This is a genomic window from Pseudomonas sp. LS2P72 (assembly GCF_054897865.1).
In genome coordinates this window covers 4,061,941-4,287,872 of record NZ_CM142708.1, presented here as the reverse complement: position 1 = coordinate 4,287,872, position 225,932 = coordinate 4,061,941, and the positions used below count along the sequence as shown (strand labels likewise).

At 58.8% G+C, this 225,932-nt stretch carries 208 protein-coding genes and 8 pseudogenes (2 of these 216 only partly in view); 92 read left to right on the top strand and 124 right to left on the bottom strand.

Annotated elements, in window-relative coordinates; all coding sequences use genetic code 11:
- A protein-coding gene (locus ACYZUA_RS19520; RefSeq protein WP_461960212.1) for a gamma-glutamyl-gamma-aminobutyrate hydrolase family protein crosses the window boundary here: on the bottom strand, window positions 1-622 show its 5' portion. The gene continues 140 nt to the left of window position 1, outside the view; only the first 622 of its 762 coding nucleotides appear in the window; the start codon lies at window positions 620-622; its stop codon lies off the left edge, out of view.
- A 280-nt stretch (window positions 623-902) separates the two neighbouring features.
- On the opposite strand from ACYZUA_RS19520, the gene ACYZUA_RS19515 reads away from it, so the two are divergent.
- The 5 genes from ACYZUA_RS19515 to ACYZUA_RS19495 all read left to right on the top strand — a co-directional run bounded on the left by ACYZUA_RS19515 (window position 903) and on the right by ACYZUA_RS19495 (window position 6,645).
- Entirely contained in the window at window positions 903-2,279 is a 1,377-nt protein-coding gene (locus ACYZUA_RS19515; protein ID WP_436274089.1) for a glutamine synthetase family protein, read from the top strand.
- Window positions 2,280-2,468: 189 nt separating this feature from the next.
- Entirely contained in the window at window positions 2,469-3,959 is a 1,491-nt protein-coding gene (locus tag ACYZUA_RS19510) for an aldehyde dehydrogenase (protein WP_461960211.1), read from the top strand.
- Window positions 3,960-4,011: 52 nt separating this feature from the next.
- Window positions 4,012-5,298, top strand: a complete 1,287-nt coding sequence (locus ACYZUA_RS19505; RefSeq protein ID WP_461960210.1) for an NAD(P)/FAD-dependent oxidoreductase — start codon at window positions 4,012-4,014, stop codon at window positions 5,296-5,298.
- A gap of 438 nt (window positions 5,299-5,736) precedes the next feature.
- Window positions 5,737-6,285, top strand: a complete 549-nt coding sequence (locus ACYZUA_RS19500; RefSeq protein ID WP_007895886.1) for a cupin domain-containing protein — start codon at window positions 5,737-5,739, stop codon at window positions 6,283-6,285.
- Between the two features lie 84 nt (window positions 6,286-6,369).
- The gene (locus ACYZUA_RS19495; protein WP_461960209.1) at window positions 6,370-6,645 is read left to right on the top strand and encodes a hypothetical protein; all 276 of its coding nucleotides are present in this window, start codon (window positions 6,370-6,372) and stop codon (window positions 6,643-6,645) included.
- An 84-nt stretch (window positions 6,646-6,729) separates the two neighbouring features.
- Here ACYZUA_RS19495 and ACYZUA_RS19490 read toward each other — a convergent pair whose 3' ends face one another.
- The 12 genes from ACYZUA_RS19490 to ACYZUA_RS19435 form a co-directional block, all read right to left on the bottom strand.
- A complete protein-coding gene (locus tag ACYZUA_RS19490) occupies window positions 6,730-7,263 on the bottom strand; it encodes a hypothetical protein (protein ID WP_461960208.1) in 534 nt (177 codons plus the stop codon).
- Between the two features lie 139 nt (window positions 7,264-7,402).
- A complete protein-coding gene (locus ACYZUA_RS19485) occupies window positions 7,403-8,089 on the bottom strand; it encodes a hypothetical protein (RefSeq protein WP_461960207.1) in 687 nt (228 codons plus the stop codon).
- 77 nt (window positions 8,090-8,166) lie between these two features.
- Window positions 8,167-9,000: a suppressor of fused domain protein gene (locus ACYZUA_RS19480; protein WP_461960206.1), complete on the bottom strand. Its 834-nt coding sequence runs from the start codon at window positions 8,998-9,000 to the stop codon at window positions 8,167-8,169.
- A gap of 96 nt (window positions 9,001-9,096) precedes the next feature.
- Window positions 9,097-10,578 carry a hypothetical protein gene (locus ACYZUA_RS19475; protein ID WP_461960205.1) on the bottom strand — a complete coding sequence of 494 codons (1,482 nt, stop codon included), beginning with the start codon at window positions 10,576-10,578 and terminating at the stop codon, window positions 9,097-9,099.
- A gap of 191 nt (window positions 10,579-10,769) precedes the next feature.
- On the bottom strand, window positions 10,770-11,063 hold the full coding sequence (locus tag ACYZUA_RS19470) for a fructose-bisphosphate aldolase (RefSeq protein ID WP_461960204.1): 294 nt from the start codon (window positions 11,061-11,063) through the stop codon (window positions 10,770-10,772).
- A gap of 567 nt (window positions 11,064-11,630) precedes the next feature.
- Window positions 11,631-11,849 carry a PLD nuclease N-terminal domain-containing protein gene (locus ACYZUA_RS19465; RefSeq protein ID WP_461960203.1) on the bottom strand — a complete coding sequence of 73 codons (219 nt, stop codon included), beginning with the start codon at window positions 11,847-11,849 and terminating at the stop codon, window positions 11,631-11,633.
- Window positions 11,850-12,040: 191 nt separating this feature from the next.
- A complete protein-coding gene (locus ACYZUA_RS19460) occupies window positions 12,041-13,456 on the bottom strand; it encodes a purine-cytosine permease family protein (protein WP_461960202.1) in 1,416 nt (471 codons plus the stop codon).
- 284 nt (window positions 13,457-13,740) lie between these two features.
- Window positions 13,741-14,892: an acetylornithine deacetylase gene (argE, locus tag ACYZUA_RS19455; protein WP_461960201.1), complete on the bottom strand. Its 1,152-nt coding sequence runs from the start codon at window positions 14,890-14,892 to the stop codon at window positions 13,741-13,743.
- Window positions 14,889-15,566: a DUF1028 domain-containing protein gene (locus ACYZUA_RS19450; protein ID WP_461960200.1), complete on the bottom strand. Its 678-nt coding sequence runs from the start codon at window positions 15,564-15,566 to the stop codon at window positions 14,889-14,891. Before ACYZUA_RS19450 ends, argE begins: the two co-directional genes overlap by 4 nt.
- Before the next feature lie 140 nt (window positions 15,567-15,706).
- A complete protein-coding gene (locus ACYZUA_RS19445; RefSeq protein ID WP_008027166.1) occupies window positions 15,707-16,123 on the bottom strand; it encodes a RidA family protein in 417 nt (138 codons plus the stop codon).
- A gap of 24 nt (window positions 16,124-16,147) precedes the next feature.
- Window positions 16,148-17,458, bottom strand: coding sequence for a flavin-containing monooxygenase (locus ACYZUA_RS19440; RefSeq protein WP_461960199.1), 1,311 nt, complete (start codon window positions 17,456-17,458; stop codon window positions 16,148-16,150).
- A 160-nt stretch (window positions 17,459-17,618) separates the two neighbouring features.
- Window positions 17,619-18,893 carry a flavohemoglobin expression-modulating QEGLA motif protein gene (locus ACYZUA_RS19435; RefSeq protein ID WP_461960198.1) on the bottom strand — a complete coding sequence of 425 codons (1,275 nt, stop codon included), beginning with the start codon at window positions 18,891-18,893 and terminating at the stop codon, window positions 17,619-17,621.
- Window positions 18,894-19,073: 180 nt separating this feature from the next.
- Here ACYZUA_RS19435 and ACYZUA_RS19430 point away from each other — a divergent pair, with 180 nt between their 5' ends.
- From ACYZUA_RS19430 to ACYZUA_RS19420, 3 genes are read left to right on the top strand one after another with little or no spacing between them, the layout of a single operon-like run.
- The gene (locus ACYZUA_RS19430) at window positions 19,074-19,217 is read left to right on the top strand and encodes a hypothetical protein (RefSeq protein ID WP_461960197.1); all 144 of its coding nucleotides are present in this window, start codon (window positions 19,074-19,076) and stop codon (window positions 19,215-19,217) included.
- 58 nt (window positions 19,218-19,275) lie between these two features.
- Complete coding sequence (ppk2, locus tag ACYZUA_RS19425) at window positions 19,276-20,097, top strand: polyphosphate kinase 2 (RefSeq protein ID WP_461960196.1); 822 nt, start codon at window positions 19,276-19,278, stop codon at window positions 20,095-20,097.
- Window positions 20,098-20,146: 49 nt separating this feature from the next.
- Window positions 20,147-21,916 carry a SulP family inorganic anion transporter gene (locus ACYZUA_RS19420; protein WP_461960195.1) on the top strand — a complete coding sequence of 590 codons (1,770 nt, stop codon included), beginning with the start codon at window positions 20,147-20,149 and terminating at the stop codon, window positions 21,914-21,916.
- A 16-nt stretch (window positions 21,917-21,932) separates the two neighbouring features.
- Here the strand turns inward: ACYZUA_RS19420 and ACYZUA_RS19415 are convergent, their stop codons facing one another.
- Window positions 21,933-22,301 carry a DUF5064 family protein gene (locus ACYZUA_RS19415; RefSeq protein ID WP_461960194.1) on the bottom strand — a complete coding sequence of 123 codons (369 nt, stop codon included), beginning with the start codon at window positions 22,299-22,301 and terminating at the stop codon, window positions 21,933-21,935.
- Window positions 22,302-22,473: 172 nt separating this feature from the next.
- Here ACYZUA_RS19415 and ACYZUA_RS19410 point away from each other — a divergent pair, with 172 nt between their 5' ends.
- Entirely contained in the window at window positions 22,474-22,953 is a 480-nt protein-coding gene (locus ACYZUA_RS19410; protein WP_461960193.1) for a VOC family protein, read from the top strand.
- 17 nt (window positions 22,954-22,970) lie between these two features.
- Here the strand turns inward: ACYZUA_RS19410 and ACYZUA_RS19405 are convergent, their stop codons facing one another.
- Window positions 22,971-23,396 carry a hypothetical protein gene (locus tag ACYZUA_RS19405; protein ID WP_461960192.1) on the bottom strand — a complete coding sequence of 142 codons (426 nt, stop codon included), beginning with the start codon at window positions 23,394-23,396 and terminating at the stop codon, window positions 22,971-22,973.
- A 199-nt stretch (window positions 23,397-23,595) separates the two neighbouring features.
- Between ACYZUA_RS19405 and ACYZUA_RS19400 the strand changes: the two genes are divergently transcribed.
- The 3 genes and pseudogenes from ACYZUA_RS19400 to ACYZUA_RS19390 all read left to right on the top strand — a co-directional run bounded on the left by ACYZUA_RS19400 (window position 23,596) and on the right by ACYZUA_RS19390 (window position 25,131).
- Window positions 23,596-23,967, top strand: a complete 372-nt coding sequence (locus ACYZUA_RS19400) for a PH domain-containing protein (protein WP_046049313.1) — start codon at window positions 23,596-23,598, stop codon at window positions 23,965-23,967.
- Between the two features lie 36 nt (window positions 23,968-24,003).
- Window positions 24,004-24,519: pseudogene (locus tag ACYZUA_RS19395) on the top strand (DUF2268 domain-containing putative Zn-dependent protease); the annotation flags it as partial.
- Window positions 24,520-24,708: 189 nt separating this feature from the next.
- Window positions 24,709-25,131 carry an HD domain-containing protein gene (locus tag ACYZUA_RS19390; RefSeq protein WP_461964050.1) on the top strand — a complete coding sequence of 141 codons (423 nt, stop codon included), beginning with the start codon at window positions 24,709-24,711 and terminating at the stop codon, window positions 25,129-25,131.
- A gap of 46 nt (window positions 25,132-25,177) precedes the next feature.
- Here ACYZUA_RS19390 and ACYZUA_RS19385 read toward each other — a convergent pair whose 3' ends face one another.
- The 4 genes and pseudogenes from ACYZUA_RS19385 to ACYZUA_RS19370 all read right to left on the bottom strand — a co-directional run.
- On the bottom strand, window positions 25,178-26,083 hold the full coding sequence (locus ACYZUA_RS19385; RefSeq protein WP_461960191.1) for an alpha/beta fold hydrolase: 906 nt from the start codon (window positions 26,081-26,083) through the stop codon (window positions 25,178-25,180).
- Between the two features lie 115 nt (window positions 26,084-26,198).
- Entirely contained in the window at window positions 26,199-27,875 is a 1,677-nt protein-coding gene (locus tag ACYZUA_RS19380) for an MFS transporter (protein WP_461960190.1), read from the bottom strand.
- Window positions 27,876-28,062: 187 nt separating this feature from the next.
- Window positions 28,063-30,276 carry an ornithine decarboxylase SpeF gene (gene speF, locus ACYZUA_RS19375; protein ID WP_461960189.1) on the bottom strand — a complete coding sequence of 738 codons (2,214 nt, stop codon included), beginning with the start codon at window positions 30,274-30,276 and terminating at the stop codon, window positions 28,063-28,065.
- Between the two features lie 135 nt (window positions 30,277-30,411).
- A pseudogene (locus ACYZUA_RS19370) lies at window positions 30,412-30,837 on the bottom strand (serine hydrolase); the annotation flags it as partial.
- A 360-nt stretch (window positions 30,838-31,197) separates the two neighbouring features.
- Here ACYZUA_RS19370 and ACYZUA_RS19365 point away from each other — a divergent pair.
- Window positions 31,198-31,986, top strand: a complete 789-nt coding sequence (locus ACYZUA_RS19365) for a DeoR/GlpR family DNA-binding transcription regulator (RefSeq protein ID WP_461960188.1) — start codon at window positions 31,198-31,200, stop codon at window positions 31,984-31,986.
- Window positions 31,987-32,041: 55 nt separating this feature from the next.
- Here the strand turns inward: ACYZUA_RS19365 and ACYZUA_RS19360 are convergent, their stop codons facing one another.
- Window positions 32,042-32,893, bottom strand: a complete 852-nt coding sequence (locus ACYZUA_RS19360; RefSeq protein ID WP_461960187.1) for a CAP domain-containing protein — start codon at window positions 32,891-32,893, stop codon at window positions 32,042-32,044.
- A 175-nt stretch (window positions 32,894-33,068) separates the two neighbouring features.
- Here ACYZUA_RS19360 and ACYZUA_RS19355 point away from each other — a divergent pair, with 175 nt between their 5' ends.
- A complete protein-coding gene (locus ACYZUA_RS19355) occupies window positions 33,069-33,689 on the top strand; it encodes a cell wall hydrolase (protein ID WP_461960186.1) in 621 nt (206 codons plus the stop codon).
- Between the two features lie 176 nt (window positions 33,690-33,865).
- A complete protein-coding gene (locus ACYZUA_RS19350) occupies window positions 33,866-34,768 on the top strand; it encodes a universal stress protein (protein WP_461960185.1) in 903 nt (300 codons plus the stop codon).
- Between the two features lie 178 nt (window positions 34,769-34,946).
- Here ACYZUA_RS19350 and ACYZUA_RS19345 read toward each other — a convergent pair whose 3' ends face one another.
- From ACYZUA_RS19345 to ACYZUA_RS19335, 3 genes are all read right to left on the bottom strand, one after another.
- Window positions 34,947-35,132, bottom strand: a complete 186-nt coding sequence (locus ACYZUA_RS19345; RefSeq protein ID WP_461960184.1) for a hypothetical protein — start codon at window positions 35,130-35,132, stop codon at window positions 34,947-34,949.
- Window positions 35,133-35,209: 77 nt separating this feature from the next.
- Window positions 35,210-36,634, bottom strand: coding sequence for a sensor domain-containing diguanylate cyclase (locus ACYZUA_RS19340; protein WP_461960183.1), 1,425 nt, complete (start codon window positions 36,632-36,634; stop codon window positions 35,210-35,212).
- A 550-nt stretch (window positions 36,635-37,184) separates the two neighbouring features.
- The gene (locus ACYZUA_RS19335; RefSeq protein WP_283180548.1) at window positions 37,185-37,670 is read right to left on the bottom strand and encodes an adenosine-specific kinase; all 486 of its coding nucleotides are present in this window, start codon (window positions 37,668-37,670) and stop codon (window positions 37,185-37,187) included.
- Window positions 37,671-37,881: 211 nt separating this feature from the next.
- Between ACYZUA_RS19335 and ACYZUA_RS19330 the strand changes: the two genes are divergently transcribed.
- From ACYZUA_RS19330 to ACYZUA_RS19315, 4 genes are all read left to right on the top strand, one after another.
- Window positions 37,882-38,055 (top strand): GFA family protein, encoded by a 174-nt coding sequence (locus ACYZUA_RS19330; RefSeq protein ID WP_461960182.1) that lies wholly within the window; start codon window positions 37,882-37,884, stop codon window positions 38,053-38,055.
- 151 nt (window positions 38,056-38,206) lie between these two features.
- Entirely contained in the window at window positions 38,207-38,407 is a 201-nt protein-coding gene (locus ACYZUA_RS19325; protein WP_461960181.1) for a YbdD/YjiX family protein, read from the top strand.
- Window positions 38,408-38,559: 152 nt separating this feature from the next.
- Window positions 38,560-39,492, top strand: coding sequence for a GlxA family transcriptional regulator (locus ACYZUA_RS19320; protein WP_461960180.1), 933 nt, complete (start codon window positions 38,560-38,562; stop codon window positions 39,490-39,492).
- 183 nt (window positions 39,493-39,675) lie between these two features.
- Window positions 39,676-40,650, top strand: a complete 975-nt coding sequence (locus ACYZUA_RS19315; RefSeq protein ID WP_461960179.1) for a nitrilase-related carbon-nitrogen hydrolase — start codon at window positions 39,676-39,678, stop codon at window positions 40,648-40,650.
- Window positions 40,651-40,796: 146 nt separating this feature from the next.
- On the opposite strand, the gene ACYZUA_RS19310 is transcribed toward ACYZUA_RS19315, so the two are convergent.
- The 3 genes from ACYZUA_RS19310 to ACYZUA_RS19300 form a co-directional block, all read right to left on the bottom strand.
- Window positions 40,797-41,495: a dienelactone hydrolase family protein gene (locus tag ACYZUA_RS19310; protein WP_461960178.1), complete on the bottom strand. Its 699-nt coding sequence runs from the start codon at window positions 41,493-41,495 to the stop codon at window positions 40,797-40,799.
- Window positions 41,496-41,587: 92 nt separating this feature from the next.
- Window positions 41,588-42,103, bottom strand: coding sequence for an HvfX family Cu-binding RiPP maturation protein (locus tag ACYZUA_RS19305; RefSeq protein WP_461960177.1), 516 nt, complete (start codon window positions 42,101-42,103; stop codon window positions 41,588-41,590).
- A 56-nt stretch (window positions 42,104-42,159) separates the two neighbouring features.
- Window positions 42,160-42,378, bottom strand: coding sequence for an HvfA family oxazolone/thioamide-modified RiPP metallophore (locus ACYZUA_RS19300; protein ID WP_461960176.1), 219 nt, complete (start codon window positions 42,376-42,378; stop codon window positions 42,160-42,162).
- Window positions 42,379-42,672: 294 nt separating this feature from the next.
- Here ACYZUA_RS19300 and glsB point away from each other — a divergent pair, with 294 nt between their 5' ends.
- The 3 genes from glsB (at window position 42,673) to ACYZUA_RS19285 (ending at window position 45,750) form a co-directional block, all read left to right on the top strand.
- Complete coding sequence (glsB, locus tag ACYZUA_RS19295; RefSeq protein ID WP_461960175.1) at window positions 42,673-43,581, top strand: glutaminase B; 909 nt, start codon at window positions 42,673-42,675, stop codon at window positions 43,579-43,581.
- A 148-nt stretch (window positions 43,582-43,729) separates the two neighbouring features.
- Window positions 43,730-45,232, top strand: a complete 1,503-nt coding sequence (locus tag ACYZUA_RS19290) for an aldehyde dehydrogenase family protein (RefSeq protein ID WP_461960174.1) — start codon at window positions 43,730-43,732, stop codon at window positions 45,230-45,232.
- A gap of 167 nt (window positions 45,233-45,399) precedes the next feature.
- Window positions 45,400-45,750 carry a BON domain-containing protein gene (locus ACYZUA_RS19285; protein ID WP_461960173.1) on the top strand — a complete coding sequence of 117 codons (351 nt, stop codon included), beginning with the start codon at window positions 45,400-45,402 and terminating at the stop codon, window positions 45,748-45,750.
- Window positions 45,751-45,830: 80 nt separating this feature from the next.
- On the opposite strand, the gene ACYZUA_RS19280 is transcribed toward ACYZUA_RS19285, so the two are convergent.
- Window positions 45,831-46,493 carry a carbonic anhydrase gene (locus ACYZUA_RS19280; protein ID WP_461960172.1) on the bottom strand — a complete coding sequence of 221 codons (663 nt, stop codon included), beginning with the start codon at window positions 46,491-46,493 and terminating at the stop codon, window positions 45,831-45,833.
- A gap of 224 nt (window positions 46,494-46,717) precedes the next feature.
- On the bottom strand, window positions 46,718-47,185 hold the full coding sequence (gene cynS / locus ACYZUA_RS19275; protein WP_461960171.1) for a cyanase: 468 nt from the start codon (window positions 47,183-47,185) through the stop codon (window positions 46,718-46,720).
- 124 nt (window positions 47,186-47,309) lie between these two features.
- Here cynS and cynR point away from each other — a divergent pair, with 124 nt between their 5' ends.
- Entirely contained in the window at window positions 47,310-48,215 is a 906-nt protein-coding gene (gene cynR / locus ACYZUA_RS19270; RefSeq protein ID WP_461960170.1) for a transcriptional regulator CynR, read from the top strand.
- Here the strand turns inward: cynR and ACYZUA_RS19265 are convergent.
- The 5 genes from ACYZUA_RS19265 to ACYZUA_RS19245 form a co-directional block, all read right to left on the bottom strand.
- Complete coding sequence (locus ACYZUA_RS19265) at window positions 48,201-48,503, bottom strand: hypothetical protein (protein ID WP_461960169.1); 303 nt, start codon at window positions 48,501-48,503, stop codon at window positions 48,201-48,203. The genes cynR and ACYZUA_RS19265 overlap by 15 nt on opposite strands.
- Window positions 48,504-48,627: 124 nt before the next feature.
- Complete coding sequence (locus tag ACYZUA_RS19260) at window positions 48,628-48,957, bottom strand: hypothetical protein (protein WP_461960168.1); 330 nt, start codon at window positions 48,955-48,957, stop codon at window positions 48,628-48,630.
- A 519-nt stretch (window positions 48,958-49,476) separates the two neighbouring features.
- Window positions 49,477-49,980, bottom strand: coding sequence for a GNAT family N-acetyltransferase (locus ACYZUA_RS19255; RefSeq protein WP_461960167.1), 504 nt, complete (start codon window positions 49,978-49,980; stop codon window positions 49,477-49,479).
- Window positions 49,981-50,028: 48 nt separating this feature from the next.
- A complete protein-coding gene (locus ACYZUA_RS19250) occupies window positions 50,029-50,658 on the bottom strand; it encodes a glutathione S-transferase family protein (protein ID WP_461960166.1) in 630 nt (209 codons plus the stop codon).
- A gap of 78 nt (window positions 50,659-50,736) precedes the next feature.
- Window positions 50,737-52,686 carry a DNA topoisomerase III gene (locus ACYZUA_RS19245; protein WP_461960165.1) on the bottom strand — a complete coding sequence of 650 codons (1,950 nt, stop codon included), beginning with the start codon at window positions 52,684-52,686 and terminating at the stop codon, window positions 50,737-50,739.
- A 328-nt stretch (window positions 52,687-53,014) separates the two neighbouring features.
- On the opposite strand from ACYZUA_RS19245, the gene ACYZUA_RS19240 reads away from it, so the two are divergent.
- The 4 genes from ACYZUA_RS19240 to ACYZUA_RS19225 all read left to right on the top strand — a co-directional run bounded on the left by ACYZUA_RS19240 (window position 53,015) and on the right by ACYZUA_RS19225 (window position 57,529).
- Complete coding sequence (locus ACYZUA_RS19240) at window positions 53,015-53,383, top strand: DUF427 domain-containing protein (RefSeq protein WP_461960164.1); 369 nt, start codon at window positions 53,015-53,017, stop codon at window positions 53,381-53,383.
- 93 nt (window positions 53,384-53,476) lie between these two features.
- Complete coding sequence (locus ACYZUA_RS19235; protein WP_461960163.1) at window positions 53,477-53,998, top strand: sigma-70 family RNA polymerase sigma factor; 522 nt, start codon at window positions 53,477-53,479, stop codon at window positions 53,996-53,998.
- Window positions 53,995-54,948, top strand: coding sequence for a FecR domain-containing protein (locus tag ACYZUA_RS19230; RefSeq protein ID WP_461960162.1), 954 nt, complete (start codon window positions 53,995-53,997; stop codon window positions 54,946-54,948). Before ACYZUA_RS19235 ends, ACYZUA_RS19230 begins: the two co-directional genes overlap by 4 nt.
- Window positions 54,949-55,054: 106 nt before the next feature.
- The gene (locus ACYZUA_RS19225) at window positions 55,055-57,529 is read left to right on the top strand and encodes a TonB-dependent siderophore receptor (protein ID WP_461960161.1); all 2,475 of its coding nucleotides are present in this window, start codon (window positions 55,055-55,057) and stop codon (window positions 57,527-57,529) included.
- A gap of 777 nt (window positions 57,530-58,306) precedes the next feature.
- On the opposite strand, the gene lldD is transcribed toward ACYZUA_RS19225, so the two are convergent.
- From lldD to ACYZUA_RS19210, 3 genes are all read right to left on the bottom strand, one after another.
- A complete protein-coding gene (gene lldD / locus ACYZUA_RS19220; RefSeq protein WP_461960160.1) occupies window positions 58,307-59,449 on the bottom strand; it encodes an FMN-dependent L-lactate dehydrogenase LldD in 1,143 nt (380 codons plus the stop codon).
- A 197-nt stretch (window positions 59,450-59,646) separates the two neighbouring features.
- On the bottom strand, window positions 59,647-61,269 hold the full coding sequence (locus tag ACYZUA_RS19215) for an MFS transporter (RefSeq protein ID WP_461960159.1): 1,623 nt from the start codon (window positions 61,267-61,269) through the stop codon (window positions 59,647-59,649).
- Between the two features lie 84 nt (window positions 61,270-61,353).
- Window positions 61,354-63,072: a GMC family oxidoreductase gene (locus ACYZUA_RS19210; protein WP_461960158.1), complete on the bottom strand. Its 1,719-nt coding sequence runs from the start codon at window positions 63,070-63,072 to the stop codon at window positions 61,354-61,356.
- A 121-nt stretch (window positions 63,073-63,193) separates the two neighbouring features.
- On the opposite strand from ACYZUA_RS19210, the gene ACYZUA_RS19205 reads away from it, so the two are divergent.
- A complete protein-coding gene (locus tag ACYZUA_RS19205) occupies window positions 63,194-64,078 on the top strand; it encodes a LysR family transcriptional regulator (RefSeq protein WP_461960157.1) in 885 nt (294 codons plus the stop codon).
- Window positions 64,079-64,164: 86 nt separating this feature from the next.
- On the opposite strand, the gene ACYZUA_RS19200 is transcribed toward ACYZUA_RS19205, so the two are convergent.
- The gene (locus ACYZUA_RS19200; protein WP_461960156.1) at window positions 64,165-64,569 is read right to left on the bottom strand and encodes a carbohydrate-binding module family 20 domain-containing protein; all 405 of its coding nucleotides are present in this window, start codon (window positions 64,567-64,569) and stop codon (window positions 64,165-64,167) included.
- Window positions 64,570-64,796: 227 nt separating this feature from the next.
- Between ACYZUA_RS19200 and ACYZUA_RS19195 the strand changes: the two genes are divergently transcribed.
- Window positions 64,797-65,012 carry a DUF4287 domain-containing protein gene (locus ACYZUA_RS19195; RefSeq protein ID WP_461960155.1) on the top strand — a complete coding sequence of 72 codons (216 nt, stop codon included), beginning with the start codon at window positions 64,797-64,799 and terminating at the stop codon, window positions 65,010-65,012.
- A 170-nt stretch (window positions 65,013-65,182) separates the two neighbouring features.
- Here the strand turns inward: ACYZUA_RS19195 and ACYZUA_RS19190 are convergent, their stop codons facing one another.
- Window positions 65,183-66,286, bottom strand: a complete 1,104-nt coding sequence (locus tag ACYZUA_RS19190) for a DNA alkylation repair protein (protein ID WP_461960154.1) — start codon at window positions 66,284-66,286, stop codon at window positions 65,183-65,185.
- Window positions 66,283-68,106 carry a monovalent cation:proton antiporter-2 (CPA2) family protein gene (locus ACYZUA_RS19185; RefSeq protein ID WP_461960153.1) on the bottom strand — a complete coding sequence of 608 codons (1,824 nt, stop codon included), beginning with the start codon at window positions 68,104-68,106 and terminating at the stop codon, window positions 66,283-66,285. Before ACYZUA_RS19185 ends, ACYZUA_RS19190 begins: the two co-directional genes overlap by 4 nt.
- Before the next feature lie 253 nt (window positions 68,107-68,359).
- On the opposite strand from ACYZUA_RS19185, the gene ACYZUA_RS19180 reads away from it, so the two are divergent.
- On the top strand, window positions 68,360-68,824 hold the full coding sequence (locus tag ACYZUA_RS19180; protein ID WP_461960152.1) for a hypothetical protein: 465 nt from the start codon (window positions 68,360-68,362) through the stop codon (window positions 68,822-68,824).
- A gap of 163 nt (window positions 68,825-68,987) precedes the next feature.
- Here the strand turns inward: ACYZUA_RS19180 and ACYZUA_RS19175 are convergent, their stop codons facing one another.
- Window positions 68,988-69,311: a protealysin inhibitor emfourin gene (locus ACYZUA_RS19175; RefSeq protein WP_461960151.1), complete on the bottom strand. Its 324-nt coding sequence runs from the start codon at window positions 69,309-69,311 to the stop codon at window positions 68,988-68,990.
- Window positions 69,308-70,372 carry a M4 family metallopeptidase gene (locus ACYZUA_RS19170; RefSeq protein WP_461960150.1) on the bottom strand — a complete coding sequence of 355 codons (1,065 nt, stop codon included), beginning with the start codon at window positions 70,370-70,372 and terminating at the stop codon, window positions 69,308-69,310. Before ACYZUA_RS19170 ends, ACYZUA_RS19175 begins: the two co-directional genes overlap by 4 nt.
- A gap of 146 nt (window positions 70,373-70,518) precedes the next feature.
- On the opposite strand from ACYZUA_RS19170, the gene ACYZUA_RS19165 reads away from it, so the two are divergent.
- The 4 genes from ACYZUA_RS19165 to ACYZUA_RS19150 all read left to right on the top strand — a co-directional run bounded on the left by ACYZUA_RS19165 (window position 70,519) and on the right by ACYZUA_RS19150 (window position 75,527).
- Window positions 70,519-70,857, top strand: a complete 339-nt coding sequence (locus ACYZUA_RS19165; RefSeq protein WP_461960149.1) for an FKBP-type peptidyl-prolyl cis-trans isomerase — start codon at window positions 70,519-70,521, stop codon at window positions 70,855-70,857.
- A 181-nt stretch (window positions 70,858-71,038) separates the two neighbouring features.
- On the top strand, window positions 71,039-72,295 hold the full coding sequence (locus ACYZUA_RS19160) for an IS256 family transposase (RefSeq protein ID WP_461960148.1): 1,257 nt from the start codon (window positions 71,039-71,041) through the stop codon (window positions 72,293-72,295).
- A 377-nt stretch (window positions 72,296-72,672) separates the two neighbouring features.
- Window positions 72,673-74,298 (top strand): methyl-accepting chemotaxis protein, encoded by a 1,626-nt coding sequence (locus tag ACYZUA_RS19155; RefSeq protein ID WP_461960147.1) that lies wholly within the window; start codon window positions 72,673-72,675, stop codon window positions 74,296-74,298.
- Between the two features lie 41 nt (window positions 74,299-74,339).
- Entirely contained in the window at window positions 74,340-75,527 is a 1,188-nt protein-coding gene (locus tag ACYZUA_RS19150; RefSeq protein WP_461960146.1) for a pyridoxal phosphate-dependent aminotransferase, read from the top strand.
- 116 nt (window positions 75,528-75,643) lie between these two features.
- Here the strand turns inward: ACYZUA_RS19150 and ACYZUA_RS19145 are convergent, their stop codons facing one another.
- The 5 genes from ACYZUA_RS19145 to ACYZUA_RS19125 all read right to left on the bottom strand — a co-directional run bounded on the left by ACYZUA_RS19145 (window position 75,644) and on the right by ACYZUA_RS19125 (window position 80,979).
- On the bottom strand, window positions 75,644-76,621 hold the full coding sequence (locus ACYZUA_RS19145) for an NAD(P)-dependent oxidoreductase (RefSeq protein WP_461960145.1): 978 nt from the start codon (window positions 76,619-76,621) through the stop codon (window positions 75,644-75,646).
- Window positions 76,622-76,642: 21 nt separating this feature from the next.
- A complete protein-coding gene (locus ACYZUA_RS19140) occupies window positions 76,643-77,941 on the bottom strand; it encodes an MFS transporter (RefSeq protein ID WP_461960144.1) in 1,299 nt (432 codons plus the stop codon).
- 106 nt (window positions 77,942-78,047) lie between these two features.
- Complete coding sequence (locus tag ACYZUA_RS19135; RefSeq protein WP_461960143.1) at window positions 78,048-79,022, bottom strand: sugar kinase; 975 nt, start codon at window positions 79,020-79,022, stop codon at window positions 78,048-78,050.
- Complete coding sequence (locus tag ACYZUA_RS19130; RefSeq protein WP_461960142.1) at window positions 79,015-79,797, bottom strand: sugar phosphate isomerase/epimerase family protein; 783 nt, start codon at window positions 79,795-79,797, stop codon at window positions 79,015-79,017. The genes ACYZUA_RS19135 and ACYZUA_RS19130 overlap by 8 nt, the downstream gene beginning before the upstream one ends.
- A 156-nt stretch (window positions 79,798-79,953) precedes the next feature.
- Window positions 79,954-80,979 (bottom strand): LacI family DNA-binding transcriptional regulator, encoded by a 1,026-nt coding sequence (locus ACYZUA_RS19125; RefSeq protein ID WP_461960141.1) that lies wholly within the window; start codon window positions 80,977-80,979, stop codon window positions 79,954-79,956.
- Between the two features lie 235 nt (window positions 80,980-81,214).
- Here ACYZUA_RS19125 and ACYZUA_RS19120 point away from each other — a divergent pair, with 235 nt between their 5' ends.
- Both ACYZUA_RS19120 and ACYZUA_RS19115 read left to right on the top strand, forming a co-directional pair.
- Window positions 81,215-84,049 (top strand): hypothetical protein, encoded by a 2,835-nt coding sequence (locus ACYZUA_RS19120; RefSeq protein WP_461960140.1) that lies wholly within the window; start codon window positions 81,215-81,217, stop codon window positions 84,047-84,049.
- A 236-nt stretch (window positions 84,050-84,285) separates the two neighbouring features.
- Entirely contained in the window at window positions 84,286-86,823 is a 2,538-nt protein-coding gene (locus ACYZUA_RS19115; RefSeq protein WP_461960139.1) for an autotransporter outer membrane beta-barrel domain-containing protein, read from the top strand.
- 83 nt (window positions 86,824-86,906) lie between these two features.
- Here ACYZUA_RS19115 and ACYZUA_RS19110 read toward each other — a convergent pair whose 3' ends face one another.
- The 5 genes from ACYZUA_RS19110 to ACYZUA_RS19090 form a co-directional block, all read right to left on the bottom strand.
- Window positions 86,907-87,515 (bottom strand): LysE family translocator, encoded by a 609-nt coding sequence (locus ACYZUA_RS19110; protein WP_461960138.1) that lies wholly within the window; start codon window positions 87,513-87,515, stop codon window positions 86,907-86,909.
- Between the two features lie 51 nt (window positions 87,516-87,566).
- Window positions 87,567-88,406, bottom strand: a complete 840-nt coding sequence (locus ACYZUA_RS19105; RefSeq protein ID WP_461960137.1) for an AraC family ligand binding domain-containing protein — start codon at window positions 88,404-88,406, stop codon at window positions 87,567-87,569.
- 76 nt (window positions 88,407-88,482) lie between these two features.
- Window positions 88,483-89,124, bottom strand: coding sequence for a DUF1345 domain-containing protein (locus tag ACYZUA_RS19100; protein WP_461960136.1), 642 nt, complete (start codon window positions 89,122-89,124; stop codon window positions 88,483-88,485).
- 193 nt (window positions 89,125-89,317) lie between these two features.
- Window positions 89,318-92,416: a multidrug efflux RND transporter permease subunit gene (locus ACYZUA_RS19095; RefSeq protein WP_461960135.1), complete on the bottom strand. Its 3,099-nt coding sequence runs from the start codon at window positions 92,414-92,416 to the stop codon at window positions 89,318-89,320.
- A gap of 15 nt (window positions 92,417-92,431) precedes the next feature.
- Complete coding sequence (locus ACYZUA_RS19090) at window positions 92,432-93,589, bottom strand: efflux RND transporter periplasmic adaptor subunit (protein ID WP_461960134.1); 1,158 nt, start codon at window positions 93,587-93,589, stop codon at window positions 92,432-92,434.
- 282 nt (window positions 93,590-93,871) lie between these two features.
- On the opposite strand from ACYZUA_RS19090, the gene ACYZUA_RS19085 reads away from it, so the two are divergent.
- The 3 genes from ACYZUA_RS19085 (at window position 93,872) to ACYZUA_RS19075 (ending at window position 98,303) form a co-directional block, all read left to right on the top strand.
- Entirely contained in the window at window positions 93,872-94,573 is a 702-nt protein-coding gene (locus ACYZUA_RS19085) for a response regulator (RefSeq protein WP_008155184.1), read from the top strand.
- A gap of 4 nt (window positions 94,574-94,577) precedes the next feature.
- Window positions 94,578-95,879, top strand: a complete 1,302-nt coding sequence (locus ACYZUA_RS19080) for an ATP-binding protein (protein WP_461960133.1) — start codon at window positions 94,578-94,580, stop codon at window positions 95,877-95,879.
- 165 nt (window positions 95,880-96,044) lie between these two features.
- Complete coding sequence (locus ACYZUA_RS19075) at window positions 96,045-98,303, top strand: hypothetical protein (protein WP_461960132.1); 2,259 nt, start codon at window positions 96,045-96,047, stop codon at window positions 98,301-98,303.
- A 236-nt stretch (window positions 98,304-98,539) separates the two neighbouring features.
- Here ACYZUA_RS19075 and pncA read toward each other — a convergent pair whose 3' ends face one another.
- On the bottom strand, window positions 98,540-99,169 hold the full coding sequence (gene pncA, locus ACYZUA_RS19070) for a bifunctional nicotinamidase/pyrazinamidase (protein ID WP_461960131.1): 630 nt from the start codon (window positions 99,167-99,169) through the stop codon (window positions 98,540-98,542).
- 50 nt (window positions 99,170-99,219) lie between these two features.
- Window positions 99,220-99,790: pseudogene (locus ACYZUA_RS19065) on the bottom strand (anti-sigma factor family protein).
- 115 nt (window positions 99,791-99,905) lie between these two features.
- On the opposite strand from ACYZUA_RS19065, the pseudogene ACYZUA_RS19060 reads away from it, so the two are divergent.
- Window positions 99,906-100,391 (top strand): annotated as a pseudogene (locus ACYZUA_RS19060) (class I SAM-dependent methyltransferase); the annotation flags it as partial.
- Between the two features lie 140 nt (window positions 100,392-100,531).
- On the opposite strand, the gene ACYZUA_RS19055 reads toward ACYZUA_RS19060, so the two are convergent.
- The 5 genes from ACYZUA_RS19055 to ACYZUA_RS19035 form a co-directional block, all read right to left on the bottom strand.
- On the bottom strand, window positions 100,532-101,485 hold the full coding sequence (locus ACYZUA_RS19055) for a D-2-hydroxyacid dehydrogenase family protein (protein ID WP_461960130.1): 954 nt from the start codon (window positions 101,483-101,485) through the stop codon (window positions 100,532-100,534).
- Window positions 101,486-101,498: 13 nt separating this feature from the next.
- Complete coding sequence (locus tag ACYZUA_RS19050) at window positions 101,499-102,524, bottom strand: alpha/beta fold hydrolase (RefSeq protein WP_461960129.1); 1,026 nt, start codon at window positions 102,522-102,524, stop codon at window positions 101,499-101,501.
- An 85-nt stretch (window positions 102,525-102,609) separates the two neighbouring features.
- The gene (locus ACYZUA_RS19045; RefSeq protein WP_461960128.1) at window positions 102,610-103,044 is read right to left on the bottom strand and encodes a YqaA family protein; all 435 of its coding nucleotides are present in this window, start codon (window positions 103,042-103,044) and stop codon (window positions 102,610-102,612) included.
- Entirely contained in the window at window positions 103,044-103,490 is a 447-nt protein-coding gene (locus tag ACYZUA_RS19040) for a DUF411 domain-containing protein (RefSeq protein ID WP_461960127.1), read from the bottom strand. The genes ACYZUA_RS19045 and ACYZUA_RS19040 overlap by 1 nt, the downstream gene beginning before the upstream one ends.
- A gap of 204 nt (window positions 103,491-103,694) precedes the next feature.
- On the bottom strand, window positions 103,695-104,690 hold the full coding sequence (locus ACYZUA_RS19035; RefSeq protein WP_461960126.1) for an aldo/keto reductase: 996 nt from the start codon (window positions 104,688-104,690) through the stop codon (window positions 103,695-103,697).
- A 118-nt stretch (window positions 104,691-104,808) separates the two neighbouring features.
- On the opposite strand from ACYZUA_RS19035, the gene ACYZUA_RS19030 reads away from it, so the two are divergent.
- The gene (locus tag ACYZUA_RS19030; RefSeq protein ID WP_461960125.1) at window positions 104,809-105,735 is read left to right on the top strand and encodes a LysR family transcriptional regulator; all 927 of its coding nucleotides are present in this window, start codon (window positions 104,809-104,811) and stop codon (window positions 105,733-105,735) included.
- Here the strand turns inward: ACYZUA_RS19030 and ACYZUA_RS19025 are convergent.
- The 6 genes from ACYZUA_RS19025 to ACYZUA_RS19000 form a co-directional block, all read right to left on the bottom strand.
- The gene (locus tag ACYZUA_RS19025) at window positions 105,724-106,677 is read right to left on the bottom strand and encodes a GNAT family N-acetyltransferase (protein ID WP_461964048.1); all 954 of its coding nucleotides are present in this window, start codon (window positions 106,675-106,677) and stop codon (window positions 105,724-105,726) included. The two genes, ACYZUA_RS19030 and ACYZUA_RS19025, sit on opposite strands and share 12 nt — an antisense overlap.
- Window positions 106,677-107,966, bottom strand: coding sequence for an AMP-binding protein (locus ACYZUA_RS19020; RefSeq protein ID WP_461960124.1), 1,290 nt, complete (start codon window positions 107,964-107,966; stop codon window positions 106,677-106,679). Before ACYZUA_RS19020 ends, ACYZUA_RS19025 begins: the two co-directional genes overlap by 1 nt.
- A gap of 62 nt (window positions 107,967-108,028) precedes the next feature.
- Window positions 108,029-110,431 carry an aldehyde dehydrogenase family protein gene (locus tag ACYZUA_RS19015; protein ID WP_461960123.1) on the bottom strand — a complete coding sequence of 801 codons (2,403 nt, stop codon included), beginning with the start codon at window positions 110,429-110,431 and terminating at the stop codon, window positions 108,029-108,031.
- 1 nt (window position 110,432) lies between these two features.
- Window positions 110,433-111,563, bottom strand: a complete 1,131-nt coding sequence (locus tag ACYZUA_RS19010) for a LuxE/PaaK family acyltransferase (protein ID WP_461960122.1) — start codon at window positions 111,561-111,563, stop codon at window positions 110,433-110,435.
- A gap of 21 nt (window positions 111,564-111,584) precedes the next feature.
- A complete protein-coding gene (locus tag ACYZUA_RS19005) occupies window positions 111,585-112,826 on the bottom strand; it encodes an MFS transporter (RefSeq protein ID WP_461960121.1) in 1,242 nt (413 codons plus the stop codon).
- Between the two features lie 250 nt (window positions 112,827-113,076).
- A complete protein-coding gene (locus ACYZUA_RS19000) occupies window positions 113,077-113,202 on the bottom strand; it encodes a hypothetical protein (protein WP_461960120.1) in 126 nt (41 codons plus the stop codon).
- Between the two features lie 155 nt (window positions 113,203-113,357).
- On the opposite strand from ACYZUA_RS19000, the gene ACYZUA_RS18995 reads away from it, so the two are divergent.
- Entirely contained in the window at window positions 113,358-113,546 is a 189-nt protein-coding gene (locus ACYZUA_RS18995; protein WP_461960119.1) for a hypothetical protein, read from the top strand.
- Window positions 113,547-113,566: 20 nt separating this feature from the next.
- Here ACYZUA_RS18995 and ACYZUA_RS18990 read toward each other — a convergent pair whose 3' ends face one another.
- A complete protein-coding gene (locus ACYZUA_RS18990; protein WP_461960118.1) occupies window positions 113,567-113,938 on the bottom strand; it encodes a fe2+ zn2+ uptake regulation protein in 372 nt (123 codons plus the stop codon).
- A 244-nt stretch (window positions 113,939-114,182) separates the two neighbouring features.
- Between ACYZUA_RS18990 and pvdQ the strand changes: the two genes are divergently transcribed.
- On the top strand, window positions 114,183-116,528 hold the full coding sequence (gene pvdQ, locus ACYZUA_RS18985) for a bifunctional acylase PvdQ (RefSeq protein ID WP_461960117.1): 2,346 nt from the start codon (window positions 114,183-114,185) through the stop codon (window positions 116,526-116,528).
- Window positions 116,529-116,582: 54 nt separating this feature from the next.
- Here pvdQ and ACYZUA_RS18980 read toward each other — a convergent pair whose 3' ends face one another.
- Both ACYZUA_RS18980 and ACYZUA_RS18975 read right to left on the bottom strand, forming a co-directional pair.
- Window positions 116,583-117,587 carry a FecR family protein gene (locus ACYZUA_RS18980; protein ID WP_461960116.1) on the bottom strand — a complete coding sequence of 335 codons (1,005 nt, stop codon included), beginning with the start codon at window positions 117,585-117,587 and terminating at the stop codon, window positions 116,583-116,585.
- A 98-nt stretch (window positions 117,588-117,685) separates the two neighbouring features.
- Window positions 117,686-122,509 (bottom strand): dermonecrotic toxin domain-containing protein, encoded by a 4,824-nt coding sequence (locus ACYZUA_RS18975; RefSeq protein ID WP_461960115.1) that lies wholly within the window; start codon window positions 122,507-122,509, stop codon window positions 117,686-117,688.
- Between the two features lie 229 nt (window positions 122,510-122,738).
- Between ACYZUA_RS18975 and ACYZUA_RS18970 the strand changes: the two genes are divergently transcribed.
- Window positions 122,739-123,779: an Ldh family oxidoreductase gene (locus tag ACYZUA_RS18970; protein ID WP_461960114.1), complete on the top strand. Its 1,041-nt coding sequence runs from the start codon at window positions 122,739-122,741 to the stop codon at window positions 123,777-123,779.
- Between the two features lie 169 nt (window positions 123,780-123,948).
- On the opposite strand, the gene ACYZUA_RS18965 is transcribed toward ACYZUA_RS18970, so the two are convergent.
- On the bottom strand, window positions 123,949-124,266 hold the full coding sequence (locus tag ACYZUA_RS18965; protein ID WP_123364977.1) for an ElaB/YgaM/YqjD family protein: 318 nt from the start codon (window positions 124,264-124,266) through the stop codon (window positions 123,949-123,951).
- A gap of 165 nt (window positions 124,267-124,431) precedes the next feature.
- Here ACYZUA_RS18965 and ACYZUA_RS18960 point away from each other — a divergent pair, with 165 nt between their 5' ends.
- Both ACYZUA_RS18960 and ACYZUA_RS18955 read left to right on the top strand, forming a co-directional pair.
- Window positions 124,432-124,683 carry a hypothetical protein gene (locus tag ACYZUA_RS18960; protein ID WP_461960113.1) on the top strand — a complete coding sequence of 84 codons (252 nt, stop codon included), beginning with the start codon at window positions 124,432-124,434 and terminating at the stop codon, window positions 124,681-124,683.
- 53 nt (window positions 124,684-124,736) lie between these two features.
- Window positions 124,737-124,853, top strand: a pseudogene (locus ACYZUA_RS18955) (carbon-nitrogen hydrolase family protein); the annotation flags it as partial.
- A gap of 10 nt (window positions 124,854-124,863) precedes the next feature.
- On the opposite strand, the gene ACYZUA_RS18950 reads toward ACYZUA_RS18955, so the two are convergent.
- The 4 genes from ACYZUA_RS18950 to ACYZUA_RS18935 all read right to left on the bottom strand — a co-directional run bounded on the left by ACYZUA_RS18950 (window position 124,864) and on the right by ACYZUA_RS18935 (window position 128,546).
- Window positions 124,864-125,409: a GNAT family N-acetyltransferase gene (locus ACYZUA_RS18950; protein WP_461960112.1), complete on the bottom strand. Its 546-nt coding sequence runs from the start codon at window positions 125,407-125,409 to the stop codon at window positions 124,864-124,866.
- Between the two features lie 27 nt (window positions 125,410-125,436).
- Window positions 125,437-125,910 (bottom strand): LEA/WHy family protein, encoded by a 474-nt coding sequence (locus ACYZUA_RS18945; protein ID WP_461960111.1) that lies wholly within the window; start codon window positions 125,908-125,910, stop codon window positions 125,437-125,439.
- 57 nt (window positions 125,911-125,967) lie between these two features.
- Window positions 125,968-127,440: a nucleobase:cation symporter-2 family protein gene (locus ACYZUA_RS18940; protein WP_461960110.1), complete on the bottom strand. Its 1,473-nt coding sequence runs from the start codon at window positions 127,438-127,440 to the stop codon at window positions 125,968-125,970.
- Between the two features lie 212 nt (window positions 127,441-127,652).
- A complete protein-coding gene (locus ACYZUA_RS18935; RefSeq protein WP_461960109.1) occupies window positions 127,653-128,546 on the bottom strand; it encodes a LysR family transcriptional regulator in 894 nt (297 codons plus the stop codon).
- 102 nt (window positions 128,547-128,648) lie between these two features.
- Here ACYZUA_RS18935 and ACYZUA_RS18930 point away from each other — a divergent pair, with 102 nt between their 5' ends.
- Window positions 128,649-129,740, top strand: coding sequence for a polyamine ABC transporter substrate-binding protein (locus ACYZUA_RS18930; RefSeq protein WP_461960108.1), 1,092 nt, complete (start codon window positions 128,649-128,651; stop codon window positions 129,738-129,740).
- A gap of 13 nt (window positions 129,741-129,753) precedes the next feature.
- A complete protein-coding gene (speB, locus tag ACYZUA_RS18925; RefSeq protein ID WP_461960107.1) occupies window positions 129,754-130,713 on the top strand; it encodes an agmatinase in 960 nt (319 codons plus the stop codon).
- Window positions 130,714-130,815: 102 nt separating this feature from the next.
- Here speB and ACYZUA_RS18920 read toward each other — a convergent pair whose 3' ends face one another.
- Window positions 130,816-131,868, bottom strand: coding sequence for an aldo/keto reductase (locus ACYZUA_RS18920; protein ID WP_461960106.1), 1,053 nt, complete (start codon window positions 131,866-131,868; stop codon window positions 130,816-130,818).
- Between the two features lie 204 nt (window positions 131,869-132,072).
- Between ACYZUA_RS18920 and ACYZUA_RS18915 the strand changes: the two genes are divergently transcribed.
- The 5 genes from ACYZUA_RS18915 to ACYZUA_RS18895 all read left to right on the top strand — a co-directional run bounded on the left by ACYZUA_RS18915 (window position 132,073) and on the right by ACYZUA_RS18895 (window position 135,687).
- Window positions 132,073-132,789 (top strand): helix-turn-helix transcriptional regulator, encoded by a 717-nt coding sequence (locus tag ACYZUA_RS18915; protein WP_461960105.1) that lies wholly within the window; start codon window positions 132,073-132,075, stop codon window positions 132,787-132,789.
- A 52-nt stretch (window positions 132,790-132,841) separates the two neighbouring features.
- Entirely contained in the window at window positions 132,842-133,183 is a 342-nt protein-coding gene (locus ACYZUA_RS18910) for a nuclear transport factor 2 family protein (RefSeq protein ID WP_461960104.1), read from the top strand.
- A 182-nt stretch (window positions 133,184-133,365) separates the two neighbouring features.
- Window positions 133,366-134,484: a cell division protein ZapE gene (gene zapE / locus ACYZUA_RS18905; RefSeq protein ID WP_461960103.1), complete on the top strand. Its 1,119-nt coding sequence runs from the start codon at window positions 133,366-133,368 to the stop codon at window positions 134,482-134,484.
- 16 nt (window positions 134,485-134,500) lie between these two features.
- Complete coding sequence (locus tag ACYZUA_RS18900; protein ID WP_461960102.1) at window positions 134,501-135,082, top strand: DinB family protein; 582 nt, start codon at window positions 134,501-134,503, stop codon at window positions 135,080-135,082.
- A gap of 113 nt (window positions 135,083-135,195) precedes the next feature.
- The gene (locus ACYZUA_RS18895; RefSeq protein ID WP_461960101.1) at window positions 135,196-135,687 is read left to right on the top strand and encodes a GNAT family N-acetyltransferase; all 492 of its coding nucleotides are present in this window, start codon (window positions 135,196-135,198) and stop codon (window positions 135,685-135,687) included.
- A gap of 126 nt (window positions 135,688-135,813) precedes the next feature.
- Here the strand turns inward: ACYZUA_RS18895 and ACYZUA_RS18890 are convergent, their stop codons facing one another.
- The 4 genes from ACYZUA_RS18890 to ACYZUA_RS18875 form a co-directional block, all read right to left on the bottom strand.
- Window positions 135,814-136,017 (bottom strand): hypothetical protein, encoded by a 204-nt coding sequence (locus tag ACYZUA_RS18890; protein WP_461960100.1) that lies wholly within the window; start codon window positions 136,015-136,017, stop codon window positions 135,814-135,816.
- Window positions 136,018-136,113: 96 nt separating this feature from the next.
- Window positions 136,114-138,351, bottom strand: coding sequence for a TonB-dependent siderophore receptor (locus ACYZUA_RS18885; protein ID WP_461960099.1), 2,238 nt, complete (start codon window positions 138,349-138,351; stop codon window positions 136,114-136,116).
- A 168-nt stretch (window positions 138,352-138,519) separates the two neighbouring features.
- Window positions 138,520-140,253 carry a phosphoethanolamine transferase CptA gene (locus ACYZUA_RS18880; RefSeq protein WP_461960098.1) on the bottom strand — a complete coding sequence of 578 codons (1,734 nt, stop codon included), beginning with the start codon at window positions 140,251-140,253 and terminating at the stop codon, window positions 138,520-138,522.
- A 199-nt stretch (window positions 140,254-140,452) separates the two neighbouring features.
- The gene (locus tag ACYZUA_RS18875; protein WP_056739988.1) at window positions 140,453-140,635 is read right to left on the bottom strand and encodes a DUF6026 family protein; all 183 of its coding nucleotides are present in this window, start codon (window positions 140,633-140,635) and stop codon (window positions 140,453-140,455) included.
- A gap of 171 nt (window positions 140,636-140,806) precedes the next feature.
- Between ACYZUA_RS18875 and gnd the strand changes: the two genes are divergently transcribed.
- From gnd to ACYZUA_RS18860, 3 genes are read left to right on the top strand one after another with little or no spacing between them, the layout of a single operon-like run.
- Window positions 140,807-141,889 carry a phosphogluconate dehydrogenase (NAD(+)-dependent, decarboxylating) gene (gnd, locus tag ACYZUA_RS18870; protein ID WP_461960097.1) on the top strand — a complete coding sequence of 361 codons (1,083 nt, stop codon included), beginning with the start codon at window positions 140,807-140,809 and terminating at the stop codon, window positions 141,887-141,889.
- Entirely contained in the window at window positions 141,886-143,409 is a 1,524-nt protein-coding gene (gene zwf, locus ACYZUA_RS18865) for a glucose-6-phosphate dehydrogenase (RefSeq protein WP_461960096.1), read from the top strand. Before gnd ends, zwf begins: the two co-directional genes overlap by 4 nt.
- Entirely contained in the window at window positions 143,406-144,227 is an 822-nt protein-coding gene (locus ACYZUA_RS18860) for an HAD family hydrolase (protein ID WP_461960095.1), read from the top strand. Before zwf ends, ACYZUA_RS18860 begins: the two co-directional genes overlap by 4 nt.
- A 118-nt stretch (window positions 144,228-144,345) precedes the next feature.
- Here the strand turns inward: ACYZUA_RS18860 and nhaB are convergent, their stop codons facing one another.
- The 3 genes from nhaB to ACYZUA_RS18845 all read right to left on the bottom strand — a co-directional run bounded on the left by nhaB (window position 144,346) and on the right by ACYZUA_RS18845 (window position 147,725).
- Window positions 144,346-145,848, bottom strand: coding sequence for a sodium/proton antiporter NhaB (gene nhaB, locus ACYZUA_RS18855; protein ID WP_403144688.1), 1,503 nt, complete (start codon window positions 145,846-145,848; stop codon window positions 144,346-144,348).
- A 78-nt stretch (window positions 145,849-145,926) separates the two neighbouring features.
- Window positions 145,927-147,216 carry an NHL repeat-containing protein gene (locus tag ACYZUA_RS18850; RefSeq protein ID WP_461960094.1) on the bottom strand — a complete coding sequence of 430 codons (1,290 nt, stop codon included), beginning with the start codon at window positions 147,214-147,216 and terminating at the stop codon, window positions 145,927-145,929.
- Between the two features lie 239 nt (window positions 147,217-147,455).
- A complete protein-coding gene (locus ACYZUA_RS18845; RefSeq protein WP_461960093.1) occupies window positions 147,456-147,725 on the bottom strand; it encodes a hypothetical protein in 270 nt (89 codons plus the stop codon).
- A gap of 342 nt (window positions 147,726-148,067) precedes the next feature.
- Between ACYZUA_RS18845 and ACYZUA_RS18840 the strand changes: the two genes are divergently transcribed.
- Complete coding sequence (locus tag ACYZUA_RS18840; protein ID WP_461960092.1) at window positions 148,068-149,393, top strand: sigma-54 dependent transcriptional regulator; 1,326 nt, start codon at window positions 148,068-148,070, stop codon at window positions 149,391-149,393.
- 65 nt (window positions 149,394-149,458) lie between these two features.
- Here ACYZUA_RS18840 and ACYZUA_RS18835 read toward each other — a convergent pair whose 3' ends face one another.
- From ACYZUA_RS18835 to ACYZUA_RS18795, 9 genes are all read right to left on the bottom strand, one after another.
- Entirely contained in the window at window positions 149,459-150,739 is a 1,281-nt protein-coding gene (locus tag ACYZUA_RS18835) for a hypothetical protein (RefSeq protein WP_461960091.1), read from the bottom strand.
- Between the two features lie 46 nt (window positions 150,740-150,785).
- On the bottom strand, window positions 150,786-151,526 hold the full coding sequence (locus ACYZUA_RS18830) for a hypothetical protein (protein ID WP_461960090.1): 741 nt from the start codon (window positions 151,524-151,526) through the stop codon (window positions 150,786-150,788).
- 34 nt (window positions 151,527-151,560) lie between these two features.
- Window positions 151,561-152,241 carry a C39 family peptidase gene (locus tag ACYZUA_RS18825; RefSeq protein ID WP_461960089.1) on the bottom strand — a complete coding sequence of 227 codons (681 nt, stop codon included), beginning with the start codon at window positions 152,239-152,241 and terminating at the stop codon, window positions 151,561-151,563.
- Window positions 152,242-152,304: 63 nt separating this feature from the next.
- Window positions 152,305-153,825: a heme utilization protein gene (locus tag ACYZUA_RS18820; RefSeq protein ID WP_461960088.1), complete on the bottom strand. Its 1,521-nt coding sequence runs from the start codon at window positions 153,823-153,825 to the stop codon at window positions 152,305-152,307.
- Between the two features lie 51 nt (window positions 153,826-153,876).
- Window positions 153,877-154,449: an adhesin gene (locus ACYZUA_RS18815; RefSeq protein ID WP_461960087.1), complete on the bottom strand. Its 573-nt coding sequence runs from the start codon at window positions 154,447-154,449 to the stop codon at window positions 153,877-153,879.
- A 1-nt stretch (window position 154,450) separates the two neighbouring features.
- The gene (locus ACYZUA_RS18810; protein WP_461960086.1) at window positions 154,451-154,819 is read right to left on the bottom strand and encodes a hypothetical protein; all 369 of its coding nucleotides are present in this window, start codon (window positions 154,817-154,819) and stop codon (window positions 154,451-154,453) included.
- A gap of 400 nt (window positions 154,820-155,219) precedes the next feature.
- Complete coding sequence (locus ACYZUA_RS18805) at window positions 155,220-155,744, bottom strand: AAA family ATPase (RefSeq protein ID WP_461960085.1); 525 nt, start codon at window positions 155,742-155,744, stop codon at window positions 155,220-155,222.
- Window positions 155,741-156,301, bottom strand: coding sequence for a nicotinamide riboside transporter PnuC (gene pnuC / locus ACYZUA_RS18800; RefSeq protein WP_461960084.1), 561 nt, complete (start codon window positions 156,299-156,301; stop codon window positions 155,741-155,743). Before pnuC ends, ACYZUA_RS18805 begins: the two co-directional genes overlap by 4 nt.
- 222 nt (window positions 156,302-156,523) lie before the next feature.
- A complete protein-coding gene (locus ACYZUA_RS18795; RefSeq protein ID WP_461960083.1) occupies window positions 156,524-158,158 on the bottom strand; it encodes a methyl-accepting chemotaxis protein in 1,635 nt (544 codons plus the stop codon).
- A 294-nt stretch (window positions 158,159-158,452) separates the two neighbouring features.
- Here ACYZUA_RS18795 and ACYZUA_RS18790 point away from each other — a divergent pair, with 294 nt between their 5' ends.
- Entirely contained in the window at window positions 158,453-159,283 is an 831-nt protein-coding gene (locus ACYZUA_RS18790) for an undecaprenyl-diphosphate phosphatase (RefSeq protein ID WP_461960082.1), read from the top strand.
- Window positions 159,280-159,759 carry a DUF1294 domain-containing protein gene (locus tag ACYZUA_RS18785; protein WP_461960081.1) on the top strand — a complete coding sequence of 160 codons (480 nt, stop codon included), beginning with the start codon at window positions 159,280-159,282 and terminating at the stop codon, window positions 159,757-159,759. The genes ACYZUA_RS18790 and ACYZUA_RS18785 overlap by 4 nt, the downstream gene beginning before the upstream one ends.
- Here the strand turns inward: ACYZUA_RS18785 and ACYZUA_RS18780 are convergent.
- Both ACYZUA_RS18780 and ACYZUA_RS18775 read right to left on the bottom strand, forming a co-directional pair.
- The gene (locus ACYZUA_RS18780; RefSeq protein ID WP_461960080.1) at window positions 159,705-160,064 is read right to left on the bottom strand and encodes an MmcQ/YjbR family DNA-binding protein; all 360 of its coding nucleotides are present in this window, start codon (window positions 160,062-160,064) and stop codon (window positions 159,705-159,707) included. The two genes, ACYZUA_RS18785 and ACYZUA_RS18780, sit on opposite strands and share 55 nt — an antisense overlap.
- Window positions 160,061-160,969 (bottom strand): LysR substrate-binding domain-containing protein, encoded by a 909-nt coding sequence (locus ACYZUA_RS18775; RefSeq protein ID WP_461960079.1) that lies wholly within the window; start codon window positions 160,967-160,969, stop codon window positions 160,061-160,063. Before ACYZUA_RS18775 ends, ACYZUA_RS18780 begins: the two co-directional genes overlap by 4 nt.
- A 129-nt stretch (window positions 160,970-161,098) precedes the next feature.
- On the opposite strand from ACYZUA_RS18775, the gene ACYZUA_RS18770 reads away from it, so the two are divergent.
- Both ACYZUA_RS18770 and ACYZUA_RS18765 read left to right on the top strand, forming a co-directional pair.
- Window positions 161,099-161,710, top strand: a complete 612-nt coding sequence (locus tag ACYZUA_RS18770; protein WP_461960078.1) for an FMN-dependent NADH-azoreductase — start codon at window positions 161,099-161,101, stop codon at window positions 161,708-161,710.
- A gap of 178 nt (window positions 161,711-161,888) precedes the next feature.
- Entirely contained in the window at window positions 161,889-162,926 is a 1,038-nt protein-coding gene (locus tag ACYZUA_RS18765; protein ID WP_461960077.1) for an alpha/beta hydrolase family protein, read from the top strand.
- A 113-nt stretch (window positions 162,927-163,039) separates the two neighbouring features.
- Here ACYZUA_RS18765 and ACYZUA_RS18760 read toward each other — a convergent pair whose 3' ends face one another.
- Window positions 163,040-164,227 (bottom strand): MFS transporter, encoded by a 1,188-nt coding sequence (locus ACYZUA_RS18760; RefSeq protein WP_461960076.1) that lies wholly within the window; start codon window positions 164,225-164,227, stop codon window positions 163,040-163,042.
- Window positions 164,228-164,502: 275 nt separating this feature from the next.
- The gene (locus tag ACYZUA_RS18755) at window positions 164,503-166,092 is read right to left on the bottom strand and encodes an ABC-F family ATPase (RefSeq protein WP_080932037.1); all 1,590 of its coding nucleotides are present in this window, start codon (window positions 166,090-166,092) and stop codon (window positions 164,503-164,505) included.
- Between the two features lie 496 nt (window positions 166,093-166,588).
- On the opposite strand from ACYZUA_RS18755, the gene lpxO reads away from it, so the two are divergent.
- Entirely contained in the window at window positions 166,589-167,488 is a 900-nt protein-coding gene (gene lpxO / locus ACYZUA_RS18750; RefSeq protein WP_461960075.1) for a lipid A hydroxylase LpxO, read from the top strand.
- Between the two features lie 141 nt (window positions 167,489-167,629).
- On the opposite strand, the gene ku is transcribed toward lpxO, so the two are convergent.
- Window positions 167,630-168,478, bottom strand: coding sequence for a non-homologous end joining protein Ku (gene ku / locus ACYZUA_RS18745; RefSeq protein ID WP_461960074.1), 849 nt, complete (start codon window positions 168,476-168,478; stop codon window positions 167,630-167,632).
- 203 nt (window positions 168,479-168,681) lie between these two features.
- On the opposite strand from ku, the gene ACYZUA_RS18740 reads away from it, so the two are divergent.
- Window positions 168,682-169,038 carry a hypothetical protein gene (locus ACYZUA_RS18740; RefSeq protein WP_461960073.1) on the top strand — a complete coding sequence of 119 codons (357 nt, stop codon included), beginning with the start codon at window positions 168,682-168,684 and terminating at the stop codon, window positions 169,036-169,038.
- Window positions 169,039-169,089: 51 nt separating this feature from the next.
- On the top strand, window positions 169,090-170,241 hold the full coding sequence (locus tag ACYZUA_RS18735) for a PQQ-dependent sugar dehydrogenase (RefSeq protein ID WP_461960072.1): 1,152 nt from the start codon (window positions 169,090-169,092) through the stop codon (window positions 170,239-170,241).
- A gap of 116 nt (window positions 170,242-170,357) precedes the next feature.
- Here the strand turns inward: ACYZUA_RS18735 and rimI are convergent, their stop codons facing one another.
- Complete coding sequence (gene rimI, locus ACYZUA_RS18730) at window positions 170,358-171,455, bottom strand: ribosomal protein S18-alanine N-acetyltransferase (RefSeq protein WP_461960071.1); 1,098 nt, start codon at window positions 171,453-171,455, stop codon at window positions 170,358-170,360.
- A 92-nt stretch (window positions 171,456-171,547) separates the two neighbouring features.
- Between rimI and ACYZUA_RS18725 the strand changes: the two genes are divergently transcribed.
- Both ACYZUA_RS18725 and ACYZUA_RS18720 read left to right on the top strand, forming a co-directional pair.
- Window positions 171,548-173,122 (top strand): RimK family protein, encoded by a 1,575-nt coding sequence (locus ACYZUA_RS18725; protein ID WP_461960070.1) that lies wholly within the window; start codon window positions 171,548-171,550, stop codon window positions 173,120-173,122.
- 7 nt (window positions 173,123-173,129) lie between these two features.
- Window positions 173,130-174,053, top strand: coding sequence for a magnesium transporter CorA family protein (locus tag ACYZUA_RS18720; RefSeq protein ID WP_461960069.1), 924 nt, complete (start codon window positions 173,130-173,132; stop codon window positions 174,051-174,053).
- 128 nt (window positions 174,054-174,181) lie between these two features.
- On the opposite strand, the gene ACYZUA_RS18715 is transcribed toward ACYZUA_RS18720, so the two are convergent.
- A complete protein-coding gene (locus tag ACYZUA_RS18715) occupies window positions 174,182-174,517 on the bottom strand; it encodes a DUF2834 domain-containing protein (protein ID WP_461960068.1) in 336 nt (111 codons plus the stop codon).
- 247 nt (window positions 174,518-174,764) lie between these two features.
- Between ACYZUA_RS18715 and ilvA the strand changes: the two are divergent.
- Window positions 174,765-175,760, top strand: a pseudogene (gene ilvA, locus ACYZUA_RS18710) (threonine ammonia-lyase, biosynthetic); the annotation flags it as partial.
- Window positions 175,761-175,784: 24 nt separating this feature from the next.
- Here the strand turns inward: ilvA and ACYZUA_RS18705 are convergent.
- Together ACYZUA_RS18705 and eco are read right to left on the bottom strand one after the other, a co-directional pair.
- The gene (locus ACYZUA_RS18705) at window positions 175,785-176,090 is read right to left on the bottom strand and encodes an NIPSNAP family protein (protein ID WP_461960067.1); all 306 of its coding nucleotides are present in this window, start codon (window positions 176,088-176,090) and stop codon (window positions 175,785-175,787) included.
- A gap of 29 nt (window positions 176,091-176,119) precedes the next feature.
- Window positions 176,120-176,602 carry a serine protease inhibitor ecotin gene (gene eco, locus ACYZUA_RS18700; RefSeq protein ID WP_461960066.1) on the bottom strand — a complete coding sequence of 161 codons (483 nt, stop codon included), beginning with the start codon at window positions 176,600-176,602 and terminating at the stop codon, window positions 176,120-176,122.
- A 305-nt stretch (window positions 176,603-176,907) separates the two neighbouring features.
- Between eco and ACYZUA_RS18695 the strand changes: the two genes are divergently transcribed.
- On the top strand, window positions 176,908-177,177 hold the full coding sequence (locus tag ACYZUA_RS18695) for a DUF1652 domain-containing protein (protein ID WP_461960065.1): 270 nt from the start codon (window positions 176,908-176,910) through the stop codon (window positions 177,175-177,177).
- On the opposite strand, the gene ACYZUA_RS18690 is transcribed toward ACYZUA_RS18695, so the two are convergent.
- Together ACYZUA_RS18690 and ACYZUA_RS18685 are read right to left on the bottom strand one after the other, a co-directional pair.
- A complete protein-coding gene (locus tag ACYZUA_RS18690; protein ID WP_461960064.1) occupies window positions 177,174-177,569 on the bottom strand; it encodes a hypothetical protein in 396 nt (131 codons plus the stop codon). The two genes, ACYZUA_RS18695 and ACYZUA_RS18690, sit on opposite strands and share 4 nt — an antisense overlap.
- 91 nt (window positions 177,570-177,660) lie before the next feature.
- The gene (locus tag ACYZUA_RS18685) at window positions 177,661-177,930 is read right to left on the bottom strand and encodes a DUF2790 domain-containing protein (protein ID WP_461960063.1); all 270 of its coding nucleotides are present in this window, start codon (window positions 177,928-177,930) and stop codon (window positions 177,661-177,663) included.
- A gap of 590 nt (window positions 177,931-178,520) precedes the next feature.
- Between ACYZUA_RS18685 and ACYZUA_RS18680 the strand changes: the two genes are divergently transcribed.
- The gene (locus tag ACYZUA_RS18680) at window positions 178,521-179,777 is read left to right on the top strand and encodes an IS256 family transposase (RefSeq protein WP_240890573.1); all 1,257 of its coding nucleotides are present in this window, start codon (window positions 178,521-178,523) and stop codon (window positions 179,775-179,777) included.
- A 34-nt stretch (window positions 179,778-179,811) separates the two neighbouring features.
- Here ACYZUA_RS18680 and ACYZUA_RS18675 read toward each other — a convergent pair whose 3' ends face one another.
- Window positions 179,812-179,982 (bottom strand): pyocin S6 family toxin immunity protein, encoded by a 171-nt coding sequence (locus ACYZUA_RS18675; protein WP_461964046.1) that lies wholly within the window; start codon window positions 179,980-179,982, stop codon window positions 179,812-179,814.
- Window positions 179,983-180,053: 71 nt separating this feature from the next.
- Window positions 180,054-180,397: pseudogene (locus tag ACYZUA_RS18670) on the bottom strand (colicin E3/pyocin S6 family cytotoxin); the annotation flags it as partial.
- 410 nt (window positions 180,398-180,807) lie between these two features.
- Here ACYZUA_RS18670 and ACYZUA_RS18665 point away from each other — a divergent pair.
- A complete protein-coding gene (locus ACYZUA_RS18665; RefSeq protein WP_461960062.1) occupies window positions 180,808-181,083 on the top strand; it encodes a metal/formaldehyde-sensitive transcriptional repressor in 276 nt (91 codons plus the stop codon).
- Between the two features lie 12 nt (window positions 181,084-181,095).
- Complete coding sequence (gene dmeF / locus ACYZUA_RS18660; protein ID WP_461960061.1) at window positions 181,096-182,016, top strand: CDF family Co(II)/Ni(II) efflux transporter DmeF; 921 nt, start codon at window positions 181,096-181,098, stop codon at window positions 182,014-182,016.
- A 7-nt stretch (window positions 182,017-182,023) separates the two neighbouring features.
- On the opposite strand, the gene ACYZUA_RS18655 is transcribed toward dmeF, so the two are convergent.
- Entirely contained in the window at window positions 182,024-183,145 is a 1,122-nt protein-coding gene (locus ACYZUA_RS18655; protein WP_461960060.1) for a cytochrome P450, read from the bottom strand.
- Between the two features lie 82 nt (window positions 183,146-183,227).
- On the opposite strand from ACYZUA_RS18655, the gene ACYZUA_RS18650 reads away from it, so the two are divergent.
- The gene (locus ACYZUA_RS18650; RefSeq protein WP_461960059.1) at window positions 183,228-183,992 is read left to right on the top strand and encodes an ArsR/SmtB family transcription factor; all 765 of its coding nucleotides are present in this window, start codon (window positions 183,228-183,230) and stop codon (window positions 183,990-183,992) included.
- Here ACYZUA_RS18650 and ACYZUA_RS18645 read toward each other — a convergent pair.
- The 7 genes and pseudogenes from ACYZUA_RS18645 to ACYZUA_RS18615 all read right to left on the bottom strand — a co-directional run.
- A pseudogene (locus ACYZUA_RS18645) lies at window positions 183,989-184,138 on the bottom strand (LysE family translocator); the annotation flags it as partial. The gene ACYZUA_RS18650 and the pseudogene ACYZUA_RS18645 sit on opposite strands and share 4 nt — an antisense overlap.
- Window positions 184,139-184,207: 69 nt before the next feature.
- Window positions 184,208-184,549: a hypothetical protein gene (locus tag ACYZUA_RS18640; RefSeq protein ID WP_461960058.1), complete on the bottom strand. Its 342-nt coding sequence runs from the start codon at window positions 184,547-184,549 to the stop codon at window positions 184,208-184,210.
- 134 nt (window positions 184,550-184,683) lie between these two features.
- A complete protein-coding gene (locus tag ACYZUA_RS18635) occupies window positions 184,684-185,703 on the bottom strand; it encodes a branched-chain amino acid aminotransferase (RefSeq protein WP_461960057.1) in 1,020 nt (339 codons plus the stop codon).
- Between the two features lie 243 nt (window positions 185,704-185,946).
- A complete protein-coding gene (gene lpdA, locus ACYZUA_RS18630; RefSeq protein ID WP_461960056.1) occupies window positions 185,947-187,332 on the bottom strand; it encodes a dihydrolipoyl dehydrogenase in 1,386 nt (461 codons plus the stop codon).
- 3 nt (window positions 187,333-187,335) lie between these two features.
- Window positions 187,336-188,607, bottom strand: coding sequence for a dihydrolipoamide acetyltransferase family protein (locus tag ACYZUA_RS18625; protein WP_461960055.1), 1,272 nt, complete (start codon window positions 188,605-188,607; stop codon window positions 187,336-187,338).
- Window positions 188,608-189,672 carry an alpha-ketoacid dehydrogenase subunit beta gene (locus ACYZUA_RS18620; protein WP_461960054.1) on the bottom strand — a complete coding sequence of 355 codons (1,065 nt, stop codon included), beginning with the start codon at window positions 189,670-189,672 and terminating at the stop codon, window positions 188,608-188,610.
- 1 nt (window position 189,673) lies between these two features.
- Complete coding sequence (locus ACYZUA_RS18615; RefSeq protein ID WP_461960053.1) at window positions 189,674-190,909, bottom strand: thiamine pyrophosphate-dependent enzyme; 1,236 nt, start codon at window positions 190,907-190,909, stop codon at window positions 189,674-189,676.
- 185 nt (window positions 190,910-191,094) lie between these two features.
- On the opposite strand from ACYZUA_RS18615, the gene bkdR reads away from it, so the two are divergent.
- Window positions 191,095-191,580: a Bkd operon transcriptional regulator BkdR gene (bkdR, locus tag ACYZUA_RS18610; protein WP_046048920.1), complete on the top strand. Its 486-nt coding sequence runs from the start codon at window positions 191,095-191,097 to the stop codon at window positions 191,578-191,580.
- 139 nt (window positions 191,581-191,719) lie between these two features.
- Here the strand turns inward: bkdR and ACYZUA_RS18605 are convergent, their stop codons facing one another.
- Complete coding sequence (locus tag ACYZUA_RS18605; protein WP_461960052.1) at window positions 191,720-192,583, bottom strand: MBL fold metallo-hydrolase; 864 nt, start codon at window positions 192,581-192,583, stop codon at window positions 191,720-191,722.
- A 160-nt stretch (window positions 192,584-192,743) separates the two neighbouring features.
- Between ACYZUA_RS18605 and ACYZUA_RS18600 the strand changes: the two genes are divergently transcribed.
- From ACYZUA_RS18600 to nahK, 4 genes are all read left to right on the top strand, one after another.
- On the top strand, window positions 192,744-193,550 hold the full coding sequence (locus tag ACYZUA_RS18600; RefSeq protein WP_461960051.1) for a sulfite exporter TauE/SafE family protein: 807 nt from the start codon (window positions 192,744-192,746) through the stop codon (window positions 193,548-193,550).
- Window positions 193,551-193,759: 209 nt separating this feature from the next.
- Window positions 193,760-194,944, top strand: a complete 1,185-nt coding sequence (locus tag ACYZUA_RS18595) for a porin (RefSeq protein WP_461960050.1) — start codon at window positions 193,760-193,762, stop codon at window positions 194,942-194,944.
- 291 nt (window positions 194,945-195,235) lie between these two features.
- Complete coding sequence (gene nosP, locus ACYZUA_RS18590; protein WP_095128174.1) at window positions 195,236-196,399, top strand: nitric oxide-sensing protein NosP; 1,164 nt, start codon at window positions 195,236-195,238, stop codon at window positions 196,397-196,399.
- A complete protein-coding gene (nahK, locus tag ACYZUA_RS18585; RefSeq protein ID WP_461964043.1) occupies window positions 196,368-198,962 on the top strand; it encodes a hybrid sensor histidine kinase/response regulator NahK/ErcS' in 2,595 nt (864 codons plus the stop codon). The genes nosP and nahK overlap by 32 nt, the downstream gene beginning before the upstream one ends.
- 113 nt (window positions 198,963-199,075) lie before the next feature.
- On the opposite strand, the gene ACYZUA_RS18580 is transcribed toward nahK, so the two are convergent.
- From ACYZUA_RS18580 to ACYZUA_RS18555, 6 genes are all read right to left on the bottom strand, one after another.
- Complete coding sequence (locus tag ACYZUA_RS18580; RefSeq protein ID WP_008149733.1) at window positions 199,076-199,738, bottom strand: response regulator transcription factor; 663 nt, start codon at window positions 199,736-199,738, stop codon at window positions 199,076-199,078.
- A 56-nt stretch (window positions 199,739-199,794) separates the two neighbouring features.
- Window positions 199,795-200,352 (bottom strand): PQQ-dependent catabolism-associated CXXCW motif protein, encoded by a 558-nt coding sequence (locus ACYZUA_RS18575; RefSeq protein WP_461960049.1) that lies wholly within the window; start codon window positions 200,350-200,352, stop codon window positions 199,795-199,797.
- 296 nt (window positions 200,353-200,648) lie between these two features.
- Window positions 200,649-201,440, bottom strand: coding sequence for an ABC transporter permease (locus ACYZUA_RS18570; RefSeq protein WP_461960048.1), 792 nt, complete (start codon window positions 201,438-201,440; stop codon window positions 200,649-200,651).
- A complete protein-coding gene (locus tag ACYZUA_RS18565) occupies window positions 201,437-202,168 on the bottom strand; it encodes an ABC transporter ATP-binding protein (RefSeq protein ID WP_461960047.1) in 732 nt (243 codons plus the stop codon). The genes ACYZUA_RS18570 and ACYZUA_RS18565 overlap by 4 nt, the downstream gene beginning before the upstream one ends.
- Complete coding sequence (locus ACYZUA_RS18560) at window positions 202,165-203,139, bottom strand: YVTN family beta-propeller repeat protein (RefSeq protein ID WP_461960046.1); 975 nt, start codon at window positions 203,137-203,139, stop codon at window positions 202,165-202,167. Before ACYZUA_RS18560 ends, ACYZUA_RS18565 begins: the two co-directional genes overlap by 4 nt.
- A gap of 39 nt (window positions 203,140-203,178) precedes the next feature.
- Window positions 203,179-204,363 carry an ABC transporter substrate-binding protein gene (locus ACYZUA_RS18555; RefSeq protein WP_461960045.1) on the bottom strand — a complete coding sequence of 395 codons (1,185 nt, stop codon included), beginning with the start codon at window positions 204,361-204,363 and terminating at the stop codon, window positions 203,179-203,181.
- 158 nt (window positions 204,364-204,521) lie between these two features.
- Between ACYZUA_RS18555 and ACYZUA_RS18550 the strand changes: the two genes are divergently transcribed.
- The 14 genes from ACYZUA_RS18550 (at window position 204,522) to ACYZUA_RS18485 (ending at window position 218,406) form a co-directional block, all read left to right on the top strand.
- Window positions 204,522-204,644, top strand: a complete 123-nt coding sequence (locus tag ACYZUA_RS18550) for a hypothetical protein (protein WP_008149743.1) — start codon at window positions 204,522-204,524, stop codon at window positions 204,642-204,644.
- 149 nt (window positions 204,645-204,793) lie between these two features.
- Entirely contained in the window at window positions 204,794-205,255 is a 462-nt protein-coding gene (gene pedF, locus ACYZUA_RS18545) for a cytochrome c-550 PedF (RefSeq protein ID WP_461960044.1), read from the top strand.
- Between the two features lie 3 nt (window positions 205,256-205,258).
- Window positions 205,259-206,134, top strand: a complete 876-nt coding sequence (locus tag ACYZUA_RS18540; protein WP_461960043.1) for a substrate-binding periplasmic protein — start codon at window positions 205,259-205,261, stop codon at window positions 206,132-206,134.
- Window positions 206,134-206,895 carry a quinoprotein dehydrogenase-associated SoxYZ-like carrier gene (locus ACYZUA_RS18535; protein WP_461960042.1) on the top strand — a complete coding sequence of 254 codons (762 nt, stop codon included), beginning with the start codon at window positions 206,134-206,136 and terminating at the stop codon, window positions 206,893-206,895. The genes ACYZUA_RS18540 and ACYZUA_RS18535 overlap by 1 nt, the downstream gene beginning before the upstream one ends.
- A gap of 16 nt (window positions 206,896-206,911) precedes the next feature.
- Entirely contained in the window at window positions 206,912-207,850 is a 939-nt protein-coding gene (locus ACYZUA_RS18530) for a quinoprotein relay system zinc metallohydrolase 1 (protein ID WP_461960041.1), read from the top strand.
- Window positions 207,851-208,119: 269 nt separating this feature from the next.
- Entirely contained in the window at window positions 208,120-209,898 is a 1,779-nt protein-coding gene (locus tag ACYZUA_RS18525) for a PQQ-dependent methanol/ethanol family dehydrogenase (protein ID WP_461960040.1), read from the top strand.
- Window positions 209,899-210,243: 345 nt separating this feature from the next.
- Window positions 210,244-211,764 (top strand): acetaldehyde dehydrogenase ExaC, encoded by a 1,521-nt coding sequence (gene exaC / locus ACYZUA_RS18520; RefSeq protein WP_461960039.1) that lies wholly within the window; start codon window positions 210,244-210,246, stop codon window positions 211,762-211,764.
- A 226-nt stretch (window positions 211,765-211,990) separates the two neighbouring features.
- Window positions 211,991-212,062, top strand: a complete 72-nt coding sequence (gene pqqA, locus ACYZUA_RS18515; protein ID WP_003253598.1) for a pyrroloquinoline quinone precursor peptide PqqA — start codon at window positions 211,991-211,993, stop codon at window positions 212,060-212,062.
- A 55-nt stretch (window positions 212,063-212,117) separates the two neighbouring features.
- Window positions 212,118-213,032, top strand: coding sequence for a pyrroloquinoline quinone biosynthesis protein PqqB (gene pqqB / locus ACYZUA_RS18510; protein WP_461960038.1), 915 nt, complete (start codon window positions 212,118-212,120; stop codon window positions 213,030-213,032).
- A gap of 122 nt (window positions 213,033-213,154) precedes the next feature.
- Window positions 213,155-213,907 carry a pyrroloquinoline-quinone synthase PqqC gene (gene pqqC, locus ACYZUA_RS18505; RefSeq protein ID WP_461960037.1) on the top strand — a complete coding sequence of 251 codons (753 nt, stop codon included), beginning with the start codon at window positions 213,155-213,157 and terminating at the stop codon, window positions 213,905-213,907.
- Window positions 213,904-214,176, top strand: a complete 273-nt coding sequence (gene pqqD, locus ACYZUA_RS18500) for a pyrroloquinoline quinone biosynthesis peptide chaperone PqqD (RefSeq protein WP_309674753.1) — start codon at window positions 213,904-213,906, stop codon at window positions 214,174-214,176. The genes pqqC and pqqD overlap by 4 nt, the downstream gene beginning before the upstream one ends.
- On the top strand, window positions 214,154-215,296 hold the full coding sequence (gene pqqE / locus ACYZUA_RS18495; protein ID WP_461960036.1) for a pyrroloquinoline quinone biosynthesis protein PqqE: 1,143 nt from the start codon (window positions 214,154-214,156) through the stop codon (window positions 215,294-215,296). Before pqqD ends, pqqE begins: the two co-directional genes overlap by 23 nt.
- A gap of 235 nt (window positions 215,297-215,531) precedes the next feature.
- Entirely contained in the window at window positions 215,532-216,695 is a 1,164-nt protein-coding gene (ercA, locus tag ACYZUA_RS18490; RefSeq protein WP_283184275.1) for an alcohol dehydrogenase-like regulatory protein ErcA, read from the top strand.
- Window positions 216,679-218,406, top strand: a complete 1,728-nt coding sequence (locus tag ACYZUA_RS18485) for a hybrid sensor histidine kinase/response regulator (protein ID WP_461960035.1) — start codon at window positions 216,679-216,681, stop codon at window positions 218,404-218,406. Before ercA ends, ACYZUA_RS18485 begins: the two co-directional genes overlap by 17 nt.
- Here ACYZUA_RS18485 and ACYZUA_RS18480 read toward each other — a convergent pair.
- From ACYZUA_RS18480 to copC, 6 genes are all read right to left on the bottom strand, one after another.
- The gene (locus ACYZUA_RS18480) at window positions 218,391-219,266 is read right to left on the bottom strand and encodes an aldose 1-epimerase (RefSeq protein ID WP_461960034.1); all 876 of its coding nucleotides are present in this window, start codon (window positions 219,264-219,266) and stop codon (window positions 218,391-218,393) included. The two genes, ACYZUA_RS18485 and ACYZUA_RS18480, sit on opposite strands and share 16 nt — an antisense overlap.
- Window positions 219,267-219,442: 176 nt before the next feature.
- A complete protein-coding gene (locus ACYZUA_RS18475; RefSeq protein ID WP_461960033.1) occupies window positions 219,443-220,330 on the bottom strand; it encodes an SMP-30/gluconolactonase/LRE family protein in 888 nt (295 codons plus the stop codon).
- Window positions 220,331-220,383: 53 nt separating this feature from the next.
- Window positions 220,384-221,208: an NAD-dependent epimerase/dehydratase family protein gene (locus tag ACYZUA_RS18470; protein WP_461960032.1), complete on the bottom strand. Its 825-nt coding sequence runs from the start codon at window positions 221,206-221,208 to the stop codon at window positions 220,384-220,386.
- A gap of 295 nt (window positions 221,209-221,503) precedes the next feature.
- Complete coding sequence (locus ACYZUA_RS18465; protein ID WP_461960031.1) at window positions 221,504-222,802, bottom strand: OprD family porin; 1,299 nt, start codon at window positions 222,800-222,802, stop codon at window positions 221,504-221,506.
- A gap of 248 nt (window positions 222,803-223,050) precedes the next feature.
- Window positions 223,051-223,911 carry a copper homeostasis membrane protein CopD gene (gene copD, locus ACYZUA_RS18460; RefSeq protein WP_461960030.1) on the bottom strand — a complete coding sequence of 287 codons (861 nt, stop codon included), beginning with the start codon at window positions 223,909-223,911 and terminating at the stop codon, window positions 223,051-223,053.
- Between the two features lie 3 nt (window positions 223,912-223,914).
- Window positions 223,915-224,280, bottom strand: coding sequence for a copper homeostasis periplasmic binding protein CopC (gene copC / locus ACYZUA_RS18455; protein ID WP_461960029.1), 366 nt, complete (start codon window positions 224,278-224,280; stop codon window positions 223,915-223,917).
- A gap of 139 nt (window positions 224,281-224,419) precedes the next feature.
- On the opposite strand from copC, the gene ACYZUA_RS18450 reads away from it, so the two are divergent.
- A complete protein-coding gene (locus ACYZUA_RS18450; protein ID WP_008149783.1) occupies window positions 224,420-225,040 on the top strand; it encodes a TetR/AcrR family transcriptional regulator in 621 nt (206 codons plus the stop codon).
- A gap of 115 nt (window positions 225,041-225,155) precedes the next feature.
- Here the strand turns inward: ACYZUA_RS18450 and preA are convergent, their stop codons facing one another.
- On the bottom strand, window positions 225,156-225,932 hold the 3' portion of the coding sequence (gene preA / locus ACYZUA_RS18445) for an NAD-dependent dihydropyrimidine dehydrogenase subunit PreA (RefSeq protein WP_461960028.1). It continues 498 nt past the right edge of the window; only the last 777 of its 1,275 coding nucleotides appear in the window; its start codon lies off the right edge, out of view; it ends in the stop codon at window positions 225,156-225,158.

Below are 225,932 nucleotides of genomic sequence, written 5' to 3'. Positions count from 1 at the left end.
CCGAAATCGCCTCGATCAAACCGTCCGGCGCAATCGCTTCGGCGCGCAGGCCGGGCGCCAGTCGGTCGATGCCTTGGCTGTGAATCGAATTGACCTGGAACACCTGCGGCAAATCCAGCGCCTCGAACACACCGCCCGGTTGCATGTTGACCGCATGCGCCGGTGCGTATTGCACCGCCAGGTCTGGGTGATTCGCTTCCCGGTGATCAAGCATGCCCGGGAGTTCGTGGACCTTCTGATGCAGGCTGCCCCCGAACGCGACGTTCATTTCCTGAAAGCCCCGGCAGATGCCAAGCACCGGCACGCCCGCCGCAATGGCCGCACGCAATAAGGGAAGGGTGGTGGCATCCCGTTGCGGATCGTGATCCGTGCCGGGGGCGCTGTCGGGGCCTTGATAGTGGAAGGGTTCCACATTCGAGGGCGAACCGGTCAGCAGCAGACCGTCGAGCTGCGCGAGCAGGTCATCGATTTCGGTCCAATCGCCTAAGGAAGGAATGACAACCGGCAGCCCCAACGCCGCGACGCTGACAGCACGCAAGTACTTGTCGCCGCTGACATGGTAGGGGTGCAGGCCTATCTGTTTGACGCACGCAGTAACACCGATCAATGGCTTGAGTGCCATTTTTATCACCTCGAAGTTTCACACTTGAACGAGCTTTTCCGGAGCTTAGCCTTGTTGATTTTAATTAACAACTCTCATGTAAAAAATTCTAAACGCCGTGCGTCCGATCTTCAGGGTTTACACGGTGCGTAAGGCTGATTTGGCACTCTCGTGCCCAAGAAAGGCCCGAAAATAAAGGTTGAGAGGCCAGGTGTTCGCTATTGACTTCACTTTGCCGTTCGGGTTGACTGGGCTCGCAACAACGTAGTGAACATAATAATTAACAGCTAATAGGTGCATCATGTCGGTCCCTCTGCGTACCGTTCAACTCAACGAAGCAAACGCATTCCTTAAGAAATATCCTGAGGTTTTGTACGTCGACCTTCTGATTGCGGATATGAACGGTGTGGTGCGCGGCAAGCGCATCGAGCGCACCAGTCTTCATAAGGTTTACGAAAAAGGCATCAACCTCCCGGCGTCGCTGTTTGCTCTGGACATCAATGGTTCTACGGTGGAAAGCACCGGCCTGGGTCTGGACATCGGTGACTCAGACCGAATCTGCTTCCCCATCCCGGATACGCTCAGCATCGAGCCTTGGCAGAAGCGCCCGACTGCGCAACTGTTAATGACCATGCACGAACTCGAAGGCCAGCCGTTCTTCGCCGACCCTCGCGAAGTGTTGCGTCAGGTCGTGAGCAAGTTCGATGACATGGGCCTGACCATCTGCGCCGCGTTCGAACTCGAGTTCTATCTGATCGACCAGGACAACGTGAACGGTCGCCCGCAATCGCCACGTTCGCCGGTGTCGGGCAAACGTCCGATGTCGACTCAGGTCTACCTGATCGACGACCTCGACGAATACGTCGATTGCTTGCAAGACATCCTCGAAGGCGCGAAAGAGCAGGGCATTCCTGCGGACGCCATCGTCAAGGAAAGCGCCCCGGCGCAATTCGAAGTGAACCTGCATCACGTCAATGACCCGATAAAGGCCTGCGACTACGCGGTGTTGCTCAAGCGTCTGGTGAAGAACATCGCCTACGACCACGAGATGGACACCACCTTCATGGCCAAACCGTATCCGGGCCAGGCGGGCAATGGTTTGCACGTACACATTTCGATTCTCGACAAAGAAGGCAACAACATCTTTGCCAGCGAGGATCCCGAGCAGAACGCCGCGCTGCGACACGCGATCGGCGGTGTGCTCGAGACCCTGCCGGCACAGATGGCGTTCCTCTGCCCGAACGTCAACTCGTACCGTCGCTTCGGCGCGCAGTTCTACGTGCCGAACTCGCCGAGCTGGGGCATCGACAACCGTACCGTCGCGGTACGTGTGCCGACCGGTTCGCCGGACTCCGTGCGCATCGAACACCGCGTGGCGGGCGCCGATGCCAACCCGTACTTGTTGATGGCGTCAGTGTTGGCCGGTATTCACCACGGTTTGACCAACGAAATCGAGCCGGGTGCACCGGTTGAAGGCAACAGCTACGAGCAGAACGAGCAGAGCCTGCCGAACAACCTGCGCGATGCTTTGCGTGAGCTGGACGACAGCGAAGTCATGTCGCGCTACATCGACCCGATGTACATCGACGTGTTCGTGGCGTGCAAGGAAAGCGAGCTGGCCGAGTTCGAGAACTCCATTTCGGACCTTGAGTACAACTGGTACTTGCACACGGTTTGATGGGCCTCCGCGGGCGATGTGTCGGACACAGAAAATGTGTACGCCACATCCCCCTGTAGGAGCTGAGCTTGCTCACGATGACGGCGGCACATTCAACATTGATGTCGCCTGATATACCGCTGTCGCGAGCAAGCTCGGCTCCTACAGGTTCTCCGACAACTACTTATTCCTCTGCGTCGAGTCACAACCATGACAAACACTCGCAGCGACTGGGAACAACGCTTCCAGTCCCTAACCATCGAAGGCCGCGCATTCATCGACGGCCAATACTGCCCGGCACTCAGCGGCGACACCTTTGAATGCATGAGCCCGGTCGACGGCCGCTTCCTGGCCAACGTCGCCAGCACCGACGAAGCCGACGCCAATGCGGCCGTCGCCGTCGCGCGCCGCACCTTCGAATCCGGCATCTGGGCCAAACTCGCCCCAGCAGAACGCAAGCGCATCCTGATCCGCTTCGCCGACCTCATCCTGGCCAACCAGGAAGAACTCGCCCTGCTCGAAACCCTCGACATGGGCAAGCCGATCAACGACTCGATGAACATCGACATCCCGGCGACCGCCAACGCGATCCGCTGGAGCGCCGAAGCCATCGACAAGATCTACGACGAAGTCGCCGCCACACCCCACGACCAACTTGGCCTCATCACCCGCGAACCTGCCGGTGTGGTCGCCGCCATCGTGCCGTGGAACTTCCCGCTGATCATGGCCAGCTGGAAGTTCGCCCCAGCCCTCGCGGCCGGCAACTCGTTCATCCTCAAGCCTTCTGAAAAGTCGCCACTGACCGCGATTCGCATCGCCCAACTGGCGCTGGATGCGGGCATCCCGAAAGGCGTGTTCAACGTCCTGCCGGGCTACGGTCACACCGTCGGCAAGGCGCTGGCGTTGCACATGGACGTCGACGTGCTGGCCTTCACCGGCTCGACCGCGATTGCCAAGCAACTGATGATCTACGCCGGCCAAAGCAACATGAAACGCGTCTGGCTAGAAGCCGGCGGCAAGAGCCCGAACGTGGTGTTTGCCGACGCGCCGGATCTGCGCGCGGCAGCACAAGCGGCGGCCGGTGCGATTGCCTTCAACCAGGGCGAAGTCTGCACCGCCGGTTCGCGCTTGCTGGTGGAGCGGTCGATTCGCGAGCAGTTCATTCCACTGTTGGTGGAAGCCCTGCAAGCCTGGAAACCGGGACATGCATTGGACCCGGAAACCACCGTCGGCGCGGTCGTCGATCAGCGTCAACTGGACAACGTGTTGCGCTACATCCAGATCGGTAAAGACCAGGGCGCGCAACTGATCGCTGGCGGCAGCCGCACCCTCGAAGCCACCGGTGGCCTGTACGTGGAACCGGCGATTTTCGACGGCGTGACCAACGCCATGACCATCGCCCGCGAAGAAATCTTCGGCCCGGTGCTGTCGCTGATCACCTTCGACACCTTCGATGAAGCGCTGGCCATCGCCAACGACAGCATCTTCGGCCTGGCCGCAGGCGTCTGGACCAGCAACCTCAGCAAGGCCCACACCTTCGCGCGCGGCTTGCGCGCCGGCAGCGTGTGGGTCAACCAGTACGACGGCGGCGACATGACCGCGCCGTTCGGCGGGTACAAGCAGTCGGGTAATGGTCGGGACAAATCGCTGCATGCGTTCGACAAATACACCGAACTCAAAGCGACCTGGATCAAGCTCTAACACCTCTACAACGGCGGTCGCCGGCACATGCCAGCGGCCATCGGAGAAACGTATGAAAACAACAACACATGTAAACAGCTACTACGCCGCCACCCGCAATTTCACCGGCGACTTCCCTGTGCTCGAACAAGCGGTGGACTGCGACGTCTGCGTGATCGGCGCCGGCTACACCGGTTTGTCCTCGGCCCTGTTCCTCGCCGAAGCCGGCTACAGCGTCACCGTGCTCGAAGCCGCCAAAGTCGGTTTCGGCGCCAGCGGTCGCAACGGCGGCCAACTGGTCAACTCCTACAGCCGCGACGTCGATGTCATCGAAGATCGCTATGGCGACAAAACCGCCGAAGTCCTCGGCAGCATGATTTTCGAAGGCGCCGACATCATCCGTCAGCGCATACAACACTACGACATCCAGTGCGACTACCGCCCGGGCGGCATCTTCGCCGCGCTGAACAAAAAGCAACTCAAAGGCCTGGCCGAGCAGAAAAGCAGCTGGGAACGCTACGGCAACAAAAACCTGAAAATGCTCGACGCCGCAGACATCAAACGCGAAGTGGGTTGCGACAACTATGTCGGCGGTCTGCTCGACATGCAGGGCGGCCACATCCACCCGCTGAACCTGGCCCTCGGCGAAGCCTCGGCCATCATCGGCCTGGGCGGCAAAATCTACGAACAATCGGCGGCCGTGGAAATCACCTACGGCGAACCGATCACCGTGCGCACCGCCAAAGGCGTAGTGCGCGCCAAATACCTGCTGATCGCCGGCAACGCCTACCTGCCGCAAGACCTCGACAACCGTGTCACGCGCAAAAGCATGCCCTGCGGTTCGCAAATCGTCGTCACCGAACCGTTGTCCGAAAAGGTTGCGCGCAGCCTGATCAAAAACAACTACTGCGTCGAAGACTGCAACTACCTGCTCGACTACTACCGCCTCACCGCCGACAACCGCTTGCTGTACGGCGGCGGCGTGGTCTACGGCGCCCGTGAACCGGACGACATCGAGCAGTTGATCAAGCCGAAAATCCTCAAAACCTTCCCGCAACTGAAGGACGTGAAAATCGACTACCGCTGGACCGGCAACTTCCTGCTGACCATGTCCCGCATGCCGCAATTCGGCCGCATCGAGAAAAACGCCTACTACATGCAAGGCTACAGCGGCCACGGCGTCACCTGCTCGCACCTGGCCGGCAAACTCATCTCGGAAATGATCCGCGGCGACGCCGAACGCTTCGACGCCTTCGCTTCGCTCCCGCACATGCCCATGATCGGCGGCCGCACCTTCCAGGCCCCACTCACCGCCATGGGCGCCGCGTATTACGCACTGCGCGACCGTTTCGGCATCTAAGCCCCGACACAGGCTCTGCTCCCACCACCGATCAAAATGTGGGAGCGGGCTTGCTCGCGATGAGGCCATATCAGTCGCTATCAATGTCGCCTGATACACCGCCATCGCGAGCAGGCTCACTCCCACAGGAGATCTACGGCATGCACAAAATGCATATACGCCCCGGCCAAAACTGTAGGAGTGAGCCTGCTCGCGATGACGCCAAATCAGCCACCATCAATACCACCTGACACTCCAAAAACTAGCATCGCTAAACGGTCTGACACGAGCACCATCAGTTTTTTTCTAACCAGTTATCGAACCTGCTGAGCAACACCACCAAACGTGATTTAATACCCGCCTTTCAAATTTCCGGGACAGGGAAGCGGTGTTCTCGCGGCCAAAAGTCGCCCGCCATCCACCCCCATAACCCTTAAGTATTCCTCGCATAAGGCTGTCATGGACACGGGCTCACGACTCAAACTAGTACGCGAAAGCTACAAACTCTCCCAGCGCGAGCTGGCCCGGCGTAGCGGCGTCACCAATGCCACCATCTCCCTGATCGAACAAAATCGCGTCAGTCCCTCCGTCAGCTCCCTCAAAAAACTGCTCGAAGGCATCCCTATGTCCTTGGCGGACTTCTTTACCTTTGATCAACCGCCCCGCGAGCATCAATACGTGTTCCGCGCCAATGAACAGCCGGATCTGGGCCGTCATGGGTTGCGGTTGCTGCTGATTGGGGCTTCGGTGCCGAGTCGGCAGATGCGGTTGTTGCGCGAGCAATACGCGCCTGGGGCGAGTTCCGGGGAAGAGCCGATTGTGCATTCGGAGGGGGAGGAGTGTGGGTTGGTTACGCGGGGCACGGTTGAGTTGACGGTTGATGGGCAGATCAGCGTGCTCAACGCGGGCGACGGCTACTACTTCCCGACGACGTTGCCGCATCGGTTTCGGAATATTGGGGCGGATGAGGCGGAGATTATTAGTGCGAATACGCCGGCGAATTTTTGATGATGAAAGTTATGTCTTTACTAGTCTGTGGGACACTGATTTAGGGCGGTTAGGGTCAGGTATGCACAACTGTTTGAGAGCGTTATGACAGAAAGTAGATACGATTTTCAATGCCGTCAGTACGTGCAGAATGCGGACGGAAAGACTAGTCATTACATTCTGCAAGTGACAGACATTACTGATGGTGAAACGGAAGTGCTTTCTGTGGCGCCTGAAGTACTGTCATCTCCCACTGCTTTGAAAATCGCTCTTCTTGATCGCAAAATTATTTACACTACTACATTGAAAAAGCATAACGATATGCTTCGCGAATTGTTCGCTCTTTCACTCGAAGCAATAGATAGTGCTCCATATGCGTGAACAAATAAGGACCTATTTATTTTCCGCGCAGGGGGCGGTGCTAGATATCATCCTGCCAAAAAATAAATAGGTCCCTGTGTTTCCTCAGCTTTCAGCTTTCAACTGCAAGCGATCTTGCTCATACACGAAAAAACCGACCCCTTGCTCATTAATCTTCTCTGATTTTGGATTCGGTGGGGTGCACTCTACGTACGCTCGCAAAACAAAATGATTCTGATCTGAGGGGTATTCTTTTAATGGTGGTAGGGCGTGAGCGATGCAGTCATTAATAATTGCTGGATAAATTTCCTCGATCGAGTTCGGACCTAAAAATCCTCCCTGATATACATAGTCCTCTTTTGATACGTGGAATGTGTTTCCTGCGGAGATTCGAAGTATAAATTTTATCTTGAATGATACTACGGCATTCCTAGCGCTAGAGTTTGTTAAAGTAACCTTGATGCGGTCACCATCTGGCGAGACAGCCACCTGGATGATCGGAAAGTGCTCGTACTGCTCTACGCGAGTTTGTAGATCGTATGTGGCGCTCGATGCGCGCTTCGCCTCTCGACGCGCATTCCAGGAGATCCACGCTGCCAATACAGCAATGGCGGTAGTAATTAAAAACTTCCAATCCATGTTTTTCTCCTCGTGTTTTTGTGCTTAAACGACATAGAAAAAGACAACAAAAGGTGGCAGATCCTGAGAGAAAAAGATTTACCACTTTTCTAGAATTCATAGGGGTAATGGCTTTGACATTATCCTTCTTAATAAAATCTCAAGGGAGAAGCTCCTTGATTTTTTTGTAAATATTCATGCAATTCTTTAATGCTTTCCAAGTGTTATTGTCATTGTGGCGCATGGATAAAGCAGCAAATATACCTTCTGGGTTATCTTGGTTCTCTTTCCTTATTCCAGATATTACCTCAAGGGCAAAGTTAAGGTGCTCTTGTATAGAGTGGTAAGCGCTGTTTTCAGTTGAGTCATCGATGGGTAGTTGAATGGAAAAGTACTGATGATTGATTTCGGTGAATAATAATAGAGATGGGAGTTTTTCAGTGTTTTCTATTTCGAACAATTCAATGAGTTGTTTGTTTTCTTTGGGCTCCTTCCATATTTTAACCATGAAGCCTGTGAACCCTCTTGGCATACTTGGAGTTTCATAGCTGCCTTTTTCTGGTCGTACCGAGAATACAGCAAAATTATTTCCCGTTAGCTCATGTAGTGCGAGCCAGTAGTCGTCGTCGCGCAATACCTTTTTTATGTGTGGGTGGCTGTCGGTATAAAGCATTACTCCGAAGAGAGGAACAACTTCTTCTCTTGACTTCTGTTCTTCAACTAGCGATTTGAATGAATTCACTGAGGTTTTCCACTGGTTAAAAATTCGTGTGTATGAAGCGGAAAAGATGACAGATCTATTTGAATACATAGATCTGTCACCTTTTTTTCGGTCACAGGTTTTCATCTGTGAACGCTCCTGGGAGGGCAACGCACTGTGCGGTGTCTTTCCTGATTGCTCACATGAAAACGACCGCTCGGTTTTCACACAACGCTAGCACGATTCAGATTGCTCATATGTCCGATGCCGGCGGCCTTCAAACGGCTGACCAGATCTTCGCGTGCTGCTCGCCCACCTGATCGGACATATTCAAGTTCCGATGCGGTGATCAATACCATCGAAACCAACCTGACCGGAGATAACGGCATGTCATCCAGTCGGGTCGGGAAATCCGGTTCCAGAGCTCCCAGCAGGACGCCTGTACAGTCGTCCTCGGTCACGAAGCTTTTGGGGAGTTGATCGCTCATGTGGTGCGACAGGCTGAACCCGGGAATTTCGAGAGATAGCGTACCGTACTGATCGAGCCGTTCGGTGACACCTCCAGCGTCAGCCACCGTTTTGGCAACGTGCTCCAACAGTTCGAATGCCCAGCTGTTTTTTAATGGATCGACGTCACCAAGTGAACCACGTGCGTGCTCGGGTATGTCAGCTGTTTCCATGAACAACTCCATCTCGAAACCATTGCCCATCCCTTCAACTCCATCGAATGGATCCGACAGGCCGTCGGTGGCAAGGAGTATCGAGTCACCACGGCGAACCACCCGGTAGGCCTGACGAGTCGAGGGCCAGTCAGGGCCACCTCTGAAACTCGGACTGATCATATAGGCAATGACGTCCCGCTCGACCGTGCCGACAGAGCGCCAATGACGATCCAGGCACGCTTCGCCGGCGAGTCGCGCAGCCAGATTGGCCGCTTCGGCCTCGTTCAACTCACCGAAAGCCGCCAGCTTCTGGAATGCCTCGATTTGCGGTTCGGCCCGGAGGTCTTGGGTGACAGGGCTTCTCAGTGAGTCGAGAAGCTTCTTAAAAAAATTCATGTGCGTTCCTTGCCGGGTTTTGGCATTGATGTGAAAACGCAGAAGCAGTGTGTGCTTCCACTTCAACGGTTTTTTTGGAGCTAATGGCCAGGCAACTCAAAATTCCACCGCCTCAATCGTCCATTCGCCCAGCACGTTCTTCGTGACGTATTGAGTCTGCACAAACACGCCATACGCTTCGAGGTAGACGTAAAGGTTGGTGGCGTATTGATAAGTATCTTTCATGCAACTGAGTACCTTGGCCGTCCCGGTCAAACTTGGGTGATACGTGCTGGCCGGCTTCTGCGACTCCACCTCGCAACTGTATCTGTTGTCGACCGGCACCAAGGCTCTGGGACCTTTCCCGCCGTTGCCGTAACGGAACTGCATATCCTGCGCCGTGTATCGCAGCAGTGCGCCGACTGGCATGTTCACCCAATCGCCCTCGAAGCTGAGGTTCGTGATCGCGTTATCCTCGATCGTTATCTCACCTGCACGAGTGCTGAACTCACTTTCAGCCAGGTCAATCAGGCCCCGGAAAGTGACTTTGGCCCACTGACTTCCTCTGCCTTTAAAACGCTCCGTCAGTTGTTTACTCGTCTCGTAAGAAAGGTATTTCGAGTCACGCCCGTTAAGCCGTGCGCCTTCATCTGAATACTGCCTTGGCTCGGACTTATCCGTGAACACCCGGCGCAAGTGTTGAATGCTTTTCTCCGGTTTGGGCATATTCAATGCCTCGATGGCTCTCAACACCGGGACGGCAACGGCGGGGACCGGCAATTCGAAGGGAGACTGCTCGCGTCCTTCAAAGTGTTTGTATTGATCCAGCGATTGCGGCTTGCCACAGGCCACCTGAAAAAGCTGACGCTCATCGGCGCTGAGGCTTTGCAGGCCGATGGCTTTAACTTCCGTTTGAACCGCTCCATTGATCACGCGGCTGTGCGCATCAAGATAGAAATGGCTTAACGCGGTCAGTTGTTGCAGGGCGCAGTTGGCCGTCCAGCGCTGGCGTGCCTGACTATACAAGACGTTTTTTGAGCCAGGCAGCAACAGTTCGGCGGGAAGTACCCGAGCAGTCCAGAAAGTTACCTCATCACCTTTTACTTTCAGGCTGCTGCGGTCGATCATCTGCCAATCCTGATGTTCGGGTGCCGAGAACACGCGCCATTGAGGCGGTGTTGTCTGGGCGCACACCTGCTTCAACTGCACGCCTTGCAGGTACTGGCTCTTTTGTTCCGCAGGCAATTGCCAGGATTCCTCTGAACGCCCCCGCGGTTTAACGGCGAATAGAGACATCCCCGCTTTGCTGCGGTAAGCCATTTGCGCATCGGGTTGGCTGCAGTTGGCGTCGAAACGTGCCAGATAGTGGAGTTCCGGGCTGGGGGACGAAGTCACTAAATAGGTGATCCTGTCTCCCTCTCGCACAATCGAACTCGGCTCGGGGGTCTCGAGCATCACACTGTTGAAGACCTCAAGGCCTGGCAGGGCCTCAGGTGTTGTGATTTGAGCGGACGCGGGCTTGGTCGCTTGGCATCCAGAAAGGATCAAGGCAGCGCCAAGCAGTGAAAAAACGCTGAAAGGGTGGGACGTGGCATCCATGCGGGTGTACTTCATCGAAAGAGTGATGGCATATTAACATGAGTACTGGCTGCCAAATAGGACAGCGCTTATAGAGACGATAGTGTGTTCTTGCTGTGCTGATAGAGAAGACAATACTCTCGCCAACTCGACAGGCCTGAACAACAAAAAACCCGCAACTCAGTGCGGGCTTTTTTACGACTCAACTCTGATCACTGACTCTTTGGTACATCAAACCCACGCTGCTCAATCACCCGAAACACATCGCTCACATCCTGGATCATGATCCGGGCGATGTTGGTGACGGTGTTGATGTCGTTTTCGGCGTAGTCGGGGAGGCTGGTGCAGGCCATGAGGTTGAGGTATTTGAGGACGGCGCTGAGGCGTTCACTGACGCAGTTGTGGAGTTCGCGGATTGGGGCGTCGCTGTCGATCAGGAGGACGGGGTAGTCGGTGGCGAATTGGGACATGGGGGTGAAGCGGCGAGGCGGGTTGTTCATGGTCATAAGTAGTTCTCTACGGAAGTAAATAGAGGCGCCACCTTTTCGCTGCGAAACAATTGGGTGGCAGTTGTACGCGGGTTCGCAGACCGAGAGATGACCGACACCCGGCAGACTCGAAAGTCTCCCACGCACAACCGCCATGAAATGAAACGCGGGCGAATTTTGCCAGAGTTCTCATTCGACGGTATTGGTCATCTCTTTATTAGGGCTGCGAAACCCATCGCTAACAGTGTCAGCGACCGGTCGAATATAGGCGCCAATTTAGGTGCTCACAACCGGGCTGTAGGACGGTTTGGCGCTTGTTGTGACAAGGCTGAATGCCACTGTTTTCGGGCTTGTCGCGGTGATTCGGGCCGTGTGGAGTGCCTTGGGAAATGGGGTGCAGGTTTTGGGGCCGCTTCGCGACCCAACGGGGATAAATCCCCTCGCCACAAAGGGTAAGTTCCTACACGGATTTCGGACGTCAGGTTTATGAAATCGGGTGATCAGAAACAACAAAGCCCCGAATTATCGTGGCTTTGTTCTTTGTGATTGCGCAGTTCCATAATCCTTACCGCACAGCATCCAACGTCATTGTCTGGCCTGCGGTGAATGCGGGTTGGGATTGGTGTGTTTCGGTCCCGCCAGTGCCCACGCTATCAGCCCGAATAGCGGTACAAACACGATCACCACCATCCATACGAGTTTGTTGCTTGATTTGCCTTCGGCTTTACGCACTTTGTTGATTGCCCATATCTCGACCAGCACAAGTATTGCGGCGAGTACGATCCAGATGGTTACGGTTTGCATGGGTCACCCTCCTGATAGTCATTCAGTTAGGTGATTGGTTGGGGGTGGGGTTCAATAAAATTCGGGGGTTGTGGGAATGGCGGGTAAAGCGAAAACGGGTTTACTCGCGAAAGGTGTGACAGTCGACATGGATGTTGACTGTCAGGACCTCTTCGCGAGCAGGCTCGCTCCCACAGGGGATTGGGTTCCAATTACAGACTGGTGGCCAGTTTCCCGCTCGACAAGCGACGCTTGTAAGCGGTGTCACGGTTGGCTAGCCAGTAGTAGAGCGGGGAGGTGATTAGCAGGCCGACCAGCCAGGACAAGTCAGCGCCGTTGATGTGTTCGGAGATTGGGCCGACGTACAGCGGCGTATTCATGAACGGAATCTGCACCACGATGCCAATCGCGTAGGCCAACAGTGCCTGCGGGTTGTACCGTCCATAAATCCCACCATCCACTTTGAAGATCGAACCGATGTCGTACTGACCTTTGTGAATGGCGTAGAAGTCGATCAGGTTGATCGCGGTCCACGGCACCAGCACCACGAGCAGCACCAGCACCATGTCGACGAAGTGGCCGATGAAGTTGGCGGAGGCGCCGACGGCGGCGAAGCAGCAGGCGGCGAGGACGATGATCGAGAGGACGGCGCGGCTTTTGGCGGTCGGGATCCAGCGGTGGGCGAAGGTTTGCACAAGGGTGATCAGCGACAGTACGGCGCCGTAGAGGTTGAGGGCGTTGTGGCTGATGACGCTGAGCAGGAACAGCACGAGCATCAGTGGGCCGATGGAGCCGGTGGCGAGTTTGACGGCGTCCATGGTGTCCATGCCGACGGGTGTGGCGAGGACGGCGACGGCGCCGAAGATGAACGAGAGGCTGGAGCCGAGCACGGTGCCAAGATACGTCGTCCAGAACGTTGCGGCCACGGGCACGTTGGCGGGCAGGTAGCGCGAGTAGTCGGAGACGTAGGGCGCGAAGGCGATTTGCCAGAGTGCGGCGAGGGAGACGGTGGCGAGCCAGCCGGAGATGTTGAAGCTGCCGCGGGTGAGGAAGTCGGCGGTCTGCACGTGGGTGAATATGTAGCCGAAGCCCAGCACGATGCCGGCACCGAGCACCCAGGTGCCGATGCGGTTGAGCAGGTGGATGAAGCGGTAGCCGATGATGCCGATGATGCCGGAACCGAGGGCGCCGATGACGATGCCCACCGGCACGGGCACGCTGTCGACCACGCCGTGCAGGGATTTGCCGGCGAGGACGATGTTGGAGGCGAAGAAGCCGATGTACATGATGCCGGCGATCAGCACCACCAGCAGTGCGCCGAGCGAGCCGAACTGGGCGCGGCTCTGGATCATTTGCGGAATGCCCATCTGCGGGCCTTGCGCCGAGTGCAACGCCATTAGCACCCCGCCGAGCAGGTGGCCAACGAGGATGGCGACGATGCCCCACACCAGGTTCAGGTGGAACATCTGCACGCCGAGGGCGCCGGTGACGATGGGCAACGGCGCGATGTTGCCGCCGAACCAGAGGGTGAACAGGTCGCGGGTTTTTCCGTGGCGATCTTCGGGCGGCACGTAGCCGATGGTGTGTTTTTCGATGAGCGGGGCGGAGGTTGTTGCTGCGGTAACCATGACGGACTCCAAGGCAATTTGAGTACGTGGACGTACTTCGGTGAGCGCTGCACGGGGCGACGCTTTTCTTGTTGGAGTTGATGATGTGCGGTGGGGAGTGAGAGATAAATTAGTAAGTTTGTGGGTATAGACGCTAAAAAATGTATGTCGGTTAGCAGCCGAAAAACCTGTGGGAGCGAGCCTGCTCGCGATGAGGGGCTGACAGTCAAAATTGATTTGGCTGACGGACCGCTATCGCGAGCAGGCTCGCTCCCACAGGGGATTTTGGGTGTTCAAAATCTTTGCTATTCGCTGATGGATAGCAGCATTCGTTGCAGCATGGCGTCGCAGGCGGTGAGTTGCTCGAGGCTGACGAATTCGTCGGGTTTGTGGCCTTGATCCATGCTGCCGGGGCCGCAGACGACGGTGGGAATGCCTGCGGCGTCGAATAGACCGCCCTCGGTTCCGAAGGCGACGGTGCCAAATTCTCGGGAGCCTGAGAACGCAGCAATCAACTCAGCCGCTTCACTGTGCGCATCGGTCGCCAACCCGGGATACGCCGACAACTCGCTGAAGCGAATCTCGCTCTGCTCACTCACGGCACGCATGCGCGGCAACACCTGTTGCTCGGCATAGGCCTTCAGCTCTTGCGCAACCTCACTCGGGTCATGCGAGGGCAGGGCGCGGATTTCGAAGTCGAAGCGGCAATCCGCCGGGACAATGTTCAAGGCCTTGCCGCCGGAAATCACACCAGTTTGAACGGTGCTGAACGGCGGATCGAATCGCGCGTCGTGATGCTCCGGCGCTTTGAGCCGGTTGCCAATCCGTCCCAGTTCACCGATCAGTTCGGCGGCGTATTCAATCGCATTGACCCCGAGCGGGGCATACGCCGAATGGCACGCGGCACCGTGAATATCGCAACGCATCGCCAGTTTGCCCTTGTGGCCGAGCACCGGTTTGAGCTCGGTCGGTTCGCCGATGATGCAGAGCATCGGTTTGACCGGGCGCTTTTCCAATTCCGACAGCAACGAACGCACACCGAGGCAGCCGACTTCTTCATCATACGAAAGCGCGATGTGTACCGGCACCCGCAGCGTGGCGTTCACCAGCGACGGAACCAACGCCAGTACGCAAGCAATGTAGCCTTTCATGTCCGCCGTGCCGCGACCGTACAATTTGCCGTCGCGCTCGGTGAGTTCAAACGGCGCAACGGTCCACGGCTGGCCGTCGACGGGCACCACGTCGGTGTGCCCCGACAGCACGATGCCCGGCCGGTCCGCCGGGCCAATGGTCGCGAACAGATTGGCCTTGCTGCGCTGCTCGTTGTAGACCAGTTCGCAAGGCACGTCGAAGCGTTCGAGGTAGTCGCGGACGAACTCGATGAGGTGCAGGTTTGATTCGCGGCTCGTGGTGTCGAACGCCACCAAGGTTTTCAGCAAATCGAGGCTGTTGCTCATCGGTCGTCTCCGGCGACACCGTAACCAGGGGATTTGTCGGGGGCCAGGGCGCGGTCGATGTAGTCCTGAACCTGTGGGCGATAGGCGTCCCACAATTTCTCAAGCTGACCGATTGGATCGTGATCCGCCCAATCTACCCGCAGGTTGATGATCGGCCAGGTCAGCTCGCCGACCACCACCACCGCCGCCGAATGCACTGGCCCGGCTTCACCGCCCGCTGCGATGGCTGCTTTCATGGCCGCCAGCAAGCGGTCGGTCAGTTGGCCCTCGCCATGCTCGAACGCCTCGACCATCGCTTCGATCACTGCACGGTCCGCCAGCATGTTGCCGGCAGCCACGCATTGATCGCCGGACACGGCGTTGTGATTGCCCAAGGTTTGCGAGCCGCTGAAGTGCGCGGTTTGGCCGAGGTGGTTAATTGCGGTGATCTGGCGGTATTGGCTGTAGCCGTTGCGGGTCAGGACTTTGTCCAACGCTTCGGCCGGCGTGAGGCCTTGTTCCATGAGGGCGAGAACTTCCGGGCCGAGCGACGGCAGGGTGATGTTTTGTGTGGAAACGGCGCCGACACCCGGCAGCAACCAGGGGCAACGGGCGCCGACGGCGATGCTGGAGGAACTGATCGCAATGCCGAACTGACCGGTTTCGGGGCAACGGGCGGCGATGGAGAAGGTCATGGTTTTGCTCCTTGTATTGCCTTGGCTGAGGTGGTGTCTGAGCTGGCCTCATCGCGAGCAAGCTCTGCTCCTACGGGACAGTCGTCGCACTGAAGATCCGCTGTAGGAGCAAAGCTTGCTCGCGATGGCCGCGACTCGGTCTACTCAGGAATCACCGCAATCACATCAATTTCCATCAACCACTGCGGCTGCCCCAACGCCGACACCACCAACCCGGTCGAAATCGGAAACACCCCTTTAAGCCACTTGCCCACTTCCTGATACACCGGCTCGCGATACCGCGGATCGATCAGGTAGGTGGTGGTTTTCACGATGTGGCTGAGGTCGCTACCAGCCTCTTCCAGCAACTGCTTGACGTTGCGCATGGCTTGCTCGGTTTGCGCTCTCGGGTCGCCGAGGCCTACCAGGTTGCCTTCGAAATCGGTGCCGACCTGACCGCGAACGTAAACGGTGTTGCCGGCACGGACCGCTTGGCACAGGTCATTGTCCAGGCTCTGGTTCGGGTAGGTTTCTTTGGTGTTGAACATGCGAATGCGGGTATGGGTTGGCGTGGACATTTGAAGCTCCTAAAGAAAAATCGCTCAAGCGCTGACGGTGGCTTTATGGGCGGCCGGGACGGTTTCAGACTCGCGTTGCGCGGCATCGTGGTAGTCGAGGTAGGAACGCTGGATGGCGATGTGATCCGCCACGTACTTGGCGTCATGCCAAACGCCCCAGATGAACGAAGAGCCGCGACGTGACTGCCACGGCAGCCCGAGGAAATACACGCCAGCTTCGCTCGACACGCCGCGCTGATGCGCCGGCTTGCCGTTGTCGTCGAAGGCATCAACCTTGAGCCAGCTGTAATCGGTGGCAAAACCGGTGGCCCAGATGATCGAGGTCACGCCGGCCTTGGCCAGGTCGAGCTGAAGAATCGGGTTGGTCACGCACTCCGGATCCGGGAAGGTAATGCGCGCTTCAGGCTCTTCCGGCAGGTCCAGGCCGTTGCGTTCGATGTAGGCATCGGCGGCATTGAGCAGCGCCAGATAGTTCTCGTCGCCGCGCGCCAGGTTCTCGGCAAGGTTCGGTTGAAAAGTCGCTACGCCGCCGTTGAACGATTGAGTCAAACCCACCAGCGTCATGCCGCGATGGGCGAGACCACGGAAGTCCACGGTGCGGCCGCCGTGTGCACCGCTGACCGCGATGGTGACGTGTTCCCGGCCGGGTTTCATGGCCGCCTGATCCCACTCACCAAGTACACCCAGCCACCAGCAGAAATCACGGTTGCGATAGGCGCGAGGAGGGCGGTCGTGTGCGCCGACCGAGAGGTAGACCTTCTTGCCTGCACGCTGCAATTCATCGGCGATTTGCACGCCCGACGAACCTGCGCCGACCACCAGAACAGCGCCTTCGGGCAGCTGCGCCGGGTTGCGATAGTCGGCGGAGTGGATCTGCAGGAATGGCTGATCTTTCGGCGCGATTGGCGGTATGACGGGGCGCTGGAATGGCCCGGTGGCGGCAACAACGCGGTTGGCCTCGATCACGCCTTCAGAGGTTTCGATGGTGAAGCCTGGGCGACCGACATTGCGCTCGACCTTCAGCACGTCCACGCCGGTGCGGATCGGGGCGTTGAATTTCTTGGCGTAGGCTTCGAAGTAGTCGGCAACCCGCTCTTTCGGGGCAAAGTCGTCGGGGCTGAGGTCGTCGAAATCGAGACCGGGAAAACGGTCGTGCCAGGCCGGACCGTTGGCCACCAACGAATCCCAACGGCCGGTGCGCCAGCGCTCGGCGATACGGTTGCGCTCCAGCACCAGGTGCGGCACGCCGAGTTTGCTCAGGTGTTCACTCATGGCCACGCCAGCCTGACCGGCGCCAACAATCAGCGTATCTGTTTTTATTTTTTCAGTGGTCATCTCAATACCCTTCGAAGTTGGATTTAGGTCGGTAACGGCCTGCCATTTCTTGGGGTCAAGACTAGGGATCACCCTGGTATCGGTAAAATATTATTAAGCTGGCATTTGAGTATAAATAACTGATGCAGAGCGTTTGGTTCGGTGGCTCTCCCTTTAAACACTAGGCGCTGGCATCGGCTTCATGCTCGTCGGCGAAGGCCATGAGCACCTCCAGATCGAGTACATCCAGCTTGATCCGGGAAATAAAAGCGGAGAAGGCGAGGTTGGCGGCGAGCAGACGCAGATCGGAGGCCCAGGCCGGGACATGGACCGGCCCCTGGAGCCAGCCGGACTCGAAAAGTGGGGCCAGGCGCACGGTATCGCCCAGACTAAGGCGTCCGGCGAACAGATGGCCCACCAGTTCCGGCCGGTTGTCGCGAATCGCGATGCGCAACAGGGTATGCACGCCGAGCAAACCGGTCAGGTAGGCGGCATCTTTGGTGAACGCCGAACCGCCGCGCAGGTCGGCGCCGCGGAACACCCGCTGGGTCGAGCGGAAGGACTCCTCTTGCGACTGACCGGCCGCGAGGAAACCTTCGAATACCTGAATGAAATCGGCGCCATCCAGCGCCTGCTGGACCGCGAGTACGCGCAGGGCGAGGCGGCGCAGGCGGTTGATGTCCATGCTGCCGGTGAACAGCTCGGCCAGGGTGGCGATGCCCTCCTGGGTCTGAGTCGTGCGTGGCGCCCCCAGGCCCAGGCTTTTGAGGTTGGGCTGGAGTGCGCCGTTTTGTGCCGTGGCGACATGCACGAAGGCTTCATGTTGCAACAACTGGTTCTTGTCCAGTTCCGAGAACAGCGCGCTGGCCCGCAGGCGGATGCGACTGGCCCCGGCGATGGCCTTGGCGGCCAGGGTCGGATCGAGCACGACGCTGATCCGGCCCGGTCCGAAGAAGCGGTCGAGTTCCGGCTGCATCCAGGCGGCGAAGACTTCGGCCGGGATTTCTGCCGGGCACGGTGGAATCCGCGCACCGCCCAGAAGGGCGTCGGTGGTCTTGAGGAAGAATTGGGCCGCGTCCAGCATGCTCAGTTTCAGGCGTGTGTAGTAGAAGTCCGGGCGCCGGTACAGCGCTGACGAATACTGCGTAAAGGCGGGTGTGCCAATGGCACCGAGCATGAACCCGGCCGTGGCATAGCTGCGCGCCGTCATGGCGAGATGGCGCCCGGCCGGATGACCCTCATCGCAGCGGCCGATAAAGGCTTCAAGGGCGGCGATGTCGGCGCTGTGGTCGCGCGGGCGCAGTTCGACCTTGGGCAGTTCTGCCTGCCCGGCGCGCCAACGTGCCAGGAACACTTCTTCGACCCCCTCCGGCCAGGCCAGGGCATCCAGCACGCGGATCTTGCGGGCCAGACCGGGCAGGGCGGCATCGAGTTCGGACAGGGGCGTGGTGCTCATGGAGATCTCCTTGGGAAACAAGGTTCAATCGCAAAAGTTTAGTCGTTGTCGATACGTCGCGTGGTGACAGGTGAAGTCTGAACTAAGCTGTTCGGTGTGCTGGCGGATGCTGGGTCTTGGCCATCCTGGCACGGCTGAAAACCAGGACCACGCTGACGCAGCCGTGGTGAGGATGAACGCATGCAAAGCACTGGAGAGCAAAAACGGGCCCGTGTACTTGATCCGGTCGATCGTGTCACGGAGGTCATCTTCGGCCTGCTCAGTCTTGCGATGGCCGTCACCGGCGCTGTGCTAATCACCGCGATCATCGCGCTCGGCGGATGAGTTGAAAGCAACCTACGCTGAATTCCTATCGGCGACTGGCATCTATGAGGTCTTGGTCATGGCAAAGGACAAGAAAAAAGCCCCTAAGCGTAAATCTGCTGAAACCCCGAAGCTGAAGAGCAAGGATTACCTTGAACAACTGCGCACCCTGCACGTCGAACTGGTCAAGTTACAGGAGTGGGTAAAAGCCAAGGGCATCAAGCTCTGCATCGTCTTCGAGGGGCGTGATGGCGCTGGCAAGGGCGGGACGATCAAGGCGATCACCGAGCGCGTCAGCCCGCGTGTCTTTCGGGTGGTGGCGCTAACGGCGCCGAATGATCGAGAGAAAAGCCAGATGTATGTCCAGCGTTACCTGCCGTACCTTCCCGCGGCCGGCGAAGTGGTGATCTTTGATCGCAGTTGGTACAACCGGGCGGGCGTCGAGCGGGTGATGGGGTTCTGCACTAAACAGCAGGTGGCCAGTTTCCTGAAGACAACGCCGCTGGTGGAGCGTGCAATCGTCGACTCTGGCGTAATCCTGCTCAAATACTGGCTGGAAGTCAGCGAAGACGAGCAGACCCGCCGGCTTCAGGAGCGCATTAATGATGGGCGCAAAATCTGGAAGCTGACCCCCATGGACCTCAAGTCATACAGCCGCTGGTATGACTATTCACGCGCGCGTGACGACATGTTCAAGGCGACTGACACCGATCATGCCCCATGGCTGGTGGCCAATTCCAACGACAAACGGCGGGCGCGCCTTAACATCATCTCCGATTTGCTCAGCCGCATCCCGTACAAGGATGTACCGCGCGAGGAGGTGATATTGCCCAAACGGCAGAAGCCAGGCGGCTATCGCGATCCGGATTATCCGCACCGGCGAGTGCCCGAAAAGTTCTGACGGGCACGTTTAAGCGAATCTGCGCTGTACACCTATAGGCCACAGCTTTATGAGCGATTCGGATTCTTCGCCTCCCGTCCCGGAACCGGGCCGGATTGCACGCCGGGATGCCGGCGACGAAACCGGTTGGAGCCGTTGGCTTCCTGGACTTCGCACGCTGCGCGGGTACCAGATTGCCTGGTTGCGTCACGACATCATGGCCGGGCTGGTGCTCACCACGATGTTGGTTCCCGTCGGCATCGCCTACGCCGTGGCATCGGGCGTACCCGGCATTTATGGCCTCTACGCGACCATCGTTCCGCTACTCGCTTACGCCATGTTCGGGCCTAGCCGGATTCTGGTGCTGGGCCCGGATTCCTCACTGGCCGCCGTTATCCTTGCTGTCGTCCTGCCCCTATCGGGCGGCGACCCGCATCGCGCCGTCGCCCTTGCGGGCATGATGGCGATCGTTTCAGGCACCGTGTGCATCCTGGCGGGCATCATGCGTTTGGGCTTCATTACGGAGTTGCTGTCCAAACCGATCCGCTACGGCTACATGAACGGCATCGCGCTGACGGTTTTGATCAGCCAACTGCCCAAGTTTTTCGGTTTTTCGATTGAGTCCGACGGCCCGCTGAGAAACATATGGGCTATCGCCACCGCGGTGATGGAAGGAAAGACTAACTGGACCGCGTTTATGATCGGCGCAGCCACCTTGGTCGTGATCCTGCTGCTCAAGGGCTTCAAGCGTGTGCCGGGCATTTTGATCGCCGTGGCAGGCGCGACCGTTGCCGTCGGCGTGCTGGACCTTGGCGCTCGCGCGGGTGTGTCGGTCCTCGGTGCTCTTCCACAAGGTTTACCTGCGTTCGCCATCCCCTGGATCACCCGCGACGATATGGTCCCCGTGCTCATCGGCGGTTTCGCCGTTGCCCTGGTGTCGTTCGCCGACACCAGCGTGCTCTCGCGTGTCTATGCGGCACGGACCCGAACCTATGTCGATCCGAACCAGGAGATGGCAGGGCTCGGTTTTGCCAATCTGGCGGCTGGATTTTTCCAGGGCTTTCCGATCAGCAGCAGTTCGTCACGCACCCCTGTGGCCGAAGCCGCCGGCGCCAAAACCCAGTTGACCGGGGTTGTCGGCGCGTTGGCAGTCGCCTTATTGCTGATGGTGGCGCCGAACCTGTTGCAGAGTTTGCCCAGCAGCGCACTGGCAGCGGTCGTGATCGCGTCGGCCATCGGCCTGATTGAAGTCGCCGATCTGCGACGCATTTATCGCATCCAGCGCTGGGAGTTCTGGTTGTCGATCGTCTGCACCGTCGGTGTGGCCGTGTTCGGTGCGATCGAGGGCATCGGCCTGGCCATCGTGATCGCCGTGATCGAATTTCTGTGGGATGGCTGGCGACCGTATTCGGCGGTGCTGGGGCGAGTCGATGGCATCAAGGGCTACCACGACATCCAGCGCTATCCCGACGCGCACCTTATACCCGGCCTGGTGCTGTTTCGCTGGGATGCGCCGTTGTTCTTCGCCAACGCCGAACTGTTCAATGAGCGAGTGCTCGACGCAGTGGCGGCATCGCCTACGCCCGTGCGCTGGTTGGTCGTTGCGGCGGAACCCGTCACCAGTGTGGACGTGACCTCTGCCGACATGTTGGCTGAGCTGGACGACACCTTGCACGCGGCAGGCATCAAATTGTGCGTGGCCGAGATGAAGGACCCGGTCAAGGACAAGCTGAAGCGATTCGGGCTGTTCGCGCGGCTTGGCGAAACGGCGTTCTTTCCAACCATAGGCAATGCCGTCGACAACTACCTTGCGATCTACCCGGTGAATGGGGCGCGCTGAGTGGCATTGGCGTCACTCAGCGACGGTCGTTCTCAGCGTTATCCAGATTGACTGGATCGCCTGGCTGGACGCCGAGTTTGTCGCGAATATCCTCGAACATCGCGTCGTATTCCTTGTGCCCGCGCATGATCAGACTGGCATTGGCGGGCACTCCATGCTTGGCCGCAGCCTTTGCCACGCGGCTGGCAAAGTTGAAGGCCGTGTCGCGGTGCATATCGAACTCTTCGGTGAAGCTTTTACCTGATACCGCTCCGTCCATCTTGAAGTGCATCAGCATGCCTTCCTTGGGGTCGCGGCGGACTTCATAGAAGACATCAATGTTGTATTCCGGGACTCCGGGAGTGCCAGGCGTATTAGTACGGTTCAGGTGACCGGGTGTGAACATGAGAGGCTCCTTTTGGGGGTGCGTGCTCCATAGTGTGGAGCTATCAATTTGTAGCAGCGCAAAATCTCCCCTTAGAGCTTAGGTGATCGCTTGGGGTTTTCTACCTTCAAGGTGCACGAAAGGCGTATCCGTACCAGAATGCACGTACCCGTTTCTTTTCTGGAGAACCGCGATGATCAGCAAAAACACGATTTGTCTGTGGTACGACGGTACCGCGCTGGACGCTGCGACGTTCTACGCCGAAACGTTCCCGGACAGCGAGGTGGGAGCCATCCTTCGCGCACCTGGCGACTATCCGGCAGGCAAGCAGGGCGATGTCTTGACGGTCGAGTTCACGGTGATCGGCATCCCTTGCCTCGGATTGAACGGAGGCTCGGGGGTCAAGCACAACGAGGCTTTTTCGTTCCAGGTGGCTACCGACGACCAGGCCGAAACGGATCGCTTGTGGGTCGCGATTGTCGGAAATGGCGGCCACGAAAACGTATGCGGCTGGTGCCAGGACAAGTGGGGAGTGTCATGGCAAATCACACCACGCGTTTTGACGGCTGCGATAGCCAATCCTGATCAAGCAGCGGCCAAGCGCGCGTTCGACGCCATGATGGAAATGGGAAAGATCGACATCGCTGGGATTGAAGCGGCGGTTAAGGGTTAACCAGCGCTGCTTGGGGGTTACTGGGTTTTCCAGTGACCACCACCCGACTCGCAATCAATTTTCGCCTGACTCAAATGCTCAGCACCGTAGTAATACGTAGTGACCTTCGCATTGTCCGGAATATTCAGCGATGTGCTGCTCTTGTCCTTGCTAGTGGAGTGAGGATTGGCCAGCGATTCTTGCGTCAACGTGGCGATGCAAGTGGCCTGAGAATGATCGGCACACTGTTCGACTTTTTTCTTGGTGCTGGTCAGCATGTCTTTGCTTTCGTTGCTGCATGACCAATCAATGGAGCCCACCGGCATGCCTTCGTACTCATAGCAGCTATGCGTTTCGACCACCGGCACGGAAGGACTTTGGGAGCGGGTCAGCACATCACAGCCTTCAGCCATGACCAGGGTGGGGGTCAGGCTGGCAAGCAAAAACAGCAGTCTACTGTTCATCGGGATTTCCTCTCCAATGGCGCCTTGATTGTTCAAAGATCAGCGCTGATAGGGTTTCGAAAACGCGATGAGGCGCGGGGTTCCATTGGTTTTTCAGATCCGTTGTGGGAGGGGGCGCAAAAAGCGCAGGCCCGATGGTATGCTCGCCGCGCCACGCGCTGGCAATCCAGGGAACACTCTTTAAGGAAGGGGATGGCGGATGATCGATTTCAACAACAAAGGCTTTTTCAAACTCAAGCAAAACAACGAGTACGCGGAGCGAGTCACCGCGCTGCTGTTGGACGGCGAGCAGGTCATTGATGCCTATAAATCCATGCGCGACGGCGTGGTGTTTACCAACAAACGAATCATCGCGGTGAACGTCCAAGGCATCACCGGCAGCAAAAAAGACTTCACTTCATTGCCTTACAAAAACATCGTCGCTTATTCCGTGGAAACCTCGGGCACCTTCGACCTGGATTCTGAGCTGGAAATCTACTTCTCGGCGCTGGGCAGAGTGAAGTTTGAATTCACTGGAAGGACGTCGATGGTCGAGATTTCCAAACTCATCTCACAGCATCTGTTGGGCTGAGTTTTTAGGCTTCGTGACAGTTTTTCAGAGGTAACAATGGACGCATGGACACTGCATTGGCTGGAAGCCTCGGGGAGCCTTGCCGAACTTCGCTCCGATTTGACCGGCGAATTTGACGCTGCTTACAAGACGATCTCCCGTTTGATTACGCCTCCGCGACTTGATGTGTTGATCCAGCGGCTCCCTGGCGAGACCATTCCTGAAATGGGCCTCATGGGGCGGGCTTATCGAAGCACCATGTTCACGATGACCATCGACCCGGACAACCCTAATTTGTTGCCCAGCCTGCGCACGGGAACGCTGCATCGACAAATTGTCCATGAAGTTCATCATTGTTTACGCATGGCGGGGCCTGGCTACGGTTGGACGTTAGGTGAAGCCTTGGTCAGCGAGGGACTAGCCGGACAGTTCGTCCGGCATTTGCTCGGCAACCACACAGAGCCTTGGGAGTGTGCCGTTACCGATGCCGATCTGCTTCGCTCCCCGGTAGACCTGAAGACCCTTGAGTCCACGCACTACAATCACAGCGAGTGGTTTTTCGGTGTTGGTGCTCACCCGAAATGGTTTGGTTATACGCTCGGTTATCAGATGGTGGGGCGCTGGCTTGCGTCAGTGGGCGAAGTCGATGCTTCACCTGGATCAACGTGCCTGCTCAAGATATTGTTGCCTCAGCGCTTGAGGAAGGCTTTGTGTTGCGCTAACCCAACGACCGCCAAGGCATTCAAGCCTGGGAGCTGCGAGATGACTCAAACACTGGAACGCGCCATTGCCATCGCCGCCGCTGCGCATCAGGGGCAGGTCGACAAGGGCGGTAGTCCTTACATCCTGCATCCGCTGAAAGTCATGTTGCGGGTCGCGACGCTGGAAGAACGCATCGTCGCGGTGCTGCATGACGTGGTCGAGGACTGCGGCATCAGCCTTGATGACCTGCGCAAGGAAGGCTTCAGCGAAGTCGTTCTGACAGCCATCGAGTCGATCACTAAAGTGCCGGGTGAGTCCTATGAAGCCTTCGTCGAACGCGCGGCGCAGAATCCGATAGGGCGGGTGGTGAAACTGGCGGACCTGGAAGAGAACAGCGACTTATCGCGGATCGCGCAGCCGTCGTGGGAAGACCTGGAACGCATTGAAAAATATCGGCGGGCGATCGGCGTGTTGCGTTCCTGACGAGCCGAACGCAGGCTCCGCCAGCTGTTACACGGTACGAGTTGCATTACTGCGCAATAAACTCGCGAATCGCTCGAATGGTCTGCGTTGGCGCTTCCTCCATCAGCCAATGTCCCGCCCCCGGAATCACCACCTGCGTCACCGTGTCCGCTGCATTGCGCATCACGATCGCTTCATTCTCCGCAAAGGATTTTTCCCCTCCGACGGCCAGCACCGGCATCGTCAGCCGCGTCGCCATCGACGCTTCGTTGTCCACCGCGTCCTGACGAATGCTGCGGAATTGGGCGAAGGCCGCGCGCATGGCGCCGGGCCGGGAATAGAGTTTGGCGTAATGCTGACGGGTGGCTTCATCCACCTTAGTGGGGTCGCCGGCGAACTCGTTCCAGAAACGGTCCAGGTAGATGCGCTCCCGACCGGCGACCAGGCGTTCGGCATCCGGTCCGCCGAAGTCGAAGTGCCACAACATCGGTGAGCGGACAATGTCGTTCCAAGGGGGAATGCCCGGCACCGGCGCATCCATCACCACCAGGCGATCGGTCAACTGCGGATAACGCGAGGCGTAGGCGAAGGCGACCATGGTGCCGATGTCGTGGCCGATGACCACCGAGTGTTCGATACCCAGCGCTGCCAACAACGCACGGATGTCGCCGGCCTGGGTCTTCTTGTCGTAGCCGCTGTCCGGGATCGACGACAAGCCCATGCCGCGAAGGTCCGGCACGACGACGGTGTGATCCTTGGCCAGATCGGCGGCCAATGGCGCCCACATGTCGCCGGTGTCGCCGAAGCCATGCAGCAGCACCACGGCGGGCCCTTTGCCGCCGACGCGCACATGCAGCGTGACGCCTTCGACCGGGATGTCCTGAATCCGAAAGGCAGCAGGGAATGGCGTCACCCCGGCCATCGCCGGGATGCTGAGCGCCATCAATATAAAAGCGGTTAACAGACGGATCATGACGGTGTCCCCATCAGTGCGCGGGGAAGGAGCCCCGAAGCCATCTGGATGAGCGTAGACCGTTTGATCGTCTCCGGATTGCCCTCTCCCTGGCAGGAGAGGGCAGGTGCCAGCCTCAGGTGTGATGAATTTCCCGATCCTTGGTTTCCGGCAGGAAGAACGTGCCAAGAATGGCCGTCATCACCGCGATGACAATCGGGTACCACAGCCCGTAATAGATATCTCCCGTGGCCGCGACCATGGCAAACGCTACCGTAGGCAGAAAGCCGCCGAACCATCCGTTGCCGATGTGGTAGGGCAGCGACATCGAGGTGTAGCGGATGCGCGCCGGGAACAGTTCCACCAGCCAGGCGGCGATCGGGCCGTAGACCATGGTCACGTAGATCACCAGGATGGTCAGGAGCAGCAGCACCATCGGGTAATTGGTTTTGGCCGGGTCGGCCTTCTCGGGGTAGCCGGCGTTCTTGAGCGCGGTGCCGAGGGTGGCGGCGAAGGCGTCGTTCTTGACCTTGAAGTCGGCGCCCGGCATGCCGGTGCCCTCGAAGCTCTGGATCACCTTGTCGCCGATACGGACCTGCGCGACGGTGCCCGGTTCGGCCTTCACGTTTTCATAGGGTATGGCCCGCTTTGCCAACACAGTCTTGGCGAGGTCGCAGGAGCTGGTGAATTTGGCCTTGCCCACCGGGTCGAACTGGAACGAGCACTGGTCGGGATCGGCGACTACCGTGACCGGGTACTTCTCCTGCGCGATGAATACGTCGGGGTTACCGTATTGTGTCAACGCATGGAAGATCGGGAAGTAGGTCACTGCCGCCAGGATACAGCCGGCCATGATGATGCCCTTGCGGCCGATACGGTCGGACAGGCTGCCGAATATGACGAAGAACGGCGTGCCGATCAGCAAAGAGCCGGCAATCAGCAGGTTGGCGGTCTGCGCTTCGATCTTCAGCGTCTGCAGCAGGAAGAACAGCGCATAGAACTGCCCGGTGTACCAGACGACGGCCTGGCCGGCAGTGCCGCCGAGCAGGGCCATGATCACGATTTTGAGGTTGTCCCAGCGGGCGAAGGATTCGGTCAGCGGTGCCTTGGAAGACTTGCCTTCAGCCTTCATTTTCAGGAACACCGGCGACTCGCTGAGTTGCAGGCGGATGTACACCGAGATAATCAGCAGCAGGATCGACAGCAGGAACGGAATCCGCCAGCCCCAGGCCTCGAAGGCTTCGGTGCCGAGGATCGTGCGGCAGGTGAGTATCACCAGCAGCGAGAGGAACAGGCCTAGGGTCGCGGTGGTTTGAATCCACGAGGTGAAGTAGCCGCGTTTGCCTTTCGGCGCATGTTCCGCGACGTAGGTCGCTGCGCCGCCGTACTCACCGCCCAGAGCCAGACCTTGCAGCAGGCGCAGGGTGATCAGGATGATCGGTGCCGCCACGCCGATGGTCGCGTAGCCGGGTAAAAAGCCCACGATGGCGGTTGAGATACCCATGATCACAATGGTGATGAGAAAGGTGTGTTTGCGTCCGATCATGTCGCCCAGTCGGCCGAACACGATGGCGCCGAAGGGGCGTACCGCGAAGCCCGCGGCGAACGCGAGCAGCGCGAAGATGAAGGACGTTGTCTCATTGACGCCGGCGAAGAAGTGCTTGGCAATGATCGCGGCGAGAGAACCATAAAGGTAGAAGTCGTACCACTCGAACACGGTGCCCAGGGACGAGGCAAAAATGACCTTGCGCTCCTCCTTGGTGAGCCCGTGGTGGGGCGCGCTGCCCGTGGAAGTGTTGTCGATTGCGGCCATGAGTCTTCTCCGTCGTTCTTGTTATAGGCCGGAGTACCTCGTTACTTTTTGCCGCACCCAGGCCCCGGGGCTGATGTCGTCGGATTACGGATTGCGCGAAGCATGCACACAGGCTGACGGCCTCGCATCGCTGCAAGGTTTCCTGAAGCATAATCGGCTTCGCGCAGATATCCACTCGCCATCGCGCTCAACCCCGGGCTGATTCGCCAATTTCACCGCGCGTCTTGATCACGTACCCATAGGCTCGAATGCGATCACCTTCCTGTTTCAAGTACACGCCCTGGAGTTCCGGCGTGAAGCCAGGAAGAGAGTTGATACCTTCCTCCAGCGCCAGGAAGTACTTGAGCACCGCACCGCCCCATATTTCCCCGGGCACTACGCAGAGCACGCCGGGTGGATAGGGAAGAGCACCTTCGGCAGCGATGCGACCTTCGGCGTCTGCCAGCGCCACCAGTTCGACGTTGCCACGGATGAATTCGAACTGAGCTGCTTGCGGGTTCATCGCCTTTTTCGGGAAGTGTTCCTTGCGGAACATTGCCTTCTGCAATTGCTGGACGTTGTGGCTGCGGTAGAGGTCGTGCATCTCTTGGCAGAGTTGACGAATGGTGTAGTTGCTATAGCGCTCCTGATGCTTCGCATAGATGGCCGGCAACACCCGGCTCATCGGCGCGTCATCACTGATAAAACGTTCAAAACGGGCGATCTGTGAAGCGAGATGAGTCATCTTCGCCCAGTCTTCGGCCGGGGTGAGCAAGAACAGAATCGAGTTCAAGTCACACTTTTCCGGAACGATGCCATTCTCGCGCAGGAAGTTGGCGAGGATGCCGGCATGAATACCGAAGTCGGTGTAACTGCCGTCGATTGGGTCGATGCCGGGCGTTGTGAACAGCAACTTGCAGGGGTCGATGAAGTATTGCTTGTCGGCGTAACCGCCAAAGGCATGCCAGCGATCCTTCGGGTGGAATTCGAAAAACCGGATGTCGTTGGCGATGTCCTCAGTCGGATGGTCCTGCCAGGGGCGACCGTCAATGGTGTCCGGCACGAAGGGGCGAACCAGGGTGCACGCTTCCAGAATCAACTTGCGCGCGTCGATGCCGAACTTCACACAGTCTTCCCACAGGCGCAGCCCACTGCGGCCGGAATGGATACGCGCGTTCACATCCAGTGAGGCGAACAGCGGGTAAAACGGGCTGGTAGACGCTTGGGCCATGAAGGCGTTGTTCAGTTGCGCATGGTTGCAATAACGGGCCTGGCCTTTGATATGGCGATCTTTCTTGTGGATCTGCGACGCCTGGGAAAACCCCGCCTGCTGTTTGTGCACCGATTGAGTGACAAAGATCCCGGGGTCGTTCTCGTGCAGGTCAAGCAGCAGCGGCGAGCAATCCTTCATCATCGGGATGAACTGTTCGTAGCCCACCCACGCCGAGTCAAACAGGATGTAGTCGCACAGTTTGCCGATGCGGTCGACGACTTGTCTGGCGTTGTAGATGGTGCCGTCATAGGTGCCCAGTTGAATGATCGCCAGGCGAAACGGTCGCGGCAGTTGGGCCTTGTTCGGTGCGACTTCGCTGATGAGTTCGCGCAGGTAGTCTTCTTCGAAACAATGGGCGTCAATCCCACCGATAAAGCCATAAGGGTTGCGCGCGGTTTCCAGGTAAACCGGGGTCGCCCCCGCCTGGATCAACGCACCTTGGTGATTGGATTTGTGGTTGTTGCGATCGAACAGCACCAGATCGCCAGGTGTGAGCAGCGCATTGGTGACCACTTTGTTGGAGGCCGATGTGCCGTTGAGTACGAAGTAGGTCTTGTCGGCGTTGAACACCTGCGCCGCGTGTTTTTGCGCCAGAAGTGCCGGACCTTCGTGGATCAGCAGATCGCCAAGTTTTACGTCGGCGTTGCACATATCGGCGCGAAACAGGGTTTCGCCGAAGAAGTCGAAGAACTGCCGGCCAGCCGGGTGTTTGCGGAAAAACTGGCCGCCCTGGTGGCCAGGGCAGGCGAACGTGGCGTTGGCCGATTCGGTGTAGTGCTTGAGCGCATCGAAGAACGGCGGCAGGAGACTTTCTTCATAGGCTTTTGCCGCAGTCTCCAATTGGTTGCCATGGTATTCGGCGTTGTTGCGCGAGGGGTCAAAAATGCCATTCACCTGAAGCAGAACATCTTGCAGGTGCTTGTAAACCTCCCGGGCGCGGTTGCCGGAACCGGGGGAGGCGACGAGAAAAATGGGGATATCGAAACCGGTGCGTTGCAGGATGCCCAAGGCGTCTCCCAGCACATCCTCCACAGAGAACACCGCAACCGCGACGTCGGTGTAGTCGGTTAGATTGAGTGGAATCACTTCTCGGGAGGTCTGGAAACAATCGAACGCGGAATCACTGGCGGCAATTTTCAGGGTTTTCATGCGAGGAATCTCCTAGCGGACAGTCACTTGTCGGCTTTTTTCAAGAGATCAATTTAGCGAGGGAGCCTTCAAGGCTCCCTGATCCAAATCATGTCGATGTTGGTTATAGACCATGTGGGAAGGGTTACGGCTTTTCTACCAGCTTTTCCCAAGGATTACCGACAGGCGTTCGACCACTTCTGCTTCGGCAATCCCTTCGTTGGCGCCTTCATGAAAGACAGCACAACTCGCCGCGTCGTCGCCATCCACGCAGCGATAGATCGCCACGACGCTGCCCGGACCGGCGCCGGTGTGTCCGCTCAAGATCAGGCCGCTTTGCACCATGCCCTGCATCAAGCCGAGCCCGTAGCCCGAGGACGTCCATGGGCGACCGGGAATCGGACCGCCGAGTACCCGCGTTTGCATCGCTTGCCGCAGCGGGTTTGGCAGAAGGTTGCCGGCCAGCAGGCCGTCCAGACAAAGGGCGGCTTCCTCAAGTGGGCCAACCAGCAAGCCGTGATAGACCCAGCCGGGGTCGTAGGTTGGCGCGCTGCCCATGTTCACACCCGCTAGATCGGCTCGCACCGTTGTATCCGGCCTTTGAGGCGTGACGAGAGCGCCGTTCGATACAAGGGAACACAGCATGAGTTGACTCTGGATGGAGGAGGGAGCGACTGGCCCTTGGCTTCTGCTGATCAGGCGTGACCCAACGCAATCGCGAACGAGACCACGATCATGCAGGCAAAGGCAAAATTCAGATTCATGAAGTTTTCATCCAAAACATGTGTGAGGGCGCCATCTTGAATAGGTCACAAACAAATAAAAAATTCGACTTCATGATTTGAATCATCGAAATAATTGATAGCCGTCTGGTTTGTGTTTATTCCGCGCTTTGGCTAGTCTCGCACAAACACGCAATTACACGCAAAAGCGGGCAAAAACATGCACGATTCACACTCCGCCGCCGAGCTCCCTCATCTGCGCCGGCAAAAAATCCTGTTGATCCTCGAACGTGACGGCAAGGTCATGGCTAGTGAGCTTAGCCAGCATTTCGTGGTGTCCGAAGATACTATTCGCCGTGACCTGGCGGAGCTGGCGACCGCCGGGCTGGTGCAGCGGGTGCACGGCGGGGCGCTGCCGCGGCCCAAGGACACCGGCAAGGATTATTTCACCCGCGTCAGTGAAACCGATGAGGTGAAAACACACCTGGCACAACTCGCCGCACGCCAGGTGCACAACGGCCAGATTGTGATTTTCGATTCGGGTAGCACGACGCTGCAAATCGCCCGATCGCTACCGTCGGACATTGCCATTACGGCCGTCACCGCCTCGCCGATGATCGCGATCGCCTTGGCTGAATACAAAGGCATCACGGTAATTCTGGCTGGCGGGCAACTCAATCCCGCAACCCTGTCGGCCAGCGGACATGAAACCTTGCGGCTGATCGAGGGCATCAAGGCTGATCTGCTGTTCACCGGCGTCTGCGCGATTCACCCGGAAGTCGGCATCAGCTCCCTGCATTTCGACGAAGTGCCGGTCAAACAGGCGATGCTCGCCAGCGCCTCCCATGTCATTGCCGTCACCACCGCCGACAAACTGGGGGCGGTGGAGCCGTTCGTTGTCGCGCCGTGTCAGCGCATTCATACCCTGATCACCGAGCGTCATGTGGCGTCGGGCAATGTCGAGGACTATCAAAAACTCGGGATCGAGGTGGTGCAGGTAGAGGCGTGAGCGCGTTGGGTTTCGTCCCGTTGGCCGATGGTTTTTGCTATCGGGCTTCCCGAACTTATTGCGCCCCGAACATCGCCGTCCAGTAAATCCCCGGATCACTCTTCGGATCAACCGCATAGGCCGCGCCCAACTCCCGGTACTGCGGGTTCATCAGGTTCGCGCAGTGACCGGCGCTGGACACCCAGCCATCGACCACCTTGCGCACGGTGTCTTGGCCGGCAGCGATGTTCTCGCCGACCTGCCCGCCGCTGTAACCGGCCAATTCAGCCCGGTCACCCGGCATGCGGCCATCGCGGTCCTTGTGATCGAAGTAATTGTTGTTGGCCATTGACCGGGCGTGCTCCTCTGCCGCCGTCGCCAGCGTAGCGCTCCAGGCCAGTGGCGTGGTGGCGGCAAAGGATTGTGTACCGCACTGGCGCGGCTGGCTGCGTACGATGTTGAGCTCGGCCAGCAGCTTTTGGCCTTCCGCCTGCCAGTCGCCCAGGCGAGCGCTCAACAGTGGACGCGCCAGCACGATGCGCCATTCGCGGTCCTCGTGGCTGACGCCGACATCGACGAATTGCGGGTCCAGCACGATCTGGCAAAAGCTTTCCTGAATGGCTTTCATCGCCGACGGCGCATCGCGCGGCCCGGACAGGCTGATCGCCTGTACATTCTTCATCGGATAACCCGCGCTGGCCATTGCCTGCTGCAGATTGCCGACGCTGCTGGCGTTCAGCGCCAGCCGTGGGTCGCCGGCCAGCGGTGGCAGTTCCTGCGATACCTGACCCGCGCAGCGCTGCACCTGGCTGCGGTAGAGGTTGATCGAATCAATCAGTTGTTTCTCGTCGGCCGCCAACGCATTCATGGCGAACAACATCCCCAATGACACTGTGGCAAGACGCATAGCAGATGATTTGAAGCGCATGGAAATCCCCTTGAGCTGACTGCGCCCATGATGCGCGATTTCACCCCCGCGAGCGCAATGACTTTTCACACCCCAAGACTGTTTTTTTGCCCGTCTGTTGGAATGAATTCTGGCAACTACAATCAAGCAAAGTCGCCAGTGTGGCGTGCTTCCGGTTCTGTCCGAAGGGGCGATCATGCGAGTTGTCTGGATAGCCATCTGCTTGGTAATAACCCTTTTCGCCGGCCAGGCTATAGCGTCCGAGCAAGAGCAAAAAAAGGAAGCGGCTGAGGACAAAGCCGAGGTCCTTGAGCATAAAGCTGCGGAGAAGGGCACCGATGTACCGGTGCCCAGGTCCGAAGCCATCACCAACTCTGAAGTTCAGGCAGTCGATCCCGCCGGAGCGTCGCCGCTGGACGATGCAATCACCTGTATGTCCCGCTCCATCTATTGGGAAGCCAAAGGCAAATCACCCGCCAACATGGAAGCCGTCGCCAGCGTCGTCATGAATCGCCTGGGCCATGAGGGCTTTCCGGACACGGTATGTGCCGTGGTCAAGCAGGGTTCTGAAACCAGAAATTGTCAGTTTTCGTGGTGGTGTGACGGACGCCCGGATCAGGTCCAGGAAGAAACCCAATACGCGATTGCCAAGGAAATCGCGCGCAAGGCGCTCAACAGGCAACTGAACGACCGAACCCACGGCGCGCTGTATTTCCACGACCGGAATGTAAAACCCGCTTGGGCCAGGAAATACATCAAGACCACCGAGACTTCGAGGTTTCTTTTTTACAAGCCGCGTGGCGGGTCGGCGAAGTAGGGAGGTTCGCATGAGCGAGGTCTTCGCATCCTCAACGCCTATGGCTTCAAACTCGGGAATCCAGGCGTATATTGATAGTGTCGATCCAGATAGTTGAGGCGATAGTAAATCGTCGGTGGTGTGACAGGCGAGAGCGCTGGGGGAGCTAGATATCCCGGAACGTTTGGAGGTGTTACATGAGCCAATATCAACGACTCTTTCTGATAGCAGGTCCAGGCATGCGTCATACACCGGCGTTGGAGCGCGCTGTCGCCATTGCCGAAGCCACTGGCGCAGCGCTGCACATCACGGTGTTTATCGAAGATTCCAACCTCTTGGGTTTGAAGAGCGCGGGTGCACGTTTTCGTGAGGCCTGTCAGCAAGAGAACGAAAAATGGTTGAAGGATGAAGCCGATCTAATACGCGCACGCGGGGTCATGCTGAGTACCGAAGTGCTTGTTACGCGAACCGCGCTGCAAGAAATACTTCGGCATGTGGCAGCAATGCAGCCGGATCTGGTTATCAAGGACGTGCAACACGAGTCAGCGCTCAAACGCGTTTTCATTACGCCTCTGGATTGGCATCTATTGCGCGAATGTCCGGTGGCGGTGCATCTGGTCAGCGAAGTCAGGTGTCCACTTCCGCGGGTGGTAGTGGCGGCAGTCGATCCGTCACAACCCGAGACTCAGATCTCGGACATCAACGACCGCATCATCGAGGCGGCGAACGGATTGTCCATGCAATGCAGCGCGGAACTGCATCTGCTGCATGCCTACGACCTATCACGGACACATATATCCGACGCAGGCGCTGGTGCGGTGACGATGCCAGGTTTCAACAGCGAAGTACGCAAGTCACTGCAAAAGTCATTTATCGCATTGGCTGACCGCTATGGCGTGCCCACTGAGCGGCAACACTTCGTTGAAGGGCCGCCCGGCAAAGCGCTGGCCGACTTTGCAGCGCATCACCGGGCCGATGTGATCGTCATGGGAAATGCGCATCGCAAAGGACTGGGCAAATGGGTGGGCAGTACGACGGAGCATGTTCTGTATCAAGTGCCCTGCAACATTTTCGCCGTTACGGGGTCTGCGGATCAGTGAATGGATTCGCTATTAAATGACTCGCAAAGAGCGCCTCAACGACTGGGGCGGGGGTTTTTGAGGGCGCGTGTTGAGATATCCCGGTAGGTATTGCCATCGGTTGCCGCCAGAAGCTCAAATCAAACAGCGTATGCCGACATGCCAGCAGCTTGTCCGCCGGTCCATAGCAGACATCAGTTCACTGGCCACTGGTATAGATGAGCAAGGCTATGAAAGCTGCGAATGGAGAGAGCAGAATCAGACCGCCGACGGCAACTGCCCAACCCCAGGCAAAACCACTCTTTCCCTTGAAACGGCCGCCACTCAGCAATCTCAGCACAAAAACGCCAATACGATGAGCTATCAAATCGAAAATGAAATCCATTTGACCCATTCACCGTCCGCTTCTGGCCGATTGCTGCCTGTTGCGATGGGCAACGCCGGGTATCGGTGCCGACGCTTTCACATAGATTGGAGGCTGGTTTTGATGGTCGTGACTACACGGTTACGACCTTCGTGTTTAGCGTGATACAGGCGTTGATCGGCTGTACGCAGAATGGCCTCGATGGTGTCGCCGTCGTGGCCGGATTGCGATACGCCGATGCTCACTGTGACCGCGGTTAACCGCTGCAGACCATGAAAAGAATTGTTTGCAACGGTGTTTCGCAGACGCTCAGCGATGACGTGCGCGCCTTCAAGTGAAGTCTGAGGTAGCAGAATCATGAATTCTTCCCCACCCACGCGGGCTACGCCGTCATACGGCCGGATCGAATCGAGGCATTTTTCTACGAAATCTTTCAGGATGTCGTCGCCAACCTGATGCCCGAAGCGATCGTTGATGGACTTGAAATTATCCAGATCGAGTGCCAACACGGAGAACGGCTCACCGCCGCGCTTGGTCCGTCCCATTTCGACTTCGAGCCGCTCCATGAACCGACGCCGGTTATCAGCACCCGTCAATGGATCGGTGGCCGCAAGGTGCCCGAGTTCTTGATTAGTGCGCTGGAGTTCCTGCAGGGCGCTCTCGGTATATGCCATCGCTTCGGCAAGACGCACCATCAACTCCTCTTGGCTGTAGATCTTCGAGAACGACCGCGTGGTGAGGAACGCTTGCACGACCCCATAGCTCAACATGAAGAATCCTCCGGCGAAGATCGCATGAGCGAGCCACCACATGTGGTTCCACGGGCGTGCAAGGATGAAGGCAAGCGATGACAGCGCGAACGCGGTGACCGAGACGACAAAAATCATCATCAGCGGCGAACGGATACGGCGCAGCAGGAGTATTGCCACGGTCAATGCGGAAAGAATGAGGGCACCACCTTCCATCGAGAGGCGCACCGCGAGATTGCCGGCGATCGGTGAATTCGCGACGTACGCCACCACCACATCAACCAGCAGGAACAGTCCTATCCAGATCAACCACGGGCGGACCTTGTTTCGTTGGTCCGCGGCATCAGGTGGGCGGTGGTACGACAGCATTCCGACTAACAGCAGAATCGACATGACCAGTCGAGAGGCTGGTCCATACAGCAGAAAGAGCCAGATGTTGTGGTGTGCTTGCCCGGTGAACGCACCATGCAATGCGTAGATCAGTACAAAACCGAGAAAACCAAGCGTCATCCATCGCAGCAGCGGATCTCCCGATGATTGATAGCAGCGCCACGTGACGTAAGTCACAAACAGGCCCGCCAAGGTGGCTGCCGTGATCGCAAAGATATGGAACAGGTGGTTTTCGAAAATAAGAGTGGGGTCTTGAAAGACGTATAAGTAGCCAATCAGATAGGCCGGAACAAACGCAAATCCTGCGAGCAGCAAGTAAGCGTAAACCTTGACCATGAGGCGGACGGCTTCAGGTGGTTCGCCGCTGGCGATGAGATTGCTCATGGTTCCCTCCAGTTTTGAATCTATTTAGTCAGCACCGGTCCCGGTGCTGGCTCCAAAGCCGCCTGCATGCCAATGATCCTTCGCATCATTACGCAAATATGGGATGTACCGATCTAAGGCAATTCAATATTAGACTTCTTCCCGATTTCTGCTGCACAAGCAGGTAAAAATGTTCACGGGAACATAAGTAACCAATAAGGAATGCATCGTTATTCTCATCGGCGACTTCATTCAGTCGTGAGAGGCAGAATTGGCCGTTATCTACCCGAGCCGCGGTCCGGAAAGGAAACCGCGGCGACCGATCAATCAGGCGGCGGGGAGCAGGCCTTTCTGTTTGGATACCATTGTCCAGTGCAGGGTGAAGTTGCAAGGTGCTCATGCTGGCGTTTCCGTTTCAAGGTGTCAGACAAAGTGCCGGGGGCGTGCCCCAGACCGGTAGGCCATCGGAACTCGATGACGCCTTGAGCGCGGTTCGGGCTTGTAGCGCACAAGTGAAGCCGAATGCGGTTCGGGCTAGCGCACAAGTGAATGTGCCGAATACGGAAGGTGCTCAAAGTTTGTAGCCGATCTGCCGCAACAGGTTCTTGCGCCACAGGATGTCTTCCTCGCCTTCAATGCCACGGGCACAGTAGCCGTCCACCACGCCCAGAATGGCTCGCCCTTGGTCCGTCTCGGCGAGAATTACCTCTGTCGGATTGGCCGTTGCACAAAAAATGCGGCACACCTCCGGGACCATTTTGACGGCGTTCAACACGTTAACGGGATAGAAGCCATCGTCGAGGAAAATGATGAAGCTATGGCCGGCGCCGATGGCTTGGGCATTGCTCCGGGCCAGTTCGATCATGGCGGTGTCGGTGCCAGACCAACGCACCAGGCATTTACCGGAAGCTTCACAAAAGGCCACGCCAAAGCGGATACCTGGCACGGCATTGACCAACGCCTCGTGGATATCTTCGACGGACTTGATGAAGTGCGTCTGTCCCAAAATGAAGTTCGTTGCTTCGGGTTTGTCGATTTTCAACGTGATGAGTTGCATCTCGAATGCCTCCTTTCACGATGTGGCTGCCAGGGGCTGGCAACACATCAAGCATAGCTACTCATTTACGATGGCTGTGTCCTTTGATGACTCAACATTGGCTGAAACCTGCCAGTTAATGTCTCCTGAGCCAGTGCGCATCAAACTCAAACCTTCTGCACTATTCCTCTCAGGCCGAAGCCCCTATCCGATACACCCAGGGAGAAACCCAATGACACACCACGGAAGCTGCCTCTGCGGCCAAATCACCTACCAGATCCACGGTGAACTGACCGATGTCCTCAACTGCCATTGCTCGATGTGCCGCAAACTCCACGCCTCGGCTTTTCGAACGCGGGCAAAAGTCATGACGAAGGATGGGTTGCCGCAGTTCGCCGAGTATTGACCCTTGTGCTTTCAGCGCAGCGTGAGAACGAGCCTGTACTGAGCATCCCGGCGTTGGATACTTGAAGATACAAAGCGCCCCGGCGCTGACACAGTGCAGATACATCGGTGCGCTTTCATGGGCCAGCCCCATACACATAGAGAGAATTGCCATGTACAGCAAACTGCAGCATGTCGCGAAGTTCTTCAGTCAGAGCGCGCGTTTAATGGTCGGTGTACCCGATTACGACAACTACGTTGCGCAAATGGCGCTCAATCATCCCGGCGAGCCGGTCATGAGCTATTCGGCGTTTTTCCGTGAGCGTCAGGAAGCCCGCTTCGGCCGTGGAAAATGCAATACCCGTTGCTGCTAGAACTTGGCCGAGTTCAGCGCATCGACAATGGCCGAGCCGTCGATGCCGGTCACCGACAGCACCCAAAAATGTAATGACGATCATTTTGCGATGCAACGTCAGTGGCTGTTAACTCAGGTGTGCCTCCTTTAAGGCCAGAAGAGCCCGCCACCATGCACACCATCGGACTCATCGTTTACCCCGGGTTTCAGGTGTTGGGCCTGGCCATGTGCGCCACATTCGAGTTGGCCAACATGGCCACCGACGAACCGGCGTACACCATTGCCGTGCTGTCCGAGGGCGGCGGTACGGTGCAGACCTCCGCCGGGTTTGGCGTGGAAACCACGGCCTTCGACCAGCGCTCGTTCGACACGCTGCTGGTGCTGGGCGACAACCTGATCCGTCCGGTATCGCCGGGCATGGTGGCGTTTTTGCGCAACGCCAGCCATGCCACCCGGCGTCTGGGTTCGATCTGCACCGGCGCGATTGCGCTGGCGGAGGCCGGTTTGCTGGACGGTCGACGCGCGACCACACACTGGTGCCATGCACCGGCGCTGCAGAAGGCGTACCCGAAGGTGAAGGTCGAGGAAGACCGTATCTTCATCAATGACGGCAACATCTGGACGGCTGCGGGCATGAGCGCCTGCGTCGATCTGGCGTTGGCGCTGGTTGAAAACGACCTGGGCGCGGAGGTGGCGCGGCGCGTGGCCCGGCAATTGGTTGTGTACCACCGGCGCGCGGGAGGGCAGTCGCAGTTTTCGGTGATGCTCGAACTGGAGCCCAAGACCGATCGCATCCAGGCCGCGTTGGCCTATGCCAAGCAGAACCTGAAGTCCGCGCTGTCGGTCGAGGAACTGGCCAGCGCCGCCAACCTCAGCCCTCGGCAGTTCAGTCGCGTATTCCATGCCGAAACCGGTCAATCACCGGCCAAGGCTATCGAAAACCTGCGGGTGGAAGCGGCGCGTCTGATGATGGAAACCGGTCGGCCCCCTATCGACGTGGTGGCGACCGATACCGGTTTTGGCGATCGGGAGCGGATGCGTCGGGCGTTTATCCGAGCATTTGGCCAGCCACCGCAGGTCATTCAACGCGCCAATCGCGGGTGATGCCTACGCTCTGTAGGAGCATGGCTTGCCAGCGATGGCGTCTTCGGAATCGCCATCACCGGCAAGCCGTGCTCCTACAGAAGCGGTGCGTCCTAAAAGGTGGTGTATTCGACATTTCGGTCTAAATATTATTGGCGTAATTTTGATCTCGTTGAAGTCCATTCCCTCAATGAGATCACCGTCATGACCCTCGTCAAAGCCGCCGCCGTACAAATCAGCCCCGTTCTTTACAGCCGTGAAGGCACCGTCGACAAAGTGGTGCAGAAGATTCTTGAACTTGGCGAGCAGGGCGTGCAATTCGCCGTGTTCCCGGAAACCATCGTGCCTTACTACCCGTACTTCTCATTCGTTCAGTCGCCTTTCGAAATGGCGGCTGAACACCTCAAACTGCTGGATCAGGCCGTCACTGTCCCTTCGGCGGCCACCGAGGCCATCGGCGCCGCCGCCAGACAGGTTGGCATGGTGGTTTCAATCGGCGTTAACGAACGTGACGGCGGAACGCTGTACAACACACAGTTGTTGTTCGATGCCGACGGCACCTTGATTCAGCATCGGCGCAAGATTTCCCCGACCTATCACGAGCGCATGATCTGGGGCATGGGCGACGGCTCGGGCCTGCGCGCCACCGACAGCGCGGTAGGGCGCATCGGTCAACTGGCGTGTTGGGAGCATTTCAATCCGCTGGCCCGTTACGCCTTGATGGCCGATGGCGAACAGATCCATGCGGCGATGTACCCAGGATCGTTTGCGGGGCCGTTGTTTGCTTCACAAATGGAAGTCAGCATCCGCCAGCATGCATTGGAGGCAGCCTGCTTTGTGGTCAACTCCACGGCCTGGCTGAACCCTGAGCAACAGGCACAAATCATCGCCGACACGGGTTGCCCCATCGGCCCGATTTCCGGTGGTTGCTTCACCGCAATCATCAGCCCGGATGGTGTGGTGCAGGGCTCGCTGACCGAAGGCGAAGGCGAGGTGATCGTCGACCTCGACATGAGTCTGATCGACAAGCGCAAACGCATGATGGATTCGCGCGGTCACTACAGCCGCCCGGAACTGCTGAGCCTGCTGATCGACCGCACACCGACGAGCCATGTGCATGAACGCAGTGCACATCCGAAATTGGCGGTGACCGATACCGTGGAAGAACTCAGAATTTAAACGGCTTGAGACCGTGTCGCCCCAATCGCGGGCAAGCCATGCTCCTACAGGATTTTTGCCGAACACAAAATGTGTGAACGCCACAAAACCTGTAGGAGCATGGCTTGCCCGCGATGGGGCCATTACAGGCGCTAAAACATCTGGCCTTAGAGTTCCTGACCCAAAAAGATCAACGTATTGCCATGGGCCTCAGCCGCTGCGCGTTGGTTGTAGCTGTCGCGATGCGAGCAGTTGAAGCCGTGTTCGGCCTCCGGGTACACGACAATTTCGACGTTATCGTTGGTATCGAAACGCTCAGCGATTTTCTCCACGGCTTCCAGCGGGATGTGGCTGTCCTGTTCACCGAAGTGCATCAGCAGCGGCACTTCGATTTCATCGGCCCGGTCCAGCTGATTCTGGATTCCGCCGCCGTAATAGGCGATGGCCACGTCCACCAGCCCATTGGCGGCGGTGTGGTACGAGAGCAGACCACCGAAGCAGTAACCAATCGAGGCGATCCCGCCGTCCAGACCCGGCTGGGCTTTCAAGGCGTCGATGGCCAGTTCGATGTCAGTCTGTGCCTTGCCGACGTCGGTGGCGTTCATCAACTCGACGGCGCGTTTCCAGCCGGTCTCGTCGTAACCCAGTTCGATCCGCGCGCCGCTGCGCCAGAACAGATCCGGTGCAATCACCAGGTAACCGTCGGCGGCGTATTGTTCGGCGACCGAGCGGATGTGCTCATTCACGCCGAAGATTTCCTGGATCAGCACAATCCCCGGGCCTTTGCCGGTGTGCGGAATGGCCAGGTAAGCGCCGAATTTACCGTCGGCGCTGTCGATTTCGATCCATTGGGTGGTCACGCTCATGGTGGCTCCTGTCTTCGCATGTGAGTGGGTGAAGCCTTTGGGGCTGTAAGTCGTCGCTGCCGGGTTCTTGACGTTATCGAGCCCTTGGCGCTTCAGCGGTTATTGCGACGCCAGAAGACTCGAGCCAGCAACGCATCGAGGCTAAGCTTGCCGGCACCCGAGAGCAACAGCGGCATAAAGGCCGCGAGGTAGATCAGCGGCAGTTTGAAGTTGCCGTGACCCTTGTTGCTGATAGCGTAACCCTGGGCAAGCTCACTCAATGTAGACCAATCGGCCGGCCAGTGAACGGCGGCGGTCGCGACGACCGTGACCACGATCAAAATGACTGCCGAGATCCGCGTTCCCAGACCGACCAGTATGGCCAGGGCGCAGATCAGTTCGGCCCACATCGACAGTTCCCAGTTCAGCGTGGCCGGAACGTGGTTGAAGGGGAACAGGAAGCTGTCCTGAATATCGGCGAACCAGTTTTCGCCATTGAATTTTTCCAGGCCTGATTCGAAGAACTCCCAGGCGAGGAACACCCGCAGGGTCAGCGGCGCGATCCAGCTACCGGCACGGTCGAGATTCAGGTGCAGGCCTTTCACAGCCGAAGAAAGTGAGGTGGTCATGGCTTGATCTCCGTTCAGTCAGGGAAGTGGGGCATCGCGGTGCCCCACACAGTGGGTTACTCGCCAGCGCCGCACTTGCCTTCGCCGCATTTACCTTCGCCACATTTACCTTCCGCCGGTTTTTCTGCCGTGTCGGCCTGGACCTGGCTGTAGCCGTGGGCCAGTTGTTTCATGCTGAACGCCTCGGACTCGGAGGCTGAAGCCGCGTTGGACAGCGCCAGGCCGCCAGCGATGATCAGGCCGAGGGTCAAAGAAGAAGTCGAGAGCTTGAACATGGTGATACTCCGTAGCATTGAGTGAGATGAGCGCTTTGATCGGCGTGGCCAATCGACAGGCGCAGTTCATCAAGCAGGTGTATCTGCGATGTGTCTTTGGCGTGGGGTTTTAGGGGCGGGGTGTGTCGGGAGGGGCGCTGTACACACTGTGATACTAACCCTGAAATTGCTCAGCCAACCCACAGCTGCTACAGAGAGGCGGTGGCACATTACAAAACTGTGATCCGACCTCGACCGCTGGCGTCTAGCGTCTGTGTCCCCGCAATCCCATGGGGCGAGACTTCGGAACCCGGCATGCAAGCGCTGTTGAACGAGATCCTTGACGCAATACGTCCTCTGATCGGCCAAGGCAAGGTGGCTGACTACATTCCCGCCCTCGGTACGGTGCCGGCCGATCAGCTGGGCATTGCGGTGTATGGCAATGACGGCGAACTGTATTGCGCCGGCGATGCCCATACGCTGTTCTCGGTGCAGAGTATTTCCAAGGTGTTCAGCCTGGTGCAGGCCATCGGACACTCCGGCGAAGCCATTTGGGAACGCCTGGGTCACGAGCCTTCCGGCCAACCGTTCAATTCGCTGGTGCAACTGGAATTCGAGCGCGGGCGCCCGCGCAATCCCTTCATCAACGCCGGTGCGTTGGTGATCTGCGACATCAACCAGTCACGCTTTGCCGCGCCGGCACTGTCGATGCGCGACTTTGTCCGCCGACTGTCCGGCAACCCGCAAGTCATGGTGGACGGCAAGGTCGCCGAGTCCGAATACCAGCACCGCGCGCGCAACGCGGCGATGGCTTATCTGATGCAGTCTTTCGGCAATTTCCACAACGACGTCGAAGCGGTACTGCGCAGTTACTTCAGCCATTGCGCGCTGCGCATGAGCTGTGTGGATCTGGCGCGGGCGTTCTGTTTTCTGGCCAATGACGGTTTCTGCAAGCACAGCGGCGAACAGATTCTAACCGCCCGCCAGACCCAGCAAGTCAACTCGATCATGGCCACCAGCGGCCTCTACGATGAAGCCGGCAATTTTGCCTATCGCGTCGGTTTGCCCGGCAAGAGCGGCGTGGGCGGGGGGATTGTCGCGGTGGTGCCGGGGCAATTCACGGTGTGCGTCTGGTCACCGGAGTTGAACACCGCCGGCAACTCCCTCGCGGGCATGGCTGCGCTGGAGTTGCTGAGTCAGCGGATTGGCTGGTCGGTGTTTTAGACACAATGGTGCCGGGGCCGCGCGGCAACGCTTCGACCCGACTGCGCGGCCGTCGGGTTTTCGATCACCGGCCAGGCGTGCGGTTAATGACGCTCCAGGGATTTTCCTATACATTTTCCGGCCGCCCACTGCATGGTGAAACCGCTTCATGTCTCTTGCGCTCGAACGTCTAGTCGCTGGCACGCCTATCCCTTTCGCCGGGAATCGTGTCTCTGTGGTCAGCCCCGAATTGGCCGCGCGTTTTCAGCCCGGGGATCATTTGCTGGTGGAGCAGGTCAGCGGCGAATTGTTGCTGATCCCGGTGGCCGACCAGCAAGCGGCGGCCATTGCAATCGAGCGCGCCGAAGCGGCTTTCAGCGCAATGTCTGCGGTCTCCGATCATGCCATCAGCGAGTTTTTTGATCGCTTCGCCCAACGCCTGGAAAACCCTGACTGCTGGGCCTTGATCGAGGCCGCCAACCTCGCCGACATCGAGCGGGCCAAGGCTCGCGGACGCTCCACCACGCGGCTTCTGGCGGATGAGCGCATGCGTCGCGACATGATCGCCGGCCTCAGGGCCTGGCGCGATGCGTCGGCCACGCGCGGCAAAGTGGTCAGTTGCATCGAGCATGACGGCTGGAAAGTCGAGCAAGTGGTCTCGCCGCTGGGCATCGTCGCTTTCGTCTTCGAAGGTCGGCCGAACGTCTTCGCCGACGCCGCCGGTGTGTTGCGCACGGGTAACACCGCGGTGTTGCGCATTGGCAGCGATGCGTTGGGCACGGCGCAAGCCATTGTCACCCACGCGCTGAATCCGGCACTGAGTGACGCTGGGTTGTCGACCGGCGCGGTGTCGCTGGTGGAAAGCGTCAATCACGCCGCCGGCTGGGCGATGTTCGCCGACCGACGCCTGTCGCTGGCGGTGGCCCGTGGTTCGGGTCGTGCCGTCAGTCAACTGGGCAGCATCGCCCAACAGGCCGGCACCGCCGTCAGCCTGCACGGCACCGGTGGCGCCTGGCTGATCGCCGACAAGGACGCCGATGCCCAGCGCTTTGCCGCGGTAGTGCGCAACTCGCTAGACCGCAAAGTCTGCAACACCATGAACGTCTGCCTGATCCACCGTGACCGCGTCGCGGAACTGCTGCCGTTGTTCCTCGACGCGCTGCAACAGGCCGGCACCGCACGCGGCCAGGGCTGTAAATTGCACATCGTCGAAGGTAGCGAGCCGTACTTGCCGACCGATTGGCAAACCGCCAGCGTTGAGGTGTACCGCGCCGAAGGTTATCAAACCGAAGCCATGGCCGAACCGCTGCCCGAGGATCAGTTGGGCCGCGAGTGGGAATGGGAAGAAACCCCGGAAGTCAGCCTGAAGATCGTCGATGACCTGGACAGCGCCATCGCGTTGTTCAATCGCTATAGCCCGCAGTTCACCGTGTCATTGATCAGTGAAGATCCCGCGGCTCAGGAGCGCTTCTACAGCGCGGTCAACGCACCTTTTGTCGGCAACGGGATTACCCGCTGGGTCGACGGACAGTACGCGCTGAACAAGCCGGAACTGGGGCTTTCGAACTGGGAGAGCGGGCGCCTGTTTGCTCGCAGCGCGATTCTCTCGGGCGATGGGGTGTTCACGATCCGCAGTCGCATGACCCAGACGGATCTGTCGGTCAAACGCTGATCCAGCGCCACGACCCTGGTCAACGGCCGCACTATACTTAATGTGCGTCCGTATGGGCGTGGCGAGCACTCCAAAACGAATCAGGTGTCCATAACGCTCGCCTGAGCGTCAAGGCTGCACAGCCAATGGACGGGCAGTGCACCTGATGACGGAGAGAGGGTTACACCATGAAACTTCATTCCTTTCAGCAATACTCTCATGATCTGGAAAGGGGCGTTCACGACACGTGGATTACTGCCAGGGTGAAGTCAGCCCTGGCAATGGCTGAATCAAGCCTTGGCCTGCAAATCCATGTCAAAACCCACGGGGGCACGGTGGCATTGAGCGGCCGAGTCAACACCCATAAACAGTGTGAGCAGGCTGTTGCTCTGGCCCGTTCGGTTCAGGGGGTCGTCGAAGTCGATGCCAAAGACTTGCTGACTCACGTGTTCACGCCAGGCAGCATTCCAGAACCCCCCAACGCTGAAGAGGCCCCTGAAACCCGGCCACAATCGTCAACAAAGATCGACGATAAATAACCCGGTCGATCATGTCAGTGCAGCGCTCCCGTGAGCCGGGGGCGCTGCGTCGATCGGCTCTCTGCCAATGGATACATACTTCAGGCGGCTGCTTTTATGGATCGGGCTTGAAGGGCGCAGGTGTCCGGGTACTCGGCGAGCGCCACAAAACGGTGGCTGTCGGCATCCAGTGCGTCGACCGAACCGGTCTCGATGTCGTAAACCCAACCATGCAAATTCAGCAGGCCTTTCTCTTGAGCCAGGCGCACGCTTGGATGCGTCTGGATATTGGCCAGTTGCGCGATGACATTCTCCCGGACCATTGAACTGACCTTCGCCGCTTCATTGGCGTGAGGGCGGGATTCGTTGATGACTTTCGCTGACTCGGCGTGTTGCAACCAGCCGCTGACGGCGGGCAGGTGGTCCATGCATTTGCACTTGGCGACGGCGGTCATGGCGCCGCAGTCCGAGTGCCCGCAGATCACAATATCGGTGACGCCGAGCACTGCGACCGCGTATTCGACCGTGGCCGACACACCGCCGGGATGCGGGCTGTAAGAGGGCACGATGTTGCCGGCATTGCGGATCACAAACAGTTCACCGGGTTCTTGTTGGGTCAGCAGTTCCGGCACGACACGGCTGTCGGAACAGGTGATGAATAGCGTGCCCGGATGCTGGGTGGTGGCCAGGTGTTTGAACAGGTCGGTCCGTTGCGGGAACGCTTCTTTCTGAAACTTCAAAAAACCTTCGATGAGCGCTTTCATAGCGATGTCCTCATACGTGAATCGAGTGATTATTTTGTAGCAGCTGCCGAGCCCGCGAGGCTGTGGCGAGGGGATTTATCCCCGTTGGGCTGCGAAGCGGCCCCTGTTTTTCCAACCACTCCGCATCCAATGGATTACGACGGCTTCGCCGCCGAACGGGGCGGTGCGACGTTTCGCTAAATCCCCTCGCCACAGCCTCGCAGGCTCGACAGCTGCTACGGATGTTAGAAAGGACGCAGGGGCAGGAACTTGCCGTCGAGGGTAATCACTGCGCGGGAGCCGCCTTCCGGGTCTTCGACTTTCTTGATGTCGAGCTTGAAGTTGATCGCACTGATGATGCCGTCGCCGAACTGCTCATGAACCAGGGCTTTCAGGGTGGTGCCGTAAATCTGGATCATTTCGTAGAAGCGGTAGATGGTCGGGTCGGTCGGGACACCCGAGAGGCTGCCACGCAGCGGAATGATTTGCAGGCGGGCCACGGAGTCGGCGTCCAGGTCGAGTTTTTCGCCGATCACTTTGGCGGCGCTTTCCGGCAGCGGGTGCTGACCGAGCAGGGCGGCAGTGACGTAGGCCAGACCGAGGCCGGTGCCGTCGGTCAGGTCTTGCCAGGACAGGTTCTTGCGCGCTTTTGCATCGAGGATCGACGTGGTCAGGGCCAGGCTTGGATCTTTGTAAGCGTGGGACTGTTGCATGGTGTTTCTCCTGTCGGGAGTGATGTTGCTTGGGTGTGGAGCCATCTTCTGCTGATCGATCCATAGGGTCCAAGACCGATATACAATGCAGCGCATAAGTACAGCCTATAGATGGTGATTCCCCATGCTGCTCCGACATTTGCGCTATTTGCTCGCGGTCGCTGACCACGGCGGTTTCACGCGCGCCGCCGAGGCGCTTCACGTTTCGCAGCCGACCCTGTCCCAGCAGATCCGGCAACTGGAAGAAACCTTGGGCGTGAGCTTGTTCGACCGAACCTCGCGCACGGTGAAACCCACCGATGCGGGAGAGGCCTACATCGAATGTGCTCGTCGGGTGCTGGTGGAACTGGAGGCAGGCAAACGTGCGCTGCATGACGTAAAGGATTTGTCCCGCGGCACCTTGCGGCTGGCAATGACCCCAACGTTCATGGCGTACCTGGTGGGGCCGCTGGTGCGTGATTACGTGGCGCGGTATCCGAACATCCATCTGCAGATTTTCGAGCTGTCGATGGATGACATCGAGGCCGGTCTGGTGGATGACTCCCTGGACATCGCTATCGCGTTTACCCAGGTCAGAAATGCCGACATCGAGTCGATCCCGGCGTTTACCGAAACGTTGGGCGTCATGGTGGGGCGCGATCACCCGTTATACGAAAGCCAGGTCGCGTTGTCCGCGCAAGAGGTCGCGCAACTGGAATTTGCGCTGCTGGCCCCGGACTTCGTTACCCGCACCCGCATTGATGAGTACTTTGCCCAGGAGCAGATCACGCCGAAGGTGGTGATCGAGGTCAACTCGGTGAGCACCTTGCTGGAAGTCATTCGGCACACGGCCATCGCCACCATCCTTCCGGAGCCCATTGCCACCGAGGACCGCGCGTTGCGCAAAATCCCGTTGTTGGGGGAGTCACCCAAAAGAGGGGCCGCGCTGCTTCGACGCAAAAACAACTATCACAGCGCAGCGTCGGTGGCATTTATGGAGCTGGTGTTGGGTGCGGCTGCGGGTGAGTCGACGACGTCAGTCTTCTATTAATTGGCACACACCATTGGGCGCCTTGCCCGTGGAGGACACCGTGACCGAGTCGTCATCGGAGAGGAGGATCGAGATGACGACGCCCGAACCCTTGGCCTCGAATCGGCGATCGTCAATGGCTTTGGTCTCGGCTTCCTTGCTGTTGATCAACACCGGTCCGTCCTGATCCGCGTGGACGATGACTTTGCCGGGACAGTCCGCATCGAACAACGGAACGCCGGTGATGCTGTTTGCCTGGGCAGCACTGGCCATTACGAGCAACAGCAAGCCTGTCAGTTGTATGTTCATCACAAACCTCCAATGATCCAGTGCACACGGTTAACGATAGCGTTGTTTGGTGCGCACGAGACAAACAAAAAGGCCCCGCTCGATATGACGAGCGGGGCCTTTTTAGGGATGGGGTGTGGAGGTATCAGTAGAACCGGTCAATCACCCGAACTTCGTTGTGGTTCTGCATCGAGGCCCAGGCCTGTTTCAGCGTATGCAGCACATTACCGATGAAGTCCTTGTCAGCCGCGGCTTTCTTGCCGACATAGCCTTGGCCGCGACGGTACATCTTCAGTCGGGCGAGCAGGTTCTGGTTGTTCTTGTCGAACTCCGCTTCATGGGCGTGAGGCGACAGGCAGTCGATATGCACCTGGCCCGACTTGCTGATCCACAGAATATGGCTGTCATGGCTGTCTTTCTGTGCAGCGAACAGATGAGCCAGTTCATCGATAGTGGGTTGATTGTTCAGATTCATAGTAAGCCCCTTGACCATTTGGTGATCTTTCAAAGTTGATTCGCTAATACAGGTAGCCCATCGGTTAGTTGATCCCTGGCACCGAAACCAGGACGTCAGCGGTCGGCCGCCGAAATGACGGGGTCCCGCGTCTGTTGCATGTAGTCGTGTTGAATAACTGCTACGCAATAGCGTCACAACGAGGAGAAGCAGCGAAAACCTTCAGGCCACTGCCGACGTTTTCAGGGTCGACCACAAGCTTCATGAGGATTGATCGCCAGCGCTTCTCGTCCTTGTACTGGACGTTCAGGCCAGGTCAGCTTCTTCAATCTGCCTTGTGGGCAGCGTGTATCCGGGAAAAACAGCTCGGCGGTCAGACGAGCTTGCTCAAACGTGTTGCCTGTTCTCCCGATCGGGGAGACGTCTGCATCATGCAAGGGCAAATCGGAGGCGTCAACGGTTTTGTAGTGATTATTTTTGGTCACTACATATTGTCGGACAAAGTCGTTTGGAATTAAAAAGCAGATGGGAAAGCGCCAGTCAGGACGCTGGCAACGATGTCTGGAATCGGTAAACAGTGCAGGGATAACCGTCTACCGGCAGTTGATGCAGGGTGAACTCGCCATGGGTGAGATCTGCCAAGACCCGGGCCCAGAACCGCTGCGCAGGCTGATTCACGTCGAGGTGGAAAATTTGCCATTGACCGGAGAACCGGCTCAAGAGGGTGGAAACGACAAACTTCGCGACGCCTTGGCCACGAAAGCGTCGACTGACAAAGAAGTAGCCGATGTTGTACTCGGCGCCGTGAAGATGGGTTTCATCATCCACCGTCACGAAGCCGGCCAATTCACCGTCGACCTTGATCAGAAACGGCCGGGTTGCGGGTTTTCGCCAGTAACCCGGTTTGGGCAGGGCGTTGAAGAAACCGTGCTCACCGAGCTTCAGCGGCAGCCACTCGCTGTAGTCATACATGTAGAACTGCATCAGGTTTTCAATCGTTTCCAGTTCGTCGCGCTGGGCGGCGTGCAGTTCGATCAAGGGCATGTTGATAGCTCCTGAGGTGCAGGCCATCCCTGGCCCGGGCGTGATCACTCAGTGGGGGGCGAAATCGTATTTCCCGCCTTTTTTCAGTGCGGCTTGATAGGCCGGACGAGCCTGAAAGCGTTCAATCCAGGCCGCTATATGAGGATAGTTGCCGAGCTTGCCCTGGGCTCTGGCGATCTCGCCGATAAAACTCATCTGGATGTCGGCGGCGCTGAACTCATCGCCCAGCAGGTAATCGGACTGGCTCAGAGCCGTGTCGAGGTAGTCCAGGTAATTGGCCACCTCCGAATTGATCCGTGGATGCAACGGCGCTCCGGCTTCACCGAGACGCCCCACGTACAGGTTCAACATCAGCGGCAACATCGCCGAGCCTTCGGCGAAATGCAGCCACTGCACGTATTCGTCATAGGCAGGGGTGGACGGATCGGGTTGCAGGCGACCGTCGCCATGACGGCGAATCAGGTAGTCGATGATCGCCGAGGACTCGATCAGCGTCTGCGCGCCGTCTTCGATGACCGGTGATTTACCCAGGGCATTGATCGCTTTCAATTCCGGCGGTGCCAGGTTGGTCTTCGGGTCGCGCTGATAGCATTTCAGCTCGTGAGGGATGGCCAGTTCTTCCAGCAACCAGAGAATCCGCTGGGAACGGGAGTTGTTCAGGTGATGCACGATAATCATGGTCGATGCCTTATCAGAAAATGGGGTTGTCGCTGGACTTGAAGAACACTAGACCCTTTTGGCTCGATCGAAGTGCCCTCAAGCCTTGCTCGCCGGTTTTGCCGCGCGTTTGGTGCCCGTCGAGGGCTTTCGTTTAGCGGGCTTGCGTTTGTTTTTCCACGGTGTGGCAGCGCGCCCGGCGGGGCTTGCCGGTCCGCTGATGGTCAGGCTCAGGCCGGCGCAACGGGCGACCTGTTTGCTCATCCACGCGGCTTGCTTGGTGACGAATTCTTCCAGGCTCATCTCGCCACTCTGCACCATGTCCAGCGCCTGTTCCCAGATCGCCGTGGTCCCGGGGTCGGCGATGGCACGCGGCACCGCATCGATCAAGCTGAACGCAGCCGGGGTGGCGGCCAGGGCCTTGCCGTTCTTGATCAGATAACCTCGGTCGAGCAGACCCTGGATGATCGAGGCGCGGGTCGCTTCAGTGCCGATGCCGGTGGTGTCCTTGAGTTTCTGCTTGAGCAGGGGATCTTCCACCAGTTTGGCGACGTTCTTCATCGCCTTGATCAGATCGCCTTCGGTGAACGGTTTGGGCGGTTGGGTCCAGAGGTCCTTGAGCTTGACGTCGGCCACTGCGCAGTCACGTCCTTCGGCCAGTGCCGGCAGTGTTTGCGGCGCCGGTGCTTCGCGGCCCTTGGCCGGCGCGAGGGCTTCGGGCAGGGCGCGCTTCCAGCCGGGTTCGACGATCTGCTTGCCGACAGCACGCAAGGCTTCACCGACGCAGTCGAAGTCGGCCTGGGTCCGGTCGTATTCATGGTTGGGCAGAAACTGTGCCAGGTAACGCGCGCGGATCAGCGTGTAGACCGCCCGCTGCTTGCCCGCCAGTCGTTCGAGGTTTTTCGCCGCAGCGGTGGGGATGATGCCGTGGTGAGCGCTGACTTTGGCGTCGTTCCAGGCCCGTGAGCGGCGCTGAGGCTGCAGGAAGTCGTTCAAGGCGTTCAGTACCGGATCAGCCTGCCTCAGCGCGGCCAGAATGCCCGGTGCTTCACTGTGCTGACTCACGGGCAGATAACCGCAGTCGCTGCGTGGGTAGGTGATGACCTTGTGGGTTTCGTACAGGGCCTGGGCGATGTCGAGGGTTTCCTGGGCGCCGAGCCCGAGCTTCTTCGAGCAGACTTCCTGCAAGGTGCCTAGATCGAAGGGCAGGGGTGCGACTTCGCGCATCCGCTCGGTGCTCAATTTGATCACCCGGGCACTCGCCGCACTGCCTATTGCTGCCGCTGCTTGCTGCGCCAACGCCTGATTCAGGCAGCGATCCTGATCGTCGCAAACCTCGGAGGCCGCACGCCACTGGGCGGTGAACGCGGTGCTGTCGTGCAGCAGTTGCACGTCGATGGCCCAATAGGCGACCGGCACGAAATCGGCGATGCTGCGGTCGCGATCCACCACCAGGCGCAGGGTCGGCGTTTGCACCCGACCGACCGGCAAAACGCCCTGATAACCGGACTGACGCCCCAGCAGTGTGAACAGCCGACTCATGTTCATCCCGATCAGCCAGTCGGCCCGCGAGCGCCCGAGTGCCGAATGGTAAAGGCTGAAGGTCTCGGCCCCCGGCTTCAGGGCCGCCAATGCCTTGCGGATCGACGCATCGTCCAGCGCCGACAGCCATAGCCGCTGGATCGGCCCGCGATAACGGCAATGCTCCACCAGTTCACGGGCGATCATCTCGCCCTCACGGTCGGCGTCGGTGGCGATCACCAATTCATCGGCCTCGCCGAGCAGCCGCTTCACCGCTTTGTACTGGCTGGCCGTACGCGGTTTGACGGTCATCTTCCACTTCTCTGGAATGATCGGCAGATCTGCCAGCACCCAGCGCTTGTAACGCGCGTCATAGGCGTCCGGCGGCGCAGTTTCCAGCAGATGGCCGATGCACCAGGTCACCGTGACGTCCGTTCCCAGCCAACAACCGTCGCCCCGACGCCTGGCGCCGAGGACGGCCGCAATGTCTTTGGCCTGGGAAGGTTTTTCACAGAGGTACAGCCGCATAACCACCATCGCTCATCAACTGTCGAGAGGCGGACAGAATGGCGGCTGATGAGCAATGGGGCAATCTTTATCTGTATGGATGTACAGTCAGTGCATTGCGATTCATTGCACAGAGGAGCCTATGCCGCTGACGCGCTTACACCGGGCCGCGGCGGGCGAGGGGACTCGTGGGAACGCCGCATCGTCCCGTTCGGCTGCGAAGCCGTCGTAAGTGCAAAATCTGGGTTATACCTGAAAGTCGTGGTCTCAGGTTTTGCGGCCGCTGCGCCGCGCACCTCGGGCAAGCGTCGCTCTCACAGGTTCATCACCGTCATGAGGAACGTATTTCATGAAAAGCACCGGTCCTAGTCCTGTCATCACCATTGCAGAGCAGCCGGGCTGCCTGCTTGTGAAGTTTCACGGCATTCAGGTGGCCGCTTCCGCACGGGCGCTGGTGTTGCTCGAGGCCAACTATCCTCCGGTGTATTACGTACCGCGGGAGGACATCGATGAAAAATACTTTGCCCGCACCGATCACACGAGTTATTGCCCCTACAAGGGCGATGCCAGCTATTTCAGTCTGCAAGTCCCGGGACATGAGGGCGCTAACGCGGCGTGGAGTTATGAAGACCCTAAAGTGTCGGTCGATCAGATTCGCGGCTATATGGCGTTCTATCCCGATCAAGTCACGTTCGAGTTGCTCAAAGACGTCGAGTGAGAGGGTGGTTTTTTAGCCGAGGTGGCTATTGCAAATCACCTCCCGCACACATGACAATGCGAGTCATTATCACTCGCGAATTATTCTATTGTCATGTCCGTCAACGATTTGTCCCTGCGCAGCGCCGTCAATGATCTGTATTGCGACCATCACGGTTGGCTCAAAGGCTGGCTGCGCAAACGTCTGGGCAATGCCTTCGATGCGGCGGACCTGGCGCAGGACACCTTCGTACGGGTGATCAAGGCGCGCAACGCGCTGGAGATTCGCGAGCCGCGACCTTACCTGTCAATGATCGCCAAGGGCTTGCTGATCGATCTGTTCCGTCGGCGCTCGCTGGAGCAGTCCTATCTGGAAGCCTTGGCCGCCATGCCCGAATGGCAACAGCCCTCGTTGGAGGAACAGGCAATCCTGCTTCAGGCCCTGATGGAAATCGACCGTTTGCTGCAAGGCTTGGGGCCGAAGGTCAAGCAAGCGTTCATCCTGTCTCAGTTCGATGGCCTGACCTACCCGCAAATTGCCGAGCACCTGGGTGTCAGCGTGCGCACGGTCAACAGTTACATGGCCAAGGCCATGGAACATTGCTGCCTGATGCAAATCCGGTTGCAGCTGGCATGAGCCTGTCGCCCGCCGAGTTAAAGGCGATCAGCATCGCCGCCCGGTGGTACGCCCGATTGCAGTCCGGCGTCGCGACCGATTCGGATCGTGCAGCGTGGAACGACTGGCTGATAGCTGACCCTGCGCATCGCCAGGCCTGGCAGCGCATGGCCGCCGTCGGCGAGCAGATGAGCAGCGTGCCGGGCGCGCTGGCTTCGCCGGCCTTGCGGGGTGCCGAGCGATCCCGTCGCCAGGTTTTGCGCAGTGTATTGGTGTTGGCGTCGGCCGGTTCGCTGGGCTGGTCAGGATGGCGCAGTGAAACAACCCAAAACCTGTTGGCCGATTTCCGCACCGCCGTGGGTGAGCGCCGAGAGTTTCGTTTGGCGGATGGCAGTTCATTGCTGCTGAACACCGACACCGTGGTCAACCTGCGTTTCGACAATCATCAACGCGTGCTGGAACTGTTGCGGGGCGAGATTCTCGTCACGACGGCCGTCGATCCTTCGCAGCGGCCTTTCAAGGTGGTCACCCGCGATTGCGATGTACTGGCGCTGGGGACGCGTTTTATCGTCCGGTCCCATGGTCCGAGTGGCGAGGTGGCTGTGCTTGAGAAAGCGGTGGAGGTGACCTCTGGCGGTGGATCGAAAGTGCGCCTCGAGGCGGGTCAGGCTATCGGCTTCAACTCCACCTCATTGGGGACGGTACGGCGCAACGATGCTTCGGCAGGCGCGTGGCAGCGAGGCAGTATCATCGCCATCGATCGTCCCTTGGCCGAGTTGTTGGCCGACCTTTCGCGCTACCGCGCCGGGGTGCTGCGCTGTGATCCGCGCATCGCCAATTTACGGGTATCCGGCGCGTTTCCCATCGATAACACAGACCTGGCGCTGGCCGCGCTGGAGAGCGGTTTTTCCCTTCGCGTCAGCCGATACAGCCGTTACTGGGTCAATGTTTCGGGTGGTGATTTGCAGTAGCGCCCACCGTGCACAAAAAAGTTTTGTTGCCTTTGCACTTTTCATTCACATCGTTCGGCTCATCCCTCAGTGAGTTTTTATTGATTGTTTTTGGGGGAGGGTAAGCATGTCTCGGGTGTACACGCCAGGTCGTCTGGCGATTGCGGTGAAGGTTGGATTAGTCGTGGCAACGTCGATTTGCGTATGGCCAGTTGCAGCGACTGCGGCGCCGGCGCAACAACAACATTCGGTGCAATCCTTCGACATTGCGCCTGGCAGTCTGACCGAAGTCCTCAGTCATTTCGCCAGTGCAGCGGGTGCCGCCATTTCCTTTGATGCGCGTCAAACCGTAGGGTTGAAGTCCCCCGGGCTCAAAGGTGCGTTCGGGGTCAGTGAAGGCTTCGCGCGCATTCTTGGCAGCAGCGGCCTGCAAGCCGAGCCCCAGGCCAACGGCACCTACGTACTGCGGCCAGTTCCCGCTGTCGGCTCGGCGCTGGAGTTAGGCGCTACCAACATCAATGGGCAGATGCTGGGCGCGACTACCGAGAACAGCGGCTCGTACACGACGGGAGCGGTGACTATCGGCAAGGGCGAGCACTCCCTGAAAGAGACACCGCAATCGGTTACCGTGATGACCCGCAAGATGCTCGATGACCAGAACCTCAACACCATCGATCAGGTCATGGAAAAGACCCCGGGTATCACCGTCTACGACTCGACCATGGGCGGCAAATATTTCTATTCGCGCGGGTTCCGGATGTCGGGCCAGTACCAGTACGACGGTGTGCCGCTGGACATGGGCAATCTGTATGTTCAGGCCGACAGTTTCAGCGGTGACATGGCGTATTACGACCGCGTCGAAATCCTGCGGGGTGCTGCGGGGATGATGAAAGGCGCGGGTGGCACCGCTGGCGGGGTGAACTTCGTTCGCAAGCGCGGTCAGACCGCCCCACATACCGACATCACTTTGTCCGGCGGCAGTTGGGACAACTATCGCGGGCAGGTCGACACCGGTGGCCCGCTGAATGAGTCCGGTACGATTCGCGGACGCGCCGTCGTCGCCGAGCAGAGCCGACACTACTTCGCTGACGACGCCAGTCGCAAGGATCAGGTGTACTACGGCGCGCTCGACGTTGATCTGAATCTTGATACGACCTTCGGTCTGGGCGTTGCCTATGAAGACATTGACGCCAGTCCTTGTTGGGGTGGCCTGCCGCGTTACAAGGATGGCAGGGATCTGAAACTCAGTCGTTCGACCTGCCTCGACCCTTCCTGGAACACTTGGCGCAGCCAGCGAACCACCGTTTTCAGCGACCTGAAACATCAGATCAATGAAGACTGGGCGTTGAAGGTCGCCAGCGTTTATACAAAGAACACTCAGGACATCAAGTACGCGTTCGCCTCCGGATCAGTGACACCCGGCGTGGACACCACCGGCATGCTCGGCAGTATGTACGACTACGATCAGGTCGATTACGGACTTGATGCCTACGTGGATGGCAAGTTCGGCGCGTTCGGTCAGCAACATGAATTAGTGGCGGGTTTCAACGCCAGCCGTTCGAAAAAAGACGACTTCTACTCGGTGGCGTTTCTGCCGCAGCGGCAGAATGTGTTCAACCCCGACAAGCATATTCCGGAGCCGGACGACAGTTACTTCATCGACAACTCGTCGCGCGGCGGGCCGGTCAATTCAGTCATCCGGCAGAAGGGCGTTTACTCCACTTTGCGCCTGAAGCTGGCGGATCCTCTGACCTTGGTGGTGGGCAGTCGGGTGAGTTGGTACAACTCCGATACCGATTCCCTGTTCATTAATTCCGGCACCTCGGAACATTCCAGCACCACGGAGACTGGTCAGGTCACGCCGTTTGCCGGCCTGCTGCTGGACTTGAACGAAAACCTGACGGCTTACGCCAGCTACTCGGAAATTTTTACCCCGCAAGGCAATTTCCGATCGGAAGACGGATCCGCTCTCAAACCGCTCGTAGGCCAGAGCTATGAACTGGGGATCAAGGGCGCCTGGTTCGACGGTCGCCTGAACAGCTCTTTCAACCTGTTCCGGACTGTCCAGAAGGACCAGGCACAGACTGACTTCAATTCATCCTGCCCGTCCTCGGATGGCTACTGCTACGTCAACGCCGGAAAAGTTCGCGCCCAGGGTTTCGAGGCCGAGATCAGTGGTGAAGTCATCGAGCGACTCCAGTTGCTCGCGGGTTACACCTACACCCAGACCAAAACCCTCGACGACATCGACACCAGCCTCAATGGCGCAGCGTTCAACAGTTATGTGCCTCGGCATGTGTTGCGCATGTGGGGCGATTATGCCCTGAGCGGGCCTCTTGAGCGGTTCACTGTCGGTGCTGGCGTCAACGCGCAGAGCGATAACTTCCGGGTATCTCCGGTCAGCGGAAACAAGATCAGCCAGTCGGGTTATGCGATTTGGAACGGTCGCATCGGCTACCGCATCGACGACACTTGGTCGGTGGCGCTGAACGGCAACAACCTGTTCGACAAGCGCTATTACGCCACCATCGGTACCGAGACCTTCGGTAACTACTACGGTGATCCTCGCAACTTCATGATGTCGGTCAAAGCGAGTTTCTGACGGCGACGGAGATGAAAACGCCCCGTATTGGCGTAATGCTGTTCACTTAAGGTTGGGGTGCATATCCGTTTCTGCGGTCACGGCGGCTATTGGGTTCGCTTTTACAGCGAGTCACTTTGGAAAAGCCCCAAAGTAACCAAAGGGCTTTTGCCCCTTTCGTTCGGTGCCTCGCTCCGGTCCTGCTCCGTGGGCCCGCCGCCATCGGCCATCCATGGCCGGGGGCGGCTAACCCGGCATCCATGCCGGGTTGTCCACTGCGCAGAACCTCCACTCGGCCTCTCGAGGGCGCGGTGCATCAAGATCAAAAGCTGCAGGCGAGCTAACGCTCGGCCTGTTGAGTGGTGAGGAGCGTGCGTACACCCCTCCCGCCTGTAGGAGCTGGAGCTGTCGAGTGAAACGAGGCTGCGATCTTTTGATCTGCTGTGGCTGTGGCTGTGGCTTTTGATCTTGATCTGCTTGCCCCTTTCCCAGAGGCCGAACGCAGGTATTGCGCAGGGGGCACCGCGGCAAGGATGCCGCGGTAGCCGCCCCCGGCCATGGATGGCCGATGGCGGCGGGCCCCCGGAGCAATGCCGGAGTGAGGGCATGCCGAGCCTAGGCGAGGCACCGAATGGCGGGGCAAGAGCCCTTGGTTACTTGGGGCTTTTCCAAGTGACTCGCTGTAAAAGCGAAACCGTAATCAGCCATTACCGCAGAAACGGATATGTCCCCAACTTAAGTGAACAGCATTCCCACATTGGCGAGGCGTTCTCTTGCAGTGGCACAGTTGGGTTCAGCTCATCGAACAGCATCCACCAGCGTAGATTCATCAATCTGGCCAATCGAGGTCACCCCGGTCAAGGTCATGGCGACGCGCATTTCCTTGGCGAAGATATCCAGCATATTCTCCACCCCACGTTGACCATCAGCGGCCAGTGCATAGGCCATTGAACGCCCCAGCAATACGCCTTTCGCGCCCAGGGCCAACATCCGCACGACATCAAGCCCCGAGCGGATGCCCGAGTCGACCAGCACCGTCAAATCATTACCGATGGCTTGCATGATCGGCGGCAATGCCTTGGTGGTGGAGAGCACGCCGTCCAGCTGTCGCCCACCGTGGTTCGACACGACAATGCCGTCCGCGCCAAAGCTGACCGCGTCTCTGGCGTCCTGAGGATCGAGGATGCCTTTGATGATCATCGGGCCTTTCCAGAACTCACGAATCCACTCCAGATCACTCCAGCTGATCGAAGGGTCGAAGTTGTTAGCCAACCAGCCCATGTAGTCTTCGAGCGTGACGGCTTTGCCAAGGTACTTCGAAATATTGCCCAAATCGTGTGGACGCCCCATGACGCCGACGTTGAATGCCCAGTCGGGTTTGGTCATGGCCTGAAGCATGCGCCGCGATGATGCAAAAGGGCCTGACATGCCCGAATGTGCGTCACGGTATCGGGCGCCGGGCGTGGGCATGTCCACGGTAAATACCAGGTTTTTCACACCGGCGGCCTTCGCCCGCTCCAGTGCATTTTTCATGAAGCCTCTGTCCTTCAACACATACAGCTGAAACCAGATGGACTGTTGGCTTTGTGCCGAGACCTCTTCGATCGAGCACACCGAAACCGTTGAAAGGCACAGTGGAATGCCTTTGTTTTCCGCCGCTTTTACCGCCTGCACCTCACCACGGCGGGCGAACATGCCCGTCAGCCCTACCGGGGCCAATATGATCGGCATTGAAAGGGGTTGGTCGAAGAGGGTGGTTTCAAGGCTCAGGGTTTCGACGTTTTTCAGAATGCGCTGACGCAGGCTGATGCCGGTCAGATCAGCGCTATTGGCCCTCAGCGTGTGCTCTGCGTAGGCCCCGCCATCAATGTAATCAAACAAAAAACGTGGGAGTTTGCGACGTGCTGCCTCGCGATAGTCAGATGCGGATGAAATGATCATGGTGCCTCGGTCTGGTGAGTGGCGGGGCTGCCGATGTCGTCGAGCTTACCTGTGGCGAGGGGATTTATCCCCGTTGGGCTGCGAAGCAGGCCTAAACCAGCCGCCTCGGTGTGTCAGAACAATCGAGTCGGCTGGATCGGGGCCGCTTCGCGACCCAACGGGGATAAATCCCCTCGCCACAGGGGATTGTGATGAGATCAGTTTTTATCCAGATCCACGTTCTTGGTCTCACGCAAACAGATCATCCCGACGACCAGACTCACCCCGGTAATCACCACCGGGTACCACAGCCCATAGAAGATGTCCCCGGTATACACCACCAAGGCAAACGATACTGTCGGCAGAAAACCGCCGAACCAACCATTGCCGATGTGGTACGGCAGGGACATCGAGGTGTAGCGGATGCGGGTCGGGAACAGTTCGACCATCAGCGCTGCCAGCGGGCCGTAGCACATGGCAGAGATGATGATCAGCGCCACCATCAGGGCCACGATCATGGACTTGTTGACCTGTTGCGCATCGGCTTGTGACGGATACCCCGCCAATGTCACCGCGCCTCGCAGGGCCGCTTCATCGTAGCCTTCGAGTTTCACTTCACCAACGCTGACCTGCACGGCGCTGCCGGCCGGTGCGGCTTCGCTGTTGTAAGGAAGGCCCTGTTTCACCAGGAAGGTTTTGACCTTGTCGCAAGGACTATCAAATTTCGCCTTGCCCACCGGGTCGAACTGGAAGGTGCAGGTGGCCGGATCCGCCAGCACAGTGATCGGCGCCTGACGGCTCGCCTGGTCGATGGCCGGGTTGGCGTAGTGGGCGATGGACTTGAAGATCGGGAAGTACAGCGCAGTGGCCAGCAGCAGGCCGATCATCAGCACCGGTTTGCGCCCGACTTTGTCCGACAGCCAGCCGAAGAAAATGAAGAACGGTGCGCCGATGATCACGCTGACGATCAGCAGACTGTTGGCCAGCGCCGGGTCCATTTTCAAGAACTGGGTGAGGAAGAACAGCACGTAGAACTGCGCCGCGTAGAAGGTCACGGCTTGCCCGGCGTTGATGCTGAACAGGGCGATCAGGACGACTTTAAGGTTTTCCCATTTGCCGAAGGAATCGCGCAGCGGCGATTTGCAGAGCTTGCCTTCTTCTTTCATTTTCACGAACGCAGGCGACTCGTGCAGGCTCATGCGAATCCAGGTCGAGATGCCCAGCAGAATGATCGAAAACAGGAACGGAATCCGCCAGCCCCAGACTTCAAACTGGTCACCGGTGAAGTAGCGGCAACCGAGCACCACCAGCAGCGACAGCAGCAACCCGAGGGTCGCAGTGGACTGAATCCAGCTGGTGTGGAAGCCGCGTTTACCCATCGGTGCGTGTTCGGCCACGTAAGTGGCAGCGCCGCCATATTCACCGCCAAGGGCCAGGCCCTGCAGCATGCGCAGCACCACGAGGATGATCGGCGCGGCAATGCCGATGCTCGAGTAGGTCGGCAGCAGCCCGACGCAGAAGGTCGCAACGCCCATGAGGATGATGGTCGCAAGGAACGTGTACTTACGCCCGATCATGTCCCCCAACCGGCCGAACACCAAGGCGCCGAACGGTCGCACGATGAAGCCGGCAGCGAAGGCCATCAGCGCAAAGATGAACGCCGTGGTGTCGTTGACCCCGGCAAAGAACTGTTTGCTGATCACCGCCGCGAGGGCGCCATAGAGGAAAAAGTCGTACCACTCGAAGACCGTCCCGAGCGACGAGGCGAAGATGACTTTCTGGGTTTCCTTGCTGGTGCCCGCGCTACGCACGGCTTCCAGGGGCTGAACATGTTCTGACATATCGGTATCCCTCACAGTGATTGTTTTTTTTGTTCCACTGGTGTTGCGTGTTCCTTGCAGGGTTAAAGCTCAATGTCCGTGAATCTAGTGCGACCCCTGTGGGAGCGAGCCTGCTCGCGATGGCGTCGTGTCAGTCAACATAAATGTTGAATGATCCTCCGCTTTCGCGAGCAGGCTCGCTCCCACAGGGATAGTGTTTACAGGAGTGGCCAGGATCAGTTGTGCAGCTTTTTCGGCAATCATCAGCGTAGGCGAACAGGTGTTGCCCGAGGTGATGCGCGGCATGATCGAGGCGTCGGCGATGCGCAGGCCCGGGACGCCATGCACTTTGAGTTGCGCATCGACCACAGCATCCGCGTCGTTGCCCATGCGGCAAGTGCCGACCGGATGGAAGATGGTGGTGCCGATGCGGGCGGCGGCTTCGTGCAATTGCTCTTCGCTCTGGAAGCTGTCGCCGGGCAAGTACTCGACCGGTTTGAACGCTTGCAGGGCCGGTGCGGCGACGATGCGGCGGGTCAGGCGAATGGCATCCGCTGCCACCCGCAAGTCCTCCGGGTGGCTCAAGTAATTGGGTTGAATCAGTGGCGCTTCCTGCGGATCGGTGGAGCGAATCTCGACGCGACCACGGCTTTGCGGGCGCAGATCGCACACCGACGCCGTGAAGGCGGGGAAGGCATGCAATGGCTCACCGAAACGCTCCAGTGACAGCGGTTGAACGTGGTACTCGAGATTCGCCGATGTCTGCTCCGGTCCCGAACGGGCGAAGGCCCCGAGTTGGCTCGGCGCCATGGACAGTGGGCCGCTGCGGTCATACAGGTAACGCAGCCCCATGCCCATCTTGCCCCACAGGCTTCCGGCAATTTGATTCAACGTGCGGGCGTTCTCCAATTTGTAGATCAGCCGCAGTTGCAAGTGATCCTGCAGATTGCCACCCACGCCGGGCAGTTCATGGGCAACGCCAATCCCCAGTTTTTGCAGCAGCGAGCGAGGGCCGATGCCGGAACGTTGAAGGATGCTCGGTGAGCCGACGGCACCGGCGCACAGCACAATCTCTTTGCGCGCCTTGAAGGTTTTCGCCTGACCCTGCCAACGCGCACTGACCGCTGACGCTCGGCCGTTTTCCAGCAGCACTCGATCCACTTCGACGTCAGTTAGCACGGTGAGATTGGGGCGGTTGCGGATCGGTTTGAGAAACGCCTTGGCCGCGTTCCAGCGAATCCCGGCCTTCTGGTTGACCTGGAAGTAGCCGCAGCCTTCATTGTCACCCTGGTTGAAGTCATCGATGCTGGCGATGCCGCTTTGCTCGGCGGCGCTGCGGAAGGCATCGAGAATCGGCCATGACAGCCGCTGACGTTCGATCCGCCATTCCCCGGCGGCACCGTGGAATTCCGAGTCGCCGGCAAAGTGGTTTTCGCTCTTTTTGAACAACGGCAGCACGTCGTTCCAGCTCCAGCCGGGATTGCCCTGAGCCGCCCAGCCGTCGTAGTCGCCGGCCTGGCCGCGCATGTAGATCATGCCGTTGATCGAGGAACAGCCGCCGAGCACCTTGCCACGCGGATAACTCAGGGCGCGGCCTTGCAGGCCGGGTTGCGCTTCGGTCTTGAAGCACCAGTCGGTGCGCGGGTTGCCGATGCAGAACAGATAACCCACGGGGATGTGAATCCACGCATAGTTGTCGCGGCCGCCAGCTTCGAGCAGCAACACCCGATGTTGCGAGTCGGCCGACAACCGATTGGCCAGCAAACAACCGGCCGGGCCGGCACCGACCACGATGTAGTCGTATTCATCCAGGGAAGTCTGCATCCGTGACCTCATGTTGTTGTTCTTGTTGTCGGTCATCCTAGTTGTTAGCTTTCGTCAAAAGAATGTTAGTTTTTGCGCAGCCGCTGTGCGTTTTTAAACAGCCCCACCTCAAGGACGGTTCATGTTCGACTGGAATGACCTGCGGTTTTTTCTCGAGTTGCAGCGCAGCGGGCGTTTGCTCACCGCTGCCCGCCGTTTGAACACCACCCACGCCACCGTGGCCCGGCACATCGAGGCCATCGAAAGGAGCCTCGGCACCGCGCTGTTTGTTCAACACGCCCAGGGTTATGAGCTGACCCCGGCGGGCGAAGCGTTGCTCAAACATGCCGAAGCGATGGAAAACGTCGCGTTGCTGGCGCAGGAAGAAATCACCCAGTCGAGTGCACCGTTAGGCAAGATACGCGTCGGCGTGACGGAAGGGTTGGGCATCATGTTTCTCGCCAGCCGCATGAACGGCCTGTTCGAACGTTATCCGGGTCTGGAAGTGGAGTTGGTGGCGGTGCCGCGCTTTGTCAGCATTCTCAATCGCGAGGCCGAAATCAGCATCCACCTGGAGCGCCCGGCCGCCGACATGCTGGTCACGCGCAAACTGACTGACTATCGATTGGCGCTGTACGCCAGCCAGGCGTATCTCGACCGTTCGCCACCGCTTCGCAGCCGCGAAGACCTCGGTCGCCACGCCTGGATCGGCTATGTCGATGACTTGCTGTTCAGCCAGGAACTGATGTTCCTCAACAGCTTCTGTCGCAATCCGCAGGTGGTGTTTCACAGCACCAGCGTCATCGCCCAGCAACAGGCCGCGCGTTCCGGGTTGGGGATCGCCGTGCTGCCGTGCTACATGGCCAGCGCCGATCCCGGCCTGGTGCCGTTGTTGCCGGATGAGAGTATTCAGCGCAGCTACTGGATCAGCACGCGGCGGGAGCTGCACAAATCCGTGCGGCTGCGCGTGTTGTGGGATTACGTGGTGGGGTTGTGTGAGGCGGAGCAGGGGTTGTTGATGGGGTAACCAACATCAACATATGTCCGAACGCGGCCCGATCTTTTGATCGTGGGAGCGTGTCAGATTCACTTTCCCATAACTTCACTCACGCCTCAGAACGTGCCGATACTCTTTGTGCGGAAAACCAACTTCACCGTGTTGTTTTTGGCGGGCTGCCATTTCACGTCGGTCGGGTCGTTTTCTTTGCGCACGATACACTTCCATTCCACATCTTTGCCGTCGTCCGTGCCTGGGAAAAGTACCTTGCCGGTCCATGTGGAGTTGTTAGGGGTGGGGTTAGGGTCGAGCTTTACGGCCTTGGCCGGATCCCAACTCCCTAGCTCCGGATGGTTGCCGACAACATACACGCTGTAGTCCGGCACCTTGTTGCTGTTATCGCATTGAAATTCCACTTCGTCTTTTAAGGGCACCCACGTGACACCTAGGGCATCGCGGAACACCGGTAGCATTGCCAACAAGCAAACGCCCAGCGGCAATAGGTAACGATTGCGAGACATGATGAACACCTCAATTCATTCCAGTGGACGCAGCTTAGTCCCGGCAAAACTGAAAGTGACCTGTTAGAAATGACAGTTCTTTAGAGCGTTTCGAGATAGCTTCAATCGTTACTTATTAACTGCGAGCTTGTTTGCGCTGGACAGCGCAGCTGTCCTGGCCTTCAATTCGTGGGTTGAAGACAAGGAGCGTCCGCCGACACTCCGTCGCGATAAAGGGAGCTTGCAGCATGACCGAAGATACAAAAGTGAAAGGCCCGGCGTCGTACTTCCCGTCAATCGAGAAAAAGTACGGGCAGCCAATCAGCCACTGGCTGGGTCTGCTCGGAACAGTGAGCGCAAAGAAGCATATGGAAATGGTGGCCTGGCTGAAGACTGAACACGGTATGGGGCATGGCCATGCGAATGCGTTGGTTGCGCATTATTTGGCGAGCGCTAAAACGTGAGCCACCTGTAAGCGGCTCGCAACGTGGCATGGCTATGGGAATACTCGGTGGAGTTGTCCCCCTGTAGGAGCGAACGGGCGGCGATCCGAGTTGCTCGCGATGAACGAATACGCGGTATGCCAGACCTGACGCCATCGCGAGCTAGCTTTGCTCCTACAGACGTTCTTGCTTCAGGCGAGGATTTCGAATGAGGTGCTGGCCAGGCGCTCCCCATTCACCATCACGTGCACGGCGTGTTTGCCCACGTAGTGTTTGCGGGTGGTGAGTTCCTTGATGTGCTGACCCCGGGCGATGGTCTCGGTCGCCTTGCCGGGAAGCGTCAGCGCCTTGAGCTTGAACACCTTCGCTGACGTGCTGCCGTTGGCTTTTACGTAATCGATGGCGTAGTCGATCACCAGTCGTTGACTGTCCTCGACCGTGGATTTCACGGCGAAGGACAGGGTGATTTTTTCACCCAGACGAATCACCGCCGGTTCGACCTTCACATCGATGATCTCGACCTCAGGCTTGCCGCCCGCGCCAATGATCGCCAATGCGCGTTGATTGCCCTGTTTGATCAGGCTGCGCAGCGCGTGTTTGGCGATCCATGCGGTGTGTTTGTTGTCCAGCGACCAGCCTTCGATCAAGTCCAGCACCCACTCCGGATGATCCTTGGTGATGTCGTTGAGGTGGTTGGCCACGGACTTGCGCACGTAGAGGCTGTTGTCGGCCTTGAGGTTATCGAGGATCGCCGCCGCCAATGTTGGGTCAGCCTGAATCTGTTCCAGTCGAAACGACCATGGCAGGCGCGGTCGGCTGCCCTCGCTGGCCAGGCGACGGACGTGTTCGTTTTCGTCCAGGGACCAATCGTGCATGACCGCCAGGGAGCGTTCGATGTTGCTGCGCAGGAAATGGCGGATCGCGAACTCCGAGGAGCCGAACGCAGTGAAATATTTCAGCGCGTCCATGGATTGTTCGAAGGCATGTCCGCCGTACGTCGCAACGTAATGCGGTAATGAAATGCTGACGAAACCGCTGTTCAGCCGCGGAGCGAGGGCGCGCAGCACTTCAAGCGTCTCTTCATAGCTCAACGGCAGGACCGCGTGCAGGCACTCGCTGACCCGGGCCATGCGCTGCATGATTGATAAATCGGCAAGCCCGTCGTTGGCCAGTGTCAGGAAGGCCTTGGCGTTGAACGCGGGGTAGACGGCGGTCATCTCGGTGGCGATGTGCTTGAGGCGTTCGGCGTTGAAGATTTCTTTTAGAGCGGGGGGGCTTTGATCTGCATTGCTCATCGAGGTGTCCTTATGATCGATCCCGATTCTTCTTCCAGCTGATCCGACTCAAACAACCTCGCCAGTTCCGCCCGGGCTTCCTGCGCCGTCTGCAATACCTTCGCCGCATCATCATAAATCGCGTGCTGGGCCTCCAGCACTTGCTCGTCGTGATGCTTGAAACGCTTGATCCGCGCATCTGCCTGAGCCTGAGTCAGTCCCAGGCCGACCAGCGTGCGCCGGCTCATTTCCAGACTCGAATAATAGGTTTCCCGAATGGCCTCGGCGCCAAGGTCCACCAAACGATGCACATGCTGGCGGTTACGCGCCCGGGCGATGATTTTGATGTGCGGATAGAGTTTGTGCACCAGTTCGGCGGTCTTGATGTTGGTGTCCGGGTCGTCGGTGGCGATGACAAAGTATTCCGCCTGCTCGACCTTGGCCGCGCTGAGGATCTCCGGGCGCATCGGGTCGCCGTAGAACACCGGCACACCACCGAAGCTGCGCGACAGTTCGATGGTTTCCACCGAGGTGTCGAGGGCGACGAACTTGATGTTCTGCGCGCGCAAAATCCGCGCAACGATCTGCCCCATACGGCCCATGCCGGCGATCACCACGCGTGGCGTGTCGGTATCGATTTCGCGGAATTTCTCCGGCACCACCACCGGTTGAACCTTGGGGCTGACCAGTCGCGCACACAACAGCAACAGCAGCGGCGTCACCGCCATGGACAACGTGATGGTCAGCACCAGCAAATCGTACAGGCGCGGCTCGAACAGTCCCTGGTCGCGGCCGATCTTGAACACCACAAACGCAAACTCACCACCGGCCGCGAGCACGATGCCGAGGCGAATCGCACTGACCTTGCCCAAGCCACCGGCCAGCCGACCGACGACAAACAGCAGCGGCAGTTTGATTGCGATCAGCAGCAAGGTCAGGCCCAGCACCGTAATCGGCGCGCTCAGGAGCAGACTCAGATTGGCACCCATGCCGACGCTGATGAAAAACAGCCCCAGCAGCAATCCCTTGAACGGTTCGATTTGCGCTTCCAGTTCGTGGCGGTATTCGGAGTCCGCCAGCAACAACCCGGCGAGGAACGCCCCCAATGCCATGGACACGCCGACCAGGTCCATCAGCCACGCCGTACCGATCACCACCAGCAACGCGGTGGCGGTCGAGACTTCCGGCAAACCGGTCTTGGCCACCACCCGGAACACCGGTCGCAGCAGATACCGCCCACCGATCACCACCACCGCGATGCTGCCCAGCACGCGCAAGCCGTGATTGAAGCCTTCGCCGCCGCTGCTGGTGTGATCGCCGCCCGCCAGCAACGGCACCATGGCGATCAACGGGATAGCGGCGATGTCCTGGAACAGCAGAATCGCGAATGCCAAGCGCCCGTGGGGGCTGGTCAGCTCTTTGCGCTCGGCCAGGCTTTGCAAACCGAACGCAGTGGACGACAGCGCCAGGCCCAAGCCCAGCACGATCGCGCTGTTCAACGGTTGGCCGAACACGAACAACGCCAGCACGCCAATCACCGAGCCCGTCAGCAGTACTTGCGCCAGGCCGACGCCGAACACTGATTTGCGCATCACCCACAAACGTCGCGGTGAGAGTTCAAGGCCAATGATGAACAGCAGCAACACCACCCCGAGTTCGGAAATGTGGCTGACGCTTTGCGGATTGCCAATCAAGCCCAGCACCGACGGGCCAATGATCACGCCGGCAAACAGATAACCCAGCACCGCCCCCAGCTGCAGGCGCTTGGCCAAGGGAACGGTGAGCACCGCCGCGAACAGAAACACGACAGCGGCTTGCAACAGGTTGCCTTCATGGGGCATAGCGAAACTCCAGGGACTCGGTACGGCGGGGCGGTAAGGATAAAGGCTTGAGAAGAATGCGTCATGCCAATGCAATCGCAAATCACAGCAACAAGGAATGATTCAGTGATTACCAACGGGACGATTATTGATATCACGCCAGTGGAGCGTTAGGCCGCCAGTAACAATTGGCCAGGGACGGTAGATTGAAATTGCACGCCGTTCCGGTAAAGATCGGCGTCGATTTTGTTGGCTGGATGTCAGGAGCGACTCATTGGAAAAGAAACCTCTTTACCGCAAGGTCAATACCCGCACTTGGGGTGTCCGACGTAATGAAATCACGGGACATTACCGGCATCTGCGCAATACCAGGACTGAAATCCAAAACGATGCTTCGCGAGGCTCAATGCATGGAACTCGTCAGCACGGGTTCGACTACACGCCGTTGTTTCGGTTTCTGCTATCTCGAGTCGGTGGGCAATGGGATGAGGTTTTCAGCGAAGCGGTGGCTCGCCTCGATCGGCCTGAGCCGGTGTTCTGGATGGTTGCCCTGCAGGAAAGCGAAAGGCAGGAGCAGGTGCGATTAGGAGAGTCGAGCTACTTCAGTGGCTTGTATGTCGATGATCAGGGGCGTTTGCGGATCGTCAATCCTGAGCTGACGGCCGAAGGCATGACACCTTATTGTCATTGTTGCACTCACACCTTCAACGGCATTCCTTTCGGCCAGCGCAAGGACTGAACGCGCAATTCCCCGGCCCGGACCCTGGCCCGATCGTCAAGGTGAACACATGAGCAAAACAGGGCGTAGGAGGGCGTTACTTCGTCGATCTTGAAGCCGAGATGCGCCTATGTTAGTTCACACGGCCTTCGATCATCAGCCTCTATTACGAAGGGCGCCAACCTTATAGCAGTTCACCTTTGTCCCACAGATGCACCAATTCCCCTGGCGCCTGATCTTCGGGAACCTTCATCACCATCCGGTCGTCCTGCTCGCCGCTGCGGTAGCGCACTTCGATTTGATAGAAGCGCTGATCGCCCCGGCCGGCGGATGAACTCGTCATAAGCAGGCAACCCTCGAGCAACGAGCAGATGCGGGTGCGTTGGTCGGCATTGCATTGGGCGAATTCGATTTCTCGGGGGCGGGTCAAGCTGTGGATCGCCGCCACGCCGCCCTGGCGGGAGACACAGACCACCGCGTTATCGTCCAGTGTTGGCAAGGTTTTCATGGATCCTCCAGCGTCAGGTCGACGCCCACTTCAGACCAGCCGTGTCGCACCGCCTCGACTGCCTTTGCCCCAAACCCTTGCCGGGCATGCTCGACGGTCAGTTGCGCGAAGGCACTGAATGTCGATTCGCTACTCAGGCGTTTGTCGCACAGCGAGTCGTACCAGATGCGGCCGGTTCTTTCCCAGGCAAAGCCGCCCAGTGCTATCGCGGCCAGATAAAACGCCCGATTGGGGATGCCCGAATTGATGTGCACCCCTCCATTGTCTTCTTGAGTGATGACGAACCTGCGCATGTGATCCGGTTGCGGATCCTTGCCGAGCAACGGATCGTCATAGGCCGTGCCCGGATGGGCCATCGAGCGTAAACCGATACCTTTGATACGCGGTGCCAGCAAGTCGGCGCCGATCAGCCAGTCAGCCTCTTCGGCGGTCTGGCCCAGTACATGTTGTTTGATCAATACCCCGAACACGTCCGAAATCGATTCATTCAATGCCCCGGACTGGTTGGCATAGACCAGACCGGCTTCACTTTCGATCACGCCATGCGCCAATTCGTGACCGATCACATCCAGAGAACGGGTGAAGCGTTCGAAGATTTCGCCATCGCCGTCACCAAACACCATTTGCGCGCCATTCCAGAACGCGTTCTCGTAATCCTGGCCGTAATGCACGCTGCCGATCAGGGCAAAACCCTTGTTGTCGATGGAGTCCCGACCCAGCACCTTCCAGAAGAAATCATAGCTGGCGCCCATTGCGACGTAGGCCTCGTCGACCGCCGGATCGCCGGTTGCCACCTGACCTTCAAGCCGCACAGGCATTCCCGGCAGAAGCATTTTCCCTTGCGCGTCATGAATGCTGCGTTGCGCCAGGCCGGGGCGGCCGGGCAGCGGCAGGATCGCTTTGGCGGGTGGTTGCGATGGCGGGCCGGGATTGTGCCGCAGACGGCGGACATGGATCAGCGTGGTCTGGGCGCTGGTGCGCTGACGGTCGGAACCGTGGGCGATGATTCGGTTGAGGATGTAGGGCGGGATGAAACTGTACAGCGGTGAAGAGTCGGTCATCAGAGCATCCTTTCCTGAACACGAAGTCGTTATTCATGTGAGCCAAATGACGGTCTTTCGGTTCCGTGGATTGCCTTGCGCGCCGGTTTCTGCGAAAACCTCCGTCCGCGCCCCAATCACTGGGCGACAGTGAACGAGTAGGAATCATGAACAACGAGTTGCAAATCATTGACCTTGAGCCGGGCGACGGCAAAGCCGCCGTCAAAGGCGCGCTGATTACCACCCAATACCGCGGCTGGCTGGAAGACGGGACTGAATTCGATTCTTCCTACAGCCGGGGTAAACCTTTCCAGTGCGTGATTGGCACCGGTCGGGTGATCAAGGGTTGGGATCAGGGGATTATGGGCATGCAGGTCGGCGGCAAGCGCAAATTGCTGGTGCCGGCGCATCTGGCCTACGGTGAACGGACCATGGGCAAGATCACGCCGAACTCGAACCTTATTTTCGAGATTGAATTGCTGGAAGTGCTGACCCGCGATGATTGATTGTTGTCTTGGATTTGAAGGTCAAAAGATCGCAGCGTGCGATCTTTTGATGTTGATTTTGCATGTTAAGTGAACGTCTTGATATCAACGAGCGTGTCTGCCGTGTCTATTCCCGCGAGGGTGTAATTAGTTTTGTGTAAACGGTCATTTGGCAGGAGACTGCCTACCCCAAGGAAATCCAATGACCGAGCCAAAACCCAAGCGCGCCAAACGAGTCAAGCCTGATCCTGAACTGGTTAAACTGGCCGACAGTCTGCTGGCCAACTACAAAAAGCCCGAAGATCTGATCGGCGAAAACGGCCTGCTCAAACAGCTCACCAAGATGCTGGTGGAGCGGGCCCTTGAAACCGAGATGACCGAACACTTGGGGCACGACAAAAGCGCAGCGATCACCAACACCGCCGCCAATGCGCGCAACGGTCACAGCGGTAAAACCCTGAAGGGCGACTTCGGCGAACTGCCGCTCGACATCCCTCGCGACCGGCAGGCGTCCTTCGAGCCGCAGTTGGTGGCCAAGCATCAAACCCGCTGGACGGGCTTCGATGACAAAGTCATCTCTCTCTACGCTCGCGGTTTGAGTGTCAGAGAAATCCAGGCTCACTTACAGGAAATGTACGGCACAGAGGTCTCTCCCAGCCTGATCTCGGCGATTACCGACGCGGTGAGTGACGAGGTCAAGCTGTGGCAAGCCAGACCACTGGACGCGCTGTACCCGATCCTCTATCTGGACTGCATTCACGTCAAAGTGCGTGACGCTGGCGCCGTGCGCAACAAGGCGGTTTACCTGGCTATCGGCGTCAATATGGCCGGTCACAAGGAAGTGCTGGGTCTGTGGATCGCTCAAACCGAAGGCGCGAAGTTCTGGCTGCAAGTGGTGACCGAACTCAAGAATCGGGGCGTGCAGGACATCTTCATCGCCTGCGTGGACGGTCTCAAAGGTTTCCCTGAAGCCATTGAAGCCGTCTACCCAAAAGCCGTCGTTCAGCTGCGCATCGTGCACATGGTGCGCAACAGCTTGAACTTCGTGTCGTGGAAAAAGCAGCGAGAGGTGGCGGCTGATCTCAAACTGATTTACACCTCGGCAACCGCCGAATTGGCCGAACAACGACTCTGCGAATTTGAAGCCAAATGGGATGCCGAGTACCAGTCGATCAGCCTGTCATGGCGGCGAAACTGGGCTCGGGTGATCCCGTTTTTTGACTATCCAGCCGAAATTCGCAAGGTGATTTACACCACCAATGCCATCGAATCGATCAACATGAGCCTGCGCAAAGTGATCAAAACGCGCGCCTCATTTCCGACCGATGACGCGGTGATGAAACTGTTTTATCTGGCGCTGAACAACATCAGCAAGAAGTGGACGATGCCGATCCGGGACTGGAAAGCGGCCTTGAATCGCTTCAGTATCCAGTTCGAAGATCGGCTGTTAACGGTTTAATAAAAATCCCGTTTACACAAAATCTAGGACACCCTCCTCACCCCAGCCCTCTCCCCAAAGGGGAGAGGGGGAAAGGGGGCCGATCTTCGTGCTTTTCAAAACTTGAGTTCGGCTCAAAACTTTCAGGTCGATGTACTTCGAAAAAACACCTCGGTCAGTTCCCTCTCCCTCCGGGAGAGGGTTAGGGTGAGGGCGGTTCCAAACTTGAAATATATTTCTCAACGCCCCGCAAAAATTCTCAACTCCAGCCGATACAGATATCAGGCCCACACAAACCTATTCCAACAGTGGCGCCAAACTGAACGCGCGTGCGCCACCGCCCGCCCTTCAGCGATCACGCAAGGATGCTCGTAGCTCCATCACCCGAGAATCATCCTATGTCACTGCGTAATCTGAATATCGCGCCTCGAGCCTTCCTCGGTTTTGCTTTCATTGCCTTGCTCGTCATCGTGCTGGGTGTGTTTGCCGTGAACCGCATGACGAGCATCCACCAAGCCTCCATCGAAATGGAAACCACGCAGCTGCCCAGCGTCGGGTTTCTCGGCAACCTGACGGAAAACGTTTTGCGTCTGCGCATTCTCTCGTTCCGGGTGTTGGTCAACCGTGATCCGAACGCCTTGCAGGAAGCCCAGACACGGATCGGCGTGCTGGTCGACAAGGTTCGCAGCGCACAATCCAGTTATGCCGCGTTGTCGGCCACCCCGGAAGAAGCCGCGCTGTACAAGACCTTCACGGCCACGCTGGACAGCTACATGCAAGCCCAGAACCAGATGCTGGAGCTGTCGCGGCAGAACAGGCTCGATGAGATGCGCACGCTGATCAACACCCGGATCAAGGACGGTACGGACCAGATGGGCGAGCAATTGAACAAACTGGTGGCGATGAATAATGCCGATGCGAAAACCGCCTCGGCCGCAGCGGGCGAGCAGTACCGCAGCGCGATTACCGGCATCATCGCCGTGGCGGTGATTGCGGCGCTGATGACCGTGCTGCTGGCCTGGCTGCTGACCCGCAGCATCGTCACACCGCTGAACCGTGCTTTGCAGGCGGCGCAAACCATTGCGGGCGGCAACCTGACCAACGTCATCGAGGTCGACGGCAAAGACGAACCGGCCCGTTTGCTCGGTGCCTTGTCCGCGATGCAGGCCAGCCTGCGCAAAACCATCGAACAGATCGCCGGTTCCGCCACCCAACTGGGTGCCGCCGCTGAAGAACTCAGCACCGTCACCCAAGAAGCGTCCCGCGGTCTGCAACAGCAGACCAACGAAATCGAACAGGCCGCCACCGCGGTCAACGAAATGACCGCCGCCGTGGAAGAAGTGGCGCGCAACGCGGTGTCGACGTCCGAGGCCTCGAACCAGTCGACCCAGGCCGCCCGCGAAGGTCGTGACCGGGTGGTGGAAACTGTCGGCGCGATCCAGACCATGACCCACGATGTGCAAAACACCTCGGTGATGATCGAAGGCCTGGCCGCTCAGGGGCGCGACATCGGCAAGGTGCTCGACGTGATCCGCGCCATCGCCGAGCAAACCAACCTGCTGGCGCTGAACGCCGCGATCGAAGCCGCCCGTGCCGGTGAAGCCGGGCGTGGTTTTGCGGTGGTGGCCGACGAGGTTCGGGCGCTGGCCCATCGCACCGCGCAATCGACCCAGGAAATCGAAAAAATGGTCGCCGGCATCCAGAACGGCACCGGCCAAGCGGTCGCGTCGATGCAACAGAGCAATCAACGCACCCAAAGCACTCTGGAAATGGCCCGCGCCGCCGGCGTTGCGCTGGAGCAGATCACGCAGTCGATCCAATTGATCAACGAGCGCAACCTGGTGATCGCCAGCGCGTCCGAAGAACAGGCCCAGGTATCCCGCGAAGTCGACCGCAACCTGGTGAACATCCGCGACCTGGCCACCCAGTCCGCCGCTGGTGCCAACCAGACCAGCGCCGCGACGCACGAACTGTCGCGCCTGGCCGTGGATTTAAATGCCATGGTGGCGCGTTTCGTGATTTGAGATAGGGTTGTGGCTTGGAACCCGCGCGACTGGAGAATTACATGCGCTATTCAGCCTTGACCAAACGAATCGCCGGTGACGGCGCTGCGGCCTGGCAGATTCATGACCGAGCACTGGAACTACTTGAGCAAGGCGTTGATGTGCTGTTGCTATCGATCGGCGATCCCGACTTCGATACGCCGCAGCCCATCGTTCAGGCGTGCATCGATAGCTTGTTGGCCGGTGACACCCACTACCCGTCAGTACGTGGCAGTCGGGGGTTGCGCGATAGCATTGCCAACCGTCATCGACGTCGCAGTGGTCAAGCGGTGGATGCCGATCATGTGATCGTGCTGCCGGGTGCTCAGTGTGCGGTGTATTCGGTCGCGCAGTGCCTGCTCGACCCGGGCGATGAAGTGATCGTCGCCGAACCGATGTACGTGACGTATGAGGGCGTGTTCGGTGCCTGCGCGGCCAAAGTGGTGCCGGTGGCGGTGCGCCCGGAGAACGGCTTTCGGGTCGATCCGGCGGATGTCGCGGCGCTGATCACACCCAAGACCCGCGCCATTTTGCTAAACAGTCCGAACAATCCTTCCGGCGCCAGTTTGCCGCTGATGGTCTGGCAGGAACTGGCATCGCTGTGTGTTCGTCACGACCTGTGGCTGATCAGCGATGAGGTCTACAGCGATCTGTTGTATGAAGGCGAACACATCAGCCCGGCCAGTCTGCCGGGCATGGCCGAGCGCACCGCGACCATCAATAGCCTGTCCAAATCCCACGCCATGAGTGGTTGGCGCGTGGGCTGGGTGATCGGGCCGAAACCCTTGGCCGAACACTTGGTGCATCTGTCGTTATGCATGCTGTTTGGCATTCCGGATTTCATTCAGAACGCCGCGCAATTGGCGCTGGATGAGGACCTGCCGGAAGTGGCGTTGATGCGCGAGGAGTATCGCCAGCGTCGCGACCTGGTGTGCGCGAGCCTGAATGATTGCCCGGGCATTCGGCCGATCCGGCCTGATGGCGGGATGTTCGTGATGATCGATGTGCGCCAGACCGGGCTTGGCGCCCAGGGTTTTGCCGAGCGATTGCTGGAGGGTTATGGCGTGTCGGTGCTGGCCGGTGAAGCGTTCGGGCCGAGTGCGGCGGGGCATATTCGATTGGGGTTGGTGGTGGATCAGCTGAAACTGGCGGATGCGTGCCAGCGGATTGCGTTGTGTGCGGCGGACCTTCTGGAAGCTCGTCGAGCCTGAAGATTGATCCTGGCTTTGATGGCCTCATCGCGAGCAGGCTCGCTCCCACAGGAGAACGCATTCCAGATGTGGGAGCGAGCCTGCTCGCGATGGCTGCCTGACAGGCGCCGAATTCCTCAGCCTTTCCACGCCCCGACATTCACCAGATTTTTCGGCCGCTCACCCGCCAGCGCCGCCAGCAGATTGTCCACCGCACACGTGGCCATCGCCTCCCGCGTTTCATGCGTCGCCGAGCCAATGTGCGGCGTCGCCACCACGTTGTTCAGCTGCAACAGCGGCGAGTCGGTGTTCAGCGGCTCGCGTTCGAACACATCCAGCCCCGCAGCGCGAATCTGCCCGTCACGCAAGGCCTGAATCAGCGCCGCCTCGTCCACCACCTTGCCCCGTGAAATATTGATGAAGATGGTTTCGGGGCGCATCAGGGCAAATTGATCGGCCCCGATCAGTCCTTCGGTTTCAGCCGTCAGCGGCAATGTCAGGCAAACGAAATCCGCCTGCTGCAACAGCGCCGGCAGGCTGCGGTATTGTGCGTTGAACCGCTGCTCGACTGCCGGTTTCGGTGAGTGGCTGTGATAGATAACCGGCATGCCAAAACCGAAATGCCCACGCTGGGCCAGGGCCTCACCGATCCGCCCCATGCCAATGATGCCCAGGGTTTTACCGTGTACATCGCTACCGAACTGCGCCGGGCCGATGTTGCGGTTCCACTGGCCGGCGCGAACCATGTTTGCCAGTTCCACCACGCGCCGGGCGGTCGCCAGAATCAGCGCGAAACCGGTGTCGGCGGTGGTTTCGGTGAGCACGTCCGGGGTGTTGCTGAGCAGGATCCGTCGCTCGGTCAGGTAGTCGATGTCGTAGTTGTCGACCCCCACGGACACGCTGGCGATGGCCTCCAGGTCAGGTGCCAGATCCAACAATCCGGCATCCAGTTTAAGACTCGCACCGAGCAACCCGTGAACACGGGGCAGGGCCTCGCGCAGCGTTGCCAGGCCGTCGGCATTGAGGTTGTCGATCAGCGTCACCTCGGTCTGCTCGTGCAGGCGAGCCATCAGCAGCGGCGAGAGTTTCTTGTACAGCACAACCTGCTTTTTCATCGTCATCATCTCAATTTCAATTCAGGAATGAGCAGCCGTCGACCGTTGCACAACGGCCTTGGCCACGACCCGGTCACTGGCGCCGGGCTTGAGGAAAATCGTCAGCACCACCGAGAGCATCAACGCTCCGCTCATCAACAGATAGGACGCACCCGGCGAGCCGGTGGAGCTGTTCAAGTAACCGACCAGATACGAACCGCCAAACGAACCGAGCGCGCCCATGCTGTTGATCAGCGCCATGGCGCCCCCCGCCACGTTGGCCGGAAGGATTTCCGGAATGATCGCGAAGAACGGACCGTAAGGCGCGTACATGCAGGCGCCGGCGATCACCAGCAAGGTGTACGACCACCAGAAGTGTTCAGCGCCCAAGGCGTAGGAGCCATAGAAAGCAATCGAGGCGATCAGCAGCGGTGGCCAGACAAAGCGTTTGCGCTTCTGCATTTTGTCCGAGCCCCAGGACACCAGCAGCATGCCAATCACCGCGGCCAGATACGGCAGCGAGGAGAGCCAGCCGGCTTCAATCATGTCCATTTGCGCACCGGCCTTGAGGATCGACGGCAGCCACAGCACGAAGCCGTAAACGCCAATGCTCCAGCAGAAAAACTGCAAGGCCAGGATGATTACCTTGGGCGAACGGAAGGCTTCGGCGTAGTTCTTCACCGCTTTGATGCCGACCTGTTCGGCAGCCAGGGCGCTTTCCAGATCGTGCTTTTCCTGGTCGCTCAGCCACTTGGCCTGGGCGGGACGGTCATCGGCCAGACGCCACCAGATAAACGCCCAGAGCACCGCCGGCAAACCTTCGATGATGAACATCCAGCGCCAGCTGTAGTGCTGCACCAGATACCCCGAGACCACCGACATCCAGAGCATGGTCACCGGGTTGCCGAGGATCAGGAAGGTGTTGGCGCGCGAGCGTTCGGCACGGGTGAACCAGTGGCACAGATAAATCAGCATCGCCGGCATCACCGCGGCTTCGACCACGCCGAGCATGAAGCGAATCACGATCAGCCAGTAGGCGTTGGAGACGATCCCGGTCAGCGTGGCCAGGCCACCCCAGAGAATCAGGCTGACGAAAATCAGCTTTTTCACGCTGTGCTTCTGGGCGTAGATCGCGCCCGGCACCTGGAAGAAAAAGTAGCCGAGGAAGAACAGCGCGCCGAGCATCGACGACAGGCCCGGCGTGATCATCAGGTCGGCGGCCATCCCGGAGGCGGCGGCGAACCCATAGTTGGCGCGGTCCAGATACGCCAGGCTGTAGGTGATGAACACGATGGGCATGATGTACCACCAACGGCGGGCGGCGAGTGTTGCGGTTTTCATAGTGGTGCTCCTGAGCTTGTTGTTTTTGTCGCAGCAGGTAACGGGTTAAATCTTCAGTGACTGTGCGGGCGTCATCGCGGGCAAGCCTTGCACCTACAGGGATGCGCTAATCCTGTAGGAGCACAGCTTGCTGGCGATTGGCGGCCTCAAATTCGGCGAACATTTCGGATCGATTGGGCAACCCCTCCATATCCCCACGGCTCTGCACCGCGCGGCTGCCAATCCAGTTGGCGCGCTTCACGGCGTCGGCAAAGCTGTGGTTTTCCAGCAGGGCGCTGATCATGCCGACGGCAAAACCATCGCCGGCACCGACGGTGTCGACCACCGTTTCCACCGGCACGCCCGCCACGAAACCTTGGTCCAGATGGGTGCGGTAATACGCACCGTGCGGGCCCAGTTTGATCGCCACGGCTTCAGCGCCTTGGTCGAGGTAAAAAGCAGCGATGTCGGCCGGGTCTTCGAAACCGGTCAGCAAGCGGCCTTCGCTCAACCCCGGCAGCACCCAATGGGCGAGGGCGGCGAGGCGGTTGATCTCGGTAATCATCTGTTGCTCGCTGGCCCACAGGCTCGGGCGCAGGTTCGGGTCGAAGGACACGCTGCGCCCGGCATCGCGCATGCGAGTCATCAACTCGAAAGACATTTCCCGCGCCGTTTCGGACAGCGCCGGCGGAATACCGGTGGCGTGCAAGTGCCGGGCGTTCAGCAACTCAGGCGCGATCGACTGCCGCGACAGATGACTCGCCGCCGACCCACGGCGGAAATACTCGACCACCGGATCGCTGCCATCGTCAGTGCGCGACTTGAGTTGAAAACCGGTGGGGTGCGCGGTGTCGATGGCAACGTTGCGGCAATCCAGACCTTCTTTTTCAAGGGTGTCGATGACGAACCGGCCTAGCGAATCGGCGCCGACTCGGCTCAGCCAAGTGACGTTGAAACCCAGCCGCGACAAGCCAATGGCGACATTGCTGTCGGCTCCGGCAATGCGTTTGTGAAATCGGCCTACGTCCGCCAGATCACCACTCTGCTCGGCGACGAACATTGCCATGGTTTCGCCGAACGACAGAATATCGATCTCAGACATGAGCGCTCTCCAACCGGGGTTGGCCGAGGCGGGCGAGGGCAGCGACATGCTCGGTGGTCAACTGCACCAGGTCGTCGCCTTGCAGCGGATATTCCGCCGCCCGCATCACGCCTTGGGCCATGTGCCGCAGCAGTTGTTCCCACAGATGCAGGTCACTGGCGGCCGGCGGTATGGCGACCAGTTTGCCGTCGGCCCGGCGTGTCACGGCTTTGCAGTGCACATAGCCGACGTAACGACCGAGCAACCGCGCTGCGCTGGCGGCGGACTGGTCTTGCCAATGCCAATTGCCGATATCGAAGGTCATTTTGACCGGCAGATTGTGTTGTTCGATTTCTGTAAAAAAACGCTGGAAAGGTTCGATCCGGCCGCCGTGCAGGGTTTGATCGTTTTCCACCAGCAACTGCACGGCGCTTTTGCCCAGTACGCGGGACAAGACCTGGAGGTCGCTGTTGTCGGTGAAATAACCCAGGGACACTTTCAGCCATTTGGCACCGAATGCCTGGGCACGCTGCAGCGCAGAGATCAGTTCGGGATTGGGTTTGGACTGGCCGGCCAGCCACAACTCCATCGGCGAGGAATACACGCTTTCGAGGCCTTGGGCGTGAGTGGCGTCGGCCAGTTGCGCGGGGTCTTCGACGGCCAGCAGTTCTTCGCGCCATTCGATGTGCGTGGCGCCGGCGGCGGCCAACACGTCGATGAAGCTGCCCTGTCCGCGTTGGCGAACAAGGTCGGCGCCGTAGCTCGACAGGCTGATGGAAACGGGTGGTTTATTCATTGTTGTATACCTCTGAAACCGGTTTCATTTTTGTTCAAAAAAAATAGATTGGTGACCTTTAGGGCCTCTTCGCGAGCAGGCTCGCTCCCACAGGGGACCTACGGCGCTCACAAATCCAGTGTGGGAGCGAGCCTGCTCGCGAAGGGGCCATAACATTCACCGCAAATTTCCAAGAGTCGACCCACGCACAATCAACTTTGCCGAAAAATCCAGGGTCCGCACTGGCCCATCATCGCCGCGCAAACGCTTGAGCAAACACTCGAACGCGCTGGCGCCAATCTCGGCCGTCGGTTGGGCGAGGGCGGTGATGCCGCTGCCCACCAGTGGGTACCAATCCAGATCATCGAGGGCGATCAGGCCGACGTCCTCGAACAGGTTGCACTTCAACTCACGCAACGAATGGGTGCTGGCCAGCGCGGCGATTCCATTGGCGCAGAACAGCGCTTTCGGGCCGGGGCCGGGCGTTTCAAGGAAGGTTTTCAGTTTGACGGTGAGTTCACTGCCGGTTTCGATCAGGGTGCCGCGCAGGGTCGGGCGTTGCTCGATCTGCGCCTTGAAACTGCTGACCCGTTCGATCCGCGAACTGGTGCCGTCATAGGGTTCAGTGACCAGCAGCACATCGCGATAGCCGCGTTCTTGCAAATGGGTGAGGGCCATTTCAACGGCGGCAGGATTGTCCAGCCCGACCAGATCGCTCTCGAGCTGCTCGACCTTGCGATCCACCAGCACCAGCGGCATTTCCCGATGCAGCTCGCGCAACTCGTCGCGGTGATGGCCGAGGGTGTTCACGATCAAGCCTTCGATGTTGTAGGAGCGCAGCAGGGCCAGGTGCTGGCGTTCCTGCTCGTCATCGCGGTCGGTGTTGCACACCACCAGGCTGTAGCCGTGCTGACGGCAGGCGGTTTCCACCCCGTGCATCACGGCAATCGAATAAGGGTTACGGATATCGGCCACCAGCATGCCGATCAGGCGGGTTCGCCCACGCTTCAGGCCGCGGGCCATCTGGTTGGGGCGATAGCCGAGTTCGGCAATCGCCTGCTCGATGCGCAGGGCAATGGCATCGGAGAGCAGGGCGCGGTCGTCGCCGATGAAGCGCGAGACGCTGGCCTTGGAGACCTTGGCGTGTTCGGCGACGTCGAGCATGGTCACGCGGCTGCGCTGGGCGGCGGAAAAGTCGTTCACGGGTCATCTTCTTATTGTCTGAAACCGGTTTCAGGAAACACCAGTTTGTTTGTTTGCGTCAAGTGAAGATGTTTCGGACTGCAGGATGGAAGATCGACGTATCCGACAGACGGTAGCAATACCTGTCAGATTTGACAGTAGGAAAATTCAACGTACAAGCGCCTAATTTCTTCACTGAACAGGAACAAACAAATATAAATCTATCGATTTTTTTGTATTGGGCGGTGATAGAAAAATGACTTCAATGCCTTTTAATTACCTGTCTAAGGGAGCCATAGGCCCGCTGGCATTGCCGCTTTCAGTAGAGGGTATCGCTGACAGTGATACGCAAGGTCATGTGCCCGGCGACATTCTCATCAACGGCACACGCCTCGTCATTCCTTACTGGAGTCAACCGGAGGAAAAAGATCAGCTATTGATAATTATGGTCCGTAACGATATTGAAACGACCCTTTACGACATAACTTATCCAGATCCGCTGACCGTACCTTTTTTATATTTCGCTTTGACGCCGTCACACTTGGCAACGGATGGCGTCGTGTTCCTGTATTACAAAATCTGGAAAGGGTCGGGTGGTAATGATGACCCTTCTCCGAAAAGACAGCTGACTATTGATCACACGCCATTAATGAAGTTGCCGGAGCCAAACTTTCCACACGCCACATTGTGGGGTTATCTGAATAACTTGACAAAACCTCCTTTGACAAGTGGCGCTACCGTTCGAATTCCTCCTTTTATAAACATCGCCGTGGGTGGGGATATAGCAAGAATTCACTGGCGAGGATACTCAACCTTGAACGGTAGTGGGTCGGAGGTGCCTGGTACCTATGGTGTTTGGGATAAGCCTCTCTCTGCTGCCGATATAACAAATGGATTTGATCGTGTTGTGCCATATCTGCCACACATAGTTTCGTTGTTCGATAATGATTCGGCAGTTGTTGTCTGCCAATTGCTTCGCGGTGGCCGACTTATTGCTGAGTCAAGTAAGGCGCTTGTGAAAATCGACCAAGTAACACCTGGTGAAAGTGGCCCGTCCGGGCTTAATCAAGGAGAAAGAGCGATGACTGTTCAAGAAAAGGTGACATTTAAAGCCAGAGCTAACCCGCCGCAGTTTGGTGCGAGTATTAATGGTATTTATGCAACACAAATTTCGGTGGATACGATAACTGACGAATTCATTCCCAAAAGTCAACTGGACACCGGGAAAGTCATTATCAAGTTGGCTGCCTTTGCAGAGCCTCAAGACGGTGATGATTGTGATATTTGGGCTGCCGTGGTGGGGCAACCGCTTAAGCAAATAGGTTACCAGACGCTTGGCACGGTCGCCGGTCGTCCCGACCCTTTCCCGATTGAACTGGACAAAGCACTTTTTCCGGACTTGCCTCAGCCTGCTGGTCCTACTGCGTATACAGTGAAAGTCGTAGTCTACAAGGGCGGTGGCGGTACCGACGACCCTTCGAATGAGATTAGGCTCGTCATTGACGAAAACCCGCCATTCGGGGTCAAGTTTCCGGCGAAAAGACTGAACCCACCAACGCCCGTGCCCACTTTCACCAATGCACCGATCGATCCGCAAAGGACCGTCAACGAAGCCTGGATGCAGTTGGCCGAGAATGCGAACGCGGAGCTGGTGTTTGGCGCCGCTTATCCGAATCGGCGTAACGATGATGAGCTGGAGCTCCATCTGGTTTCGGGTGGTGTGAATATCGTGGCGTTTAAAGGCACGGTTCCGGTTGGCGGTACAGTTTCGGTTCCCAACACTGAACTGCGCAAACTCCAGAACGGCCGGGTCATGGCGCATTTTTTCTGGAAAGACCATGTTGGCAACCTAAGCGCAAGTTCCACTCCCGCACCCCTCCTGACGCTAGGTCTTGCGTTGGATCCTGTTTTGCGTAGAGCACCGCTGGTGCCGGCGACTGACCCCAATGCCACCACCACGATTTATCTGGATAACTTTCTTGCAACAGGCAGCATACAGGCGATCGTCGAACGCGCATTCATTGATAACCTGGAACCAGGCGATCAGGTAAAGATATACGTCGAAGATGCTACGGACCCTACGAATTTCAAAGAGCTCGGTCCTGTCCCTATCACTAACGTGGATGTACCTTTTACACTTGACTATAAGGGCTTCTTTGAAGATCTCTTTGGAACGTATGAAGAAGCCATGGAGTTCAAAATATGGTCTGAGGTTGTTCGGGGAGCCAATGCCGTTCCATCGCCAGAATTATTCTTCTGGGCGGATTTGTACCCGTCTGGAGGGGTGTTTCCGGAGTTGCCTGGCGATGTAAACCCGGCCTTTGCCTTGCCTGTAGTCACCGGTGCCTCCACTACACCGAATGACTTACAACCGGGAGATCGCGACAAACCGGGAAAAATCGAAGTGACGTTGAATCTTACAGATCCGCCGCTTAGTTCGACTGAAACGGCCAAGTTCTACCTGAACGACAAACATGTAGGAGACGTTTCACCATTCGGTGACATGACAGTGTTTAGTCATATCATCACCGCTGCGGACATCGCGGCGCTGCCGACACCGAGCGTACTTGCCTACTGGACACGCCAGAAGACGGGCATTGACAAGAACGTCATCAAGTCCAGTCCACAAACTGTACTAGTCAGCGGCAAGAGAATCGATTTGCTCGCGCCGACTATCCGGATCCGCAACCCTTTAAGGGATCAGATGGATTGCTTCGCAATGAACAATGCGATGACAGACTGGAAGGTGGCGATCGGTATCCCCAAAGATGCAGTCAATTTGCCGCAGGGTACCGTTATCACTGTGCACTTTGAAGCGTACAGCGATGAAGCGGGAAGTAACTTGATCCCGAATACGGCGGATTCCCAGCCGTATACCATCCTGGCCCCCGGCACGCCCGATGTCGCAGGTGTGGGCAGTGCAACAATCTTCAAGCTTGCACAACCAATACGGAACGCCGCGGCTTGGGCCAAGTATTGGTACACGGCAAATATTGGGGGCGTTCAAACTTCGATTCCGATTATCAAAAAACTGGACACAATCACCTCAAGTGCCGAGTACTGCGACCGAACTCCTGTTCCAACCTCATGATGGTTGAGCCGTAAGGGAAGTATATCGCGGGAGAGATTTTTCTCTCCCGTGTATTAATTAGTCTATGACGACTGGCAGTTATATATCCTTTCACGTTTGCAGATAAATCCTACTGAACCGAGGACTATTCCTACATCTTGCTGAGAGATTGCTGATTAGTCTGTCGGACGTTTTTGAGGCGGTTTTCTGTTTGCCAGAAAAGTCTCTTTCGGATTTGTTCGCTGTGCGGAGTTCTAATGCCTCTACCCTCTTGTTTCAACCAATACGCAACGACTGGATACTTGCTTGCTGCGATTGTCCTCGGTACACCCACCGTGCATGCCAGAACACTGCTTCCCGGTGAGAGCGAGACCGTCACCAATCCACCGGCACCGGAGGCATGGACGGTGTCCCAGGGAGGGACGCTGACGATCAATAACGCAAACGCACTGTCGATTACTTCGCAAAACGCCAACCTCATTTTCAACGGTGGTCAGAGTGAGCGAATCGAGGCTCGTGATGACTCCAGGCTTTCTTTGTCGGGTGCAACTGTCAACAGCTCAACCGGCAGGGGGGCTCTTTCACTTAGCGACAGTTCCGCAACCATCAATAACTCAACGATCACCAGTACCAATAGTTTCGGACTGCTGCTAGGCCGAAACATCAATACGCCGGCCTCCTCCAGCGCGACGGTGACCGGTAACAGTGTGATCACGGGGGTAATCGGTGGCGCGAGTGTCGTGGGTTTCGCTGTGCTGAACCTCGCAAACTCAGAGGTTCGTGGCACGGGCGCCACCAGTTACGGCGTGCAGTTGGGCGGCGCAACGCTGTCGGCCGTGAGCAGCACCATCGCCGGAGCGCAAGATGGTCTGCAAATTGTCACCGATAACACGGGCGTCAATGCCAGCACCGTTACACTCAACAGCACCCGCGTGACGGGCGGTACAGGCTCGGCGATTGTGCTCGGCTCCTCCGGGGCCGCCGGCACAGTCGCCAACATCAATGTGCTCGGCAGCACTGAACTGATTGGTGGCAACGGCACACTGTTACAGGCGACTAATCGCTCCACGGCCAACCTTACCGTCGACTCCAGTGCCTTGAAGGGTAATGTGATTGTCGACACCGGTAGTACCGTCGCGCTGTCGATGCAAAACGCCGCGTCCATCGAAGGGAATCTTCAAAACGTTACGAGGGTAAATCTTGACTCCCGCAGCGTACTGAACGGCAATGTGCAGGCAGTTGCAGGCACTAGTGCCACGGTCAACCTGAACAACGGTTCTGCGATCAACGGCAATGTCGAAAATGTCGCCAGCCTGTCGCTGAACAATGCGAGCAGCATGACCGGGGACGTCAACACGGATACTAATGGCGGCGTGCTGCTGGACAACGGTTCGGTACTGACCGGCCACATCAACAATTCCGGCAACCTCAATATCAACAACGCAGCGCAGTGGGTGATGACCGACGACAGTAACGTGCAACGTCTTGCCCTGAATGACGGCGTGGTTCGCATGGGTACCAACGAGCAGTTCCAGCAACTGAACGTGGGTGATCTTTCCGGCAAGGGTACATTTGTGATGGGCACCGATCTGGGTAACGGTAACACCGATTTCCTGAACGTCACCGGCAACGCGAGCGGGCAACATCAACTGCAAATCACCGCTACCGGTACGACACCTGTCACGGCCGAAGCGGTGAAGGTCGGTAGTATCGCCGCTGGCGATGCGAGCTTCTCCCTGGGCGGTCGTGAAACCGTGGACGCAGGTGCGTTTGTGTACCGATTGGCCAAGGAGGGTCAGGGTTTGTACCTGAATCCAGACAAGGAAACGGTCAGTACCTCAAGTAATACTGCGTTGGCCCTGGCCGGGAGTGCACGCAGTGTGCTGAATGCTGAAGGGGCCATGCTCAGCGACCAATTGGGGGACCGGAGCCTGAGTGTCCGACCGGAAGCGTCGATGCGCTCGATGAACGACAGCTCGGTGAAAAACCTCAGCAACAGTGTCTGGGTTCGCACTTATGGCAACCAGTACAACGTAGATAACGCTTATGGCGATGGTTACACCCAGAATCAGACCGGAATTACGGGTGGTGCCGATACGGTGGTCGACCTCGGGGGGCGTGCCTGGGTGCTGGGCGGATTTGTCGGAACAAGCCATACCAAAATGGACCTCAAATACGGCTCCAGCGCCACTGTCGACAGCCTGAATGCCGGTGTTTACGGCAGCACGTTTGATGTTGAAAGCGGTGTGTTCGTCAATGTCATGGCCAAGATCAACCAGTTCGATAACAAGGCCAAGGTCACCATGAGTGATGGCACTCGGGCCAAGGGTGACTACAAGGCCTTGGGCGCGAGCGGCTCCGTGGCGGTAGGCAAGCATATTCGTCTCAAGGATGATTATTTTGTCGAGCCTCAAGTACAGGTCTCGACGGGGGTCATCCAAAGCGAGAGCTACACGCTCGACAATGGTCTCGAAGTCAAAGCCGATACCATGCGTTCCTTTCAAGGCAAGGTGGGTGTTCGTGGTGGGCGTGTCATCACCCTCGACAACGGCAGCCTTCTAGAGCCGAGCCTGTCCACCGCGGTCAATCATGAGTTTGTGAAAACCAATGAGGTCAGGATCAACGACGAGAGCTTCGATGATGATCGCGCCAGCAGCGCTATCGAATATGGCGCCGGCTTGAAGTGGACACCGGCGCAACGCAACTGGCAGGTTTCCGGTCAGGTGGGTGGCAGCAAAGGTACAACGGTCAGTCAGGATTGGAGCGGTAGCTTGAGGCTGAGTTACTTCTTCTGATAGAGGGAGTCTTGCGGTCATTGAACACAAAATGCCCCGAATGTTTCGGGGCATTTTTGTACCGGTTGTGCTGACGCCGTGCGTCAAGCCAACGTGAGCCAGGCAGAACCCAGTAGCAGCAGTGCCATTGCCTGATTGAAACGCTGGATGGCTTTCGCCGAGCCAAACCATCTGGTTGCTCCCTTTCCCAGCAATGCCCAAACACCCAGACACGGGAGCGAGACCAGGAAAAATGCCAGCGACAGGCAGACTGTTTGAAACTGTCGATTATCGCCGGATCCGGCAAATACACCGACCACCGCAAATGCCATCATCCAGGTCTTGGGGTTGACCAGTTGTAAGCCAGCGGCCGCCCATAATCCAAACCTTTGCTTGTGTCCTTCATCAACATCGAAGGTCGTGACCGGTGTATGGAAAATTTGCCAGGCCAAATAGCTAAGCCAGACGATCCCGCTCCATTTCATCAGCGACTGCACCCGTGGCAGTCCGGCAAGCGACTGACCAACACCGCTGCCTACTAACAACACAATCAATGCCGCACTCGCGCAGGCTCCGAAAATAATCGGCAATGCGGCTTTGAAACCGTACCTCGCGCTGTTGCTCAGGACCAAAATATTGGTTGGCCCCGGCGTAATGGAGGCGACGAAAGCGAACAGCAAAAATGGCAGCAGCGTGGGAAAGGTGGACAACATGGCAGCGGACTCCGTGAATGATCTCAGAAGCCGATCCTCACAAAGTCCGGGTCATGCGTCTGGAAGATTTGAGCAGCGCTTGCGATACAGCGCCGGCGTCAAGCCATAGGCCCGAACAAACCAGCGGCCCAGGTGACTCTGATCGGCAAACCCCAGTTCCATCGCCACCGTCGCCGGCTGCTCGCCACGAGCCAGCCTTCGCCGGGCGGTCGCCAGGCGTAATTGCACAAGGTAGGCGTGGGGTGCCATGCCATAAGCGGCCTTGAAGGCGCGGGTCAGGCGGAAGCGATCAACTCCGGTGACGGCGGCCAGTTGGTCGAGGCCGATGTCGTATTGAGCGTTGGCGTGCAGGTACTCCCGTGCTTTCTGCGCCACCAGCGGCAGGCGCGGATCCTCGCCATAGCGGGCGCGCCAGTGCAGGTGACTGGTCAGGCGTTCGAGCAAACCGTCGAGGGCGGTCTGGCGGACGATTTTCAGCTCACCGTGATGCAGGGTTTGAAACGCCAGGCTGGTGGCGTGGGCCAGTCGCGAGTCGCTGGCCAGGGTGTTGGCGAAACTCAATTGACTGTTGTCGGGAGCATTTTCGAAGACTGCACTGAGTTCACGTTTCAGCCACTGCGGGTCGAGGTACAGCATGCGGTAGGTGAAACCGTCTTCGGTTGGCGCGTCGCCGTCGTGGATGTCACCCGGCTCGAGCAGAAACACCTTGCCCGGCGTACTTTGATGCTTCGCCCGCCGACAGTGAAACTGTTGAACCCCTTGTTCGGTGACGCCCACCAGATAGCTGTCATGCCAGTGCGGGTCGTAGGCATGGCCTTCGAAATGCGCGCGCAGGGTCTCGATGCCGGTGTCGGCGTCCTGGGCCAGGTCGATCCAGTTGTGAGAAGTCATGCTGCACCTGTGAGACGGATAGCCGACTTATTTAACGCCCGCGCCGAGGGCGATGACTAGAACGTTTGTGCAGGGATCAGTTGAACAGTCCCGCCGCGATGTTGATCGAGAACCCGAGAATGGCCGTGTTGAACAGAAAGCCGATCAGCGACTGCGCCAGGACAATCTTGCGCAAATCCCGAGTCGCCACGCCGACATCGGACGTCTGGACCGCCGCGCTGATGGTGAAAGAGAAATACAGGAAGTCCCAGTAATTGGGCGTTGTCAGACCTTCAGCAAAACGCAGTGCGGGGTCTTTGCCGCCCCAGGTGTAGAACAGACGGGCGTAGTGCACACTGAAAATCACTCCGATCAGCAACCATGAACCGATCACCGTCAACGCGGTAAAACCGTAATGCAGCAGCTTACGAGTGGTTTCCAGCTCTCTGCTGCCGGCCAGTTCAAAGGCGATGGTCGCCAGGCTCGCTATCGCAGCGATGCATACAACAAACAGCACCAGCCCGGCGTTTTCGTCTTCGACTTCGGCAATGCGTTTCACATCCGGCGCTTTGGCGCGCGCGGTGAGCCAGAACATCAGGACCAGGTAAGTCCAGACCCCGGCGTTCCAGCCGAAGAGGATTTTGCTGATGATCGAATCGGCCGGCGCCAGAATGCCCACCGCGACGCCGAGGGTGGCGGCGGAGGAAAGGCGAGGATGGGTGCGGGCGAGGAAGGGCATGTGAACTCGATACGTCAGGGTTTTGCAAACACCTTAGCCCAGCGCATCCAGTTGTGACCATAACCCTGAGATCAATGAAAACCCTTGTGGGAGCGAGCCTGCTCGCGAAGAGGTCGTAACATTCAACATCCATGTTGACGGTTACACCGCTATCGCGAGCAGGCTCGCTCCCACATTAGGCCGGTGTTGTGGGTTAGAGGTCTTTATGCCGCTTGCGGACCAACTTCATCACCACCACAAAAAACACCGGTACAAACACCACCGCAAGCGTCGCCGTGATCATCCCGCCAATCACCCCGGTGCCGATGGCTTGCTGGCTCGCCGAACTGGCCCCGGTGGCAATCGCCAACGGCACCACGCCGAGGATGAACGCCAGCGACGTCATCACAATCGGCCGCAATCGCAGGCGTGCGGCTTGCAGGGTGGCGTCGATCAGGTCGTGGCCTTCGTCGTACAGGCTCTTGGCGAACTCGATGATCAGGATCGCGTTCTTCGCCGACAGCCCGATGATGGTGATCAGCCCGACCTTGAAGAACACGTCGTTGGGCATCCCGCGCAAGGTCACGGCCAATACCGCGCCGAGCACACCAAGCGGCACTACCAGCAGCACCGAGGTCGGAATCGACCAGCTCTCATACAACGCGGCCAGACAAAGGAACACGATCAGCAACGACAAACCGAGCAGAATCGGCGCCTGACTGCCGGACAAGCGTTCCTGCAACGACAGCCCAGTCCATTCCTGCCCCAACCCCGCCGGTCCTTGCGCCACCAGACGCTCGATTTCCGCCATGGCTTCGCCGGTGCTGTGACCGGGCGACGGTTCGCCGGAAATGCTGATCGCCGGGTAGCCGTTGTAGCGAGTCAATTGTGCCGGGCCCTGGGTCCATTTGGCCTGGACGAAGGCCGACAACGGCACCATTTTCCCGGCGTTGTTGCGCACGTGGATCTTCAGCAGATCGGCGACCTGACTGCGCTGATCGCCTTCAGCCTGCACCACCACACGCTGCATCCGCCCCTGATTGGGGAAGTCGTTGATGTAGGCCGAACCGACGGCGGTGGACAGCACGTTGCCAATGTCGGCAAAGGACACGCCCAGCGCATTGGCCTGTTTGCGGTCGACTTCCAGTTGCACCTGCGGCGCTTCGGCCAAGGCGCTTTCGCGCACGTTCATCAGGATCGGACTTTTCTCGGCGGCAGCGAGCAACTCACTGCGCGCCTGCATCAACGTGGCATGGCCGAGACCGCCGCGGTCCTGCAGGCGGAACTCGAAACCGCTGGAGGTGCCAAGGCCATCCACCGGCGGCGGCAGTACCGCAAACGCTACGGCGTCCTTGATCTGGCTCAACGCGATGTTGGCGCGATCGGCAATCGAACTGGCCGAGTCGTCGCTACCTCGATCAGACCAGTCTTTGAGCGTGGTAAACGCCAACGCGGCGTTCTGACCGCTACCGGAGAAGCTGAAACCGAGAATCACCGTGCTGTCGCCGACGCCGCGTTCAGTGGCGTTGTGGGCTTCGATCTGCTCGACCACCTGCACCGTACGGTTCTTGCTTGCACCCGGTGGCAGCTGAATGTCGGTGATGGTGTAACCCTGATCCTCCACCGGCAGGAACGAGGAGGGCAGTCGACTGAAGCACACGCCCAATCCGATCAGCAGCACGCCGTAGATCAGCAGGTAACGGCCCGTGCGTTTCAGCGCATAGGCGACCCAGCCCTGATAACGCTCGGTCAGTTGTTCGAAACGTCGGTTGAACCAGCCAAAGAACCCGCGCTTCTCGTGATGTTCGCCCTTGGCGATCGGCTTGAGCAGCGTCGCGCACAACGCCGGGGTCAAGGTCAGGGCGAGGAACGCGGAGAACAGAATCGAGGTGGCCATGGACAAGGAGAACTGCCGGTAAATCACCCCGACCGAACCCTGCATGAACGCCATCGGAATGAATACCGCGACCAGTACCAGCGTGATGCCGATGATCGCCCCGGTGATCTGCTTCATCGCCTTGCGCGTTGCCTCTTTGGGCGACAGGCCTTCGGTGGCCATGATTCGCTCGACGTTCTCCACCACCACAATCGCGTCATCCACCAGGATGCCGATCGCCAGCACCATGCCGAACATGGTCAGCACGTTGATCGAAAACCCGAGCGCCAACATGGTCGCAAAGGTGCCCATCAGCGCCACCGGCACCACCAGGGTCGGAATCAGCGTGTAGCGGATGTTTTGCAGGAACAGGAACATCACCGCGAACACCAGCAACATCGCCTCGCCAAGGGTGTAAACCACCTTGGTGATCGAGACTTTGACGAAGGGCGAGGTGTCGTACGGGATCTTGTATTCCACGCCAGCCGGGAAGTAGCGCGCCAGTTCGTCCATCTTCGCCCGCACCAACGTGGCGGTGCTCAGGGCATTGGCGCCCGGCGCCAATTGCACGCTGACGGCGGTTGATGGCTTGCCGTTAAGGCGGGTGGAGAACTGATATTCCTGACTGCCGATCTCGACGCGCGCCACGTCTTTGATGCGCACGGTGGAGCCGTCGGGATTGGCTTTCAACACGATGTCGGCGAATTCTTCCGGCGTCGACAACTGGCCTTTGACCAGAATGGTCGCGGTAATTTCCTGAGTAGTGCGGGTCGGCAAATCGCCGATGCTGCCCGCCGACACTTGCGCGTTTTGCGCGACGATGGCGGCGTTGACGTCGGCCGGGGTCAGGTTGAAACCGATCAGCTTTTGCGGGTCGATCCAGATTCGCATCGCCCGTTCGGCGCCGTACAACTGCGCCTTGCCGACGCCGTCCAGGCGCTTGATCTCGTTCATCACGTTGCGCGCCAGGTAATCGCTGAGCGCCACGTCGTCGAGCTTGCCGTCACTGGAGGTGAGGGTGATCAGCAACAGGAAGCCGGCGGAGACTTTCTCCACCTGCAAACCCTGCTGTGTCACCGCTTGAGGCAGACGCGACTCGACCACTTTCAAGCGGTTTTGCACATCGACCTGAGCCATTTCCGGGTCAGTGCCCGGCTGGAACGTTGCGGTGATGGTGGCGCTGCCGAGGCTGCTCTGGGATTCGAAATACAGCAGATGGTCAGCGCCGTTGAGTTCTTCCTCGATCAGGCTGACCACGCTTTCGTCCACGGTCTGTGCCGAAGCACCGGGGTACACGGCGTAGATTTCGACTTTCGGCGGCGCGACGTTGGGGTATTGCGCCACCGGCAACTGCGGAATGGCCAGGGCGCCGGCCAACAGGATGAACAGGGCAACCACCCAGGCGAACACCGGGCGATCGATAAAGAACTGCGGCATAAAAAAGCGTCCTGCTTACTGACCAGAAGCCTGGGCAAGTGGAAGAGGGGTGTCGTCGATCTGCACTTTTTCGCCGGGACGGGCGTGTTGCAGGCCCTCAGTGACGATGCGATCACCGGGCTTGAGGCCGGCGGTGACGATCCAGCGATCGTTCTGCACGGCGCCCAGTTCGACCGGCTGCTGGCCAACCCGCTGTTCGGCGTCGAGCACCAGCACTTGGGCGATGCCGGCGCTGTCACGCTGAATGGCCCGTTGCGGCACGCTGATGCCTTGCTGGATGACCGCTTGCTCCAGGCGCACGCGCACGAAGCTGCCCGGCAGCAAGTCGAGGTCTGGGTTGGGGAACTCGCTGCGCAGGATGATCTGGCCGGTGCCGGGGTCGACGGTGATGTCGGCGAACAGCAACTTGCCGGGCAACGGATAGAGACTGCCGTCGTCCTGGATCAGCGTGGCTTTGGCCTGGTCCTGCCCGACCTGTTGCAACTGGCCGGAACGGAACGCCCGGCGCAGGTCGTTGAGTTCGCGGGTCGATTGGGTAAGGTCGGCGTGGATCGGGTTCAGTTGCTGGATCAATGCCAGCGGTGTGGTTTCGTTCTGCCCGACTAGCGCGCCTTCGGTGACCAGCGCGCGGCCGATGCGCCCGGAGATCGGCGCCGTGACCGTGGCGTAACCCAGGTTGAGTTTCGCCCGTTCCACGGCGGCTTTGTTCGCGGCGACGTCGGCAGCCGTTTGCCGGGCACTGGCCCGGGCGTTGTCATAATCCTGGCCGCTGATGGCATTGCCTTCGATCAACTGCGCGTAACGCTGCTCCTGCAAGCGCGCCTGGTACGCATTGGCTTCAGCCTTGCGCAACGCCGCTTCAGCACTGTCCAGGTCAGCCTTGAACGGCGCCGGGTCGATACGGAACAACACTTCGCCTTTTTTCACATCGCTGCCTTCGCGGAAGGCCCGTTGCAACACCACGCCGGCCACCCGGGCGCGGACTTCGGCGATGCGTGGCGCGGCAATCCGCCCGCTCAGTTCACTGGTGATCGACAGGGGGCTGGCCTGGATGGTTTCAATCCGAACCGTGGCCAGAGGCGCCTGTTGTTCGGCCGTCGAGGCCTTGTCACAAGCGCTCAGCGTCACCGCCAGTGCAATCAGGCTGAGCCTGGCAAGCAGATTCTTTGACATGTAATACCCCAATAATGACCCCCGGCATCCTACGGGGAGGCGACGAGGCTAGCGGTGAAGCTTTGTAGGCGCTGTGTGAAATTGTGTAAGGGTTTTACTCAGGCGGGCGTGAGGGCGTATATCCTTGAATCCTTTTGAGACTGATGCACCGCCATCGCGGGCAAGCCTTGCTCCTACGGATTGTGTCGTTAGCACATACCGCATCCCACCTGGAACCTGTAGGAGCAAGGCTTGCCCGCGATGGCGATCTGAAGGTCATCACCGCACTCCCTGGAAACACCCATGCCCAACATCCTCCTGGTCGAAGACGACACCGCGCTCTCGGAACTGATCGCCAGTTACCTGGAACGCAACGGCTATAGCGTCAGTGTGATCAGCCGCGGTGACCATGTGCGCGAACGTGCGCGGGTCAATCCTCCGGACCTGGTGATCCTCGACCTGATGCTGCCGGGGCTCGATGGCCTGCAAGTCTGCCGCTTGTTGCGCGCCGATTCGGCGACGTTGCCGATCCTGATGCTCACCGCCCGCGACGACAGTCACGATCAGGTACTGGGCCTGGAAATGGGCGCCGACGACTACGTCACCAAACCCTGCGAACCGCGCGTGTTGCTGGCCCGGGTACGGACGTTGTTGCGGCGCAGCAGCCTGACTGAACCGCAGACCGCCAACGATCGCATTCTGATGGGCAATCTGTGCATCGACCTGTCCGAGCGCACCGTGACCTGGCGCGAGCAATTGGTCGAGCTGTCCAGCGGTGAATACAACCTGCTGGTGGTACTCGCCCGGCATGCCGGCGAAGTGCTCAGTCGCGACCAGATTCTGCAACGCCTGCGCGGCATCGAGTTCAATGGCACCGACCGCTCGGTGGACGTGGCGATTTCCAAGCTGCGGCGCAAGTTCGACGACCACGCTGGCGAGGCGCGCAAGATCAAGACCGTGTGGGGCAAGGGTTACCTGTTCAGCCGTTCCGAGTGGGAATGCTGAGTCGATGTTCAGAATCCTGTTTCGCCTGTACCTGGTGACCATCGTTTCGTACAGCGCGGCGATCTATCTGGTGCCTGACGTGGTAATCAAGGTCTTCAAGGAGCGCTTTGTCACCTACAACCTCGATTATTCGCGCGGGCTGCAAACCCTCATCGTCAAACAGTTTCACGCCGTGCCCCCGGCGCAGTGGCCGGCATTGGCCGCGGAGATGGACAAGGAATTCCAGCCGCTGGACATCGTCCTGACCGATAACGACGATGCCGATTTCACCCCTGATGAGCGCAAGCGTTTGCAGCGTGGCGAGAATGTCGTGCGCATTGGTGACTGGGGCTGGCGCACCCTGGCGGTGTCGCCGCTGAACGAGCGGACGGTGGTGGAGATGGTCGTGCCACCGGACCCGATGGACGTCAGCCTGTTGTACTGGAGCATCAACGTGCTGATCGGCGCGACCATGCTCGCCTGCCTGTTGCTGTGGTTGCGTCCGCACTGGCGCGACCTGGAACGCCTCAAAGGTACGGCTGAACGTTTCGGCAAGGGCCACTTGAGCGAGCGCACACAGATTTCCAAAAGCTCCAACATCGGTAGCCTGGCCAACGTCTTCGACACCATGGCCGGCGATATCGAGAACCTGCTCAACCAGCAGCGCGACCTGCTCAATGCGGTCTCTCACGAATTGCGCACACCCCTGACACGACTGGATTTCGGCCTGGCGCTGGCACTGTCTGATGATTTGCCCGCCGCCAGCCGCGAGCGTCTGCAAGGTCTGGTCGCGCACATTCGCGAACTCGACGAGCTGGTGCTGGAACTGTTGTCCTACAGCCGCCTGCAAAACCCGGCGCGGCTGCCGGAGCGGGTCGAAGTGTCGCTGGATGAATTTATCGACAGCATCCTTGGCAGCGTCGACGAAGAACTGGAGTCCCCGGACATCGTTATCGATGTGCTCCTGCACGGACAACTTGAACGCTTCGCCCTCGACCCAAGGCTGACGGCCCGCGCTATTCAGAACCTGCTGCGCAATGCGATGCGCTACTGCGAAAAACACATTCAGATTGGTGTGCGGGTGTGTGCCAAGGGGGCTGAAATCTGGGTGGACGACGACGGGATCGGAATTCCGGATGAGGAGCGTGAGCGGATTTTCGAACCGTTCTATCGGCTGGACCGCAGTCGGGATCGGGCCACGGGTGGGTTTGGGCTGGGGTTGGCAATCAGTCGTCGGGCGTTGGAAGCTCAGGGCGGTACGCTGACCGTTGAAGCGTCGCCGCTGGGTGGGGCACGGTTCCGGTTGTGGTTGCCAGCTAAGGCTTGAACCGAGAGCTCCCGAATCGACGGACGGTAGTGATTATCGGGCTGTTTTCGGCCTGACCTGTCACATTTGACAGTAGTCAGACAGTGCGCCATGGATGTTCCATAGCATCCACAGCCTTCCACCTTTTCCATCCCCGGAACGCTGCCACTGACAGGGAGCGCTTCCATGACTGACATGTCCGTACTGACGCTGTACGCGCCGCGAATTCCAGGCTGGCAAGCTGTTGTGCCTGGCGCAATCGACGCTCACGGCGGGATTCCACTGGCGCTGACCTACCTCTATCCCGGTCAAGGGGTAAAAGTACTGGTCGACGCTTATCTGGAGCAATTGGCTGAAGACAGCATCGATCTTTACCTCAATGGCATTGTGGTGGATGTGGCTATCGTCGAGTCCACGACGGACAAGCTGTTTACCCTGTACCTGCCCGTACAAGCGCTGTTCGATGGTCTCAATACCATCCACTACAAAATCCGGCGCGGCTCGGAGAATATCGACTCTTCGACGACGTTGCGGGCGTGGTTCCACAAGCGACGCCCAGGGCTCAAGGATCTTGAAGGTAACCACGAGTGGCACTCGGAACTGGCGATCAATGTGTTGCCGCCCAACGTGCTGGACGACGGGGTAGACCCTGAACAGGCCCGGCAAGGGGTGATTTGTACCGCGTTTTATCCTTTGACGAGAGCGTTCGACAAGATCCGCGTGAGGTGCGGGGGCGAAACGATCGACCACGTAGTCACCGAGGATGAGGCGAGATCCGGCGACCCCGTTCAGGCTCGGATCGAGGAAGCGGTGTTCAAAAAGGTCGGTGACACCGCGAAATGCGTCCTGACCTATACCGTGTGGGACTGGATTGGGAACAGCGTTGATCTGGACGCGCTCTGGTCGGCGGCCCTCGAACTGTTCGTCAGCCTGAACGGCATCTGGCTGGAACCACCGCTGGTGAGCGAAGACCCGAACGATGCCTCGGACGATCCGGACAGTATCGATTTGGGCAAGCTTGCAGGAAGACCGGCGATTGCCCAAGTGCATGCGCAGCGCTCCTGGCAACGCAATGACGTTATCGAATTGACCTGCACATTCAAAACGGCGTCAGGTGCATCCGAAGCGTTGATTCTGAAAGAGACCGTGGCCAGCGCGCCGTTCATTTACAAACTGTCGGTGCTCCACGCTCACTTCGTGGCCGCGGTGGGTGGTTCAGCCACCTTCAAATATAAGCTGCTGCGCGCGGGCAAAGAGGTCGGCCGGTCTTTCACGACTCGGGTCGATGTGATTGGTGAGGCGCTGATCAATCTGCCGCAGGTGACGGTTGTGGGTGTGCCGGGACTGGTGGTTGATCCGCTCGCCAGTTTGGCTGGCCACATCGCGCGCGTCGAATTTGCCCAAGCGCAGACGGGCGACCAATGCCAGCTCTTTGCCCGCCCTGTGACGGCGGACGGCCTGCCGACTTTTACCGCCAAGGCATTCAATGGCAATAACCGGGTCAATAACACCCTGACGATTGAAGACCTGGTTGCCCGACACAGCACGGTGATCCGCTTGCCGTGGGAGCTGACGCGAAACGGCATCAAGACCCGCTCGAAACCGACATTGCTGACGGTGCAGAAAATTGCCGATGGGGACTCGAGACTGCCAACGCCGAAGGTGCCTCAGGCGCCGGATGACAAGGTGCTGGATTTGAGTAAGTTTGAGGGTGATGCCGAGGTGAGGGTGCTGCCGTGGTTGGGGATTCGGATTGGGCAAGACGTTGAACTGAAGTGTGTAGGGATCGATAGCGTGGGCGCTGAGTATGTGATTCCACTGTTGGAAGCACATAAAGTAACAACGGCGGAAGTAAGTTCCGGGCTAAGTGTACCGTTGCGGCGAGAGAAGCTGCTGGGATTGAAGACCGACAGCCCGTTAACGGTGACTTTGAGGGTTTTGTTCGGCCAAGCCGTCAGCCCGGTTGCTCCGGTTTTATTCCCTGTGTTGAGCCTGAATGTATTAGTTGCTCCTCCAGTGCTGCATGAGGGATTCGAAACAGGCGTTGTGGAGGCTAAACCCGTCGGTACAGTGATGGATTTTCCAGCCATGACCGTTTTGGTAGTGAGAGGATCGGTGTCTTTGGGTGCTGATGGTAGCGCCTACGGCCCTCCTATAACACTGAAATATTTATACATAGCACCAGGGGCAACTCTAAGGTTTACCCTGAAAACGGCCGCGATAAGTGTGAGATTCGGTATAGCGGATTCCTCCAGGATTCCATCGTCGGTTCAGTGCTACGATGAAAATAACCAATTAATTGTCTCGCGTAGCACGCCTGCATACGGTGGTGCGTATCAAGTTTGGGCTGACTATGCTGGTACAGCTAATCAAAAAATAAAGTTCATGGATATCACGGATGGAGGAGGGGATTCGTTTCTTGATAACTTCACCATGCAGTATTAATTGATCGAATAACGGGACGGATTTATTTAACGGTCAGTTAGCGTCTGCATTCTTTCGTAGCAGCTGCCGAGCCTGCGAGGCTGCGTTCGAGCCGGGGTCGCGCCCGACCGTAGTCCTCGCAAACCCGGCGGATGCGGTTTTCCTGAAAGAACGGAGTGTCTGATTTTTCGGCTGCTTCGTCCGAACGCGGCCCGAACCGAACGCAGCCTCGCAGGCTCGACAGCTGCTACAGAGGGTTAACCTGGCACTTCGGTTGATGGAATCAACCCAACCCCAGCTCCCTGCATCCGCTCGATCGCTGCGACCAGTGAGCCGTCCAGATCAATCGCCCGACACGCATCCATCACCACAAACGCGTTAAACCCCGCCGCCCGCGCATCCAGCGCGGAAAACATCACACAGAAATCGAGTGCCAGCCCAACCAGATAAACCGTGTCGATACCGCGTTCCTTCAAGTACCCGGCCAAGCCTGTGGTGGTCGTTCGGTCCGCCTCCAGAAACGCCGAGTAACTGTCGATGTCCGGGTTGCAGCCTTTGCGAATGATCAGTTGGGCGTGGGGCAGGTCCAGATCCTTGTGCAACTCGGCACCGGGCGTAGCCCGCACGCAATGGTCCGGCCAGAGCGTCTGTTCGCCATAAGGCAGTTGAATCACGTCATAAGGCGCGCGCCCGGGGTGGCTGGAAGCGAATGAGGCGTGTCCGGCCGGGTGCCAGTCCTGGGCGATGATGACTTGGGTGAACCGGGCGCCGAGGCGGTTGATCAGCGGGACGATCCGGTCGCCCTCCGGCACCGGTAGATGGCCGCCGGGGATGAAGTCGTTCTGTATGTCGATGACCAGCAAAGCAGTGCGTGAAGCAATCGGCATGGATAGATTCCTCTTTGGAAATGAGACGCCCAGCATAGTGACAAAAGGGATCACGCGTTAAGCCGGCCTCTCAACAACTTCGCCATATCCTCCAGTTCCGCCACCGGGTTATGCCCGATCAACATCCAGGCATGTTGCATGTCAGCCCAATAGACAATGTTCATCCCATGCCGGCGCTCGCGGGCGAAATGCCGGCTGCCGCTGTTGGAACGGGTGACGCACAGCGCCATGGGGTCGTGCACCGGGTCCAGGTAGGTGATCTGGGCAATGGCGACGCCGTCGTACTCGAGAATTTGCGCGCGCTTGAGCTGGGAACGTGGCAGGGCCAGTTGCGCCGGCACAAGACTCAGGCCTAGTCGCGCATCAATGGTCCGCAGTTGCGCCCGCTGACCGGCTTCGTCAGTGGGCAAGCGGTCCATGGGCGCCTGTCGGCCCAACTCGTCGTAGGCCTCCTTTGAACGGCAGGCTGCTGCGGGCCAGCCATTGCAGGCGCAGGCTGAGCGTTGGGTCTTCAAGGATGGCCGCGTCGATGCGGGTGCGCTGTTCGCTGTCGAGCTGGTCGTCGAGGTAGGCCACCAGTTGCTCATCCGCGGGTATCGTCGGGCGTGCGTGATCGTTCATCGACGTTCTCCAGTGGAAGGGTTCGGCAGGTATTCCTCGCAGGTGGTGCTGCCGCAGATGGATTTGATCTGCTGCAACTGTTCCTGAGCGAGGTCCAGCCGACCTTTGATCACAGGACCTGCCGCTGCCGGATGCGTCGGTGGACGGGGTGATCTGCGCCGAGGCGTTTCACTGGTTTGCCAGCACCGAGGCACTGACCGAAATTGCCCGTGTACTCGAACCCGGCGGCAAGCTGGGGCTGGTGTGGAATCAGCGCGATTCCCGGGTGAGTTGGGTGCCGAAACTGGATGCGATCGTCAATGCGCTGGAGGGCGATACGCCGCGCTATTACACCGGGGCCTGGCGACAGGCGTTTCCGCATGCGGCGTTCGGACCGCTGGCGGAACAGCGTTTCAGCCATGGGCATACAGGCTCGCCCGAAGACGTGATTTTCAACCGCGTGCGCTCCACCAGTTTTGTGGCTGCATTACCGGCGGAGGAGCGGGCGAAGGTTGATGAGCAGATCAGGGCGTTGATTGCGGCGGATCCTGATCTGCGTGGCAGAGACGTAGTCACGGTGCCCTATGAGACGGCGGCGTTTGTGGCGGTGAAGAGCAGCTAGCCACACCGCAATCCTTGTGGGAGCGAGCCTGCTCGCGATGTGGCCGACACATTCAACGTCAATGTTGACTGAAAGTCCGCCATCGCGAGCAGGCTCGCTCCCACAAGGTTTGCGGTGTGCAAATGCTTAACTGATGGGCATTAGCCCAACAACCGAATCGGTTCTCCCGCAGACCAGGCTTGAATGTCCTCAATCATCTGCGAGAAGAACTGGTGGTAGTTCTGCTGGCTGACATACCCGACATGGGGCGTGGCCAGCACATTGTCCAGGGTTCTGAACGGATGATGAGGCGGTAAGGGTTCCTGCTCGAAGACGTCCAGCGCAGCAGCGGCCAGTCGCCGTTTCTGCAACGCCTTGATCAACGCGGCCTCATCGACAATCGGACCACGGGCCGTGTTGACCAGCAGCGCCGTCGGTTTCATCCAGTCCAGCGCCTGGGCGTCCACCAAGCCACGGCTACGATCGCTGAGCACCAGATGGACCGACAGCACATCGGCCTGTTCGAACAGTTCCTGCTTCCTGACGTAGGTCACGCCGACTTCGGCTGCGCGTTCGGCGGTCAGGTTCTCGCTCCAGGCAATCACCCGCATGCCGAACACCTGACCGAACTGGGCAACGCGAGTGCCAATGCTGCCCAGACCGAGGATCGCCAAGGTCTTGCCGTGCAGGTCGCCACCCAGGCCTTGTTGCCATAAACCGGCGCGCAGTGCGTTGGCTTCGACCACCAGGTTGCGGGTCGCCGCCATGATCAGCGCCCAGGTCAGCTCCGGGGCGGCGTGCTTGTAACTGTCGGTGCCACAGACCTGGATACCCAGCGCAGCGGCAGCTTTCAGGTCCAGGGCGGCGTTACGCATGCTGCCGGTGACCAGCAGCTTGAGTTTCGGCAAGCGCCGCAGCAGGTTCTCATCGAACCGGGTGCGCTCGCGCATCACGCAGATCACCTCGAACTCGCCCAACCGTGCCGCCAGGGTGTCGTTGTCGGCAGGGTAGTCATGGATGAAGCTCACTTCACCGATGTCGTCCAGCACTGACCAGTCCACTACGTCACGGGCCACGTCCTGCCAATCGTCAGTCACCGCAATCTGCACAGCCATCAGCCTTACCTCATCAATCAACGGGGTTGGGTTTGTTCAGCCAGGCGAGCAGGGCCTGGTGGAATTGCGCCGGCTCTTCCATCTGCGGCGCGTGGCCCATGCCATGGAACTCAACCAGCGTCGAATGGGGAATCAGTTTCGCCACCTGTTTGCCGAGCACGTCGTAATGACCGAGTTTAGCCTTGACCTCGGGCGGTGCGATGTCGCTGCCGATGGCGGTGGTGTCGGATGTACCGATCAGCAGCAGGGTCGGCACCTTCAGGTCCTTGAACTCGTAGTACACCGGTTGGGTGAAGATCATGTCGTAGATCAGCGCCGAATTCCACGCCACCTGTGTATGCCCCGGTCCTTTGTTCAGCCCGGCGAGCATGTCTACCCAACGATCGAATTCCGGCTTCCAGCGGCCGCCGTAATAGGTGTTGCGTTCATAGGTGCGGATGCCGTCGGCCGTGAGTTTCAGCTCGCGTTCGTACCATTGATCAACTGTCCGATACGGCACGCCGAGGGCTTTCCAGTCTTCCAGGCCGATGGGGTTGACCAGTGCGAGTTGTTCGACTTGATCGGGGTATTGCAGCGCATAGCGAGTGGCGAGCATGCCGCCGGTGGAATGCCCGAGAACACTGGCCTTCTGAATGCCCAGCGCCTTGAGCAATTGCTGGGTGTTGGTCGCCAGTTGCTGGAAGCTGTACTGATAATGGTCGGGTTTGCTGGAGGTGCAGAAACCGATCTGGTCCGGGGCGATGACCCGGTAACCGGCCTCACTCAGGGCCTTGATCGAAGTGTCCCAGGTGGCACCGCAGAAATTCTTGCCGTGCATCAGCACCACGCTGCGTCCATTGGCTTTGCCTTGAGCGGCGACATCCATGTAACCCATTTGCAGGGATTTGCCCTGTGACTCAAAGGCGAAATGCTTGACCGTGTAGGGATACTCGAAGCCTTGCAGCTCTGGGCCATATTCCGGGCCTTCGGCGTGGGCGATGACAGGCAATGCAGCGGTCAGCAGCAGACCGGGCAGCCAGCGGGAGCGGGTGAGGGACATGGGTGAACTCCATTGGAAATCGGCCGATGCTGGATCGGCATGATTAGGGCGACATTAAACACAGGCAATCGCCGTGAATAATCGTTCAACCCATCCAGCCCACTGTGGCCATGGCCAACACCCCATAACGGGCGCCTTTGGCGAGGGTCACGATCAGCAGGAACCGCCCCAGCGGTTCGCGCATCACGCCGGCCACCAAGGTCAGCGGATCACCGATCACAGGCACCCAGCTCAGCAGCAAGGACCAATGACCGTAACGCTGATAATGGACTCGGGCTTTTTCCAAATGGCGCGGGCTGACCGGAAACCAGCGCCGATCATGAAACCGCTCGATACCGCGCCCCAGCCACCAGTTCACCAGTGACCCCAGAACATTGCCCAATGTCGCCACGGCGAGCAGCAACCAGAGCCAATACTTGCCGCTGAGCAACAGCCCCACCAACACCGCTTCGGACTGTAAGGGCAGCAAGGTTGCCGCACCGAATGCGGCGAAGAACAGCCCGCTGTACGCACCGAACATCAATGGGCGGGGTAGTCCGCCACCACCACGTCAGTGCCGTCTTTTTTCAGGCCGATCACTTGATACGCATCGCTCATGCCGTCCATTTCCATGCCGGGTGAACCCATGGGCATGCCGGGCGCGGCAACACCCAACAGATCGTCGCGCTTGTTCAAGGCCAGCACCTGATCGGCGGGCACATGGCCTTCGACGAATTTGCCGTTGATCAAGCCGGTATGGCACGACGCCAGACGCGGAGGCACGCCGTGCTGTTGCTTGAATTCGCTCATGTTGGCTTCGACGCGATCGTCGACTTTGAAGCCGTTGGCTTCCAGATGGCTGATCCATTTTTTGCAGCAACCGCAGTTGGCATCGCGGTGAACCTCGATCGGGATCAGGTCGGCGGCCTGGGCGAGGGAAGAAATGAACAGGGCGCTCAGGGCGACCAGACGCAGGTGGGTTCGCATGGGAATTCTCGTCTCGAATTGCGGCCAAAAAAGTGCATTCTGACCATTTTTAGCGGACAGACATTCAAGGTGTGTTTCCAAGTAATACAAAACTGGGCAGCCTTGATCATCGTAGATCAAAGCTGTCAGTCAGATGAGGCGCACATTACAAGATTGTCAGGTTGGCCTCTGAGTGCCGGGAACGGCACTCGGGGTAAGGTGGGGCTATCGGTCGAGCAACTTCATGACCTCTTCCGGGTAACGCAAGCCTGCGGTGGCATTGGCCGGAAATATTGTTTCCAGAGCGTGTAACTCTTCGCCACTCAGTTTCACATCCACCGCGACCACATTTTCTTCCAGGTATTTTCGCTGTTTGGTTCCCGGAATCGGGATCACGTAATCACCCTGAGCCAGCACCCATGCCAGCGCCAATTGGCCGGCGGTCACGCCTTTTTCTGCGGCCAGGTCCTGCACTTGCTGCACCAGCAATAGATTTTTGGTGAAGTTTTCGCCTTGAAAACGCGGACTGAAACGACGGTAGTCGTCTGCCGCGAAATCATCAGGACTCTTCAGCGCTCCAGTGAGAAAGCCACGACCCAAAGGGCTGTAGGGGACGAAGGCAATCCCCAGACGCTGACACGCGGCCAGACAACCGTTCTCCTCCTGATCACGGCTCCACAACGAATACTCGCTCTGCAGTGCACTGATCGGATGAACCTTGTGTGCCCGCTCAAGTGTTGCGACCGAGGCCTCGCTCAAACCCAGGTACCGAACCTTGCCGGCTTTCACCAGATCGGCCATGGCGCCGACGGTTTCCTCGATGGCCACCTGCGGATCGATGCGGTGCTGGTAGTACAAATCCAGGGTCTCGACACCGAGGCGCTTGAGGGTGCCGTCGATAGAGGCGCGAATATAGTCCGGTCGACCGTTGACGCCCCGCGCGACAGGATCGGACGGGTCGCGGACGATCCCGAATTTGCTGGCCAGAAACACCTGGTCGCGCTTGCCGACGATGGCCTTGCCAATCAGTTCTTCGTTGGTGTGCGGGCCGTACATGTCAGCGGTGTCGAGCAGGTTGATCCCCAACTCCAGCGCTCGGTGCAGAGTGGCGGTGGCTTCGCGGATGTCCACGCCAGTCGTGTAGAAATCGGTCATGCCCATGCAGCCCAGACCTATCGCGCTCACTTGTGGACCATTTTTGCCCAGTTGACGTGTTTGCATGAAATCAGCTCCCTGTGAATGTGGAGCCTATTGTTGATCTCGACAGAAACAAGATAAACCGGCTAAATCTGCCATCACTGTTCGTAATTTCTAAACAATCAGCGGGTAAGCAAAACCAATGGACCGATTTAACGCGATGCGCGTGTTTACCCGAATCGTCGAGCTGGGCGGCTTTGCCAAGGCGGCGGATAGCCTGCAATTGCCCCGGGCCTCAGTGACCATTCTGATCAAGCAACTGGAGGCGCATCTCGGTGTGCAGCTGCTGCAACGCACGACGCGGCAGATCAGCCTGACGCTCGACGGCGCGGCCTATTACCCTCGTTGCGTGCGGTTGCTGGCGGATCTGGAGGAAACCGAAGCGGTGTTCAGCGCTGCACGCAACAACCCCAAGGGGCTGTTGCGCGTGGACATGCCGGCGGGTGTGGGGCGCTTGATGGTAATCCCGGCATTGCCGCAATTTACTGCCCGGTATCCTTTGATCGAGCTGGAAATCGGCTTGAATGACCGGCCTGTCGACCTGATTCGCGAAGGCGTCGATTGCGTGCTGCGGGGCGGCGACTCACTGGACGATTCGCTGGTGGCGCGGCCGTTGGCCATGCTGGACCAGGTCACATGTGCCAGCCCCGACTACTTGAAGCGATTCGGAACGCCTCAGTGTCTGGCTGACCTTGAAGGCCATCAGATGGTGGAGTACTTCTCCAGCAGCAATGGCAAGCGTTATGGGCTGGAATTCATGGTCAATGATCAGGTTCAAGCCATTAATCTGCCCAAGCAGGTTTCGGTCAACAGCGCCGATGGTTACCTGGCCGCTTGTGAGGCGGGATATGGTCTGGTCCAGACCCCGTATTACCACGTCGCCCGCCAGCTGAACGAAGGCCGTTTGTGTGAAGTCCTCAGGTCAGTGCCGACACCGGGGATGCCGCTGACGGCGCTCTACCCGCCACACCGCCAGTTGTCCCGGAGGGTGAGGGTGTTTGTCGACTGGCTGGTGGAGCTTTGCGCGCAGCCGGGCAATGACTTTTATCGAAAAGACTCACGCGGCTGAGCGGGCTCTGTTCTGCGTTTCGGCGCTACTCTGTGTGTTGGCGTTTTGCTGTAAATCGTCATGCAAGCGTTGCATGTGCGGACAGTGCAGGCTGAGGTGTCGAGACTGCGCCCCTCGATGAAACAGTGCGAACCATCCATTGGTGTTTGATGTAGGCATCAGCCCGGTGAAGGTGAAGCCAAGGGCCGCCAAATTGCGAAAGTCCTGGGCAAAGTGCCGCGATAACTGAAGTTTGGCCGAGATCAGCCAGTGCCTGGGCAATTGCCTGATCTGCTCAAGCAGCCGTTTGGTCAAACGCTGAATGACCATGTCGAATCTTTGATGGTGTTGCTTGAGTTGCAAGGGCAGAGAAGACAACGGCGTCGTGTCCGGATGAGTCCCGAACACGGAACACAGGTGCTGCATAAACCCCCGGCAGGTGTCAGGCCATGGGATGTCGGGGAGTGGACGCGTATGTCCTTCGACGACGTAACAACCCATCACGATGGTTTCCGGCAGCGGCTCAGCGAAGGGCGAAGGGACGTAGTCAGGAAGCAAGCCCGTGCTATGGAAGCCGATATTTGCTGCCATGCGTTGCGTGTAGGGATGGTGGGTCACTTGTTTGATCGAGACGCCCTTGAACCCCATGGAACCTGACTGCGACAGCAACTCCCGGCCCAGACGGGTCGCGATACTCTGCCCCTGCGCGGCGGGATGCACCACACTGAGGGCCAGCTCGGTGGTGTCCGCAGGTGTGTCATGGCGCAACGCGGCATGCCCCAGAACGCGTAGGCCGTCCACCGCCAGCATCGACTTCCAGCGCCCCTCGGCATTGTGCTGATTGATCATGTTTGGCAAGTAAACATCCGGCTGAACGTAATGATCGCCATAGACCTCGCGAAACAACTGGCTCACGGCACGTGCGTCGGATGGCCGATAGGGTCGAAAAATCAAAGGCATCATCATGCGGGCTCCGGCAACGGTACGTCATACACGCGCAGATCCAGGACCCGCAGTTGTTTGCCGGAGCGTGGGTGAAGCTTCAATGCTGTGACATCGCAGGACAGCACTCGCAATTCCAGCAGACCCTCGCGGCTCAGTTCGTCGATGGCGGGATAGTGTTCAACCAGCGCCTGGTACAACGCTCGGCACACCGGTACGGTTGCCATTGATAGCGCTGAGGGAACCCACTTCACACTCACAATATCTTTGTATCCGTCATGTTCGATCAGCAATTGCCATTGGTCGTTGTGGGCAATGCGCTGGACGATCTGCTGGATGTCATCGATCAGCAGCGACAGCACCCCGACTCGCACTCGCTGGCTGTGCGCACTACGTCCCTTGAGGGCAAATTTGCGCTTCGGGGTTGAGCCGGGTTCGCGCCAGCACGCGCGGTCGCCCACCGGATAACGCAGCAGTGGCATCAGCCGGCGCGTCAGGTTGGTCACCACCAACAATCCGGTGCGATCGCATTCTTCGATGACTTCACCCGTGAGTTCATCGACGATCTCCAGCACGGTGTGTGGTTCAAACACCCGATGCTCGCCCAAGGCGCAGTCGCGGTCGCTGGACCCGATAAGGCCGGCGTCTACGCTGGCATAGCCAATGGAAGCAATGCGCACGTTGGGAAACACGTCGGTGAGGATTGCCACTTGCGGGGCAAACAGGCTTTCGCCGCCGTACAGCAACGTATCAACCCCGCACAGTACTCGTCGATGCTGGTTCAGGTAGGCCGCGAATCGCAGCAGCTGTGCCGGTACGCCGACAAGCACGTTAATCCGATGCTGATCAATCGCATCGGCCAGTACGTCCAGCTCGACGTGCCCGGTAAATGGAAACTCGCAGATCGATCGCCTGACGTGCGCCAAGGAGTCGTGGATGAACAGGAAACTGGCGTAAAGATCACCGGAAAAAAACAGATTGGCGACGCGGTCGCCGTCGTTCAACTGAGAGGAAAAACTTTCTCCGAACGTACTGACCAGTTCTTGCCATTCGTTATAGGTGTACACCGTCAGTTTGCCCTGGCTGGTCGATCCGCCGGTTTTAAACACCAGCGCATTGTCGACCTTTCCGGTCAGGACCGGCCAATGATTCAAGTCATTGCTGTCAGCCCAATAGTCCGCCGCATTGGTCAGCGGTAAATCTTGTAACGTAATGCCCTGCGGCGGTAAGTGTTCCAGTTGCTGGCGGTAGAAGTTTGAATGTTGTCGTATATAAGGCAGCAGTTGTTCTAGCGAGTAAGTTGTTTTCACTGGGTTCTCTTTTTATATCAGGCGTCTTGACGGTTTAAGACAAGCTGTGAGTGGTTAGTCTTTTATTTTCTTTTATCAATAACCAAAGGTGTTTTTCCGCTGTGCTTGTTTCGAGTGAATGCTTGCTCTATGCACACTTGAACTTCGACAGTTAATAGTTTGGCGTTTACGGCATTGGCCAGCGCTTCATGGCTTAACAATGCGTTGCGAACCTGGTTGATGTCTGCGTCCGTTAGAACGTTGAGTCGCTCGATGCCATCAGGGGCATGGTCGAGAACAATCTGAATGGGCGTTCCGACGCTATCCTGCAGAGCCGACGGCGAAATGAACTCCGTGCCCATTCGCACCAGTTTGCCGTGGCGCTGGAGCAGTTCGAATCGGGGTGAGTCCAGCCCGCACTTACAGGCTCCGGGGATCCAGCGACCGGTGTCGCCCACGTCATATCGGCGCACGGTTTGGCCTTGCCGTGCTCGTGAAGTAAACAGCAGGCGACCGATCTCATTGGCCAGAACGGGTTCATCCTGTTCGATCTGCACAATTTCCAGATGCTGGGTATCGCACATCAAGTGAAACACCCCGTTCGCGGTGGCTGCGCACGCATGGCCCAAGGGACCGGCGTCGACGGAGCCATAGATTGCCGAGCGGATCAGCGTGACCCCGCAGCTTTCCATGAGGCTCAGGCTGGTTTGGCCCGGATGCTCGCCGCCGAGGAACACTTTGGCGATACCGGCGTACGCGCGGAGCCGGGTCTGTTCGTTGAAGAACAGGCGATGCAAGGTGCTCGGCATGCCAATCAGCACGGTGACTCGCTGGTCGATGATCAGTTGGGCGATTTCGCTGAAGTCATCGTCCTGGGGCGCGCCCATGGGGAAATGTGTGACGCCCATCTGTTCCAGTATTTTGGTAAAACTGAGGAACCCTCCGTACAGGCTGCCGCCGTAAAACAGGTTCATGACCCGGTCCTGTGAAGGATCGAGCCCGGCGGCGAACAGGCCGTCGGCCGCTGCGCGCATCTGCCGTTGAAAGTCGCGATAGCTGAAACCGGCGAGGGCCGGAATGCCGCTGCTGCCTCCAGAGCGAAAATACAATTGCGCCGCGGCGCCCATCGGCTGGGTCGTGAAGGTGTTTTTGTCCATGATCGGCGCATGCGCGATGTCGGGGGCGGGCGGGACCGGGTCGAGCGTTGCCCGGCCAGGCAAAACCTCCGGCGAAAGACTCACCGAGAGGCGGCGACTCAGACGCGTCAACGCGTAGACACCATCATGTGGCTCACCGGCGTAGCCGTCATGAATCCCCGCGCAAGGCGCAATACGGGTGACCCCAGCGTTGACCAGCGTTCGCACAAGTCCTGGCGTTTCTGTCGCAGAGCAAATCAGTGCGCAGCTTTGCAGGACCGTGCGCCAGGGCAACAGCGTCTCGGTGATCAAGTGTTGCGGCACGGGTTTGAGCAGCACCGTACGAAACAGCGGGGAAGGCGCGAGCGTCTGATGGTGTTCCCAGATGATCCGCCACCCGTGGCCAGCCCAGACCTGGCCGCTCTGGTTCGCAAAACAGTAATCCAGTTGCGCCATGGCCGTGCGAGTGGTGATCTCGCACGCTTCCAGGTCCGTGGGCACCAGCGCCGGCCAGTGTGAGGCACGGCGTTTGAAGGCTGCGCTCAAACGCTCTCCCAGGTCCTGCAGGATGGCCGGATCGTTGCTGTCCACCAGCACCCATTGCGGACTGGAACACGCTTGCTGATCCAGACTGCACACCTCATCCACCAATGCATCCAGCGCCGAAGGGCTCGTCGCGTCAGGCGACAGATAAGCAAAACTGATCCTGTGCCCCCAATCGATCCAGCGACATCCAGCAGGGATCTGCTGACGAATCGCCTTGAGCGCCTTTTCACCGCCCCAGGCTGACACGCCATCGGCCTGGGCGCAGAGTTCGGCTATCCGGGAAGTGCCCACAGGCAGCACCGCGACGAATTCGGCAAGCCTGCCACTGGTGTCGCATTGCACAAAGGCAGCCAGCAATCGCGCAGTCAAACCCGCATCGCTGGCGCTGGGGCGTAACCAGTTGATGTTGCCGGCCAGCAGGCTTTCGAGAACCGCACAGAACGCGAGCATCGGTGCATTGCCCGGCGTCACATGCACCACCAGTCCCAAGGGGTGCCAGCTTTCAAAGCGTTGCTGCTGGTAGTCGATACGCCTCAGCGAACGGGGTTGCGAACCCAGTTCTCGCTCAAGCTTGGTGCTCAGGTTGCTGCGCTGGCAGAATTCGATAAGTCCCTGACATTGATCGTCGTCGAGGGGCAGGTTCAGGCTGCGAGTCTGTAGTTGCGTGGCGAAACGAGCAGCGGTTTCGATGACGGTTTCGCAGTCGATCGGTGCAGCAAGCAACCCGGGCAATTGTTTTCGAAGGCTGTCGAGGGCGCTTTCCGGGATAACGTCGTCATGCAGTTGGCCGTTGATGAGGTACATATCAAGCCCCTCCGAGCAGTTCTGAAGCCGCCATGGCGCAGCTTCGACTGGCGGTGGTGCCGGCACGTCCATGCAGCTCGAACCAATCGCTCGTCAGGCCACATCCGCAACTCGCACCAGGGTGTAATGTCGCCAGATCGCCCATGACCACAGCGTGAGCAGGGCTTGACGAGATGTACGGGGAGACGAATTCCAGCAAGCCGCGCTGGCCGTATGGCTGGACAGTGAAATCGGATGGGTTTCGCACGAAAACCTTCGAGTAAACGGGGGCATGAAAATGATGGCGGGCACATTGGATATAGGGCACGGCATGCTCGACGGCACCGTAGCCATCCCGGCATCGGGTCAGGTCGATACCCAATTGCCGATTGATTCGGGCATACAACTCAAGCAGGGGAATCTCTTGTGCTGCCTGGGTTTTCCAGCCACCACCCAGAAACACCAATGACTGGGCGGGCAGCCTGAGATTCGGTGCGCGGGTGTTTTCCATGTGCTGTAGCGCATGGGAAAGGAACGCAGGGAATCCGAGAATCCGCACGGGTAAACCCTCGTCGGCGAACTCTTGCAAGGTGCGAACAACACCAAACAGGTCGAACTCGTGACCGTTACCCGTCAGGCGCAATCCGTAGGCGACTCGATTGATGGGTGCATAGCCGCAAAGAAACTGGTCGGTGTAAGCAGTGCCCAAGGTGATGGCCGCCTCGGGCTCGTAGCTCAGGAGCAAATAATTGCAGGGGCTGTCCGGAGTATCCCAGCCGTAGTGCTGGAAAATGTGGCTCACCATGCCTTGGGCCGCCGCCATGCTGCGAGGGTCATAGCGCATGCGGCTCTTTTGGCCGCTGGTGCCGGATGAGCTCAGCTCCAGTGCACCTTCGCCGGTGGGACCGAACAGCAAGTGACGTTTGAAATAGTTGGCGAAGATCGGCGGCAGTCTTGACCAGTCATCCAGTGTTTCCAGGTCCTTTGCATCGAGCCCGTTGGCGTTTAGCCAGCGTTCGTAGCCAGGCGTGTGGTGACAATGAAACAGGCTGATTTCCCCCATCGCCTGGTCGAACAGGCCGTCAGGCACTGAATCCAGGCAATAGGGTTGCGTTAACGCACAGAGCGCATCGGTATGGGGTAAATGGATCATCAAAAGACCTACGTTGTGGTGTCAGACGGCAAGCGCGATGTGAGAACGCCGCAGAAACAGCCGCAGAGGAAGCAGGCAAAGAAGCCCTGCAATACCAGCCATCAGGGCAAAGGATTCGTGGCTATTACCGGCACCGGCGGCCGCAAGAAGCGAGCCGCCACCACCCATGACGGCAATCGAGATCATGCCGATCATGGCCGAGACCAGACCTTTGCTGTCGTCGCTGGCGAACAGCGCAAGCCGGTACAGCGCGGCATTGCTCATGCCAAGCCCAACGGCGTATAGCGCCAGGCAGCTGATCAGCACGACTGTCGAAGCACCGTAGAAGCTGACGGCGACTAGCGCGATAAGCCCGCCGCAAAACGGCCAAAGCGCGTATCGAATCAGTTGTGGTAATTCAGCGTTGGCGATCAGTCGGTTGAGGATCAGATTGCCGAGAATGACTGCCGCGAACACCGGAATTTGCCACAGGCCGTAGTGCAGCGTTGAAAGCCCCTGGTTGTGGATCAGCAAGAGCGGCGCCAACCCGATCCAGGCAATCAACGGCAGGCTCATCACGCCCAGTGCGACAGCGGCGCAAAGGAATTGCGGGTTAGTCAGCAACGCGGCATAGCGGCGCAGAGTGCCGTGCCACTCAAAGCGCACGGCTTCCAGCCGCTGACCGTCGTGGCGCAGGGTGCCCACGGTTTCCGGCATGAACAGGTAAAGCCCGAGCCAGACCATCGCTCCGCCAAGACCCAGCACGAAAAACAATTCCCGCCAGGACAACCACTCCAGCAGCAGACTGCCGAGCAACGGCCCCAGAAGCGGGGAGAGGAGCGCAACGTTCCCCAGCAACGCCATGATTTTGACCGCGTCGGCTTCGCAGAAAACTTCTTGCAGGGCCGGGTAGCTGACCGCGATGACAAACCCCAACCCCATGCCCTGAATCAGTCGCAAGCCGTTGAACGCATAAATGCTTTGCACGTTGAACGCGGCGGCACAGGCCAAGGCGAATACCGCACAACCGATGAGCAACATCCGGCGACGGCCGAAGTGATCAGACAGCGGGCCAATCAGCCATTGCAGAAGCATGCCGCCGGCCAGATATAGATTGAAGGCGTAAGGGACGTGATCGGGACTGGCATCCAGTTGTTCAGTGACGGTCAACATGGCAGGCATGATCATGTCGCTGGCCATATAAGTCAGCAGTTCGAAAAAAGTGATTGCAAGGCAAAAGCCAAACAAATGGTGGGGGCTGATATTGATTAAAGGCTTGTGCATGGCATCCCTGGTTGTTGTGCGAATTTAATAACGGGGTTTTTGCGATGCGCCGAGACTAGTCATTGAGTATGAATAGCTCCAATGAACTATTGAGACTTAAGGTTTCAAGTGTTTTCTCTATGTTTCGTTATTCTATGTGTAGGAAGAGGTGAATATGCACGTACGAAAAATGCCCGCGACAGGGCGGGCATTTATTTAGCAGTTATCGGATGGGGTATTTGGCTTACGAATGAAGGTTCAATTATTTACGTTATCGATGCTGGTAATAACCCGGCCCGCCACGGTCGTAATGGTGGCCGCCGTGGGGGAAAACGATGCAGCCGCTCAGTGTCAGAAGCGCGAGCAGGGGAATCAGCCGTGTGATTCGACGGAACATTTCAAAATCCCCGGTTAGCGCCGCTATGAAGCCAAATCTCTTCATCGGCTGTAACATGAGACCCCGTTTGCAGCGCCGCATCCCCGGAGAAAGGTAGGGGCTTGGCATGCGTTCTGATACAAACCGGATACATTTTTCAAGTTCAGGAACTCGCAATGACTCAATCGCAACGTTTGAAATACTCGATTCTGATCTCCCTCGTGGTGTTGGGGATCATGTTCGGCCTTTCGTATCTGCAAAACGCAGGCGTCATCAGCGAGAAGCTGTTTCAGTACATCGCCATCGGCGTGGCGGTGATCGTGGTGGTAATCAATGGCGTGATGCGTCGCAAGGTCAAAGCCTGAAAGACGCACCTTAAGGCGGATCATTCGCGATGGAGCATGGCTGCGGCGTGCGGATGCAGGCTGTAGCTTTTGTCCGGATTGAGCATGATCACGCCTTCGCTGCACAAGCGTTTCAACACTTCCCGCACACTGAGGAAGGACAGCGGAATATCCAGGTCCAGCAAGTGGCTGTGCACGCCGCGCACGCCAAGGCTACGATCGCTTTCGGCGGCGGTCACTAAGGCGTCGATGACTTTGAGGCGGATCAGACTGGTTCGCAGACCAAAGCTCTTGAGCAGCAACCTGATCCGCTCGTTGCCATTGCGCTCACTGCGCTGACTAAAAACACTGGAGCCCATGGCAGAGCCCTTTGGCGCATTGCTACCGTCCGTTGGCAGTTGCGAGTTGTACATGCAAAAACTCCTTTTTCGAGCCGGCCAGGAAATGTGAGGGGTGCTCTTAATCAATAAGACGTATGAGCAGGGCAAATAATGAAGCCCCGAATGTAGAAATTTTGTCGCTATCACGTCAGCGGTCTGTGAGATGCCCGTGAAAAGCGCCTTTCACGGCCTAAATTTTTGTCATTTGTTTCGTTTCTAGGGGAAGGCGCAGTGCGTGTATGACGCAGGGTGTTTGTCTTTTCGATCAGGAGCGAGCGTGATTATTTCCAGGCAGTTAACCCGGTTGAGCCTTGCAGGCGTGTTGGTGGGCTTGAGTCTTGCGGCAAATGCCCGCAGTCAGCCAGAGCAGGCGAGCGCCGACATTCGCCGGACCAGTTTCGGTGTGCCACATTTCCGTGCCGACAACGATCGCGGGCTCGGTTATGGCATTGGTTATGCCTACGCTCAGGACAACCTGTGCCTGTTGGCCAATGAGATCACCACCGTGAACGGCGAACGTTCACGCTATTTCGGCCCGGATCAGTTCACGGTCGAAGAGCGCGAAAACCTGGTCAGCGATCTGTTTTTCAATTGGCTGAACACGCCACAGGCCGTGGACGGCTTCTGGCAGGCGCAAACCCCGGCAGTGCGCGATCTCATCGAAGGGTATGTGGCGGGCTATAACCGTTCGCTGACCGAGCGTGGGGCGCAGGGTTTGCCGCAGCAGTGTCAGGGCGACTGGGTGCGCGAGATTACCGCTCAGGATCTGGTCAAGTTGACGCGGCGTCTGTTGGTCGAAGGCGGAGTAGGGCAGTTTGCCGAAGCCTTGGCCGGTGCGACGCCACCCAAGGCCGTTACTCATGAGGCAGGCGAACCCGCGTCGTTCCAGATGGCTGCCTCGCGCATGCAGCGTTTTGCCCTGGATCGCGGCAGCAACGCCGTGGCAGTCGGCGGTGAACGTTCTTTCAACGGCCGGGGCATGTTGCTGGCCAATCCGCATTTCCCTTGGGTCGGCGGGATGCGTTTCTATCAAATGCACCTGACCATTCCCGGCAAGTTGGACGTCATGGGCGCGGCGCTGCCGGGGCTGCCGATGATCAACATCGGTTTCAACCAGCACCTGGCGTGGACCCACACCGTGGACTCGTCCAAGCATTTCACCTTGTATCGCCTGCAACTCGATCCCAAGGATTCGACCCGTTATCTGCTCGACGGCAAGTCATTGCCCATGCAGAAACAGACCCTGACGGTGAACGTGAAACAACCGGACGGCCAGACCAGACCGGTTTCTCATGTGGTCTACAGTTCGCTGTTCGGCCCGATCGTGCAATGGCCCGGAAAGCTCGACTGGGACAACCAGTTCGCCTACAGCCTGCGCGACGCCAATCTGGACAACGACCGGGTGTTGCAGCAGTGGTATGCAATGAACCGCGCGGTCAGCCTCAAGGATTTGCAGGCCTCGGTGCACAAGATCCAGGGGATCCCGTGGGTCAACACCCTGGCGGCGGATGATCAGGGGCAGACGCTGTACATGAACCTCTCGGTCGTGCCGAACGTCAGTGCCGACAAACTGGCCAAATGCAGTGATCCGCGGGCCGGGTTGCAGATGATCGTCCTCGACGGTTCCAACAGCGCGTGTGCCTGGGACATCGATTCGGCGGCTGCACAAAAAGGTATTTATGCGGCAGACAAGTTGCCGCAGCTGTGGCGCAAGGATTTTGTACAGCACTCCAACGATTCGGCCTGGATGGCCAACCCGGCGCAACCGCTTACCGGTTTTTCGCCACTGATCAGCCAGGACGGCCAGCCATTGGGGCTGCGCTCACGCTTTGCACTGGATCGCCTGAATTCGTTGAACAAGACCGGTCCAATAGCTGCGGCGGATCTGCAACGCATGGTGATGGACGATCAGGTGTACCAGGCGGCTCAAGTGATGCCGGATCTGTTGCAGTTCTGTGCGGAGGCACTGGGTACCGATGCGCCCGCGCTCACGCCGCTGTGTGCCAGCCTCAAGGCCTGGGATCGCAGTGCGAATCTGGACAGTGGTTTGGGGTTTGTGCATTTCCAGAATGTCATGGAGTCGCTACAGCAAACGCCTGATCTCTGGCGTGTGGCATTCGATCCGAAAGACCCGCAACACACCCCGAGTGGCCTGGCGGTCGATCGTCCGGACGTCGCAAAGGCGGTTCGCGAGGCGATGCTGGCGTCGGTCGCGCAGGTGAACAAGATGGGGCTCAAGGCCGATAGCCGCTGGGGTGATATCCAGGTGGTCAGCAGTGGCGGCCAGCAGACGCCGATTCACGGTGGACCTGGCACGCTGGGGGTTTACAACGCCATTCAGAGCGTGCCGAGAACCGACGGTAAACTCGAAGTCGTCAGCGGGACCAGCTATTTGCAGGTGGTGACTTTCGATGACAAGGGACCGCAGGCCCAGGGCCTTCTGGCGTTCTCGCTGTCCAGTGATCCGGCCTCCCAGTACGCCAGGGACCAGACTCTGGCATTTTCCAGGAAACAGTTGAGTGTGTTGCCGTTCACCGAGCAGCAGATCACGTCCGATCCGCAGTATCAGGTTCAGACAATCCACGAGCAGGACGAAAAAGCCGGGAAGGTGGCAGCACAGTAACGCTGATGGCGCTTGAACCAGGAATGAAGGCCGCACCCGCAAGGGTCGCGGCCTTCAGCTTTTTGGGGTTTGTTGCGGAATGGAATTGAGGACCGGATTGCCGTCTTTGTTGCGGGTCAGGTAGACCGGCAATACCTTGGGCAGGGAAGCCACCAGGTTGTTGAGCTCTTTGATGTTGTAGATGCCGCCGATACGAATCGAGCCGGTGCTGTTGTCGGCCACCATCACCGGTTTGCTCAAGTAACGATTGATCAATGGCAGTGCGTCGGTCAGCGCCAGATCATCGAGCACCAGTTTTCCGCTGCGCCACGCCAGTGAGTTGTCATTGTCGTAGGTCTGACTGATCCGGGGAGTGAAGTCGCCGCGTCTATAGCTCGCCTGCATCGCGGGCTCAAGACGCAAACCGTCACCCGCAACCGCGTCATTACTGCTTACCAGCACCGAACCTTCAATCAGGTTCACGCGTACCTGATTTTCATACATCCAGACGTTGAATTTGGTTCCGGTGACTCGAATCCTGCCTTCAGCCGCTTTGACAATGAAGGGGTGTCCAGTGTCATGGCTGACGCTGAAGAAGGCTTCGCCTTTTTTCAGCGTAATCTGACGCTGGTCCTTGTAGTTGCTGAACGTCAGCTCACTGCCCAGGTTCAGTTCCACCTGGCTGCCATCACTCAGGGTGATCTGGCGGACATTGTCGTTCGCCTCGAAATGTTGGTAGGAATTGGGCAGCCAGCCCAGGTTCCAGCCGCTATAGGCCGCCAGAGGCAACGCCATGGCGCAAACCGCGGCGGCGATACCAAAGGTGCGCCAAGGCGTAGCAGGTTTGGCGCGGACCATCGGGACCACCACGGTTTCTGGACGTGGCAGGTCACCCGCGACATCCCAGATCTCCAGCATGGCCTCGTACTCGAACGCGTGAAGCGGATGAGCGTCATGCCATTGCTTGAACGCCAGCCGCTCTTCAGCAGTGCAATCGATGGCGTGCAGACGCATGCACCAATGCGCAGCGGCATCGGTGATTGCGTCATATTGGGCTTGCGAGAGAGAGTTGTCGGTCATTGACTCATCCTGATTTCCCGCATTCTAACCTTGTGAGGAAGTCTGCGAGAACAACCGTCATGGCAATTACCAATCCAAGTGGCACTTATTTTTAAAACTCACGGGGTGCTGGTGTGCAATTGGCGCCCCAGATGAGTGATCAGCCAAGTCACGCTGTCGGCGTTAGCGAGTTGCACCGCCAATCTGATCAGTGGGTCTTTTTTGAAGGTGGTGCGGGCACCGCTCAGGTTCTCCTCGCCGCTCAAGGTCAAGATATGATTTTTTATCCGATCAGTACTTTCATAATACGTATCACCCAGGTCCACCCATTCACCATCATCAGGGTTCCGGACTTTGAACAGCTGTGTATAAGGCGTCTTGATTGACAGTGCGCTGCCCTGAAGATGGCTCAAGACAGTCTTGAGCTCCGTGGCGAAAGTACTGGCCGTTCCTATCAGGTCGACGAAAGGTCTGCCGGAATCGAGATAAGCAATGTCCTCGGTTTCGCAAGCAATGTGCGAAAGCTCATGGATCAGGGTCGCCGCCCGGGCATGGGGTCCGATGGGGAAGGCGGCGTCGGACAGGTGTTCACGGTAGAAGTCGAAATTGGGAAAGAAGAATCTCTCTGTCAGGTAAATTTTTCTTTTTAGGTCCTTTGGAATGGTGAAGCCGAAGGAGTTTTCCGAGTAATTGAGGGGTTTTCCGACCACAAAACGCCTGGAGTTCGGCTTTCTGAGTGTCGGTTCCAACAAGGCTGCAAAAATGTCACCCACGGTTTTTTCGAGTTTCTCCACATGTGCGTCCGTCACTGCAGGCACATCAATAAAATCCATGATGAGCCTATGGACGGGGGTGACTGTGCCGTCAGACGTTTTCAGCAGTTGCAGGTTGCGAAAGCTGTTCCAGGCATAGTGGGTTGCCAGATCCAGCGCCTCGTCAATCTGACGCGCCTTGCGCGGAGAAATTTGACGGATTTGGGTCATTCCACGTGCTTCGACATTCATGTTTTCCCAAACCGTTATCGCGTTATGTACCCGGTTGATAAGGCTGAAGCGGGGCGCCGGTGTTTCTCTGTCCAGAACCCATTGCCTGGATTCGTTCAGACGTAGATAAGGGCCACGGTTTTTTGTGTCGTCGATACGCCAGCGGGTGCCGTGTTTTTCGACGGGATAGACGTTGCCTTCAACCGGCCCGTAGTGTTTTTTTGTCGATGGATGTGAGTAGAGCCCAAGCCTGGAGTCGTGTGTCAGCGAACCCAGATCGACGTCAACGCTTTCATGACGCTTCAGCTGCGTGCGCTGAGGTGCAGTGAAGTCGATGTCCTGCCATTTGAGTCGGGTGTCGGGCGTTTCCGGCGCGGGCGCGCTGGTCGTCGAAGGCTCCTTCACTGGATCCTCCATCGATTGCCGCAACGAGGCCAGTTGTGCAATGCCGCTGATAAATTCCTTTATCGCCGCCGCCCATTTGTGCGTTTGAAGGTCTTCGGCGGACTGCTTGAGGTCGCGATAACTGCGCCACACCGTGATCGGGTAGGCAAGCTTGCCCGTCAAGAACGTAAATGCCTGATGCAAATCTTCACTCAGCACATGCTTGATGGTTGCCCATTCACCCTGCTTGTTGTCATCGGTCTGACAACCGAGCAATCGGGTTAGTAACCCGACGTTGTCGTTGAACAAGTGCCTGAGCAGATTCCCCTTGATCGGATTGGACGCCAGCGTCACTTCGGGGAGGCGGTTACTGGAGGTCGCCATCCTGTACTCAAGCTGTATCCGATCAGGCTGCGGGAGGTTCATGAGTACCCAATCGAGCAGACTGCCGCGAGTCTTCAGTTCAGTCAGCAGCTGTGTTTCATTCTTGTATTCTTTCACCCCGTGCCTGGGACTGTATGGCGCGAGAAGGACCTGTGGCGCTGCGCTATCGGCCGATGAGCCAATCAGATAGACGCCTGGCACTTTGAGCGCCTGTTCACTCTTGATGCCCAGGAGTTCAAGTGGGCGGATGATCGCGTGGGTACCACTGACTGCCGCGCGGGCGATAGCGTCAGGCATGTCCATGACCTGGCGTATCAGATCGAACCCCGTCTCGCTCAGGCGCTCCTGCAGTTTTTCCGTGTGGGCGTAATGCATCAGTTGCCAGGGTAATTGCGTGTAAAACCGTTTCCTGCGATCTGCTGCGTTTGCCTGGGTGTCTGCAAAAGCTTCGTTCAATGTTTTCTGCTGATGTTCGCCCAGCTTCAGGTTTCGTATCAGGTCTCTGAGATAGCGTTCATCCATCCTCTCGGGAATCACGGTGCTATCCAGCGACACCGGTCTGAAATGGGTTATGTCCAGATTCTTGAAGTGGGTCAGTGCAAAGTCGGTCAAGGTTTGGGTGCTGGCTGCAGACCTCGGGCGTGCGTTGATCAGAATCTGGACCTTATCCGGATCTATGTCGAACGTATCTGCCTTGAGTTGTTTTTCAAGTGCATGGTGAGCCGTGCGCGCCAGGGAACGTACGCCGGTGAGGTAGTCCTGGTCGTCGGTGACGTTGTTGAGGTATTGCTGAAGCAACTCCCCATGCAATATCTGATCTTTGATGGACGCCTTGGTCAGCCATGCCGGAAGTTTTTGCTGGGTCGTCAGGGATTGGGCAATGTCCGTCGCGCGGTCTAACCCGGTCATCGGTTGACGTAACGCCACCAGCTTCAGAAGACTGGCCAGGGTCGTCGGGGGGAGCTTGGAGACCAGCGCACGGGTGACGCACGTCTGGTCCAGCTGAACAAAGGGCTTTTGCACCTGATCGAGAAAATGCTGATCTATTCGCTGTAGTGGAGCGAGGGTGTAGTGCTTGCCAGGCAATCGCTCGCTGCGTCCAAGGTTCTCCAGAAGTGTGGTGCGATCATCGTCGTCGTTGAGGCGTCGCCCCAGCTCGGTCAGCAGCGGTGCCAACGCCTTGTAGGCTTCAAATCCCGATGCAGGCGTCCACAGAATTGCCTTGCCCGAATGCATCGGGTCCAGGCCACCTCGTTCGGTCAGCACAAAACAACTGGCCAGTTTCAACAGGTCAGCAGAGTCGCCTGCCTTCAGCGACAAGGAAAATACGTCCGGCAAAAAGCCGTTCAATGCCGCTCGCTGCAAGCGTACCGGCGTATCGAGTACGGATTTGATGATTGCCTGTTCCGTCGCACCCAGGGTGCGCATGACGGTGTGCAGCTTCAATTCACTGCGCAATGCCGTTGACAGGGTGTGAGTGAAACTTGATTGCAGGCTCCCGAGTGTCGAATTGACGATACGCTGCGCCTCGGCAATCGTGCGGGTGGTTGGGGGAATGTCCGGGTGGTTTTCGAGGAGTTGGTCGAGCGCCACCTTTACGGAGGAGAGTCGGGCCAGTTGCTCTTTGGCCGACTCGGCACGAACGGTGGCCGGTTGCGCGCTCCAGCGCTGGTCCGCGTGTGTGCTCCAGCGTCCTGCGGCATCGGCCGCCAGCAGTCGAGCGTCGATCAGTCCCCGGACATCCAGTGCCTTGTCGATCAAGGCATGGGGGTCCTGTGTCCCTTCGCTTTCACGGTAACGGCTCAGCGCGTGGGACAGGTTCTCCCGTTGTTTGCCAAGGATGTCGTCCATCAATTGTTCAAATACCGGGCTGACGATCGATTCACCGACAATGACGCGCTCATCCGGCTCCAGTGAAAGAAACGTGCCGCGTTCGTCCAGAGACATGAAGTTGAGCAGGGTGTCTTCGTGGCCTTCGCTTTTCATCATTTCCAGGACGATTTTCCTGACAGCGGGCAGGTCGCTCGTCGCCTCGATGCCTCTGGATGGGGTGTACAGAAAACCCAGGGTGTCGCGGCTGCCGATCATCAAGGTCGAGGCCAACTGCGCGTAATGCTTGAAGGGCGCGGTGATACGCACTTTTTCGATGCGAAGAGGATCGACGGTTTCAGGTTCGTGGCTGACATTCATCAGGCGCAGGTATTCCTGCGTCGTTAGAACACCTTGCTGTCGCCCAAACAAAAGCTTCACGTGAAAGGTATCGCGCAAACCCTCGGCAAAAAACGCTGAGCGTGACTGTCCGTTGCTCATCGGTGTGTTCCAGAAAGTCGTGAGCAAACTTTGCAAGTGAGGGGTAAAACTTTGTGCGATCTCTTTAATGGTGCTTTCCCAGGCCTGGTTATCGGCGTCGCTGCTCGCACTGTGTTGGGGATTTGAAAAGACTCTGGAGTCGCCAGTCGGCCACTGATTGGTCAGGTAGAAATGCAGCAGGGCATCGCTCAGTGACTGCGAGGAAAGCGTGTGCTGGTAGTTGCTGTTGTCGAAGGCTGAAATCGTACTGACGATGTTCTTCAGTCGAGTAAGGCGCTGGTCCAGTTTGGGGAACGGTTTGTACAACGCGTTCTTGAGGGTCTCGTCCAGCATCGATTGCAGTGTTGGCAACTTGACCAGCTCGCCCGTCATCGTCTTGATGTTCTGAGCCTGATTGCGCTCGAGGGTGAGCTCCTGGTCCTGGAACACCGCATTTTCGATTATTTGCGTGGCAATGTCTGGCGCAGTGGCGGCGGGTAAAGCGCTGCGTTGCTCAATGGAGAGAAAGCGCAGTAACTCACGCCTCCCAATGGGCTGTGCCAACCATTCCTTGAGTTTGCTTTTGAGGTCCGTCATGTCAGCGAATTTGATCAGGCCTTTCCAAGGTGTGTAGAGCGTGACTTCTCCATCATTGGGCCGGCTCATGGAAAAAGCGCCGGCCAGGGGGATATCGGGTGCATCAGGCACGCTTAAACGCAACTGGGCGACGTGCATGGGCTTGCTATTGGCGATACGGATGTCATGCGTCGCCTGATAAACAACCTGCAACCACTTCAGGTCATCAAGCGTGAAGGACAGTGCCTTTTCGCGGTCACCGGGCTGTCTGGCTCTGGATGCACGTTCTGCCTCGTCGAAAAAATACGGCAGTGGGGGAGCAATCATGGTTTTCCTCGATTCGCTACGACCGGCGGATAATCGCGGGTCATTGGATTGAGGAAAAACAGTACGGTCAGTGGAAGGCTCGAGTGCGGTACATATTGCTTGATCCGAACAGGCTGCCGAGACTTGACAGGACGACGGTAAAACAGCGCTTAATCGACAACTGTTTTGGGTTGCCCTGCAACTCGCTTCACCCTGTTGCCCGTACTCAATAATAAAACTGGAGCTTCAGATGACCGCAACACCCGAAGTGGCCGTCAGTTCGAACACTCAAACGCTCGATTTCGACGCGCTCGTTCTTTTGCTTGAGCAGATTTTTCAGCGCCATGGCACCTCCGCCGATGTCGCCAGGACACTGGCCCTCAACTGCGCCGGCGCCGAACGCGATGGCGCCCATAGTCATGGCGTGTTCCGCATTCCCGGTTACGTATCGACGCTCCAGAGCGGCTGGGTCAATGGCCAGGCCGTGCCGGTGGTCGAGGACGTGGCTTCGGGCTTTGTCCGGGTCGACGCCGGTAATGGTTTCGCCCAGCCGGCCCTCGCGGCAGCGCGCGCACTGTTGGTGGAGAAGGCCCGCAGTGCCGGCATTGCGGTGCTGGCGATTCGTAATTCCCACCATTTCGCCGCCTTGTGGCCGGATGTCGAGCCCTTCGCCTATGAAGGCCTGGTGGCGCTGAGCGTGGTCAACAGCATGACCTGCGTGGTGCCGCACGGCGCCGATCGTCCGCTGTTCGGGACCAACCCGATTGCGTTCGCCGCCCCTCGGGCTGACGGCGAGCCGATTGTCTTCGACCTGGCGACCAGCGCCATTGCCCACGGCGATGTGCAGATCGCCGCGCGCAAGGGCGAGCGTTTGCCGCCAGGCATGGGGGTGGACGGTCTCGGCCAGCCGACCCAGGACCCGAAAGCGATTCTTGAGGGCGGTGCGTTGCTGCCGTTTGGCGGGCATAAAGGTTCGGCGCTGTCGATGATGGTGGAGCTGTTGGCGGCAGCATTGACCGGCGGCAATTTTTCCTTCGAGTTCGATTGGTCGAACCATCCGGGGGCCAAGACGCCGTGGACGGGCCAACTGTTGATCGTGATCGACCCGAGCAAGGCGGCCGGGCAGAATTTTGCCGAGCGCAGTCAGGAACTGGTCCGACAGATGCACGGGGTAGGGCTCAAGCGGTTGCCGGGTGATCGACGTCACCAACAGCGGGCCAAGGCCAGCACCGGTGGCATCCCGCTCGACGCGCAGACATTGGCGAGTTTGCGGGCATTGGCCGGGCTCTGAGTCCTGCATACTCTCAGTCTGCTAAAAGCCGGGCATGAAAAAGGCGAGCTGCGTGCTTAATGCCATTCAGTTAAGCAATTTCAGCTGCTACGGATCGCGTTTTGGCTTAACTGATCGGCATTAAGCTGCGTGCTCGCCTTTTTGCTGGGTACTGATTAAACGGGGTCGCTTAACGCCGACCCAGCAACAACCCGACTACCAGGCCGAAACCGGCAGAGATCGCTACGGTTTGCCACGGATGACCACCGATGTAGGTTTCAGTGGCTTCGACCGCAGGTTTGGTCCGGTCACGAACGCTGGTGACGGAGTCCCGCGCCTGTTGAAGTTTCTGGGCGATCTGCCCACGAAGTGTGTCCGCTTCCTCTCCGACGAGCGAGGCACTGCTTTTGAGCAGTTTTTCCGACTCTTCGATCAGAGCCTGAAGTTCGCTGAAGGCTTGATCCTTGATCTGGTCTTCGGCGACTTGTGCGGCGGTTTTCCGGGCCATTGAGGTACTCCTTGCAGATAAGTGGACAGTGAACAGTGGAGTCTGTCGTCAGCGAAAAAGTTGCAGTGGGTTTTCGCGTTGACCCAACCCTGACGAAAAATCCTGAGTCGGACATTTCTTCCTACAGTGTAAGATGTCGCCTATTTTATGCAGCAGGTAACTCCCATGAGCTTCAATCTGGCCGACAAATCCCTTGCCGAGCGCGCTGCGCTGGAAGATGAGAAATCCCGTCTGTTCGATCTATGGCAAAGCAACCTGGGCAAGTCCAAGGGCGAAGCCGCACGATTGTTCGGTGAACGCGCCAAGCGCAAAGGCAAATGGGCCGAGTGGGTCCGTGCCGAACTTGACGGCATGTCGCCCCCGGAATTCGCGAACATGGTGCGCAGCGAAGTCAATCGCCTGATGGCTGCTAAATAAAACTCTATTTGACACCACTCCCGCGGTGCTGCCCGGACTTTCAGCACCACCTGATCGAGGATTCGCCGCAAGCCTTGGGCGTGGAGATCGCCAACTGGCCGGCGGACCGTCCATTGATTGCCGGTGGCAGCGTGATCGTCGGGTGGACGGCGGATAAGCGGGCCAAACCGGGTGTTCGATTTATCTGAGAGCACGCCACTCTTCACGGGTGATTTCCCAGAGGTCCCTGGGGAACTGCCCGCTGACGAAGTCGCCCTCGTCGCTGCGGATCAAGCGCATGCTCGTACGTTCCGAGAGTTTGCGCGAGCCGATGTTGGGCGCCGCTTTCGGTACCCGCATCACGGATCGGCCGAGGGTGTCGAACCAGTACTCGGTGACCGCCGCACTGGCTTCAGTCATCAAGCCCTTGCCTTGCCATTTTGGCCCGAGCCAGAAGCCGCGGTTGTTGTCCTGCTCATCCATCAGGCTGATAGTGCCGATCAGTTGCTCTGGCGCCGACTTCAAACGAATCGACCAGTGCCACTCTTTGCCGGCGGCAATCGCCGGCAACGCGATGTCACGCAGATAGGTCAGTGCGCCGTCGGCGGGGTATGGCCAAGGTACCAAGGCGTTGAGATAACGCACCACTTCCCAGTGCGGAAACTGTTGCTGGATAGCGTCGGCGTCGGCCAATTCCAGCGGGCGCAGGATCAGGCGTTCGGTGTACAGCGTGGGTGTGGCGTCCATGTTCTTTGCCGCTCCTTGAGTCGTGAATTACCAGGTACCCGTCGTCGATGTTGGCAGGCTGAGTTTGCCACTGTCCACGAAACGCAGGGTACCGAACAAGCCGCCCGCGAGTTTGCCGCGCAGGACGTAGGGCAGGTTGTCGAGGGTTTGGGTTTTGCTCAGGCCCAGTGTCTGGCGCAGCACCGAGAACGCCGAAACACTCACCGGAACGGTCAGCACGGTTTCGGAAAAGCGTGCCATCGAGCCCGATTGATCGCTGACACCGGAGGCGAGTGGCTGGCCATTGACCTCCAGGTCCAAGGCCACGCCGTTGTAATTGATGGTGGTTTCGTTGGGGTTTTGTACACGTATTTTCACGGCAAAGCGTACTTCCATGTCCTGGCTTTGCAGCGGCTCGAAGCCGACCACGTTGATGTTCAGCGGATCGCGATTGGGCAGCAGGGCGCAGGCGCTCAGGGAGAGCAAAAGAAGGGAAAGGATTACGGCGTGGACACTGCGCATGGACATGCTCTCTTAAAGAAAAGGCCGAACCACCAGTGGCTCGGCCTCGAGCATTTTCTAGCGGTTCAAGGGTGCGACAGCTGCGGGCGAGACGGGTTCACCCTTGGCCGGGACATCCGGGTTTTCCATGACCCGCAGGATCGAGGCTTCCGGATCGAAATCGTCTTCTTCCAGTTCAATGAACTCTTCGGGCAGGAAGATGTTGAGCACGATAGCGCACAACGCGCCGACGGTGATCGGCGATTCGAAGATGTTGTGCAGCGCCTTTGGCAACTCGCGCAACACTTCCGGCACCGCCGCGACACCCAGGCCCATGCCGAGCGAAATCGACACGATCAGCATGTTGCGCCGATGGAGGCCGGCTTCGGCGAGGATTTTGATCCCGGCGACGGCGACGGTGCCGAACATCACCAGTTCAGCACCACCGAGTACCGGTTTGGGCATCAACTGCAGCACCGCGCCGATCATCGGGAACAACCCCAGCAGCACCAACAAACCGGCGATAAAGAACGCCACGTAGCGGCTGGCCACGCCGGTGAGCTGAATCACGCCGTTGTTCTGGGCGAAGGTCACCATCGGCATGCTGTTGAACACGGCGGCCATGGCCGAATTGAGACCATCGGCGAGCAGACCTGACTTGATTCGGCGGATGTAGATCGGCCCTTTGACCGGCTGCCGGGAAATCATCGAATTAGCCGTCAAGTCACCGGCGGCTTCCAGCGGCGACACCAGGAAAATCACCGCCACTGGCACAAACGCCACCCAATCGAAGTTAAAACCGTACTTGAACGGAACCGGTACGCTCATCAGCGGTACGTCGGGCAGGCTGGCGAAGTTGACGTCACCCATCAGCCAGGCCACGACATAGCCGAGAGTCAGGCCGATGACGATCGCACCGAGGCGCAGGAACGGCACATCGACCCGGTTCAACACCACAATCGTTCCGAGCACCAGGGCCGCCAAGGCCAGGTGACTGGCCGCGCCGAGGTCCGCCGCACCGAAACCGCCGGCGATGTCGGTCATGGCGACTTTGATCAGCGACAGCCCCATCAGCGTGATGATCGTGCCGGTCACCACCGGGGTGATCAGCATCCGCAATTTGCCGATGAACTGGCTCAACACCACTTCGATGAAGGCGGCGAAAAAGCACACACCAAAGATCGTCGACAGGATCTCATCGGTGCCGCCACCCCGGGCCTTGACCATGAAACCGGCACTGAGAATCACGCTGATGAATGAGAAACTGGTGCCTTGCAGACACAGCAGGCCGGAACCGATCGGGCCGAAACGACGCGCCTGAACAAACGTGCCCAGCCCCGAGACGAACAGCGCCATGCTGATCAGGTACGGCACTTCGCTTTGCAGGCCGAGGGCGCCACCCATGATCAGCGTCGGGGTGATGATGCCGACGAAACTGGCGAGCACGTGTTGCAGGGCGGCGAAGACGGTGGCGGTCAGATGCGGGCGATCGTCGAGGCCGTAAATCAGGTCGTTATAGCGCGGGGCAGGGGCTTTTTCAGTGGCGGTCATGGTGATGTGCGTGCCAGAAGGCGGGCCGGGTCAAAAAATGGAGGCGCAGGATGCCAGAAAGACTATTTTGTGGCGAGCGATGAACCTCACATACCAAGCGCAATCTCTGTGGGAGCGAGCCTGCTCGCGAAGAGGCCGGCATATCCAACATTGATATCGACTGATACGCCGCCTTCGCGAGCAGGCTCGCTCCCACAGGAACGTCGCTGGCTTCAGGTAAACGCCGCGAGTAAATCCTCTTCAAAGGCTTTTTGCGCATCCCCCGGTACCTGGGCGCGATGGCGGGCCAGATGGAATGCCACGTCGAAACTCATATCGGTACGGCGCACGGCCCGCAGTAATCCCTTGTCTTCCCAACTGCGGGCAAAGTGGCTGGGCAAGTAACCGACGTGCTTGCCGGAAAGAATGAAGGCGAGGGTACCTTCGACTTGCTCCGAGCGCGCCGAACACATTTTCCCCTGGAAGGGTTCGTCGCTGCGCAGGAAGCGATAAGGGTGATCGACCCGATCGCACGCCTGTAGCGCTTGATCGTCAGGCGCATCATGGGTGAACAACGGATGGCCGGCGGCGCAATACAGGTGCTGGGTTTCGGTAAACAGTTCGCGGTAGTCAAAAGCGCTTTGCACTTGTGAGAAATAGCCGATCGCCAGGTCCAGTCGTTGTTGCAGCAGCAACCGTTCCATTTCGCCGGGCATGGCGCTGATCAATTCGATGCGGACCGATTCGTCCCGTTCACGAAAGCGCCGGATCGCATCGGCCACCCGTTGCAGCACGGATTGATCGAGCGCTTCGGACAACCCCAGACGAACCTCGCCGATCAAACGCCCGGCCACACCATTGGATTGGTGGCGGAAGGCTTCGATGGACTCGAACAGGCTGCGAGTCGCGCTGAGCAGTTGTTCGCCCTTGGGCGTGATCTTGAAACCACCCTTGCCGCGACTGCACAGGCGATAGCCGAGCCGGGTTTCCAGTTTGGCCATTTGCTGACTGATGCTTGACTGGCTCAAGCCCAACTCACCCTGAGCCGCGCTGAAACCGCCGCACTCCACCACGTTGACGAACAGGCGCAGCAGTTGCAGATCGAGATCATGGAGTTGGCCGAGCATCTAACATTACTCCTGGATAAAGTCAGGATAACTAACTTGGTATTTTTCCAATGTATCCGACGATGCATTCTGCATCCACTTCATCTGGTCAGGTGTTCCGTCATGGCTCCCATGTTCAAGCTGTGTTTACCCGCGCTGTTCCTCGCCATGGCCGTATCGGCCCAGGCCGAGGAAAAAGTCCTCAATCTCTACAGTTGGTCCGATTACGTAGCACCTGAAACCTTGCAGCGTTTCGAGCAGGAAACCGGCATCCACGTGCGCTACGACACGTTCGATTCCTCGGAGGTGCTCGAGACCAAGTTGCTCACCGGTGGCAGCGGTTATGACGTGGTCGTGCCATCTTCCAGTGTGCTGGCTCGCGGACTGGCAGCCGGTGCGTTGAAAGAAATTCCACATGAAGGTCTCAAGGGATACGCCAACCTCGATCCGGATTTGCTGGAAAAACTCGCTGCCGTCGACCCCGGCAACCGCTATGGCGTGCCTTACACCTGGGGCACCCTGGGTTTGGGGATGAATGTCGAAGCGGTGAAGCAGCGTTTGCCGGATGTGCCGCTCAACAGCCTGGACCTGCTGTTCAAGCCTGAGTACGCCAGCAAACTGAAAGACTGCGGCATCGCCATTCTCGATTCGCCTCAGGAAGTGATCGGCCTGGCGCTGCATTACCTGGGTAAAAATCCCTACAGCACTGACAAGGCTGATCTGTCAGCCGCCGAGGCGCTGTTGCATCAGCTGCAACCCAATGTGCTGTACGTCGCGACCGGTCGGCAGATCAGCGATCTGGCCAATGGCAGCGTCTGCCTGGCGTTGACCTACAACGGTGACGCCAGCATGGCGGCCGATCAGGCGCGCAAGGCCAACAAGCCGTTTGAAGTGGCGTACCGGATTCCGAAAGAGGGCACGCTGGTCTGGCAGGACAACCTGGCGATCCCAAAGGACGCCCCACACCCCGAAGCCGCCCGCGCCTTTATCGAATTCATGTTGCGCCCGGACTCCGTCGCGGCGCTGACCAACACACTGTTCTTTGCCACGGCCAACCAGGCAGCAACGCCGCTGGTGGATGAGGCGGTGCGCACCGACCCGGACATTTACCCACCCGCCGATGTTCGCGGTCTGCTGTACGCCGACCGCAGCATGAGCCTCAAGGACCTGCGCCAGCGCACTCGCTTGTGGACCACTTTCCGTAGCCGCCAATAATAAGGAACCCGAGATGGACGTCCCGATGCAAAACGATCAGGCCATGACCCGCGACAGCCTCTACGGCACTGCCGCCGAAAGTACCTACGCCGGTATCACCAGTTTCATGCGTCGACGCTACAGTCGCGACTTGCGCGGCGTCGACGTAGCGGTCAGCGGTGTCCCGTTCGACACCGCCACCAGCAACCGCCCCGGAGCGCGTTTCGGACCACGCGGCATTCGTGCCGCGTCCACCGGGATTGCCTGGGAACGCCACTGGCCATGGGCCTTCGACCCGTTCGACCATCTGGCGGTCATCGACTTCGGCGATTGCGACTTCGATTACGGCACGCCGCAGTCGGTGCCGGAAAGCATCGAAGCCCACGCCGAACACATTCTCAACGCCGGTAGCGCGATGCTGACGTTTGGCGGGGATCACTTCATCACGTATCCGCTGCTCAAGGCCCATGCGCGTAAACATGGTCCGCTGTCGTTGATCCACTTCGACGCCCACAGCGACACCTGGCCGGACGAAGACGGCAAGCGCGTCGATCACGGCACGATGTTCTGGCACGCGGCCAAGGAAGGTTTGGTGGATCCGTCGCGTTCGGTGCAGATCGGCTTGCGCACCACCAATGACGATCACCAGGGCTTTCAGGTGCTGGATGCGCGACAAGTGCATCGACGTGGTGTCGATGAAATTGTCGAGGCCATTCGGGCGCGGGTCGGTGATAACCCGGTGTACTTGACGTTCGACATCGACTGCCTCGATCCGGCCTTCGCTCCAGGCACCGGAACGCCAGTGTGCGGTGGCTTGAGCACGGTGCAGGCGCTGGAAATCCTCGGCGGCTTGCGCGGGATCAATCTGGTGGGAATGGACGTCGTGGAAGTGGCGCCGGCCTACGACAGTGCGGACATTACCTCACTGGCGGCGGCGACGTTGGCGATGGAAATGCTGTGCCTCTATGCAGCGAAGCATAAGGTCGATCGGTAAAACGCTATCGCGGGCAAGCCTTGCTCCTACAGGATTCTCGGCGAACACAAAATGTGTGAACGCCACAAGACTTGTAGGAGCAAGGCTTGCCCGCGATGCTTTTCAGGCTACTGGAATGATTGGCAGGTCCAGGGTTTCAGCCCCGGTAAATCGCGCCATCGACCCGGCAATGGATTCATGGGGCACGCCCATCTCCACACCACTGACCCCATCAAGTCGCGACAGTTGATCCCCGCTCAACTGCACATCCAAGGCACCCAAGGTCGCATCCAGTTGTTCACGGGTGCGCGAGCCGAGAATCGGAATCAGTGCCGTGGTCGAACGCTTGGCTTTTTCCCGCAGCCAGGCAATGGCCACGTGCGTCGGGCTGGCGCCCAGTTCTGCGGCGACGGCCAGCAAGGTGTCGAGCAGGGCGGTTTCGCGGGCGCTTTTCTCGGCGTGGATCAGCATGCCAAGTTTGGCGGCGCGGTTGTCGCTATCGTTGGTGCGGTACTTGCCAGTGAGGAACCCGCCACCCAACGGTGACCATAACGTAGCGGCCAGGCCCAAGGCTTCGGCCATCGGCAGTTGTTCACGTTCGGCGGTGCGTTCGGCGAGGCTGTATTCCACCTGAATCGCAGCAATCGGTGAGAACCCGCGAACCTCGGCTAACAAATCAGCCCGAGCGATGCGCCACGCCGGGAAGTTCGACAGCCCGGCGTAATGAATCTTGCCGGCGCGCACCAGATCGTCAAAACCACGCAGGATTTCTTCCATCGGCGTCACGCCATCGCTCATGTGGGCCCATAACAGGTCGATGTGGTCGGTATTGAGTCGTTTAAGGCTTTCTTCCACGGCGCGAACCATGTTCTTGCGGTTGTTACCCGTGTGGGAAATGCCCGCAGCCGGCGTAGTCCCCAAGGTGTATTTGGTGGCGATGACCAGGCGATCCCGTTCGGCTGCGATGAATTCGCCAAGCATGACTTCCGACTGGCCGGCCTGATAGCCATTGGCGGTGTCGATGAAATTGCCGCCGGCCTCCAGGTAGCCATCAAAAATGCGTTTGGCTTCGTCACGCTCGGCACCATGGCCCCAACCGGTGCCGAAGTTACCGGCGCCCAACGCCAGTTCCGAGACCCGCAAGCCGGTTTTGCGGCCGAAGACTTTGTAATGCATGGGATGACTCCTGAAGGGAAAGACGTTGGGGTCGAATATAAATGTCTAGCGACATGTATTAAATATGATGTCGGTAATATTGAACGTCAAGATACTTTTTCATTCGCAAGAAAAGGGCCGACCAGCGGCCACAACGCTACTGCCAGTTTCTGACAGGGTCCTCTGCTAAGCTCCGACAACTTTTACGGACAGAGCCTGCCGATCGTGTCGCGTACCACTCGTTTACTGACCCTGTTGCAAGTGCTGCGCGGCAAAAGTCGCCCGGTGACCGCGGCGACACTTGCCGGTGAATTGGAGATTTCCGAGCGCACGCTGTACCGCGACATCGCCGAACTTACTGCCCTTGGCGCGCCAATCTACGGCGAAGCGGGGATCGGCTATGTACTGCGCAGCGGTTTGTTTCTGCCGCCGTTGATGCTCAACGCCGATGAAACCGAAGCCATCGTGCTGGGGTTGCGCTATGTGGATCAGCGCGGGGATGAGGTGTTGAGCAAGGCGGCGGCGGATGCGCTGGCCAAGATTGCCGCGGTATTGGCGCCTGAAGCGCTGGACGCGTTACGCAACCCGACGGTGTTGCCGGGGCCATCCGGCTATGGCTTTGCACCCAACGCGGTGCCACTGAATGTGTTTCGCCAGGCCATTCGCGATCAGGCCAAGCTGCACATCGATTACGCGGACGCCAATCAGGTGCCGAGTCAGCGGCTGATTTGGCCGCTGGCGCTGGGGTTCCTGAACGAGGTGCGAATCATCGTCGCCTGGTGCGAGTTGCGCAGCGCCTACCGCACCTTTCGCACTGACCGGATTTCGGCTGCGAACGAGCAGGGCGAGCGTTATCCGGGGCGGCGCAGCGACCTGCTACGTACCTGGCGCAAGCAGATGCAACTGGACGAAGCCGGGCGCTTCACTCCTGACAAGAACTGACACAGGCTTGTTTTAGCATGGCTCCAGAATCAACAAACAAGGAGCCGTAACCATGTCCAATCCCGCCTCTTCACTGGCACCTGCCATCGCCGCCTATATCGCTGCGGCCAATGCCCGCGACACCTCGCGGGTCGCCAGTTTTTTCGCTGAGGATGCCAATGTGTTCGATGAAGGCCTGCACCAGGTCGGCACTCAGGCCATCGCGCAATGGATGCAAGACACCGCCCAGCGTTACCAGCCACGGGTTGAAGTGCTCGACGTGCAACTGCGCACCGGCAAAGTGCTGGTGCATAACCTGATCTCCGGAACGTTTCCCGGCAGCCCGCTGGAATTGCGCTACATGTTTCGCCTGAATGAACAGGGCAAGATCGCCCGGCTAGACATCTCTCTTTAACACCAAACCAAGATCGCAACGAGAGCCCCTTGTAGCAGCTGGCGAAGCCTGCGTTCGGCGACGCTGTCGTCGTGATATCAGGCGTCGCGGTGTATCAGGATGACCGCGTATACAGGTTTTACGACGACTGCGTCGCCGAACGCAGGCTTCGCCATCTGTTACATGGACGTATACTGCCGCGCATGAATGTCGACTCCCCCTTAAGTGCCTGGCAACACGCCATTGAACAGAAGGGCTTCGTCCAGGACGAAGCCCAGGAACATGCCGTGTGGGCGCTGCAGAAATGCTACGAGGCGCTGCATGAAGGGCGCACGCCGATCACTGGCGTGTACCTCTGGGGTCCGGTCGGGCGCGGCAAAACCTGGTTGATGGACCAGTTTTACCAAAGCCTGAAGGTCCCGGCCCGCCGCCAACATTTCCACCACTTTATGGGCTGGGTGCATCAGCGTTCGTTTCAATTGACCGGCACCGCCGACCCGTTGAAGGCGCTGGCTCGCGAACTGAGCGAGGAAGTGCGGGTCCTGTGTTTTGACGAATTGTTCGTCAACGACATTGGCGACGCGATCATTCTCGGGCGTTTGTTTCAGGTGATGTTCGAGCAGGGCGTGGTGGTCGTCTGCACCTCCAATCAGCCACCGGATCAGCTGTACGCCGATGGCTTCAATCGCGACCGGTTCGTGCCCGCCATCGAGGCCATCAAGAAACATATGCAGGTGATTGCGGTGGATGGCGGCGAAGATCATCGTCTGCACCCAGGCAAAGGTTTGCAACGTTACTGGGTGGCGGCACCGGGGCAACCCAGCGCGCTGGGTGAAGTGTTCAAGGCACTGACCGTCGGCCAATCGGTGTCCAGCGACCCGATCAAAGTGGGCTACCGCTCACTCAATGTCGTGCAGGCCAGTCAAACCGTGCTCTGGACTCGTTACGGCGACCTCTGTGAACAGCCTTTTGCCGCCATGGATTTCATCGCCCTGTGCGACACCTTCAGCGTTATTCTGTTGAGTGACGTACCCAACCTCAGCGCGCAAAAGCGCGAAGGGCGCATCGCCCGAGGCACTGAAGATGGCGTCGAACGGGTGGTGGCGGGCGATCGCGAGTTGCCGCAATTGTCGGTGCATGACGACGGTGTACGGCGTTTCATCGCCCTGGTGGAGGAGTGCTACGACCGTAAGGTGCCACTGTGCCTCGAAGCGCAGGTGCCCATGGAATCGTTGTACACCGAGGGTTATCTGGAGTTTCCGTTCCGCCGCACCCTCAGCCGTTTACAGGAAATGCAGCTGCAACGTTTCGCCGAAGCTTGAACAAGGAGCCGCGAACATGAATCAGCCTTTGTCGCACCATTTGCTGACCATGGCCTATCAGAACGCCTGGGCCAATCATCGACTCGCCAAGGCCTGGAGCCAGTTGAGCCCGGCCGATCTGGCGGCGCCGCGGGTCAGCTTCTTTCCAAGTCTGCGCGCCACCCTCAATCACATCCTGACCTGCGACTGGTTTTACCTGGATGCGCTGGAGCGGGAGTTGCGCGGCGACGATCCGCATCCCGATTGCTATGTGTTTTTCAACCAGGACGAGCCGTTTACGCACGCAGTTGAACTCAAGCGCGAACAAGCGCTGGTGGACCTTCGACTGATCGCCTATTGCGAGCAAATGCGCGACGCAGACCTCGGCAAGATCGTGACCATCGCCCGGGACACGCCGCAACATGACAGCCGCTTGCGCCTGCTGTCCCATCTGTTCGAGCACCAGATCCATCATCGCGGGCAGGTTCACGCCATGCTCAGCGGTACCTCGGTCAAACCACCGCAACTGGACGAGTTTTTCTGTGCCGGTGAGTCAGGCCTGAGGGCTGAGGATTTTGCCGAGCTGGGGTGGACCGAAGCGCTGATCTGGGGTGCTTGAGCGAGAAATTACCGCAGGATCGGGTTGTCGACACGGCTGTGCCCGCGATATTGTCGGTCGGCCCTTCAGTGCGAGATGCACTGGGGCAACTTAATGTGTGAACGAGGGTGGAAATGGAATCCGCAGAAATTCTTGTGCTTCAGGCCAGTTACACCAATCCGCTGCATGCCGAGGCTATTGGGCTGGTGCTGAATGCTTACGCCGAAGACCCGATGGGTGGCGGCCACTCCTTGCCCGCCGACTTGCTCAAGCAACTGCCGGCGGAACTGGCCAAGCGTCCCCACGCGTTCAGCGTTCTGGCCTTCGTCGGTGGCGAGCCGGCCGGGCTGGTCAATTGCTTTGAGGGCTTCTCGACTTTCGCCTGTCGGCCGTTGGTCAACGTGCACGATGTGTGTGTGGTGTCGAAATTTCGTGGCTTGGGGTTGAGCCAGAAGATGCTGCAAAAGGTCGAGGACATCGCCCGCCAGCGCGGTTGCTGCAAAATCACACTGGAGGTGCTGGAAGGTAATGCAGTCGCCCAGGCTTGCTATGGCAAGTTCGGTTTTGCCGCAAGCATGTTCGACCCTGCGCACGGTCGGATGTTGTTCTGGACCAAAGCGCTTTAAGCATTTCAGCTAGGGACGTGAATCGCAATTCGTAGGAGCCAGGCTTGCCGGCGAAGGCGATCTCAAGTACGCCTTCGCCGGCAAGCCTGGCTCCTACGAATCCGATGGGTCCATTTCGCCCTTTGTCTATTTCGGTCTGTAGGTCTCTGTCACTTGCGCGGTTTGATCATTCGGAACCCTGATTTCAGCGGTGTTGCTACTTTGATTCGCCTCCTGGCTCAGCCGCAGGCTCTCAAAGTAATACCGCATGCGTTCAGCGCCGCCTTCGGCGAATGCAGCGGTTGAACTGAACATCATCAGGCCGGCGAGGATCATGGTTGTACATTTCATGGTGTGCCCCACTACGAGTTGTCGGGTCCTTTCGTCCATGAAGCAATGTCGAAGGGACATTATCCGCCGATTCCGTCAAATGGGAATTGCCTGCACCTAGAGCTTCCAGTCCAGGCTCAGGGTCACCGTGCGCGGGTCACCCCAGAACACGCCGTTATAGAACCCGACGTTGTCGTAATACTTCTTGTCGAACAGGTTGTCGACGTTCAAGGAGGCCGACAGGTGCTTGTCGAACTCGTACCGCGACATCAGTTTGACCACGGTGTAGGCCGCCTGCCGGATGTTGGTCCTTTCGGTGATCACCGCACCGTCGGCGCTACGTCCCACCGGGCGACTGGCGGCGCGGAACACATCGCTCTGCCAGTTCACCGCGCCACCCACGGTCAGTGCCTGCCAGTCGCCGGGCAGACGATAGGCCGTGGAGAGCCGGAACATATTCAGCGGCTGGTTGGTATTGGCGCGTTTCTTTTCGCCATTGGTCGAGTGGGTGTAGGTGTAGCCGGCCGTCATGTTCCAGCCGGCCATGACCTCGCCCGAGAGCTCGGCTTCGAAGCCCTGAACCTTGTTGCCTTTGCCGCCTGACTTGTAGAACTCGTCGCCGGTCACAGGGTCCGGTGGCACCGAATCGTCGACTTCGGCTACGTTGTCCTGTTTGCTCCAGAACAGCGCGGTGGCGAGGTTCAGACGTTCTTCAAGCAGGCTGCCCTTGAGCCCCAGTTCATAGTTGCTGCCCACCACCGGTTCGAGGTATTTGCGATTGCGGTCGCGGTTGTCTTGCGGCTTGAAGATGTCGGTGTAACTGACGTATGCCGTGTATTCGGGGGTGAGGTCGTAGAGGAGCCCAGCATAGGGCGTCCACATGTCGTTGTGTTCCTGGCTGCTGGCATCGACGCTGCTCAGTTGCAGGTTGTCGTCGTACTTGTTGGTCTTGGTCGACACTTTCCAGCTGCCATAACGACTGCCGAGTACGGCGTGCAGGTCATTCGTCAGCCTCAGGCGAGTGGCCAGGTAACCGGCCTTCTGGCGAGTACTGTCTTTTGAACCTGAAAGATGGGTGACGGTGTCGGGAAACCTGGCGATGTCGCCCATGTATTTCCAGTCGCGAATGCTTTCGTAATCCGCCGCCCTTGGGCCTTCCGACATGTAGGGGGAATCCTCCCGGCGCTCGGCCTCGCCATAGCCGATCATCATTTCGTGTTCCCGTCCGAACAGCGAGTAAGGGCCTGCCACGTTGAAGTCATAAGCCTTCATTTTTTGCGTACTGAGCATGTGGCTGACGTTGGCGCTCATGCCACTGCGATCAGCCTCGGGGAAACCCCCGCCGCCGTAGTAGATCTTGCCGGCAGTGTCGCTCTCGCGATGGGTGTAGGCGGCCTTGGCGTGCCAGCCGGCACCCAATTGGTGTTCCAGCGTGGCGAACGCGGTTTTGTCCTTGAGCGGCCAGGAACTCCACGACGTGGCCATGTTGGTGGAGCGTCCGAGGTTGGCCTTGCTACCGCCAGCGTTCCAGTACGGCACCGTGCCCCAGGATGTGCCCTGGACGTGTTTGTTCTGATAGTCGTAACCCACGGCCAACACGGTGTCATCGGTCAGGTCGGCTTCGAGAATGCCGTAACCGACCTCCCGTTGTTGCTGGTACTTGTCGCGGAACGAATCGCTGTCGCGATAGGCCAGCACGCTGCGTCCGCGCAAGCGGCCATCAAAGGCCAGCGGACCGCCGACATCCAGATAACTGTAGTAGTCGTCATAACTGCCGCCGCTGACCCCGGTCTGTACCTGCCACTGCGCCGTTGGGCGTTTACGCACCATGTTGATGGTGGCCGACGGGTCGCCCGCGCCAGTGGTCAGGCCGGTCGCGCCGCGAACCACTTCGATGCGGTCGTAGATGATGGTGTCGGAATCGGACTTCATGTAGGTGAAGGTGTTCAGCATGCCGTCGATCTGGAAATTGGTGATCGAGTAACCCCGGGACGAATAACTGACCCGGTCCGAATCGTTATGCTGAACGACCACGCCAGTGGTCTGACTCATGGCTTCGGACAGCGTGCCGAGTTTGAAGTCGTCCATTTGCTGGCGCGTGACCACGGACACCGATTGCGGCGTTTCCTTGATCGACAGGTTCAAGCGCGTCGCAGTGCTCATGGCGCCGGTGGTGTACGACTCGGTGTTTTCGGTGGTGCTGCCCAAGCCTTGGGCGGTGACATTGGTGGCGCCCAGTTCGAGGGTGCGGCCGGGCTCTTTGTCAGGGCTGGTTTGAGCCAGCAAGTCGGGGCACAGGGCGGCACTGCACAAGCCCAGGGTAAAGGTCATGGAACGGGTGATAGGCGCGAACATCGCAGCCGACTCCTTGTCTTCGAGGGAAAAATTCCGTTTGTTCAAAGACGAAGAGGGAAGAAGGGATTTAGCGATTAACGAGAATTATTGTTATTTGCAAATGTTTCGGACAACGCAATCGCGCCATTGGCACAGTGAAAAAGGGGCCGGAACCGGCCCCTGAAAGGATTACTGCTGAATGACTGCCACCGCCTTGGGTTTCATCAGGCTGAAGTCGATCAATGCCTTTTGCTCGCGCTCATAAGGATTGCCGATCATCAATGGCCGTGGTTTGAAACTGTCGCTGACCACGCTCTTGCTGCGATCCAGTTCATCGAAGCTCAGACCCGCCAGATCAGCCCAGGTGTGGATCAGGTGCGAGCTGCTGTAAGGCCGCCCCAGATCACCGGCAAAGCTCCAGTCATGATTTTCGCGCCATTTAGGCGAGGCCCAGGCCATGAACGGAATGGTGTACATCGGCGCCGTCGGTTTGCTTTCGTTGCGCCCAAGGGTGCTGTGGCCAGGAGAATCGAAAACGTCTTCACCGTGGTCGGAGAGGTACAGCAGGAACCCGTTCGGATCGGATTTGGCGTAGTCCTTGATCAGGCTCGAGACCACGAAGTCGTTGTACAGCACCGCGTTGTCATAGCTGTTGTACGTCGGCACCTGATCGTCGCGCACACCGTCCGGAACGTCTTTGCGGTCCTTGAACTTATCGAAGGACGACGGATAACGGTATTGATAGCTCATGTGCGTGCCAAGCAAATGCACGACGATCAGCTTGCGCGGCGCAGCGTCGGCCAAGGCCTTGTTGAACGGCTCGATCACGTCGCCATCGTACTGGGCGGCATTCTGGTTGCGGTTGTTGTTCAGGTATACCTGCTCGTCGGCCTGCTCGGAGAAGGTCGTCAGCATGGTGTTGCGCTTGGTCATGGTCTGCTGGTTGGTGATCCAGAAGGTCTTGTAGCCTGCCTGTTTCATCATGCTGACCAGCGACGGAGTCGACAGATACAGGTCCGGGTTTTCTTCGTCGGCGAAGGTCAGAACCTGCTGCAACGCCTCGATGGTGTAAGGGCGCGGGGTGATGACGTCATCGAAGACCGCCAGTTGATCCTTGAGTTTGTCCAGCTCCGGGGTGGTTTCCCGAGGGTAGCCGTAGAGGCTCATGCGCTGACGGTTGGTGGACTCACCGATCACCAGCACCAGCGTCGCCGGCTGATTGGCCGCCGAATCCTTGAGATTGTGCAGCGGTGGAATCTTGCTGGCGCTATGGAGCATGTCCTGCATGCCGGCCAGGGTATCGAGGTAGCGGTGATAAGCCACGGCCATCTGCCAGGGCACCGCGGGCTCGATGCGGGTTTCGAACTTTTCGAATCCGCCGGCGAGGCTGCCGGTACGCGCGGTTTGCTTGATCAGCGGATAACCGACGACGGCGACCACAATCGCCGTTGCAGCCACCAGCGCCCGACCGCGCGGCATGTACACCGGGCGCAAGCGAGTCCAGAGGAAGTAAGCGAAAGCGGTGTGAGCGAGGAACGCCGCCACCATCCACCAGGCAAAGTACTGAGTCATGTACTCGCCGGCTTCAGAGATGTTCGACTCGAACATAATGAAGATGACGCTTTGGGAAAACTCCTGCTGATAGATGAAGAAGTAACCCAGGCTGGCCATTGAGCAGGCCCACAGCACCACACCGATCAGTGCAGCCATGACACGTGTTTGTTTGGGGAACAGCAGCATCGGCGCAAGCCAGATGGCACTCATCACAAAGGCTTGGCGGAACCCGGTAAAACCAGAGGTGCCGGTCAGTTGGATCAGTAGTTGGGTAATGCCGGAAAAATACCAGAAGAACAGAAACAGCCAGAGAAATCCTGTCCAGTCGAAACCTTTCGCAGACGTATTGCTGCGTTTAAACAAAGCCATTCAGCGCTCCAGCCAGTAATCACTTTCATCGTCGGGACATCAATATCACCGACGAACAGGCACCGCGCGGATACCGAGCGGCCATAATGCGCCGGAGTATCAACAAGCGGGTGTGAAAACTTTGTGAGTTGCCGGGTTTGTCAAAGAGCGATGGCAGGTCGGAAACAGCAGCGGGCTGCTTCCGAATCAAGCGAGGGGATCAGGCGTGAGGCACACGGTGAGTGACGGGCAAAGGCTGGGCCTGATTGCTTTGTGTCAACAAGCGCAATTGCGCGAGCTCCTGCTTCAACTGGTCGCGCTCGTCTTTCAACTGGCGCAATTCATCGCGACGGATCGTGACGTAAAGGGTTTGTGCTGGCAGTGCTGCGTGTACTGTGCCCATTGCTCACCTCGCAAATGGCTGTCTCAACTGTAAACCTGCCCCGACATCGGGTGCTGACTTACTATCGGCGCTGATTTTGATTTCTTTTGCCCTGGAAGGGAACTTTTTTATTTTTCATGGTCGTTGTGTCTTCGATGCGATTACCGACGTTATCAATCTGGATCGGGCACAATGCCCGGAAACTATGTGCCCCGACGCTGGACTAAGTCGAATGAGTCGCGTTGGGCTATAACCTTTGACACACATTTATTTAGTAGTAGGGAGCATCAGCACATGCAACTCGGGATTATTGGACTGGGCCGCATGGGCGGCAATATTGCGCGGCGCCTGATGCTCAACGGTCATACCACCGTTGTTTACGACCGCAATACCGCCTTTGTCGACACCCTGGCCGCAGAAGGCGCCTCTGGCGTCATCGACCTGCCGGCACTGGTCGCTGGCCTGGCCAAGCCACGTGCGGTGTGGGTCATGCTGCCGGCCGGCGCACCGACCGAAGACACCATCGGCACCCTGAGCACCTTGCTCGAAGCTGGCGATACCATCATCGACGGCGGCAACACCTTCTATAAGGACGACATCCGCCGGGCGAAAACCCTCTCGGAAAAAGGCCTGCACTACGTCGACGTTGGCACCTCCGGCGGCGTCTGGGGCCTGGAGCGTGGTTATTGCATGATGATCGGTGGCGAAGCCGAAGTGGTTAAACGCCTTGATCCACTGTTCGAGAGCCTTGCACCGGGCCTGGGCGACATCCCTCGCACCAAGGACCGCAAGTCCGAAGACGATCGTGCCGAGCGCGGTTACATCCACGCAGGCCCGGCCGGTTCGGGCCATTTCGTGAAAATGATCCACAACGGCATCGAATACGGAATGATGCAGGCCTTCGCCGAAGGCTTCGACATCCTCAAGACCAAAGCCAGCACCAACCTGCCAGAAGACCAGCGTTTCGACCTGAACGTAGGCGACATCGCCGAAGTCTGGCGTCGTGGCAGCGTCGTGTCGTCCTGGTTGCTCGACCTGACCGCCGACGCGCTGGCCAGCGACCCGAAACTCGACGGTTATTCAGGCTCGGTGGCTGACAGCGGTGAAGGTCGCTGGACCATCGAAGCCGCCATGGAGCAATCGGTGCCTGTACCGGTGCTGTCGAACTCGCTGTTCTCCCGCTACCGTTCGCGCGGGCAAGGCACCTTTGGCGACAAGATTCTCTCGGCCCAGCGCTTCGGCTTCGGCGGCCACGTGGAGACTTCGAAAAAATGACCCGGCTGATCCGCAATAAATCCAAGGCAGAACCCGCACCACCGACCACGCTGTTTCTGTTCGGTGCCCATGGTGATCTGGTCAAGCGTCTGTTGATGCCGGCGCTGTACAACCTGAGTCGTGACGGTCTGCTTGGGGATGGATTGCGGATCATCGGCGTTGACCACAACGCCATCACCGATGAAGCCTTTGCGAAAAAACTCGAAGACTTCATTCGGGCCGAAGTGGCCGCGAAGGTCGGCAAGGGCGATCAAGCCCTTGACCCGGACTTGTGGGCCAAGTTGGCCAAAGGCATCAGCTACGTCCAGGGCGACTTTCTGGACGACAGCACCTATCAAGCGCTGGCGGCGAAAATCGCCGCCAGCGGCACCGGCAACGCCGTCTTCTACCTGGCCACCGCGCCACGTTTCTTCAGCGAAGTGGTGCGTCGTCTCGGCGCCGCCGGTTTGCTGCAAGAGTCGCCAGAGGCGTTCAGAAGGGTGGTGATCGAAAAACCCTTCGGCTCCGATCTGCATACTGCCGAAGCCTTGAACGCTTGCTTGCTCAAGGTGATGACGGAAAACCAGATCTACCGGATCGATCACTATCTGGGCAAGGAAACCGTGCAGAACATTTTGATCAGCCGGTTCTCCAACAGCCTGTTCGAAGCGTTCTGGAACAACCACTACATCGACCACGTACAAATCACCGCCGCCGAAACCGTCGGCGTGGAAACCCGTGGCAGTTTTTATGAACACACCGGCGCCTTGCGGGACATGGTGCCCAATCACCTGTTCCAGTTGCTGGCGATGGTTGCAATGGAGCCGCCGGCCGCTTTTGGCGCCGATGCGGTACGCGGCGAGAAAGCCAAGGTGGTCGGTGCGATTCGCCCCTGGTCGGTCGAGGACGCGCTGGCCAACTCGGTGCGCGGCCAATACACCGCTGGTGAAATCGACGGCAAGCCGATGCCGGGGTATCGCCAGGAAAGCAACGTGGCGCCCGACAGCAATACCGAAACCTACGTCGCGCTGAAGGTCATGATCGACAACTGGCGCTGGGTCGGCGTGCCGTTTTACTTGCGCACCGGCAAGCGCATGAGCGTGCGCGACACCGAGATTGTCATCTGCTTCAAACCGGCGCCGTATGCTCAGTTCCGCGATACCGAGGTCGATGAGTTGCAACCGACCTATCTGCGAATCCAGATTCAACCCAACGAAGGCATGTGGTTCGACCTGCTGGCCAAACGGCCCGGCCCGGCTTTGAAAATGGCCAATATCGAACTGGGCTTTGCCTACAAGGATTTCTTTGAAATGCAGCCGTCCACCGGCTATGAAACCCTGATCTACGATTGCCTGACTGGCGATCAGACGCTGTTCCAGCGCGCCGACAACATCGAGAACGGCTGGCGCGCCGTGCAACCTTTCCTCGATGCCTGGCATCAGGACGCGAGCGTGCAGAGCTATGCTGCTGGCGAAGACGGCCCGCAGGCCGCAGAAGATCTGCTGACTCGCGATGGTCGCGTCTGGCACGGCCTCGGATGATCGACGCACCGCAGCCTCCCATCCGTTTTCTGCTCAGTGACATGGACGGCACTTTGTTGCTGCCCGATCACAGCCTCAGCCAACGCACTATTGAAGCGGTCCGTTCCTTGCGCGAGGCCGGCGTGCTGTTCAGTCTGGCCACCGGCCGTCCACCCAAAGCCATGTTGCAGCAGATTGAAGCCCTGGGTGTCGACCTGCCGACGGCAGCCTTCAATGGCGGTACTATCGTCAATCCGGACGGCAGTTTGCTGGTCGCGCATTACTTGCCGGCAACGGCTGCGCTGACGGCATTGGCGCTGTTTGCAGACCGGCCGGACATTGAAATCTGGGTGTTCAGTGGTGGCGACTGGTTGCTGAAAGATCCGAACGGCCCAATGGTGCCTCGTGAACAGCATGGCCTGGGTTATCCGCCAGTGGTGGTGGAAAGTTTTGAGCCGTATCTGGAGCGCATCGACAAGATCGTCGCCACCAGCAACAACACGCAATTGTTGATTGAACTGGAAGCGCTCCTGCTGCCCAAAGTGAAAGGCCAGGCACAAGTCTCCCGTTCACAGCCGATTTATCTGGACGTGACCGCGATGCAAGCCAACAAGGGTGCAGCGCTGGCAACACTGGCCGAGTTTCTCGGTGTGCCGCTGGAGCAGACCGCGGCGCTGGGCGATGGCGGCAACGACCCGGCGATGTTTCACCGCGCAGGCTTGTCGATCGCGATGGGGCAATCGGAAGAGGCAGTGAAGCGCCAGGCCGATGTGGTGACGGGCGCCAATACCGAGGACGGCGCGGCGCAGGCAATCGAGCGCTACATCCTCCCTCACTAACAACACACAACCAATGTGGGAGCGAGCCTGCTCGCGAAGAGGCCATGTCAGTCAACATTGATGTTGAATGACGCACCGCTTTCGCGAGCAGGCTCGCTCCCACATTTTTTGGTCGGTGTTACAGCCAGAAACTCACTGCGTACCAGCCAAGAACACCCATCACCACGGTGTACGGCAACGCCATCCACACCATCCGTCCGTACGACAGGCGAATCAGCGGTGCAATCGCCGAGGTCAGCAGGAACAGAAATGCAGCCTGACCATTGGGCGTCGCCACGCTCGGCAGGTTGGTGCCGGTGTTGATCGCAATCGCCAGTGTCTCGAAATGCTCACGGCTCATGTGGCCAGAGATGAAGGCCTGTTTGACTTCGGTGATGTAAATGGTCGCGACGAACACGTTGTCGCTGATGGCCGACAGCAAGCCGTTGGCAATAAACAGCATGCCCGGCTGTTGATCCGCTGGCAGCGCCAGCACCCACTGGATCAAAGGCGTGAACAGTTGCTGATCGTGAATCACCGCCACCACCGCGAAAAACACCACCAGCAGCGCTGTGAACGGCATGGCGTCCTTGAACGCGTTGCCGATACGGTGCTCGTCGGTGATGCCAGTGAATGCGGTGATCAGCACGATCACCATCAAGCCGATCAGCCCGACTTCAGCAATGTGGAACGCCAGCCCGGCAATCAGAATCAGCGCTGCCAACCCCTGCACGATGAGCGCTGCACGTTGGCGCGAGGTGCGTTCGGCATTGTCTTCTGCCGCGTAATTGGCCAGAACCGCACGCACGTTGTCCGGTAACAGCGTGCCGTAACCGAACCAGCGAAGTTTCTCCAGCAGGACGCAGGTCACCAGGCCTGCCACCAGGACCGGCAGTGAAACTGGGGCGACTTTCAGAAAGAACTCAGAGAAGTGCCAGCCCATCTCGTGGCCGATCAGCAGGTTCTGCGGCTCACCGACCAATGTGCAAACACCGCCCAGTGCGGTACCCACGGCGCCGTGCATCAGCAGGCTGCGCAGAAAAGCGCGAAATTGTTCCAGGTCGGCGTGATGGAGGGTAGGCAGGTGCTGGTCATCGCCAAACTCGCTGTCCTGACGCGGATCGTTGCCGGAAGCGACGCGGTGATACACCGAGTAAAAGCCGACGGCTGCACTGATGATCACGGCGGTCACGGTCAAGGCGTCAAGAAATGCCGACAGAAATGCCGACAGGAAGCAGAACATCAACGCCAGCAGCGCCTTGGAACGAACCCCGAGCAGCAGCCGTGAGAACAGAAACAGCAGCAGGTCTTTCATGAAGTAGATACCGGCCACCATGAACATCAGCAGCAGGATCACCGGGAAGTTGTGCACCAGCTCGTCGTAGAGTGCCTGGGGCGTGGTCATCTTCAGCAACAGTGCTTCGATCAACAGCAGGCCACCGGGCATTAACGGATAGCACTTGAGCGCCATGGCCAGGGTGAAGATGAATTCCAGCACCAGCAGCCAACCGGCCACCACCGGGCCGACGGTCCACAGCGCCAATGCGTTGAGAATCAGGAAGCCGACAATGCTTGCCTTGTACCAGCGGGGTGAATGCCCGAGAAAATTATGCGCGAACGCCTGAGCCATTGAACCGGGCATCGGCTACTCCTTGTATTAAGAAGCGCGCAACTTGCCGTAAGCGGAAGCGAAGATCAAGTGTAGGAAAACTGTGCAGGCCTACCCTAAATAGCGTGCGACGATCGCTCGATAGTTGCCGTCCAGTGAATAACCTCCGACGACAATGTTTCCATCGGCCTGCATGACCACTGAAGTCGCGGTATCCAGGCTGCGGCCCAGGCGGGTGCGAACCCAGCCGGAGCCATTGCCGAAGCTGCAATCGAGCTGCCCGTCGGGCAGATACCGCGCCAAAATGAAATCCGCCTCGACGCCGCCGATCGTGGCCCCGACCGTCACCACACAGCCGTCCGGCAGTGCCTTTGCGTCGGTCCACTGGCAGCCACTGTGACCGATTTCCAGCAGTTGGGCGTGGCCTCCATTGCAATGAATGTCCGGGCGGCCGTTGCTGTGTAGTTTCAGTGCCAGGCAATGCATCGGGTCGCGGCTGCTGCCAAAACACTGCACATCGCCATTTTCCTGTTGAACGATCTGGCTGACCTGAGCGCTATACCCGCGCGCCTTGAAGGTCATGAAACCATCCACGGCGAAACAATCGTCGAGCCTGCCGTCGGTGTGATAGCGGGCCAGCAGGCCTTCTTCAGGGAAGTTGATCGAGCCGCCCACCAGGATCCGGCCGTCTCGTTGCACCATCAGGCTGCTGAGCCAGGTGTTCATCAACAAGTGCCTGACAATCACGAAGCCACGACCGTTGAAGGTGTCGTCCAGCGAGCCGTCGGAGTTGAGCCGTATCAGCATGCCGACATGATCGGACAGTTCGAAGTGATGATTGGCCTGCAGCAGGATTCGACCATCCTCCTGCACGCAGATATCACAACCTTCGGCGCCCGATACGCCGGGGGGGAGCCAAGTGTCACGCATGCCTTGGGAAAGGCCGCCCGGCAGACGCACGACGCAACGGCCGTTGTCGCCAAAACCTTGAACCGGGCGGCCATGCTGATCAAACAGGGCGAGTGCAGGCAATGTTCGGTGAGCATTTTCGTAGTGCAGCCCGGCCACCAGAATGTGCCCATCGGGCAGTACGTGGACTTTGCCGGCCATGGCCTCGAAGCCGTGTTCAAATTGCCCGATGATGCTGCCTTGATTGCCGAACGCCAGATCCGCCGAGCCGTCCTCGAGCAAGCGAGCCACGCCGAAGCGACTGCCACCAGGCGTTCCTACCTTCGCCGCGACTAACAACCTGCCACGAGAATCAATCGCGACCCCGTTGGCCATGCTTGAGAGGCTGCCAGCGAAATACACCTGGGTTTTGCCCGCCGAGGCAAAGGTTGCATCAAGTTGCCCGGCGTCACTCAGTGTTGCCGGTAACGCAAACGCGGTCTGGATTGACATGCACGCAGCTCCTTGCGAGTCGTCCTGAACCGGGAGTTTGGGTGGCGACTGTATAAGGAAACATTCAATCCCTGAACGCCTGGATGCACAACTGTCATAACTAACAGGCGGAGGGTCGCTGTGTGCCAGAACAGTGTCTTTTCGAACCACTGACAAGCCTGCCAAGTAGTAGGGCGCGTGCAAGTTCGAATAATAATCGGGGGAGGGCGCGGGTTACCGTTTGGTAACCCGCAAAACGCTTAGTGTGGCATCGACCACGATTGGAGTTTGTAACCCTCCTCGCTCAATTCCGCACGTGCCGCTTCAAGCAGGCATTCAAGTTGCGCAGGATCGGTATAGGCACTGCTTGGGATCTGCTTACGGCCGATGCTGCGAGTGTTGGTGCGATCCATAACGGTCAGGCTGAGTTCACCATTACCGTCTTGTGGGGCCCAAGCCACGCATTGGAACGGTTGGAATGCGCGGTCGGCAATCAAAAGAGCTTCGTTGATGCGGAGCGGGGCGTTCATGGGTTTTTCTCTCTGTATGCCCAATCAAGTGATGTGCCGTCGGTTGGGCTTACCGTTCGGCTAGTTACTTGTACTGATGCCCTCAACCGGGGGGCGGGTCACATACTGTTGAAAGAAATATCAACTTTCTTTGTTTGGCTCAAGGTAGGGACTGGCTTTGAAAGCTGAATGAAAGGAAAGACTCGTTAGGTAACTAACTAAGTCGCTTCTTATAACTAATAACGCAACCGCTCTATAGTCAAACGGTACAAGGTCACGTCAGATTATTGCTAACGTTACAGCCAGGCCCGCCAAGCGACTGTTTTTAATAATATTTCATAAATTTGGCGCCAAGGAACAGTCATGATCGAAGTGCCTGCCTTACGACGTCTGTTAGTAGTGGACCCCTGTGACGACTGTCATCGTCTATTGCCGGGTTTACGCAATGTGGGTTGGGATGTTGACAGCTGCAGCCTGGAAAACGCAGGGGACAAAACTTGCGACGTCGGCTTGTTGCGTTTGCAGCCTTTTCACCTCGAACGCCCGGAAGCCGTCAAAGAGCTGATCAGTCGCAGCGGTACCGAGTGGATCGCCGTACTCAATCAGGAAGTCCTGCGATTGCAGAATGTCGGGGACTTTGTCTGCGAATGGTTTTTCGATTTCCATACCTTGCCATTCGATGTGTCCCGGGTTCAGGTGACGCTGGGGCGAGCATTCGGGATGGCACGTCTGCGTGGGCAGGGCACGGTTCACATTGATCAGCCTGAACACGAACTGCTTGGCGACAGCAAACCCGTTCGCGAGCTGCGCAAGTTGCTGAGCAAGCTGGCGCCTACCGAGTCTCCGGTATTGATCCGGGGTGAAAGCGGTACCGGTAAAGAACTGGTCGCCCGCACGCTCCATCGACAATCCCAACGTCACAGCAAACCCTTTGTCGCGATCAATTGCGGCGCGATTCCAGAACACTTGATCCAGTCCGAACTGTTTGGCCACGAGAAGGGGGCCTTTACTGGCGCCCATCAACGCAAGGTCGGGCGGATTGAAGCGGCTAACGGCGGCACGCTGTTTCTCGACGAAATCGGTGATCTGCCCCTGGAGCTGCAGGCTAACCTGTTGCGTTTCCTCCAGGAAAAGCACATCGAGCGGGTGGGTGGCAGTCAGCCGATTCCCGTGGATGTGCGGGTGTTGGCTGCGACCCATGTCGATCTTGAGGCCGCGATCGAGAAGAAACGCTTTCGTGAAGATCTGTATTACCGCCTGAACGTGTTGCAGGTCGCGACCGCGCCCCTGCGTGAGCGCAATGGCGATCTGTCGATGCTGGCCAACCACTTTTCCCATTTCTACAGCCATGAAACCGGCCGCCGTCCGCGCAGCTTCAGTGAAGACGCCTTGATTGCCATGGGCAAGCATGACTGGCCGGGCAATGTGCGCGAGCTGGCCAACCGGGTACGTCGCGGGTTGGTACTGGCCGAAGGCCGGCAGATCGAAGCGCGAGACCTGGGGCTGATCAGCCAGCAGATCGTTGCCGCGCCCATGGGCACGCTGGAAAACTACAAGCACCGGGCAGAGCGCCAGGCCTTGTGCGATGTGCTTAACCGCCACAGCGATAATTTGAGCATCGCCGCCAAAGTGCTGGGGATATCCAGGCCTACTTTCTACCGTTTGTTGCACAAGCATCAGATACGTTAGACGCAAGCTCTACAACAAAAAGCCCCGCCGCGATTGAAGTCGCAGCGGGGCTTTGTTGTTGTGGATCAGAAGTAGTACGGGAATTTCAGGCTGAAGGAAAAGTCTGGCGAGTCGTCGGTCAGGCCGATGGACAGGTTGGGAACGATCGTCAGGTTATCGGTTGCTGCCAGAGTCATGCCGATGTTGAAGTTGGCCGAGTTGTAGTCGCTGTTGGTAATCGACTGCCAATCGCCACCGTCCGGCTTGATCTTGCTCTTGCTGGCGAACTGATCGGTGAACGAGAACGACATACTCATCTTCTCGTTCAAGGCGAATGCAATGCCAGCGCCGACCTGCCAGGAGTTGCCCAGTTTCACGTCCCCGGGCACCTTGGCATTGACCTGAGGGCTGATGTCGCTGAAAGAGTCTTCAATGTTGTAGGTGTAGGACAGGCTGCCGAACAGCACGGCCGGGTCGAAGGTCTTGACCAGCGAGATACCCGGGGTGATCGACCAGATACCGTTGCCAGTAGGCAAGTCCTCGGGTACCGAGAGGTTATCGTTGCCAGAGACCGGGACCAGCTTGATGCCGTAAGGGTCATCACCTGTCGGCGCCTTGACGCGCAGTGTAGCAACCGCGTCGGGCAGGTTAGCCGACTCATCCAGAAACTTGTAAGCAACGCCAACGTTCACATCGCCGATGGTCGGGTCGCGGGTGACCGTGGCGTCCGACGTCACCGGGCCTGCGCCACCGGCGCCACCGGAGGAATACGTTGATTGGCGATAAACCACGGGGACGTTAATGTCGAACTGCCAACGGTCTCCCGTGTTGTAGCGGGCGGTCAGGTCCAGGGTCCAGTTATCCGCCTTGATACGGTCGATGTTGATGTTGCCGAGGAAAATCGAGTCCAGTGCCAGGAAGCCGTTGAGTACCAACGCACGGGTATCGTAGTGCGTGTAAGTCACGCCGGTTTCGAAGCTGAACTTGCCGCCACCGAAGAAGCCGCTGGCTTCGTCATACAGGTTGGAAACGCTTTGCGCAGGCTCCGAATCATCCTTGAGTGACTGGCCGTATGAACTGCCTGTGGTTCCCGGCGCACCGGCGGCCACCGTCTGGCCACTCCTGGTCGTTTCGGCAGGGGATTTGGTCAGGCGTTTGGGAGCCGGTGTCGCGGGTGTTTCTTCGACTTGGCGAACGCGTTGCTCAAGTACCATCAGCGCGTTCTGTTGTGCTTCGTAACGCTGTTTCAACTCCATGAGTTCTTGTTTTAGCATCTCCACCTGGGGGTCCGGTGCTGCGTATAGCAGTGTCGCCGGGGCCAGGCTACTCAAATAAACGATAGCTCTGAACGTTAACGATCGGTGCATGGGTTAGCCGTCCCTTCTGACTTCATCTGATGAGACTGAGCGTAGATCAGAATCCTTGGGTGCGAAGACCTTTGAGTTGGTCCAGGTTGCCGTCCAGCGACCCGGCTGTCGCCCCGTTTTCACGCAGCACGACATTGAAGGACGTGAGATTGCGGACCTGGTTGCCACCGCCGAGCAACGTCGTGTTCTGCATCAGCCCACCCTGGCCCAGGCGTTGTACGGTACTGCCCTGGTTGTTGTTGGCCACGATGTTGAGTTGCACACCGGTACCGGCCGAGGAAATGCTCAGCGAGCCCGCGCCATTGGCGTCGGTCAACGTCGAGCCTGCGGCCAATGCCTGGCCCTGCTGTTGCGTTGTTGGTGCCTGGTTACCCCTTGTGACGTTGATATCAACGTAGTTGTAGGCAGCGTTATGGTCGCCGGCAGCACGCACGACTTGGGTGACGCCTTCGGTGCTGTTGAGGCCGCTGCCGCCCGTGACGATGCCGGTGCCTTGCGAACTCGCTGAGCCATTACCTTTTTCGTTGATTATCGACACATAGAACTGTGGCGTGATGGTCGATTGTTGAATTTGCATCGAGGAAGTTGCCCCGATCACTTCACCGTTGGCATTTTGCCAAGTGCTGGTCATGACAATACCGAAACTGATGATCCGTCCCGGCATGACATAGCGGCCTCGCAGGCTCGCCAGTTCCTGATCGTTCAGTTCAATGGGTTTGAATATCTGTGCCTGGGTCGGCAGGCTGGCGGCCAGGCAAACCATCGCCAGCCAGATTGGAGTCTTCATTGGAATGCTCCCGGAGCGTCGTGCTCCCTTGTTATTAGAAGAAGTCGCTTTGGATGAATCCGAAATCCATCAACTCTGCGTCTTGCACCGGGCTGAAGGTGTTGATGCGGTTCTTGGCGGTCAGTGGCAGGGGAGGGTCTAGCAACGCATTGGTTTTGTCGTAGCCCTGGCCGATGACGGCAAAGATGATGCCGTTCCAGCCTTTTACAAAGTCTTCGACTTTGTAACGTTTATGACCGAGTACCGGATCGCCGATATATACCCAGCCCTTGTGAACTTTTTGCATGACCACAAAATGTTTGTAGCCACGGATATCCATGAGTACCACAACCGGAATTTTGATCTCGCTCAACGTTTCCTGTGCTACCCGGTAGCCACGGGCCCGCATGCCGAGACTTTCCACGTAGCGCTTCATGTCGAGCATGGAAAAGCCCTGGACGCGGACAAGTTCCTGATCGGAGTGTGCCAGCATGCCTTCGATGATTTGTTCTTCGTCCACGTCAAGCCAATACGCCTGGCGCAATATCGTCGCCAGCGCAGCCGCGCCGCAACTGAAGTCGGTTTTCTGTTGGACCAGGTCGGCAAACTTGCGCTCACGCACGCTTTGGATCGGCTTGAACACCACCGCGCCGCCCGGCAGGACGGAAAGCGGTATTTGTGCAGCCTCGCTCACACTGGTCACGCAAAGCAAAAATGCCAAGGCGATAATGCGCATAGTGGGATGCCTTCTGGTTATGTTGAAAAAAGGCCCCCATAAGGGGGCCTCCAGAGACAACAATTAGAACGACTGGTTGGAAATGGCCAGCGAGTTGCTTTGTTGGTTACCCACACCGGCAGCCACGTTGACGCCCAGGTTGCCACTACCGCCATTCACCGAACCGCTCAGGGTTGCAGTGTTGGTAATAGGGTTAGCCCAGCCAGTTGGAGTCAGCACTTGATAAGAGACGGTAGTGCTCAAATCATATGAGCTGCTTTCACTGTAGCTTTTCGCTTTTGCGTACTCGGATTCGGACGATTTCGAGCCCGATTTTTCGAACGAAGAGGCGTTCGCTTTCTCGAACGACGCGTCGAACGATTTTTCGAACGAGGAATCGCGCGATTTGTCGTACGAGGATTCGTGCGATCTGTCGTACGAGGAGTCACGCGATCTGTCGAACGAAGAATCGCGCGATCTGTCGAACGAGGAATCGCGCGATACGTCGAACGATCTGTCTACCGATACGTCAAGCGTTGCGTCAACCGATGCGCTAAGCGATGCCTCGGAACTGCTGCTGCGGGTGCGATCGCCAAAGCCATAATTGACGGTAGTGGAACGGGAAGCCGCCGCTTCAGCGTCCAAGGTAGCGCCCAAGGAAGCACTCAAGGAAGCACTCGAAGAACCGTTCACATTACTGCTGTTGGAACCGCTTGCAGAACTGCTGTTGGAACCGCTTGCAGAACTGCTGTTGGAACCGCTCGCAGCACTGCTGTTGGAACCGCTCGCATTGCTGCTGTTGGAACCGCTTACATCAATGCTTAGGGAACCGCTGCTTTCAGAGCTGCTGGCACCCGCCGCGGCCCAGCTCGAAGAAGCGCTTTCACTGCCGCTAGCCTCGAACGACTTATCTTTAGAGAAAGTACCGGTGGCCGTGTTGGTTCTCGTAATAGTATCCACGCGGAAGGTCCGATCAGCGCGGTTCTCCACGGTCAGGCCAGGACCGCTTTGATTGGCAGAGGCGCTTGCGCTTGCATTACCCAGCGGGGCATTGGAGTTGGCAATTGCCATGGTGTTTTTCTGTTGGTTCAGGTCGCCGCCAGCAATGTTGATACCCATGTTGCCGCTGCTGCCATCGCCCGATCCGCTCATCACGGCAGAGTTTGTGACGCCGTAGTTGAGGACCTTGTTGTTGTTGCTGTATTGCGTGACTCGAGCGGTGGCTTGTGAAGTGCCGAACACGAAGCTGTTATCGAGGCTGGAGGTGGAACCTGCGTTTGCAATGGCGGCCGCGTTGTCTTGTTGGTTGCCGGCGCCTGCTGCCACGTTGATGCCGACGTTGCCGCTCGCACCTGAGCCTGAGCTGCTCATCTCGGCTGAGTTCTCAGTCCCTTCATTGAGGATGCGGTTACCGGTACTACTCTGCCGATCGTTTGCATTGGCGGTTGCGTTGGTTTTGATCCATGTTGGAGGAGGGGTGTGGTTGTTACCATTATGGTGACCATTATGGTGTCCACGCCGATCGTTCTGCCCAGCTTGTGCAGCAACAGCCAAGACCGCAGCGATTGCAAAAACCAGAGGTTTTATTGCCATCGAAGGTTTCATGGTGATTCTCCGTACTTATTTTAGGTTAAGTGTTGTACCTACCTGTTTGGATCAATCCATGATCCGTACGCTCAGGGTGTTGGCCGTTCGGTTTCCCACCCCGGCGCTCTGATTCAACTGGATCACCCCACGGCTACCGGTGAAGGCCTGATCGCTGGTAGCGACCTGGCGATAGCCTGGTGCAGAGTCAGTTGGATCGGAGTTGATGATCAGCGCCACGTTCTGTTGCCTGAGGACGCTGTCGTCGATACTTTGCGGCTGTGTGCCAATGCTTATCCGCAGGGCATTGGCTTGCTGGTTGCTGGCGCCCGCGCTCTGGTTTACACCCAGTACGCCGTTGCCGTGGCTGAAGGAGTCGCCTTGAATGCTGGACCGAGCATCGATCCTGGGGTCGACTACCGTACGCAGCCGTTGGCGAATCTGTGTGGTCGCGCTGGCTCCATGGCCAACGGCGATGGCCCGGGCGTTAGCTTGTTGCTGAAGATCGCCTGCAGCCTGATTGACGGTGAGATTGCCCTGGTACTGTGTGCCCGAGCCGTCGATGTCGGCGTTGTTGATGACGGGAGATTGAGCAAAGGTCGATGCACTGCAAAACATGGCGATAATCAGCAGCGTACGATTCATCTTAACGGTCTCCCGTGATGGCTTTCAGAGCACCCAGGCCTTGCTGGACGCTTGAATTGACCATGTTGGCAATACCGTTGCCGGCATTTCCCGAACGTCCAGCGGGGAGGTTGGAAAGCTGGGTCTGGTTGCTGATATTGCCGCCCAGGTTGCTGGTGTTTTGGGTGACCAGGCGGGAGATGCCTGCACCACTGGCGACACCGGCAAAGTCGCCGTCGCTCAACTCGTTCGTTTGACTGACGATGTGTTTGGTCGGGTTGGCATTGGCGGTCGTGGGGCTAGGGTCGGGAATCAACGGCGCACGTATTGCCATGCGCGGTTGGACATCTCGTTTGATAATAATGATGCCGTTGTCAGCCTGTACGGGCATGCAGACACTTGAGCCCAGTGCGCATCCGATCAGCAGGAGGCTATAAAAGTTGTTACCAAGTTTCCCCACGGCGGCAATTCCTTCTGTAAGTGGAACGCTGGCCCTTATCAGCGTTTCGATGTAGAGAGCAGAAGGTGTGCCGGTTTTTGTTTTTCTTTTGAAAACAGTTAGTTGGCTTAAATTGTCGAAGTAGTCAAAAAATTTTGTAACGCGACTGAGACAGAGCCACGCAAAAACGCCGCCTATGCTGGCGGTATTCCTCGCTAAGGCCGGTGCAGGCGGGTTGTATCAGTGGCTTAACATTTTCTTGCTGGAGTGCTTATTCCGCTTTAGCTCGCGGGTTTGCGCAGGGAAGGGTGTTTCAGGAATGGACATTTGCGGCCGGGCGGGGGTGGCCCTGTCAGATCTTGAGCAAGCGCGTCACAGCCTCGAATGCCGCGTCCTTGCGCTGTTGCCAATCACCTTGCAGCACCTGGCAGGGCTGGCGGTGCAGGTCAAGCCATTGGCGGCTGGCCTGGAAAAACGCCAGGCGCTCTGCCAGTTGCGGTTGGCAACGCTGCCCGTCGTCATGCCAGGTCACGGTTTCAGGGCTCAGCAGCAAATGCAGGTCGTAGTGCCGTGCCAGCAATGCTTGCTCGATCCACGTCGGGCAATCGCCAAACAAGGTCTGGCTCCAGAGGATGTTGCTCAGCAAGTGAGTGTCGAGAATCAGCAAATGCGGCTGCCGGGCGCGTGCCTCGTCCTCCCATTTCAGCTGCCCAAGGGCGATTTCCGCAATGTCGGCCAGGCAGGTGTCTCGTGGATTTTGTTCGATGAACCAGCGTACATATTCGTCTACCAGGACCCCGCCGAAATGCTCTTGCAACTCGGCTGCCAGCCAACTCTTGCCGCTGGATTCGGGGCCTGTGAGTACCAGGACTTTCATGTGCGCAACGCCAGATCGGCCCGCCATTCCCGCCAGCCTTGCACGGCAATCAGGGCGAACATCGCATAGAGCCCGGCGGTCAGGTACAGGTCTTTGTAGATGAACAGCCCGACGAAGATCACATCCAGGGTGAACCACAGCGGCCAGCATTGAACGCGCTTTTGCGCCATCCATAACTGCGCCACCAGGCTGAAGCCCGTCAGTGCCGCATCGAGCCAGGGTTGTGCGGCATCGGTCCAGTTCGCCATTGCAGCACCCAGCAACAGACTGCCGATCGCGCCAATGAGCAGACTCAAAGCGACCGATTTACCGTCGAGCAGGCTGACCTGCCGACCCTGGTGCGCGCCCCCATGCGTCCACTGCCACCAGCCATAGAGCTGCAATGCGGCGTAGATCACCTGCAGGAGCATGTCCGAGTAGAGCTTCACCTCAAAAAAGATCCAGCTATAAAGCAGCACCATGACCAGGCCGATCGGCCAGCACCAAGGGTTCTGTTTGACCGTCAACCAGACGGCAATGACACCGAGGGTAGCGGCGAACAGTTCAAGCCCGGACATGGAGGCTCCTTGGGGGAAGTCGAAGAGGGGACGGATTGTAACGGCAGGCGCTGCCAAGTAGAACCGCCTGTGGCGAGGGGATTTATCCCCGTTGGGCTGCGAAGCGGCCCCTTTTTTTCCAGCCACACCGCGTCCAATGGATTACGACGGCTTCGCCGCCGAACGGGGCGGTGCGACGTTTCGCTAAATCCCCTCGCCACAGGGCAGCTGCTACAAAGGTGGTTACACCCGGAACTGCTTGAGCAGACCGTTCAATTGCTCACTCAATTCCTTCAGGTGAACGCTGGCCACGCTCGACTGTTCGGCCGCCAGCGCCGTGCTGTGGGACAAACCGGCCGCCTGGGTGACGTTCTGGTTGATGTCCTCGACCACATGCGCCTGTTGCAAGGTTGCGCTGGCGATGGAGGCGTTCAACCCGTTGAGGTTGCGCAGCGCCTGGGCAATGGCATTCAGGCTTGCACCGGCCAGGCCGGCCTGCTCGATGGTCAACTGCGATGCACGGCTGCTGTCGCCGATGACTTTGACCGCCGCTTCGGAGTGGCTTTGCAGGCGTTCGATCATCGACTGGATCTCGGCCGTGGACTTCTGGGTACGCTGGGCCAGCAGTCGCACTTCATCGGCCACCACCGCAAAACCGCGACCTTGCTCGCCGGCCCGGGCGGCTTCGATGGCTGCGTTAAGGGCCAACAGGTTGGTTTGCTCTGCGATCGAACGGATCACTTCGAGAACGCTGCCGATCTGCGTGCTTTCGGCGGCCAGGGTACGAATCACTTCAACCGCCTGATCGATGGTCGACGATAGCTTGTCGATCTGTTGCAGGCTGCCATCGATGTTGACCTGGCCTTGCTGCGCCTGAGACTCGGCATCGCGCATTTCGCTGGCGGCGTGCTCGGCGTTTTTCGCGACGTCGTGTACGCCGTACGTCACTTCATTGATTGCCGTGGCCACCAGTTCCATTTGCTGGGACTGTTGCTGACTGCGTTGCTGGGCCTGGGCGGCATCATTGCCCAGTTCGCTGGAAGACTGGCCCAAGGCACTGGCGGACACTTGCAGTTCACGGATCACCAGTCGCAGCTTGGCGGTGAAGGCGTTGAAGTGGCGTGCCAGTTGCGTGACTTCATCCTGGCCATGAGTGTCAAGGCTGCGGGTGAGGTCGCTCTCGCCGCTGGCAATGTTGGCCATGGCGTTCACGGTTTCCTGCAGTGGACGCACGATGCTGCGGGCAATCAGGATCACCAGCAATGCCATGATCAGGGCAATCACCAGCCCCACGAACGAGGCCTTCCAGACCTGGCTATAAAACTCGGCCTGCATGTCATCGATATACACGCCCGAACCGATCACCCAGCCCCAGGGCTCGAAGAGTTTGATGTAGGAGGTTTTTTCTACCGGCGCGCTGGCGCCCGGTTTCGGCCAGCGATAATCGACCGTGCCGGCACCCTTTGCCTTGGCGACGGCGACCATTTCGTTAAACAGGGCAAAACCGTCCGGGTCGCGGATCGCCGAGAGGTTCTGGCCATCGAGTTTCGGATTGGCCGGGTGCATGATCATCACCGGCGTCAGGTCATTGATCCAGAAGTAGTCGTTCTGGTCGTAGCGCAGACCGCGAACGGCGCTCAGTGCCTGTTTCTGCGCGGCATCGCGGGTGAGCGTGCCGGCAGTTTCGAGGTTGTGGTAATAGGTCAGAATGCCGCTGGCGGTTTGCACCACATGCTGGGTTTTCTGAGCCTTGGCGTGGTACAGGTCATCGTGAATCTGCTTGAGCATCAAGACGCCCAACGTCATTAGCATCAGGACGGCCACGATCAAGATGAGCCACAAACGTCGGCTGATCGACATACTGCGCAAGCTGTTCATAACGCTGTCACTCCGATTTCTTTTTCTTGTATTAAATGATCGCCAGCATCCAACCACACTTTGCCGATCGGTCATATCCGACCCAGGTCCAATAACGCGGCAGCGTTAATCAGACTTGTCTGATAGGATTTCGGCCCCGCACGGAAAAACCTGAATCCAAGTTGATTTTTCACGGAATTTTTATGGTTTCGTCTGGATCCTGTGCGCGCGGGACTTCAGCTAGGCTAATCGCAGTAAACGTTTTGAAAAAATATTAACGGGGCATGCCGTGGCGCATCGCTTCTTGGGGGATTGATGGATCTTTGGACTGCCTTTTCGGCATTGATTCTTGGGGTTGTAGAAGGGCTGACGGAGTTTTTGCCGATTTCCAGTACCGGCCACCAGATCATTGTGGCTGACCTGCTCGACTTCGGTGGCGAGCGGGCCATGGCCTTCAACATCATTATTCAGTTGGGCGCGATTCTGGCGGTGGTGTGGGAGTTTCGCCGCAAGATATTCGATGTGGTTATCGGTTTGCCGACGCAGCCAAACGCTCGACGCTTTACCGCGAACCTGCTGATCGCCTTCCTGCCGGCGGTGGTGTTGGGGGTGATTTTCGCTGATCTGATCCACGAGTATCTGTTCAATCCGATCACCGTGGCCACGGCGTTGGTCGTGGGCGGCATCGTCATGCTGTGGGCTGAGCAGCGTCAGCATGAAGTGCATGCCCACACCGTCGACGAAATCACCTGGAAAGACGCCCTGAAAGTTGGCTTTGCCCAGTGCCTGGCAATGATTCCCGGGACCTCGCGTTCCGGCTCGACGATCATTGGCGGTTTGCTGTTCGGCTTGTCACGCAAGACCGCCACCGAGTTTTCTTTCTTCCTGGCGATGCCGACCATGGTCGGCGCAGCGGTGTACTCGGGCTACAAGTATCGCGACCTGTTCGTTCCGTCTGATTTTCCGGTGTTCGCGATCGGTTTCGTCACGGCGTTCATCTTCGCGATGATTGCTGTCAGAGCCTTGCTGGTGTTCATTGGCAGCCACAGCTATGCGGCGTTTGCCTGGTATCGCATCGCGTTCGGCCTGGTCATCCTGGCCACCTGGCAGTTCGGCTGGGTCGACTGGACCGCGGTCAAGCCATGAATGATGCCAGCGCGCGCAGCAATCACGGACGCAAACCTGCCGGAGAGATTCGCAATCTTCAGCTGAAATTGTTGGTGTTTGCGGCCCTGTGCGCGCTGCCGCTGTACGGCTCGATGTCGTTGTGGCTGCGCGGTGTTTCCGTGATTCCCCTGGCGGCGTACGGGGTCGTCAGCCTGCTGGCGTTCTTTCTGTACTGGAGCGACAAACGCAAGGCGCGAGCCGACCATTGGCGCACACCCGAGAACGTGCTGCATGCGGTGGAACTCGCCGGCGGCTGGCCGGGCGCCTTACTGGCGCAGCAGCTGTTCCGGCACAAGACGCGCAAGCTCTCGTTTCAGTTGGTGTTCTGGATCATCGTGCTGACGCATCAGGTGTTCTGGATCGACCAGCTGTTTCTCGGCGCCCATCTGTTCGCGCTGCTTCAAAGCAGCAGTCCGACCTGGGTGCGCTTGGGCAACTTGCTCACCACCAATTGATGGGAACGCTGCAACAAGCCTTGCAACTCTTCAGAGCCCAACGGGTAGGGCGTTTCCATGATGATCCACTGAGCCCGTGCCAGATACGGCGCCGGGCGGATTCCCGGGCGGTCGCAATGACCGAGAAACAAGTCCTTGTCGACCTTGAAGGCCAGGGATTCACCCCGCAGATTTTGCAAGGCAAACATCTTGTTCCCCGCAATCGAAAACACCCGTACGCCACCCCACTTGTAGTCTTCCCGCGCACCCGGCAGCGCGAGACAGAATTGCGCGACGTCCTCTTCGCTCATACGCCCAGCCTTCATAGCAGTCGGTCCCCACAGGCATTGAATGATTCGATCAAATGGTCGAGCCAGGCGCGTACGGCCGGCATCACCCCGCGTCGATGAGGGTAGACCGCTTGCAGCCAGCCGCCAGGCAACGACCAATCAGGCAACAACTGCACCAACGAGCCGTTTTCCAGTTCCTGCTCGCAATACATCATCGGCAGCATGGTAAAGCCCTGTCCGGCGAGGGTGCAGGCCTTGCGCACGATAAAGTCATCGATGCCCAATCGCGCTTCGAGCGTGAGATCGCAGCTTTTGCCCCGCTGGTCGAGCAGGCGGATATGCACCATGCGGTCGGCTTCCAGGGCGCCGAGCACGGGCAGGTTTTTCAGGTCTTCGGGGTGGTTGATTTCACGTCCGTGCAAAAAACCGGGGCTGGCGACCAACGCCATCTGTGCCTGGCGCAAACGTCGGGTAACCAGCAGCGGATCCTCATCACCCAAATCACGCACCCGTAGCGCCACATCGACGCCCTCGGTCACCAGGTCGACGCGGCGGTTCAGTAACATGACCTCCAGTTGAACCTGAGGATATTTCTCAAGGAAATCACTGATCACGGTCGGCAGAATTTCGTGGGCCAGCCCGACGGGGCAGGACACCCGCAACCGCCCGCGAGGTTCGCTGGACATACTGGCGACGGCTTCATCGGCCATCTCGGCTTCCAGCAGCATTGCCTGGCAGTGCCGCAGATAACGTTCACCCACGGCGGTCAGCTTGAGTTGTCGGGTGGTGCGTTGCAGCAGGCGCGCGCCGAGACGCTCTTCCAGCTCGGCGATGCGCCGCGACAACCGCGACTTGGGAATTCCGAGCAAACGCCCGGCCGCCGCGAAGCCACCGGCTTCAACCACCTTGGCGAAGTAGTAGAGATCATTGAGGTCTTGCATGGTGTGAGCTCGATTGTTCTATCAGTGGGACGAACTATCGCATTGTTGCCGTCTAATCAGCTATTGGTTTCGCCTGTAGGATTCTCCCCATCAGATCGCCTCGTAGCGATCCTCACCTGGAGATCCCACATGAAACTGCTGCATATCGATTCGAGCATTCTTGGTGACAACTCGGCTTCCCGTCAGCTGAGCAGCGAAGTCGTTAAAGCCTGGCAAATCGCCGAGCCGACTGCCGTGGTGACCTACCGTGACCTGGCCGCTGATGCCATCAGCCATTTTTCCGCCATGACCCTGGTTGCCGCCGGTACCAGCGCTGAACTGCGTAACGCCGCCCAGCAACACGAAGCCGAGCTGAGCGCCACCACCCTGGCCGAATTCCTCGCCGCCGATGCCGTGGTGATTGCAGCTCCGATGTACAACTTCACCATCCCGACCCAACTCAAGGCCTGGATCGACCGCATCGCGGTTGCCGGTCAGACCTTCCGTTACACCGAAGCCGGCCCTGAAGGCCTGTGCGGTGGCAAGAAAGTCGTGATCGTATCGACTTCCGGCGGTCTGCATGCCGGTCAGGCCACTGGTGTTGCTCACGAAGAGTACTTGAAGGTGCTGTTCGGCTTCATCGGTATCACTGACATCGAGTTCGTCCGTGCCCATGGCCTGGCCTACGGTGACGAAGTCCGCACCAAAGCCATGAGCGATGCTCACACGCAAATCAGCGAGCAGTTGTTCGCCGCTGCGTAAGGCTTCTGTAAGAAAATCAGACAGCTCGAGCAACACCCAAAAAACTCTGTATTCTGACCACGCAAGTGCCAGATACGGAGTTTTTTGTTTCTGACTATTTCGAAATTTCATTAAATAGTGGCCCGAGTCATGCAGTCGAGGGTTAACGTCCCCGGTCAGTAGCCAGGTGGAGCCTGCCATGTTGCATCTTTGTGCAACCTTACTGATTTGCCTGCTCAGCAGCCTGAACTCAGTGCACGCCGCGCCTGCGCCGCATCCTCACTGGAGCGTCGGTTTCCATGAGGTGAGCTTTCTCGACCCTCTGGATTTGCAGCCGATGCGCGCCATCGCCTTCTATCCCTCCCGCGACAAGGAGCACGCCAGCATCATCGAGGGCTACACGGTCGAAGCGGGCGAAGACACCCGAGTCGCTATCGGCCGTTTCCCGATGCTGATGCTTTCCCACGGCAACACCGGAACCCCGCTGGCCTTGCACGACCTCGCCACGTCGCTGGCACGCAAAGGGTTTGTGGTGGTGGCGGTGATCCATCCAGGTGACAACTCCAAAGACCACAGCCGCCTCGGTACGTTGAGTAACCTTTACGGTCGGCCCATCCAGATTTCCGAAGCCATTACCGCGACGCTCGGCGATCGAATGCTCGCGCCCTTCGTCAATGCCGATCAGGTGGGTGTGATCGGTTATTCAGCGGGCGGGGAGACGGCGCTGATTCTGTCCGGCGCGACGCCAGACCTGGACCGTCTGCGCCGCTATTGTCAGGAACGCCCGGACGACCGCGATGCCTGCGACACCCAAGGCGAATTGATTGCTGACCGCGATGACTTGCAACCGGTGGCTGACCCGAGGGTTCGCGCCTTGCTGCTGATGGCACCGCTGAGCCTGAAGTTTGGTCGCCATACCCTGGCCGACGTGCATGTGCCGGTGCTGCTCTACAGCGGCGACGGCGACAAACTGGTGGCCTTCGACAAAAATGCCGCCGCCCTCGCGCGCAAACTGCCGATCGCACCGGACTTCAAGTTACTGACCGGGGCAGGGCACTTTGTGTTCCTGGCGCCTTGCAATGAAGAGCAGATCATCACCATGCCGGCGCTGTGTACCGATGCCGACGGCGTAGACCGCAAAGATATCCATCGCACCATGGTGTCCGAAGCCGGGCGTTTCTTCTCTCACGCGCTTGGCAAACCGACCCGGGCAGGAATGCAGACAGCCGATCAATAAGCAATCCCTTGTAGGAGCTGAGCTTGCTCGCGATGGTGGCGTCACATTCAACAATTAGTCGTCTGACAGGCCGCCATCGCGAGCAAGCTCAGCTCCTACAGGGATTGCGGGTGTCAGGCCATGGCACGACGCTTGAGTAGTAAGGTCAGACCCAATCCTGTTATCGACAACAACGCCGCGCTGAAGAAAATCCACGTGTACCCCAGGTTCAACGCCACCGCGCCCATCAACGGTCCGGCAATCGCCAGCGCCAGATCGAAAAACACCGCGTAAGCACTCAGTCCCGCCCCGCGACTGGCGTTGGGCACTTGCTTGATCGCTTCGACCCCCAACGCCGGATACACCAGCGACAGACCGAACCCGGTCAGGCCTGCTCCGATTAGCGCATAACCAGTCGAAGGCGCCAGCCACAGCAACACCAGGCCCACAGTTTCAATGCTCATACAGGCAATGGCCGAGGTGAACCCACCGAAACGGCTGATGCTGGAGATGAACAACAGTCGCGCCAGAATGAAACACACGCCGAACACCGTCAGGCAATATGCCGCGCCGGCCCAGCCACGGTTGACGTAATACAGGGTAATAAAAGTGGTCAGGGTGCCATAACCGATGGAGGCGAGGCTCAGGCTCGCGCCGAACGGCGCAATGCGCCCGAACACCGCCCAGAACGGCAGGCGCTCGCCGCGAATCACCGGCACCGAGGGTTTGTTACGAATAAGCAGCAACGCCGCCAGCGCCAGCACCGACAGCGCGATCCCAAGACTGGCGAACCCCAGCTCGCCGACCATCACCACCCCCAGTGGCGCACCAATGGCGATGGCGCCGTAGGAGGCGATGCCGTTCCAGGAGATCGATCGCGCGGTATGTTCAGCGCCCACCTGACCCATGCACCAACTGATGGTACCGACCCCGATCAATCCCTGGGCAATCCCCAGCAACAAGCGGCCGGCAATCAGGATCAACAGGCTCAGCAATGGAAAATTTTGCAGCAGCGTTGAAATCAACGTCAGCGCACCGCTCAACACAATCCCCGATAACCCGTAAACAATCGCCCGCTTGGTGCCGATGCTGTCCGACAGGCGCCCAGCCATCGGGCGGCTGAGCAGGGTGGCCAGGTATTGCGAGCCGATGGTCAGCCCCGCGATGATCGCGCTGAAACCCAGCTGCTCATGGACATACCCCGGCAGCACCGCAATCGGCAGGCCGATGCAGAGGAAGGCAATAAAGGTATAGAAGACGATAGAGACGATCTGCAGGGTGATCGCCATGGGGCTTTGCGGGAGCAGTTGCTGCACAGACATGAGGGCTCGTTCGCGGGCGGCGGGGGGAGAGCTGCATCATGGCGCGGGCATGAAATAAAAGAAAGCAGGCTAACTATATTCGTTGTGCATGAGGGCCTCTTCGCGGGCAAGCCTCGCTCCTACAGGATTTGTGTCGTGCGCAATTGTAGTGGATGACTTTGATCCTGTAGGAGCGAGGCTTGCCCGCGAAGAGGCCCTCTGCACCGAAAAATATTCAGCCCTGAAATGCAAAAAGCCCTGTCACAAGGACAGGGCTTTTCAGTTTCAGCAGCTATTTAGAACACAACACCCTGGCTACGCAGGTAGTCGTCATAGGTGCCGCTGAAATCGATCACGCCGCTAGGGCTGAGTTCGATGATGCGGGTGGCCAGGGACGATACGAACTCACGGTCGTGGCTGACGAAGATCAGCGTGCCCGGGTAGTTCTCCAGCGCCAGGTTCAGCGCCTCGATGGATTCCATGTCCAAGTGGTTGGTCGGTTCGTCCATGATCAGCACGTTCGGCTTTTGCAGGATCAGCTTGCCGAACAGCATGCGACCTTGCTCACCACCGGAGATGACCTTGACCGACTTGAGGATCTCGTCGTTGGAGAACAGCATCCGGCCGAGGGTACCGCGAACGATTTGCTCGCCGCCCTGGGTCCATTGGCCCATCCAGTCGAACAGGTTGCAGTCGTCTTCGAAGTCGTGCGCGTGGTCCTGGGCGTAGTAGCCCAGTTCCGCGGCGTCGGTCCACTTCACGGTACCGGCATCCGGGGTCAGTTCGTTGACCAGGGTGCGCAGCAGGGTGGTTTTACCGATACCGTTCGGGCCGATGATCGCGACGCGCTCGCCAGCTTCAACCTGGAAGCTGAAGTCCTTGAACAGTGTCTTGCCGTCGAAGCCTTTGGCCATGCGCTCGACGATGACCGCCTGACGGTGCAGCTTCTTGGTTTGTTCGAAACGGATGAACGGGCTCACACGGCTCGAAGGCTTGACTTCGGCCAGCTGGATCTTGTCGATCGCCTTGGCGCGGGAGGTCGCTTGCTTGGCTTTCGAGGCGTTGGCCGAGAAGCGGCTGACGAACGATTGCAGTTCCGAGATCTGTGCTTTCTTCTTGGCGTTGTCCGACAGCAGTTGCTCGCGGGACTGGGTCGCCACGGTCATGTACTCGTCGTAGTTGCCCGGGAACAGGCGCAGCTCGCCGTAATCCAGGTCAGCCATGTGGGTGCACACGCTGTTCAGGAAGTGACGGTCGTGAGAGATGATGATCATCAGGCTGGAGCGCTGGGTCAGGATGTTTTCCAGCCAGCGGATGGTGTTGATGTCCAGGTGGTTGGTCGGTTCGTCGAGCAACAACACTTCAGGATCGGAGAACAGCGCCTGAGCCAGCAATACGCGCAGTTTCCAGCCTGGGGACACTTCGCTCATCGGGCCGAAGTGCTGCTCGATGCCGATACCCAGGCCCAGCAGCAATTCGCCAGCACGGGATTCGGCGGTGTAGCCGTCCATTTCGGCGAATTCGGTTTCCAGCTCGGCCACGGCCATGCCGTCTTCTTCGGTCATTTCCGGCAGCGAGTAGATGCGGTCGCGCTCGGCCTTGACCTTCCACAGCTCTTCGTGGCCCATGATCACGGTATCGATCACGGTGAATTCTTCGTAAGCGAACTGGTCCTGGCGCAACTTACCCAGACGCACGTTCGGCTCGAGCATGACCTGGCCGCCGGACGGCTCGAGGTCGCCACCGAGGATTTTCATGAAAGTCGACTTGCCGCAACCGTTGGCGCCGATCAGGCCGTAGCGGTTGCCCGCGGCGAATTTGACCGAAACGTTTTCGAATAGCGGCTTGGCGCCGAACTGCATCGTGATGTTAGCTGTAGAGATCAAAGGTTTTTCCTGCGAAGCATTCAGAGTAGCTAGGGTTGCGGCAGTACCGATTCAGTACCCGTTTCCGGTTTTCGAACCACAGGAAATGCATCCCGGTCAGAAGCGGAAGGTCCATCTGGCAATAAGTGGACAGCAGCATATGGAGCGCTTGGCCCGAGTCGAAGTGCGCTGAGACGGAGTTCATTCCCGTCATCAACCAAGGGGGGCGCGTAATGTTTGGCGGCGATTGTACTGGTCTGGCTCTTTAAACGATAGGGCGTTAAGGCCGCACGGCCATTTTGGCAGCATCAGTGGACAGATTTTCACATCTGCAGGTTAACTATTGGTTACAAACTATGGCTAGAATGCCATCTGTTACCAGATGCCGACAGGCGGCATAGGCTAAAGGACGTGCCATTCGGGTCCGCTATTTAGTATTCAGACGCTGCACAAGACCCTTGGGCCAGTGGGCCGGCAAGGGACGCAGTTTGTTCACTTCTGACGTGTGACGATTTTTGTGAAATTGATCATTGCCGCTATTTATGTTGTATCCATTGCGTACGTCCACTTGCGCGGACGCGTGCGCCACAAGCTGGGCCGCCAATTGAGCGACCACTCGACATTTCTGGCGCCGATCAATTGCTTCCTTTATATGTTCTCGAAAATCCCCAACAAGCCTTATCTCAACCCGGCCGACTTTCCTGATCTGAGTCCGTTGCAGGACCACTGGGAAGAAATTCGAGCCGAAGGCCAAAGCTTGCTCAGGACCGGGGAGATCAAGCGCTCGAATCAATATGATGACGTCGGCTTCAACTCGTTCTTCAAGACTGGCTGGAAACGTTTCTACCTGAAGTGGTACGGCGATAGCCACCCTTCGGCCATGAAACTCTGCCCGCGCACCACCGAACTGGTGCAAAACATCGGCTCGATCAAGGCCGCGATGTTCGCCGAGCTGCCACCGGGTTCGAAACTGGTGCGTCACCGCGATCCGTATGCCGGTTCCTATCGCTATCACCTGGGTCTGGAAACTCCGAACGATGCCGGTTGCTACATCAACGTCGATGGCGAGAACTACCACTGGCGCGACGGTGAAGCGGTCATGTTCGACGAGACCTTCATTCATTACGCCGAAAACACTACCGAGCAGAACCGCATCATTCTGTTCTGCGACGTAGAGCGGCCGATGAAGTATCGCTGGGCAGCGGCGTTCAATGGCTGGTTCAGCCGTAATGTGATGTCGGCGGCGGGCGCACCGAACGATGCGGGTGACAAGACCGGTGGTATCAACCGCTTGTTCGCCAAAATCTACAAGATTCGCCTGCACGGCAAAGCGCTGAAGAAGCGCAACCGCAAGCTTTATTACCTCGAAAAGTGGGCGATTTTTGGTGGCTTGCTGGCGATTTTCGTTCTGATCTGATCTGATCTGAGCTTTGCGTTACGTCGGAAGACGCCATCGCGAGCAGGCTCGCTCCCACACTGGATCTGAGTTGTACACAAATCCAGTGTGGGAGCGAGCCTGCTCGCGATGGGGCCATAACATTCACCGCACAACCTTCAATCAGCCACGAGAAGTCTTCGTGGCTTTTTTGCTTGCGGCCGGCTTCGTTTTGTCCGTGCTCTTGCCGCCGAGGCTGCGTTTAAGCAGCTCGGTCAGATCGATAACGTCTGCGGTTTTGCGCTCCTCTTCGCCCGTCGCCGTCTCGACATCTTCGATCTTTCCTTCGTTGGCCTTTTTCTCCACCAACGCCATGATCTTGTCTTCAAAACTGTCGCGGTAATCTTCGGGTTTCCAGTCGGCGCTCATGTCCTGAACCAGTCGTTTGGCCATATCGAGTTCACCTTTGGCCAGTTCGGGCTTGGTGACTTCACTGCCCAGTTCGAGGGTGTCCAGGCTTCGCACTTCTGCGGGCCAGCGCAGCATCACCAATACCATTGCCGATTCCAGCGGCATCAGCGCGGCGAGGTGCTGGCGCGTGTGCAGCACAACATGGGCCAGGGCGACTTTATTGGTCTTGCTTAACGTTTCGCGCAACAGCGCATAGACCTTGCCACCGCGTTTATCCGGGGCGAGGTAGTAGGGCGTATCAATGTTTTGCAGGGGAATCTGCTCGCTGTCGACAAAGGAAAAGATGTCGATGGTCTGAGTGGACAGCGGGTGCGCCGACTTGATTTCCTCTTCGCTGAGGACCACATACCGACCCTTTTCATACTGCACACCTTTAACGATGTGTTCCTTGGTCACTTCCTTGCCAGTGACCTTGTTGACGCGCTTGTAGCCCACCGGGTCCATGCTGCGACTGTCGAGCCAGTCGAAATCCACCCCTTGCGAGGACGTCGCCGAAACCAGCGCCACAGGGATATGCACCAGACCGAAACTGATCGCGCCTTTCCAGATTGCCCGTGCCATGGTCGTCTTCTCGCGAGTGATGTTCAGGTGACCTGCGGCCTGGCGCAAAAGTTTCAGTGGCTTGCGGCCCGGTCCTGTGGGGGATCTGCGGCGTACTCAACTTCGTGTTACATCTTGCCGGGGAGGTTTTAGTTAACAAATCCGAACCCCGGGCGTAGCGTGATATCGAAGTTCCTATCCACGCTGATGTCGAGAGGCTCCCCATGAACAGATTTGTGCTCGGCTGCACCGCGTTGGCGTTGAGTGGCTGGCTGAGCAATCTGGCCCAGGCCGACACCGCGCCGCCACCTTCTTCACTGCTGTTGGCCCAGAGCCCGACAGGCAACGCCAGCAATCCTTACAACAGCCCGATTCGCCGGGCCAATCCCAACAGCATGCAAGGCACTCAACCCAGCGCGCCGGCCATCCGCGGGCCGAACACAGTGCCGGTGCCGAGGCCACCGACGCTTGATAATGGTGGCATCGGCAACCGCTATCCTCAGGGCCGGTCGCCTCCCGCTACATCACCGAAATTCATTCCCAATCCGCCTCATCGAGACGCAGACACCAGCAACCGTTGAACGGCACTACGATGTTCTTGCCAGCCATTCGAACGACAAAAGGAATCGTGCATGTTGCGTAAAACCCTTCTGGCCACACTGTGTGCCAGCGCACTGGTCAGCGCCACCACGCCCGTTTTTGCGGCGCCAACCCAGAATCTGAAAAGCGAACAGGGCACCCTCGAGGTGACGCCGATTACCAGAGGGCTCGAACATCCCTGGGCCTTGGCGTTTCTTCCCGATCGCCAAGGGATGCTGGTGACCGAACGGCCCGGCAACCTGCGGGTGATCAGCGCCGACGGTAAACTTTCCGCACCGCTCAGTGGCGTGCCAAAGGTCTGGGCCAAGGGGCAGGGCGGCTTGCTCGACGTGGTGTTGTCACCCGACTTCAAGCAAGACCGCACGGTCTATCTGTCGTATGCCGAAGGCGGTGGTGAGGGCGGTAAGGCCGGGACAGCGGTTGGTCGCGGACGTCTGTCTGACGACCTGACGGCCATCAAGGATTTCAAAGTGATCTTCCGCCAGGAGCCCAAGCTTTCGCTCGGTAACCACTTTGGTTCGCGTCTGGTGTTCGACCGCGACGGCTATCTGTTCATCACCCTTGGCGAGAACAACGACCGGCCGACTGCTCAGGACCTCGACAAGCTGCAAGGCAAGGTCGTGCGGATCTACCCGGACGGCAAGGTGCCGGATGACAACCCCTTTGTCGGTCAGGCCGGCGTACGCCCGGAAATCTGGTCCTACGGCCAGCGCAATCCGCAAGGCGCGGCGCTCAATCCCTGGACCGGCACCCTCTGGGAAAACGAACACGGTCCCCAGGGGGGCGATGAAATCAACATCATCGAGCGTGGCAAGAACTATGGCTGGCCGATGGCAACCCATGGCATCAACTATTCCGGCCAGCCGATTCCGGAAGCCACGGGCAAGACCGCCGAAGGCACAGTCGCCCCCCGCCATGTCTGGGAACAGTCCCCCGGCCTTAGCGGCATGGCGTTCTACGACGCTGATCGCTTCAAGGCCTGGCAGCACAACGTGTTTATCGGCGCGTTAGTGAGCCAGGAGTTGATCCGCTTGCAGTTCGATGGCGACAAGGTCGTTCACGAAGAGCGATTGCTGGGCGAGCTCAACAAACGCATTCGCGATGTACGGCAAGGGCCGGATGGGTATTTGTATGTGTTGACCGATGAAGACGACGGAGTGTTGTACAAAATCGGACTGAAGTAACCGGTACCTGTAATTGAATGGACTCGCCCACGCCGAGGCGTCAATGCGCCACGGTGGCAGTCTAAACAGCCAACGACAGCGAGGGCGAGTCCATTCAATTACAGGGATTGTGAAACTCACGTTCGGGCGTACAGGATCACCGCCGCCCGAAGCTTGCCCCGACCGAAACTGCACATCTTGTCGAACTCCCCATGACTGACCGGTAAATGCTGGCAGTCCATGGGTTGGCGATGCTGGCTGTGGTCGACATCCGGGTCATGCAGGTAGACGAACTCTTCATCGCAATCGGTGACGATCACCCAATGCGGCGATTTGGAGCGGGTCAGTCGATAGCTGCTGATGAGCACCAGCGGTTGTCCGCCACCGTTCAATAAACCCGGAAGATCCAGAGGCCCCCCGATCACCTGTTCGACGTCAGTGGTGTGCAACTGCACCGTAAACTCCTCGTGCACCAGGCGCATTACCTCTTTTTTATGCGCATCGCGTACGCCATCGAGAAACAGTGGCCCGGTCATGCTCAGTTGCAATCGCACCCGAAGCCCTCGTCGCCATGCCGCCAGCGCCAGGCCTTGAGGGCTGCAGCCACCATGGCCGGAGGTCATGAACACGGTGGTTGCCTCCCGCCAGATCTGCAGTTCTTCACGACGCTCCAGCACTCGATCATCCTGCAGCGCGCCCATGGCCATCAGCAGGCAGGCCGGGCCGCAGGTGAAATCGGTGGTCTGCCGATACCAGGGCACCTTGATGTTGCGCGAGTCGCGGTGCTGGAGGATGCGCTTCTCCAGCCGCAGCGCGTCGGCATGGTCCTGGTAATAGTCGTGAACCAGGGCAAAGCGTCGGTAACCGTTGCGCTCGTACAGGGCAATTGCCGTCGGGTTGTCGATGCGTACTTCCAGCCGCAGGTAGGCGCAGTCGTGTTCAAGGGCGCAGGCCTCGATGCGTTGGAGCAATTGCTTGCCCAGGCCGCTGCCGCGAGCTTCGGGGGCGATCGCAATTGAGTAAAGGCGCGCCAGCGACGTACCCCGGTGAAACAGCACCACGGCGTAACCGACGAGGTGCTCGCCACGCTGGGCCACCAGCAGTTGCCCGTGGGCTCGCGTGATCATCCACTGAAAACTGCGACGGTTAAGCCGATCCGTGGTGAAACAGTGTTGTTCAAGTTCCAGCAATGCCGGCAAGTCTTCAATCACCGCCAGGCGAAAAACCAGATTCATATGACCACCGTAAAAGTTGCGTAACGAAACGAGACTTTCTAAAAAGTTCGTGCTTAATAGGAAAGGTCTTGTTCTCCAACGGATCAATCACTATGTCAGCGGTACAGGGTCATTGGCGCGAAGTATCCGAGCAAACTTTGCCGGCGGCAACTTATTTAAATGACGGTGTTAGAACGTCCAGTCAGTTGATTATCATCGTCGAACGCAAGGAAGACTGGACCTCCTACTTCCCCAGTGAAGACATCGTCAGCGCGCAGGAATACCTTGAGAAACCCCGGGCCAACGAGCAGGGCAAGCGGGTGCAGGTGATCAATCTGTGCCGCAGCTACAAGTACCTGGGGCACGGTTACTACTGCTCGCTGCTGGCCGAAGCCCGTGGGCACAAGGTGATTCCGTCGGTGCGGACCATCAGCGAACTGACTCGAAAATCCTTGTACGGCCTGGCCCTGGATGATCTGGATAAAACCCTGGAAAAAGCCCTCAGTCATCATCTTTACAGCGATACCGAAGGCTTTACCCTGACGCTGTACTTTGGCAAGACTCATATCGAGCCATTGCAGGATCTGGCACGACAGATATTTGAAGTCTTCCCGTGTCCGATATTGTTAGTTGAGTTTCGTCGAACTAACGGCTGGCACATTGAAGGGATAAAGTCCGGCGCCATACATAAGTTGCGCGACGATCAGGAAGACCAGTTCGCCCACTCACTCGACAGTTTCAGTCGCAAGATCTGGCGCGTACCGCGTTCCCGGCGGTTGGCCCGTTATGACCTGGCCATCCTGCACGATCCTCAGGAAGCGTTGCCGCCGTCGAATGCCAAGGCGCTGGACAACTTCGTCAGGGTTGGCAAGACGTTGGGCATCGACGTCGAGCTGATCGAGCGCAAGGACTACGCACGCATCGCCGAATACGACGGGCTGCTGATCCGGGAGACGACCAGCGTCGACAACCACACCTACCGTTTTGCCAAGAAAGCCGAGAGCGAAGGGCTGGTGGTGATGGACGACCCGGCGTCGATTCTGCGTTGCACCAACAAGGTCTATCTGACCGACTTGCTAAAGAGCCATCAACTGGGCATGCCCGCCACCGAGATTCTCTATAAGGAGCGACCGGAAGATTTTGAGCGGGTCGGCGAGCGCCTCGGTTTCCCGTTGGTATTGAAGATCCCCGACGGCTGTTTCTCTCGGGGGGTGATCAAGGTCGAAAGCCAGCAAGCCTTGCTCGAAGCCACGGCCGAACTGTTCGAGCATTCGGTGCTATTGCTGGCTCAGGAATTCTTCTACACCGAATACGACTGGCGTATCGGCGTGCTCAACCGCAAACCCATCTTTGCCTGCCAGTACTTCATGTCCAAGGGCCATTGGCAGATCTACAACCACAAGGCCAAGGGCCAGGACATCAACGGCGAATGCCGCACCCTGGCGGTTCACGAAGCACCGCGGGCGGTGGTGGAGCTGGCGGTGAAGACCGCAAACCTGATCGGCGATGGCCTCTACGGTGTCGACCTCAAGCAGTCCGGCGACAAAGTGGTGGTGATCGAGGTCAACGACAATCCCAACATGGACGCCGGCATCGAAGACGCTTACTTGCAGGACGATCTGTATTCACTGGTGCTGGAAGAGTTCGTCCGTCGCCTGGAACTCAAGCGCCGCGGCCAGGCCTGGTGAGCGGCGGATGATCAAGCGCTTTCAACTGAGCCACGGCGCCCTGCAAGCGGTCGAACAGCTGGACGCCGACGTGATGTTGTTCAGCAATCCTGATGCGGCCGAACGGGATCTGCTGCACAGCCATTTCAAAGTTGATGAACACGCGCTGGCCTCGGCCCTGGACCCCGACGAGGTGTCACGCATTGAGTTTCACCCGGACAACCTGTTCCTGATCTGGAAACGCCCGGAAAACTATTCCGGTGCCGGCAGCCTAGCCTTCGAAGTGTCGTCCTGCGGTTTGCTGTTTTCCGAGCATCGTTTGCTGGTGATCGCCACCGACGACTCGCCGCTCAGTGGCCTGGGCATGCGCCAACCTCTGAACACGCCGCTGGATGTGTTGCTCGACCTGTTGTTCAACAACATCCATCACTATTTGGGTCACCTGAAGGTGATCAAGCTGGTTGCCCGGGAGTTGCAGCAGAAATTCAACGCGTCGATGCAGAACCAGCACCTGATCCAGATGTTCAACCTCAGCGAAAGCCTGATCTATTACATCAACGCGATTCACAGCAACGGTGCAGTCCTGACCCGCTTGCGCAATCACGCGGCAAAGGAACACTTCAGCGCCGAAGCCATTGGCCTGATCGACGACCTGATCATCGAAAACAACCAGTGCTACAAACAGGCGGAAATCTACTCCACGGTGTTCTCCGGGCTGATCGACGCCCGGGGCAACCTGATGAACAACAGCATGAACAACCTGTTGCGCAAACTGACATTGATCAACGTGGTGTTTCTGCCGCTGAACCTGATTGCAAGTATCGGCGGCATGTCCGAGTTCAGCATGATGACGGCGGGCGTGCCGTGGTGGGTTTCGTATCCGCTGTTTCTGACCGCGATGATAGTGGGGGCTGGAGTGATGGTGCTCGGGCTCAGGCGCTTGGCTAAGTAACTTCGGTGGCTGTGAAGATTGCCATCGCGAGCAGGCTCGCCCCCACACTGGATCTGTGGCGTTCACAAGACCCCTGTAGGAGCGAGCTTGCTCGCGAAGGCAATCTCAAAATCACAATAGTTCCGGGATCAAACTCCTTGGCTTGCATCGACAGGATCTTTACGGCTTTGCAGCCCCCGAACCACCAAATACAACAACGGCCCAACCGACACGAAAATCGCAGTAAGCAAAAGATACGGAATCACCGCCAACCCCGACCATCCGCGTTTACGCGCATCTCGGTACATCCAGATGCCCGCAAGCGTCGCCAGCAGGTACAAATCAATCACTACCTGCGCCGTGTCGGGGCGCGACATCAGGCTGATGCCGAAGTCGATCAATGACTGTTCGGCCTGAAGCATCACCGAAACGGTGTAGCCGGCGAACGCAATCAGGGCAATGAGGGGCAGGGCGACAGACTTCATGGTTTCCTTCCTTGGGACGATGAGCGAGTCGTCAGCCTACAGAGGCCGAGTAAAATTGGCCATTGACTTGCCATCAGCGCCCGGCTAATTTTCGGACATGACTTCCACTGTATTGCGCTGCCAGCCAAGCATTATTACCGCCATTCCTTATTTGGCGGGCTAGCTCACGACTGCAGCACCCAACCCGCCCTCGAGGCGGGTTTTTACTTTCTGTCTCCTGGGTTCCGATCAAAGCCAGGAGACGACCATGAGCACGACCACCGCCCAGCAGACCTTGCTTGAGCACTACGTGAAAAAGATCCTCGCCGCGCCGGTGTATGAGCTCGCGGTGCGTACGCCGCTGCAACCGGCGCCAGCGTTGTCCGAGACGCTCGGCAATCAGATCCTGCTCAAGCGCGAAGACCTGCAACCGACTTTTTCCTTCAAGATCCGCGGTGCCTACAACAAACTGGTGCAGTTGAGCGATGAGCAAAAGGCACGTGGCGTGATCACCGCTTCGGCGGGCAATCATGCTCAGGGCGTGGCGCTGGCGGCGCGTGAATTGGGAATCGCCGCGACCATTGTGATGCCGTGCACAACGCCGGAACTGAAGGTGCTTGGCGTACACAGTCGGGGCGCCGACGCCGTGCTGCACGGTGAGAGTTTTCCGTTTGCGCTGGAATATGCACTGAACCTGGCGCGGCAAACCGGTCGCAGCTTTGTCTCGCCGTTCGACGACCCTGACGTGATCGCGGGGCAGGGCACCGTCGCCATGGAAATCCTGCGCCAACATCAAGGTCCGCTAGACGCGATCTTCGTCCCGGTGGGCGGCGGTGGTTTGATCGCCGGTATCGCGGCGTACGTCAAATACCTGCGACCAGAAGTCCGTATCATCGGCGTCGAGTCGGAGCATTCCGCCTGTTTATATGCGGCATTGCGGGCCGGCGAGCGAGTTGTCCTGTCGAACGTAGGCACTTTCGCCGACGGTGTGGCCGTCGCCCAGATCGGAGCTTATGGTTTCGAGGTCTGCCGGTTTTGCGTCGACGAGGTGCTGACCGTCAGCAACGACGAACTCTGCGCCGCCATCAAGAATATCTACGACGATACCCGCTCGATCACCGAACCTTCCGGTGCCTTGGCCGTGGCCGGAATCAAAAAATACGTGGCGCAAACCGGTGCCCGTGGCCAGACACTGGTAGCTATCGATTCGGGTGCCAATATCAATTTCGACAGTTTGCGCCATGTCGCCGAGCGCGCCGCAATGAGCGGCGCCCCGGTGTAAACGGTGTCAGGCCAGCAGCGGGCGCAGGAAGGTCCGCTCGTAACTGACGATAAACTTCTTCTCGACCAGTGAAGCTACGAGCGCGGTGCTTTCGGCGTCAGTCATCGCGACATGCCGGTAGCTTTCGTAGTCCGCCAGCGAAGGAAAGCTGAACAGGCAGTAGGCGATATTGCTCGCGCCCTCGGAAGGCAGGAAGTACCCGTGGTGTGTACCGCCCAAACGCTCGACGATGCCGAGCCAGGCCTTGGCGTAGGCTTCGAATTCGCTGAGTTGATACGGATCGATCACATATTTGACGTGGCAGGTAATCAAAATGGCGCTCCTGTAACGGGATAGAACGGTTATTCCTGGACGGCTTTCTCGACCTTGCTCGATGCCGACCAGATCCGGTAGCGGACTTCGACGTCTTTCGGTACGTAGAGCACGATCGGCAGTTTGCTGTTGTAGCGCAGCATGAAACCGTCACCGACCACCGGCACAAAGTCCTTTTTACTTTTGCCGTCCGGGCAGGCCATCAGCGTACTCATCGGGCCGATGACTTTTTCCAGACGGTAGAACGGGTAGCCCCAGCCTTCGAGGTTTTTCTCCTCGAGAATGCCGCCCAGGCGTTGGCGATTGCAGTCGACGGTCAGGGTTTTGCCGGCGAGGATTTCGACCTGGTAGCCGTCTTCCTGAGTCTGCGGGGCAAGGTGAATGACCTGGCGGATGAAACCGCTCTCAGCCTTGGGGAATGGCGCGACTTTTTCGAGTTTCGCGGCGTGAGCGATGGTCGACAGCCCGGCCAAAATCAGCCCGACGGTAGTGATATAGGTCAAAGAACCCATGATGCCTCCTTGCGTGTGTGTGGGGTCGGCGGATACTGATTTGATTGGCCGCATTCTTACTGGCGTCGTCGGCCAATGCAAACTTGTCGCTGGACGTATGCAAATTGCAGGGGCAGCACAACGCCTTTCTTGCATATTGCATGAGGCCATTTAGCAGTCGTTTGGCTAAATCGTTGATTTACCGATGAGCTGCAGGGCGAAATTCTGGGCATGTTTTATGCTGTAGCTGGTCTTAAGCTGACCGGAATTTCATTGAGTCAGTATCGATAGTTAATTGGCAGTCTCACATTCAGGAGAGGGTCGCCATGTTTCTTTCTGCCTTGGAACTTCGCAATATCATTGAAAGCAGTTTTCTGCCGAAACGTTGTCAATGCACGCTGTCGCCGGACCTGTCGATGACCGTCAAGGTGTATTCCGATCGTGAAACCGATCACCTCGATCTAATGAAAACAGGAATAAATGCCAAACAGCTAAATGGTTGTCGAGAAATCAATAACCTGATCGCTGAACTGCGCTCTGACATGCAGCACCAGACCATTGCCGAGAATGTTCATCCAGACAAAAAAGCGCTTTAACCCACGGTTTCGAGTTCCATCGACACGCGTTTGGTCTGGAGAAACGCCAGGCCCAGCGCCAGTTCGACCACCACCGCCAGCAAAATGCCCGGACCGGCATGGCCATTGAGCCATTCGCCGAAGCCCAGTGCTGCCAGCCCCCAGCAGCCGACCATGAAACCATTGGTCAACGCATTGCGGGTGATCGAAGGCGACTCGTTTCGAACCAGATAAAACATCAAGCCCAATGCCGCAAACAGCATTGCGCTGCGCCGCGCAACAACGCCCACCGCCAACGAGTATTCGAGCCCCCAGATTGACAGCAACCAGTCGGGCATCAAACCCCAGACCAGGGCCAGCAAAAAGCACAGAAGGGAAGTGAAGGTCGACAAGGCACGAAACGATAACTGCATGGCGAATCCTTGCGGCAGTGGGGGGAGGCGCAGAGCATAGCGCCAGAACCCCTCACAGGAATACCGCAACGTGTCGAATCAGACCTTTCAGTCAGTTCTGATAACTGCAAGCGTCGGAAAGTTTACGGTAGGAGATTTCCGCAGGCTTGCCCGAGGTGCTATCGATGTACTTCATGTCGGCTGTGACCACTTTGCAGTCCAGCGTCGACGGTTCGGTCAAGGTAATGACCTTGCCCACGTGCAGCGGCATACCGTAGTGGTACGGCACCGCCTGGGAGCTCGAAGTGTCATTGGCCTGGGCCAGGCCGGCAAACGCGGTGCCGGCGAGGGCGGTGGTGATCAGCAAGGTGCGCATGTTCATGAACGATCTCCGATGCAGGCTTAAAGTCAGCTCGACGTTTAGGCGTCGAACCTGCCGCACTGGGCGTCAGAGAACTCTGAGGGCGTGCGGTCCAGTAAAGTTTTGGACCGCGGGGTTAAGCGATGGTTAACCCGACTGAATGCCGCCTGTCGTGAGGAGGTTTCTGTCAGAGGTTTCATGTAGGTAAAAAAACTGAGGGAGCTTCGGCGTGTTCCTACACGCTCGGACTCTTTGTCGTCTTTCGCCGGCAGGCTACCAGCGTTTACTGTTTGACCTCGCTGCAAAATCAGCGAGCAGGTTTGGTCACCTGATATCCCGCACACATATGTGCCATCATTCGCCCTGCGGACATCTTTGTCTTCGTTGTGCGTTGTTATGGCGGCTGTGTGCTGGACGCCTTCGGGCGAGCCGAGTTGTGCGGGTTATCGGTTGACCAAGCCTGTACACAGTCCGCCTCCATCGTTTGGTCACGGTGCTGACGGTTACTTAACTAACGTATGAGTAATTCTTATGCCAACGTTCAACGAGGGTGTAATTAGTTTTGTGTAAACGGTCATTTGGCAGGAGACTGCCTACCCCAAGGAAATCCAATGACCGAGCCAAAACCCAAGCGCGCCAAACGAGTCAAGCCTGATCCTGAACTGGTTAAACTGGCCGACAGTCTGCTGGCCAACTACAAAAAGCCCGAAGATCTGATCGGCGAAAACGGCCTGCTCAAACAGCTCACCAAGATGCTGGTGGAGCGGGCCCTTGAAACCGAGATGACCGAACACTTGGGGCACGACAAAAGCGCAGCGATCACCAACACCGCCGCCAATGCGCGCAACGGTCACAGCGGTAAAACCCTGAAGGGCGACTTCGGCGAACTGCCGCTCGACATCCCTCGCGACCGGCAGGCGTCCTTCGAGCCGCAGTTGGTGGCCAAGCATCAAACCCGCTGGACGGGCTTCGATGACAAAGTCATCTCTCTCTACGCTCGCGGTTTGAGTGTCAGAGAAATCCAGGCTCACTTACAGGAAATGTACGGCACAGAGGTCTCTCCCAGCCTGATCTCGGCGATTACCGACGCGGTGAGTGACGAGGTCAAGCTGTGGCAAGCCAGACCACTGGACGCGCTGTACCCGATCCTCTATCTGGACTGCATTCACGTCAAAGTGCGTGACGCTGGCGCCGTGCGCAACAAGGCGGTTTACCTGGCTATCGGCGTCAATATGGCCGGTCACAAGGAAGTGCTGGGTCTGTGGATCGCTCAAACCGAAGGCGCGAAGTTCTGGCTGCAAGTGGTGACCGAACTCAAGAATCGGGGCGTGCAGGACATCTTCATCGCCTGCGTGGACGGTCTCAAAGGTTTCCCTGAAGCCATTGAAGCCGTCTACCCAAAAGCCGTCGTTCAGCTGTGCATCGTGCACATGGTGCGCAACAGCTTGAACTTCGTGTCGTGGAAAAAGCAGCGAGAGGTGGCGGCTGATCTCAAACTGATTTACACCTCGGCAACCGCCGAATTGGCCGAACAACGACTCTGCGAATTTGAAGCCAAATGGGATGCCGAGTACCAGTCGATCAGCCTGTCATGGCGGCGAAACTGGGCTCGGGTGATCCCGTTTTTTGACTATCCAGCCGAAATTCGCAAGGTGATTTACACCACCAATGCCATCGAATCGATCAACATGAGCCTGCGCAAAGTGATCAAAACGCGCGCCTCATTTCCGACCGATGACGCGGTGATGAAACTGTTTTATCTGGCGCTGAACAACATCAGCAAGAAGTGGACGATGCCGATCCGGGACTGGAAAGCGGCCTTGAATCGCTTCAGTATCCAGTTCGAAGATCGGCTGTTAACGGTTTAATAAAAATCCCGTTTACACAAAATCTAGGACACCCTCATTCCCGCACCCCTATGAAGAGGTCCAAATCAGTCGGTAACTGCTCATTGAGAGCTATAGCAACTTGTTGGACTTGCTCGCCAGTCAGTAGCCATTCCCCATCCGCGCTTTCATCAAGACTTCTCCAACCTAGAACATCCATTACCGCGACTTCAAACTCAGGTCGTATTTTAAGGAGTCGTCCTCGTCACTGTCTTTTAAAAATCCACTAATCCATAAAAACACAAATAGCCTCTTTATTTACTTCTCGGTGGTTCTGCCGGGTTTTGCGGGGTCTATCTGTTCACCTGTTTCGTGGTTGAACTCGCCAAGATGCTTACCTTGCTTGTCATAGACCTCTAATGCGCCTGTCTTGCTGTCCCATTCATATATTCGCCCCTTTAGGTCTTTTCCACCGACTGCGCCGGGTTGACGATGATGTTGTCTGCCTGTTCAGTAGGCGGATAAATCAAGATTTGCGGGGCTTGCGGGGCACTCTCTAGTGGAGGGATACCTGAAGTGCTGGACGGATCAACCGCTGGCGTCCATATCAGTGTTACGCCATTACCAAAATCAGCCACTTGCTGAGAGCCTTGTGCAACGAACTACACGACAGGACCTTCCAAGGAGGGGAACTTGTACTTCACGCTTTCGAGTGTCGGGAGCACCACTTTCGTATCCAGATCGCCATACCTGCGGGCTAAATGGCCAAGAGCTGTGATGGCTGATGCTGCAATCGACTCGGTCTCACTTGCTAGGTACTTGAGGCAGGTGTTCTGAGCCCAGGTTTTGTCCTGCTCATTCAGGCGAAGCCGGTGCAGATGGTTTATCCACGCTCGCGCAAATCACTGCCCAAGTTGAAAGCCTTTATCGAATTTGTTGCGCAGCGACTGGCACGACCGTTGCGGATACGGATTTTTCAGCAGGGTTTCGATAGGTTCTCGCTGATTGTCGTCTTGCCAGTTGTACCGGGATCAGTGACTATGTGCGCCATATAGGGGTAGGGGGTATAGGTATGGCGCACATCCACGAACACAAAGATGACTTGCTCAACCGGGTTCGGCGCATTTCAGGTCAGGTCCAGGCCATAGAGCGGGCGCTTGAGTCCGATGCCGATTGCGCCAAGACCTTGCATCTGGTCGCGGCTGTCCGCGGTGCGGTTAACGGTTTGATGGATCAGTTCATCGAGGCCCACGCCCGTGAACACGTCGCACGTCCTGGCCTCAGCGACGAAGAGCGCGCCGAAGGCCTGGAAGAGTTGCTGCAAGCCATCCGTCGTTACTCGAAATAGAGATCCGGACACATGACACAAACGCCGCAAGCTTCGAATTTTTCTCACGACCACATGTTTCTCGCCGCCTCCCATGATGAAAACGCCCGCCGCACGTTGTGGGTAGTGGCGCTGACCTTCGTCATGATGATTGGCGAGATTACTGCCGGTTACATCACCGGCTCCATGGCACTGCTGGCCGATGGTTTTCACATGGCGACCCATGCCGGTGCCTTGGGCATTGCGGCGGCGGCGTACGGTTTTGCCCGACGCAATGCCAACAATGCCCGTTACAGTTTCGGTACCGGCAAGGTCGGTGATCTGGCCGGTTTTGCCTCGGCCATTGTGCTGGGGCTGGTGTCGCTCGGTATCGCCGGTGAATCCATCCTGCGCCTGTTTCAGCCGACCACCGTGGCCTTCACGGAGGCGACGATGATTGCGGTGGTGGGGCTCGCGGTAAACATCGTCAGTGCGTTTTTGCTGGCGGGCAATCATGGGCATCACGGCCATGACCATGGCCACGGTCATCATCACCATCACGACAACAACCTGCGCTCAGCTTATGTCCATGTGCTCGCCGACGCCTTGACTTCAGTGCTGGCCATCGTTGCCTTGCTGGCCGGCCGTTACCTCGATTGGGTCTGGCTGGACCCGGTGATGGGGATCGTCGGCGCCATAGTCATCGCCAAGTGGGCCTATGGGCTGATGCGCACCAGTGCTGCGGTGCTACTCGACACCACCGATGAGCACGTCGCTGCTGAAATTCGTGAACTGCTGGAGTCGTCGGGTGACGTGCATATCAGCGACCTCCACGTCTGGCAGGTCGGGCCTGAGGCGCGGGCAGCGATTGTCAGCGTAGTGGCGGCAGCAGGAGTGAGTGCCGACAACGTTCGCGAACGTCTGGCGCCGGTTCATGAGTTGTCTCACCTGACCGTCGAGTATCGCAACGCGTGATGCCTCTTCAGGGGCAGTCGTTGAATAGAGGAATGCGGCCGTTGAGGGAAGGGCGGTAGTGCCAGGCCAATCGGTCCAGTGCGGGTTTCATTGCCAGAATCTGACGCAGTGTTGCACTGGCTATCCCCAGCGCCAATCTCTGTCCCGGACATTGATGCCGACCCGCACCAAAGGTGAAGCTACGCCGTTCTGGACGATCCAGAAGAAACACGTCGGGGTGGTCATTGAGCTGTGGATCGCGATTGGCCGAGGCTAGCAACACCAGAATCACATCGCCTGAATTGAGCCTTACCCCGTCGATTTCACAAGACGCAGCGACAAACCGACGGGTGTTCTGCACCGACGGATCGAAGCGCTGAACTTCAGCGATCAAGTCGTCCACGGGTGTCGATTCGCTGTGCAACGACGGGGTCCGAATCAACGCCAACAGGGCATTGCCGATCAGCCCGGCGGTGGCTTCATAGGTCTGGGAAAACAGCCCGATCAGGTTGGCGATCAACGTTTCAGAGTCGCCAGAGGTTGCCGCGAAGCGCTGGCGGATCCCGGCAAGCAGGGCGCTCTGATTGTACGGGTCATTCAGCAACTCAACGAAATAGCCGCTCAAGTGTTCCGCCGCAACGTGTGCTGCATCCCGCTGCCCCTGATCGCAAAGGGGCGACAGACACGCGACGAAGTCCCCGGTCAGCTCGCTGATAGCCCGGCCCTGAGCCGGAGAGAACCCCAGCAATGCAGCCACCACGCACACCGGCCCGCGGAACATCGCCTGGTACAACCCATCGGCGCCCGGAGTGATCAGGCGAGCGCCGACCAGCGCGTTGACTTCATCTGCATCAGTCGACGCCAACCCCGGTTGAATCGCCGACCTCGGGCAACGCTGCCGTTCGCCCTCATTCATCCGCATCAACTGACCAAAGACCTTGCCGGCCATCCCGCCAACAATCGCCTTGGGCACTGGTTCATGGGAAGGCCGGACACGACAGTCAGGGTGCGCCAGCACGGCCGCAACGGCTCGGGCGCTACTCGCCACCCACACGTTCAGTCCCTGGTGAAAAACCAGCCCGCCGTCCGCGCGCAGTTGCGCGTAATAGGGATAAGGATCGGCGTGAGTCGCAGCGATGATCGGGTCCATGGGGCGCAGCCTTGTTCGTGGTTGGAAAAGTGTTGCTACTATCTCCAGTCCGAAAAGGCCTTGATTCGTCCGGGAACGAAATATGAACGTAAAACAGCACGATATCGGCGTTTCTCAGGTGGCCGCGGCCATCGCGGAACCGGCCCGGACGAAAATTCTCTGTTCGCTGATGGACGGCCACGCCCGCACCAGCACCGAGCTGGCAGCGATTGCCGAAGTCAGCGCCTCCACCGCCAGTGCGCACCTGGCCAAACTCAAGGAATTGGCGCTGGTGCGGCTGCACGTGCAGGGCCGACATCGCTATTACAGCCTGACGGATAAGCGCGTCGCCCAGGCGCTGGAAGCGCTGATGGTGATCGGCCAGAACGCCGCGCCAACCTTCAATCCGCGCACCCCGGATCGCCTGCAATTCGCCCGCACCTGCTACGACCACATGGCCGGCACGTTGGCGGTGCTGCTGCATGACCGGATGATCGAAGCGGGGTGGCTGCTGGAAACCGATGAGCAGGTCTATCAGCTCAGCGACAGCGGTGAGGCGTTGTTTGAAGGGTTGGGTATCGAGGTCAAGGACTTGAGCACGCTGCGTCGCCGCTTCGCCTGCCCATGCCTGGACTGGAGCATGCGCCGGCCGCATCTGGGCGGTTCGTTGGGGGCGGCGTTGTTGCAAACGGCGATCAAGAGAAAATGGGTGACTCAGGACCTGGACAGCCGCGCGCTGGCGTTGACGGCGACGGGGCAAAAGGAACTCAGCAGACGGTTTGCCGTTGAACTGCCGATTCAGGTATCGACAGCACACGCCGCGCTCACCGAAACCCGGCGTCGCGCGAACGCCGGTTCTGCGCCTTAGCGACTGGCCGAGGCCATCAGCACACCGAATCCGGCGAAGGTCACGCCTGAGACTTTCGCCGCCAGCCAGGAACCCTTCGGGCTGGATAACCAGCCTTTGGCGGCATTGGCGAGCAAGGCATAGCTGCCATGCACCAGGATCACCAGTTGTGGAGTGGTTGTTTGCCCGCATTGCTCAGGATGAGCTGCATTGGCAAACACCTCGTGCTGTAACTGCTACGCCCTGAAATTCCAGACAATCTCCACCACCCGCACCGCCAGCACCAGGTAGACCAAAAACAGAATGATCTGAAACGCCGTGTGATACGGCAACCTGGACAGCCGACGGAGGCCGTCGCTGACATTAAGCAGCATCAGCACCGCTGACAGCAGGATCAATCCCCAGCCCGCGAGGCTTGAAGTGAGAAACCCCATAAACAAGTACTGATCGCTGTGCAACGCGTTGGTGCCTGCCGCGAACAGCAGGGCACACACCAGCAGGTTCTTGATGTTGTCGAACACTTGCGTGGTGAAGTCGGTGTCCAGCAAAGCCAGATACTTTCGCCAGAGTTTGTTCATGGTTGAGGTGGCACCTGTTAATGGCTACTGAACGTGGCAGTCTAGAGACGTTTTGCGCGATACACGGACGAAAAAAAGCCCGGCCGTCAACGTGATGGCCGGGCTTTTGTGTTCAAACGGACAGTTGCGTCAAATCAAACTTTGACGATCCAGCCCGCTGGTGCTTCGACGTCGCCGGTCTGTACACCGGTCAGCTCTTTGTAGAGCTTCTGGGTGACCGGGCCGACTTCGGTTTCGCTATGGAATACGTGCAGTTTGTCGTTGTAGCTGATGCCGCCGATCGGGGTGATCACCGCAGCAGTACCGCAAGCGCCGGCTTCCTTGAAGTCGGACAGCTTGTCGATGAACACGTCACCTTCGACCACTTCCAGGCCCAGACGCGATTTTGCCAGCTCGATCAACGACAGACGGGTGATGCCCGGCAGCACGGACGGTGAATTCGGGGTCACGAACTTGTTGTCGTGGGTGATCCCGAAGAAGTTGGCCGAACCGACTTCTTCGATTTTGGTGTGGGTCATCGGGTCCAGGTAGATGCAGTCGGCGAAGTGGGCTTTCTTGGCCTGGGAACCTGGCATCAGGCTGGCCGCGTAGTTGCCACCGACCTTGGCTGCACCGGTGCCTTGTGGGGCGGCGCGGTCGTAGCTGGAGATCAGGAAGTTGTGCGGGGTCAGGCCGCCCTTGAAGTAGGCACCGACCGGGATGGCGAAGATCGAGAAGATGAACTCGGGGGCGGTACGTACGCCGATGTTGTCACCCACGCCGATCACGAACGGACGCAGGTACAGCGCGCCGCCGGTGCCGTAAGGCGGGATGAAACGCTCGTTGGCGCGGACTACTTCCTTGCACGCTTCGACGAACTGCTCGGTGGACACATGCGGCATCAGCAGGCGCGCGCAGCTGCGTTGCATGCGTGCGGCGTTCTGGTCCGGGCGGAACAGGTTGATCGAACCGTCCTTGCAACGATAGGCCTTCAGCCCTTCGAAGCATTGCTGGCCATAGTGAAGGGCAGTGGAGCCTTCGCTGATGTGCAGCACATTGTCTTCGGTCAGGGTGCCTTTGTCCCACTCGCCATTACGCCAGTGCGACAGATAGCGCTTGTCTGTCTTGATGTAGTCAAAACCCAACTTGTCCCAATTGATGCTTTCGTTACCCATGACACCCTCTATCACTTAACAACCGCCGAAACGGTTCAAGGCTTCTGACGTTTTTCTGGATGGGGACAACAATACTTCATTCCGGGCCCATTTCGCAGCCCGGACTATCGGATGACAGACAGATAAATCGAGTTGGCCTCAAGAAATCGCTAGCAGGCTAGCTCCCACAGGAGAACGCGTTCCAAATGTGGGAGCTAGCCTGCTAGCGATGGGGCCATCTCTGCCGCCATCAATTGTTCTGAATCACAGGTGCAGCGCGTGGCCAAGCGCGCGCAACGCCGCTTCCTGCACCGCCTCACCCAGCGTCGGATGCGCGTGGATGGTGCCGGCAATGTCTTCCAGCCGCGCGCCCATTTCCAGGCTCTGACCGAACGCCGTCGACAATTCCGACACGCCCACACCGACTGCTTGCCAGCCAACAATCACATGATTGTCACGTCGCGCCACGACCCGCACGAAACCGCTTTTCGATTCCAGAGTCATCGCCCGGCCATTGGCCGCAAACGGGAAGCTGGAAACGATGCAGTCCAGACCCGCCGCCTTGACCTCGTCCGGTGTCTTGCCAACGACCACCAGTTCCGGGTCGGTAAAGCACACGGCGGCGATGGCGGTCGGGTTGAACTCGCGGGATTTACCGCTGATCAGTTCGGCAACCATCTCGCCCTGAGCCATGGCCCGGTGGGCCAGCATCGGTTCGCCGCTCACGTCGCCAATGGCATACACGTTGCGCATGCTGGTCTGGCAGCGGTTATCGATTTTGATCGCCGAGCCGTTCATGTCGAGGTTCAAACCTTCGAGGTTCCAGCCTTGAGTGTTCGGTTTGCGGCCAACGGCCACCAGTACCTGATCGGTTTCCAGGTTCAAGGTATCGCCACCCGGTTCAAGAACTTGCAGTGTATTACCTGCAGAATCAAAGCCTTGGACGCTGTGCTTCAAGTAAAGCTTCACACCAAGTTTTTTCAGTTCGTCATGCACTGGCTGCGTCAGTTCGGCGTCGTAGGCGGGCAGGATACGATCCTGAGCCTCGACCACGCTGACCTCGGCGCCGAGCTTGCGATAGGCAATCCCCAGCTCCAGACCGATGTAACCGCCACCGACCACGATCAGTCGTTTCGGCACGGACGTCGGCGCCAGGGCTTCGGTGGAGGAGATGATCGGGCCGCCAATCGGCAGCATCGGCAGGTTCACGCTTTTCGACCCGGTGGCCAGCACCAGGTGCTCGCACTGAATGCGCGTGTCGCCGACGTCGACAGTTTTACCGTCAATGACTTTTGCCCAGCCTTGAATGACCTGGACTTTGTTCTTTTTCAGCAGTGCGGACACGCCGGTGGTCAGGCGATCAACGATGCCGTCCTTCCACTCGACACTCTTGCTGATATCGAGCGTCGGCGCCGAAACACTGATGCCCAGCGCCGAGTGCTGGCTGTGGTGCTGCGTCTGGTGAAACTGTTCGGCGACGTGGATCAACGCCTTGGACGGAATGCAGCCGATGTTCAGGCAAGTGCCGCCCAACGATTCGCCTTCAACCAGAATGGTTGAAATGCCCAGCTGACCGGCACGAATCGCCGTCACATAACCGCCAGGGCCGCCGCCGATGATCAGCAGCGTGGTGTTCAAAGACTGTTGCATGCCTTACTCCACAAACAGGGTAGCGGGTTGTTCGAGCAAGCCACGAATGGCCTGGATGAATTGCGCCGCGTCCATGCCATCGACCACGCGGTGATCGAAGGAGCTGGAGAGGTTCATCATCTTGCGAATCACGATCTGGCCTTTGACGACCATCGGCCGTTCGACGATTTTGTTGACGCCGACGATCGCCACTTCCGGCAGGTTCAGCACCGGGGTGCTGACGATGCCGCCCAAGGCGCCGAGGCTGGTCAGGGTGATGGTCGAGCCGGACAGTTCATCGCGGCTGGCTTTGCCAGTGCGCGCGGCGGTGGCCAGGCGGGAGATCTCGGCGGCGCTGTCCCATAGGCTGCGGGTTTCAGCGTGACGGACCACCGGCACCATCAAACCGATATCGGCTTGCGTGGCGACGCCGACATGCACCGCGCCGAGGCGGGTGATGACCTGGGCTTCGTCGTCGTAACGGGCGTTGATCTGCGGGAAGTCGCGCAGGGCAACGACCAATGCGCGGACCAGGAACGGCAGCAAGGTCAGCTTGCCGCGGGTCGCGCCGTGTTTTTCGTTCAGATGAGCGCGCAGTTCTTCCACGGCGGTGACGTCGATTTCTTCGACGTAACTGAAGTGAGCGGCGCGCTGAGTAGCGTCCTGCATGCGCTGGGCAATCTTGCGGCGCATGCCGATGACCGGGATTTGTTCTTCGTCGTTACGCTGGGCGTAAGCGGCGGCAGCGCTGGATTGCGGCTGCTGACCCTGGGCCAGATAGGCGTCGAGGTCTTCGTGCAGGACCCGACCGGCAGGGCCGGTGCCACGCACCAGACGCAATTGAATGCCGAGGTCCAGCGCATGTTTGCGTACGGCCGGGGAGGCCAGCGGACGCTCATCAGCTTCGCGGGCAACCATCGGGCCTTGGCAAACGGCAGCTCGCGGCGCTGCAGCAGCAACCGGTTTGCTTTCAGCAGCGGCGGCAACTTTCGGTGCCGCAACCGGCGCTTCGTTAACAGGTGCAGGCTGAGCCGACTCTTTAACGTTGCCCGCGCCTTCGACTTCAATGCTGATCAGGATGCTGCCAACCGCCATGACTTCGCCCGGCACACCGCCCAGCGCAATCACCTTGCCGTTCACCGGCGAAGGGATGTCGACCATCGCCTTGTCGGTCATGACATCGGCCAATACCTGATCTTCGACGACCATGTCGCCGACTTTGACGTGCCAAACCGACAATTCAACTTCTGCAATGCCTTCACCAATGTCCGGCATTTTAATAACGTGCGTGCCCATTCAGACCTCCATAACCCGATGCAAAGCCGCGCCCACTCGGGACGGACCAGGGAAATACGCCCACTCTTGTGCGTGCGGGTAGGGAGTGTCCCAACCGGTGACGCGTTCGATAGGCGCTTCCAGGTAGTGGAAGCAGTGCTCTTGCACCAGGGCGACCAGTTCGGCGCCGAAACCGCAGGTGCGGGTCGCTTCGTGAACGATCACGCAGCGGCCGGTTTTCTTCACCGACTTGACGATGGTGTCCAGGTCCAGCGGCCAAAGGCTGCGCAGGTCGATGACTTCAGCGTCGATGCCGGTTTCTTCAGCCGCGACTTGCGAAACGTAAACGGTGGTGCCGTACGTCAGGATGGTCACGTCCTTGCCCGGGCGGGTGATGGCTGCGACGTCCAGTGGCACGGTGTAGTAACCGTCCGGCACTTGTGCGGCCGGGTGTTTCGACCACGGGGTTACCGGGCGTTCGTGGTGACCGTCGAACGGGCCGTTGTACAGGCGTTTTGGCTCGAGGAAGATCACCGGGTCATCGTTTTCAATGGAGGCGATCAACAAGCCTTTGGCGTCGTACGGGTTGGACGGCATCACCGTGCGCAAACCGCAGACCTGGGTGAACATCGCCTCAATACTTTGGCTGTGCGTCTGGCCGCCGTAGATGCCGCCGCCGCAAGGCATGCGCAGGGTCATCGGTGCGGTGAACTCGCCGGCCGAGCGATAACGCAGGCGGGCGGCTTCGGAAATGATTTGGTCCGACGCCGGGTAGACGTAATCGGCGAACTGGATCTCGGCAACCGGCCGCAGACCGTAAGCGCCCATACCGACGGCGACGCCGACGATGCCGCTTTCGGAGATCGGCGCATCGAACACCCGGGAGGTGCCGTACTTGTTCTGCAGGCCTTCGGTGCAACGGAACACACCGCCGAAGTAGCCAACGTCCTGGCCGAACACCACGACGTTGTCGTCACGCTCAAGCATCACATCCATGGCCGAGCGCAGGGCCTGGATCATGGTCATGGTGGTCGTGGTCATGGCGGTTTCCGTGTTGAACTCGATTGTGTTGTTGTGATCGTTCATGTCAGATCCCCAACTCTTGACGCTGGCGCTTCAAGTGCTCCGGCATCTCTTTATAGACGTCTTCGAACATGGTCGCGGCGCTTGGAATCTGGCCGCCGGCGAGGGTGCCGTACTGCTCGGCTTCTTTTTGCGCAGCGATCACTTCGGCTTCGAGTTCGGCGCTGACGGCGACGTGTTCCTCTTCGGACCACTGACCGATCTTGATCAGGTGCTGCTTCAGGCGCGTAATCGGGTCGCCCAGCGGGAAATAGCTCCAGTCGTCGGCAGGACGGTATTTGGACGGATCATCGGAAGTCGAGTGCGGACCGGCGCGGTAGGTGACCCATTCGATCATGGTCGGGCCGAGGTTGCGGCGGGCGCGTTCGGCGGCCCAGGCAGAGGCGGCGTAGACCGCGACGAAATCGTTGCCATCGACCCGCAGGGAGGCAATGCCGCAACCGACGCCGCGACCGGCAAAGGTAGTCGCTTCACCACCGGCAATCGCCTGGAACGTGGAGATCGCCCACTGGTTGTTGACCACGTTGAGGATCACTGGCGCACGGTAAACGTGGGCGAAGGTGAGGGCGGTGTGGAAGTCGGATTCAGCGGTAGCGCCGTCGCCGATCCAGGCCGAGGCGATTTTGGTGTCGCCCTTGATCGCCGAGGCCATGCCCCAGCCCACGCCTTGTACGAATTGGGTGGCGAGGTTGCCGGAAATGGTGAAGAAGCCGAAGTCTTTAACCGAATACATGATCGGCAGCTGACGTCCCTTGAGCGGATCACGCTCGTTGGACAGCAACTGGCAGATCAGGTCCACCAGCGGCACTTCCCGCGCCATCAGAATGCTTTGCTGGCGGTACGTCGGGAAGCACATGTCATCGACGTTCAGCGCCAGGGCCTGGCCGCTGCCGATGGCTTCTTCGCCAAGGCTCTGCATGTAGAACGACATTTTTTTCTGACGCTGGGCGACCACCATGCGGTTGTCATAGATCCGCGTCTTGAGCATGGCGCGCATGCCTTTACGCAGGATCTCGGCCGGTACGCCTTCGGCCCATGGACCGAGGGCATTGCCCTCGTCATCGAGCACGCGAATCAGGCCCTTGGCCAGATCAGCGGTGTCGGCCGGTTCAACGTCGATTGGGGGTTTGCGCACCGTGCCGGCGTCGGTCAGACGCAGGTAGGAGAAGTCGGTTTTGCAGCCAGGACGGCCCGATGGTTCGGGAACGTGCAGTTGCAGCGGTTCGTACGCTTGGTTCATGGCTTCTACGCTCGATCTTGTGAATTTCTTGTAGTGAGCTGACCGTCATTCTTCGATGAAAGAAATCTTGTCCTACAACAATCATAGGCCGGGCCCAGAAGAATATTTCTCTCTGTTTCGTTGCGTTGGCGATCATTTGAGGATAAAAAATCTGCATAAACATAAAAAACAGGTGGTTTTGTCTCATGCGCAAACTGGACCGTACCGATATCGGCATTTTGAACAGCCTTCAGGAGAACGCGCGCATCACCAACGCCGACCTCGCACGCTCGGTCAATCTGTCACCGACGCCGTGCTTCAACCGGGTCAAGGCGATGGAAGAATTGGGCCTGATTCGTGAGCAAGTGACCCTGCTGGATGCCGAGCTGCTGGGGCTGCACGTCAATGTATTCATTCACGTCAGCCTGGAAAAACAGGTGGAGGAGGCGTTGCAGCATTTCGAGGAGGCGATCTCGGATCGCCCGGAAGTGATGGAGTGCTATTTGATGGCCGGCGACCCGGACTATTTGATTCGCGTACTGGTGCCGACTATTCAGTCGCTGGAGCGCTTCATGATGGACTTCCTCACCAAAGTCCCCGGCGTTGCCAACATCCGCTCGAGCTTTGCGCTCAAGCAGGTGCGCTATAAAACCGCGCTGCCGTTGCCGGCCAACGGCCTGACCCTCGCGTGAATGCGATCATTCGAACGCGCCCCGGACCCTGTAGGAGCTGAGCTTGCTCGCGATGGCGATCTCAAGGACGTCATCGCCGGCAAGCCGTGCTCCTACAGGGGCAGAGTCTATTCAGGGGGATCTTTGATCGTTCCCACGCTCAGAGTTTATTCAGGGGGATCTTCAAGTAAGTGACGCCATTGCCCTCGGCCGGCGGCAAGTTCCCTGCCCGCACATTCACCTGAATCGCCGGCAGCAACAGCGTCGGCATACCCAACCCGGCATCGCGCTGGGTGCGCATGGCGACGAACGCGGCTTCGTCGATACCGTCATGGATATGAATGTTGCTTTTGCGCTGCTCGCCCACCGTGCTCATGCACTGAGGTTCGCGGCCCTCAGGCGGGTAATCGTGGCAGACATAAAGTCTCACGCCGGCAGGGAAGGCCAGCAGTTTACGGATCGAGGCAAACATCTGGTTGGCATTGCCGCCGGGAAAGTCGCAACGAGCAGTGCCCACGTCCGGCATGAACAGCGTATCGCCCACCAGAATCACATCGCTGTCGATCAGGTAGGCCATGTCCGCCGGCGTATGGCCGGGCACATGCAGCGCCGTGGCTTTCAGATTGCCGATGCGAAACGATTCATCCGGCGCGAACAGATGATCGAATTGCGAACCATCGATACAGAATTCCGGTTCAAGGTTGAACAGGGTCTTGAACACCCCCTGAACCTTGCTGATGGATTCGCCGATAGCAATCTTCCCCTCCAGTTCCCGACGCAAATATGGCGCGGCAGACAGGTGATCGGCATGGGCGTGGGTTTCCAGCAGCCATTGCACCTGCAACTGATGTTGGCGAACGAAGGCGATGATCTTGTCGGCCTGGGCGGTGGCGGTTCGTCCGGCGGCGGGGTCGTAATCGAGCACCGGGTCGACGATCGCGCAGTGCCCGCCATCGTGCTCGTAGATCACGTAACTGTAGGTCGACGAGGCAGGGTCTAAAAAAGCTTCAATCAAGGCAGGCATGGTGGCCGTTTCTTTCTGGACAAGCCTTGAGGGTAGTTTCATTTCCCCTGCGCTGACCAGCCCGCATCAATTCAATTAATGAAAAAAGCTGCGTGGGCTCTATCCTGTCAGTCATCGATACCGGGCGCTCCCGGCTTTTTTTGCAGATCACGAGTGTTTTATGTTGCTGGCAAGTTTCTTTGGCGTGGTGATGGGGTTGGTACTGGGTTTGACCGGCGCCGGTGGCGGCATTCTTGCGGTGCCGGCCTTGGTGCTGGGGCTGGGTTTGACCATGACCCAGGCTGCGCCGGTCGCACTTTTTGCGGTGGGCAGTGCGGCGGCTGTCGGCGCCATTGACGGGTTGCGTCATGGCCTGGTGCGTTATCGCGCAGCCTTGCTGATCGCCCTGTTGGGGGCGATTTTTTCGCCGGTAGGCATCTTCTTCGCCCATCAGTTGTCGGAAAAAGTCCTGATGATCCTGTTCAGCCTGCTGATGGTCATGGTGGCCTGGCGGATGCTGCGCCGTGAGCGACAGGAAGAGGGACCAAGCGACCACGGCCACGCCAACTGGGGCCAGAAGAACTGCATGCTCGATCAGCAGACCGGGCGCTTTTCCTGGACCGCCAAGTGCACCGCAACCCTCGCGGCACTGGGCGCGGTGACCGGTGTGGTCTCCGGGCTGCTCGGGGTGGGCGGCGGCTTCCTGATCGTCCCGGCGTTCAAGCAGCTGACGGATGTGCAGATGCGCGGAATCGTCGCCACGTCCCTGATGGTGATCAGCCTGATTTCCGCCATCGGGGTGATCGGCGCGTTTCAGGCCGGGGTGCGAATTGACGGTTTGGGCGTGGCGTTTATCGTCGCGAGCATCGTCGGCATGATCATTGGCCGAAGGCTTTGCGCGCGAGTGCCGGCCCGGGGATTGCAGATCGGCTTCGCCAGCATCTGTGTCGTGGTCGCCGCTTACATGCTGTTTAGAGCGGGCGTCTAGCAAGTACCGGTTCCTGTGGAGGCCAGTCCGTTCCACAGGTGTACACCTTAAGTTCCGGGCCTCGTCGACGGACGGTCTTACACCGAACTTGTCGCGCATGACCTGCCACTCCAAAGCACTTCAAAACCGCCTCCAAGGCAGCGTATGACGCCGCCGGTCAGCTTTCGATAATCGCCTCCGACATCCAGTCCCCCGCTGCGGAGCGCGTCATGCACAACAATAAGAACATCAAGCATCGTTTCTTGCCTGCCTTCATCGCCGGCCTGTCGACCCTCGGTTTGAGTTCGATGGCCGAAGCCGAGATCGTGCTGTACGACAAGGACCAGACCACGTTTTCCACCGACGGCTACATCAACGCCTTCTATGTGAACAGCGATGTGGACCGTGCCGGCGACCAGTTCGACCGGAAACAGGCGCGGGTCAAAATGGGTTTTCTGCCCAACTACCTGGGCTTCAATATGAGCAAGCAGGTCGATGACCTCAAGCTCGGCGCCCGGTCTTCCTTCTGGGTGACCATCAACGACAGTGAAACCAACGGCACCGACACCGCCATCGACGTGCGGCAGTTCTACGGCACCGTGGCCAACCCGGAGTGGGGCGAAGTGCTGATCGGCAAGGACTTCGGCCTGTTCGCCCGTTCCAACATCCTGCTGGATGAAATGCTCGCCGGTTACGGCCAGGTCAGCGATTCCCTGGGGCTGGTGGACGGTGGCGGGGTGTCGTTCGGCAACATCGGCACGGGTTATCCGTACCCGTTCCCGACGTCGCAGATTACCTATCGCACGCCGGTGATGGAGGGACTGCGGGTGGCCGTGGGGATCATGGACCCGGTGGACACCAACGACAGCAGTCCATTGGGCAAGGCCTATCAGGAGAACCCGCGCACCGAGAGCGAGATCACCTATCAGTTCGACGTTGCCGGGGCGAAGATCTACAGCTGGGTCAACGGCAGCTACCAGACCTCGGACAATACCGATTCCACCGTCGAGTCCATCACCTCCAAAGGCGTCGGCTATGGCGTGCAGGCGAAAATGGGCGGCTTGTCCCTCACCGGCTCCGGTTTCCAGGCCAAGGGCATCAATCCGTTCTTCACCAACAACGCCGGCGAACCGACCCTGCGCAACGTCGACAGTGACGGTTACCTGCTGCAGGGCTCCTACAAACTGGGCAAGAACCGCTTGGCCTTGTCTTACGGCAAAACCAACGACGACGGCAATGGCGTGGTCGGCAGCGGCGCGGACTACGAAACGCGCGGCGTTGCGCTGTTCCATGACGTCAACGACAACCTCAAGCTGGTGGCCGAGTACAACCAGTTCGCAATCAACGGCCACGACACCAGCGACCAGAACGAAGATACCGACACCTTTGCGGTGGGGGCGGTGCTGACCTGGTAACTCTTGGGTGGCGAGTCTGGCTGCGCGCATCGCGGCGAGATTCGCCACCACGCAGATCCCCTGTAGGAGCAAGGCTTGCCTGCGAAAGCGGTGTATCAGTCGACATTAATGTTGAATGTTACGGCCTCTTCGCGGGCAAGCCTTGCTCCTACAGGGGGCCTGCGGTGCGTTGAAGATACCGTCCGGTTCTCATCCCATCGAAGCGGCTACCCGCTACCCAAGTAGCATACGTAGCAGCTCACAGGCTTCGTACACTCGAACCTCATACATGCGCACCTGCGGGAGGCGACGATGCAGCAGGTCCAGAGTGAAGGTGTGGTCAGTGCAATGTCCCAGGCCACCGATGCCCAACAGGTGGCCCAGGAACTGGCGCGACAACTGTTGCACCCGCACTTGGGCTTCGTGCTGTTCTTCTGTTCCGCCGAGTACGACTTGCAGGCGCTGGGCCAGGCCTTGCAACAAAGCTTCGGCGGCATTCGCCTGGTGGGTTGCACCAGCGCCGGGGAAATCACGCCCCTTGGCTACGGCCGCAATTGCGTGACCGCGGTGGGCTTCGACCACCGGCATTTTTCCATCGACGCTGAACTGATCTCTGAGATGGAGCGTTTCAGCCTGATCGACGCTCAGCAAATGGTCGAACGACTGGTCAGCGGCTGTCGCAGCAATACCCTGGCGCCGATCAAGGGCAACAGCTTTGCCCTGACCTTGCTCGATGGGTTGTCCAGTCGTGAAGAAATGGTCCTTGCGGCCCTGAGCGCGGCGTTGGGCGACATCCCGCATTTCGGCGGTTCGGCCGGCGACGACAATTACCTGACCCACACCCACGTCTATTTTAATGGCGAGTTTCACAGCGGCGCGGCGGTGGTGGTGCTGGTCAACACCTGGCTGGACTTCGAGGTGTTCACCACTCACCACATCCTGCCGAGGGCGGAAAAGCTGGTGGTCACCGGCGCCGACAGCGCGTCGCGCCGGGTCTTTGAACTGAATGCCGAGCCGGCCGCCGAGGAATACGCCCGGCACATCGGCGTGCCGGTGGCCGAGCTCGATCATCGGATCTTCGCCGCGCACCCGTTGGCCGTGCGGATCAACGATCAGTATTACGTACGAGCAATTCAGCAGGTTCATCCGGACCTGAGCCTGAGTTTCTACTGCGCGGTGGAAAACGGCATCGTCCTCACCGTCATGACGCCCGGCCCGATGCTGCCGAATCTGCAAACCCTGTTCGAAGGCTTGCAGGAGCGCCTCGGCGATCTGTTGCTGACCATCGGCTGCGACTGCTTTCTCAGGCGTCTGGAACTCGAAGACGGCGGCAGTCTGGAGCAGATCGGAACGTTTTTGCGTGATCAACGGGTGATGGGTTTCAACACCTACGGAGAACAGTTCAATGGCATGCACATCAACCAGACCTTCACCGGGGTTGCCATTGCCCGAGGCCGGTCCCCTGGACACCGCTGAGCTTCAGGCACAGATCGCCAGCCTGCAGCGCGACAACCACAAACTGCAGCGCATCAATTGCGCGTTGATCGAGCGGATCGAGTCCGGCATTACTCGCGGCAACGACCCGTACGCGGCGTTCCAGCATTCGGTGGTGCTGGCCGAGCAGGTGCGTGAACGCACCGACGCGTTGAATCAGGCCATGGCTGAACTCAAGTCGGGCAATCACTTGCTCAGCGAGGCACGCCTGCGGGCGGAAACCGCGCATCAGCATTTGATCGATGCCATCGAGAGCATTTCCGACGCGTTCGTGCTGTTCGATGCGGACCAGCGGATCGTGCTGTTCAACAGCCGTTTCAAGGCGTTCTGGGGCAACAGCCGGGTGCGGATCAACGCCGGCATGCGCCTGGCCGAGGTCAAGCGACTGATGTCTGCCACCGGGCTGTTCACTGAAGAACCGCGTGGGCATGCCGACGAAAACCTGCTCTATCGCCTGCAGGACGGTCGTTGGCTGCAAGTCAGCGAACGACCCACCCAGGAAGGCGGGCGGGTGATCCTGTTCACCGACATTACCGACGTCAAACTCAGCGAAACCGTGCGCCGCGAGCAAGCGGTAGCGCAGAAATCGCATTTGTTGCAACGGGCGGTCGACAACCTGTCCCAAGGCGTGGCGATGGTCAACGCCGAGGGCATTCTGGAGTTGTGGAACCGGCGTTTCCTCGAACTCAGCGGCCTGGCCCCGGTGGCGGCTCATCGTCCGTTTGCCGAAGTGATCGGCGACAGCGAGTTGAATCTGCTGACCCCGGCCAGTCGGGATCTAAACGGGCGGCACGTGCAGGAATGCGAGCAGCGCCTATACGATGGCCGAGTGCTGGAAATCCGCACCCATCCGTTGCCCACCGGCGGTTTCGTCAACACCTTCACCGACATCACCGAGCGCTACCAACACGCCGAAGCGCTGAGCGAAAGCGAGCGCTGGATTCGTTTGATCACCGACCATGTGCCGGCGCTGATCGCCTACCTGAATGCCGATCTGGTCTACGAGTTCACCAACAAGGTGTATGAAGAATGGTACTGCTGGCCTCGGGGCGTGATGCTTGGGCAGAGCCTGCGCGAAGTCCACAGCGAACAGCATTACCAACGCCTGGAAGCCTACGTGGCCCGGGCCCTGGCCGGTGAGAGCGTGACGTTCGAGTTCGCCGAAACCAACATCAACAATCAGGAGCGCTACATGCTGCGCTCCTACGTACCCAATCGCCTGGCCACCGGGGAAGTGGTGGGGATTTTCGTGTTGATCCGCGACATCACCGAACGCCGCCGCACCGCTGAAGCGCTGCACCAGGCTTATCAGAATCTTGAGTTACGTGTGCGCGAACGCACGGCGGAACTGACCACGCTCAACGACCAATTACTGCGTGAAATCGATGAGCGTCGACGGGCAGAATCTCGCCTGCGTGAAGCCAAACTCGAAGCCGAACAGGCCAACCTGTCGAAGACCAAATTTCTCGCCGCCGTCAGTCACGACCTGCTGCAACCGCTGAACGCCGCGCGGCTGTTTACCAGTGCGTTACTCGAACGGCGGGAGCCGGTGGCCAATGCCATTCTGGTGCGTAATGTCAGCAACTCTCTGGAAGATGTGGAGAACCTGCTGGGTACGCTGGTTGATATCTCCAAACTGGATGCCGGGGTGATCAAGGCCGACATTGCGCCGTTTGCCCTGAGCGAATTGCTGGAAAACCTTGCGGCCGAGTACACCCAGGTGGCTCGCAGCGAAGGCCTGGAGCTGCATTTCATCCCTTGTTCGGCACTGGTGCGCAGCGACATTCAGTTGCTGGCGCGGATTCTTCGCAATCTGTTGAGCAACGCCATTCGCTACACCTACAGCGGTCGTGTGGTGCTCGGTTGCCGGCGTCATCACCAGCGCCTGTCGATCGAGGTCTGGGACAGCGGCATGGGCATTGCCGAAAACCGCCTCGAGGAGATTTTTCAGGAGTTCAAGCGCGGTGATGTGCAGCGTCCGGATCAGGATCGCGGGTTAGGTCTGGGTCTGGCAATTGTCGAAAAAATTGCCGGGATTCTCGGTCACCGCATTCATGTGCGTTCGTGGCCGGGCAAGGGCTCGATGTTCTCGGTCGAAGTGCCGCTCAGCGCCACGGCACCCAAGGCGCTGCCAAGTCTGCTGATGAGTGAACCGATGCTTGAACGCCTGCGTGGGGCACGGGTGTGGGTGCTGGACAACGACGCGGCCATTTGCGCCGGCATGCGCACCTTGCTCGAAGGGTGGGGGTGTCTGGTGGTCACGGCACTGTCGGAGCAGGACCTGGCGCGGCAAGTGGACAACTATCACGAAGAAGCCGATTTGCTGATCGCCGACTATCACCTGAACGACGATCAGAACGGCGTCGATGCCGTGGCCCGGATCAACGCCCGTCGCGGCTCGGCGATTCCGGCGATGATGATCACCGCCAACTACAGCAACGAGCTGAAGCAGCAGATCCGCGAACTGGGCCACACCCTGATGCACAAACCGGTGCGGCCGATGAAGCTCAAGACCGCGATGAGTCACTTGCTCGGCAGGCCTTGAGTCTTGCGGTGTTTGTGAGGGCCTCATCGCGAGCAGGCTCGCTCCCACAATTGACCGAGTTCACTCAGATCCAATGTGGGAGCGAGCCTGCTCGCGAATGGGGCGACTCGGTTTCAGCGCCGTAAATACGATCCGAAATCAATATCCCCGGCACTCAGGATCGCCTGCACCCGGTTGTGTACATTGAGCTTGCGCAGGATGGCCGAGACGTGGGCCTTGACCGTGGTTTCGGCGATTTCCAGGGTGTAGGCGATCTGTTTGTTCGACTCGCCCTTGGTCATGCGTTCGAGCACCAGCAACTGCTTGCGGGTCAAGGCCTGGAGCAGTTCCGGTGGGAAGCTCGGGGCATCGTTCATGCGCCTTGTGCCGCATTTTTGCGTGCGGATGATGTCCGGCGGCAAGTAGACATTGCCATTGAGTATTTGCTGGATCGCTTCGGTCATTTGCACCCGTGGCGAGGATTTGGTGATGAAACCCACCGCGCCGTAAGTGATGGCTTGCAGCACGACCTGTTTGTCCTGTTCGGCCGAGACGATCACCACCGGAATGGTCGGCGCCTCGTTGCGCAGGTTGATCAGGCCATTGAGGCCGTGCATGCCGGGCATGTTCAGGTCGAGCAGGATCAGGTCCAGGTCGTCGTGTTCCTGCGTCAGCACCAGGGCGCTGTCCAGGTCGGCGGTTTCCATCACTTCGCTGCCGGGGAAACCGTCGCTGATGACGTTATGAATGGCTTCGCGAAACAGCGGGTGATCGTCGGCAATCAGAATTTTGTACATAGCCTTTCACCTCATTATTTTGTTTAGGGTGTGGCAACAACTCGCACGCGTAAAGGTCAGGGGAAGGGCTCGGGCTGGGCCGGCGATACGGGCAAGTTGGCTGCCTGCCAGGCGTCCAGGCCGTCGCGATACCAATACAGCGTCTTATAGCCCATGGCGGCGGCGCGCTTCACGGCGTTCCAGCTCAGCCAGCAATCGGAGCGGCAGTAGAAGACCAGCGGTTGCGCGAGATCACCTGCGGTCAATGTGTTCAGCTTACGCGCAAAATAGTCCTGCCAGTCGGGCGTCAGGTCACCGTCGCCGGTATTGGCCAACCAATGGCTGCCGGGCAGGTTTTCGTGGGGCTGATCCTCGATGAAACGTCCTTGCAACCACTGACGGCGGTAGACGTCGATCAGCACCGGACGCGGCGTCTGGGTCAGCAGGGTTTGCAGGGCCGCGGTATCGATGATGTCGGCGCCTTGTACTTGATTCGGGGTCGGGCTGCGGTACAGACCGATGCGATAGCCGTCAGCGGAAAACAGCGGTGTTTCGGCCTGCGCGACGCCCAGCAACAGGCTCAGCGATAGCGCGGCGAGAGAAGGGCGCAGCAGACGACGTCGGGCACGCGGCATGGGTTCAGTCCTTATAGTTACGAACCTATTACATGCCAGTCTCGGTGCGATTGGAATGCGACGATAGACAGGAAAACCAGTACTAAAGTAGTAATTTTCAACCAATTGAACAGAGATCCCCTGTGGGAGCGAGCCTGTGTGGCGAGGGGATTTATCCCCGTTGGGTCGCGAAGCGGCCCTGAACCTGTGATTACGGTGTTTCAGAAAAACCGTATTCACCGGGTTTGCGACTGCTTCGCAGCCGAACGGGGATAAATCCCCTCGCCACAGTTAGCTCCCACAGGGGAACTGTGTTGCTAGTTGGTTTTGCGCAGGGCGGCGTGTTGCGGGTTGAAGGTGAACACGGCGAGCAGCGCGAATATCAGCGTCAGCCCCACGCAGACCGCCAGCGCCAACGGATTGAAGCGTTCATACAAGGCAAACCGCACCAGTTCCACCGCATGGGTGAATGGGTTCAATGCGCACAACCAGTACAGCCACTCGCTGGACTCGCGCATCTTCCACAGCGGATACAGCGCCGACGACAGGAAAAACAGCGGGAAGATCACGAAATTCATCACCCCGGCAAAGTTCTCCAGCTGACGGATCGCGTTCGACAGCAACAGGCCCAACGCGCTGAGCATCAACGCCACCAGCAGCAACGCCGGCAAGGCGATCAACAGTCCCATGGCCGGTGGTTGCACGCCGTACACCCAGGCAATCGTCAGAAAGGCATAGACCTGCAAGAGCGAGATCAGCGAGGTGGCCAACAGTCTGCTGCACAGCAGGAAAGTCCGGGGCAGGGGACTGGTCAGCAGCACGCGCATGCTGCCCATTTCCCGGTCATAGACCATCGACAGCGAACCTTGCATGCCGTTGAACAGCAAGATCATGCAGGCAAGGCCAGGGATGATGTACACCTCATACGGAATGTAGGTGTCGTAGGGCTCGATGATCGCGATCCCGAGTGCCGCGCGAAAACCGGCGGCGAACACCAGCAGCCACAGCAATGGCCGAACCAACGCGCTGAGAAACCGCGTGCGTTGCAACACAAAACGCAGCCATTCGCGCAGCACGATGCCGCTGAAACATTGCCAGTAGGCATTCATTGGGCGGCTCCTGAAATCGTCAGTCGAGTGAAGGCCGAACCCAGGTCGCCGCCGTGTTCCAGGCTCAGGGTGTCGGCTTGTCCGCTGGCGACCAACCGGCCCTGATGCAGAATCAACAAGTCGTCGCTCGGCTGTACTTCATCGAGTAAGTGAGTGGTCCAGAGCACGCTGATGCCTTGCTCGAGGCACAGGCTGCGGATGTGTTGATTGAGCGCCAGCCGACTGGCCGGGTCGAGACCGACGCTGGCCTCGTCGAGCAGCAGCAGGCGCGGTTCGTGCAGCAGCGCACGGGCGATTTCCACCCGGCGACGGTGGCCGCCATTGAGTTCGCGCACCCGTTCGCGACGGCGTTCGGTCAAGGCTTGACGAGCCAGTTCGGCGTCGACCCGCAGGCCGGTCTGACGCCGGGACATCCCATGCAGCGCGGCGTGATAACGCAGGTTTTGCTCGACGCTGAGGTCCAGGTCCAGCGTACTTTGCTGAAACACCACACCCAATTGCTTGAGCGCCGGACGCGCCGCGTTGCGCAACGAACATCCACCGACGCGGATGTCACCGCGCTGCACATCGTAGAGTCGAGTGAGCAAGGCAATCAGCGTCGATTTACCGGCGCCGTTCGGCCCCAGCAGCGCCGCGAAACGGCCGGGCGCCAGGCTGAAACCCACCTGACGCAACGCCTCTTTCGCACCATAAGCGAAACTCAGCTCGCTGACTTCCAGTGCGTTCATGGCGTCACCACCACGCCCCACGGGTAGCGCCCGACCTTGATCGATCGGGTGACCTTGAGGTTATCGACATCGATCACCGACACATCGCCGCTAACGCCGTTGGTGGCCAGCAATTGCTTTTGATCCGGGGTAAATGACATCTGCCAGACCCGTCGCCCGACCAGCAGGTAATCAAGGATCTCGAAGGTCTTGGCGTCGATCACCGCCACATGATTGGCCGGGCCGAGGGCGACGAAACCGTACTTGCCGTCGGCGCTGAGTTTGATCCCCACCGGCTGGACTTTGTCCGGGTGCACGCCCTTGATCTGGAAGGTCAGGGTCTTGAGGGTCTTGCGGGTGGCGACGTCAAGTATCGTCACTGTGCCGCCGATTTCCGCCGAGGCCCAGAGCTTCGAGCCATCCGGTGTGAACTCGACGAAGCGCGGTCGCTGATCCACCAGCGTGCTGTCGGCCAGGGTCTGGGTGCTGGTGTCGATCCAGTGCAGCATGTTGGTGGTTTCGCTGGTGTTCACCGCCCACTTGCCGTCAGGGCTGACGGCCATGCCTTCGGGTTCGACGCCGACGCTGATCTGACTCAGTACCTTGGAAGTTTCGGTGTCGATCACTGTCACCAGCGCATCGTCTTCGTTGGAAACGTACAGCCAGCGATTACTCGGGTGCAGGGCGAACTGCTCAGGATCCTTGCCCGAGGGCAATTCCTTGATGATCTTGCGCGTGGCAACGTCCATTACCTGGACCCGGTCCGAGTCACTGGCGCAGATGTACAGCAGCTTATTGTCGTGGGACAGCAGCAGACCGCGCGGGCGCTGGCCGACGGGCAGGGTGTCGGTGACTTGCAGGGTCTGCAGGTCGATCAGGCTGAGGCTGTTGTCCTTTTCGTTGGAGACCCAGGCGGTGCTGGCCGTGGCCTGCCCGGCGGCGAGCAGCAGGGCCCATGAAAGCAGGGAGCGGCAGAGCAGGGTGCGGCGCATGGCGGAATCCTTTTTTTGTGATTTTTATGGAAAGTTGGATCAGGGAAAGCGGCAGCTGACCTCGGGCTTGTCGTAGCCGAGGCTGTCCATTTCGTTGACGGGGTGCAGGAAGCCGTCTTGCGGCGACGTGCTGACCAGCGCCCGGGGCTGCACGATGGGAATGGGTTGGCGCAACTGGCCGTTCCACGGCCGATAACTGAGCTTGCGACCCTTGAAACCGTCCAGCGGCAATTGATCGCTGATTTCAAGCGTACGGATCGCCATCGGATCGACCTGACGCAGTTTGCTCACCGCACTGGCGATGCTGCGCACGGCGATCCAGGCTGCGAAATCGCGGTCATTCATCCAGCGCCCGGTCAGGGCTTCGAAGCGTTTCTGCAACTGCGCAGCGCCGTAGGTTTCCACTGTTTTGTGCCAACCCACCGGGGTCAGGCCCTGAGTGCCGGCGACCGGCCGTGGGTACCAGGTCTGGTAGGGCACGTATTCGCCGAAATCACCGCGTTCATCCGCCACCAGCACCACGTCGTACTCGGCTGTCTGGGTGAACAGCGGCATGTCGGCTTGGGCGCTGCGACGCTGATCGTTGTCGAAACTCCAGGCTTTTTCCGCGACCAGTTTCAGGCCGAAGCGTTTGGCGGCGCGGCGCAGAGCGGCGGCATAGGCTTGATCGTCCGGGGTCGGGCCGACGATCAGCAGCGCCCGTTGCCATTTACGCACTACCAGAAATTGCGCCAGCGCATCGGCGAGCATCGCCCGGCTCGGCAGGCTGTGCAGCACGTTCGGCAGGCAGTCGGTGGTGCGCAGGCTGTCGTCGGGGCTGCCGGCGTTGAATAGCAAACTGTCAGGAAGCACCGCACTGAGCCGGCGCAGGCTGGCGGCCGGTGCGTTGACGACAAACAGGCGCAGACCTTGTTCATGTTGAGCCTTGGCCGCTTCGACCAGGGCATCGGGATTGTCGACGTTGACGCTGACCAGGCTGTAGCTCTGGTTGAGGAAACGTCCGGTGCTGTTGCTGTCGGTGATCGCCAGTTCGGCGCCACGCAACCCGGCATCGACCGGCTCGGGAATGACGTTCGACAGCACCGGGCCCGGATCAGGGCGATAGCCCAGGTATCCGATCTGCACCTGCAACGGCGCGTCGGCAGCCTGGCTCTGGGTCGCCAACCCGGCGGCGCAGGCAATCGCCAACAGGTAGATCAGGGCGTAAGGGGCAAGCTGGCGCATAAGGCACTCCATTACAGGTAGCGTCAGCATAGGAACGCTGTGAGGCAGAAGAAAATATGCAGAAAGTACCGGTGAGCCAGTACCAAGGTAGTAACTCGTCCGGGGCGGCGCGGTTTTAGCATGGATAACAACGGCCATCACTTTGGAGGCGATCGATCATGCGTATTCTCAAAGCGCTGCTTCTGCCGTTGCTGCTGATCCTGACCCTGATCGGTGTCGACAAACTCCACGGCCCGCGTCCCGCGCCGTTGCTGGTCTTGCCCATGACGCCGGGGCGCTAGGCGTGTCGGCCCTGTGACGCCACAAGCCCTACTACCAAGGAACTAGACGGCGACCACCAAAGCAGCATGGGGCTTGCGCGAAGCCCTTTCTAAGATGGGTGCCATAGCCTCTTCAAAGAGGTTTTGCGTGCAATCAAGAGGGCATAACAATGACAACAAAACGCACCGCCTTGCTCGTTGCCGGACTGCTGGCCGGCGTTATCAGTGCAGGTTCGGTCTGGGCTCACGGCAACGTGGTCCCCCAGGCTGTCGCCACCCCGGGTCTGACCCCGATCAAGGACGCTGGCGTACCGGTCGATGCCGATGGTTGGGCCGCAGTGAACCCTTATCGCGCCACTCCGGAACACGATAAGGCCGTGGAAATCGGCTCTTCGGCCTACAACCAGAACTGTGCGGCCTGTCATGGCCTGGAAGCCAAGTCTGGCGGCATCGCCCCCGATTTGCGCATGCTGGATGTCGGCGAGGCGGGTGATGAATGGTTCGTCGAACGCGTGCGCCACGGCGCCGTGCGTGACGGCCGGGTCTACATGCCGAAGATGGCCGACTACCTGAGCCAGGAAGCCTTGTGGGCGGTACGCACTTACCTGGACACCGTTCGCGTCGAGGAGTAACCCATGCGCCTGCTTGCTGTGTTGATCAGCGCTGTGTTGCTGTGCTGCCAGGCCGTGCAGGCGCAGGTTCGTACCTATGACGAAATGATCGCCGCCGGGGAGCTGAAAGTGGCCGTCTACAAGGACTTCGCCCCCTACAGTTTTGAAGACGCCGGCCAGGCCCTTGGCGTTGATGTCGAACTCGCCGAAGCGTTGGCCAAGGCTCTCGGCGTGCGGCTCACTTTGATTTGGGCACCTGCCGGCGAGAAGCTCGACGATGACCTGCGCGATTACATCTGGCGCGCCAGTCAGTTGCACGATCTGCAATTGGCCGACCTGATGATGCGCGTGCCGTACGACCGTGATTACGCGCAAAAACGCAATGAACTGGGTGAGCTGGAAAACGGTCATGTGGTGATGTTCGGGCCGTACCAGAACGAACAATGGCAGGTCGCCTATGACCGTCGTCGGCTGGACAAGGTCAGTAGCGTCGCGGTGTTCGAGCACCATCCGATCGGCGTCGAAGTCGACAGCGTGCCGTCGTTCTACCTGACCTCGGTGTTCAACGGCATGCTCGCCGGCAAAACCCACCATTATCCCGGCGTGCCCCAGGCTTTCGCGGCCATGAAGGCCGGTGAAGTCGACGCGGTCATGGCTATGCGCGGCGAGATCGACTGGCAAGTGCATGAAGCGGCGGACCCGCAAGTGGCGCTGGCGGAGAACGCCTACCCGAACATGGGCAAGCAGCTGTGGGAGATCGGCATGGCGGTGCATGAAAGCAACCGTCAACTGGCCTATGCCGTGGAGGAGGCGCTGGAAGCCTTGATCCGCGAGGGCGCTGTCAAAAAGATTTATGGCCATTACGGCCTGCGCTATGACGTGCCCGAGATGTATCAATAGTGAACTGGCGAGCGAGTTGTCTGTTGGCCTGTTGGTTACCCATCGCCGCGCACGCGGTGGACATCGATCCGGGCAAAGACCCTGTGCCGTCGGTGATGTGGGCCTTCTATCACAAGCAAATGCTCGGCGATGCGCCATTCGTGTTCGACGACCGGGTCAAGGTGCTGGCGCCGCCGTTCGCCGAAGACGCCCGGCAAGTACCGCTGGAAATCGACGCGCGAGCGTTCAAGGGCGAGGTGGTGAAAATTCTCGCCTGGGCCGAACTCAACCCTTTGCCGAAAATTGTCGATTTCCAGCCGTTGGACCGCGTGCTGCCGTGGCTGTCGATCCGCATCCGTATCGAACAGGCGACACCGTTGCGCGCGGCAGTGCTGACCCGTGATGGGCTGTGGCATGTCGGCTCGACGCTGATCGATGCGGCGGGCGGGGGTTGCACGGCACCGAGTGTGGTGCGCACTCAGCCGGGCTGGGAAGAGCACATCGGCGAAGTGCTGGGCGGTCGTTATCCCCGGGGTGAATTCAGTCGCGTGCGCTTGCAGGTGGCGCACCCGATGGACAACGGCATGGTCAGCGGCATCCCGGAATTTTTCATCAACCATGCCGAACTGCGGGATCAGAACGATCAACTGTTGGCCCGTCTTGAGCTGTTTCCCGCCGTCAGTGAAAACCCCAACCTGGCCTTTGATATCGAAGGGGCAGGGCAGACGCGTCTGATGCTGCGCGACAACAGCGGCAATCAATTCGATGCGGCCATACCTTGACCCAAAGGAGCGCGTGATGCGCTGGATGCTGCTGTTGTTCATCGGTTTGAGCCTGCCGGCCCTGGCCGAACTCGACTACTCACTCAAGCCCCGGCAGATCGCCGAAGACACCTGGCTGCTGGAAGGCAGCACCGACAATTTCGCCAAGGCCAATGGCGGCAACATCGTCAACACCGCGTTCATCGTCACCGAGCAGGGTGTGGTGGTGATCGACACCGGGCCGTCGAAACGCTACGGCGAAGCGCTGCGCAAAGCCATTGCCGCAACCACTGACAAACCGGTGATCGAGGTGCTGCTGACCCATCATCATCCTGATCATGTGCTCGGCAACCAGGCCTTCAGTGATGTGCCGATCAGCGCGTTGGCCGGCACCACCGAGCTGTTGCAGCAGCAGGGCGACGCCATGGCCGAGAATATGTATCGCCTGGTGGGCGACTGGATGCGCGGCACCGAGGTGGTGTTGCCGACCCGGACGCTGACGCCCGGTGTGCGAAGTTTTGGGAATCACGATCTGCGTCTGCTGGGCCTGGGTGGGCACACGGGCGCGGATCTGGCTATTCTCGACCAGAAAACCGGCGTGCTGTTTGCCGGGGACCTGGTGTTTTACCAACGGGCGCTGACCACGCCCAACAGCCCGGGGTTGGCTGTGTGGCTGGCGGACATCGCCACCCTTCAAGGCCTGCCGTGGACGCTGATCGTCCCCGGCCATGGACCGGTGGCCAGCGATCAGCAGCCGTTCGAGCAAATGCGTGACTACCTCAGCTGGCTCGACCAGTTGATGTGCGATGGCGCCGCCAATGGCAGCGACATGGCTGAGATGATCCGCAGCCCTATCCCCGAGCGTTTCGCCGGGATCAGCCTGAGTCGTTACGAACTGATCCGCAGCATCAGCCATTTGTATCCGCGTTACGAGCGCGCACAAATGACCCGAGTCGATTCCGCCGCGAACAAATGACCAACACAAATCCAATGTGGGAGTGAGCCTGCTCGCGATGGCGGTGTATCAGCCGACATCAATGCTGAATGTAAGGGCCTCATCGTCGGAACGCCGCCCGGAGCCGGCTCGCTCCCACAGGGGACTTGTGTTGATCTCCTCCGACCCGGTACTAAGGAACTAGCAATCTCAGCACTGCGGGCAATTGTTCCAAGGGCGGCGGCGCCCAAGAATCTGCACCAGACCGGGAAAATTTCCCGGGTATAACAAAAACTGCAGAGGTAGCCGTCATGACCCAACCCGCACGTCGCCAACCCTTCGTCTTGAGCGTGCTGCTCAGTGCCATGCTGTTGTCTGGCACCGCGCTGGCCGGCGTCACCGATCAAGACATCCTCCAGGACCCCAAGAACCCGGAGCAGATCGTCACCAACGGTCTGGGCGTCCAGGGTCAACGCTACAGCCCGCTGGACACGCTCAACGTCAACAACGTGAAGGACTTGCGGCCGGTCTGGGCGTTCTCCTTCGGCGGTGAAAAACAACGCGGTCAGCAAGCACAGCCGATGATCAAGGACGGCGTGATGTACATGACCGGTTCCTACTCGCGGGTGTTTGCGGTGGATGCGCGCACCGGCAAGAAGCTCTGGCAATACGATGCGCGCCTGCCCGATGACATCCGCCCTTGCTGCGACGTGATCAACCGGGGGGTCGCGCTGTACGGCGACCTGGTGATTTTCGGCACCCTCGACGCCAAGCTTGTGGCCCTGAACAAAGACACCGGCAAAGTCGTCTGGAGCAAGAAAGTCGCCGACCACAAGGAAGGCTATTCCATCAGTGCCGCGCCGTTGGTGATCAACGGCAAACTGATCACCGGTGTCGCCGGCGGCGAGTTCGGGGTGGTTGGCAAGATCGAAGCCTACGACCCGAAAAACGGTAGCTTGCTGTGGACCCGTCCCACCGTCGAAGGCCACATGGGCTACACCTACAAGGACGGCAAAGCGGTAGAGAACGGCATCTCCGGCGGCGAAGCCGGCAAGACCTGGCCCGGCGATCTCTGGAAAACCGGCGGCGCCGCCCCTTGGCTGGGCGGTTACTACGACCCGGAAACCAATCTGCTGCTGTTCGGCACCGGCAACCCGGCGCCGTGGAACTCGCACCTGCGTCCTGGCGACAACCTCTACTCGTCGTCGCGCCTGGCGCTCAACCCGGACGACGGCACCATCAAATGGCACTTCCAGAGCACGCCTCACGATGGCTGGGACTATGACGGCGTAAACGAGCTGGTCTCGTTCAACTACACCGAAGGCGGCAAAGAGATCAAAGCCGCCGCGACCGCTGACCGTAACGGTTTCTTCTACGTGCTGGATCGCACCAACGGCAAATTCATTCGCGGCTTCCCGTTCGTGGACAAAATCACCTGGGCAACCGGCCTGGATAAAGAGGGCCGGCCGATCTACAACGAAGCCAGCCGCCCAGGCGCGCCAGGCACCGAAGCCAAAGGCAGTTCGGTATTCGTAGCTCCGGCATTCCTCGGCGCGAAAAACTGGATGCCGATGGCCTACAACAAGGACACCGGGCTGTTCTACGTGCCGTCCAACGAATGGGGCATGGACATCTGGAACGAAGGCATCGCCTACAAGAAAGGTGCGGCGTTCCTCGGTGCCGGTTTCACCATCAAGCCATTGAATGAAGACTACATCGGCGTGCTACGCGCCATCGACCCGAAAACTGGCAAGGAAGTCTGGCGCCACAAGAACTTCGCGCCGCTGTGGGGCGGAGTGCTGACCACCAAGGGCAATCTGGTGTTCACCGGCACGCCGGAAGGTTTCCTGCAGGCGTTCAATGCCAAGACTGGCGAGAAAGTCTGGGAATTCCAGACCGGCTCCGGCGTACTCGGCTCGCCTGTGACCTGGGAAATGGACGGCGAACAGTACGTTTCGGTCCTCTCCGGTTGGGGCGGCGCCGTACCGCTGTGGGGCGGCGAAGTGGCCAAGCGCATCAAGGATTTCAACCAGGGCGGCATGCTCTGGACCTTCAAGCTGCCGAAAGACCTTGTAGTGGCCAAGCACTGATCGAATACCTGCACCAAACCTGTAGGAGCAAAGCTTGCTCGCGATGAACTCACCGCGTTTTGACTGAATCACCGCGGCGCGCCAATCGCGGGCAAGCCTTGCTCCTACAGGTGTTGCGGAATGCCTGGATAACTGTGGTGCTCCAATCGCGGGCAAGCCTTGCTCCTACAGGTGTTGCGGAATGCCCGGATAACTGTGGTGCTCCAATCGCGAGCAAGCTCAGCTCCTACTACCAAATAACGAGAGTCCTCCTGCCAACGGCGCATTCGTCTGACGCGCAGGGCTCTCTACTATCGGTTCATCGCCTGTTTGCCCGACAGGCATCGACCCAGACAGAGGCCCACCATGATCTACGCACAACCCGGCACACCTGGCGCCGTCGTTACGTTTAAACCGCGCTACGGCAATTTCATCGGAGGCGAGTTCGTCGCGCCGGTCAATGGTGAGTACTTCACCAATTCTTCGCCGGTCACTGGTGAAGTGATCGCCGAATTCCCTCGCTCCAGAGCCGCCGACATCGAAAAAGCCCTCGATGCAGCGCATGCTGCCGCCGATGCCTGGGGCAAGACCTCAGCGCAGGACCGCTCCCTGGTGCTGCTGAAAATCGCCGACCGCATCGAACAGAATCTGGAAATCCTCGCCGTCACCGAAACCTGGGACAACGGCAAAGCCGTGCGCGAAACCCTGAACGCCGACGTGCCGCTGGCCGCCGACCATTTCCGTTACTTCGCCGGTTGCATCCGCGCTCAAGAGGGCGGTGCCGCCGAGATCAACGAGCTGACCACGGCCTATCACTTCCACGAGCCCTTGGGCGTGGTCGGACAAATCATTCCGTGGAATTTCCCGCTGCTGATGGCTGCCTGGAAACTCGCTCCGGCCCTGGCCGCCGGCAACTGCGTGGTGCTTAAACCTGCCGAGCAGACGCCGCTGTCGATCATGGTCTTCGCTGAGTTGATCGCCGACTTGCTGCCACCCGGTGTGCTGAACATCGTCCAGGGTTTCGGTCGCGAGGCGGGTGAGGCGCTGGCCACCAGCAAGCGCATCGCCAAGATCGCCTTCACCGGTTCCACGCCGATTGGCGCGCACATCATGAAATGCGCGGCCGAGAACATCATTCCGAGCACTGTCGAACTGGGCGGCAAGTCGCCGAACATTTTCTTCGAAGACATCATGCAAGCCGAACCACAGTTCATCGAGAAGGCCGCCGAAGGTCTGGTGCTGGCGTTCTTCAACCAGGGCGAAGTCTGCACCTGTCCATCGCGAGCGCTGGTGCAGGAGTCGATCTACGACGACTTCATGAAAGTGGTGATGAAGAAGATCGTCAAGATCAAGCGCGGCAACCCGCTGGACACCGAAACCATGGTCGGCGCCCAGGCGTCCGAGCAGCAATACGACAAGATCCTCTCGTACCTGAAAATTGCTCAGGAAGAGGGCGCCGAGCTGCTCACCGGCGGCGCGGCCGAGCGTCTTGACGGTGACTTGTCGACGGGTTACTACATCCAGCCGACCCTGCTCAAGGGTCACAACAAAATGCGTGTGTTCCAGGAAGAAATCTTCGGCCCGGTGGTGGGCATCACCACCTTCAAGGACGAAGCCGAAGCCCTGGCCATCGCCAACGACAGCGAGTTCGGCCTCGGCGCCGGTCTGTGGACCCGCGACATCAACCGTGCCTACCGCATGGGCCGGGCGATCAAGGCCGGGCGTGTCTGGACCAACTGCTACCACCTCTACCCGGCCCACGCCGCGTTCGGTGGCTACAAGAAATCCGGTGTCGGCCGTGAAAACCACAAGATGATGCTCGACCATTATCAGCAGACCAAAAACCTGCTGGTGAGCTACGACATCAATCCGATGGGGTTCTTCTGATTCGACACACAACCGTGTGATGGCCATCGCGGGCAAGCCTTGCTCCTACAGGATCGCGCAATACCTGTAGGAGCAAGGCTTGCCCGCGAATGGCCGTCTCTGACACTCCGCAACACCCCCTACCATTGCACGCCGCCACCTCGTTCGAAAGTAGCATTCGGGTGCCTGGCCCCCCGTGCATTAATGGCTTCACCGGAATCGTCCGGCACAAGAAGAGGATTAACCCATGTGGACTAAACCCGCGTTTACCGATCTGCGCATTGGCTTCGAAGTGACGATGTATTTCGCCAACCGCTGATTGTTCACCCGGCCAGCTGTTGCGTTGGCCGGGCTTGCCTTCTGGAGCATTGCCCATGCACATTCGCGTTCTCGGATCCGCCGCTGGCGGTGGTTTTCCGCAATGGAATTGCAACTGCCGCCAGTGCGCCGCGATGCGCAATGGCAGCCTGCGGGCCCAACGGCGCACCCAGTCCTCGATTGCCCTGAGCGACAACGGTGTGGATTGGGTGCTGTGCAATGCTTCACCGGACATTCGCGCGCAACTCGAGAGTTTCGCGCCGCTGCAACCGGCGCGCCGGGTGCGTGACACGGCGATTGCCGGCGTCGTCCTGCTGGACAGCCAGATCGACCACTGCACCGGCCTGTTGAGTCTGCGCGAAGGCTGCCCGCATTCGGTCTGGTGCACCGAACGGGTCCATGAAGACCTGAGCAGCGGCTTCCCGTTGTTCACCATGCTCAAGCACTGGAACGGCGGGTTGCAGTGGCAACCGGTCGGGCTCGACCGCGAGCCGTTCAGCATCACCGCTTGCGCACACTTGCGATTTCGCGCGATCCCGTTGGTCAGCAACGCACCGCCGTACTCGCCCAATCGCGGCAATCCGCAGCCGGGCGACACCATCGGCTTGTTTATTGAAGACCGGCGCAGCGGTGCTTCGCTGTTCTATGCCCCGGGCCTGGGACAAGTCGACGATGAGGTGCTGAGCTGGATGCAACGCGCCGATTGCCTGTTGCTGGACGGCACCTTGTGGCGCGACGACGAGATGCGAGTCTGCGAAGTCGGCCAGAATCTGGGCAGTGAAATGGGTCACCTGTCGCAGAGCGGCCCAGGCGGCATGCTCGACATCCTTGAAGGCTTCACCCGCCAGCGCAAGGTGCTGATCCACATCAACAACACCAATCCGATCCTCGATGAAGACTCGGCTGAGCGGGCGTTGCTGGAGCGGCGGGGGATCGAAGTGGCCTATGACGGCATGAACATCGAGTTGTAGCGGATGGCCTCATCGCGAGCAAGCTCAGCTCCTACAGGACCGAGGCCAGACACAAAACTGTGGGAGCGAGCCTGCTCGCGATGAGGCCTGACCAGACACCGCAGATTCCCCGGAGAACCGCAATGACTGACACCCCCATGTCCCCCACCGAATTCGAAGCGGCCCTGCGCGCCAAAGGCGCCTATTACCACATCCACCATCCATTCCACCAAGCCATGTACGCCGGCCGATCAACCCGCGGCCAGATTCAAGGCTGGGTCGCCAATCGCTTCTACTACCAGGTGAACATCCCCCTGAAGGACGCCGCGATTCTCGCCAACTGCCCGGACCGCGACGTACGCCGTGAGTGGTTGCAACGAATTCTCGATCACGACGGTGCACCCGGCAGCGAAGGCGGGATCGAAGCCTGGCTGCGGCTGGGTGAAGCGGTAGGGCTGGATCGTGAGCAAATCCTCTCACAGGAATTGGTGCTGCCCGGTGTCCGTTTCGCCGTCGATGCCTACGTCAATTTCGCCCGTCGCGCCTGTTGGCAGGAAGCCGCCAGCAGTTCGCTGACCGAGCTGTTTGCGCCACAGATCCACCAATCCCGGCTCGATGCCTGGCCGGCCCATTACCCGTGGATCGACGTCGGCGGATATGACTATTTCCGTACGCGCCTGAGTCAGGCGCGACGGGATGTCGAGCATGGTTTGCGCATCACCCTGGCGCACTACGTCACGGTCGAAGGCCAGCAACGCATGCTGGAAATCCTGCAGTTCAAGCTCGACGTGCTGTGGAGCATGCTCGACGCCATGAGCATGGCCTACGAGCTTGAGCGCCCGCCGTATCACAGCGTCACCACGGAGAAGGTCTGGCACCGGGGGATTGCCCTGTGAGCCTGATCAACCGCGAGCAATCACCGTCGCTGCGGCAGGGATTTCGCCTGCAATGGGAGCCTCGTCAGGACTGTCATGTGCTGCTGTACCCCGAAGGCATGATCAAACTCAACACCAGTGCCGGGCAGATCCTCGATCTGGTGGACGGCCGGCGCAGTGTCGCGGCGATCATTGATCGACTGTCCGAGAGTTTCCCCGGCGTACCGGGGATCGATGAAGATGTGCTGGCGTTTCTGGAGGTGGCCCATGCTCAATTCTGGATCGAGTGACTGGCGTCCGGGCCCGCCGCTGTGGCTATTGGCGGAGCTGACCTACCGTTGCCCGCTGCAATGCCCGTATTGCTCCAACCCGCTGGACTTTGCCCAATCAGGCGAAGAGTTGAGCACCGAAGAATGGATCCGGGTGTTCCGCGAGGCCCGGGAGATGGGCGCCGCGCAACTGGGTTTTTCCGGCGGCGAGCCGTTGGTGCGTCAGGATCTGGCCGAACTGATCAAGGCCGCCCGGGACATGGGTTACTACACCAACCTGATCACCTCGGGCATCGGCCTGACCGAACAGAAAGTGCGCGATTTCAAGGTCGCGGGGCTGGACCATATCCAGATCAGCTTCCAGGCCGCCGACGAGGCGGTGAACAACATGCTCGCCGGCTCGCGCAAAGCCTTCGCGCAGAAACTGGCGATGGCCCGGGCGGTGAAAGCCCAGGGCTACCCAATGGTGCTGAACTTCGTCACCCATCGGCACAACATCGACCAGATCGCGCAGATCATCGACTTGTGCCTGGAGCTGGAAGCGGATTTCGTCGAGTTGGCGACGTGCCAGTTCTACGGTTGGGCCGAGCTCAACCGCGTCGGCCTGTTGCCCACGCGCGAACAACTGCAGCGTGCCGAACGCATCACTAACGAATATCGCGAGCGTCTTGAAGCGCAGGGCCACCCGTGCAAGCTGATCTTCGTCACCCCGGATTACTACGAAGAACGCCCCAAGACCTGCATGAACGGCTGGGCCAATCTGTTTCTCGACATCACCCCCGACGGCACGGCGTTGCCTTGCCACAGCGCGCGACAGTTGCCGGTGCAGTTTCCCAACGTGCGCGAGCACAGCATCGAGCACATCTGGACTGATTCTTTCGGTTTCAATCGCTTTCGTGGCGATGACTGGATGAAGGAACCGTGCCGCTCCTGCGATGAAAAGCACAAGGATCTGGGCGGCTGCCGCTGCCAGGCATTCATGCTGACCGGCGACGCCGCCAACGCGGACCCGGTGTGCAGCAAGTCACCCCACCACGGTGTGATTCTCAAGGCCCGCGAGGAAGCCGAGGCACCAGGGCTGGGCATGGAACACCTGACGTTGCGTAACGAGAAGGCTTCGCGACTGATCTATCGCGGATGAATCAAGCGACACAAATCCCCTGTGGGAGCGAGCCTGCTCGCGATGGCTATCTTCCAGTCACCATTGATGTTGCCTGACATTCCGTCATCGCGAGCAGGCTCGCTCCCACAGGGGATTTCCGGTGAATTCAAGATTTGAGTACACCCCAGCCTGCTACCCATTGGTCTGATTGCATTCACAGCCGGATGCTTTAGTGTGAACGTTACCTTTCAAAACAATAAAAACAGGCTTTCCAATGAGCCAGAGTCTTAGTCAACTGCGTAAATTCGTTTCGCCTGAAATCATCTTTGGTGCTGGCTGCCGGCACAACGTCGGCAATTGCGCCAAAACCTTTGGCGCCCGCAAGGTGCTGCTGGTCAGCGACCCTGGTGTGATTGCCGCTGGTTGGGTCGCCGATGTCGAGGCCAGCCTGCAAGCCCAGGGCATCGAGTATTTCCTGTACAGCGCGGTCTCGCCCAACCCGCGGGTCGAGGAAGTGATGCTCGGCGCCGATCTGTACCGGGAAAATCATTGCGATGTGATCGTGGCCGTCGGTGGCGGCAGCCCGATGGATTGCGGCAAAGGCATCGGCATTGTCGTCGCCCATGGGCGCAGCATCCTCGAATTCGAAGGCGTGGACACCATCCGTGTCCCCAGCCCGCCGCTGATCCTGATTCCGACCACCGCCGGGACCTCGGCCGATGTCTCGCAATTCGTGATCATCTCCAACCAGCAAGAACGCATGAAGTTCTCCATCGTCAGTAAGGCGGTGGTCCCGGACGTGTCGTTGATCGACCCGGAAACCACCCTGAGCATGGACCCGTTCCTGTCGGCCTGTACCGGCATCGATGCGTTGGTGCATGCCATCGAAGCGTTTGTGTCCACCGGTCACGGGCCGTTGACCGATCCCCATGCGCTGGAGGCGATGCGCCTGATCAACGGCAACCTGGTGCAGATGATCGCCAACCCCAACGACATCGCCCTGCGCGAGAAAATCATGCTCGGCAGCATGCAGGCCGGGCTGGCGTTCTCCAACGCGATTCTTGGCGCGGTGCATGCCATGTCCCACAGTCTGGGTGGCTTTCTCGACTTGCCTCATGGGCTGTGCAACGCGGTGCTGGTGGAACACGTGGTGGCGTTCAACTACAGCTCCGCACCGGAGCGCTTCAAGGTGATCGCCGAAACCTTTGGCATCGATTGCCGTGGCTTGAATCACCGGCAGATTTGCGGGCGTCTGGTCGAACATCTGATTGCGTTGAAACACGCCATCGGCTTCCACGAAACCCTGGGACTGCACGGGGTCAGCACTGCGGACATTCCGTTCCTGTCGCAACACGCCATGCACGACCCGTGCATCCTGACCAACCCGCGCGAGTCCAGTCAGCGTGATGTCGAGGTCGTCTATGGCGAAGCCCTCTGACGAACAGCAACGGGCGCTGGCGGGGTTACTGGGATTAGGCAGCCACTCGGCGCGCAAAAGTCATTACCCGGAACTGGCCGCGCGCCTCGATGAGCTGGAAACCGAGCGCAATCGCTACAAATGGCTGTTCGAAAACGCGGTCCACGGGATCTTTCAGGCCAGCCTCCTGGAAGGCATGCGCGCCGCCAACCCGGCCCTGGCGCGGATGCTCGGCTACGACAATCCCCAGGAAGTGCTGTTTTCCCTGGCGGATCTGGCGAGCAACCTGTTTGTCGGTGGTGCACAGGAACTGGAAAATATCGGCGAAATCCTCAGGCACCAGGGCAGCCTGCATGGCTATGAAACCCAATTGCGGCGCAAGGATGGCAGCAGCCTCGACGTGCTGATGAACCTGCTGCTCAAGCCCGATCAGGAAGGGTTGGTGGAGGGTTTTGTCGCCGACATCACGGAGCGCAAACTCGCCCAGCAACGCCTGCAGCAACTCAACGACGAACTGGAGCAGCGTGTTACCGCGCGCACCGACGAGTTGCTGGAAGCCAACCGCAACCTGCAACAGCAGATCACCCAGCGTAAACAGATCGCCCACGCCTTGCGCGATGCCCGGGACGCCGCCGAGGCCGCCAACCGCAGCAAGGACAAATACCTCGCCGCCGCCAGTCATGACCTGCTGCAACCGCTGAATGCCGCGCGTTTGCTGATCTCGACACTGCGCGAACGCAAGCTGCCCGACGTCGAACAGGTGCTGGTTGAGCGTACGCACCAGGCGCTGGAAGGGGCGGAAGATTTGCTCACCGATTTGCTGGATATTTCCCGGCTCGATCAGGCGGCGGTCAAACCGGACATTGCGCTGTACCGCCTCGATGAATTGCTCGCGCCGCTGGTGTCGGAGTTCCAGTCAGTGGCGCAGGCTGAAGGGTTGAACCTGCGGGTGCACATGGGCGATTACGCCATCAGCACCGACTTGCGCCTGATGACGCGGATCCTGCGCAACTTCCTCAGCAACGCCTGCCGCTACACCGACGAAGGCAGCATCCTGCTGGGTGCCAGACGCCGGGGTGAAATGCTGCGCCTGGAAGTCTGGGACACCGGGCGCGGGATCGCGGCGGACCGACTGGATTCGATCTTCCTCGAGTTCAACCAACTGGACGTCGGCCGCGCCGCCGACCGCAAGGGTGTGGGCCTGGGGCTGGCCATCGTTGAACGGATCGCCAAGATCCTCGGCTATAAAGTCGGGGTTCATTCGCTGCCGGGGCGCGGTTCGATGTTCAGTATCGAGGTGCCGATTTCCCATGAAATTCCGCTGCCGATCAGCCTGGCGGCGCCACAACCCGGCACCGGCAATCCATTGCCGGGCCGGCGTTTGCTGGTGCTGGACAACGAGGTGAGCATCCTCGAAAGCATGAGCGCGCTGCTCGGGCAGTGGGGCTGCGAAGTGGTGACGGCTACCGATGAATTTTCCGCACTGGCCGCCTTGCAGGGGCGACCGCCGGAACTGATTCTGGCGGACTACCACCTCGATCACGGGGTGGTGGGTTGTGATGTGGTCAGGCATTTGCGCGAGTATTACCACCAGGTGATTCCTGCGGTCATCATCACCGCAGACCGCACGGATCAATGTCGGCGCTCATTGCAGCGACTCGACGCACCGCTGCTGAACAAACCGGTGAAACCCGGCAAGTTGCGTGCAGTGCTGAGTCAGTTGCTGGGGTAGCGATAGTGCAGGCTGAAACCGAGCTCGGCTGACTCGCCTTGCGCCAGCAATCGCAACCCCGGACGACCGGGCAGGTGATGCGCGTTGACCGGGTGGCTCACCGGTTCGATACAGAAAAAATCCAGTCCCACCGGGCAGTAGAGCAGGAAGTAATCGCCGCCGGTGGCGTGGCATTCCAGCTCATAGCCCAGCGCTGGCTGGCGAATCAGGCAGTGACCGTCCCATTCGCAGAAGCCGTTGTCGACCAATGTCTCGGGCAGCGCCTTGAGCGACTGGAAATCCCATTCGGCTGGTAATGCGCTGAGGTGTGTCGGCAGCTTTGTCACGTCACACAACCAGACGTGCCGGGCTTGCGCCTGCAACTGGGTGCCCGTGGTACGCGGAAAATAGGGATGCAAACCGAGCCCATGCCAGGCAGGGCGTTCGGCCAGATGGGTGACCTTAAGCTCAATGCTCAGTTTGCCGTCGCTCAGATGGAATCGTTGCCGGGCGCGGTAAGCGAAGGGTGTGGTGCTGTCGAGTTGCAGGACGACTTCATCGCGCGTCTGCGAAACCACCTGCCACGGCTGTTGCCAGGCGCTGCCGTGAATCGGCAGGGGATCGGTGAGGCTGTTGGGTGTCAGCGCCAGCCAGCCCTCGGGGCATTCAAAGCCGCCTTCGGAAATTCGGTTCGACCACGGCGCCAAGGGAAAGCAGCCGAGCTTGCCGGGCAGACCGGTGTTCAGCGCGTGGGCGTCACTGTGGCGCAACAGCGGCAGACCGGTGCCGCGCACGCTCCAGTTGACGATGCTGCCACCGAGTTGCGGGGCGAGGGTGAGATGGGTGAATTCGTCTTCAAGGTTAAGCAACGTTGGCGTCATTTCAATTGAACTCTAATGTGAGAGCACCGCTGAGCCCTGTAGCAGCTGGCGAAGCCTGCGTTCGGCTGCGAAGCAGTCGTCAATCCGATGTATGCGATTTTCCTGATATACCGCGCCGTATGGTTTTACGACTGCTTCGCAGCCGAACGCAGCCTTCGGCAGCTGCTACACGGGGTTCATCCTTGGAACTGTGGCTCCGGCAAACCTTTCACCCCGGGATTGAGGGCAAACACACCGCCGGCCAGTGACTGTTCGTCATGGTCGTCGCCGGGGCGGATCGAGGTCACGAACAGTGTGTCCAGGCGACTGCCGCCGAAGGCGCACATGCTCGGTTTTTTTACCGGTACGGCGAGGGAACGGTCCAGTCGGCCATCGGGCGTGAAACGGTGAATCAGCCCGGCGTCATTGGCACAAATCCAGTAACCGCCTTCGGCATCGACCGCTGCGCCATCGGGACGACCAGGGAATTGATGCATGTCGACAAACAGCCGGCGGTTGGACGGCGTGCCGCTGTCGATGTCGTAATCAAAAGCCCAGATTTGCTGGACCAGAGGATGAGAGTCAGACAGGTACATCGTTCGCCCGTCCGGGCTGAAACCCAGGCCGTTGGGCACGATAAACCCGCTGAGTTGCGCCTCGAGTGGCCCGCGTTGCCCGGCGCTGTAGCGATAAAGCGTGCCGTCGGCAGCGTTGGCGCCCATGTTCAGCACCATGCTGCCGGCCCAGAAGCGCCCCTGACGATCGCAGCGACCATCGTTCAGGCGCATATCTGTGCGGGCGTGTTCGACCGGTGCCAGGAGATTGCTGTCGAGGCTGCCGTCATTGTGCGGGTGCAGATGAAAGAACCCGCTTTCCATCCCGGCAACCCAGCCGCCGTCGCTGTGACGTGCAATGCAGGCGAGCATCTGCGGCGCTTTCCAGGCATGGACATGGCCGGTTTCGGCGCTCCAGCGCTGAAGTCCACCGGCCGGAATATCAACCCAATACAGGGCGTTTTCCTCGGGAATCCAGACCGGGCATTCACCGACTGCGTTACGGGCATCGACAACCAATTCGGCATGCATGACAGCTCATCCCCTCGGGTTTTTGTTGTTGGGATCAAGTGATGTGCGCGGGTTCAGTCGCCGAACGGGCCGGACGCGACAAACGCACCACCCTGGTAGACCCGTGCCGGGTCATCAGCGGCCGGCATCGGTTGCGCTTCGACCTTTTCGCGGAACACTTCGGAGCTGTCCTGAGGTTCATAACCCAGGCAGGTGGCGAAACGGTTGTCCCACCAGACGTTCTTGTTGTCGGACATGCCGTAGACCACGGTGTGGCCGACATTGGGGGCGTACAGCGCGCATTCGAGCAATTGAGTCAGGTCGCCGAAGCTCAACCAGGTGCTCATCATTCGGCGGTTCAGCGGCTCCGCGAATGAAGAGCCGATGCGCACGCTGACGGTCTCGATGCCGTAGCGATCGAAGTAGAAACTGGCCATGTCTTCGCCGTAGGACTTGGACAAGCCGTAGTAGCTGTCCGGGCGGCGAGGGGAGTGGGCGTCGATGACTTCATCCTGCTTATAGAAGCCGATCACGTGGTTGGAACTGGCGAAAATCACCCGCTTCACGCCATGGCGGCGAGCGGCTTCATAGATGTGGAACACGCCGCAGATGTTGGCGCCGAGGATCTCTTCGAACGAGTGCTCCGTCGATACGCCGCCAAAATGCAGGATCGCGTCCACGCCTTCAACCAGCTGATGGACTGCTTGCTTGTCTGCCAGGTCGCAGGGCACGACTTCTTCACGGTCATCGATGGCCGGGGCAATGTCGGCGATGTCCGACAGGCGAATCACATTGGCGTAAGGCCGCAGGCGTTCGCGCAGGACTTTGCCGAGGCCACCGGCGGCACCGGTCAGGAGGAGACGATTGAAAGGAGCGCGGGCTTGAGTAGTGATGGTCATGGAAGTCCCAGCAGTCATTGTTATTGAGTTTGTTGTAGGTTGTCGTACGACTAGGTCGATGTCAACGACACACCAATTGAAATTGACGAAGGGTCTGGTCGCCCCGCATTCGATGTAGCAGCTGGCGAAGCCTGCGTTCGGCTGCGCAGCAGTCGTAAACCCTGCGCACGTGAATTTCCTGATCCACCGCGTCGGCTGATTTTACGACTGCTTCGCAGCCGAACGCAGGCTTCGCCAGCTGCTACAAAGATCGAGTTGTGGCACAAATCGGGGATTCAACCTTGTCCTACCCGCCTTACAGCAATGAGATCGGGTAGTTGATGATAATGCGGTTTTCGTCGAATTCATTGGTGCTGAAGTCCTTGCGGATCGACGCATTACGCCATTTGACGTTGAGATTCTTCAGCACGCCGCTCTGCACGGTGTAAGCCAGTTCTGACTCGCGGCCCCATTCCTTGCCGTCGGTGATGGTGCCTGTGTGCACGTTATCGCCGCTGATGTAGCGGTTCATCATCGTCAGGCCGGGAATGCCCAGCGCCACAAAATTGTAGTCGTGGCGCAGCTGCCAGGATCTTTCCTTGGCGTTGTCGTAGCTGGAGTTGTAGCTGTCGTTGGCCAGGGTGCCGCCGCTGGTGCCGTTGACCCGCATCCAGACATCATCGCCGGAGAGTTTTTGCAGGCCGAGAAAGAAGGTGTTGCCGCCGTACTTGGCCGAGAGCATGGCGAACGCGGTTTTGTTGTCGAGGTCGCCGGCCAGGGCGCTGCCGTCTTCGTTGCCGATGAAGTAGCCAAGGTTGGCGCCGAGCGTCCAGTCGCCGAGAGGCTGGCTATGGCTCAGGTTGAAATACTGCTGCTGATAAATGTCGCTGAGTTGCGCGTACCAGACGCCGACCTGGGTGCGCTTTTCATTGAACGCATACTCACCGCCGCCAAAGTTGAAGCGGTCCGAGGTAAAGGCCGCCGATTTGCCGTTCATGAACATGTCTTCCATGCTCGCATCGTTGCGCGGGCTGTTGGCGCGGAACTGGCCACCGTAGAGCGTCAGGCCACTGATCTCGGTGGACGTCAGTTGACCACCGCGGAAGGTTTGCGGCAGCGAGCGGCCATCGTCGGAGCGCAGGATCGGCAACACCGGCATCCATTCGCCGACCTTCACTTCGGTTTTCGAGACTTTACCTTTCAGCGCCACACCCAGGCGCCCGAAATTGTCGGCCGGACGACCGTCGTCATGAATCGGCAGCAACGAAGTGCCGCCCGTGCCTTTGCCGCCGTCGAGCTTTTCCGAGTACAGGCCCAGCACGTCCATGCCGAAACCGATGGGGCCTTGGGTGAATCCGGATTTGGCATCGAGGATAAAACTTTGCGTCCACTCTTCAGCCTTGCCCTGGGGGTAGGCCGGGTTGGTGAAGTTGCGATTGATGTAGAAGTTGCGCAGGTTCAGCGTGGCTTTGGCGTCATCGACGAAACCTTCGGCATGACTGGTCATGGGCAGGGCGAGGGCCAGGCTGCTGCAACCGATCAGGCTCAGGGTGTGACGGCGTGCGAAGGTTGGGTGAGGGGTGCAGACGGAGGAATTGCGGACGAGCTTGCTCACAGTGACGCTCCCGTGTTTCTTGTTGTTTTTATTTTTTGTTATACGTCGTCGTACAACGTCGGGGCGGATTATTTGCAAGTGTTACGAGGAATGTCAATCAGAAGTTGTACGATGACTTGCGGCGGTCAGGAGTATGCCGAAGAACCCTGTGGGAGCGAGCCTGCTCGCGATGACGGTAGAACAGACACCACTGCAGTGAATGTCAGACCGCTATCGCGAGCAGGCTCGCTCCCACAGGGTTTTGTGTTTTAGCTCACGATCATCGGGGGCATGGTGCCCAGAAGTGAAACCGCTGCCACCGCTCCCATCCCCAGCAACCATTCGAGAATTACACTGCTTTTCAGAGCAGTCGGATGCTGATCGCAGTCGTTGATCCGCAGCCGATTAAACAGCGCCAGCCCCAGCATTGAGGCGACCAGCACAACCTTGATCAACAGAATCAGCGCAAACCCGGACAGCAGCGGCGTCGGCCAGAATTGCCCGGTCAGTACACGAACGTTGATCAAACCGGTCATCACCAACCCGGCAACCAATACGTAACCAACGCCGCTGAAGCGTTGCAAGCTCGCTTTGATTGAATGCTCTGTCGGCTGCCGCAGGATCATCACCAGCAACATCAAACCGCCGAGCCAGGCGCCGACACAGGTCAGGTGAATGATTTGATTGAGGATCAGCAATTGGCCGTTGAGGCCGTCGAGCATGGCACCGTGGCCAACCGGGGCGAGGGTAGCGAGCAGCAGGCTGGCGAGGCCGATTCGCAGGGGCAGGTTTGCACGCAGGGGCGTCATCAGCAGCGCGACCAATAACGCATTGAGCAGCAGGTGCCAACGCCAGACCTGACCGAAAAATGTATTGCCCAGCACCAGTCGCAGGGTCGACGGATCGAATGCCGCGTCCCACGAACCGGCCATGCTGGCGGTGATCAGCAGCATCCAGCTAACGCCAGTGACCAGGGCCACCGCCGCCAGCCAGCGGCTTGTCTTCGTCAGTCGCTGATCCAGATGTCCAGCGTCGCCATTGACCAGCAAAGGCCTGAACACCCAGGCCCCGAACAGCATCAGCACAACGGTGAAATGCAGAAAGCGGCACAGCACCATCGCGCTCGTCATGAATTACTGGCCAACCTTGAAGCTATAGGCGCCTTCGCTTTTGTGGGTATCGACCGACACCGCGTGCCATTCGACTTTGTAGGTTCCCGCAGCCAACGGTGCGGCCGGGGTGACGATCAGGGTTTTCTTGTCGCTGCCTTCGGTGGCGAGGCTCTTCACTGGCACGTCGCTGCCGTCCTTGCTGATCGTGACTTTGGAAAAGGTCGCTTCAACGCCTTCGGAAAACACCAGGCGCAGTTCCGACGGCGCGCTCTCCGTGCTGTCGGCGGCCGGGGTGTGGTCTTTCAGATGGGCGTGGGCAAACACCGATGAAGCGGCGATCAGCGAGCCGAGCAGGGCGACGGTAGTCAGGGTTTTCTTGAGCAACACGTGGAATACCTCTGAGGCAGGTTCGAAAAGGCGGTCAGTTTACCTGCGAGAAGCTGGGTGTACGAAGTTTCGTTTTCCCTTGTCGCCGCGAGATAGAGCGGATGCTAGTCTTGGGCAACGCTGTTGTCAGGGAGCCCTCATGGGCAATCACAAGATCGAGATTCGTCGCAGTAACGTCGAGAAAATTCTGTTGGGGGCCGAAAAGGTTTTCGCCGAAAAAGGTTTCGGCGGCACCGCCATGGCCGACATCGCCGCCGAAGTGCAACTGCCGCGCTCCAACCTGCATTACTACTTCAGCACCAAGAGTGAGCTGTACAGCGCCGTGCTGTTGGGTTTGCTGGAAGTGTGGAAACAGGACGCGCTGTGCTTCGAGATGTTCGACGATCCGCGCGTGGTGCTCAGCAGCTACATCCGCGCCAAGATGAACCACTCCCGCAGCCGGCCTTACGGCTCCAAAGTCTGGGCCAACGAAATCATCCACGGCGCACCGACCCTGGGTGAGAAGCTGGACGTGAGTCTGTACGACTGGGCCAAGATGAAAGAAGCGAAAATTCGCCAGTGGGTGGACGACAAACGCATCCTGCCGGTGGAGCCTTCGAGCCTGCTGTACATGATCTGGGCGTCGACCCAGCACTACGCCGACTTTGATCATCAGGTGAATATTCTGAATGACCATCAGCCGTTGTCGGACATGCAGTTCGAGCGGGCGGTGCAGACGGTGACGAGTGTGATCTTGCGGGGGATTGGATTAGAACCTTGAGCTTTGCGGTGTTGCTGCTGGCCCCATCGCGAGCAGGCTCGCTCCCACATTTGAAATGCATTCCAATGTGGGAGCGAGCCTGCTCGCGATGGCGTCTGTTCAGGCGCCGCTGAGCTCAAGGGCTGACATGGTAGGGATTGCGCGGATCATGATTCCAATCCAGAAACGGTTTGCCCGTATCCATCGGCACCATTTCAATACAATCCTGCACCGGGCACGTGATCTGACACAGATTGCACCCCACGCACTCATCATCAATCACTTCATATTTATGCGTCCCGTCCGCCTGCTTCAGGCTGGCAACCGCCTGGTGCGAAGTGTCTTCGCAAGCAATGTGGCAGCGACCGCAACCAATGCAGGCCTCCTGGTCAATCTTGGCAATCACCTGATAGTTGATGTCCAGGTACTTCCAGTCCGTGGTGTTGCCCACCGCACGCCCGGAAAACTCTGACACGCTGGCGTAGCCCTGACTGTCCATCCAGCGTGACAACCCGTCCTTCATCTCCTCGACAATCCGGAAACCATGCAGCATCGCCGCCGTGCACACCTGCACCGAGCCGCTGCCCAGCGCAATAAACTCCGCCGCGTCGCGCCAGTTGCTAATGCCGCCAATGCCCGAGATCGGCAGGCCTTGCGTCTGTGGATCGCGGGCGATTTCGGCGACCATGTTCAGCGCAATCGGCTTCACCGCCGAACCGCAATAACCGCCGTGGGTGCTTTGGCTGCCCACGGCGGGATTGGCGACCATGCGCTCCAGGTTGACGCTGGTGATCGAGTTGATCGTATTGATCAGCGACACCGCATCGGCACCGCCGCGATGGGCCGCGCGGGCGGCGACGCGAATGTCGGTGATGTTCGGCGTGAGTTTGACGATCACCGGCAGCGAGCAGTA

What these genes read in the sequence shown, in the direction of transcription:
- ACYZUA_RS19515 (WP_436274089.1), top strand. Translation starts at nt 903, where the DNA reads ATGTCGGTCCCTCTGCGTACCGTTCAACTCAACGAAGCAAACGCATTC.
- ACYZUA_RS19510 (WP_461960211.1), top strand. Translation starts at nt 2,469, where the DNA reads ATGACAAACACTCGCAGCGACTGGGAACAACGCTTCCAGTCCCTAACC.
- ACYZUA_RS19505 (WP_461960210.1), top strand. Translation starts at nt 4,012, where the DNA reads ATGAAAACAACAACACATGTAAACAGCTACTACGCCGCCACCCGCAAT.
- ACYZUA_RS19500 (WP_007895886.1), top strand. Translation starts at nt 5,737, where the DNA reads ATGGACACGGGCTCACGACTCAAACTAGTACGCGAAAGCTACAAACTC.
- ACYZUA_RS19495 (WP_461960209.1), top strand. Translation starts at nt 6,370, where the DNA reads ATGACAGAAAGTAGATACGATTTTCAATGCCGTCAGTACGTGCAGAAT.
- ACYZUA_RS19490 (WP_461960208.1), bottom strand. Translation starts at nt 7,263, where the DNA reads ATGGATTGGAAGTTTTTAATTACTACCGCCATTGCTGTATTGGCAGCG.
- ACYZUA_RS19485 (WP_461960207.1), bottom strand. Translation starts at nt 8,089, where the DNA reads ATGAAAACCTGTGACCGAAAAAAAGGTGACAGATCTATGTATTCAAAT.
- ACYZUA_RS19480 (WP_461960206.1), bottom strand. Translation starts at nt 9,000, where the DNA reads ATGAATTTTTTTAAGAAGCTTCTCGACTCACTGAGAAGCCCTGTCACC.
- ACYZUA_RS19475 (WP_461960205.1), bottom strand. Translation starts at nt 10,578, where the DNA reads ATGGATGCCACGTCCCACCCTTTCAGCGTTTTTTCACTGCTTGGCGCT.
- ACYZUA_RS19470 (WP_461960204.1), bottom strand. Translation starts at nt 11,063, where the DNA reads ATGACCATGAACAACCCGCCTCGCCGCTTCACCCCCATGTCCCAATTC.
- ACYZUA_RS19465 (WP_461960203.1), bottom strand. Translation starts at nt 11,849, where the DNA reads ATGCAAACCGTAACCATCTGGATCGTACTCGCCGCAATACTTGTGCTG.
- ACYZUA_RS19460 (WP_461960202.1), bottom strand. Translation starts at nt 13,456, where the DNA reads ATGGTTACCGCAGCAACAACCTCCGCCCCGCTCATCGAAAAACACACC.
- argE (WP_461960201.1), bottom strand. Translation starts at nt 14,892, where the DNA reads ATGAGCAACAGCCTCGATTTGCTGAAAACCTTGGTGGCGTTCGACACC.
- ACYZUA_RS19450 (WP_461960200.1), bottom strand. Translation starts at nt 15,566, where the DNA reads ATGACCTTCTCCATCGCCGCCCGTTGCCCCGAAACCGGTCAGTTCGGC.
- ACYZUA_RS19445 (WP_008027166.1), bottom strand. Translation starts at nt 16,123, where the DNA reads ATGTCCACGCCAACCCATACCCGCATTCGCATGTTCAACACCAAAGAA.
- ACYZUA_RS19440 (WP_461960199.1), bottom strand. Translation starts at nt 17,458, where the DNA reads ATGACCACTGAAAAAATAAAAACAGATACGCTGATTGTTGGCGCCGGT.
- ACYZUA_RS19435 (WP_461960198.1), bottom strand. Translation starts at nt 18,893, where the DNA reads ATGAGCACCACGCCCCTGTCCGAACTCGATGCCGCCCTGCCCGGTCTG.
- ACYZUA_RS19430 (WP_461960197.1), top strand. Translation starts at nt 19,074, where the DNA reads ATGCAAAGCACTGGAGAGCAAAAACGGGCCCGTGTACTTGATCCGGTC.
- ppk2 (WP_461960196.1), top strand. Translation starts at nt 19,276, where the DNA reads ATGGCAAAGGACAAGAAAAAAGCCCCTAAGCGTAAATCTGCTGAAACC.
- ACYZUA_RS19420 (WP_461960195.1), top strand. Translation starts at nt 20,147, where the DNA reads ATGAGCGATTCGGATTCTTCGCCTCCCGTCCCGGAACCGGGCCGGATT.
- ACYZUA_RS19415 (WP_461960194.1), bottom strand. Translation starts at nt 22,301, where the DNA reads ATGTTCACACCCGGTCACCTGAACCGTACTAATACGCCTGGCACTCCC.
- ACYZUA_RS19410 (WP_461960193.1), top strand. Translation starts at nt 22,474, where the DNA reads ATGATCAGCAAAAACACGATTTGTCTGTGGTACGACGGTACCGCGCTG.
- ACYZUA_RS19405 (WP_461960192.1), bottom strand. Translation starts at nt 23,396, where the DNA reads ATGAACAGTAGACTGCTGTTTTTGCTTGCCAGCCTGACCCCCACCCTG.
- ACYZUA_RS19400 (WP_046049313.1), top strand. Translation starts at nt 23,596, where the DNA reads ATGATCGATTTCAACAACAAAGGCTTTTTCAAACTCAAGCAAAACAAC.
- ACYZUA_RS19390 (WP_461964050.1), top strand. Translation starts at nt 24,709, where the DNA reads ATGACTCAAACACTGGAACGCGCCATTGCCATCGCCGCCGCTGCGCAT.
- ACYZUA_RS19385 (WP_461960191.1), bottom strand. Translation starts at nt 26,083, where the DNA reads ATGATCCGTCTGTTAACCGCTTTTATATTGATGGCGCTCAGCATCCCG.
- ACYZUA_RS19380 (WP_461960190.1), bottom strand. Translation starts at nt 27,875, where the DNA reads ATGGCCGCAATCGACAACACTTCCACGGGCAGCGCGCCCCACCACGGG.
- speF (WP_461960189.1), bottom strand. Translation starts at nt 30,276, where the DNA reads ATGAAAACCCTGAAAATTGCCGCCAGTGATTCCGCGTTCGATTGTTTC.
- ACYZUA_RS19365 (WP_461960188.1), top strand. Translation starts at nt 31,198, where the DNA reads ATGCACGATTCACACTCCGCCGCCGAGCTCCCTCATCTGCGCCGGCAA.
- ACYZUA_RS19360 (WP_461960187.1), bottom strand. Translation starts at nt 32,893, where the DNA reads ATGCGCTTCAAATCATCTGCTATGCGTCTTGCCACAGTGTCATTGGGG.
- ACYZUA_RS19355 (WP_461960186.1), top strand. Translation starts at nt 33,069, where the DNA reads ATGCGAGTTGTCTGGATAGCCATCTGCTTGGTAATAACCCTTTTCGCC.
- ACYZUA_RS19350 (WP_461960185.1), top strand. Translation starts at nt 33,866, where the DNA reads ATGAGCCAATATCAACGACTCTTTCTGATAGCAGGTCCAGGCATGCGT.
- ACYZUA_RS19345 (WP_461960184.1), bottom strand. Translation starts at nt 35,132, where the DNA reads ATGGATTTCATTTTCGATTTGATAGCTCATCGTATTGGCGTTTTTGTG.
- ACYZUA_RS19340 (WP_461960183.1), bottom strand. Translation starts at nt 36,634, where the DNA reads ATGAGCAATCTCATCGCCAGCGGCGAACCACCTGAAGCCGTCCGCCTC.
- ACYZUA_RS19335 (WP_283180548.1), bottom strand. Translation starts at nt 37,670, where the DNA reads ATGCAACTCATCACGTTGAAAATCGACAAACCCGAAGCAACGAACTTC.
- ACYZUA_RS19330 (WP_461960182.1), top strand. Translation starts at nt 37,882, where the DNA reads ATGACACACCACGGAAGCTGCCTCTGCGGCCAAATCACCTACCAGATC.
- ACYZUA_RS19325 (WP_461960181.1), top strand. Translation starts at nt 38,207, where the DNA reads ATGTACAGCAAACTGCAGCATGTCGCGAAGTTCTTCAGTCAGAGCGCG.
- ACYZUA_RS19320 (WP_461960180.1), top strand. Translation starts at nt 38,560, where the DNA reads ATGCACACCATCGGACTCATCGTTTACCCCGGGTTTCAGGTGTTGGGC.
- ACYZUA_RS19315 (WP_461960179.1), top strand. Translation starts at nt 39,676, where the DNA reads ATGACCCTCGTCAAAGCCGCCGCCGTACAAATCAGCCCCGTTCTTTAC.
- ACYZUA_RS19310 (WP_461960178.1), bottom strand. Translation starts at nt 41,495, where the DNA reads ATGAGCGTGACCACCCAATGGATCGAAATCGACAGCGCCGACGGTAAA.
- ACYZUA_RS19305 (WP_461960177.1), bottom strand. Translation starts at nt 42,103, where the DNA reads ATGACCACCTCACTTTCTTCGGCTGTGAAAGGCCTGCACCTGAATCTC.
- ACYZUA_RS19300 (WP_461960176.1), bottom strand. Translation starts at nt 42,378, where the DNA reads ATGTTCAAGCTCTCGACTTCTTCTTTGACCCTCGGCCTGATCATCGCT.
- glsB (WP_461960175.1), top strand. Translation starts at nt 42,673, where the DNA reads ATGCAAGCGCTGTTGAACGAGATCCTTGACGCAATACGTCCTCTGATC.
- ACYZUA_RS19290 (WP_461960174.1), top strand. Translation starts at nt 43,730, where the DNA reads ATGTCTCTTGCGCTCGAACGTCTAGTCGCTGGCACGCCTATCCCTTTC.
- ACYZUA_RS19285 (WP_461960173.1), top strand. Translation starts at nt 45,400, where the DNA reads ATGAAACTTCATTCCTTTCAGCAATACTCTCATGATCTGGAAAGGGGC.
- ACYZUA_RS19280 (WP_461960172.1), bottom strand. Translation starts at nt 46,493, where the DNA reads ATGAAAGCGCTCATCGAAGGTTTTTTGAAGTTTCAGAAAGAAGCGTTC.
- cynS (WP_461960171.1), bottom strand. Translation starts at nt 47,185, where the DNA reads ATGCAACAGTCCCACGCTTACAAAGATCCAAGCCTGGCCCTGACCACG.
- cynR (WP_461960170.1), top strand. Translation starts at nt 47,310, where the DNA reads ATGCTGCTCCGACATTTGCGCTATTTGCTCGCGGTCGCTGACCACGGC.
- ACYZUA_RS19265 (WP_461960169.1), bottom strand. Translation starts at nt 48,503, where the DNA reads ATGAACATACAACTGACAGGCTTGCTGTTGCTCGTAATGGCCAGTGCT.
- ACYZUA_RS19260 (WP_461960168.1), bottom strand. Translation starts at nt 48,957, where the DNA reads ATGAATCTGAACAATCAACCCACTATCGATGAACTGGCTCATCTGTTC.
- ACYZUA_RS19255 (WP_461960167.1), bottom strand. Translation starts at nt 49,980, where the DNA reads ATGCCCTTGATCGAACTGCACGCCGCCCAGCGCGACGAACTGGAAACG.
- ACYZUA_RS19250 (WP_461960166.1), bottom strand. Translation starts at nt 50,658, where the DNA reads ATGATTATCGTGCATCACCTGAACAACTCCCGTTCCCAGCGGATTCTC.
- ACYZUA_RS19245 (WP_461960165.1), bottom strand. Translation starts at nt 52,686, where the DNA reads ATGCGGCTGTACCTCTGTGAAAAACCTTCCCAGGCCAAAGACATTGCG.
- ACYZUA_RS19240 (WP_461960164.1), top strand. Translation starts at nt 53,015, where the DNA reads ATGAAAAGCACCGGTCCTAGTCCTGTCATCACCATTGCAGAGCAGCCG.
- ACYZUA_RS19235 (WP_461960163.1), top strand. Translation starts at nt 53,477, where the DNA reads ATGTCCGTCAACGATTTGTCCCTGCGCAGCGCCGTCAATGATCTGTAT.
- ACYZUA_RS19230 (WP_461960162.1), top strand. Translation starts at nt 53,995, where the DNA reads ATGAGCCTGTCGCCCGCCGAGTTAAAGGCGATCAGCATCGCCGCCCGG.
- ACYZUA_RS19225 (WP_461960161.1), top strand. Translation starts at nt 55,055, where the DNA reads ATGTCTCGGGTGTACACGCCAGGTCGTCTGGCGATTGCGGTGAAGGTT.
- lldD (WP_461960160.1), bottom strand. Translation starts at nt 59,449, where the DNA reads ATGATCATTTCATCCGCATCTGACTATCGCGAGGCAGCACGTCGCAAA.
- ACYZUA_RS19215 (WP_461960159.1), bottom strand. Translation starts at nt 61,269, where the DNA reads ATGTCAGAACATGTTCAGCCCCTGGAAGCCGTGCGTAGCGCGGGCACC.
- ACYZUA_RS19210 (WP_461960158.1), bottom strand. Translation starts at nt 63,072, where the DNA reads ATGCAGACTTCCCTGGATGAATACGACTACATCGTGGTCGGTGCCGGC.
- ACYZUA_RS19205 (WP_461960157.1), top strand. Translation starts at nt 63,194, where the DNA reads ATGTTCGACTGGAATGACCTGCGGTTTTTTCTCGAGTTGCAGCGCAGC.
- ACYZUA_RS19200 (WP_461960156.1), bottom strand. Translation starts at nt 64,569, where the DNA reads ATGTCTCGCAATCGTTACCTATTGCCGCTGGGCGTTTGCTTGTTGGCA.
- ACYZUA_RS19195 (WP_461960155.1), top strand. Translation starts at nt 64,797, where the DNA reads ATGACCGAAGATACAAAAGTGAAAGGCCCGGCGTCGTACTTCCCGTCA.
- ACYZUA_RS19190 (WP_461960154.1), bottom strand. Translation starts at nt 66,286, where the DNA reads ATGAGCAATGCAGATCAAAGCCCCCCCGCTCTAAAAGAAATCTTCAAC.
- ACYZUA_RS19185 (WP_461960153.1), bottom strand. Translation starts at nt 68,106, where the DNA reads ATGCCCCATGAAGGCAACCTGTTGCAAGCCGCTGTCGTGTTTCTGTTC.
- ACYZUA_RS19175 (WP_461960151.1), bottom strand. Translation starts at nt 69,311, where the DNA reads ATGAAAACCTTGCCAACACTGGACGATAACGCGGTGGTCTGTGTCTCC.
- ACYZUA_RS19170 (WP_461960150.1), bottom strand. Translation starts at nt 70,372, where the DNA reads ATGACCGACTCTTCACCGCTGTACAGTTTCATCCCGCCCTACATCCTC.
- ACYZUA_RS19165 (WP_461960149.1), top strand. Translation starts at nt 70,519, where the DNA reads ATGAACAACGAGTTGCAAATCATTGACCTTGAGCCGGGCGACGGCAAA.
- ACYZUA_RS19160 (WP_461960148.1), top strand. Translation starts at nt 71,039, where the DNA reads ATGACCGAGCCAAAACCCAAGCGCGCCAAACGAGTCAAGCCTGATCCT.
- ACYZUA_RS19155 (WP_461960147.1), top strand. Translation starts at nt 72,673, where the DNA reads ATGTCACTGCGTAATCTGAATATCGCGCCTCGAGCCTTCCTCGGTTTT.
- ACYZUA_RS19150 (WP_461960146.1), top strand. Translation starts at nt 74,340, where the DNA reads ATGCGCTATTCAGCCTTGACCAAACGAATCGCCGGTGACGGCGCTGCG.
- ACYZUA_RS19145 (WP_461960145.1), bottom strand. Translation starts at nt 76,621, where the DNA reads ATGAAAAAGCAGGTTGTGCTGTACAAGAAACTCTCGCCGCTGCTGATG.
- ACYZUA_RS19140 (WP_461960144.1), bottom strand. Translation starts at nt 77,941, where the DNA reads ATGAAAACCGCAACACTCGCCGCCCGCCGTTGGTGGTACATCATGCCC.
- ACYZUA_RS19135 (WP_461960143.1), bottom strand. Translation starts at nt 79,022, where the DNA reads ATGTCTGAGATCGATATTCTGTCGTTCGGCGAAACCATGGCAATGTTC.
- ACYZUA_RS19130 (WP_461960142.1), bottom strand. Translation starts at nt 79,797, where the DNA reads ATGAATAAACCACCCGTTTCCATCAGCCTGTCGAGCTACGGCGCCGAC.
- ACYZUA_RS19120 (WP_461960140.1), top strand. Translation starts at nt 81,215, where the DNA reads ATGACTTCAATGCCTTTTAATTACCTGTCTAAGGGAGCCATAGGCCCG.
- ACYZUA_RS19115 (WP_461960139.1), top strand. Translation starts at nt 84,286, where the DNA reads ATGCCTCTACCCTCTTGTTTCAACCAATACGCAACGACTGGATACTTG.
- ACYZUA_RS19110 (WP_461960138.1), bottom strand. Translation starts at nt 87,515, where the DNA reads ATGTTGTCCACCTTTCCCACGCTGCTGCCATTTTTGCTGTTCGCTTTC.
- ACYZUA_RS19105 (WP_461960137.1), bottom strand. Translation starts at nt 88,406, where the DNA reads ATGACTTCTCACAACTGGATCGACCTGGCCCAGGACGCCGACACCGGC.
- ACYZUA_RS19100 (WP_461960136.1), bottom strand. Translation starts at nt 89,124, where the DNA reads ATGCCCTTCCTCGCCCGCACCCATCCTCGCCTTTCCTCCGCCGCCACC.
- ACYZUA_RS19095 (WP_461960135.1), bottom strand. Translation starts at nt 92,416, where the DNA reads ATGCCGCAGTTCTTTATCGATCGCCCGGTGTTCGCCTGGGTGGTTGCC.
- ACYZUA_RS19090 (WP_461960134.1), bottom strand. Translation starts at nt 93,589, where the DNA reads ATGTCAAAGAATCTGCTTGCCAGGCTCAGCCTGATTGCACTGGCGGTG.
- ACYZUA_RS19085 (WP_008155184.1), top strand. Translation starts at nt 93,872, where the DNA reads ATGCCCAACATCCTCCTGGTCGAAGACGACACCGCGCTCTCGGAACTG.
- ACYZUA_RS19080 (WP_461960133.1), top strand. Translation starts at nt 94,578, where the DNA reads ATGTTCAGAATCCTGTTTCGCCTGTACCTGGTGACCATCGTTTCGTAC.
- ACYZUA_RS19075 (WP_461960132.1), top strand. Translation starts at nt 96,045, where the DNA reads ATGACTGACATGTCCGTACTGACGCTGTACGCGCCGCGAATTCCAGGC.
- pncA (WP_461960131.1), bottom strand. Translation starts at nt 99,169, where the DNA reads ATGCCGATTGCTTCACGCACTGCTTTGCTGGTCATCGACATACAGAAC.
- ACYZUA_RS19055 (WP_461960130.1), bottom strand. Translation starts at nt 101,485, where the DNA reads ATGGCTGTGCAGATTGCGGTGACTGACGATTGGCAGGACGTGGCCCGT.
- ACYZUA_RS19050 (WP_461960129.1), bottom strand. Translation starts at nt 102,524, where the DNA reads ATGTCCCTCACCCGCTCCCGCTGGCTGCCCGGTCTGCTGCTGACCGCT.
- ACYZUA_RS19045 (WP_461960128.1), bottom strand. Translation starts at nt 103,044, where the DNA reads ATGTTCGGTGCGTACAGCGGGCTGTTCTTCGCCGCATTCGGTGCGGCA.
- ACYZUA_RS19040 (WP_461960127.1), bottom strand. Translation starts at nt 103,490, where the DNA reads ATGCGAACCCACCTGCGTCTGGTCGCCCTGAGCGCCCTGTTCATTTCT.
- ACYZUA_RS19035 (WP_461960126.1), bottom strand. Translation starts at nt 104,690, where the DNA reads ATGCAAACACGTCAACTGGGCAAAAATGGTCCACAAGTGAGCGCGATA.
- ACYZUA_RS19030 (WP_461960125.1), top strand. Translation starts at nt 104,809, where the DNA reads ATGGACCGATTTAACGCGATGCGCGTGTTTACCCGAATCGTCGAGCTG.
- ACYZUA_RS19025 (WP_461964048.1), bottom strand. Translation starts at nt 106,677, where the DNA reads ATGATGCCTTTGATTTTTCGACCCTATCGGCCATCCGACGCACGTGCC.
- ACYZUA_RS19015 (WP_461960123.1), bottom strand. Translation starts at nt 110,431, where the DNA reads ATGTACCTCATCAACGGCCAACTGCATGACGACGTTATCCCGGAAAGC.
- ACYZUA_RS19010 (WP_461960122.1), bottom strand. Translation starts at nt 111,563, where the DNA reads ATGATCCATTTACCCCATACCGATGCGCTCTGTGCGTTAACGCAACCC.
- ACYZUA_RS19005 (WP_461960121.1), bottom strand. Translation starts at nt 112,826, where the DNA reads ATGCACAAGCCTTTAATCAATATCAGCCCCCACCATTTGTTTGGCTTT.
- ACYZUA_RS19000 (WP_461960120.1), bottom strand. Translation starts at nt 113,202, where the DNA reads ATGTTCCGTCGAATCACACGGCTGATTCCCCTGCTCGCGCTTCTGACA.
- ACYZUA_RS18995 (WP_461960119.1), top strand. Translation starts at nt 113,358, where the DNA reads ATGACTCAATCGCAACGTTTGAAATACTCGATTCTGATCTCCCTCGTG.
- ACYZUA_RS18990 (WP_461960118.1), bottom strand. Translation starts at nt 113,938, where the DNA reads ATGTACAACTCGCAACTGCCAACGGACGGTAGCAATGCGCCAAAGGGC.
- ACYZUA_RS18980 (WP_461960116.1), bottom strand. Translation starts at nt 117,587, where the DNA reads ATGACCGACAACTCTCTCTCGCAAGCCCAATATGACGCAATCACCGAT.
- ACYZUA_RS18975 (WP_461960115.1), bottom strand. Translation starts at nt 122,509, where the DNA reads ATGATTGCTCCCCCACTGCCGTATTTTTTCGACGAGGCAGAACGTGCA.
- ACYZUA_RS18970 (WP_461960114.1), top strand. Translation starts at nt 122,739, where the DNA reads ATGACCGCAACACCCGAAGTGGCCGTCAGTTCGAACACTCAAACGCTC.
- ACYZUA_RS18965 (WP_123364977.1), bottom strand. Translation starts at nt 124,266, where the DNA reads ATGGCCCGGAAAACCGCCGCACAAGTCGCCGAAGACCAGATCAAGGAT.
- ACYZUA_RS18960 (WP_461960113.1), top strand. Translation starts at nt 124,432, where the DNA reads ATGAGCTTCAATCTGGCCGACAAATCCCTTGCCGAGCGCGCTGCGCTG.
- ACYZUA_RS18950 (WP_461960112.1), bottom strand. Translation starts at nt 125,409, where the DNA reads ATGGACGCCACACCCACGCTGTACACCGAACGCCTGATCCTGCGCCCG.
- ACYZUA_RS18945 (WP_461960111.1), bottom strand. Translation starts at nt 125,910, where the DNA reads ATGCGCAGTGTCCACGCCGTAATCCTTTCCCTTCTTTTGCTCTCCCTG.
- ACYZUA_RS18940 (WP_461960110.1), bottom strand. Translation starts at nt 127,440, where the DNA reads ATGACCGCCACTGAAAAAGCCCCTGCCCCGCGCTATAACGACCTGATT.
- ACYZUA_RS18935 (WP_461960109.1), bottom strand. Translation starts at nt 128,546, where the DNA reads ATGCTCGGCCAACTCCATGATCTCGATCTGCAACTGCTGCGCCTGTTC.
- ACYZUA_RS18930 (WP_461960108.1), top strand. Translation starts at nt 128,649, where the DNA reads ATGGCTCCCATGTTCAAGCTGTGTTTACCCGCGCTGTTCCTCGCCATG.
- speB (WP_461960107.1), top strand. Translation starts at nt 129,754, where the DNA reads ATGGACGTCCCGATGCAAAACGATCAGGCCATGACCCGCGACAGCCTC.
- ACYZUA_RS18920 (WP_461960106.1), bottom strand. Translation starts at nt 131,868, where the DNA reads ATGCATTACAAAGTCTTCGGCCGCAAAACCGGCTTGCGGGTCTCGGAA.
- ACYZUA_RS18910 (WP_461960104.1), top strand. Translation starts at nt 132,842, where the DNA reads ATGTCCAATCCCGCCTCTTCACTGGCACCTGCCATCGCCGCCTATATC.
- zapE (WP_461960103.1), top strand. Translation starts at nt 133,366, where the DNA reads ATGAATGTCGACTCCCCCTTAAGTGCCTGGCAACACGCCATTGAACAG.
- ACYZUA_RS18900 (WP_461960102.1), top strand. Translation starts at nt 134,501, where the DNA reads ATGAATCAGCCTTTGTCGCACCATTTGCTGACCATGGCCTATCAGAAC.
- ACYZUA_RS18895 (WP_461960101.1), top strand. Translation starts at nt 135,196, where the DNA reads ATGGAATCCGCAGAAATTCTTGTGCTTCAGGCCAGTTACACCAATCCG.
- ACYZUA_RS18890 (WP_461960100.1), bottom strand. Translation starts at nt 136,017, where the DNA reads ATGAAATGTACAACCATGATCCTCGCCGGCCTGATGATGTTCAGTTCA.
- ACYZUA_RS18885 (WP_461960099.1), bottom strand. Translation starts at nt 138,351, where the DNA reads ATGTTCGCGCCTATCACCCGTTCCATGACCTTTACCCTGGGCTTGTGC.
- ACYZUA_RS18880 (WP_461960098.1), bottom strand. Translation starts at nt 140,253, where the DNA reads ATGGCTTTGTTTAAACGCAGCAATACGTCTGCGAAAGGTTTCGACTGG.
- ACYZUA_RS18875 (WP_056739988.1), bottom strand. Translation starts at nt 140,635, where the DNA reads ATGGGCACAGTACACGCAGCACTGCCAGCACAAACCCTTTACGTCACG.
- gnd (WP_461960097.1), top strand. Translation starts at nt 140,807, where the DNA reads ATGCCCGGAAACTATGTGCCCCGACGCTGGACTAAGTCGAATGAGTCG.
- zwf (WP_461960096.1), top strand. Translation starts at nt 141,886, where the DNA reads ATGACCCGGCTGATCCGCAATAAATCCAAGGCAGAACCCGCACCACCG.
- ACYZUA_RS18860 (WP_461960095.1), top strand. Translation starts at nt 143,406, where the DNA reads ATGATCGACGCACCGCAGCCTCCCATCCGTTTTCTGCTCAGTGACATG.
- nhaB (WP_403144688.1), bottom strand. Translation starts at nt 145,848, where the DNA reads ATGCCCGGTTCAATGGCTCAGGCGTTCGCGCATAATTTTCTCGGGCAT.
- ACYZUA_RS18850 (WP_461960094.1), bottom strand. Translation starts at nt 147,216, where the DNA reads ATGTCAATCCAGACCGCGTTTGCGTTACCGGCAACACTGAGTGACGCC.
- ACYZUA_RS18845 (WP_461960093.1), bottom strand. Translation starts at nt 147,725, where the DNA reads ATGAACGCCCCGCTCCGCATCAACGAAGCTCTTTTGATTGCCGACCGC.
- ACYZUA_RS18840 (WP_461960092.1), top strand. Translation starts at nt 148,068, where the DNA reads ATGATCGAAGTGCCTGCCTTACGACGTCTGTTAGTAGTGGACCCCTGT.
- ACYZUA_RS18835 (WP_461960091.1), bottom strand. Translation starts at nt 150,739, where the DNA reads ATGCACCGATCGTTAACGTTCAGAGCTATCGTTTATTTGAGTAGCCTG.
- ACYZUA_RS18830 (WP_461960090.1), bottom strand. Translation starts at nt 151,526, where the DNA reads ATGAAGACTCCAATCTGGCTGGCGATGGTTTGCCTGGCCGCCAGCCTG.
- ACYZUA_RS18825 (WP_461960089.1), bottom strand. Translation starts at nt 152,241, where the DNA reads ATGCGCATTATCGCCTTGGCATTTTTGCTTTGCGTGACCAGTGTGAGC.
- ACYZUA_RS18820 (WP_461960088.1), bottom strand. Translation starts at nt 153,825, where the DNA reads ATGAAACCTTCGATGGCAATAAAACCTCTGGTTTTTGCAATCGCTGCG.
- ACYZUA_RS18815 (WP_461960087.1), bottom strand. Translation starts at nt 154,449, where the DNA reads ATGAATCGTACGCTGCTGATTATCGCCATGTTTTGCAGTGCATCGACC.
- ACYZUA_RS18810 (WP_461960086.1), bottom strand. Translation starts at nt 154,819, where the DNA reads ATGCCCGTACAGGCTGACAACGGCATCATTATTATCAAACGAGATGTC.
- ACYZUA_RS18805 (WP_461960085.1), bottom strand. Translation starts at nt 155,744, where the DNA reads ATGAAAGTCCTGGTACTCACAGGCCCCGAATCCAGCGGCAAGAGTTGG.
- pnuC (WP_461960084.1), bottom strand. Translation starts at nt 156,301, where the DNA reads ATGTCCGGGCTTGAACTGTTCGCCGCTACCCTCGGTGTCATTGCCGTC.
- ACYZUA_RS18795 (WP_461960083.1), bottom strand. Translation starts at nt 158,158, where the DNA reads ATGAACAGCTTGCGCAGTATGTCGATCAGCCGACGTTTGTGGCTCATC.
- ACYZUA_RS18790 (WP_461960082.1), top strand. Translation starts at nt 158,453, where the DNA reads ATGGATCTTTGGACTGCCTTTTCGGCATTGATTCTTGGGGTTGTAGAA.
- ACYZUA_RS18785 (WP_461960081.1), top strand. Translation starts at nt 159,280, where the DNA reads ATGAATGATGCCAGCGCGCGCAGCAATCACGGACGCAAACCTGCCGGA.
- ACYZUA_RS18780 (WP_461960080.1), bottom strand. Translation starts at nt 160,064, where the DNA reads ATGAAGGCTGGGCGTATGAGCGAAGAGGACGTCGCGCAATTCTGTCTC.
- ACYZUA_RS18775 (WP_461960079.1), bottom strand. Translation starts at nt 160,969, where the DNA reads ATGCAAGACCTCAATGATCTCTACTACTTCGCCAAGGTGGTTGAAGCC.
- ACYZUA_RS18770 (WP_461960078.1), top strand. Translation starts at nt 161,099, where the DNA reads ATGAAACTGCTGCATATCGATTCGAGCATTCTTGGTGACAACTCGGCT.
- ACYZUA_RS18765 (WP_461960077.1), top strand. Translation starts at nt 161,889, where the DNA reads ATGTTGCATCTTTGTGCAACCTTACTGATTTGCCTGCTCAGCAGCCTG.
- ACYZUA_RS18760 (WP_461960076.1), bottom strand. Translation starts at nt 164,227, where the DNA reads ATGTCTGTGCAGCAACTGCTCCCGCAAAGCCCCATGGCGATCACCCTG.
- ku (WP_461960074.1), bottom strand. Translation starts at nt 168,478, where the DNA reads ATGGCACGGGCAATCTGGAAAGGCGCGATCAGTTTCGGTCTGGTGCAT.
- ACYZUA_RS18740 (WP_461960073.1), top strand. Translation starts at nt 168,682, where the DNA reads ATGAACAGATTTGTGCTCGGCTGCACCGCGTTGGCGTTGAGTGGCTGG.
- ACYZUA_RS18735 (WP_461960072.1), top strand. Translation starts at nt 169,090, where the DNA reads ATGTTGCGTAAAACCCTTCTGGCCACACTGTGTGCCAGCGCACTGGTC.
- rimI (WP_461960071.1), bottom strand. Translation starts at nt 171,455, where the DNA reads ATGAATCTGGTTTTTCGCCTGGCGGTGATTGAAGACTTGCCGGCATTG.
- ACYZUA_RS18725 (WP_461960070.1), top strand. Translation starts at nt 171,548, where the DNA reads ATGTCAGCGGTACAGGGTCATTGGCGCGAAGTATCCGAGCAAACTTTG.
- ACYZUA_RS18720 (WP_461960069.1), top strand. Translation starts at nt 173,130, where the DNA reads ATGATCAAGCGCTTTCAACTGAGCCACGGCGCCCTGCAAGCGGTCGAA.
- ACYZUA_RS18715 (WP_461960068.1), bottom strand. Translation starts at nt 174,517, where the DNA reads ATGAAGTCTGTCGCCCTGCCCCTCATTGCCCTGATTGCGTTCGCCGGC.
- eco (WP_461960066.1), bottom strand. Translation starts at nt 176,602, where the DNA reads ATGGGTTCTTTGACCTATATCACTACCGTCGGGCTGATTTTGGCCGGG.
- ACYZUA_RS18695 (WP_461960065.1), top strand. Translation starts at nt 176,908, where the DNA reads ATGTTTCTTTCTGCCTTGGAACTTCGCAATATCATTGAAAGCAGTTTT.
- ACYZUA_RS18690 (WP_461960064.1), bottom strand. Translation starts at nt 177,569, where the DNA reads ATGCAGTTATCGTTTCGTGCCTTGTCGACCTTCACTTCCCTTCTGTGC.
- ACYZUA_RS18685 (WP_461960063.1), bottom strand. Translation starts at nt 177,930, where the DNA reads ATGAACATGCGCACCTTGCTGATCACCACCGCCCTCGCCGGCACCGCG.
- ACYZUA_RS18680 (WP_240890573.1), top strand. Translation starts at nt 178,521, where the DNA reads ATGACCGAGCCAAAACCCAAGCGCGCCAAACGAGTCAAGCCTGATCCT.
- ACYZUA_RS18665 (WP_461960062.1), top strand. Translation starts at nt 180,808, where the DNA reads ATGGCGCACATCCACGAACACAAAGATGACTTGCTCAACCGGGTTCGG.
- dmeF (WP_461960061.1), top strand. Translation starts at nt 181,096, where the DNA reads ATGACACAAACGCCGCAAGCTTCGAATTTTTCTCACGACCACATGTTT.
- ACYZUA_RS18655 (WP_461960060.1), bottom strand. Translation starts at nt 183,145, where the DNA reads ATGGACCCGATCATCGCTGCGACTCACGCCGATCCTTATCCCTATTAC.
- ACYZUA_RS18650 (WP_461960059.1), top strand. Translation starts at nt 183,228, where the DNA reads ATGAACGTAAAACAGCACGATATCGGCGTTTCTCAGGTGGCCGCGGCC.
- ACYZUA_RS18640 (WP_461960058.1), bottom strand. Translation starts at nt 184,549, where the DNA reads ATGAACAAACTCTGGCGAAAGTATCTGGCTTTGCTGGACACCGACTTC.
- ACYZUA_RS18635 (WP_461960057.1), bottom strand. Translation starts at nt 185,703, where the DNA reads ATGGGTAACGAAAGCATCAATTGGGACAAGTTGGGTTTTGACTACATC.
- lpdA (WP_461960056.1), bottom strand. Translation starts at nt 187,332, where the DNA reads ATGCAACAGTCTTTGAACACCACGCTGCTGATCATCGGCGGCGGCCCT.
- ACYZUA_RS18625 (WP_461960055.1), bottom strand. Translation starts at nt 188,607, where the DNA reads ATGGGCACGCACGTTATTAAAATGCCGGACATTGGTGAAGGCATTGCA.
- ACYZUA_RS18620 (WP_461960054.1), bottom strand. Translation starts at nt 189,672, where the DNA reads ATGAACGATCACAACAACACAATCGAGTTCAACACGGAAACCGCCATG.
- ACYZUA_RS18615 (WP_461960053.1), bottom strand. Translation starts at nt 190,909, where the DNA reads ATGAACCAAGCGTACGAACCGCTGCAACTGCACGTTCCCGAACCATCG.
- bkdR (WP_046048920.1), top strand. Translation starts at nt 191,095, where the DNA reads ATGCGCAAACTGGACCGTACCGATATCGGCATTTTGAACAGCCTTCAG.
- ACYZUA_RS18605 (WP_461960052.1), bottom strand. Translation starts at nt 192,583, where the DNA reads ATGCCTGCCTTGATTGAAGCTTTTTTAGACCCTGCCTCGTCGACCTAC.
- ACYZUA_RS18600 (WP_461960051.1), top strand. Translation starts at nt 192,744, where the DNA reads ATGTTGCTGGCAAGTTTCTTTGGCGTGGTGATGGGGTTGGTACTGGGT.
- ACYZUA_RS18595 (WP_461960050.1), top strand. Translation starts at nt 193,760, where the DNA reads ATGCACAACAATAAGAACATCAAGCATCGTTTCTTGCCTGCCTTCATC.
- nosP (WP_095128174.1), top strand. Translation starts at nt 195,236, where the DNA reads ATGCAGCAGGTCCAGAGTGAAGGTGTGGTCAGTGCAATGTCCCAGGCC.
- ACYZUA_RS18580 (WP_008149733.1), bottom strand. Translation starts at nt 199,738, where the DNA reads ATGTACAAAATTCTGATTGCCGACGATCACCCGCTGTTTCGCGAAGCC.
- ACYZUA_RS18575 (WP_461960049.1), bottom strand. Translation starts at nt 200,352, where the DNA reads ATGCCGCGTGCCCGACGTCGTCTGCTGCGCCCTTCTCTCGCCGCGCTA.
- ACYZUA_RS18570 (WP_461960048.1), bottom strand. Translation starts at nt 201,440, where the DNA reads ATGAATGCCTACTGGCAATGTTTCAGCGGCATCGTGCTGCGCGAATGG.
- ACYZUA_RS18565 (WP_461960047.1), bottom strand. Translation starts at nt 202,168, where the DNA reads ATGAACGCACTGGAAGTCAGCGAGCTGAGTTTCGCTTATGGTGCGAAA.
- ACYZUA_RS18560 (WP_461960046.1), bottom strand. Translation starts at nt 203,139, where the DNA reads ATGCGCCGCACCCTGCTCTGCCGCTCCCTGCTTTCATGGGCCCTGCTG.
- ACYZUA_RS18555 (WP_461960045.1), bottom strand. Translation starts at nt 204,363, where the DNA reads ATGCGCCAGCTTGCCCCTTACGCCCTGATCTACCTGTTGGCGATTGCC.
- ACYZUA_RS18550 (WP_008149743.1), top strand. Translation starts at nt 204,522, where the DNA reads ATGCGTATTCTCAAAGCGCTGCTTCTGCCGTTGCTGCTGATCCTGACC.
- pedF (WP_461960044.1), top strand. Translation starts at nt 204,794, where the DNA reads ATGACAACAAAACGCACCGCCTTGCTCGTTGCCGGACTGCTGGCCGGC.
- ACYZUA_RS18540 (WP_461960043.1), top strand. Translation starts at nt 205,259, where the DNA reads ATGCGCCTGCTTGCTGTGTTGATCAGCGCTGTGTTGCTGTGCTGCCAG.
- ACYZUA_RS18530 (WP_461960041.1), top strand. Translation starts at nt 206,912, where the DNA reads ATGCGCTGGATGCTGCTGTTGTTCATCGGTTTGAGCCTGCCGGCCCTG.
- ACYZUA_RS18525 (WP_461960040.1), top strand. Translation starts at nt 208,120, where the DNA reads ATGACCCAACCCGCACGTCGCCAACCCTTCGTCTTGAGCGTGCTGCTC.
- exaC (WP_461960039.1), top strand. Translation starts at nt 210,244, where the DNA reads ATGATCTACGCACAACCCGGCACACCTGGCGCCGTCGTTACGTTTAAA.
- pqqB (WP_461960038.1), top strand. Translation starts at nt 212,118, where the DNA reads ATGCACATTCGCGTTCTCGGATCCGCCGCTGGCGGTGGTTTTCCGCAA.
- pqqC (WP_461960037.1), top strand. Translation starts at nt 213,155, where the DNA reads ATGACTGACACCCCCATGTCCCCCACCGAATTCGAAGCGGCCCTGCGC.
- pqqE (WP_461960036.1), top strand. Translation starts at nt 214,154, where the DNA reads ATGCTCAATTCTGGATCGAGTGACTGGCGTCCGGGCCCGCCGCTGTGG.
- ercA (WP_283184275.1), top strand. Translation starts at nt 215,532, where the DNA reads ATGAGCCAGAGTCTTAGTCAACTGCGTAAATTCGTTTCGCCTGAAATC.
- ACYZUA_RS18485 (WP_461960035.1), top strand. Translation starts at nt 216,679, where the DNA reads ATGGCGAAGCCCTCTGACGAACAGCAACGGGCGCTGGCGGGGTTACTG.
- ACYZUA_RS18480 (WP_461960034.1), bottom strand. Translation starts at nt 219,266, where the DNA reads ATGACGCCAACGTTGCTTAACCTTGAAGACGAATTCACCCATCTCACC.
- ACYZUA_RS18475 (WP_461960033.1), bottom strand. Translation starts at nt 220,330, where the DNA reads ATGCATGCCGAATTGGTTGTCGATGCCCGTAACGCAGTCGGTGAATGC.
- ACYZUA_RS18470 (WP_461960032.1), bottom strand. Translation starts at nt 221,208, where the DNA reads ATGACCATCACTACTCAAGCCCGCGCTCCTTTCAATCGTCTCCTCCTG.
- copD (WP_461960030.1), bottom strand. Translation starts at nt 223,911, where the DNA reads ATGACGAGCGCGATGGTGCTGTGCCGCTTTCTGCATTTCACCGTTGTG.
- ACYZUA_RS18450 (WP_008149783.1), top strand. Translation starts at nt 224,420, where the DNA reads ATGGGCAATCACAAGATCGAGATTCGTCGCAGTAACGTCGAGAAAATT.